The following is a 192,786-nucleotide window of genomic DNA, read 5'->3' as shown; positions in this document are numbered from 1 at the left end:
GTGAACGCGGCGAACTCCCGGTTGCTGGGTTGCTGGGTGCCAGGCCACCACTGCATCGACAACGCCATCCACACCTATGCCGGCATTCAGCTGCGTGCGGAATGCGCGCGCATCATGCGGTCGCAAGGCCGTCCCGAGCCGACGGGCCTGGCGAAGATGACGGAAGCCTACAACCTGCCGGCGAAATGAATCGTGCACACCGTGGGCCCCATCGCGGACGGAAGCCCCGACGCTGAAGACCGGGCGCTCCTGGCGAGCTGCTACGAAAGCTGCATGGATGCTGCTCTGGAGGCGGGGGCGGCGAGCATCGCGTTCTGCTGCATCGGGACCGGCGTGTTCGGGTTCCCCCAGGAAGAGGCCGCGCAAATCGCGGTCCGCACGGTGCGCGGATGGCTTGACGAGAGCGAATCGGGCATCCATGTGGTGTTCGACGTCTTCTTGGAATCGGACGAGAGAATCTACCGTGACATTCTTTTCAGCTAACTTGTTCGCCGGCCGCGGGTACGCGTACGCCAAGCGGGGCGCGGTCCTCGTTGAACTGCGCCCTAAAACTGCAAAACTCGGGTGGCTTAAATAAAAGGCTACGCAACAAGGGACTGACTCCGGAGCTCTTCCGGGGTCAGTCCCTTCAGTTTTGCCTGGCGTCTCCGGGTGCTCCGCTACCGGCCGGGGAAATAGGAACCGTAGCGCGCTCCGCCATGGGCATCCGGTCGTCGGAAGACTACTTGATGGCTTCGAAGCCGGCGGCCAGGTCGGCGATGATGTCGTCGATGTTCTCGGTGCCGATGGACAGGCGCACGGTGGTGGGCTTGATGCCGGCGGCCAGCAGCTCGTCCTCGGTCAGCTGGGAATGCGTGGTGGAAGCCGGGTGAATGACGAGGGACTTCACGTCGGCGACATTCGCCAGCAGGCTGAACAGGCTCAAAGACTCGGTGAACTTGCGCGCGTCGTCGGCGGTGCCCTTCACGTCGAAGGTGAAGATGGAGCCGGCGCCGTTCGGGTAGTACTCGTCATAGAGTTCCTTGGCGCGGCCGGTTGCCAGCGCCGGATGGTTCACGGAAGCCACCTGCGGATGGTTGTTCAGGAACTCCACCACCTTCAGCGCGTTCTCCACATGGCGGTCGACGCGCAGGGAGAGCGTCTCCAGGCCCAGCAGCAGCAACCATGCGTTGAACGGGGAAAGCGTGGCGCCCTGGTCGCGCAGCAGCGTGGCGCGGGCCTTCGTGATGTAGGCTGCGGGGCCTGCGGCCTCGGTGAACACCACGCCGTGGTAGCTGGGGTTGGGCTTGGCCACGCCGGGGAACTTATCGGCGTTGGCGGCCCAGTCGAACGTGCCGGCATCGGTGATCACGCCGCCCATGGCCGTGCCGTGGCCGCCGATGAACTTGGTGGCGGAGTGGACGACCACGTCGGCGCCGTGCTCGATCGGGCGCAGCAGGTAGGGGGTGGAGAAGGTGGCGTCCACGATCAGCGGCACGTTGTGGCGGTGCGCGATGTCGGCCCAAGCCTCAAGGTCGAGCACGTCGGAGTTGGGGTTGCCCAGCGTCTCGGCGTAGAGCAGCTTGGTGTTGTCCTGGATGGCGGCTTCGACGGCGTCCAGGTCGGCAGGGTTGACGAACGTGGTGGAAAGGCCCTGCTCGGCCAGCGTGTGCTCGAACAGGTTCAGCGTGCCGCCGTACAGGTTGGTGGAGGACACGATGTGGTCGCCGGCGGTGGCGATGTTCTGCACCGCGATGGTGATGGCGGCGGAACCGGTCGCCACGCCCAGGGATCCGACGCCGCCCTCGAGCGCGGCCACGCGCTCCTCGAAGGTGCTGACCGTGGGGTTGGTCAGGCGGCTGTAGATGTTGCCGGGCTCGGTCAGACCGAAGCGGCCGGCGGCGGTGGCGGCGTCCTTGAACACGAAGGACGAGGTCAGGTAGATCGGCACGGCTCGGGCGTCGGTGGCCGGATCGGGCTGCTCCTGGCCGGCGTGCACTTGCAGGGTTTCGAATGCGTACTTCTGCTTCTCAGACATCTGGCTATCTCCCAAATCGATTACTATTGCTTTCTTGTTCTCATATAACGTGATGACGGTTGTAAGTTATACCGAAGCAAAGGAAGCGGGTCAATAGGAATATAGGAGATTCAGCTTGCGAGGTATTTCGAAAATCAGATATCTGGTTTTTCATGCTGTCGATAAGCCTAGCGAATAAATGGGAAATACCGCTCCGAATATGCCCCATGGGGGTATACAAGTGCTACAATCGCCTTGTACTGTTAACCAAAGCTAAGAAAGGTGGAACCATGGTCGCGACCGTGATCATCTGCGCAGTTATCGCCGTTGCCGCTGTATTTGCAGGCAGAAGAGCCGTTCGCACGTTCTCGGGCGATGGCTCGTGCTGCGGCGGGAAGAGCGCGAAGAAGGCAAAGCGCGCACATGTCGAGGATACCGACGAGGCGAACTATCCGCATGCGACGGATGTGCCGATCGGCGGCATGACGTGCGAAAGGTGCTCCGCTGCGGTTGAGAACGCGCTGAACGGCATCGACGGCGTGTGGGCGCGGGTCGATTTGGCGGCGAAGAACGCGCATGTGCTGTCCAAGCAGCCGCTTGATATGGACCGCGTGAAGGATGTCGTCCGCGAAGCCGGCTACTACGTGATCCAGCGCTAGCCGCAGGCCGTCGAAGGGCAAGGGGCCGCATACGGCGGCCTCTCCGCCGGGCGGTTCGCATCTATGGCAAGGGAGGGCGCCGGCCGCGGCATTGTGCGCCGCGGCTTGCCCCAAACGTGAAAAGGGCTTCCCTCGGGAAGCCCTTTTCCGTGGTCGATCGCCGGTTTCGCGAACCGCGTTACGCCAGCAGCGCGCCTAGGCGCATGCACTCGGCGGCGGCGTCATCGTCGGGGTAATCCTTGGCGATGACGCTGTCCACCACGTTCAGGCCGGCCTCGTCGGCGCGCTGCTCCCACAGCTCCATCCATTCGCCGTCGTTCCAATCGTAGGAGCCGAAGAGGGCAACCTTCTGGCCGGACAGCGCGGGTTCAACCTCGTCGTACATGGGCAAGAACTCGGTGTCCTCAAGCTCCTCGTCGCCCATGGCCGGGCAGCCGAAGGCGAACGCGTCGAAGTCACCGATGCGGTCAGCGCTGAAATCGTTGCATTGCATCAGGTCGGCAGTGCCGCCCGCTGCGCGCACGCCCTGCGCCACCAGGTCCGCCATGGCCTCGGTATTGCCCGTGCCGCTCCAGTACACCACTGCTACTTTGCTCATCTGCATATCCTTTCGTTTACAAGGGAAGCGTCGGTCTTGTGCCGAACGGTTGAGGCGCTTCGGGCGAGCGCGCCGACCGTTCGGCGCGAATGCGGCAAGGGCGCGTTTCGCCGCCGGTGTTCGATGCTTGCGGCATTTGCGGACTTGCGGGCTTTCGCGCTTGCGGCTGTAGGCTACCCTGCTGCTGCGAACGCCTCCTGGGCGGGGAAGTTCTCGTCGATGGCGGCAAGGCAGTCGATGGGCACGCCCTCGTCGAACAGGTCCTCGTAGGCCGCGGTGCAGGTTTTGTAGCAGCAGAAGCACGCCTGCGCATCGCGGGCGCGGCTGTATACCTTCCAGCAACCGCTGCACAGGCTGTTCTCGCCCTTGTTCTCGATGAACCCCACCACGTCGTCGTAGGGGTAGCCTAGGAAGAACCCGATCTCGTGCGGGAACGCGCAGCTGCCGGAAAGCGTGGCGGCAAGGTCGGTGCCGCAGATGCGGCGGTGCAGCTTGGCGATGCAGGCGGAAAGGTCGGAGGGGTCGTATCCCTCGTCTTTCAGATAGCGGAAGATATCGGGCTGCGCAAGGTATGCCCTCAGCATGGTTGGACGGTACACGTACAACAACAGGCCGGTCTTGCGTCGTGCCAGTATCTCGATGCGCACGCCGCACGGCTCCAGCTTTTTGCGGCATATCCCCAGCTCATGAGTGAGTTTGGCGGAATCAAGGGTATCGAGTGCGGCGTTTTCTCCCGGGTTTCCGTCGGCATCGACGCCTTCGCGGTATACGAACATGTTCGCCGGCTTCAGCCCGGCAAGCGCAGGGGAGCAGTGGTGCACCAGCTTGCGCTCAAGATCGGCGGTGCGGCTCGGCTTCGCACCCGATGCGCCTATGATCACGGCGGCTCCTTCCCATTCATGTAATCCGTGGCTAACATAGTAAGCATAAGTAAACCGCAGTCAACATGTTTGGGGAATCTTCGCAAAAGATTTCGCGTGGAAGGCGGATGCGGCTGGGAAGCGGCGGTCCGCATGGCGCCGGCGGGTGGATCGCCGCTTCCCAGCTGGCGCGCCAACGGTGGGCATATGAGCCGCCAACGGCGAGGCGGCAGCGCCTAGCCGTCGATGCCCCGCACTACACCAGCGTCAGCGCGATGGTGGCGGCGGCGACTACGCCAAGGATGATGGTGAGGGCGTTCGCGAAGCCGGCCAGGCCGCCGTCGCCGCCCGACATCTGCGTGTACATAGGCCCAAGCGCGCTTGCCGGGCTCCAAACCAGCAGCGTGAGCAGGGCGCGCATGACGCTATCGATCGGAAGCGCCAGCCAAACGATGCAGGTCAGCACCACGCTGAACGCCGCGCGCAAACCCACCAGGCGCGCCACCTTCGCCATGCGCTCACGCGAGACGGAGAAGCTCATCATGAGCCCCAGCATGAACATGGCCAGAAACGAGTTGGCGTTGGCGATGGGCTCGGTGAACGCCACCAGCTCGGCAGGCAGGCGAACTCCCGCCACCGACAGCAGGATGATCAGCAGGTACGTATCGAACGGCAGGCTTGAGAACAGGCGCTTTGCGACGAAGCGCACAGGATGCTGGATGCGCTCGCCTCCGGCGATCAGGCCGGTGAGCGCATAGGAGCCGCCTGCCATCATGAACGCGTTGCCGGCGTCGTAGAGGCAGGTGGCCACGGCCATGGTGGGCGAGAAGATGGCCTGCACGAACGGCAGCGCGAAGCAGCCCAGGTTGAATCCGCAGCCGTTGAGCAGGTAGAACGCGCGGTCGCCGCGTTTGGCGTGCGGGGTGATGGCGAAGGTGACCAGGTATGCGCCGAAGGCGAAGGCGAAGCCGAGGGGCACGAGCAGCAGCATCTCCGGCGAGAAGTCGGCAGCGCCGAACGCGTGCAGCACCGCGCAAGGCAGCGTGAACGTGAACACGATCTTCGACACGAACTCGCCGGGCATGTTGCCGAGCTTGCCGGTGTGGCCCATCCAGTAGCCTGCGATGATGATGCAGACGAAGGCGAATACTTTGATGAGTGCGGTTTCCATGCTGTTCTTTCTTCCTAGGCCCCTTCGAGAAGCCCGTCGGCGTTTTCCCTGTGCAAAACGGGAAAACGCGCAAACCCCCAACCAATCGAATCCCGAAAGAAACCGGTCAGGGGCCTGCGCGTTGTGCGACTTGCGTATGCGGTTGTAGGGCGAGGGGCTTACGCGGCGCTTCGTTCCCTCACCGGGTTTGCCTTACAGATGCGCGTTGATGAGCTTCGGGCGGAAGCCTTCGCCTTCGAGCGCCTTGACGATCTGCTGCTTGTGGTCGGTGCCGAACGCCTCGATGGTGACGCGCAGCTCCACGGCGGCCTGGCGGTTCGTGGTGACGAACTGGTTGTGGTCCAGGCGGATGACGTTGCCCTTGTTGTCGGCGATGACCTGCGCCACGCGCACCAGCTCGCCGGGGCGGTCGGGCAGAAGCACCGACACGGTGAAGATACGGTCGCGCTGGATCAGGCCGTGCTGCACCACCGAGGACATGGTGATGACGTCCATGTTGCCGCCGGAGAGGATGGAGACGACCTTCTTGCCCTGGAAGTCCAGGTGGCGAAGGGCGGCCACGGTGAGCAGGCCGGAGTTCTCCACGACCATCTTGTGGTTCTCGACCATATCCAGGAACGACGCGATCAGCTCGTCGTCATCGACGGTGATGATGCCGTCGAGGTTCTCCTGGATGTAGGGGAAGATCTTGTCGCCGGGCTCGAGCACCGCGGTGCCGTCGGCGATGGTGTTGGCGCGCGGCAGCTTCACCACGTGGCCCGCCTCAAGGGAGGCCTTCATGCACGCGGCACCGGAGGGCTCCACGCCGATGACCTTGATGTGGGGGTTGAGCAGCTTTGCCAGCGTGGACACGCCTGTGGCAAGCCCGCCGCCGCCGATGGGCGCCAGGATGTAGTCGACCAGCGGCAGCTCCTGCACGATCTCCATGGCGATGGTGCCCTGGCCCGTGGCGACGCCCAGGTCGTTGAACGGGTGGATGAACGTGTAGCTGTTCTCCTCGGCAAGCTTGAGCGCGTGCTCGTAGGCTTCGTCGTAGACGTTGCCGGCCAGCACCACGTCGGCGCCCAGGGCCTTGGTGCGCTCGACCTTGATGAGCGGGGTGGTGGTGGGCATGACGATGGTGGCCTTGACGCCGTAATGCTGCGCGGCGTAGGCGACGCCCTGCGCATGGTTGCCGGCGGATGCGGTGATCAGGCCGTGCGCGCGCTCCTCGTCGGTCAGCGTGCTGATCTTATAGTAGGCGCCGCGCACCTTGTAGGCGCCGGTGCGCTGCATGTTCTCCGGCTTGAAGAACACGCGGTTGCGGGAAATCTCGCTGAAGTAGGGGCTTTCAATAAGCTTCGTCTCCTGTGTAACTTCCTTGACTTTGGCTGCGGCTTCTTCGAATGCGTCCAGCGTCAGCATAGTTTCACCCCTTTTGTTTTCGGTTCGCGGCGGTTTAATGTCGGTGAACATCATAGCTTTGCAGGCGCTACAATGGTGAGGTTCCATATCAGCGCGACAAAATTCGACGCATCGCCTAGGTTTAACGTTTGGCGCAAGGCGTGGGAAACGCTGCCCGATTTCGGACAGATAGTGCTACGTCCCCATGTGACAGCTTGGGGCGAAGCGTGCGAAGCGCTGCCGTTCCGCGCGCTTGCGCGCGCATGTTGGGGCGCAAGCCCCGGAAAGGACGACCATCATGAAGGTCATCGCCACTCCGAACGCCCCCGCGGCCATCGGCCCCTACGTGCAGGGCCGCGTGTGCGGCAACCTGCTGTTCGCCAGCGGCCAGATTGCGCTCTCCCCGGAAACCGGCGAGCTTGTGGGCACCACCATCGAGGAGCAGACGGCCCAGGTCATGAAGAACGTGGCGGCCATCCTAGCCGAGGCCGGCACCGACTTCGACCACGTGCTGAAGGCCACGTGCTTCCTAGATGACATCGACGACTTCGCCGCGTTCAACGCTGAGTACGCCAAGTCCTTCGGCGACGCCCGTCCGGCCCGCTCGGCCGTGGGCGTGGCCAAGCTCCCCAAGGGCGCCCTGGTAGAAGTCGAGGTAATTGCGGAGGTGTAACGGTTTCGCCGTTCTGCCGAACGGCGAATTGACTCGACACTGCGGGCCGCTGCGGCACCCCGCCTTCGCACGAGCCTGAAGGCTTGCGTACCAAAGTACGCGGCGCCTTCACGCTCCCGCGAATTCGGGGCACCGCAGCGGCCCTCGTTGGCTTTGCCGCTAGCTGCGAGTGGAGCGAAGCCGCGCTTTCGGGGAGGGGTGACGCTGTGCCGTTGCGCGCATGTCCGCTTGCTGCGAACGGCGCTGTGCGCGGGGCGAGCGGCTGGCGCGTTAGAGATTGTCTGCAGCCTTGGCGCGTGCGCCGGGCGCTGCCCTACCATGTACGCGATGAAAAGCCCGACCAGGCAGCTCGGCTTTGAGCGTTCGCTCCCGCCGTGCGGCGCCTTCGGGCCGCAACCTACCTGTGAGGAGCAATCGCATGTGCGGAATCGTCGGTTTCACGGGCACGCGCCCGGCGCAGGGCATCCTGATCGAGGGCTTGTCGCGCCTTGAGTATCGCGGCTACGACAGCGCCGGAGTGGCCATCTACCAGGACGGCAAGCTCGAGGTGGTGCACCGCAAGGGCAAGGTTTCCAGCTTGGCGCACACGCTGGGGCATTTCAACTTCGAAGGCACCTGCGGCATCGGCCACACGCGCTGGGCAACCCACGGCCGCCCGAGCGAGGCCAACGCCCATCCGCACACCAGCTGCGACGGCCGCATCGCCGTGGTGCACAACGGCATCATCGAGAACTTCGCCGACCTGCGCGAGGAGTTGCAGGCCGCGGGGCATGCCTTCACCAGCGACACCGACACCGAGGTGGTGCCGCATCTGATCGAGCAGGCGCTGCGCGACGGCGCGCCCGACCTGCTGTCCGCCGTCCGCGCTGCATGCGAGCGTCTGGTGGGCGCGTACGCCCTGGCCGTCGTCTCCGCCGACGAGCCGGGCACCATCGTGGCAACGCGCAAGGATTCCCCGCTGGTGGTGGGCCAGGGCGCCGAGGGCGCCTACGTTGCCAGCGACATCATCGCCATGATCGACGCCACGCGCGACGTGGTGGTCATGAACGACGGCGAGCTGGCAAGGCTGACGCCCGAAGGCGTGACCTATTACACCGCCGCCGGCCAGATCATCGAGGACCCCAAGGTCACGCACGTGGATTGGAACCTCGACGTGGCCGAGAAGGGCGGATATCCCGACTTCATGCTCAAGGAGATCCACGAGCAGCCGCGCGTCATCCGCGACACGCTTGCGGGCCGTCTGGTGGGCGGCGCCCTTTCCATCGACGAGCTGGACCTTTCCGTGGAAGAGCTCAACCTCATCGACCGCGTCTACATCATCGCGTGCGGCACCAGCTACCATGCGGGCCTCATTGCGAAGAACCTCATCGAAGGCTGGGCGCGCATCCCCTGCGAGTGCGAGGTCGCAAGCGAGTTCCGCTATCGCAACCCCATCATCACGCCCACCACGCTCGTGGTTGCGGTTTCCCAGTCCGGCGAAACGGCCGACACGCTGGCGGCCATCCGCGACGCCCGCGTGAAGGGCGCGCGCGTGTTCGGCATCACCAACGTGGTGGGAAGCCCCGTGGCGCGCGAGTCCGACGGCGTCATCTACACGAAGGCCAACAAGGAGATCGCTGTGGCCTCCACGAAGTCGTTTTTGGGCCAAGTGGTCTCGCTCACGTTGCTTGCCATGCTGTTGGCGCAGGTCAAGGGCAAGTTGAAGATGAACCAGATCCGCCTGCTGTTCCGCGAGCTGGCCGATACCGCCGAGCAGGTCGAGCGCATCCTGGCCGAGTGCGGCCCGGCGGTCGAGGAGGCGGCGCAGGCGTGCAAGGACGCCCGCAGTGCGCTGTTCGTGGGCCGCGGCATGGGCGCGGCGGTCAGCCGAGAGGGTGCCCTCAAGCTCAAGGAGATCAGCTACCTGCACGCCGAGTCCTATCCGGCCGGCGAGATGAAGCACGGCCCCATCGCGCTGATCGACGAAGGGTTCCCCGTCATCGCCGTGGCGACGAAAAGCCCCGTCTACGACAAGTTGGTGTCCAACCTGCAGGAGAGCAAGGCGCGCGGCGCCATGGTGGTGGCCATCGCCACCGAGGGCGACGAGGAGATCCGCAAGCACGCCGATCACGTCATCTACATCCCGAAGGTGCGCGACGCGTTCTCGGCCATCACGGCAAGCGTGCCGTTGCAGCTGTTGGCGCGCGCCATCGCCGTGGCCCGCGGCTGCGATGTCGATCAGCCGCGCAATCTGGCGAAAAGCGTTACGGTGGAATAGGTTCGCGTACAATAAGGGCAACGTTGGTGCGGGCGCCGTTCGGGCGCCCGCTTGCTTTACAGGGAGGTCGCTTGTGGTCGAGGACGCGAAAGTAGCGGGCGAGGGCCGAAACGACGACGCATCGTCGCAGGTGGAAGCTGCGTTCGGGGCTGTTGAAGGAGCCGTGGGCCTGGGCGTGGACATCGTGGAGATCGAGCGCATGCGCAAGATCCTCAAACGGTCCCCCGCGTTCGCGCGCAAGGTGTTCAGCGCCGAGGAATGCCGCTATTGCGACGCCACCGCGCAGCCGGCCGTCCATTACGCCACGCGCTTCGCGGCGAAGGAGGCGGTGCTCAAGGCGCTGGGGACGGGCTTCTCCCAGGGTATCGGCGTGCGCGACGTGGAGGTTCGCCGCACATCGAAGGGCCGCCCGTACGCCGTGCTCACCGGGCGCGCCAAGCAGGTGGCGCAGGCGCTCGGCGTTCGCGAGCTGCCGCTTTCGCTGTCGTATACGCACACCGATGCGGTGGCGTGCGCCATGGCCATCACCGAGGGATCGGTGCGCGCGCAGCAGGAGCGGCGCGACCCTATGGAGGAGCTGGCGCGACAGTTCAAGGAGGCGCGCACCATGCTCGACGACCTGGACGCGGCAGCGCCTGCGCCCGCGCAGTCCCAGGTGCCCGACGCGCACTCGGCTATGGGCATGGTCCGACATGCGCAAGGGGAGGCTGATTAGCGGCCGCGTCAGGCTCGATGACCGCTTCTCGCAAGTTGGACGCCGGCGCGAAGCGAGGCGTACGTAGGTCGCGGGTGTGAATTGCGAAGAATCGCTCGTTTTGGCCCCAGCGGGACATAACGAGCGATTCTTCGCGTTTTCTGAGGCGCGGGATGGACAATATTGACGGTATTTCGTGCGAATGGGGAGCGCGGCGCGAATAATCGTTTCTTTTGGCCTACTCAGTGGCGAAGAACCGTTGATTTTGGCCGCCGAGGGACAAAATGAACGGTTCTTGTCTGGGCGAATTTGCGAATCCGTCGCCCCAGCGTGTTCGTTCGCTTGCTGAGCATGGTTCGCTTGCTGCGGCAGCTTCGTTTTCGTGCTTGTGACGTTACTGTCTGGCGAGCTTAGATGGCGCACAATCTAGGTGCTCGTGTACCTGGGGAAAGCACGCGCGCTTGATGGTCGCAGCAGATGAACGCCCGTTGGGCGCGGCAGCGCCCTTGCCTGCCGGATCCGCTGCATCAACAAACTGGTTTGTTGAAGAGCTCGCTGTAGGCGACTTACGCTGTGCCGCGTGCGTCGAATGCGAAAGCGGCGCATGTGTTTCGGCGGAAAGCGAAAAATCCCTTATAGTTTGCTTGCCTGGACTTGCGCGGAACCTCGTTCGTGTGCGTTCTCCGGATCGGCACTGGTTCGGCGATCTTGTCCGTAATGGCGCTACTCGCTATAACGGGCGCTTTCCCAAATCGGTTGGCTGCTCAGACGCTTGCGAAGCTCGATTTGTCGACGGTCGTAGTGTTCGCTCCTCGGCCTGATGCGCGTTCCGAGAAGCCGCGCGACGGTTGCGCCGACTCTTTTGAATTCCGACCTGTCGCGAAACGTCCGGTTTCCCACGGTGATGACCGTGATTCCCAGGCGGAGCAACGCATTCCTTCGTGCGGCATCCGAGGCGATGCGGTCGGATCCGGAGTGCTCGGCATCGCTGTCGTACTCAATGGCGAGCTTTGCTTGCTCCCAATAGAGGTCGCAAAGGAAATAGCTTCTATTGAGCGCCTTTTGCTCTGCTGCGTTGAGCGGGATGAAGCGGTTCAGCGAAGGCTGGGGGAGTCCCATTCCGCCGATTTTGCAGGGGAGCGTAAGAGCGAGCGCAACTTTCGTTTCGGCAGGCGACGCTGATCGGTCGAGCACGTGATCGAGCGCCCATCGTGCGGTTTTGATCCCGTTTGCCCCCTGGTTTTCGCAAACGACCGCGCTGAGCTTTTCGCGCGTGGTGATGGCATTGCGCTGAAAGAACCCTCCGCGTGCGTGGCGGTCGATGGAATACGTTGCGCACAATTCGCACCCTAAACGCACGGTATCGATTTTGTCGAGCGCAGCCGCCGATTGGACGAAGGCGAGTTCGGGGGAGCAAACGTAAACGTCATCCGCGATTCTGTAGAGCGCCCGTGCTACGGGCGGGGACCAAACGTGGCAGCGGAAGCGCGTGCTGTTATGGAACGGTTTCGTGGTAGCAATATGCAACGGGATGCTGGTGCACTGTTTTAGAAGCTGCTCGGCGCGGCGGCGGTCATCGATGGTGGGACTCGCGCACGGGAGTTCGGTTGCTGCATGGGCAGACGTGGCCTTGGGCTTGAGCGATTCGTGCGCAAGCCAGTACTCGATTGCTGAAATATGTGAGATCACAATAGTCATGCAATCTAAGGTATCAGAGTATTTCCCCAGGTAGAACGAGAATTTTGCGGTACAAGGAATAGGGAAGGTTTTGGTAAGGGTCAGGGAAGAGATCGACAAGGTTTGCGTAAGGAATCGGCAAGGTTTGCGCAAGATAGTTGTGATACGGAGGGCTTGCGCAAGCGTCGTGGCTAACGGCTGCGAGTTTGCGACTGCATTTACGGAATGCACGCTGAGATCGATGATGGAAGTGTTGCTTGTTGGGCATGGGGTTGGGCTGTCGTGTGGGGGCGCGATGCGAAAAACCGTCTGTTTTGGTCGTTGGCGGTCAAAACGGACGGTTTTTCGCGGTCTCGGAAGTGAGATACGGACGTTTTTGCCGGTTGTGCGCGTATGGGCTTTCCGATAGCGCAAATAATCGAGCGTTTTGGCCTTGAGGCTGCGAAGAATTGTCGATTTCGACCACGGCTGGACAAGATTGACGATTCTTCGCAGCGGGAGCTCGCTGCTTGGCCCGATTAGCACCCCGAAGTCCGATGCTTGGCCAGGCTAACGCTCCGAAGTCCGGTTTCGTCCCGGCGCGCGCTGGGATGGCTCTGGCGCGCGCTGGGGGCTCTGGTGCGCGTAGGGGTTCGGCTTTCCCTGGCGATTGACGCGGTCGCGCTTGCGCTTGGGGCGGTGCTGCGGCTTGCGCGTTGGCGCCGGGCTTCCTGTTTGCGGGGCTGCTTGCGGTGGCGAACGCCATGTTTTACTTGGCTCTTACGTGGTTGGAGTACACTGGGTGCGAGCATATGTGCGTAGCGCTTGGCGAATGGAGGACGGATGCAGCGAGCGAAGAAGTATACGTTGGAGCAGGTGGCGGCATTGCTTCCGTGGCCTGACGACCTGGCGAACAAGTATTCGCGCGGCAAGTTGACGCTGATTGCCGGTTGCGCCGACTATCCAGGCGCCGCATGTCTTGCGGCGGTTGCCTCGCAGCGCATGGGCGCGGGGTATACCGAAGTTGCCTGCTCGCCCGAATCCGTCGCGCCGGTGCGCGCGGCAAGCCCGTCGCTTGTGGTGCGCGCGTGGGATGAGTTGGCGGCGTACGCGCAGCTCGATCCCGATGAACGGGGGAGCGTCGCTGGCAGCCCTGCCGCGGTTCAGGCTGCGCCCGCAAGCTCGGACGGGCGGGCGGGCGCGTATCGCGCATGCCGATCGGGCCGTCCGGTGCATGCGGCGCCGCGCCCGAAAGCGCTTGGCCCCGTGGCGCCCCGTCATCCGCTGGCGTTCCTCGTCGGTAGCGGCCTCGATGCCGCCGATTCTCTTTCCGCCCAGCTGACCTGCACCGTTCTCGAGGGCGCGGCCGCTGCGGTGCTTGTCGACGGCGGCGGCCTTGACGCGCTGACCTCTCCCGAAGGCCGCCTGCTGCTGCGCCGCCGCTTCATTGACGGCTTGCCCACGGTTGTCACGCCGCACGCGGGAGAAGCTGCGCGCCTTGCCGCTCCGCTGGCCCTGCCTACCGATGACCCGGCGCAGTTGGCGTTGTTGCTTTCGCAAGCTTATGGCGTGACCGCCATGGTAAAAGGCCCCGTTACCTATATATCTGACGGTGAAACCATCGTGCGCATGTCGGATGGAACCTCTGCCTTGGCGAAGGCGGGAACGGGCGATGTGCTTGCCGGCATGGCTGCGGCGCTGCTTGCGCAGGGTTTGGCTCCGGTAGACGCGTGCGTGCTTGCTTCGGCGCTGCATGCGCGGGCGGCGCGGGCGGCGGCAAAGCGCCTGACCAGCATTTGCGTAACCGCTGAAGACGTGGTGGCCGCCATTCCCGAGGCGATCGCTTCGTTGTCGTAGCGCCCTGCCGCGACAGGTGGGCGGGCTTGCGGATGCTATTGCGATCCGGCGAAGATTGGACGAATCCGCATCGCCTATCTGCGGCGTGTCTGCGAAGGGCCGGGCATCCTGCCGGTTGCCGGGGCGGGGATGGCTTTTATCCTTCGTCTCGGTTTGCCTTCTTCTGCGCCAGCGACATTCGTTATAGTAAGGGCGAACGAATCTGGATGGCGTTTTAGCGAACGGATGCGGGAGGTGCGACACCATGGAATCGGATCGACCGGAACATAATGAGATGCCCGCAACCGCTGTTCGCGATGTCAGGGAGTCGCCGGTAGCTTCCGTTGCGTCAGAAGCCCCGCAGGCGCCATTGCGGCCTGGCTGGAAACGCTGCCTTGGCATGTTCGCCGCCTGCTTCGTCGTGTACCTGGCGGTCCTTGAAGGCTTTCTGGCGGTTCCGCAGTTCAACGACGTCGTGCAGATCCGTCCGGCGTCGGCGTTGGGGCCGGTGCTCGGGCTGTTCTTCGGCTTGCCGGGCGTTTTCGGTTGCGCGACGGCCAACCTGGTTTCGGATATCCTGCACGAAGGCGCCACACCGTTTATGCTGGCGGGCTACTTCATGATACAGATCATGTACAACGGCCTGCCGCGCTGGGTGTGGTACCTTGTGAACGCGAAAAGCCCGCGCCCGTACCCGCGATTCGACTCGGCGTCGAAGACGGCGCTGTACATGGGGCTTGTCCTGGTGGACAGCGCGTGCGTGAACCTGGCCGTCTATCTGTTCGTCGGCGCGCCGCCCGAGTCGGGCCCGTCGTTCGCCGCGCGCGGCTTGAATAACGTGTGGATGCTGCTCTACATCGGCCTGCCCTTGCTTTACGCGCTCGAGCGCAGCCCGCTTATGCCCAACCCGCCGCGTTGGATCCACGTCCCGTACCGCAACATCAAGAAGGCGAACCTCACTCAGCGCTTCGTCATCTGGTTCGTTATCGCGTCGGCGTTGCTGATGCTTCTCGTTTCGGTCTTGGTCATCGCCTTCGCCTCCGGCGACGAGGAGGACTTCCAGACCGTTGTGCACACCATGTTCCATGAGGCCGCCATCCTCATCGTGCCCATCTTCCTGCCCATGTTCGCGTTCCTGCACATCCTGGAGCGCCGCTTCACGCGTCCCGTCGAAGTGCTCGCCCTCGACCAGCAGACCTTCATCGAGCGCATGGAATCCGACGTCGAGCAGGGCAGGCGCGACATGCGCATCGCGGTCGATGAGCGCGGCACGAAGCCCCGTTACGAGATTGCCGAGCTGTACGAGTCCACCAACAAGATGCGCCGCGACATGGTCGGCTTCATTGAGCGCCTGTACAACGTCACGGCCGAGCGCCAGCGCACGGCCACCGAGCTCGACGTGGCCAGGCAGATCCAGATGAGCGCCGTGCCGCACGACTTCGATTCGCTCACGGAACGCTTCGCGCTCGATATCGCCGGCTTCATGCGCCCGGCACGTGAGGTGGGCGGCGACTTCTATGACGTGTTCGAGGTGGGCGAACGCGGTGTGGCCTTCGTCATCGGCGACGTGTCGGGCAAGGGCGTTCCCGCGGCGCTGTTCATGATGCGCGCGCAAAGCCTGCTGCGCCAGTACCTGCTGGAAACCGACGATCTTGGCACGGCGTTCACCCTGGCCAACCGCCAGCTGTGCGAGCGCAACGACGCCATGCTGTTCGTCACCGCGTTCGCGTGCGTGGTGGACACGGCAACCGGCGAGGTGCGCTTCGCCAACGCCGGCCACAACCCGCCGGTGCTCAAGCAAAACGGCAAGCTCAGCTACCTGAAATGCCGCCCAGGCTTGGTGTTGGGTGCTATGGATGTGGTGAAGTATCGCGAAGGCAGCTTTATGTGCAGCCCGGGCGATGGCCTGCTTTTGTACACCGACGGCGTGTCGGAAGCGGCAAACGCGGCTGAAGAGCTGTACGGCGAGGAGCGCCTGCTGGAAACGCTGGCGCGAATCGATGCGTCGGGTGGGGAAGGCGCCCCCGTGGGCTCGGACGTGCAAGCGTCGGACGTTGCGGCGGCTGCGAGCGCAGCGGCTGCATCTTCGGCTCAAACCGCTGTAAACTCCCTGGCGGCAAGCGTGGACGCCTTCGCAGGCGAAGCGCCGCAGGCTGACGACATCACCATGCTCGCCTTCCGCTGGAACCTTCCCGTGCAACGCCTTACGCTGCCGGCCGACGATGCCGAGCTTGATAGCCTGTTCGCCTTCCTGGAGCCTATCTGCGAGGGCGAGGGCCGCACGCCGAAGATGATGGCGCAGATGATGCTCGTCTGCGAGGAGGTCTTCGTCAACATCTGCCACTACGGGTTCCCCGACGGTCAGCCGCGCCTGCCGGTGGACATCGAGGCCGCCGTCGACGAGCGCGCGGGCTGCCTGCACCTCGTGTTCAGCGACCAGGGCATTGCCTACGACCCGCTTTCGCACAACGCGAAGAAGGTCGACCCCACCGATGAGCAGCGCAAAGGCGGGCTGGGCATCCTGCTCATGCGCAAGTACATGGACGACTTGCGCTACACTCGCGCCGACGGGCGCAACATCTTGCGTATGACGAAGCGATTCGTTTAAATACGGGAAGCGTTCGAGAAAGGACCGCATATGGAGATCAAGGCAACGAAAAACGGCGACGCGCTCGAGGTGGCCCTGTCTGGGCGCTTGGACACGAACACGTCCCCGGATCTGGAGGGCTACCTGCGCGAGAACCTGGAAGGCGTCGCCAGCCTGGCCATCGACCTGGCCGACACCCAGTATGTTTCGAGCGCCGGTCTGCGCGTGTTCTTGTTCGCGCACAAGGAGCTGGCGAAGGTGGGAAGCGGGCTGGTGCTGCGCCATCCCAACGAGTACATCGCCGACGTGCTCGACGCCACGGGTTTCACTGAAATCCTGACCGTCGAACAGTAGGGGGCTGCTATGGCGCATGACGAAAAGATCTCGGAACTGACCGGCAACGACGTGCATCGCGAGCAGCCCGCATCGGCGAGCGCGCCCGCGCAGATGCCCGATGTGGCAACCTTGCGTGCCATGATGCACGAACGCCAATACGCGGCGGGAAAGGCGCTCGAGCAGCAGCTTGAGGCCGACGTGCTGCATGCGCGCGAGGTGCAGGAAGAGCTGCTCTTCGAGATGATAGAGGCGAACAAGGACACGCCGTTCGGCCGCGATCACGGCTTTGCCGACATCAAGACGGTCGAGGACTTCAAACGCACCGTTCCCTTCACCAACTACGACGATTACGCCGGCTATATCTACGAGGTGATGGAGCACGGCACGCGCGGCGTGGTGACCACCGAGGAAATCGTGCACTTCAATGAAACCTCGGGCACCATGGGCAATCCCAAGGGCATCCCCTACACCAAGCGCATGGCGGAGATCCTTATGGGCTATTCGGGCGCGTACACGTATTACCGCAGCTACGTGGGCGCGGGTGAGGGCCTGGCCGGTGGTCGTATGCTCACGCTTATCGAAAGCCACTACGCCACGCTGAAAAGCGGCATCTCGTTCGGGTCGCTGTCGTGCAAGGCCATCGCCGACGCCCGCCCGTATCTTGCGGCGACCACTACCAGCCCCGACGAGGCCGTGTTCACCAAACCCGGCACCGACACGCGCTATCTGCATGCGCGCTTCGCCATCGAGGAGCGCGACATCCGCGACATATCATCGGTGTTCATCACCGGCGTGCTCGACCTCATGCGCTACGTCGAGGACAACTGGGAGCTGCTCGTGCGCGACATCGAGCAGGGAACCATCGATGCGTCCATCCAGATGCCGGCCGACGTGCGTGCCGGTTTGGAGGCGCGCATCGAGCCCAACCCCGAGCGCGCTGCCGAGCTGCGCGCCATCTTCGAGCGCGGCTTCAACGAGCCCATCACGCCGGCCATGTGGCCGAACCTGCTGGTCATTCGCAGCGTTGCCGGCGGCGGTTTCGCGCCCTACACGCAGCGTCTGCGCCGCTTCATCGGCAACGACGTGCACATCCTCTACACCGGCTACAGCGCTTCGGAAGGCGCGTTCTCCGTGCCGTTTGAGCTGGATAACCCTTCCAGCGTGCTGCTGCCGCGCAGCGTGTACTTCGAGTTCGTGCCCGTCGACGATCCCGACTACGACCACACGCTCGGCGTCGAGGACCTGCAAGAAGGCCATGACTACGAGGTCATCATCACCAGCCGTTCGGGCTTCTACCGCTACAAGATGCGCGACGCCATCCGCTGTGTCGGCCACAAGGGAACCATGCCCACGATGGAGTTCCTGTTCCGCCTCGACCAGACGGTGAACATGCATGGCGAGAAGACCACGGAGCTTGTGCTGCGCAAGGTGGCCGACAAGGTGGCAGCGCGCGCAGGGCTCGACCTCGTGGATTTCAGCGTGTACCCCGACGTCGACCATCATCCGGCCCGCTACGAGTACCTGTTCGAGTTTTACCATGCCGACCATGCGGCCATCGACCTGGCCGAATTGTCGCGCATCACCGACGAGGAGCTGCGCGCGGGCAACTACGACGTGGACTACATGACCGAGGACGGCACGTTCGCCCCGGCCACCGCGCGCGTGCTGCAGGACGAGACCAACCAGCTGTGGCGCGATATGCGCGTCATGCACGGCAAGGCCCCGAACCAGATCAAGCCGGTGCACATCGTGGACACCGAGCAGAAGCGGCGCTTCTTCTTCGCGCTCATCGACGGGGAAATCGAAGGGTAGGGAGTCATGGGGGCGCAAACCGAGAACAGCGAGCTGATCAAGCGGACGTTCGGCAAGTATCTGGCCATGTCCATCCTCATCACCCTGTCGGCAACGCTCGGCATGATGATCGACAACGTGATCGCCGGCAACTTGCTGGGGTCGGGCGCGGTGGCGGCCGTCGGCATGTCGCTTTCCGTGTTCATGCTGTTCTCGGGGTGCGCCGGCATCCTTGAAACGGGCGCGGTGGCCCTGTGCGCCCGGGCGCTGGGCAACCGCGACGCCGATAGGGTGAACGTGCTGTTCAGCGTGTCGCTTGCCGCGGCGCTTGCGGTGGGCGCGGCGCTGTCGGCGGGCGGCGTGGCCGGCGCCGACGCGTTGGCGACCATGCTCGGCGCCGCATCGGGCGAGCTGCACGCCGACACCGCGGCGTATTTGAGCGGCATCTGCTCCGGCGCGTTCGCCATCGTGCTGCTGCAGCTGCTCATGGGGTTCACGCGCCTGGACAACACGCCTCAGCTGGGTATCGTGGCCATCGTCGGCATGAGCGTGTGCGACGTGGTATTCAATCTGGTGGCGGTTTGCGTGCTTGACCTGGGGCTTCACGGTATGGGCCTGGCCACGGCGCTGGCGTATTGCGTGGCCGTGGGCATCTGCTGCACGCATTTTTTCAGCAAGGGCAACACGCTGCATCTGGTGAACCCCGTGCCGCATGCGGGGCAGCTTGTCGGCGTGCTGAAGACGGGCCTGCCCGATTCGCTTACCCGCGCCACCGTCATGGTGCGCACGTTCACGTTCAACTGGCTGCTGCTGACGGTGGCGAGCGCCGGCGCGGTCGCGGCCTTGTCCATGCTGTCGTCGGTGAACTCGTTCGCGTCGTCGGTGACCATCGGCGTTGGGCAGACGGCCACCCTTCTGTGCGGCATCTTCTTCGGCGAGGAGGACCGCGACGCGCTGAAGGCGACGCTGCGAACGGGCATGCGCATGGGGCTGGTGCTGTCGTGCGCTTTGTGCGCGGCGGTGTTCGCGTTCGCGCCCCAGGTCGTGGGGCTGTTCGGCCTTGAGGGCGACGCCGAGGCGTTCGGCGTGGTCGCCGTGAGGGCGTTCATCCTGTGCGTGCCCATCGACCTGATCAACCAACTGTTCGTGAACTACTACCAGGGCACGGGCAACGTGCGCGCCGCAAGCGCCATCGCCGTGGGACAGTCGGGCCTGTTCGCCGTGCTGTTCGCGCTGGGAACGGTATGGTTTTGGGGCGCGACGGCGGTGTGGACGTCGTTTCTGGTGGGCGAGGCCGTCACGCTGGCGTTGCAGCTGGTCGTGGCCAGCGTGCTGTGGAAGCGCCGGGCGGCGAAGGGGGCTGCCCACGATGCGCCCGAAGCTGCGGCGGATGCGTGCGAGCGAGCCGGCTTGCTCGACAAGATGATGTACCTGCCCGAAACCTTTCAGCAGGATTGGCGGGCCTGGCGGGCCTTTTCCTGCGAACCCGATATCGCATCGGTAGCGGCGTGCTCGCAGCAGGTGGCGGCGTGGTGCGATGCGCAGGGCATCGACGGGCGCCGTTCCTATCTGGTGCCGCTGGCGGTGGAGGAAATGGCCGCCAACGCGGTCGAGCACGGCTTTGCCAAAACGAAGCACCCGGCCATCGACGTGAAGCTTATCCTTAAGCGCGACGGCACGTTGGTGTTGCGCATGCGCGACAACGGCGCGGCGTTCAACCCCATGGACCTGGACCTTTCAGCTGCCGATCCTTGTTCCGCCGTTGGCATTCGTATGTTGCGCCAAGGTGTGCGAGAGGTGGAGTACCAGAACACGGTGGGGCTCAACAACGTGGTGGTGACGTTGCCCGCCGCTTCCCGATAGGCGAGCTGTCTTTTTCGCACGCCGACGTGGCTCAAGCAAGGGACCAAGGCCGGGCACCGTTTCGCGTTCCCGGCCTATTTGCCATCATGTGCGCCTTGTTCCCATTTCCGAGTATTCAAGTAGCGAAATAATTCACGAAAATGGATTATTGTCGATTGACTAACATACGAGGGTGAGAATAATATACCTACCAACAACGAATTGTTCGCTGTTGCGTACAAAGAGGGGTATCTCATCAGGAAGGAAAGGGAAGACATGAAGAAGCAACTTTGCGTCGTGGTCGCGGCCGTATGCGCGTTCGCGATGGTCGGCGCCTTCGCTCTGACCGGCTGCTCGTCCAACAGCGGCTCCACCGAGCAGAAGAGCGATTCCGCCACCGAGCAGTCCGCTGACAACAACAAGGAGCAGGTCGAGCTGCAGGTGTTCGCGGCCAACTCCCTGTCCAAGGCCATGGAAGAGGTCCAGGCCGCCTATATCGCCGATGGTCATGACAACGTGTCCTTCGCCGACACGCAGTACAAGGCCTCCGGCGAGCTCAACGAGATGCTGGGTGCCGGCTCCTATGCCGACCTGCTGATCAGCGCCTCGAAGGGTTCCATGGACACCGCCGTGGAGAAGGGCTACGTCGATTCCTCCACCCGCGTCGACATGTTCAAGAACGACCTGGTCATGGTCTCCAAGGAAGGCGCCGACATCAAGGACGTCACCCTTGACGACATCGCTGCCGGCAAGTACTCCATCTGCGTGGGCGACGATTCCGTGCCTGCCGGCAACTATGCCGCGCAGTCCCTGTCCACGGTCGGCGTGTACACCCCCGCCGCTGCCGACGAGGGCAAGACCGGCAAGGACATCTCCGGCAAGGGCGGCAGCTACCAGGCCTTCGTCGATGCCGGCCATAAGGTGGTCACCGATACCTCCGTGGGCAACGTGTGCAAGCACGCCCAGTCCGGTGACGTCGACGTCGCCTTCGTGTACACCTCCGATGTGTATCGTTTCGGTGGCGTGCAGATCGTCGGCACCGTGCCGGCCAACACGCACAAGAACATCGTGTATCCTGGCGCCGTCACCTCCGAGAGCAAGAACGCCGCTGCCACCCAGGAGTTCCTGGATTGGTGCCTGAGCAGCGACAAGGCCCAGGAGATCTGGCAGAAGTGGGGCTTCGAGCTGGCGTAAGGGCCGCGCTTGGAACCGCACAGCAGATAAGCGAACGAAGCAAGGGGATGGGGACGATTCGGCCCCATCCCCTTACCGCGTCCAAGGACGGGATATATGACGAAACAGGGAAAACGTGCGAAAAGGCTTATCGCAAGCCTTGCTGTTACAGCGGCGCTGGCGCTGTGCGCGCCGGCCGTGGCGCTTGCCGATGACGCGTTGGGTGATGTGGATGCGCCCGCGGTGAGCGCGAAGCCAGCTGCCGCCTCTTCGGATTCCGATGCGCAATCCGCAGGCGATGTGGATACGTCGGCGGTGCAGGTGTCCAAAGACGGAGATGCGGCGGCGCTCGAGGGCAGCAGTTTTGCGATAAGCGATTTCTCGCGTGCGCAGAAGGGTTCCAACCGCAGCATCGACGGCGAGTATCGCGGCTACGCGTACCTGATCGGCCAGGGGGTCGGCCAGGCGGCGCAGCTTATCGCCGTGAACGATCAGGTGGTGGCCTACATCCCGCCCGCCATGGCCCAGCAGCTTTCGCTCGACCTTGAGGACGGGCAGACGCAAACGCAGCTCAAACAGCTGTTCTGCGCGCTCGATGCGGGCCAGTCGTCGGGCTCGGTGCCCCTAAGCGGTATCTCCACGTGGCATTTCACCACGCAGCCAACGTATGACCTGGGCGCCGTGCGGCTTATGTTCGACCAGGAGATCTCGGGCAAGGCGTACGTGCTGGCCATCGGGGTGGACGGCAGCGACATCACCGACAGCGAGAACGCGAACTACGCCAAGCCCTCGTTCGCCGACTTCGGCACCATCGCGCCGGCCGATCAGGTGAGCATCGTCGCGAAGGCCACGGGCCTGGCCGCGGCGGGCGAGTTTCTGCAGAACCTGGATTGGAGCCCGCTGTGGGTGAGCCTGCGCACCACGGGCATCGCCATCGTGTTCATCGTCATCCTGGGCCTGTTGGCGGCGTATTTCTGCCTGAACCTCAGCTCGCGCGCGAAGAGCATCTTCGACGCCATCTTCACCATCCCCATGGTGCTGCCGCCTACCGTGTGCGGCTTCATCCTGCTGTTCGTTTGCGGCTCGAACACGGCGTTCGGCCGATTCTGGATAGAGACGGGCTTCCCGCTCATCTTCAGCCCCACGGCGTGCGTCATCGCCGCGGTGGTGGTAGCGTTCCCGCTGATGTACCGCAACGCGCTCGGCGCGTTCGAGAGCCTTGACCGCAACATGCTCGACGCCGCCCGCACGCTGGGGTGGAGCAACGCGAAGATCTTCGTGCGCCTGATGCTGCCGCTGTCGTGGTCGAGCATCGCGGCGGGTATGGTGCTCGCGTTCGCGCGCGCTTTGGGCGAGTTCGGCGCCACGCTGTTCATGGCGGGCAACTACGTGGGCATCACGCGTACCATCCCTATCGCCATCTACTTCGAGTGGATGAACGGCAACAGCGACGTCGCCTGGTTCTGGACGGGCGTTATCATCGTGTTCTCCCTGGTGGTCATCGTGTTCATCAACCTGTGGAGCGGGCACACCACCAAGTATCGCAAGCGTTCGGAGTAAAGCATGAGCCTTGAAGTAGACATCGAGAAGAAGTTCAAAGGGTTCCGGCTGCAGGCGAATTTCTCTGCAGGGGATGAGACGCTGGGGCTTTTGGGCGCATCGGGGTGCGGCAAAAGCCTGACCATGCGCTCCATCGCCGGCATCGAGCGCCCCGATTCGGGCAAGATCGTGGTCAACGGCACGGTGTTCTTCGACCGTGCGCCCGGCAAGAAGGCGCGCGTGGACCTTTCGCCGCAGCAGCGCAAAACCGCCCTGCTGTTCCAGAACTACATGCTGTTCCCCAACCTGACCGTGGCGCAGAACGTGGCGGCGGGCATCGCCAAGGACGTATCGCCGGCCGACCGCGATGCCATGGTGCAGGCCGAGCTCAAGCGCTTCGGCCTGTCGGGCTTCGAGAAGCGCTATCCCGTGCAGCTCTCCGGCGGCCAGCAGCAACGCGTGGCGCTTGCGCGCATGCTCGCGGCGCGTCCGGGCATCCTCATGCTCGACGAGCCGTTCTCCGCGCTCGATGCGCACCTGAAAAGCGTTCTGGAGCAGAACCTGGTCAGCCTGTTCGACGCGTTCCGCGGCACCATCCTGTACGTGTCGCACGACATCGACGAGGCGCTGCGCTTCTGCGACCGCATCGCCGTGGTGGAATCCGGGCACATCATGGAGATGGGCACGGGGGATGACCTGGTGAACCGCCCGCAAAGCCAGGCGGGCATCAAGCTGTCGGGCTGCAAGAACGCCACACCGGCGCAGCGCCGCGGGTCGCATACGGTGTGGCTGCCGAAATGGGGCGTGCAGGTGGAAACGGCCTCTGAGGTGCCTGAGGGCGTCAAATGCCTGGGCGTACGCGCGTTTTATCTGCAACGCGCCGACGGCCTGGGACGCAACTGCTTCCGCATGCGCGTGGACCGCGTGAGCGACTCGCGCTTCGAGCGCACGGCGTTGCTGGGCTTTCTCGATCGCAGCCCCGAAGCGGCGCCTGCGGTGGAGCGCACCGAGGACGAGATGAAGTACCTGCACCAGCACCTGTTCTGGCGCGTCGACAAGCTGAAGACGGATGCCGCGCTTCTGCCGCATGAGGGCGAGGAGCTGTGGATCCGCATCCCCGACGACAAGCTGTACCTGGTGCAACGCTGATCCCGGCGCGCTTGGCTGCGGTCGGGCGTGTTTCGGTTTGGGACAGCGTCGCGGGCGCTTCGGCTCGAGGGCGACTTCGAGCTGTCTTTGCAGTCGCCGCGGCGCAAGAAGTTTTCGGCGAACGGGTTTGCTGGTTCGGTGGGACAATTGCTACCGAGCCGGATACATTCGCTTCGCCCGTGGTACACTGGGGATTCTGAAACGAGAGGGGACCTCATGAAGGACGGACACGGCCGCACCATCGATTACCTGCGTATATCGTTGACGGACCGTTGCAACTACCGTTGCATCTACTGCATGCCGGAAGAGGGCGTGCAGTCCATGTGCCATACCGATATCCTGCGCATCGAGGAGATCGCGCACGTGGTTCGCGTGTTCTCGAACCTGGGCATCAAAAGCGTGCGCTTGACCGGCGGCGAGCCGCTGGTGCGCAAGGGCGTGGTCGACCTGGTGCGCGATATCAACGACACGCCCGGCATCAAGAACATCTCGCTCACCACCAACGGCGTGCTGCTGCCGCGCATGGCCGACCAGCTGCGCCAGGCGGGGCTTTCGCGCGTGAACATCTCGCTCGACACGCTCGACGCCGATCAGTTCCACGCCATCACGCGCCGCGGGTATCTGCAGGAGGCCCTCGACGGCATCGATGCTGCGCTGACGGCCGGGTTCAACCCCGTGAAGATCAACGCGGTCGCGGTGCGCCAGCTGCATCAGGATTACCTGGCGTTCGCGAAGCTTTCCATCGACCGCCCGCTGCATGTCCGCTTCATCGAGTACATGCCCGTGGGCGAAAGCTCGGGATCTAACGGCTGCGGCTGGGGTCCCGACGATGTGATCAGCTGCGAGGAGCTGTTCGAGATCATCAACCGGCAGGCGCGTGCCGAGGGCCTGGCCGAGCTGGTGCCCGCCGGTAAGCACCAGCCGCTCGGATGGGGGCCCGCGCGCTACTTCGAGTTCCCCGGTGCGAAGGGCACGGTCGGCTTCATCAGCCCTATGAGCAGGCATTTCTGCGGCGAATGCAACCGCATGCGCCTTACGGCCGATGGGAAGCTGCGCCCGTGTTTGTTCAGCGACCGCGAATACGACATCCGCGGCATCCTGCGCAGCGGCAAGCCAGAAGATGAGGTCGACCGGGATTTGGCCGACATGTTCCGCACGGCGCTCGGCGCGAAGCCCGACGATCACGACGACATCATCGGCACCGAACGCCGCATGTCCCAAATAGGTGGATAGGGAGATTTGATTTTAAGGAGAGTGAATATGACTGAGCAACAGCATTTGACGCATATCGATGAGAAGGGCGATGTGCGCATGGTCGATGTGTCCGAGAAGGACATCACCAAGCGCGTGGCCGTGGCCGAGGGCTTCATCAGCATGCATCCCGACACGTTGGCGCTTATCGTCGAGGGTAAGGCGGCTAAGGGCGACGTGCTGGCATGCGCACGCGTGGCGGGCGTCATGGCCGCCAAGCAGACCAGCACGCTCATCCCCATGTGCCATCCGCTCAACATCACGAAGGCGAAGGTGGAGTGCGAGCCGGTGCACGCAGGCGAGCGCGAGGACGGCCGCGTGGGCATTCATGTGACCACCACCACGGGCGTCACGGGCAAGACCGGCATTGAGATGGAGGCGCTCACCGCCGCAAGCGTGGCGTGCCTGACCATCTACGACATGTGCAAGGCGGTCGACCGCGGCATGGAGATCATGGACGTGCGCCTGCTTTTGAAGGACGGCGGCAAGACGGGCCTGTGGACTCGCGAATAGGTTCCGTCTGCCTGACGACAGCCGGACCGCTCGACGTTGCGGCGCTTGTGGTACGCCGCCTTCGCGCGACCCCGAGGGCTTACGTACCAAAGTGCGCTTCGCCCTTGGGCTTCCGCGAATGTGACGCACCGCAAGCGCCCTCACTGACCTGAATGGACCTGTGATTCCGTGTCGAATTCTCTAGGACATATCCTGTTGATCGCCAATCCCGCCGCACAAAGCGGGGCGGGGGCTGCTGCGGCTGAGCGTGCGGCGGCGAATCTGCGCGCGGCGCTTGGCGAAGATGCGGTCACCGTGGCTCGAACCGCGGGCCCGCGCCATGCGTGCGCCATCGCCGAGGGCGCACAGGGCGCGCAGACGGTGGTGGCCCTCGGCGGCGATGGCCTCATCCACGAGGTGGTGAACGGCCTGATGGCGCGCCCGGCGGGCGATCGCCCGCAGCTCGGCGTTATCCCCGTGGGGTCCGGCAACGATTATGCACGCACGCTTGGAGTGCCGGCGAAGGTTGATCGCGCATGCGATCAGCTGCTCTCGGCAAGCTCGCAGCCTGCTGATGTGGGGCGCGTGAACGGGATCTTCTTCGCCGAAACGTTGTCGTTCGGCCTGGACGCCGCCATCGCGCTCGACACCATGGAGCGCCGCAAGCGCACGGGCAGGCATGGTGCAGCGCTGTACATGGCAAGCGGTTTCGACCAGCTGTTCCACCATCTTGACCAGCGCGAATATCGCCTGCAGCTTGATGGGGGCCCCGTGATGGAGGGCAAGTCCATCACGTTCGCGGTGCAGATGGGGCCCTACTATGGCGGCGGGTTCCGCATCTGCCCCGATGCCCGCCTTGACGATGGGCTGCTCGATGTGTGCATCAGCCATCCGCCTATCACGCCCGCCGGCGCGGCGGCCATCTTCCTGATGGCCAAGGGCGGCAACCATACGCGCCTTTCCTGCATGGAGCTGCATCAGGCGCGCAGGGTGCACGTGGAGTTCGACGAGCCGCCCGCGGCACAGGTCGACGGTGAGCGCATAGAAGCGCAGACGTTCGACGCAGAGGTGCTGCCCGCGGCTTTGCAGGTGCTGCGCTAGCGCGTCGTGGTGACGTTCGCTTTCGGACGCGAAGTGGGGGCATGTGGTTTGCGCCTGCGCGTTAGCGTGATGCTGCGTTCATCTTGATGTGGGCAGCGCGGAATCGCGGGGTTTGCGTTTGCGCATAGGCTCCAACCCTAAATGCACGACGGCCCGGGATCGTTCGATCCCGGGCCGTTTCGTTTCGCGTTACCTTCTTGCCCGCAGCGTCTTGAGCACCAGGTAGCAGATGAGCGCGCCAAGTGAGGCGGCTATGGTGTCAACCAGCCAGTCCATGGGGTCGCAGCTGCGGCCGGGGGTGAATATCTGGTGGAACTCGTCGGTGACGCCGTATAGGCTCGACAGTGCCGCGGCGACGATGGGCGCCCATTTCGATAGCTCGTCAACGGGCTTCGCCACCAGCAGCGCGCCGGCGGGCCCTTGTGGCTTCAAATGGAAGCGCAGCGCGTTGCACAGCGCCGCGCCGAGCACCAGGTATTCGCAGAAGTGCCCAACGGGGCTTACGTCCACTTCGCGCCCGAACAGGGCGGCGGCTTGCGCGGACAGCCACTGCTTGACCGCGGAGAAGATGCCGGTGTTGTTGTCGATGTCGATCCCGCTGCGGCTGGACATGAAGAAGATGAGCGCCAGCATGGCGGCAACGGCGATCCAGGAGAGAATGCACGCGGTTTTGCGCTGGATTCCGCCAGTGACCTGCGGTTTTTCGGTGCCAGAAGCGTTGTCCGGTGAGGTTTGGGAAGCGTTTTCGTTAGTCATAATGCATCCCAGTCTAGCAAAAACGTCCCCGCGCGCCGGGGGCGTGCGGGGACGTTCACGAAAGGTGCGGGGGCCGATGCGCCGCTTTCGGCAGGTTTGCCCTGCATCGGAGGGAGGGCGAGCGAAGGCGGCGCAGCCCTGACCCCTGACTACAGCTGACGCAGGACGTTGACCATCTCGATGGCGCCGACGCCGCACTCGAAGCCCTTGTTGCCGGCCTTGGTGCCCGCGCGCTCGATGGCCTGCTCGATGGTGTCGACGGTCAGCACGCCCATCATCACCGGCGTGCCGGTTGCCAGCTGCACCTGGGCGATGCCCTTCGACACCTCGTTGCACACCACATCGTAGTGCGAGGTGGTGCCGCGGATGACCGCGCCCAGGCAGATGACGGCGTCGAACTTGCCGCTTTGCGCCATGCGCTGGGCCACCACGGGAATCTCGAACGCGCCGGGAACCCAGGCCACGGTGACGGCCTCCTCCGACACGTCGTGGCGGCGCAGCGCGTCAAGCGCGCCGCCGAGCAGCTTCGACGTGATGAACTCGTTGAAGCGGGCGCACACGATGCCCACCTTCATACCCTCGTTGATTACCTTGCCTTCGATGATGTTGACGGCCATGATGGCTCCTTTCTGTTGTACGAACTAAGTGCAACGCTTAACGGTACGGATCGGTTAGTCTTCCACGTGCTCGAGCAGGTGCCCCATGCGGTGCGCCTTGGTCTGCAGGTAACGGCGGTCGTGCTCCTGGGGCTCCATCTCGATGGCGACGCGCTCAGAGATCTCCAGGTTGAAGCCGGAAAGGCCGTACACCTTATCGGGGTTGTTGGTGAGCAGGCGCAGCGACTTGCAGCCCAGGTTGCGCAGAATCTGCGCGCCGCTCCAGTATTCGCGCAGGTCGGGGGCGAATCCCAGGGCCTCGTTGGCCTCCACGGTATCCATGCCCTGCTCCTGCAGCTCGTAAGCGCGCAGCTTGTTCATCAGCCCGATGCCGCGGCCTTCCTGGCGCATGTACAGCAGCACGCCGCGCCCCTCGGCCTCGATGGCGGCAAGGGCGGCATGCAGCTGCTCGCCGCAGTCGCAGCGTTTCGAGCCGAACACGTCGCCGGTCAGGCACTCGGAGTGCACGCGGCACAGCACGTCGCGCCCGTCGCCCAGATCGCCCTTCACCAGGGCCACGTGCTCCTCGCCTGTGATGTCGTTCACGAAGCCGTGCGCCTGGAACGTGCCGTACTCGCAGGGCAGCTGCACGCAAGCCTGCTCGTGCATGTGGTTGTCATGCGTGCGGCACCAGTCCTGCAGCTGCTTGATGGACACGATGACCAGGTTGTGCTCGCGCGCCAGCTCGAGCAGCTCGCTCGTGCGCATCATGGTGCCGTCCTCGCGCATGATCTCGCAGCACAGGCCGCACTGCTTCATGCCCGCATGGCGCATGAGGTCGACGGTGGCCTCGGTGTGGCCGTTGCGCTCGAGCACGCCGCCGGGCTTGGCCACCAGGGGGAACATATGGCCGGGGCGGCGGAAGTCGCCGGGCTTGGCGTCGTCGTCCACGCACTTGAGCGCGGTGATGGAGCGCTCCGCGGCCGAGATGCCCGTGGTGGTGGTCACGTGGTCGATGCTGACGGTGAAGGCGGTCTCGTGGTTGTCGGTGTTCTCGGAGACCATCTGCTCAAGGTTGAGCTTATGCGCCAGGTCGCGGCTCATCGGCATGCAGATGAGGCCCTTGGCCACGCTGGCCATAAGGTTTACGTTGGCCTGGGTGGCGAACTCGGCGGCGCAGATCATGTCGCCCTCGTTCTCGCGGTCAGGGTCGTCCACCACGATGATGACGTGGCCAGCGCGCAGCTCGTCGAGCGCCTCGGGGATGGTGTTCATGCTCATAGGTTCGTCCTTTCGGTTGGGGTTGCGGGATAGGGAAGGGGTTTGCGCCGCTGTGCTAGAAGCCGTTCGCGGCAAGGTATTCCAAGGTCAGGGGCGTAGAAGCAGGCTTGCTTGCGTTTTCGACGCCCGGCGTTTCGGTGTTCCGGTCCTTGTTGTACAGCAACCGTTGCACGTACTTGCCCACCACGTCGTTTTCCAGGTTCACCGTGCTGCCGGGGCGGTGCGAGCCCAGCGTGGTCTCGGCAGCCGTGTGCGGGATGACCGACACCTCGAACGCGTCGTCGTACAGGTCGGCCACCGTCAGGCTGATGCCGTCGACGGTGATGGACCCTTGCGCCACGATGAGCGCCATGATGCCGGCGGGGGCGCCGATGGTGAAGCGGACGGCGTTCTGGTCGCGGCGTACGCGGCGCACCGTGCCGGTGCCGTCGATGTGCCCTGAGACGATGTGCCCGCCGAACCGGCCGTCGGCCGCCATGGCCCGCTCCAGGTTCACGGGGCTGCCGGCGCGCAACGCACCCAGGTTGGAGTGCGAAAGCGTCTGCGGCATCACGTCGGCGGCGAAACCGTTGGGCAGCAGCTCGGTGGCGGTGAGGCACACGCCGTTGACGGCGATGCTGTCGCCGATGCGCGTGCCCTCGAGCACGCGGGACGCCTTGATGGCCAGCCGGCCGGCGCGGCCGGGTGCGGGAACGCTCGTCACGCGCCCCGTCTCCTCTACGATGCCGGTGAACATGCTTCGCCTCCTTGCATTGCGGGGGTCGTTGCGCCGAGCGCGTCGCGTGAAGCGGGGGTGTAGTCGGCCACGCGGGCCGCGCCCGCCGGCGCGAACGTGATCTTCAGGTCATCGCCGAGCGCGTGCGCCCTCGGGCGGCCCAGCACCGCGGCCTCGGCCATTCGCGCGGCGCCTGCGCCTGCGACGGGGCCCGGCGCGCCTGCACCTCCGACCACCTTTGGGGCAAGGTAGACCACGGCCTCGTCCACCGCGCCCTCGTCGAAGAAGGCGCCGTGGATGCCCGACCCGCCCTCTACGAGCAGCGAGTCGATGCCCTTCTCGCCAAGCACGCGCAAAAGCGGTCGGACGGCCACGCGGCCCGCGTCGTCTTGCGGGACGCGCAGCACCTCCACGCCTTGGCTCCGCAGGCGTTGCGCCTTCGCGCCGGCGTCGGTCGCGGGATCGTCTGCGTCGGCGCAGGTGGCAACCGCAAGCGGGGCCTCGCCTTGCGCGCATGAGCGCACGAGCGCGCAATCCTCGGGGATGCGCAGGCGCGAATCGAGCACTACGCGCAGCGGCTGGTTGCCGGGCTCGCCCTCGCGACGGCAGGTGAGCAGCGGGTCGTCGGCCATCACCGTGTTGATGCCCACGGCGATGGCGGCCAGGCGGTGGCGCAGCTCGTGGGTATCGCGGCGGGACTCGGGGCCGCTCACCCAGCGGGCGTCGCCGGAAGCGCAGGCGATCTTGCCGTCGGCGCTCATGGCCCATTTCGCCACCACGTACGGGGTTTTGCGGCTGATGAAGCGAAAGAAGATGGGGTTGAGCTCGTCGCATTCGCCGCGCAGCGCGTTCTCTTCCACGCGGATGCCGGCTTCGCGTAACTGGGCCGATCCCTTGCCCGCCACCAGCGGGTTCGGGTCGCGGCTGCCCACCACCACGCGCGAAACGCCGGCGGCGATGAGCGCATCGGTGCACGGGGGCTGCTTGCCGGTGTGGCAGCACGGCTCCAGCGTGACGTAGGCCGTTGCGCCGCGTGCATGGCCGCGAGCCGGGTCGGCGGCCGGCGCGGCTTCGGTGCTCTGCGCATCCGCCACGTCATCGGCGGCGCGACGCGCGCAATCGGCAAGCGCGTTGCGCTCGGCGTGCGCCTGCCCGCACTTCTCGTGCCAGCCCTCGCCGATGATGCGGCCGTCGCGCACGAGCACGCAGCCCACCAGCGGGTTCGGGTTCGTCCAGCCCCAACCGCGCCAGGCCAGCTCGATGGCGCGGCGCATGAAGCGCGCGTCATCGGCGCCGAGCGCCGCCGGTGCGGCTCCCTGCGCTCCGGCGTCCACGTTCGCCTCGCATCGTTGTTCGGGTATGCCTGCCATGGGGTGCCCTTTCTCTTGCGGCCACCCTGCGGGGTCCAGGCATGAAAAAACGCCCGCAGGGAATCTGCGGGCGTTGATAAGCGACGAATGGGGATACGCAGCGAACGCCGAGGCGCTGCCATGCATCCTTGGTGCTGCGGAATGCCGCAGCAGGCACCGGCCGAGGCCGTGTGCTCTCGTGCTCCTGTTCTTCCATCCGGACTGTAACCGTTGGTCCTGGATTCTCACCAGATCAGCCTGACGGGCTGCGATGCTGCGGCCACGGGGCCGCCTGCTTGCAACCTCCCAGGGTCGCGGACTTCGCCTTGCCGCTTCGCGCAGCTTGGGGCGTCACCGCCAGTGAGGGATTTCACCTCGCCCTGAACAGATATCTTGGTTGGGGAGTATAGGAGCGCCTTTCGCACGCTGCAAGGGGACATTTTTCACGATTTGACGCATTTCCCAGGTGAACGCGCAAAGAATCCGCTGTCAAACGGGCGTTTCGGCGCGAAAAAAGGCGGCATCTCGCGCGATGCCGCCCATCGAAAACGTTGCGATGCCCGTGCTAGTCCAGGCAGGCGCTGCAGTTCGTCTCGTCGCCGAACAGCAGGTTGTGCTCCTCGCCGTCAAGCGCATCGCGCGCCTGGTCGCGCAGGTTGTTCATGCCCGAGAGGAACTGGCGGTACAGGATGAGCGTCAGGTAGCGACCCATGGTGGTCAGCGTCAGCTCGTCGCGGGTGTCGGTGGCGAACGCGCGGTGCGCGCGGTAGAACGCCATCTCCGCCGGCAGCAGGCGCTCGATGCTGCAGCCGAAGTGCTTCTTGAAGTCGTTCTTGTCCAGGCGCAGCTGGTAGAGGTGCAGGAGGAAATAGTAGCGGGCCAGGTCGCGCTTGCTCATGACGCACTTGCCCATGATGGACATGTGGCCGGCCTCGATGGCCTCGTTGTACTCGTTCAGGCTGAACGTGTTCACGTACAGCGCGCCGTTGAGGTGCGTGATCGAGCCGCTGCCGATGCCGGGGTATTCGTTGTAGGCCACCTGCAGCTCCTCGGCGTACAGGTCGTGGTCGTGGGCGCCCTGCTGATTGAGGCGGTTGAACGTCCAGATGGTGTCGCGGCTGAAGAAGGGATGCTCGCCGCCGCACAGCACCTCGTCGAGGATCTGGTAGTAGCGGAACTCGCGGTTGTAGTCCATCTTGCCCAGCGACTTCTCCATCTTGCGCGTGGTGGCGCTTGAGACGTACAGCGGGCTGAACGTGGTTTGGCGCGCCCCGCAGGCAACGATCTTCTCAAGGTCGTCCAACAGGATGTCCTCCGTCTGGCTGGGGAAGTTGAAGATCATGTCCACGTTCACGCTGTCGAAGTAGGGCGCGGCCTGCCCGATGCGCTCGAAGATCTCCTCGCCGCTGCCGTACTTTTTGTAGCGGTCCATCTGCTTGAGCAGGTCGTTGTTGAAGCTCTGCACGCCCACGGACAGGCGCTGCACGCGGCCCTTCATCTCGGAAAGCCACGGCTCGGTAAGGTGGTTCGGGTTCGTTTCCACGCCCACTTCCTTGATATGGAAGTTGTCGCGGGCAAGGTCGATGGTCTCGCACAGCTCGTCGAGCAGGATGGTGGGGGTGCCGCCGCCGAAGTACAGCGTCTCGAAGTCCCAACCGCGTTCCTTGAGCATCATCATCTCGCGGCGCAGGTTCTTGAAGTACGTGCGGGCGATGTCCTCGTGGAACACGTAGCGGTTGAAGCTGCAATACGGGCATAGGACCTGGCAAAACGGCACGTGCAGGTACAGCATGTACTTGGTGTCGGGCTTTGGGTCGGGAAAGAAGTGCTCATCGGTAGGCTGAAGGTCGAGATGGCGTTTGGTCATCCCCTTGACAAGATTCGTGAGAAAACGTTCTGAAAGCATGTGCGCCCCTTACGCATAATTGCTCAGTATTCGGTAAGTGACCATCATAGCCCTTTGAGCGGTCGCAAGCCGGACAAGGTGAAAAAGCACAACGAGGAACACAAACGCTAGGGAATAGGGGGTCTTTTCCGGGAACCGCGAATGTTACCAATTTGTTTCAAAATAAGGTATAGTGGCGTTTCCGTGGATTCTTGTGCGTACGCACAAATCCAGGGAATCGGTTTCATATAGGGAAAAGGGGAAAGCCATCATGGATTTCAACGCATGGCTTGTCGATATCACGGGTGAGATCGACGGCTTCATGTACACGTACATCCTGCTCATCCTGCTGGTTGCAGTGGGCGTGTACTTCACCATCCGCACCAAGGGCGTGCAGATCCGCTTCATCAAGGACATGTTCAAGCAGCTGACCGAGAAGAAGCACGTGCAGGGCGAGCGCTCCATCTCGTCGTTCCAGGCGCTTATGGTCTCCACGGCCAGCCGCGTGGGCACGGGTAACATCGCCGGCGTGGCGACGGCCATCGCCACGGGCGGCCCGGGCGCCGTGTTCTGGATGTGGCTTATGGCCCTGGTGGGCGCGGCATCGGCCTTCGTCGAGTCCACGCTCGCCCAGATCTGGAAGGTGCGCGGCACCGACGGCGAGTTCCGCGGCGGCCCGGCCTACTATATCCATCAGGCGCTCGGCAGCCGCAAGCTTGGCGTGCTGTTCAGCGTGCTGCTCATCCTGTGCTTCGCGTTCGGCTTCAATGGCCTGCAGGCGTTCAACGCATGCAGCGCGCTTGAGTACTACATCCCCGACTACGCCACCAACGGCGTTGCCGTGGCGGCCGGTCTGGGCCTGGTGGTGTTCACCGCCGGCGTCATCTTCGGCGGCTCCAAGCGCATCAGCGTGATCACGTCCATCATCGTGCCGGTCATGGCCATCGCCTACATCGCCATCGCGCTGTGGACCACCATCGCCAACATCACCTGGCTGCCCGCCGTGTTCGGCCTGATGTTCCAGAGCGCCTTCGACTTCCAGTCCATCTTCGGCGGCTTCGCCGGCTCGGTGGTCATGCTCGGCATCAAGCGCGGCCTGTACTCCAATGAGGCAGGTATGGGTTCTGCTCCTAACGCCGCCGCTACCGCCAGCGTTTCCCACCCGGTCAAGCAGGGTCTCGTGCAAAGCCTGTCGGTCTACATCGACACGCTCGTCATCTGCACCTGCTCGGCCATGATGGTGCTGGTGTTCTACGTGCAGGATCCCGCCGCGGCCGAGGGCCTCAACGGCATGCCGCTCGTGCAGATGGCCGTGAACAACTCCGTGGGCCCCGTGGGCATCCACTTCATCACGTTCGCCATCTTCATGTTCGCCTACTCCAGCCTCATCGGCAACTACTTCTACGCCGAGAGCAACTTCCGTTTCATCAAGAACGACTCCAAGGCGGCGCTGATCATCTTCCGTCTGGCGTGCCTGGCGGTCATCTTCTACGGCGCGGTGAACAGCTTCGACTTGGCTTGGAACCTGGCCGACATCTTCATGGGCCTCATGGCCATGATGAACCTCATCGCCATCCTGCTTTTGGGCAAGTGGGCGCTTGCGGCGCTGAAGGACTACTCCGAGCAGCGCGCCGCCGGCAAGGACCCGGTGTTCGTGGCCGACAACGTCCCGGGCATGCCGCAGACCGACTGCTGGCACCTCGACGAGGTGAAGGACTTTGGCGACGGCCCTGTGAAGGAGTACTTCGAGGACGCCATGGACGCCGACGTCAACGAAGCGTAAAGCCTGCGACTACTGTCGTGGGCGCGGCCGTGCGAGGGTCCGCCAAGGTGTCACATGCGAAAGCGATGCGTGCGAAGATCGCGCGTGCTAGATTTCTCGCATGTGAAAAGCGCCGTTCGCGATGGACCCATCGTACGCGAGAAGGGCTTTTGCGAAGGCTGTTTCGCGTGACATAAGCTTGCAAACGAAGCGCCGCTCGGGAAACCGGGCGGCGCTTCTTGCGTTTTCGGGCACAGGTCGGGTGCGCTAGAACAGCGAGATCTGCTGGGGCTCGCTGGCGTATTCGCAGGCGATCTCGTCGTCCAGGAACTCGATTTCGTGGGATTCCCAATCCTTGATGGGCGCGATGAAGTTCGTCCCGTCCTGCCAAAACACCAGGTTCGCGCCGACCATGCCCGCGCACACGCCGCCGCACACATCCGCGAAGCCTTCGCCTTCGGGCAGCTGCATGGTGTGCGCGTCGGGGGACGGCCCGCCGAAGTAATACGGCGAAAGGTCAAGCGCGTCCTCGGGCGAGAAACCCGCCTGCGTCACGGCGCTGACGTCTTCGAGCCTATCGGCCGCCGCGCGCAGTTCGCGGCAAGCTTGCTCGAAGCTGTAAGGCGCATCGGCCAGCAGTTTCGCCTTGAGCGACGCGCGCATGGTCTCGGCCACGCCATCTTGCGCGCACAGCGCCGCTTCAAGTGCGCGGGCGTCGTCGGCGCAGGTGAAGCGTCCGACTACGCGTGCCGCGCGGGCGCCTTGCTCGAGCAGGCGCTCGATGCCGCGCGTCTCGCTCGATATGCCCGCCTTCACATAGCCCGGCGCGAAATACGCCAGGTACACGTAGTGCGGCGTTTGGTTGTACTCGCGCTGCTGCGGCGAGATGTAGCTGCTGAAGTAAAACGACGGGTTGAAGCCGGTCGCCTCGATGCACGCCGGGCACATGTCCTCCTTGCCGTCGGGCAGCAGCTCCGCGCTCAGCGGGCACGTGCTTTGTTCGTGCGTCCAGAGGTCGATGCGGCCGATGCAGCGCCGGCGCGGGAGTCGGCGCAGCGAGAACGTGCGTCCGAGCACGGGCACGTAGCCGACCGTGCCCTCGTCCAGGTCGTTGATCGTAAGGTAGGGCCCATCGACGCTGAAGCCGTAGCCGGCAAGGACGACGGTATGGTCTGCGAACAGGTTCGGCATGGCGGTGCTTTCTGTGACGGCGTTCTTGTTTGCTTCGCCCGCGATGCGTTCATCCCGCGTTGCGAATGGGAACGATTATGACGTTTCATGCCCGAAAAGGGGAGTTTTCCGAATTTTCCGAACGAGAAGAACGCTGCCGGAGGGCGTTCGGGACTCGATCGGCGGGCAAAAGGGCGTTCTTTCGAGCAAAGAAGCAGGTTTTGCGGGATTTTGCGGGGCGCGAGCGCTGCTTGGGCGTGTACGGTTGCGTTTCGCTCGCGTCCTATTTTCGGAATACTCGCAATCTTGGGCATGAAACGCCGAAATCCTTCTTCGCGAAGGCTTGCGAACCGCTCTCCTCGACGCGTTAGTCCGCTTCTGCAAAAAATCGGTCAAGTTTCTTGCTTTATCACTCTACTGTGCTAAAGTATCGAACAGCACTTGGGAATGGCGCTGCGGAAGCGCCCGCAATCGGCGGCCATTTCCTCATCTGCAACCGAAAACGGGCGCATGCCCGCAACCGCATGATGAAAGGCAGGATGAACCAGATGAACTTCGTGACGCCTTCGGGTTTCCGCGACGTGCTCACCGACGAGGCGGTGCTGCGCGAGCAGGCGGCCCAAGCGGTGCAGGCCAACATGGCGGCCAAGGGCTACCTTCCGGTGGAAACGCCCACGCTCGAGGTGATGGACGTGCTGCAGGCCGGCGGCAGGCTGCCGGGCACCCCGTTCAAGCTCTTCGACGCGCGCGGCGACCTTCTTGCCATGCGTCCCGACGTCACGCTGCAAATCGCCCGCATGTGCGCCACGCGCCTGGCCGGCCAGCCCGGGCCGTTCCGTTTCCGCTACATGCAGCGGGTGTTCCGCGAGGCCGAGGGCCAGACGCGCGCCGAGCCGCGCGAGACCACGCAGATGGGCGTCGAGCTCATCGGCCAGGCGGGCGCGGCGGCCGACGCCGAGGTGGTGGGCCTGCTGGCCGAGTCGCTCAAGCTCGCCGGCGTGGCCGATTTCAAGATCGCGCTCGCATCGGTGTCGGTGCTGCGCGCGCTGCTCGCAAGCTGCGGTGCTGAGCCGCAGTGGCGCCAGGCCGTGCTCGACGCGTACCACACGTCGAACTTCGTCACGCTCGACGAGCTGACCGCAGGCGACGGCGCACAGGGCGTTCCGCCGGTGTTCGCCCAGGCCATCGGCAAGCTCGCCCGCATCCGCGGCGGGCGCGCCGCCATCGCCGAGGTGCGCGAGCTGGTGGCCCCGCTGGGCTGCGAGACGGGCCTTGACGGCCTGGAGCAGGCATTCGACCTGCTGGAGGCCGCGGGCCTGGCCGACTGCATCCAGGTCGACTTCTCCGTCATGAGCAGCTTCGACTACTACACCGGTATCGTGTTCGAGGCCTACGCGCCGGGGCTGGGAAGCCCGCTGGGCAGCGGCGGGCGCTACGACAATACCATCGGGGCATACGGCGAAAGCCGTCCCGCAGCCGGCTTCGCGTTCTTCCTTGAGCGCGCCATGGCCGCCGCCGCGGCCGCCGATGAGCGCTCCGCGTCGGGCACCGGCCAGCGCCCGCTGCGCATCGCCGTGCCGAAGGGCTCGCTCAATGCCGACTCCATCGCGTGCCTGGCGGCATGCGGCCTGGACGTCACGGGGCTGGACAACCCTGGCCGCCAGCTCATCATCCGCAACCCGGGCGTGGAGTACATCATCGTGCGCCCCTCCGACGCCCCGGCGTTCGTGGAGCTCGGCGCGGCCGATTGCGGCATCTGCGGCGAGGACTCGCTGCTCGAGGCGCAGCCCGAGGTGGTGGAGCTGGCCGACCTGAAGTTCGGCTCCTGCCGCTTCGTGGTGGCCGAGCCCGCCGGCGCCGCCGAGCAGACCGCCGAGCATTACCGCCGCTTGGGCTCCATCCGCATCGCCACGAAGTATCCCAACATCACGCGCGCCCATTACGCGAAAACCGGCACCCAGGTCGAGATCGTGAAACTGCACGGAAACATTGAGCTGGCACCATTGACTGGATTGGCCGAGCGCATCGTCGATATCACGGCCACGGGCACCACGTTGCGTGAGAACAACCTGGTCATCGTGGAGGATGTGCTGTCCTCGACGGCCCGCTTCTTCGCCAACGGCACCTCGCTGCGCACCGATGCGCGCATCGTGGAGCTGGCCGACGCCATGCGCGCCGGCGCCGCGGCAGGCAAGTGGGAGGCCACGGTCATCGCCGGCGGCGTGCAGTCGCCCGAGCCGGCGACCGAATAACAGCTGGTCAGGGCTTCGCGCCCGCAGGCGCCCAGGGGTCGGGCGCCGCAACGTCAAGGCCGGGGAAACGCCTGCTCGCAGGCGCGGCCGCGACAAGGTATCATCGTGAAAGAGGCCGGAGGGGTCATCCGGCGTGTATATGGAAAGAAGGACAACATGCGTCGCGTCATCCTAAACAAAGGCGAGCAATTCTCCAACAAGCACCTCAAGCGCACGGGCGCGTTCAACGCCCGTGCCATGGAGGCGGCAACGAATATCATCGAGCAGGTTCGCGAACAGGGCGATGCTGCCCTGCGCGAGCTGACCGAGCGCTTCGACGGCGTTGCCATCGAGAATTTCCGCGTGCCGGCAGAGGCCATCGAGGCCGCCGCGGCGAAGGTCGATCCCAAGACCGAGGAGGCGCTCAAGAAGGCCGCCAAGCAGATCCGCGAGTTCCACGAGCGCCAGGTCAAGCAGAGCTGGTTCTCCGTGCGCGAGGACGGTGCCCTGGTCGGCGCGAAGGTCACCCCGCTTGAAAGCGTGGGCATCTACGTGCCCGGCGGCCGTGCGCTCTACCCGTCCACGGTGCTCATGAACGCCCTGCCCGCCGCGGTCGCCGGCGTCGAGCGCATCGTGTGCGTCACGCCGCCCACCAAGGACGGCAGCATCGACCCGGTGGTGCTCGAGGCGTGCCGTCTGGCAGGCGTCACCGAGATCTACACGGTAGGCGGTGCGCAGGCCGTGGCGGCGCTTGCCTACGGCACCGAGACCATCGAGCCGGTCTGCAAGATCACGGGCCCGGGCAACGCGTTCGTGGCGGCTGCGAAGAAGATCGTCTCCGGCGATGTGGGAATCGATATGATCGCCGGCCCCTCCGAGGTGTGCGTCGTGGCCGACGAGACCGCCGATCCCGCCATGGTCGCCATCGACCTCATGGCCCAGGCCGAGCACGATCCGCTGGCAAGCTGCTACCTGGTTACGTTCGACGAGGGCTACGCCGACAAGGTCGAGGCCGCCATCGAGGGCCACATGAAGGCCTCCACGCGCGCCGAGATCACCACCGCCTCGCTGGCCGATCAGGGCCTCGTGGTCATCTGCGACTCCATGGAGCAGGCTATCCAGTCCGTCAACGTTATCGCCCCCGAGCACCTGGAGCTGCACTTCGACGGCGCGTTCGAGCAGCTCGGCGCCATCCGCAACGCCGGCGCCATCTTCGTGGGCGAGTGGACCCCCGAGGCCGTGGGCGACTACGTGGCCGGCCCCAACCACACGCTTCCCACCGGCGGCACCGCGCGCTACGCTTCGCCGCTTTCCACCGACGAGTTCGTCAAGCACTCCAGCGTCATCCAGTATTCCGCGAAGTCGCTGGCAAACGACGCCGACGCCGTCATCGCCATCGCCCGTCACGAGGGCCTGTGGGCGCACGCCCGCAGCGTCGAGCTGCGCAAGGCGCTCGTGGAGACCGGCGACATCTACGGTTTGGACGGCGCCGATGAATAGCGTCCGCGCATCCGCCCCGCAGCTGGCCGACATCACGCCCTACGACCCGAAGTACCTTCCGGCGCGTGCGTACCTGTCGGCCAACGAGAACCCCTGCGATGTGGAGACCGAGATCCGCAACGAGATCAAGCGCGAGATCAACAAGGTGGCCTTCAATCGTTATCCCGACCCCTTGGCCAACGAGCTGCGCGACATGATCGCCGAGGCCAACGGCCTTGACCGCGATTGCGTGCTCGTGGGCAACGGCGGCGACGAGCTGCTGTTCGACACGGCGCTGGCCTGGGGCGGGCCGGGGCGCAAGTTCCTGAACATGCCGCCGACGTTCTCGGTGTACCGCAACAACGCCGAGCTCACCAACACCGAGGTGGTCGACATCCCGCGCCGCGCCGATTACACCATCGACGAGGAGGCGGTGCTGTCCCGTGTGGCGCGCGGCGACATCGATTACGTCATCGTCACCAGCCCGAACAACCCCACGGGCGACCTGGCCGACGAGCGCTTCATCCTGCGTCTGCTCGACGCCACCGACGCGCTCGTGATGGTGGACGAGGCGTACTTCGAGTTCTCGCGCGGCACGGTGCGCCCCTACCTGGCGCAGCACAAGAACCTGGTCATCCTGCGCACGTTCTCCAAGGCGTTCTCGCTTGCCGGCGTGCGCGTGGGCTACCTGCTGGGGCACCCCGAGGTCATCCGCGAGTTCTTGAAGGTGCGCCAGCCGTACTCGGTGGACGCGGTGTCGCAGGCCATCGCGCGCGTGGTGTTCCGCAATCGCGCGAAGTTCGAGCGCGGCATCATGCGGATCGTCTCGGAGCGTGGGCGCGTGTTCCGTGAGCTCTCGCAGATGCCGGGTATCACGGCGTACCCCTCGAACGCCAACTACATCCTGTTCCGCACAGAAGGCGCGGGGGAGGTGTGGCAGCAACTCTACGACCGCGGCATCCTCGTGCGCGACTTCAGCCGCGCGCCCATGCTGCAGGATTGCCTGCGCGTCTCCATCGGCAGCCCCCAGGAAAACGACGAGTTCCTGGCCGCGCTGCGGGAGATCCTGTCGAAGTAAAGGCTCGGGGACGTAGCGCTAACTGTCCGGAATCGCTGCGTCGGCGCGAGGCCGTGCGGAGTGGATCGCGTCGAGGCGGAGTCGAGGATTCTGTGGCACGCGAGGTCTTGACGGGGCATGGGCGGGGTCGCGGCGCCCTGCGCGCCGTGGAAAAACGAGGCCGCGCACGCCCTGTGGACCGCACCCTGCGTCTTCTGGGCGGTTTTGCAGGAAACGGGGGCCGATTTGCCCTTCGGTCCCCGTCATCTGGGCGGTTTTTGTAGCGTGATGCCGGCAACGCACGATAAAACCCCAGGTCAGTTTTGTGGTATCCCGGCGAAACAGGCTTTCGTGCCTACAAAACCGCCCAGAACTTTAATCGGGCGCCAGCGGGTGCCGACGGGCGCTAGCGGGCGTCCCGGGTCCGGACACCTCGGGGACGTAGCGCTAACTGTCCGGAATCGCTGCGCACACGACGATAGAAAGGCGAACAGCAATGAGCGAACGCGTTGCGCGCATCGCGCGCACCACGAAGGAAACCGACATCGACTTGTCCGTCGACCTTGACGGCACGGGCGTCACGGACGTGGAGACGGGCATCGGGTTTTTCGACCACATGCTCACTGCGTTCGGCCGCCACGGCTTGTTCGACCTGCAAGTTCGTTGCAAGGGAGACCTTGAGGTGGACGGCCACCACTCGGTGGAGGACACCGGCATCGTCATGGGTCAGGCGTTCGCGCAGGCGCTCGGCGACAAGCGCGGCATCCGCCGCTTCGGCGACATCGCCATGCCCATGGACGAGGCGCTTATCATGGCGGCCGTGGACATCTCGGGACGCGGCCAGCTGTTCTGGGACGCCGACGTGCCCGCAGTGATGGTGGGCGCCTTCGACGCCACGCTGGCGAAGGAGTTCTTCATCGCCTTCGCCGCCAACGCCGGCGTCACGCTGCACATCCGCCAGCTGGCCGGCGAGAACACGCACCACGTCATCGAGGGCATGTTCAAGGCGGTGGCGCGCGCCATGCGCCAGGCCTGCGAGCCCGACCCCCGCATGGGCGACGCGCTGCCGTCCACGAAGGGGATGCTGTAAGCCCCCCGTTCATGCTTCGTTTGGGGCACACCGCCCCCACTGACTTTTATTGGACCTGCGAGATGTGAAAGACGCCCATGATCGCTGTTGTTGACTACAAGAAGGGCAACCTGCTGTCCGTCGAGCGCGGTTTGCGCGCGGCGGGCGCCGACGCCCGCATCACCGACGATGCCGCCGAGATAGCCGCCGCCTGCGCCATCGTCTTGCCGGGCGTGGGCGCGTTCGCCGACGCCGCGGCCACCATGGACGAGCTCGGCCAGACCGAGGTCATCCGCCGCCGCATCGCGGAAGGGGTGCCGTTTTTGGGCATCTGCCTGGGCGAGCACCTGCTGTTCGAGGAGGGCGTGGAAGGCGCCGACGCCGACGGCAACCCGCGCGGTCTGGGCGTGCTGCCCGGATGCGTGGATCGCATGCCGCGCCAGGACGCCGAAGGCCGCGCGTACAAGGTCCCGCACGTGGGCTGGAACACCGTTGATTTTCCCGCCGGCGCGCCGGAGAACCCGCTGTTCGCGGGCATCCCCTCGGGTACGTACTTCTACTTCACCCATAGCTTCATCGCGCCTGACGGGCCGTTCGCCATCGCACATACCACGCACAGCGTGACGTTCCCGTGCGCCGTGCAGAAGGGCAACGCGTTCGGCGTGCAGTTCCACCCCGAGAAAAGCTCGGACGCCGGCGCGGCCGTGCTGCGCAACTTCGTCAAAATCGCCAAGGCGGCATCGCCCGCCTTGCAAGGTTAGGAGGCCGCCATGTACCTGCTTCCCGCAATCGATATCCTGGGCGGCAAGGCCGTTCGCCTGGCGAAGGGCGATTACAACCAGGTGACCGTATACAACGACGATCCCGTAGCGCAGGCGCGCGCCTTCGAGCAGGCCGGCGCCCAGTGGGTGCACGTGGTCGATCTGGACGGCGCGCGCAGCGGCGTCCCGGAGAACATCGCCATCGTTGAGCGTATCGTGCGCGAGACGTCGCTTTCCGTCGAGATCGGCGGCGGCATCCGCAGCCTGGAGACGCTCAAGCGCCTGGCGGACGCCGGCGCGGCGCGCATGGTGCTCGGCACCGCGCTCGTCAACGACCCCGAGCTTGCGCGCGCGGCGGTGGCCGCGGTGGGCGGCGACCGCCTGACCGCCGGCATCGACGCGAAGGGCGGGGAAGTGGCCGTCTCCGGTTGGATCGAGGGCTCGGGCGTGGCCGCCGCCGACCTGGCGCGCGCGATGGGCGCCGCCGGGTTCAAGCACATCGTCTATACCGACATCGCGCGCGACGGCATGCAGACCGGCATCGACGTGCAGGCCTACGTCGACATGGCGAATGCGTTCGGCAACCCCGTCATCGCCAGCGGCGGCGTGGCAAGCCTTGCCGACATCGAGCGCCTGGCGCCGGTGGCGGAAAGCATCGAGGGCGTCATCACCGGCCGCGCCGTGTACGAGGGCACGCTCGATGTGGCCGAGGGCGTCGCCCTTTGCGCCAGCCTGACCGCCGCGCGATCCTAATGCCGTAAAGGCGCCGAGCGCCGTTCGTTTCACGGCGAAGCCGGGCGCTGCGCTCGCCTGCGCAACGTTTTCCGGCCCCGCAACGCAGCAGCCGGCGCATCCCCGTCGATCTTCCCTTTCCCCGAGCCGTTGAGGAGCAGATATATGTTGGCAAAACGCGTGATCCCCTGCATGGACGTGAAGGACGGCCGTGTGGTGAAGGGGGTCAACTTCGTGAACCTGCGCGATGCGGGCGACCCGATCGAGCTGGCGCAGCGCTACGATGAGCAGCGCGCCGACGAGGTGATCTTCCTTGACATCACCGCCACCAGCGACAAGCGCGAGACCACGGTCGACCTTGCAAGCCGTGCCAGCGCGCAGCTGCACCTGCCGTATTGCGTGGGCGGCGGCTTCCGCAGCGTCGCCGACATCCGCCGCATGATAGCCGCCGGCGCCGACAAGGTGTCGGTCAACAGCGCGGCGGTGGACAACCCGCAGCTCATCTCCGACGCCGCCGCGGCGTTCGGCACGCAGGCTATCCTGTGCGCCATCGACGCGAAGCAGGTGGTCGGCAATCCCAACAAGTGGGAGGTCTACGTGCACGGCGGCCGCACCGCAACCGGCATCGACGCCGTGGAATGGGCCGTCGAGGCGGCGCGGCGCGGCGCAGGCGAGATCTTGCTGACCAGCATGGACCGCGACGGCAGCAAGGACGGCTTCGACTGCGCGCTCACCCGCGCAGTGGCGCGCGCGGTGGACATCCCCGTCATCGCCAGCGGCGGCGTGGGCAAGCTCGAGCACTTCGCCGAAGGCATCATCGACGGCGAAGCCGATGCCGTGCTGGCCGCCAGCGTCTTCCACTTCGGCGAGTTCACGGTATCCCAGGTCAAGGAGTACATGCGCAGCCAGGGCATCCCGGTGCGCCTATAGAAAGGATCATCCATGCAAACCGAGCTTCCCGAGCTGAAATACAACGCCGACGGGCTGATCCCGTGCATCGTGCAGGACGTGGAAACGCGCGAGGTGCTCATGATGGCGTGGATGAACGCCGAAAGCCTGGCGCTTACGCTTGAGCGCGGCGAGACGGTGTTCTGGAGCCGCAGCCGCCAGGAGCTGTGGCACAAGGGCGCCACCAGCGGCAACACGCAGAAGATCGTCGAGCTTCGCTACGATTGCGACGCCGACACGCTTCTGGCCCTCGTGCATCCGGCGGGCCCCGCATGCCACACCGGCGCAACCAGCTGCTTCTTCCGCGCGCTGGCCAAGTTCGAGTAGGCGTTTCGCCGCCATCGCGCCCCGCGGAAAACCGAATACGCGAAAGCTTGAAGGCCGGGTCATCCCGGCTTTCGCGCGTTTTGCGCTCGCGTGTGCCCGGTCGTGCGCTTCGGGTGGTTATCCGCAGCGACTTGCTTGCGCGCACCCGGCGCCTGCGCTATCCTGCCCCTAGCTTTATTTTCTCGAAGGAAACCCTTCCCATCATCAAGTTCCCGCTTCCCATCAACGCTCTTTCTATGCGCAAAGCGGGTAACAACCCATATATATAAGGAGGAATAAGGGTGAAGTTCTTTCTGGACACGGCAGATCTAGCCGAAATCGAAGAGGCTGCTAGCTGGGGCGCGCTGGCGGGCGTCACCACCAACCCGTCGCTGTACGCCAAGATCGGCGGTAAGCTGGACGACTTCCATAACCACATGAAGCGCATCTGCGACATCGTCGGCCCGGACTGCCCGGTTTCCGCCGAATCCGTCGCCATGACGCGCGACGAGATCGTCGCCGACGGCCGCAAGCTGGCCGAGATCGCCCCCAACATCGTGGTGAAGATCCCCACCATGGTCGAGGGCCTGGCCGCCACCCACACGCTGGCAGCCGAGGGCATCCCGGTGAACATGACGCTGTGCTTCAGCGTGCCGCAGGCGCTGCTGGCCGCACGCGCCGGCGCCCGCTACATCAGCCCGTTCATCGGCCGTTTCGATGACATCTCCGAGGACGGCCTCGAGCAGGTCGGCAACATCGTCACCGCCATCAACAACTACGATTTCACGGCCAATACCGCCAACGGCGAGCAGATCGAAATCATCGCCGCCTCCGTGCGCAGCGCCAACCATGTCACGCAGTGCGCGCTCATGGGCGCCGACATCGCCACCGTTCCGTTCGGCGTGCTGAAGAAGATGGTGCAGCATCCGCTCACCGACCGCGGCCTGGACTCCTTCATGAAGGACTGGGAGAAGGTAGCTAACGCATGAGCGACGAGCAGAATGTAGCGGAGGCGCCGCAGCAGGGCGCCCCCGCGGCCGATGCGACGCCGGCTGCTCCCAAGCGCCGCCCGGGCCGTCCGCGCAAAAGCGCCGTCTCGTCGGGCAAGGCCTCTTCCGAGGCATCCCCCGACGCCGCATCCGACGCCCCGGCCGATGGGGCCGATAGCGCCCCGAAAACGCCGGCCAAGCGCCGCCCGGGCCGTCCTCGTAAGAAGGCCGCGCCCGCCCAGAAGGCCGAAGCCGCCCCTGCTGCGAAGGCCGATGACGCCGTAAAGGCCGCACCCGCCGCGAAGCCCGCTTCCGCGGCGAAGGCGAAAAAGGCGAAGGAGGCTCCCGCCGAGCCCGAGGCCGCCGCGCCCAAGGCACAGGCCGCTGAAAGCGCTCAAACCGCCGAGGCCGTGACCGGCACGCCGGCAAGGCGCCGTCCGGGCCGTTCGCACAAGAAGATCGCCACCGCGCCCGTCGCCGCTCAGGCGGCCCCTGCGCAGGACGCATCCGGCAAGCAGCAGGCCCCCGAAGCTCCCGAAACCGCGCAGGCTCCCGCCGAAGCAGCCGGCTCCGACCAGCAGGCACCCGCCAAGGACATGGCCCCGGGTCGCGCGGCACGCGCAGCGCGCACGCCGCGCAAATCGGTGCGCGCCCAGGGCGCCAACCGCGAGGGCCGCACCGAGCAGCATGAGGGCCGCGGCAAGGCCGACGCCCGCGAAGGCGCCGATCAGCGCGCCGAGGGCCGCAACTCCGGCAACGCCGGCTCCGATCGCCACCAGCGCAACGACCGCACCGATCGCAACGGCCGCAAGAACGGCAACGATCGCAACGATCGTCACCAGCGTCACCAGCGCAACAACAACCGCGAGGTGGTTCCCAGCGTCAACAAGGAGGACCTTGCCAAGCTCAAGGTGGCCGAGCTGCGCGCGAAGGCCGCCGAGCTCGACGTCGACGTGGCGGGCCTGAAGAAGGCCGAGCTCATCGACGCCGTGTACGACGCGTCCTTGAAGGCCGAGGGCTTCGTGGAGGTCGAGGGCATCCTCGACATCATGCAGGACGGCTACGGCTTCCTGCGCACCAACGGCTACCTGCCCAGCGAGCAGGACTGCTACGTGGGGCTTTCCACCATCCGCCGCAACGGCCTGCGCAAGGGCGACAAGCTCACGGGCACCACGCGCCCGGCGCGCCCCAACGAGAAGTACGCCGCCGTGCAGAAGGTGGCCACCGTCAACGGCAAACCCCTCGAGGAGCTGGGCCGTCGCGTGCGCTTCGGCGACCTCACGCCGGTCTATCCCGACGAGTGCCTGACCATGGAGCATGGCCAGACCACCATCACGGCGCGCGTCATCGACCTGGTAAGCCCCATCGGCAAGGGCCAGCGCGGCCTGATCGTCAGCCCGCCGAAGGCCGGCAAGACCACCATCCTGAAGGATATCGCCGCGGCCATCAGCGCCAACAACCCCGAGGTGCACCTCATGTGCCTTTTGGTCGACGAGCGCCCCGAGGAAGTCACGGACATGCAGCGCTCCATCAAGGGAGAGGTTATCTCCTCCACCTTCGATATGCCCACCGAAAACCACATCCAGGTTTCCGAGCTGGTCATCGAGCGCGCAAAGCGCCTGGTGGAGGACGGCAAGGACGTCGTGGTGCTGCTCGACAGCCTCACGCGCCTGGCGCGCGCCTACAACCTGGCGCAGCCCGCGTCCGGCCGCATCCTGTCCGGCGGCGTGGACTCCACGGCCCTGTACCCGCCGAAGAAGTTCCTGGGCGCTGCCCGAAACATCGAGGGCGGCGGTAGCCTGACCATCCTTGCCTCGGCCTTGGTGGAAACGGGCTCGAAGATGGATGAGGTCATCTTCGAGGAGTTCAAGGGCACGGGCAACATGGAGCTCAAGCTCGACCGCAACCTGGCCGACCGCCGCATCTTCCCGGCCATCGACCCGGTGACATCGGGAACGCGCAAGGAGGACCTGCTGCTCGATCCGCAAAAGGCCCCGCTCATCTGGGCGGTGCGCCGCATCTTGGCGAACACGAACAACACCGAGCGCGCCATGGACATGCTCATCAAGTCCTTGAAGCGCACCGACGACAACGACGAGTTCCTCATGCGCACGGCGAAAAAGGCCCAGCACAACAGTGGGAACGCAAACGCAAACCTGGAGTTCTAGGGGAGACATATACAGATGGCGACAATGCAAGACAACAACGAAACGGTTGCCTGGTCCAAGCGCGCGGTGGTCACGGCCGGCATGCCCTACGGCAACAAGCCGCTGCATTTCGGGCATATCGCCGGCGTGTTCGTGCCCGCCGACTGCTTCGCACGCTTCCTGCGCGACCGCATCGGCGCGGAGAACGTCCGCTTCATCAGCGGCACGGACTGCTTCGGCTCGCCCATCAACGAGGGCTACCGCAAACTGGTGGAGGCCGGGGAGTTCGACGGCACCATTGAGGATTACGTGCTGCGCAACCATAACCGCCAGAAGGACACGCTGGATTCCTACGACATCAGCCTGGACATCTACGAAGGCTCCAACATCGGGCATTCCGGCGAGGTCCACCAGCTTATCAGCGAGGCGTTCATCAAGAAGCTGCACGAGAACGGCTGGTTGCAGAAGCGCGCGACGCTGCAGTTCTACGACCCCGAGGCCGGCACGTTCCTGAACGGCCGCCAGGTGCAGGGCCACTGCCCCGTGCAGGGCTGCAAGTCCGAGCACGCCTATGCCGACGAGTGCGATCTGGGCCACAGCTACGCGCCTGAGGACCTGATCGCCCCGAAGTCCTCGCTCACCGGCGTCACGCCCGAGATGCGCCCGGTGGAGAACTGGTACTTCGACCTGCCGGCGTTCAACGACTTCCTGAAAAAGCACGTGGAGGCCCTTGAGGCCGACCCCGAGGTTCGTCCCATCGTGCCGCAAACCATCAAGGAGTTCCTGGCTCCGCCGGTGGTCTACATCAAAAACGAGCTGTACGATCAGTACCTGGAAATCGCCGACAAGCTGGCGCATCACCAGTACCATGAGGCCGAGAAGGGCAAGCAGTCCTTCGAGATCGAGTTCGACACCATCGACGACCGCGATGCGGCGCGCGACGTGCTTGCCGCGGCGGGCATCCGCTTCCGCACGGGCAAGGCGCTCGTTCCCTTCCGCATCACCGGCAACATCGAGTGGGGCGTGAAGGCGCCGGTCATCGACGGGCTCGAGGGCCTGACGGTGTGGTGCTGGCCCGAAAGCCTGTGGGCTCCCATGAGCTTCACCATGGCCGTCAACGACAAGATGGGCCTGCCGCGTGGCAGCTGGCGCGACTTCTGGTGCTCGGAGGACGCGCAGGTCTACCAGTTCATCGGCCAGGACAACCTGTATTTCTACGGCGTGGCCCAGCCGGCGCTCATCGAGGCGTTGCGCCCGGGCGACATCCTTGCGCCCGGCGAGACCGACACGCCCCTGCGCCAGACCAGCCTCATCGCCAACCATCACATCCTGCTGGGCAACAAGAAGGCTTCGTCGTCGGGCTCGGTCAAGCCGCCGACGGCCGACGAGCTGCTGGAGCATTACACCGTCGAGCAGCTTCGCGCGCACTTCCTGGCGCTTGGCTTGGACCAGAAGTCCGTGGGCTTCAAGCCCAAGCCCTTCGACCCCGACGAGGCGAAGCGCAATGACCCGCGCGTGGCCGACCCGGTGCTCAAGGAGGGCACGCTGCTCACCAACGTGTTCAACCGTCTGGCCCGCAGCTGCTTCTACGAGGCGCAGAAGAACTTCGAGGGCTGGATGCCGCTCGGCGAGGTGTCGCCCGACGTGCGCGAGCGCGCTCATGCCTGCATGAACGAGTACGACAAGACCATGCACAAGGCGGAGCTGCACACGGTCATGTCCATCATGGACACGTTCATCCGCTGGGCGAACAAGTACTGGACGGACAACATCCGCACCGCCGAGAAGGAAGGCGACGAGAAGCTGCGCCGTCAGGTGCTCGTGGACTGCTTCTACCTGCTGCGCGTGTGCACGCTGCTCATGCACCCCGTGGTGCCGAAGGGCTGCGAGAAGATCGCCGATTACCTCAGCTTCGAGTTCGACGACTTCTTCAGCTGGAACTTCGATTTCGAGGGCATGGACGAGCTTTGCCACGGCTCCGAGCTCGAGGACGGGCGTCATCGCATCCGCGAGCTTCCCCCGCGCTTCGACTTCTTCTCGAAGCACCCCTCGCAGTTCAAGTAGGGTTTCAAAGCACGGCATCCGATCAGGCTGGCCAGCTGCGGCAACGCGGCTGGCCGGTCTTTTCATGGGTGCGGAAAGATTGGTTTGCATATGCACGTTGATTTGTATTCCGACGGCGCCTCGCGGGGCAACCCCGGGCCGGGCGGGTACGGCAGCATTCTGCGCTTCGTCGACAGCAAGGGCGGGGTGCATGAGCGGGAGTTCTCGCAAGGGTATCGTTGCACCACGAACAATCGCATGGAGCTGCTCGGCGCCATCGTGGCCCTCGAGGCTCTCAAGCGCCCGTGCCACGTAACGCTGTACTCCGATTCCCAGTATCTGGTGAACGCGTTCAACCAGCACTGGGTGGACGGCTGGCTCAAGCGCGGGTGGAAGAACTCGCAGAAGCAGCCCGTGAAGAACTCCGATCTGTGGAAGCGCATGCTCAAGGCGAAGGAGCCCCACGACGTGGAGTTCGTCTGGGTCAAGGGCCATGCCGGCCATGCCGAGAACGAGCGCTGCGATGCGCTGGCAACCTCCGCGGCCGACGACCCGTCGCGCCATAAAGAGGACGCTGGCTTCCGCGGCTAGGTGACGGCGCAAGTCGCCGCCAAGGACGGGCAGGTGGGGCGGGCGGGATTGAATCCCCGGTTTCGCCCCACCTGTCCGTTCTCCATATATACAGGTTGCCTCACCTGGTGGTATGCCCGTTCAGTGCAAAAGGTTCCGCGCTTGTTGCCAGGGTGATACAGTGGCGTAAGCGATTTTGCAACCGAGAAGGAGGTTCGTGCATGCAACAGGAAATGAAGCTGCGCCGCCGCATCGCCGGTGGAGCGATGGCTTGCGTCCTGTCCTGCGGCCTTATGGTCCCGCAGCTGGCATTCGCCACCCCTGATTCATCTTCCAAGCAGGCCGAGGCCCAGGCGGTCCTGGCCTCGCTCAACTCCATGCAGTACAAGCTCGACCAGGCGTCGGCCGACTACGGCCAGGCGCTTGAGGAGCAGGCCCAGGCCCAGCAGTCCGCCGATCAGGCGCAGGAGCGCATCGACCAGATCAACGTCGAGATCGCCGATGTGCAGTCCCGTTTGGGCGATCGCGCGCAAAGCATGTACCGCACGGGCGCCAGCTCGTTTTTGGACCTGTTGCTCGGGTCCACGTCGTTCAGCGAGTTCGCCACGAACTGGGACCTTCTGAACAAGGTCAACGATAACGATGCCGAGCTCGTGCAGCGCAACAAGGACCTGCGTACCGAGGCCCAAGAGCAGAAGGCAACCTTCGAAGAGCAGAGCCGCACCGCCGCTGCCAAAGCCTCCGAGGCCAAGCAGATCCAGGACGAGGCTCAGGCCACCGTCAACTCCATGCAGCAGACCTATGACGGCCTTTCGGCCGAGGTTGCCACGCTGGTGGAGGAAGAGCGCGCCGCGCAGGCGGCCGCTGCTGCCGCAACTGCCCAGCAGACCGTCGACCAGTCCGCTGCTCAGGCCACCCAGCGTATGGGCATCGCCGCTGCCACCAACAACAACGCCAATGCGGGCGGCAATGGCGGTAACGGCGGCGCTGCCGATAACGGCGGTGGCGATACCTGGACCGATAACTCCGGCGACTCCGGCAACACCGGTTGGACCGATAACGGCAACCCGGGCAACTCGGGCAACACCGGCAACACGGGCGGTTCCAGCAGCTGGACGCCGTCTTACAACGCCTCCACGGGCAATGCCATCGTCGACCGTGCATACAGCTGCATCGGCGCGCCGTACGTGTGGGGCGGCGTCGGCCCTGACGGCTTCGACTGCTCCGGTCTGGTCAGCTATGCTCTGACCGGCAGCAATTCGCGCTACGGCACCACGTATACGTTCATGGGCATGTCCCAGGTCTCCGATCCCCAGCCCGGCGACATCTGCACCAGCTGGTCGCACTGCGGCATCTACATCGGCGGCGGTCAGATGATCCATGCCCCAACTTTCGGCCAGACCGTGTGCGTCAGCTCCGTGCAGTCCGACATGATCATCGTGCGCCCCTGGTAGCGCTTCTCGCTCCAGCGGCCTGTCGGCAAGCATCCAATCGGCAAGCGCAAAAGCACCTGCAGCAAACAACGAGCCCCAAGCTATCCATCAGCTTGGGGCTCGTTCGCGTTTGCGGGGACGATACCGCGTTAGCCTTCGCAGGCCTGCGTGATGAGCCTGCGCAAGGCGTCGAAGCCCTCGCGCTTCTCGCTGGACGTCACCAGCATGGGCACGTCGTCGGGCAGGGCCAGCTGGCGGCGCAGCACGGAAACCTGCTTGTTCTGCTGGTTGCGGGAGAGCTTGTCGGCCTTGGTGAGCACCACGGCGAAGGGCAGCCCCGCCTCCATAAGGAAGTTGATCATGTTCAGGTCGAGCTGCTGCGCTTCGTGGCGGATGTCCACCAGGCTGACCACCAGCGCGAAGTTGCGATCCTGGTTGAAATAGCCCTCGATCAGCTCCGCCCAGCGGCCCTTCTCGGATTTCGCCACGCGCGCGTAGCCGTAGCCGGGCAGGTCGACGAAGCGGGCGCCTTCGGTTGCGAAGAAGTTGATGGTGGACGTCTTGCCGGGCTTCTGCGAGACCTTCGCCAGGCTTTTGCGGCCGAACAGGGCGTTGAGCATGGACGACTTGCCCACGTTCGAACGGCCGGCGAACGCCACTTCCGGAAGCGTCGAGGGCGGCAGCTGCGACGAGATGCCGAACGAGCGCTCGAAGGATACGTTGTTGAAGTTCATACGATGCTCCAAATGGTTCGAAGTTGTGCTGGCACCATGATAGCGTGCTTCGCTGCGCAGATATGCCCACGTCATCGGCCGTCCGCAATAACCCCGCATGACGGCAAACGACGATTTCGAGGAAAAAGTTGCCGTTGATTGACAGAATGTCAGCCGGGCCATACTCTTTCGTACGGAGTAAAAGTTTTTGGGGTCGAACATTGCTGGATCCACAGCGGTGGACAGCGCAAGGAAGGACGAAGATCATGAAACTCAAAAAGCGCGATGGTTGGATGATTGCCGGCGGTTTTGCTCTGGGCACGCTGGGTTTGAAGGCGCTGAGCAGCTCTACGGCGAAGAAGTGCTACGTGCAGGGCGTTGCCAAGGGCCTGCAGGCCAAGGCCGCTTATCAGGACGTGGTCGAGCAGGCCAAGGCCCAGGTCGACGACATCGTGGCCGAGGCCAGCTACATCAACGAGTCCGCCAAGACCGAGCAGCCTGCGGCCGACGGCGAATAGCGCGAAGACGTCGCTATGAAATATCAGATCGCAAATGAGCTTCCGGGCCGTTTGCGCGTGAAGCTGGCGGGCCCTGTCCCGCCAGCGGACTTAGATGCGCTGTATCGCGTGCTGGGCGCATGCCCTGATATCGCGAAGTCAACCGTCTATCCGCGCATCGGCAGCGTGGCCCTGGTATACAACGCCGTCCCCGGCTCCCGCGCCCGCGTGCTCGAGCATCTTGCGGGCATCGACGCGGCAGCCATCGCCAAGGCCAAGCAAGGGTGCGGCCTCGAGCTTGCCCCGCGCTCGCATTCCCTTCTCATGGACCTGGCGTCGCTGGTTGGCTTCCATTTCATGCGCCGCTGGTTCCTGCCCGCGCCCTTGGCGGCGGCTTGGACGGTGTTCAGCTATCGCAAGTTCCTGTTCGCGGGCCTGAAGTCGCTGGCGGCGGGCCGGCTGGACGTGCCCGTGCTCGACGCGGCCGCCATCGGCATCTCGTTCGCGAAGCGCGACCCGCGCACGGCGGGGCTCACCATGCTTCTGCTCAACGTGGGCGAGACGCTTGAGGAATATACGCGAAGCCGATCGGAGGGCGCGCTCATCAACGCGCTGCTCGATCTGCCTGAAACCGCCCAGCTGGTGGAGGGCGACACCGAGGTGCAGGTTCCCTCCAGCTCCTTGCGCGCAGGTCAGCTTATCGCCGTGCGCACCGGCATGCCTGTGTGCGTTGACGGCACGGTGGTGCGAGGGTGCGCCATGGTCAACCAAGCGGCGCTCACCGGCGAGCCGCTGGCCGTGGAACGCACCGTCGGCGACGACGTGTTCGCCGGCACGGCCGTGGAGGACGGCGAGATCATCGTCGAGGTGAAGGCCAACGAAGGCCAGACGAAGCTGCGCACCATCGTCAACCTGGTCGAGCAGACCGAATCCTACAAGTCCCGCACGCAGTCGCGCATGGAGCGCCTTGCCGACCGCATCGTGCCGTGGAACTTCCTGTTGGCGGGCATCGTGGCGCTTACCACGCGCAGCCTGGTGAAGACGTCGGCGGCTCTTATGGTCGACTATTCCTGCGCGCTTAAGCTCACCGGCTCCATTGCCGTGCTGTCGGCTATGAGCCAGTCGGCTCAGGCGGGCTTCACCGTGAAGGGTTCGCAGCACTTCGAGTCCATGGCGCAGGCCGACGTCATCGTGTTCGACAAGACGGGCACGCTCACCGAGGCCGCCCCGCAGGTGGCGCGCGTGCTTTCCCTTGACGGTTGGGATGAGGACGAGGTGCTTCGCTTCGCCGCGTGCTTGGAGGAGCACTTCCCGCACCCGGTGGCCCGCGCGGTCGTGCGCGCTGCCGCCGATAAGGGCCTGGAGCACCGCGAGCGCCACGCCGAGGTGGAGTACATCGTGGCGCACGGCATAGCAAGCTCGCTTGCCGGCAAGCGCGTGGTCATCGGCTCGGAGCACTTCGTCGTGGAGGACGAACGGGTCGAGATCTCCGAGGCGCAGAAAGACCTTATCGCGCGACAGACCGAGGGCCTTTCGCCGCTCTACCTTGCCGTGGACGGCAGGCTCATGGGCGTCATCGGCGTGCAGGACCCGCTCAAGGCCGGCGTTCCCGAGGCCATCGCCGAGCTTCGCCGTCTGGGGCTTTCGCGCGTCATCATGCTCACGGGCGACAACGAGCGCACTGCGGCGCGCATCGCCGCGCGAGCCGGCGTCTCCGAGTTCCACGCCAACCTGCTTCCCGAGGATAAGTACGCCTTCGTCGAGGGCCTCAAGGCGCAAGGCGCGCATGTGGTCATGGTCGGCGACGGCGTCAACGACGCCCCGGCGCTGGCGCTTGCCGACGTGGGCATCGCCATGGGGCAGGGCACCGCGGTGGCGAAAGAGGTGGCCGACATCACGCTCACGGGCGGCCAGCTCGGCTCCATCGTGGCGTTGCGCCGCATGAGCGAGGGCCTCATGGGCCGCCTGAACGGCAGCTTCAAGGAGGTCATGGTCATCAACTCGACGTTGTTGGCGGCCGGCATCGGCGGCGTCATCTCCCCGCAGATGTCCTCGCTTCTGCATAACGCGTCCACCGTCGCGCTGTCCATGCGCAACGGCAAGCGTTACGACGCATAGGCCCGTCGAGAGCCCGCGGGCATCGGCCGATTGGCGGTCATGCGTCTAGTGCCGGAGCCCGATGGCGTTCGACGGCCGATGGGCGGCCGCGCGCCTAGGGCCCGCGGCCTCGCTTCCAGAAAGGAATTTTCGAACTCAGCCGGACGTGTACGGCTGAGTTCGATAACGAAAGCGAAGTGTTCGGATGAACTTGCGAATCAAGCTTAGGTAGCGGGTTCGTGAAGGCCGCACCAAATTTTCGACGCCCCCGTTGCAAACGCCCGGGGGCGTTGTTATAATCCGAGGGCTGTTTTATCACACATGCGTGTGCGACCCTTCCCGCTAGTGGCCGAAATCGGTTGCGGGTGAAAGGGGATGACCGCACGCAGAGGACTAACGAATGGAGAGTGTCATGGCAAAGATCAGCATTCAGACCCTGCTCGACGCAGGCGCGCACTTCGGTCACCAGAAGCGTCGTTGGAACCCCAAGATGAAGCCGTTCATCTTCGGCGCCCGCGGTGACATCTACATCCTGGACCTCAAGCAGTCCCTCATGGGCATGGACCAGGCTTACACCTTCGTCTCCAACGTCGCCAAGAACGGCGGCTCCGTCCTGTTCGTCGGCACGAAGAAGCAGGCCCAGGAGGCCGTCGCCGACGCCGCCAACCGCTGCGGCATGCCCTACGTCAACGCCCGTTGGCTCGGCGGTATGCTCACCAACTTCGTGACCATCCGCTCCCGCGTCACCCGCATGGAGGAGCTGGAGGCCATGGAGGCCGACGGCCGTATGGCGCTGCTGCCGAAGAAGGAGCAGATCCTGCTGCGCAAGGAGCTGTCCAAGCTGCAGCTCAACCTCAACGGCATCCGCAACATGAAGCGCGTCCCCGACGCCATCTTCGTGATCGACACCAACCGCGAGGAGATCGCCATCCGCGAGGCTCATCGTCTGAACATCCCCGTGGTGGGCACGCTGGACACCAACTGCGATCCCGATGACGTCGAGTACGGCATCCCGGCAAACGACGACGCCATCCGCTCCGTCAAGCTGCTGGCCGACTTCATCGCCGACGCCGTCGTCGCCGGCACCGGCGCTCCCGTTTCCGCTGAGGAAATGGCCGCTCCGGCCGAGGCCGAGGCCGCTCCGGCCGCCGAGGCTGCCGCTCCTGCTGCCGAATAAGCACGGGGCCTAACCCACTGGTGTTGCACGCCGTCGGTCCCCGTAGGGCGGCCGACGGCGTTCGAGGTTATTAACGGCGGCGCTCAGGCGTCGCCGCAACAAGGATAGAAAGGATCCAACGTGGCTGCTATCACCGCTTCCATGGTCAAGGAACTGCGCGAGATGACCGACGCCGGCATGATGGAGTGCAAGAAGGCGCTCGTCGAGGCCGATGGCGACATGGAGAAGGCCGTCGACGTGCTGCGCACCCGCGGTCTGGCCGCTGCCGCCAAGAAGGCCGGCCGTGCCACCAACGAGGGCACCGTCATGACCGTTCTGGCCGATGACGCCAAGTCCGCCGCCGTCGTCGAGCTGAACTGCGAGACCGACTTCGTGGGCATGAACGAGAAGTTCAAGGCCTACGCCGAGAAGCTCGGCCGCGCCGCCCTGGCCGCCGAGGCCGCCGACGTCGAGGCCCTGCGCGCCTCCACCTTCGAGGGCGAGCCCGTCGAGGACATCCTCACCGACGCCATCCACGTGCTGGGCGAGAACATCCAGCTTCCTCGCGCCACCACCATCAATGCCGGCGGCATCGCCTCCTACATCCACGGTGGCGGCAAGATCGGCGTTCTGGTGACCTTCGACGTCGAGGGCATCGACCCCGCTTCCGAGGGCTTCCAGGCTTACGGCCGCGACGTTGCCATGCAGGTTGCCGCCGCTTCCCCGGTGTCCGCCAACCGCGAGTCCGTGCCGGCCGAGGTCGTCGAGCATGAGATGGGCATCTACAAGGCTCAGGCTGCCGAGTCCGGCAAGCCCGAGGCCATCCAGGAGAAGATGGCTACCGGCCGTATGGAGAAGTTCTACAAGGAGAACTGCCTGACCGAGCAGGCCTTCGTCAAGAACCCCGACCAGTCCATCAACCAGTACACCGACGAGTGCGCCAAGAACCTGGGCGGCACCATCAAGGTGACCGGTTTCGTGCGCTGGGCTCTGGGCGAGACCGCGTAACCTACGCTTTCGCTAAAGAGTCAGCGAATCGCTGAACGCTTCGGGCCGCTCATGTAACCTGCATGCCGCCTATATGCCACTGCATCAGCTTGATGCCTTTCGGCTTTGGCGCCTGCAGGGCACGGGGCGGCCCGTTTCCCGTTTAAGGGCATCTTCGCTTTCACGCGCCCGTGAATGCGTTGATACGTTTGCTTTCATCGTGAAGGCCCGCCTTGCGCGGGCCTTCGCTTTATAATGGGCTTTCGCAATCTAGTTCATCCAGGGGGGTTTGCATGTCTGAGAAAGAGATCATCGTCGTCGAGGGCAACAACGTCCTTTCCGGCGAGGTGAGGGTTTCCGGCGCGAAGAACTCGGCTTTGAAGCTCATCGCCGCCTCGCTTTTGGGCCAGGGCGCCTCAACGCTGCACAACGTGCCCCTTATCAGCGATATCGTCGTCATGTCGGAGGTGCTCGAGTGCCTGGGCGCCACCGTCGAGCGTGACGGCCACACCATGGTCATCGACACCGCCCAGGTCACGTCCCACGAAACGCCCTACGAGCTGGTGTCGAAGATGCGCGCGTCCATCAGCGTGCTCGGTCCGCTGGTGGCGCGTTTCGGCCAGGCGCGCGTGGCCATGCCCGGCGGCTGTCAGATCGGCGCCCGCAAGATCGATATGCACCTGGTGGGCCTTGAGGCCTTGGGCGTGGAGTTCACCGTGGACCATGGGTATCTGAACGCCCACACGCCCAACGGTCTGCACGGCGCCGATGTCACGCTGGAGTTTCCCAGCGTCGGCGCTACCGAGAACTGCCTCATGGCCGCCGTCACCGCCCATGGCACCACGTGCATCGAGAACGCCGCGCGCGAACCCGAGATCGTCGATTTGGCGAACATGCTCAACGCCATGGGCGGCAAGGTTACCGGCGCTGGTTCGTCCATCATCCAGGTGGAGGGCGTGCCGCTGGAAAGCCTGCATCCCTGCGAGCACACCACGGTGGGCGATCGCATCGAGGCCGGCACTTTCTTGGCGGGCGGTGCACTCACCGGCGGCCCGGTCACGGTGCGCGGCATCGACCCGTCGTACCTGCATATGGCCATCATGAAGCTGCGCGCCATGGGCTGTTGCGTCGAGGCGGGGGAGGATTGGGTCACCTGCAGCCGCAACCAACCGCTGCAGCCCACCGATATCCAGACGCTTCCGCATCCGGGTTTCCCCACCGACCTGCAGGCCCAGTTCATGCTGCTGTGCAGCCTTGCCCACGGCACCTCCATGGTCACCGAGAACGTCTTCGAGAACCGCTTCATGTTCGCCAGCGAGCTGGCGCGCATGGGCGCTGATATCACCATCGAGGACCATCATGCCCTCGTGCGCGGCGTCAACGACCTGCAGGGCACCGACGTGTCCTCCACCGACCTGCGCGCCGGTGCGGCATTGGTGTTGGCGGGCATCGTGGCCGAAGGTGAAACCCGCGTGCACAACATCAAGCACATCGATCGCGGCTACGAGGACTACTGCGGCAAGCTCTCCCAGCTTGGCGCCAACGTAACGCGCCGTCAGGTTGGCGCGGCCGAATAGCCGGACGGGAGCGCCATGGTCAGGAAACGCAAGGACATAACCCAGATCAACTCCAAGCTCACTTCGCGTCGCATGCGCAGCGCAACCTTGGGCACGCACGTCCCCAAGGTGCGCCCGGCGCACATGAACGCCGACCAGGTGGGCTTCTCCAGCCCGCGTAGGCAGAAGCGCGCGCAGCGCGGCTACGTGAGCAACGTCATGCCCAGCGCCCAGGGTCCGCGAAGCCGTACGGGTTACGCCAGGGGGCTCGAGTTCTCGCCGGGGGTCAAGCGCCGCACGCTCGCAAAGCGCGTGGGCATCGCCGTGGCGGTGGTGGCTGTGTTGGCGGCCGTGGCCTACGGGGTGGGCTCGTTCACCCTTATGGGAAGCCTCAACGACAAGCTGGCGCTGAAGGATTCCGATGCCGAAAAGGCGCTTACGGCCGTGAAATCCGGCGACCCTTTCTACACGCTCGTCGTGGCGGAGCTGGATACGCCGGGCATGCCGAACTCTGCCGAGGGCCCCGATGCGCTTGCCCTGGTGCGAACCGATTCCTCGGGCAAAAACGCCTGCATCATCAGCATTCCCGCCGACGTGCAGGTGTCGCTGAAGGACGGCAAGTATTACCCCATCAGGCAGGCAAGCGTGCGCGAAAGCGATGCCAGCCTGGTCAGCGCCGTGGCCAACTTCGCCGACGTGAAGATTTCCCATGTGGTCAAGATCGACGCAGCCGGCCTTGTGCAGCTGGTTGACACGCTCGGCGGCGTAGATGTGGACCTTTCCGAAGAGGTTGACGACCCCAACGCCGGCAGCGTGTACCTGCCCGCCGGCAGCCAAACCCTCACCGGCGAGGGCGCCCTTACGCTGGCGCGCGCCACGAACTTCGAGTCGCCGCGGCAGACCCAGGCCGAGAACCAGCGCAAGCTGCTTGAAGCGGTGTCGCTGCGCATGGTCTCGGGGGGCAAGTCCAGCTTGGTCGGCCTGCTCGACCAGCTGCAGGGCGCCTTCGGCACCGACATGGGCTCAAGCGATGCTCTGTCCTTGGCCGAGAGCCTCAAGGGTATGAGCGCCGATTCCGTCACGGGCGCCCTCGTGCCCGGCTACGTCACGCAAAGCGATGGCCAAGATGTGTTCGCGGTGTCGAACTCCTCATGGTCCGAGATGATGGACCGCGTCGACTCGGGGCAGGAGCCCGCCGAGCAGACGCAGGCGGCTACCACCGATCCGGGCAGCTTCACCATCACGCTGAAAAACGGCGGCGGCATCACGGGAGCGGCGGCCTCCATGGAGTCGACGCTCACCTCGAAGGGCTTCAAGGTTTCGGAGACGGGCAACACCGACACCTCCGTGTACAACGAAACGCTGGTCATCTACAACACCAGCGAAGCGCAGCCCGCTGCCCAAACCGTGCTCGATGCCATGGGGGTAGGTCGCTTGGTGCAGAACACCGGCGCCTATTCGTTCGGCACCGATGTGCTGGTCATCCTCGGCAAGGATTGGAAACCCTCATCGTAACCCCATCCAAACGCCCGATGGCCCCATCGGGCGCTGTGGTAGAATCGCTCATGATGAACAAAAGACCGAAAGGCAAAGGAGAACCTCATGGTTGAGAAGACCGATGTTGCAGCAGTGCTCGAGCTCATCCGACCCAGCCTGCAGGCTGATGGCGGCGACGTGAAGCTCGTCGACGTCGACGAGGACGGCGTGGTCACCGTCGAGCTGCAAGGCGCTTGCAAGGGCTGCCCCATGTCCCAGATGACGCTGGCCAACGGCGTCGAGCGCATCCTCAAGGAGCGCGTGCCCGGCGTCACCCGCGTGGTGCCGGCGGTCATGTAAGCAGGTAAGCACCAGGTAAGCAGGCGGAGAAGGGAAGCGGAAAGCATGAAGTGTTGGGAATTGCGCGGTTGCTACGAAGATGCCGAGATGAACGGCCGCTGCCCGCATAACATTCCCGGCGAACCGTGCCCCGCAGATTGCCACTTCGCCGCCTGCTTCCGTCCCACGCACGTGGTGTGCACCGATTTCGGCAAGCTGCTCAATCCCAGCCGCGATTTCGACGCGGCGGCCAAGGAGATCTGCCGCTTCTGCGAGTTCTTCCTGGAGCACGGGCCGAGCACGGCCGATCGTGCAAGCGAAGGCCCCACCCGTCAGGGTAACCCGAACAGGTTCTTGCTCTAAAGGCGTTTCGGTGGAGGCCGTGAACATACATGCCGCATGCCCTAGCTGCGGATGCGGCGCATTCGATATGGCGCGATACCGCGCCATCATGGTATTGGGCCCCGAAACAGCCCTGTTCGCCCTTGATTGCCCCAAATGTGGCGCGCAGGTTCGGCTGTTGCGCACCATCCCCGGTCCGCTTCGTGAAGAGGTTAGGGCAAGCGCTCAACAGGTTGGCGCAGGGGGCTTGAACTAAGGTATCCTTTTCTCCGTTCGACTGCTATGGAACGGAGCTTTCCCCATGTTAAACGAAATATATCGCATGCTCGACCCGGTGGCGTTCGCTATCGGGCCTTTTGTCGTGCGCTGGTACGGCATCGCCTATGTCGCCGGCTTCGTGTGCGCGGCGCTTGTGCTGTGGCAGGTGGCGAAGCGTTGGAAGGTGCGGGTGGATGCGGACAGCCTGCTCACCGTGGTGCTGTGCGCCATCGTGGGCGTGATCTTTGGGGGACGTTTGGGCTACGTCCTCGTCTACGGCGACGGCTACTATTTCTCCCATCCCGCCGAGATCTTGGCGTTCAACCACGGCGGCATGAGTTTCCACGGGGGCCTTATCGGCGCGCTGCTCTCGGGCATCGTGGCGGCGCGCTTCACTGGCATCCCGTATCTCACGCTTGCGGACATGGGCTGCATCGCGGCGCCCATCGGCCTGTTCTTCGGCCGCTGCGCCAACTTCGTGAACGGCGAGCTGTGGGGCGCCCCCACCAGCTTGCCGTGGGGCGTGGTGTTCGGCGGCACGGCGGGCACCATGCCGCGCCACCCCTCGCAGCTCTACGAGGCCCTGCTCGAGGGCATCGTGCTGTTCTGCGTGCTGTATGCCCTGTCGCGAAAGCGGCCGCCGCGCCCGCAGGGGACGTTTTTAGGCGTGTTTCTGGTTGGCTACGGCCTATTCCGCTTCCTCATTGAGTTCGTTCGCCAGCCTGATGCGCAGATCGGCTACCTGTGGGGAGGGTGGTTGACCATGGGCCAGGTCCTCAGCGTGCCGCTTATGGTGGCGGGGGTGTGCGCCCTTGTTTATGCCGTTCGCGTCAAGAAACCGCAAAAGGGGCTTCCAGAAATGGTACAAAGTTAGTATCATATAGCTATGCAACAGACGGGCTGCGGGAGCGTAACGGGTTGGCGAACGTCCACCCGCGCACCTTCCGCTCGCGCTGGGCGTTTCTATACTGAGAGCAACGGCACCCCGGGGGTTGCCGTTGAAACCTGAGAGGGGTTTACCATGGACGTCAAATTCTTCAAGTGCATGCACTGCGGCAACGTGGCCATTAAGCCGTTCGACCAGGGCGTGCCCATGTCCTGCTGCGGCGAGCAGATGGTCGAGCTCCGCGCCAACGACACCGACGCTGCAATGGAGAAGCACGTGCCGCAGGTCGTCGTCGACGGCTCCGCGGTCAACGTGAAGGTCGGCGAGGTCGCTCATCCCATGACGCCCGAGCATCTGATCACGTTCATCGTGCTCGTCACCGAAAAGGGCTACCAGATCGCGCCGCTCACCGCTCAGGATGCCCCTGAGGCAACCTTCGCCCTGGCAGCGGGCGATGCGCCGGTGAAGGCATACGAGTACTGCAACCTCCACGGCCTGTGGGTCAAGGAGATCTAAGATCTAGTCCTAACGCGCAAGAAAGACGGACCCGCAGCGGCGTGCTGCGGGTCCGTTTCGTCTCAGCGTGCGAATCTGCCTGATGCGGGCTTTCCCGCATCGCCTCCGCCGCGCCAAGAGACCGGCGGGGCGCATTCGAGTGCCAGCGCGCAGTCATTCGCCTCGCTTCCGTTGTTGGCAGCGATTACGCATATCGCGCTATGCTTTCTGGCTTGGTGCAAGCCGCTGCGCTATGCCTGGCGGCACTTCGGCCTTTTGGTCCTTGACACATCGTCGAAGCTCTTCCTACACTTGAGATATCTATTGCGGTCTGGCAAAGCTGAATTCTGCACAGCTTTGCGCATTGGCGTCTGCCCAATTCGCCGTGCGGCCGCTTCAAACCCTTTCTGCATAGGTAAAGACAAAACGCAGCGCGCATTTGCCGTGCTGTGCTTTGCTGTGCGGAAAACCAAGGAAAGGAACACCATGGAGAACGAAACCAAGAAGCATCGCTTCCGCGCCGTGGCGGTTGCCGCGCTGGCGCTCACGCTGTGCTGCGGCCTGCTGGCGGGCTGCTCGTCGAACGGCTCCTCGCAAGCCGGCTCGGATAGCTCCGCAACCAAGCAGGCATCCGGCGACTTCCAGTCCAACATCATGTTCTGCGGCTCCACCTCGCTGTATCCCATCATCTCCTCGCTGGCATCTTCGTATACCGACGAGTACGTGAAGTGGAACAAGGTGGATTCCAGCTTCCCGGAGAAGAACATCTCCATCTACGTGGCGCCGGGCGGCTCGGGCGTCGGCGTGAGCGCGCTTGAAGAGGGTACGTGCGACTTCGGCATGGTCGCCCGCACGCTGAAGGATTCCGAGAAGGAAGCCCTGGGCGATTACAAGGAGTACGAGGTTGCCAAGGATGCGCTGACCGTTTCCGTGAACGCCGAGAACCCCCTTGTGTCCACGATGGACGACATGTCCACCGACACCATTCGCAAGATCTTCGCCGGCGAGATCACCACGTGGGACCAGGTGGACGCCTCCCTGCCCGCTGAGCAGATCCAGGTGTACATCCGCGACCTGTCCGGCGGCGCCTACGAGGTGTTCCAGAAGTCCGTTATGGGCGACAGCAAGGTGACCGACTCCGCCACACAGTCCGCATCCATGACCGAGCTGGCCACCAACATCGCCAACAACAAGTGGGCCATCGGCTATGCCGGCTTCGGCGCGTACAACAAGGCCAATGCCAACGGTCAGAAGCTGGTCGCCATGAAGGTCGACGGCGTCGAGGCAACCGAGGCCAACATCATCTCCGGCGACTACAAGATCCAGCGTCCGGTCATGTTCGTGGGCGTGGGCGAGCCGAGCAGCTCCGAGCAGGCCTTCATCGACTACATCTTCTCCGATGCCGGCATCAAGGTCATCCGCTCCAACGGCTACATCCCGTCGTTCACCGCATAACGAATCGCAGAGTTAGAAGAACATGCGATATGTTCCCTCGATCCGCCCGCACCGTGTGCGGGCGGATCGTTTGCAAGCAATCTCGATAACGGTTCTGTGCGTTTCCTGCGCGGCGGCGTTGGCGTGGGTGGTGCTCACCGTGGCGGTGCAGGCGTGGCCTGTGGTCGGCGAAGTGGGCGTTGGGGCGTTTTTGCTCGGCAGCGACTGGATGCCCGTCGATTTCGGCGGTGGCGCATCGTTCGGCATCGCGAACTTCATCGCCGCCACGCTGCTCACCTCGGCCGTCGCCCTTGCGATGGCGCTGTTCGTCGCCATCGGATGCGCCCTGTTCCTGTCGTGCTCGGCGTCCACGGCGCTGCGCACCGTGCTATGCGGGGCCATCGACCTTCTGGCCGGCATCCCCTCGGTCGTGTACGGTTTCGTGGGGCTTGAAGTGCTGGTGCCCGCGTTCATAGACGCAGGCGTGCCTTCGGGCAATTGCATCCTGGCCGCAAGCATCGTGCTGGCCGTCATGGTGCTGCCGTATATGGTGTCCACTATGACCGAGTCGATGGTCGGCGTGCGCGAGCGCTATCTGGAGGCGTCGCTGGCGTTGGGCGTGAGCCGCTGGTGGGGCGTGTATGGCGTGGTCCTGCCGGTTTCGCTGCGGCTTATATGGCCGAGCGCCATGATGGCCTTCGCCCGTGCCATGGGCGAGACCATGGCCGTGATGATGGTGGCGGGCAACGCCAATCTGTTCCCTACGTTGTTGGGCAAGGGCGAGACCATCGCCTCGCTCATCGCGCTTGAAATGGGAACCGCGGCGGCGGGGAGCACGCACATGCATGCGTTGTTCGCTGCAGGGTTCGTGCTGCTTGCCATCGTTTTGGCCGTCGACCTTGCTTGCGTGTGCCTGCAGCGCGCTTTGACGCGCCGCGTCTCGCGCACTGCGTTCGCAGGTTCGTGGGTGCTCGGCCGCGCCGGCGGCGCGGTGGTGCGCGTTTGGGCGCTTGCCGCAACGGCCGTCGTAGGCGGCGCCATCGCATTCCTGTTCGGCTACGTGTTCGTCCAGGGCGCGGGCTGCATATCGTGGGAGTTCATCACGCAAAGCCCGTCCGGCGTCGTGCTCGGCAGCGAGGGCGGCATCTTCCCGGCTATCGCGGGCAGTGCCTGGTTCACCGGGTGCGCGCTCGTCATCGCGGTCCCGTTGGCGGCAAGCGTGGCGGTATGGCGCGTGTTCCTCTCGCGCCGCGCGTGGGCGCAAAACCTCATGGGGCGCATCATGTCCGTGGCGGGTGGCGCGCCGTCCATCGTCATGGGCCTGTTCGCCTATGCCGTGCTGGTTCGCGATGCGGGTCTTGGCCGCTGCGTGCTGGCGGGCGGCGTGGCGCTTGCGCTCATGATCATCCCCTTCATCGAGGTGCGCATGGAGAAGGCGTTTCGCGAGGTTCCCGGCAGCCTGCTTAGCGCCGCGTACGCGCTCGGCTGCTCGAAAACGTATGTGCTGCGCACGCTTGTCCTGCCGTATTGCCGCGGCGAGCTGTTGGGGGCGGTCGTGCTGGGCGGATTGTATGCGCTTGGCGCTGCGGCTCCGCTCATCTTCACCGGCGGTGTGGCCTTCGCGCCCGTGCCGACGGGCATCGACCAGCCCGCCATGTCGCTGCCGCTTCATCTGTATCTCATGTTGGCGCAGGGGACCACCATCCCGCAGGTGTACGCGACGGCGTTCGTGCTCATGGTGCTGGTGCTTGTCTGCAACGTGCTGGTTTCCGGTTACGCATATATAAGGAAAAGGCGGTGGATGCGGTCGTGAGCGACGAGAACATCCTTGAGGTGCGCGGCTTGAGCGCATGGTACGGGAAGCGTCAGGTTTTGCGCGATGTGGATCTTAATGCTTCGGTGGGCCGGGTAACCGCCATCATCGGCCCATCGGGTTGCGGCAAGTCCACGTTGCTGTCGTGTCTGAACCGCACGCTCGAGCTTGTCCCGAAGGCGCGTTGGACGGGGGAGGTGAAGCTGTCCGGCCAGGATATGGCCGCGCTCGACGCCGACGCCGTGCGCTCTCGCGTGGGCATGGTCATGCAGAAGCCCACGCCGTTCCCGTTTTCGGTGGAGCGCAACATCACGTACGCCTTGCGGTACCGGGGCATCCGCAAGCGCAGCGAGCTTTCGCGCATCGTCCGCGAGCAGCTTTCCGTCGTCGGCCTGCTCGACGAGCTGGAAGGCGACGTTTCACGCAGCGCCTTGGAGCTTTCAGGTGGGCAGCAGCAGCGTCTGTGCATCGCGCGCGCCCTGGCCACGAACCCGGCCGTGCTGCTTCTTGACGAGCCGTGCTCGGCGCTCGACGTGGCAAGCAGCGCCCAGGTCGAGGAGGTGCTTACCCGCGTGAGCGCTCAAACGGCGGTTGCGGTGGTCACGCATAATCTGGCGCAGGCGCGCCGCATCGCCGATAACGTCGTGTGCCTGCAGCAAGGCGAGGTGGCATGGTGCGGAAGCGCCCGCGACCTGTTCGAGAACCAGCGGGAATCCGTGCTCGAGCCCTTGTATGGCGGGGAGCTGCTGTAGCTTACGGCGTTCCGGGCGATGTAGCGTCCGCATGATGCTCGCTGCCTTTCCGTGGAGGCCTGTGCGCTGAGTCTAGCGCAAAAGTGGGGTTTTCCGATTGCCGAGGAATCGCAGCCGTTTAGCGGTATAGTTTTCGTATTTACGAGACGAAACGCAACGGTAAGGTGGCTGCATGGCAAAGCGAACGAAGATCGTGTGCACCCTTGGCCCGTCCGTCGACAGCGAGTCGACGCTCAAAGGGCTGATCTGCGCGGGTATGGATATCGCCCGCTTCAATTTCTCGCACGGCTCGCATGATGAGCAGCGTGCGCGCATGGACCGTTTGCGCAAGGTCCGTCGCGAAATGGATAGCCCCTGCGCCATCTTGCTCGACACGAAGGGCCCGGAAATCCGCACGGGCGAGCTGGCGGGCCATAAGCCGGTGCAGCTTATGGCGGGCAACTCGTTCACGTTCACCGAGGCGGCGGTCGAAGGCAGCGATCGCGTGGTCAGCCAAACGTGCAAGGGCCTGGCCGATGTCGTTTCTCCCGGCACGGTCATCCTGGTCGACGACGGGCTCATCGAGCTTGCCGTCGACGGCGTTGAGGGCGGCGACATCCATTGCACCGTGCAAAACTCCGGCATGCTCGGCGAGCGCAAATCCATGAACCTTCCCGGAACATCGCTGCCCCTGCCGGTCATGACCGACCAGGATCGCGCCGACCTGCTGTTCGGCATCGAGCAAGGCGTCGACTTCATCGCCGCGTCTTTTATCCGCGATGCCGCGGGCGTGCGCGAGATGCGCGCGTTTTTGAACGAGCACGGCGGCTCCGACATCATGTTCCTCTCGAAAATCGAATGCCACGAGGCCGTCGAGAACATCAACGAGATCATAGAGGCGTCCGACGGCATCATGATCGCCCGCGGCGATTTGGGCGTGGAGGTTCCGGCATATAAGGTGCCGCACATCCAGAAGGAGATCATCCGCGCCTGCAATCGCGCGTCGAAGCCCGTCATCACGGCAACGCAGATGCTCGATTCCATGATCCGCAACCCTCGTCCCACGCGTGCCGAGGTGGGGGATGTGGCCAACGCCATCTACGACGGCACCGACGCGGTCATGCTGTCGGGCGAAACGGCGTGCGGCCAGTACCCGGTTCCCGCCGTGCAGATGATGGCCCGCGTCGCCGAGGCAAGCGAGCCGTACCTGTTCGACGAGCGCTTCCCCGATCGTACGCGCGTCGCCGCGCGCGTGGCTCTGGCCGTGGGCCTTGCCGCCGTGCAAACCGCCGAAACCGTCAACGCCGCCTGCATCGTGGCGCCCACCATGTCGGGCCGTACGGTGCGCTTGGTGTCCAATCTGCGTCCGCGCGTTCCCATTTACGCGGTCACGCCGTCGGAGCGCGTGATGCGCCAGCAGCAGATCCACTGGGGCGTCGTGCCCATGCTCGGCGATGTGCAGGGCGATATGCGCAGCGTCGTGGACAACGCGCGCGATGCCGTGGTGTCGAAGGGCCTTCTGCGCCCGGGCGACGTTGCCGTGTTCACCGCGGGCGATCGCTCTACCAGCCCCGTGGTGTCCAAGGGCCCCGACGGCGCGGAGTCCGTCGCGGCCACCAACGTCATGTACGTGGTGCAGATCCGGGAAAACGATACAACCAAACAAAAGGGAGGGAAGTAATGCCGCAGCAGCGTTACTACCTCGCCATCGACATCGGGGCGTCAAGCGGGCGCCACGTGCTCGGTAGCGTGAACGGAAACGGCGTCATCGAGCTCGAGGAGGTGCACCGCTTCGACAACGTGCAGGTGCGCCGCCGCGGGCACGATTGCTGGGATATCGACATGATCTGGGAAAACATCCTGATCGGCCTGGAGAAATGCCGCGAAGCCGGCAAGATCCCCGAGACGATCGGCATCGACACCTGGGGCGTGGACTTCGTCTTGGTCGATGCGCAGGGCCGGCTTGTCGGCGACGCGGTGGCGTATCGCGACGTGCGCACCAGCGATGTCGCCGCCGATGTCGATGCGGGCATCGGCCTGGAGAGGCTCTATCGCGTCACGGGCATCCAGCGCCAAGCGTTTAACACGGTTTACCAGCTTGCGGCGCTCTCGCGCGAGCATCCCGAGGAGCTTGAGGCGGCCGATCGCTTCCTCATGGTGCCCGAATACCTGAACTACCTGCTCACGGGCAACATGGTCAACGAATACACCAACGCCACCACCACGAACCTCGTCAACGCGCGCACCTGCACGTGGGATCCGTTCGCGCTTGAGGCGGCGGAGGCCCCCGCGCGCCTGTTCGGCGACATCGCCATGCCCGGTACGGTAGTGGGCGGGCTTACGCCCGAGGTGCAGCAGCGCGTGGGCTTCGACGCCCAGGTCATGCTGCCCGCCACGCACGACACGGGTTCGGCGTTTCTGGCGGTGCCCGCGCGCGACGCGCAGGCGGTCTACCTCTCAAGCGGCACGTGGAGCCTGCTCGGCGTTGAGCACGAAGGCCCCATCACCTCCGATGCCAGCAGGTATCAGAACTTCACGAACGAGGGCGGCTACTTGAAGCGTTTCCGCTTCCTGAAGAACATCATGGGCCTGTGGATGATCCAGTCCATCCGCCGTGAACTCAACGGCGTCAGTTACGTCGCCGGCAAGGGCGCCGAGCTCAAGCGCGCCGCGAAAGAGGTCGGCTTCGGCGAGCTGGCGGATGCCGCGCGCGCCGAGCAGCAGCTGCATCCCGACGCCCCCGTCCCGCACGTCAACGTCAACGACGACCGCTTCTTGGCTCCCGCGTCCATGATCGAGGAGATCAAGACCGCCTGCCGCGAAACGGGCCAGCCCGTTCCCGACACCGTCGGCGAGCTGATGCGCTGCGTGTACGAGAGCCTGACGGGCTGTTACGCCGATTCCATCAACGAGCTGTCGGCGCTGACCGGCCGCACGTACACCTCCATTAACATCGTCGGCGGGGGATGTCAGGACACTTACCTTAATGAGCTGACGGCCCGTGCATGCGGCATCCCCGTGTTCGCCGGCCCCATCGAGGGCACCAGCCTGGGAAACCTCATGGTGCAGATGATCGGCGACGGCGTCTTCGCCGACCTCGACGAGGCTCGAGAGGCCATCCGCCGATCGTTCGACGTGGTGGAATACCAGCCTGAATAACCCGTACGCGCAGGGCCGCCGCGCGTCGGCCCTGCGCATCCGAATCGGTTCACCGCCGCATCGCGGCTTGAACATATCCATTCATCCAAGATAGGAGCGCATATGAGCACAGCTTACGAACTGGCACGCGAGGCATACGCCGCCGAGGGCATCGACACCGAGGCGGTCCTGGCGAAGCTGGCCGGCAAGGCGATCTCTGTCAACTGCTGGCAAGGCGACGACGTCATGGGCTTCGACCAGAAGGACAACGCGGCTTCCGGCGGCATCATGACCACGGGCAACTACCCGGGCCGCGCCCGCACCTTCGAGGAGCTGACGGCCGACTTCGAGAAGGCGTGCAGCCTCATCCCCGGCAAGAAGCGCATCAACCTGCATGCCAGCTATGCCATCTTCACCGACGAGAACCCCTGGGTCGACCGCGACCAGATCGAGTACAAGCACTTCGAGCCCTGGGTGGCTTGGGCCAAGGAGCACGGCTACGGCATCGACTTCAACCCCACGCTGTTCAGCCACCCTATGGTCAAGGAGGGCCTGACCGTCTCCTCTCCGGACAAGGACGTGCGTGACTTCTGGATCCGCCATTGCATCGCCTGCCGCAAGATCGCCGAGCGCATCGGCGAGGAGCTTGACGACATGGTGCTCAACAACTTCTGGATCCCCGACGGCCTGAAGGACCACCCGGCCGACCGCTACGGCATGCGCGAGCGTCTGCGCGACGCGCTCGACGAGATCTACTCCTTCGACACGCCGCACGTCATCGACGCCATGGAGCAGAAGGTCTTCGGCATCGGCGTGGAGGGCTTCACCACCGGCAACCAGGAGTTCTACGTGTCCTATGCCGCGAAGAAGGGCGGCAACCACGTGGTGCTCATCGACGCCGGCCACTTCAACCCCATGGAGAACATCGCCGACAAGCTCTCCAGCCTGCTGCTGTTCTTCCCGTACGTGCCGCTGCACGTCACCCGCTCCATGCACTGGGATTCCGATCACGTGGTGCTGTTCGAGGACAACATCAAGGAGATCGCCGGCGAGATCGTGCGCTGCCCGGGCGGCTGGGACAAGGTCATCATCGGCCTCGACTTCTTCGACGCGTCCATCAACCGCATCGGCGCTTGGGCGACCGGCACCCGCGCCATGGAGAAGAGCCTGCTGTTCGAGCTGCTGCAGCCTGTCGAGCGCCTCAAGGAGCTGCAGGATACGTACCGCTTCTCCGAGAAGATGATCGTCACCGAGCAGTTCAAGACCATGCCGTTCGGCGCCGTGTGGGACGAGTACTGCCGTCGCGAGGGCGTGCCGACCGATGGCGGGCTGTGGGAGCCCATCAAGGCCTATGAGGATGAGGTGCTCTCCGGCCGCGCATAGGCGATCAGCCCTTACATGCAATGAAAGCAAGCGGCGGGCGAGGATCTGCATCCGAGCCCGCCCGATCCGCGTCGAAGTTCCCGGCGCATCATCGAAAGGCAGGAACATGGGTATTTTGGATAGCGCCCAGGACGTGCTGGGCCGCGGCGCTCAGGCCGCGCAGGGCGTGCTCGACAAGGGCGTCACTGTCGCCAAGGGCGCCGTCTCGGGCGTGGCCGTGGAGCAGCAGCCGTTCATGAAGGCGTTCGTGCGCCTGTGCACCGACGGCTGGGACCAGGGTTGGCACGAGCGCAACGGCGGCAACCTGACGTACCGCCTGACCGACGAGCAGGTGGGCGCGTGCCGCCCGTTCTTCTACGACAACCCCTCCAGCTGGGTGTCCATGGGCGTGCAGGCCGACAATCTGCGCGGCGCGTTCTTCGCCACCACCGGCTCGGGCCGCTACATGCGCAACGTGCAGCTCGACCCCGCCGCCAACGTGGGCATCGTCGAGATCAACGACGCCGGCGATGCGTGGCGCATCGTGTGGGGCCTGAAGGACGGCGGCGTTCCCACCAGCGAGTTTCCCACGCATTTCATGAACCACAGCGTCCGCGTGGCCGCCACCGACGGCGCCTGCCGCGTGATCTACCATGCGCATCCGCAGAACGTCATCGCGCTGTCGTTCGTCATGCCGCTTGACGCGCGCACCATCACGCGCGCCCTGTGGAAGGCCATGACCGAGTGCATCGTGGTGTTCCCGAAGGGCGTGGGCGTCGTGCCGTGGATGGTCCCGGGCGGCTCCGAGATCGCGCAGGCAACCTGCGAGCTCATGAAAACCTACGACGCCGCCATCTGGGCGCAGCACGGCCTGTTCGTGTCCGGCCCTGATTTCGACACGGCGTTCGGCCTTATGCACACCATCGAGAAGGCCGCGGCCATCTACGCCGAGGCGCGTATGCTCAACGGCGGCAGCGATGAGTTCCTCAACACCATCACCGACGACGGCCTGCGCGCCATCGCCCGCGATTTCAAGCTCGACATCAATGAAAGCTTCCTGGACTAGCGCAGCCGCCGGCCATAGGAACAAGTGAAAGGCGGATCGATCATGGCAATGTCTCAGGAGCGCAAGGGCACCATCGCGGTGTCGTTGACGAACTTCCTGGATTCGGGGTGCATCGTGGCGTCGTCGGTGGCGCTGACGGCATGGGCCGCGGCATTCGGCTTCGGCTCGATGTGGACCTCCATCTTGGGCGCCATCGGCGCGAACGCGTTCGGCGCCGCCGTCGGCGCGCTTATCGGCGGTTTTCTGACCGACAAGTACGGGCGCACCATCATCTACCGTTACAACCTGCTGGTGTATGCGATCGGCGTGGCCATCGCCATGTGCGCCATGAACCTGCCCATGGTGGTTGTGGGCGTGGTGCTCTCCGGCCTGTCGGTGGGAGCGGGCGTCCCCGCATCGTGGAGCTACATCTCCGAAACGTCCACGTCCACCAAGCGCGCCGCGAACATCGGCATCAGCCAGTTCGCATGGAGCTGCGGGCCGGCCATCATATTCCTGCTGTCTTTGGCCCTGTCGTTCGTGCTCCCCGGTTTCGCGGCCGATGGCAAGACGCTGCTGCCCGCCGGAACCTACGGTCCCTTCGACGGCTTGCTGTCCACGCGCATCCTTTTCCTGGTGCTGCTCGTGGTGGCGCTCGTCGCATGGAACCTTCAGCGTCAGCTGCAGGAGTCCAAGGACTGGGCGGAGAAGCAGGCCGAAACGGCCGAGCACGAGTCGTTCGGCCGCATGATGGCCAACGCGCTGAAGAACCCCGTCAACGTCAAGACCATCGTGTTTTTGGTGGCCGTGTACCTGACATGGAACCTGGCGGCGGGCACCAACGGCCAGTTCATGCCGTATCTGTACGCCGCAGCCGGCAACATCGATTCGGTGGGGCAGAGCCTGCTCGGCGTGGTGCAATGGGTGCTCGTGGCGGTCTGCTCGCTGGCGGTGTTCTCCAAGCTGGGCGATAAGGTGCCGCATCGCGTGCTGTTCGGGGCATCGGCGCTGTTGGCGCTTGCCTCGTGGGTGTGCATCGCCATCTTCGGCGCGGCGCTCAACAACGGCACCACCGATTCCATGGGCTGGTGCCTGTGGGCCTACGTCATCCTGTGGGGCGTTTCGGCCGGCTTCTCGGCGCAGTGCTTCTATGCGCTGTGGGGAACCGAGCTGTTCCCGACGCGCTACCGTGGCGGTGCTCAGGGCATCATGTTCTTCCTGGTGCGCGCGGCCCTTGGCATCTGGTCGCTCGTAGGCGTCGGCGCCATCATGGGCGATATCTCCACCAACCCGGCGGGCTTCTTCCCGGCTGCGCTCATCATGTGCGCGGTGCTGGTGGTCTCGCTTGTGGTCGGCGTGGTGTGGTGCCCGAACACGCAGGGCAAGACGCTCGATCAAATCACGGAAGAGCGTTACGGCAAGCTGCAGTAACTTTTTCGCGCATGCCCGGGCGAGCCGCTCGGGCATGCGCGTTTCGCGGCGCATAACGTGCCGGCAGGGAAGGGGCTCGAAGCCTCTCGTCCGTCCCGGCGCCGCCGCAAGCTCGGGCATGCTCGTTTCGCGGCGCGTGCGCGCTGTGCGTGCAAGGGTCGGGAAATCCCCGGGTCCGTGCGCGATTGCGTGCCCATATCCTCAACGGTAATGAAAGGAAAAGGCGATGACCGTACGTAAAACCGCCGAAGGCCGCACCATTAGCGGCTTCAAGATGAAGCTGTATCCGGGGTTCGCCGAGGAGTATGAGCGCCGTCACAACGAGCTGTGGCCCGAGATGGCCGATATGCTCCACGAGTACGGCGGACATAACTACAGCATTTTCATCGACGAGGAGACCAACATCCTGTTCGGCTACATCGAGCTCGACGATCCCGAGCGTTACGCGGAATCGGCGGAAACCGAGATCTGCCGGAAGTGGTGGGACTTCATGGCCAGCGTCATGGAGACCAACGCCGACAACTCGCCGGTAAGCGTCGATCTGCCGTGCGCGTTCCATCTGGATTAGCGCGCTTCGGCGTTGCGCCTCGCAGCGGGTGCGGGTTTGGCTGACATCCAGGCGCCTGACAGGCCCGCAGCGCCGCCGGATCGGCATGGACGAGGCCCCGCAAGCGCGAAGCGGCTCGACAGCATCGCGGAAATCGTGATAGAGGGAAGCCCGCAAGCCTCTCTCCATATCAATAGGTAAGCGCCCGCAACTTGGCTTGTGTGCAGGTTGTGGGCGCGCTTCGTTCAAGCAGGTTTTCCTTGAAACAACTCGCGCAGGCTCGTATAATGTCCAGTTGCGTCTGGTGACTTATGGATACACCCGGGCGCGTGGATTGACGGAGTCGGTGCGTTCGGCCTCAAACGAGCGTGCTTGGGCAATCGCCACATCCACATCTGTAGGAAGGATCTCCGGTGCATGGTGAGGCATGCGAGCGGAAATCCAGATGGAAAGGTTTGAAATGGGAGTCAAACAGTACAGGCCGACTAGCCCCGGTCGTCGCTTCCAGACGGTTTCGGACAAGGCCGAAATCACCTGCGACAAGCCGGAAAAGTCCCTGCTTGCGCCGCTGAACAAGAAGGCGGGTCGCAACAACCACGGTCACATCACCGTCCGTCATCAGGGCGGCGGCGTGAAGCGTCGTTACCGCATCATCGACTTCAAGCGCAACAAGGACGGCGTGCCTGCAAAGGTCGCTACCATCGAGTACGACCCGAACCGCTCCGCTCGTATCGCTCTGCTGCACTACGTTGACGGCGAGAAGCGCTACATCCTTCACCCGAAGGGTCTGAAGGTCGGCGACATGATCGTCAGCGGCACCGATGTGGACATCAAGCCCGGCAACGCAATGCCGCTGTCCTGCATCCCCGTCGGTACGCTCATCCACGCTGTCGAGCTGCAGCCCGGCCGTGGCGCCGCGCTTGCCCGCTCCGCCGGCACGAGCATCCAGCTGATGGGCAAGGAAGGCAAGTACGCCATCCTGCGCATGCCCTCCTCCGAAATGCGCCGTGTGCTGCTCACCTGCCGCGCCACCATCGGCGAGGTCGGTAACGCCGAGCACTCCAACATCACGATCGGCAAGGCCGGCCGTAATCGTTGGCGTGGCATCCGCCCGACGGTTCGCGGTACCGTCATGAACCCTGTGGACCATCCCCACGGCGGTGGCGAAGGCAAGAACAAGACTTCTGGCCGTCACCCTGTCAGCCCCTGGGGCGTTCCGACCAAGGGTCATCGTACGCGCAACCCGAAGAAGGCCTCTAGCCGCCTGATCATTCGCCGTCGCAAGAAGTAGCGCTAAGCGTTAAGGAGTAATAGTGAGCAGAAGTTTGAAGAAGGGTCCTTTCGTTGAGCCTCGCCTTCTTGAGCGCATCGAGAAGATGAACGCGGCCGGCGAAAAGAACGTCATCAAGACCTGGTCCCGTGCCAGCACCATCTTCCCCGAAATGGTGGGCCACACCATCGCGGTGCACGACGGTCGCAAGCACGTGCCGGTTTACGTTACCGAGTCCATGGTCGGTCACAAGCTGGGCGAGTTCGCCCCCACGCGTACCTTCAAGGGTCACGCAGCCGACAAGAAGAAGCGATAAGAAGGGGTGAATCATGGAAGCTAAAGCAATCGCACGTACCGTGCGCATGTCGCCCCGCAAGGCACGCATCGTCGTCGACCTGATCCGCGGCAAGTCCGTCCCGGCTGCCCGTGAGATCTTGATGTTCACCAATCGCGCAGCCGCCGAGGTTGTCGAGAAGACGCTGAACTCCGCTGTGGCAAACGCTGAGTACCAGCATCATGTGCGTCCGGAGACGCTGGTCGTGAAGACCGCCTTCGTTGATGAGGGCCCCACGCTCAAGCGCATCCGTCCCCGCGCTAAGGGTTCCGCTTCGCGCATCCGCAAGCGCACCTGCCACATCACCATCATCGTCGCTCCGCGAGAGGAGGCATAAAGTCTATGGGTCAGAAGGTAAGCCCTACCGGGTTCCGCCTCGGTATCACCGAAGAGTGGCGCAGCCGTTGGTACGCCGACAAGGATTACGCCCAGAACCTGGCAAACGACTTGGCCATTAGGAAGTTCCTGGACAAGCAGCTGGCCCGTGCCGCCGTCTCCAAGGTCGAGATCGAGCGCGCAGGCGACAAGATCAAGGTCATCGTCACCACGGCTCGCCCGGGTGTCGTGATCGGCAAGAAGGGCGCCGAGATCGACGCTCTGCGCAAGAAGCTTGAGAAGGTCGCCAACGGCCCGGTCAACATCGAGGTCGTCGAGGTCAAGCGCCCCGAGCTGGACGCCAACCTCATCGCCCAGTCCGTTGCCGAGCAGCTCGAGGGCCGCGTCGCTTTCCGTCGCGCCATGCGCAAGGCCGTGCAGTCCGCCCGCAAGTCCGGTGCCAAGGGCATCCGCATCCAGTGCGCCGGCCGCCTCGGCGGTGCCGAGATGAGCCGCCGCGAGTGGTACCGCGAGGGTCGCGTGCCGCTGCACACGCTGCGTGCCAAGGTTGACTACGGTTTCTGCACCGCCCGCACGCAGATGGGCGCCATCGGCGTTCAGGTGTGGGTGTACCACGGCGAGGTCCTACCGGGCCAGAAGGCTCCGCAGCCTCAGCTCGAGGGCAGCTCTCGCCCGAACCGTTCCCGCCGCAACGACCGTAATGATAGGGGGCGCAAGTAATGCTCGTACCTAAGCGTGTTAAGCACCGCAAGGTGCAGCGCGGTTCCATGAAGGGCCGTGCAAAGGGTGGTACCCGTCTGAACCACGGCACCTGGGGCATCCAGGCCCTGGAAGCACACTGGATCACCAACCGTCAGATCGAGGCCGCTCGTATCGCCATGACCCGTTGCATGAAGCGTGGCGGTAAGGTCTGGATCACCATCTTCCCGGACAAGCCGATCACCAAGAAGCCGGCTGAGACCCGCATGGGTTCCGGTAAGGGCAACCCCGAGGCTTGGGTCGCGGTCGTCAAGCCCGGTCGCATCATGTTCGAGATCGACGGCGTCGACGATGCCACGGCCAAAGAGGCGCTCCGCCTTGCAATCAACAAGTTGCCCATCAAGTGCAAGATTGTGACCAAGGAAACGGAAGGGCAGGAGTAAATGAAAGCAGCAGAGATTCGTGAGCTGTCTGCCGACGATCTGCAGGCCAAACTCAAGGAAGCACGCGCTGAGCTTTTCAACCTGCGCTTCCAGATGGCAACGAGCCAGCTTGACAACACCGCACGCGTGAAGCAGGTCAAGAAGGACATCGCTCGCATCCAGACCGAGATGCGCGCCCGTGAGCTGAGCGCATAAAGGAAGGTTTGATAACATGAGCGAAGAGCGTAATACGCGTAAGGTCCGCCAGGGCATCGTGGTCAGCGCCGTTAACGACAAGACGATCGTCGTCTCCGTCGCCGAGCGCAAGCCGCATCCGGTGTACAAGAAGATGATGACGACCACCAAGAAGTTCCACGCGCATGACGAGAACAACGAGGCTGGCGTCGGCGATACCGTCACCATCATGGAGACCCGTCCGCTGTCCAAGATGAAGCGCTGGCGTCTGGTGGAGATCAACGAAAAGGCGAAATAGCCCTTTCCTCTTATCCCATCAGATTACCGATTGAAAGATAGGTTGAAGCAATGATTCAGATGCAAACCATGCTCGCGGTCGCCGACAACTCCGGCGCTCGCAAGGTGCAGTGCATCAAGGTCCTGGGCGGCTCCAAGCGCCGTTACGCGGGCCTGGGCGACGTGATCATCTGCAGCGTCAAAGAGGCTATGCCCAACGGTGCTGTCAAAAAGGGTGACGTCGTGCGCTGCGTCGTTGTGCGCGTGAAGAAGGAAGTTCGTCGCGCTGACGGCAGCTACATCAAGTTCGACCAGAACGCCGCCGTCCTGATCGACGCCAACGGTGCGCCGCGCGGCACGCGTATCTTCGGGCCCGTCGCCCGCGAGCTGCGCGAGAAGAAGTACATGAAGATCGTGTCCTTGGCACCTGAGACGCTGTAAAGGGGGTTATTCGCAATGAACAGCATGAACATCAAGAAGGGCGACACCGTCCGCGTTCTGTCCGGCAAGGACAAGGGCAAGGAGGGCCAGGTCGTTCGTTCTCTCCCCAGCAAGCAGCGCGTGGTCGTCGAGAAGGTGAACATGGTCAAGAAGGCCATGCGCCCCACTCAGCAGAACCCGCAGGGCGGCATCATGTCCGTCGAGGCTCCCATCCATGTCTCCAACGTCATGGTCGTCTGCCCCGAGTGCAAGCAGCCCACCCGCGTGTCCCACCGCGTGAACGAGGCCGGCAAGAAGGTCCGCGTTTGCAAGAAGTGCGGCAAGGACATCGATAAATAGTTTTGTTGAAGGCGGCCCGCCTTTGCGCGGGCCGCGTTTAGAATATGACCCTGGCCATATAAGACCAGGGACGCAGGGTCGGAAATCCTGTGTTTAATTCATCGAAAGGAAATCGCATGACTACTCCTCGTCTCAAAGAGAAGTACAAGAACGAGATCGTCAGCAAGCTCAAGTCCGAGCTGGAGATCGCCAACATCAACAACGTTCCGCGTCTCGAGAAGATCGTCGTGAACATGGGTGTCGGCGCCGCCGCCTCCGACCACAAGCTGCTTGATGCCGCCATGAACGATATGCGCATCATCACCGGTCAGCAGCCCTGCATCACCCGTGCCAAGAAGTCCATCGCAGGCTTCCATGTTCGCGAGGGCCAGGCCATCGGCTGCAAGGTCACCCTGCGTGGCGACCGCATGTGGGAGTTCCTGGATCGTCTGCTGGCCGCAGCTCTGCCGCGCGTCCGCGACTTCCGCGGCATCTCCCCGACCAGCTTCGACGGTCGCGGCAACTACACGCTCGGCATCACCGAGCAGCTGATCTTCCCCGAGATCGAGTACGATAAGGTCGACCGCACCCGTGGTATGGACATCACGTTCGTCACCACCGCCGGCAACAACGAGAACGCCTTCGCGCTGCTTTCCGCGCTCGGCTTCCCGTTCAAGGACCGCGACTAACCCTTTTGTTTGACCGTAAGGATGGCCGGCCAGGTCATCCTGCAGGCAGTTTAAAGCCCGCCTTCCCGGCGGGCTTGGAAACAAGAAAGAAGGATTTGCATGGCAAAGAAATCGATGATCGCCAAGAGCGAGCGCGAGCCGAAGTTCTCCACGCGCCAGCACAATCGCTGCACGCGTTGCGGGCGTCCGCGCGCTTACTACCGTAAGTTCGGCCTGTGCCGCGTGTGCCTGCGCGAGCTGGCCAACAAAGGCGAGCTGCCCGGCGTGACCAAGGCTTCCTGGTAGGCCCCAACACAAGGTACGTACGGGTGTGCCACGGTTCAGGCGGGGGTGCTAAGGGCGCCTATCCGAACCGAACCGATCGGCTCATCACGAACCAAAGGAGAAACTTACTATGACCATGACTGACCCTATCGCAGATATGCTTACGCGCGTGCGTAACGCTAACTCTGCCGGCAAGGCTACGGTCTCCATGCCCTCCAGCAAGAAGCTGGTCGAGATCGCCCGCATCATGCAGGAAGAGGGCTATGTGGCCGGCTACGAGGTTGTCGAAGGCGAGCCTCGTGCCACGCTCGAAATCACGCTGAAGTACGGCGAGAAGAAGGCCAAGACCATCCGCGGCATCCGCCGCATCTCCAAGCCGGGTCTGCGCATCTACGCCGGCAAGGACGAGCTGCCCCGCGTTCTGGGCGGCCTCGGCACTGCAATCGTCTCCACGTCCAACGGCGTGATGACCGACCGCGACGCCCGCAAGAAGGGCATCGGCGGCGAGGTTATCGCGTACATCTGGTAGGAAAGGAAGGGATAGGTTTATGTCTCGTATCGGCAAGCAGCCCGTTACCGTTCCTGCCGGCGTCGACGTGAAGATCGACGGCCACATCGTGACGGTCAAGGGCCCCAAGGGCGAGCTCACCCGCGAGTTCAACCCCATGATGACCATCAGCCAGGAAGGCGAGGAGATCATCGTCTCCCGTCCTGACGACTCCCGTGAGGCCAGGAGCCTGCACGGCCTTACCCGCACCCTCATCCACAACATGGTCGAGGGCGTTTCCGCCGGTTACCAGAAGAAGCTGCAGCTGGTCGGCGTCGGCTATCGTGCCGCGCTGAAGGGCAAGGACCTGGAGATGCAGCTGGGCTTCTCGCATCCCGTTCTCATGGAGTGCCCTGAGAACATCACGTTCGAGGTTCCCAGCCAGACCGAGATCGTCGTCTCCGGCATCAGCAAGGAGCAGGTCGGCCAGGTGGCCGCTAACGTCCGCGCATGGCGCAAGCCTGAGCCTTACAAGGGCAAGGGCATCCGCTATGAGGGCGAGCATGTCCGCCGCAAGGTCGGCAAGGCTGGCAAGGACTAAGCGCGCAAGCGTAACTGAACGAAGGGATTACCATGAATAAGCTTCAGAAAAAGCAAGCTGCGCTGGCCCGTCGCCATCGTCGCGTGCGCGGTAAGATCTCCGGCACGCCGGAGCGTCCCCGTCTTTGCGTGACGCGCAGCAACAACAACATCTACGTGCAGTTCGTCGACGACGTTGCGGGCAAGACCCTGTGCGGCGTTTCCACCCTGGGCCCTGATTTCAAGGCCACGGGCAAGAACGGCGCTAACGTCGAGGGCGCTACCGCTCTCGGTGAGATCGCAGGCAAGAAGGCTCAGGAATGCGGCATCACGGAAGTCGTTTTCGATCGTGGCGGCAACCTGTATCATGGGCGCGTCAAGGCTCTGGCCGACGCTGCTCGTGAAGCCGGTCTGAAATTCTAGAAGGGGTTTAGTCTATGGCTCGCAACAAGCAAGAGAACGCCGCAGCTCCCGAGCTCGAAGAGCGCGTCGTTTACATCAACCGCGTGTCCAAGGTCGTCAAGGGTGGTCGCCGTTTCGGTCTGACCGCGCTGGTGGTCGTGGGCGACCGCAACGGCCACGTCGGCATCGGCATGGGCAAGTCCCAGGAAGTGCCTACGGCCATCAAGAAGGGCGTGGAGGACGCAAAGAAGAACATGTTCTCCGTGCCGCTGACCGACGAGAAGACGCTGCCGCATGAGATCATCGGCGAGTTCGGTGCCGGTCGCGTTCTGATCAAGCCTGCTGTTCCCGGTACCGGCGTTATCGCCGGCGGCGCTGCACGTGCCGTCCTGGAGCTGTCCGGTGTGGAGAACGTCCTGTGCAAGTCTCTGGGCACCGACAACGTCATGAACGTCGTCAAGGCCACGGCCGAGGGTCTGAAGGAAATGCAGTCTCCCGAGTCCGTCGCCGAGCGTCGTGGCATTTCCGTTGCCAAGATTTACGGCTGGAAGGAGTAACCAATGTCCGACGCTAAGAAGACGCTGCGTCTTACGCAGGTGAAGAGCTCCATCGGTTACAAGAAGGACCAGGCTGCAACGCTGAAGGCCCTGGGCCTCGGCAAGATCGGCCGCTCCATCGACCAGGTCGACAATGCCAACATCCGTGGCATGATCTTCAAGGTGAAGCATCTCATCAAGGTGGAGGAGCTGTAAAGTTCCCAAGTTGCCACCTTGGCATACTTACCCGTCTCGGGTAAAATTTTCGATTGGCGTGTCGGCTTCCGGCGCGCCAATCGGCTGTATTGGAAGTTTGCTGGCGGCGAGCTGCCAGCACCGGGCGGGAGCCCGGTAAGCTATCTGCAAGGAGAAAAGAATGGAACTCAAGGACCTCAAGCCCGCAGAGGGCTCTCGTAAGAACCGCAAGCGCGTCGGCCGCGGCCACGCTGCTGGTCAGGGCAAGACCGCCGGCCGCGGTATGAACGGCCAGAAGTCCCGCTCCGGTGGCGGCAAGGGCGCCGGCTTCGAGGGCGGCCAGACCCCGCTGGCCCGTCGTCTGCCGAAGCTGCCTGGCTTCCGCAACATTAACCGCGTCGAGTACCTGCCCGTCAACGTCTCCCGTCTTGAGGAGAACTTCGAGGCCGGCGACGTCGTCGACGGTGCTTCTCTGAAGGCCAAGGGCATCATCAAGCATGAGGACGCCCTGGTGAAGGTTCTCGGCGATGGCGACATCACCAAGGCCCTGACCATCAAGGTCGACAAGGTTTCTGCCTCCGCCAAGGCGAAGATCGAGGCAGCTGGCGGAAAGGTCGAAGAGCCTTGCTAAGCTCTATCATCGACGCGTTCAAGGTTCCCGAGCTGCGCAAGAAGATCTTGTTCACGCTGGGTATCCTTGCGCTCTATCGATTCGGTTCCTACGTGCCGGTTCCGGGCATCCCGTTCCACGAGTTCGCTGACTCGTTCCAGGATTCGGGCGTGTCCATGACCATGCTGGACCTGTTCACCGGCGGCGCGCTTTCGAACTTCTCGGTATTCTCGCTGGGCATCATGCCCTACATCACCGCATCCATTATTATGCAGCTGATGCAGGGCGTTATCCCGGCGGTGGGCCGTTGGGCGAAGGAAGGCGAGACCGGTAGGCGTCGCATCACCCAGGTCACGCGCTACCTGACGCTGGCCCTTGGTCTGATCAACGCCATCGGTTACCTGCTGTTGTTCAAGTCCCCGCAGTACGGCGTGGTGTTCTCTTCCGAGGTTCCCGAGATCGTCACCGACATTCTGGTGGTGTTCACGTTGGTGGCCGGTACCGCGTTCATCATGTGGATGGGCGAGCTCATCACGCAGCGCGGCGTCGGCAACGGCATGTCGCTCATCATCTTCGTGAGCATCGTCAGCCGTGTGCCTTCGGCCATCTTCTCTTCGGTGAACCTGACCACCGATACCGGAATGGGTATCGCCATCACGGCGCTCATCCTGGCAGTGGTGCTCGTGTGCATCCCCGCGATCATCTTCGTGGAGCGCGCACAGCGCCGTATCCCGGTGAACTACGCCAAGCGCGTGCAGGGTCGTAAGATGATGGGCGGTCAGTCCACCTACATTCCCTTGAAGGTGAATGCGGCGGGCGTCATCCCGATCATCTTCGCAAGCTGCCTGATTTACTTCCCGGCTCAGCTTGCGGCTCTGTTCAACGTGGGTTGGTTGACGGCTTTCGCCGATGCTATTTCCACGGGTTGGGTGAACTGGATCCTCACCATCGCGCTGATCGTCTTCTTCGCGTATTTCTACACCTCCATGGTGTTCAATCCCGAGGAGACGGCGGACAACCTGCGCAAGCAGGGCGGCTTCATTCCCGGTGTGCGTCCCGGTTCCGCTACCGTGACCTATATCAAGAACGTGCTGCATCGCGTTACGCTTCCGGGTGGCATCTTCATCGCGGTCATCGCGGTCGTGCCGACTATTATCTTCTACTTCACCGGCAACACGCTTATCCAGGCGTTCGGCGGTACTTCCATCCTGATCATGATCGGCGTTGCGCTCGATACCATGAGCAAGGTTGAAAGTCAGTTGAAGATGCATAACTACGAGGGTTTCTTCAAGTAAGGAAACCTTGCAGTTACCGATAGGGAGGGCCTTCGGGCCCTCCCTTTTTGTTATCATGGGAATTGCATTATCTGCATATCTCGAAAGGATTGCTTCACCATGAACATCGTGTTGCTGGGCGCCCCGGGCGCCGGTAAGGGCACGCAGGCTGCCAAGCTGGTCGAGGATTGCGGCCTGTGCCATATTTCCACGGGCGACATCCTTCGCGCTGCCGTTAAGAATCAGACCCCCCTGGGCGTTAAGGCCAAGGGCTTCATGGACGCCGGCGAACTGGTTCCCGACGAGCTGATCATCGACCTGATGAAGGAGCGCATCGAGCAGCCTGACACCGAGAAGGGCGTCATCCTGGACGGTTTTCCGCGTACCACCACGCAGGCTGTGGCTCTTGACACCATGCTGGCCGAGCTGAAGCGCCCGCTGAACGCCGCTCTGCTCATCGATGTCGACTTCGAGGTCATCGTCAAGCGCCTGACCTCCCGTCGTATGTGCAAGGAATGCGGCCACATCGGCTCCGTCGCCGACGCTTCTTGCCCCGCATGCGGTGGCGAGATGTACCAGCGCGACGACGACAACGAGGCCACGGTGCGCAACCGGCTTGACGTTTACGAGAAGTCCACGGCTCCGCTGATCGACTACTATCGCGGCTGCGATCTGCTCGTGTCCATCGACGGCGACCGCGACGTCGACGTTGTCTACGCTGATGTGAAGCAGGCTTTGGGTCTGTAGCATCTGCAATAAAACGTGCATATTGCTTGAGAGGGAGGGGTGAAACTACCCCTCCCTTTGCTTATCCCGTATAATGTTTCGCCGTATGCCTACCATGAAGCAGAACATATCCTACTGGCACCAGCAGCTTATGCTTAAGCATGGCGCTACGGTAAAGCACGTCTTGAAGAGCGCCGTGCTGTTGATACTTGCGGCTTTGGTGCTGGAAACTTTCGTGTTCAACTTCAACTACTTCCGCACGGCTGGCTACCACACCACCAATCTGGATAATCGCTTGGCGCTGACGAAGACCCTCGATAACCAGTACCGCGTCACCGAAGTCAATCACGTCATCGAATTCAAGAACCTCAACTCAGAGGTTCATAACGTGTGGTTGAACTTCGATTACCGGCAACCCGCACAGCAGCTGAAGGTGAAGATCCAGTTCACCGACGAGGCTCACAGCACTTACTTCGATTCTACCGAGTACACGGTGGGTGTTCCCGAGGTAGACGTCAACACGCTGTGCGATCAAAGCGAGTACATCAATCTGAACACCACGGGGCTAGTGACCAATCTTAAGATCACCATCACCGGCGAGGATATCAACTACCCGGTGAAGCTTTCCGATGTGTCCATCAACGCGCGGGAGCCGTTCCTGTTCAACCAAACGCGTTTCTTGTTCACTCTGGGCATTTTGTCGCTTGCATTCATCTTCCGTCCGAAGTCGGCCATCTACCGCATCGGCATCGTTCGCAATCCTCGCAAGTCGAAGGCCGCGCTGATCACGGCCGTGGCTATCGAGATCGTACTGCTCAGTTCCTATCTGTTCATGGGCTCGAACTTGGTTGGCGTCGCCACAAGCACGTACAATTCCGGCTCGTGGGATGGCGCCGGCATCGCCAACACGTTCAAGGTCGGCGGTGAAAACGCACAGCAATATGCCGAGCTGGCCAAGTCTATGGCTCATGGGCGGTTGTACTTGGAGGAAACCCCTCCCCAGTGGCTCCAGGAAATGGATGACCCTTATGACAAGGGCGCTCGCGATGAGTTGCAAAAGGAAACGGGCGAGGAGTACCTGTTCGACGTTGCCTACCATGATGGGCATTACTACGTGTACTTCGGCGTGGTTCCCGTGCTCGTGTTCTACTTGCCGTTCTATTTGCTCACTGGCTCGAATTTCCCGACGGCCATCGGTGTGCTCATAGCCGTCATCATGTTCGTGCTGGGCTGTTCCGCTTTGCTTGACAGGTTCGCACGCTATCACTTCAAGCGCGTCAGCCTAGGCTTGTACCTGTTGCTGCAGATTCCGCTGGTCATGTGCTGCGGCATCCTGTATTTGCTGAAGTTCCCGACCTTCTACTCGCTTCCCATTTCCATGGGCTTGGCGTTCTCGGTGTGGGGCTTATACCTGTGGATGCGCGGCCGTGCGGCGAAGAGCCCTTGTGGTTGGTATCTGGGCGGAAGCCTGTGCATGGCCCTGGTTGTTGGGTGCCGTCCGCAGCTGATCGTGCTGTCATTGGTGGCGTTTCCTCTGTTCTGGCGCAAGTACATCACGAAGCGGACCATTCTCACGCGTAAGGGCGCAATCGAGTTCGCGTGCTTGATGGCGCCGTACATCGTGGTGGCGGCGGGGCTCATGCTATACAACCATGCTCGTTTCGGCAGCTTCACCGATTTCGGCGCGAACTACAACCTGACGGTCAACGACATGACCAAGCGTGGTTGGAACATCGGGCGTTTGGCTCCGGCGCTGTTCGCATACTTCCTGCAGCCGCCTTCCATGACTGGCGTGTTCCCGTTCCTGCAGCCTGCTCCGTTTGAGACCACGTACCTGGGGCAGACCATTAAGGAGGTCACGTTCGGCGGCGTGCTGGCATGCCTTCCCATCCTGTGGATCCTGCCGTTCTCGCGCCGTATCCTGGCATTGCGCTTTAAGACGCGCTCAACGCGAACCATTGCGGGCGTCATCATTGCTTTGCTGTTCGGCGGCGTGGTGGTTGCGCTGATGGATGCGCAGATGGCGGGCATTTTGCAGCGCTACTACGCGGACTTCAGCTTCATGTTCCTGGCGGCATCGGTGCTTCTGGCGTTCATCGTCAACGAGAACCTCAGGCCCGGGTCGACGGCCCAGGTGCTGCTTATGAAGGGACTTTTGGCGCTCGTCTGCATCTCGGTGCTCTACATCGCGCTGATTTGCTTCGTTCCGGAGACCGGATGGTTCTCCGATATCTACCCCTGGTCGTATCAGGACATCATCGAGACGGTGCTGTTCTGGACCTAGGCGGCAGCGTGCGGCGGGCGGCCGTTGCACGCGCACATTCCCATTATCAACCCAGACTGATTTTCAACGGCGAAAGAAAGGGCATCACATGCAACTGTTCATCGAGGAGACCTACGAGGATATGAGCCGCCGCGCGGCGGATCTGATCGCCGCCCAGCTGATCGTGGACCCGGCTTCCACGCTCGGCCTGGCCACCGGCTCCACGCCCATCGGGCTGTACGCCGACCTGGTGGAGGACTTCCAGGCCGACCGTATCAGCTTCGAGCAGGTCACCACGTTCAATCTGGACGAGTACCGCGGCCTGTCTTCCGAGCATGACCAGAGCTACCGCTACTTCATGCAGAAGAACCTCTTCGACCATGTCGACATCGACCCCGAGGCCACCAGCGTCCCCGACGGCGCCAACCCGGATGCGCAGGCCGCTTGCGAGTCTTACGAGCAGGCCATCAGCGAGGCAGGCGGCATCGACCTGCAGCTGCTGGGCTTGGGCCACAACGGCCACATCGGCTTCAACGAGCCCTGCGACGAGTTCCCCGTGCGCACCCATGTGGTCGAGCTGACGGAGAGCACCATCAACGCCAACAGCCGCCTGTTCGAGTCCATCGACCAGGTCCCTCGCGAGGCCTATACCATGGGCATCGGCACCATCATGAAGGCGCGCGCCATCCTGATGGTGGCCAGCGGCGTCGACAAGGCGCAGATCGTTCGCGACGCGTTCTTCGGCCCCGTCACCCCGCAGGTCCCCGCGTCCGTGCTGCAGCTGCACCCCAACGTCACCGTTGTGGTGGACGCCGAGGCCGGCTCGCTGCTGTAAGGCGTACCGGTGCCATAATCGATAACACATTCGAAGGGCTTTCCGCACAAGCGGGAGGCCCTTCCATATTTGAAAGGAGCATGCGGATATGCGCATTGCAAACGGCAAGGTGTTCGATGGTCAGTGCTTCCGCGAGCGCGATGTGTTGGTGGAGGGGCAGACCTTCTCCCGCATCGAGGCGTCGGGAGCCGAAGCGTGCGGTGTTGGTGACGCCGACGATATCCTGGACGCTTCGGGGTGCTATGTGATCCCCGGTCTGATAGACGTGCACTTCCACGGCGCCATGGGCCACGATTTCTGCGATGCATCCGATGAGGGCATCTCCGTCATTGCGGCTTACGAGGCAAGCCGGGGCGTGACCTCCATCTGCCCGACCACCATGACCCTTCCCGAAGAGCGCCTGGCACCCATCGTGGCCAGCGTTGCCGCTCACGAAACCGCTGCGGGGGAGGCCGGCATTGTGGGCGTCAATATGGAAGGCCCCTATATCGCCCCTGACAAGGTAGGTGCTCAGAACCCCGCATACGTGCGCAGCGCCTCCGTCGAGGAGTTCGGCCGTCTGCAGCAGCAGGCGAAGGGGCTCATCAAGCTGGTGGACGTGGCACCCGAGCAACCGGGCAACTTGGAGTTCATTCGCCAGATGTCCCATGACGTGCGTGTTTCCGTCGCCCATACGTGCACTGGCTACGATGACGCGTGCGCGGCCTTCGATGCAGGTGCGCGTCACATGACGCACCTGTTCAACGCTATGCCCTCGCTGCATCACCGAGAGCCCGGCCCCATTGCCGCGGGCGCGGAGCGAAACGACGTCACGGCCGAGATCATCGCCGACGGCGTGCATATCCATCCCGCTATGGTGCGCCTGGCGTTTGCCCTGTTCGGCGACGACCGCATGATCTTGATCAGCGACAGCCTGCGCGCCTGCGGGCTGGGGGATGGCGAATACGAGCTGGGAGGTCAGCAGTTCTTCGTCAAGGGTAATCGGGCCACCATCGCCAACGGCAGCCTTGCCGGCAGCGTTTCCGACGTGATGGCGTGCATGCGCACGGCGGTGCGCACCATGGGCATCCCGTTGACAAGCGCCGTGAAGGCCGCAACGGTTAACCCGGCCCGCGCCTTGGGGCTTGACGGCAAGCTCGGCGCCATCGCCCCGGGCTATCAGGCCGATGCCGTGGTGCTCGACCGCGACCTGAACATCAAGCATGTGGTGCTTCGAGGGAAGGCCATCGCGTAGCGTTGAGGCGATTGGCTGTGCCGCTGCTATGCGGTTTGCGCCGTTCGAGCGGCTATTCGCGCCGTAAGGCGGTTTCCATCCTTTGTTTGTGAAACGTTGGCCAGCTCGTTGACGAACCGCGAACCTCGATACTATCCTCATTGAAGTTTGCTCAACAGAAAGAAAGAGGCAAGGTACTCATCATGACCGATTCCCCGTTCCACGGCGTAATCCCCCCGGTGGTCATCCCGCTGACCGAGAAGAAGCAGCTTGACCTGGAGGCCTTCGAGCGCTCCATCAACCGTATGATCGACGCCGGCGTCGACGGCTTGTTCTTCCTGGGCTCCTCGGGCGAGGTCGCGTTCCTCACCGACGCCCAGCGTTACCATGTGCTGCAGGAGGCCGTGGCCATCGTGAACCATCGCGTGCCCGTGCTTGCCGGCGTTATCGACATGGAAACCCTGCGCGTGGTCGATCAGGCTAAGCGTGCCAAGGGCTTCGGCGTCGACGCGCTGGTCGCCACCGCCCCGTTCTACGCTCTGGGCGGCCCGAAGGAGACCGAGCGTCACTTCCGCGCCATCCGCGAGCATACCGATCTGCCGCTGTTCGCTTACGACCTGCCCGTGTGCGTGCACACTAAGCTCGACCCCACCATGCTGGTGCGTCTCGGCAAGGACGGCGTGCTGCAGGGCGTGAAGGACTCCTCCGGCGACGACGTCAGCTTCCGCTGGCTGGTGCTCGAGAACGAGGACGCCGGTCATCCGCTGCAGCTGCTCACCGGTCATGAGGTGTGCGTCGACGGCGCGTACCTGGCCGGCGCCGACGGCAGCGTTCCGGGTCTGGCCAACCTTGATCCGCACAGCTACGTGGAGCAGTGGAAGGCCGCTCAGGCCGGTGACTGGAACCGCGTCAAGGAGATTCAGGATCACCTGGCCCGCCTGATGTTCCTGACCCGCGTGGTCAAGGCCACTGTCGGCTTCGGCGCCGGTGTGGGCGCGTTCAAGACGGCTCTGTGGCAGATGGGCGTGTTCAACACGAACCAGATGCGCGAGCCCGTCCAGCCGCTCGAGGGCGAGGACGTCGCGGCCATCGTCGAGGTCATCAAGAAGGCCGGCCTCATGGACGCGGACGCTCCCATCCGCAAGTAGCTTTTCTTCGCTTTTGCAAGCCGGCGCAGGTTCCACCCGCGCCGGCTTTTTTGTTTGCGGTACCATGGTTAGCACCAGGTGATAAGGTGCTTTTCGAAAAGGGAAGGGTGGGGTGCATGGAATATCCCGCATACGTTGCGGCGCTTGACATCGGCGGCACGAAGATCGCCGGCGCGCTGTTGCGATACGAGCAGATCGACGCTGCCCCTGAAGTCGTGTTCGAAACCCAGGTGCCCACGCAGGCGCAGCGTGGGGGCGGCCCGGTGCTCGTCACCGTGTGCGATGTGGCGAACACGGTGCTTGCCGAGGCGCGCTCGCGTCGCGAGCAGGTGCTCGGCATCGGCGTGTCCACCGCGGGCCGCGTGGATGCGGTCACGGGCGGCATCGCGTACGCCAACGAGATCATGCCCGGATGGACTGGCCAGCCCATCAAGGAGCGCTTGGAGGAGTCCTGCGAGCTGCCGGTATCGGTGCTCAACGACGTGCAGGCCCATGGCCTCGGTGAGGCGCGCTGGGGCGCTGCCAGCGGGGCCGATACCTGCATGATGATCGCCGCCGGCACGGGCATCGGCGGTGCCGTGATCGCCCATGGGCGCTTGGTGCGCGGCAACCACGGTTTCGCCGGCGAGATCGGGCATATCGCCTGCTCGCAGGCCGTGGGCATCCCGTGCGTGTGCGGCGGTGCCGGCCATTTGGAGCTGGTGGCGTCGGGAAGCGGCATCGAGGCGCGCTATGCTGAGATTACGGGTGACCACATCGACGGTGCCGAGATCTCCCGCCGCGCAGCTGAAGGCGAGCCTGCGGCACACAAGGTCATCATGACCGCCGGCATCGCCCTGGGCGAGGCCATTGCGGGCATCACGAACCTGCTTGACCCCGATATGGTGGTCATCGGCGGCTCGGTGCCCAAGGCGGGCACGAAGTGGCGCGCGGCGGTGCAGGAGGGCTTTGAGCGTCAAATCCCGCTGGCGCAGCGCAGCCTGCCCATCCTTGCAGCCGAGCTGGGCGGGCACGCCCCGCTCATCGGCGCTGCCGAGGATCTGCTGGATTACTTGGAGGATGTCGAGGCCCAGCAGGAGCTGGACGAGTTTGACGGCGCCGAGGGTTTTGAAGCGCTCGACGAGCCGAATGGCTCCCAAGAGCAACTGGATAGGGAAGAGCCGCAGGAGTAGCCTCTGTCGGTATATCGCAGCGCCCGGCGCCGTGGATTCGCGGTTACGGGCGCCGCTTGTTTTCGATTACGAAAGGATAGGGAAATGGATCCCATTATCGAGCAATTGCGCGGCAAGGTCATCGCCAGCTGCCAGGCATATATGGGCGAGCCCTTGCGCCACCCTGAGACCATGGCCCAGATGGCCCGTGCGTGCGAGCTGGGCGGCGCCGGCGGCATCCGCTGCCAGGGCCTGTCCGACATCGCGGCCATCAAGGGCCGCACCGAGGTGCCCGTCATCGGCATCTGGAAGGAAGGCCATGAGGGCGTCTACATCACGCCTACGCTGCGTCATGCGCGTGCCTGCGTGATGGCCGGCGCCGACATCGTGGCCATCGACGCCACCGATCGTCCGCGCCCCGACGGCAAGACGCTCGAGGACACGGTGCGCCCGCTGAAGGAGGAGGGCGTGCTCGTGATGGCGGACTGCTCCACTATCGAGGACATCCGCCATGCGTTCGCCATCGGCTGCGATATCGCCTCCACCACGCTCTCGCACCCCGGCGCCGCCATCGATTGCGGTATGGCCGACGGCCCGGATGTGGCGTTGGTTCGCCAGGCTGTGGAGGAGTTCCCCGGCAAGCCCGTTATCTGCGAGGGCCGCGTGCATACGCCGGCCGATGCGAAGGCGGCTATGGATGCCGGTGCGTGGGCCGTCGTGGTCGGCACCGCCATCACGCACCCCACCAGCATCACCAGCTGGTTCGTGGAGGCTGCTGGCAAGTAGGTTTTTCACAGTCCCATCGGAAGCCCCGACCTTTGTTGGTCGGGGCTTCTTTTTGTCCCGTTCGATGAGCCCTTGCTCGGTACCCCAGTCGCTCAGACAATCCTCGCTTGGTGGGACAGTTCACTGAGCTGTCCCAGTCGCTGCGGAACTCGCTTTATGAGGTACCGAGCAAGGGCTCATCTGTGCTAATCGGATTGTTGGCTCGCCGATAACAAGGGCTTCCTAAGTTATACGGTATTACTTCTGAAATCTAACCAAATGAAAATCGCCCCTGCTGCTCTTGCGAGCGGCGGGGGCGATTGCGTTTCCCGTTAGGTTAGCTGGCCGTAAGGCTACTTGCCCAGGTCGGGATGGAGCAGTGACGGGGCGGCGCCCAGCAGCAGGCGCGTGTAGTCGTCCTTGGGGTTGTTGAAGATCTGCTCGGCGGTGCCGCGCTCAACGGCCTGACCATGGTTCATGACGATGATCTGGTCGGAGATGTAGCGCACCGTCTGGATGTCATGGCTGATGAACACCATGGCAAGGTTGAGCTCCTTCTTCAGATCCATCAGCAGGTTGAGGATCTGGGCGCGCACGGACACGTCGAGGGCCGAGGTGGGCTCGTCGGCGATGATGGCGTCGGGCTTCAGGGACAGCGCGCGGGCGATTGCCACGCGCTGACGCTGGCCGCCGGACATCTGGCCGGGCAGCGCCTCGAGGACGCTGTTGGGAAGGCCGACCATCTCGATGAGCTCACGCACGCGGGCTTCGCGGGACTTCGCGTCGCCCACCTTGTGCACGATCATGGGGTCCATGAGCTGCTCGCGCACGGTCATGCGTGCGTTCAGGGCCGTTGCCGGGTCCTGGAACACAACGGAGATGACGCGGCCGATGATCTTACGCTGCGCAGCGGAGCGCTTCGTGACATCGGTGCCCTTGAAGTACACGTGGCCGGACGTGGGGGCCTGCAGACCGCACATGACGTTGGCCGTGGTGGACTTGCCGCAGCCGGACTCGCCCACGATGCCGATGGTCTGGCCCGGCATGAGCTTCAGGGACAGGCCGTTGACGGCGTGGACCTTGTTGGGGTGCAGCAGGGAGCCGGTACGCGTCTTGAATACCACGTGGATATCATCAAGGAAGATGATCGGCGTTTGCTCGTCGTTGTTGGCGACGGCTGCATTGTTGGTTGCTTCGGCCATTAGTTCGCACCTCCCGTGAGATAAGGCTTGACGCCGATGCGCTTCAGCTCGCTGTCAGGCAGCTCGGCGTAATAGTGGTCGGAATCCGCCACGCGCTTGAGCATGGGCCGCACGTTCGACGTCTTGTCCGGGTGGCTGGAACGCGGACGGAAGCGGTCGCCTTCGGGGAAGTCCTTGGGCGAAGGCACCGAGCCGGGAACCTGATGCAGGCGCGCACCGCCTGCCTCGATGGACAGAACGGAGCCGAGCAGGCCGCGCGTGTACTCGTGGATGGGGTTGGTGAGGATCTCCTTCACCGGGCCCTGCTCCACAACCTGGCCAGCGTACATGACGGTGATGGAGTTGGCGACCTCGGCAACGAGCGCCAGGTCGTGGCTCACGAACACCATGGCGAAGCCAAGCTCGTGCTGCAGCTTGTTCAGCAGGTCGATGACCTGCTTCTGGACCGTCACGTCAAGGGCGGTGGTGGGCTCGTCGGCGATGACCAGCTTGGGGTCGCGCGTCAGGGCCATGGCGATGAGCACGCGCTGGCGCTGGCCGCCTGAGAGCTCATGCGGGTAGGAATCCAGCGTGCGCTTCGGATCAAGGCCGACCAGCTCGAGCAGCTCCTCGGCGGAACGGGTGCCGCCACGTTTGGTCAGCTGCTTCATCTGAGAGCGGATGAGCATGGAGGGGTTGAGCGAGGACAGGGCGTCCTGGTAGACCATGGCGATCTCGCGGCCGCGCAGCTCGTTCATCTCCTTGTCGGAGAGGTTGAGCAGGTTCTTGCCGTCGTACATGATCTCGCCGGAGATCTCGGCCTTCTTGTCGAGCAGGCCCATGATGGCCAGGCTGGTGATGGACTTGCCGCAGCCGGACTCGCCCACAAGGCCCATGGTCTGGCGCGGACGCACCACGAAGCTGACATGGTCGACCACGTTCACGTCGCCATGGCGGGGGAACTTGATGCACAGGTCCTTGACTTCCAGGATGGGCGGCACGTCGGTGCGGGCCTCGAAGCGGTCGGTGCGCGTAAGCTCGGCTTCCTTCAGGGCGGCCAGGCGCTTGTTCAGCATGTCGGCCTGAGCGGCGTAGGCCAGCGTCGGGTCGGCGACCATGCGGTCGGCCTCGCGGTCCTTATTGAGGTCGTTCTCGTCGACCTTGACGGCGCTCTTCGGCGCGGCAATGGCGTCGGTGATGCCCTCGGAGACGATGTTGAGGCACAGAACGGTCAGCATGATCATGATGCCGGGGAACAGCGCCTGCCACCAGCGGCCGGCCAGCACGCCGTTACGGGCGTCGGCCAGGATGTTGCCCCAGGTGGGGGTGGGCTCGGGGATACCGGCGCTGATGAAGGCCAGGGAGGCCTCGAACACGATGGCGTCGGCCACGAGCACGATGGTGAACACGAGGACGGGAGCCACGCAGTTGCGCACGACGTGCTTCCACAGGATCCACGGGGCGCGGGCGCCGGAGACGACGACTGCGCGGACGTAGTCCTGGTTGTACTCGCTCATGACGTTGGCGCGCACGATACGGGCGATCTGCGGGATGTACAGAAAGCCGATGGCGAAGATGAGCGAGGGCACGGAGTTGCCGAACACCACGATGAAGGTGGCGGCAAGCGCGATGCCGGGGAAGGACATGATGATGTCCAGGATACGCATGATAACGTTGGCGATGCGCGGGCGCACAACAGCGGCGATGGCGCCGATGATGGAGCCCACGACCAGTGCGAAGCCGGTAGCACCCAGGCCGATGACTAGGGAGTACTTAGCGCCGCACATCAGGCGGGACATGACGTCGCGGCCCTTGTCGTCGGTGCCGAACAGGTGCGCGGAATCAGGTGCGCAGAACGAGGTGAAGATCTCGTAGGGGCTGTAGGGCGCGATGAAGTCGGCCAGAGCGGCCACTACGATGATAGCGATGAGGATGACGAGCGAGATGCGCGCGCCGACGGTCATGTTCTTCCAGCGGCGGAAGCGAACCTTGCCGGCACCGTCCTCCATCTTCTTGGTGAGGTCGCCACGAAGTTGAACCATACTCTACACCGTCCTAATTCGCGGATCGATAAGGATGTAGAGCATGTCGACGATGACGTTCACGATGATGAACGTGATGGCGACGACGAGAACGACACCCTGAACCAACATGACGTAATTCGAGGTAACGCCGGAGACGATGGCCATACCCATGCCCGGAAGGGCGAAGATGACCTCGAGGACCACGGCGCCGCCGATCATGTAGCCGAACTTCAGGCCAAGCACGGTGACGGGCGTGATCAGGGCGTTACGCAGCACGTTGCGGGCGACGACGGTGCCATAGGGGATGCCGAAGCCGCGGGCAGTGCGCACGTAGTCCTTGTCGAGCTCCTCGACCATGGACGTGCGGATGATGCGCGTCATCTGGCCGGTCAGCGGCACGGCAAGCGCGATGCCCGGCATTGCCATGCGCGCCAGCCATCCGCCGGGATCTTGCGTGAACGCAGGTAGGGGGCCGGAGGCCGGCAACAGGTGCAGCGTGGAGGAGAACAACAGGATGAACAGCACCGACAGCCAGAACGACGGCGTGGCGATGCAGGCGATGGAGAAGATGCGGATGACCTGGTCGGGCCAACGGTCGCGATACAGGGCGGAGACGACGCCGAGGATGGCGCTGGCCACAATCGCGATGATGAAGCCGAAGAAGCCGAGCTGCAGCGTGATGGGCAGCGCGGTGGCGATGCGAGCGGACACGGACTGGTTCGAGGGACCGAACGTGCCCAGGTCGCCATGGAAGAAGCCGGCCATGTAGTCGCCGTAGCGCACGATCAGCGGATCGTTGAGGCCGTGCTCGACGCGGTAGGCCTCCAACTGGTCGGGTGACGCGTTTTCGCCAAGCGCCGAGAAGGCGGGGTCGATAGGCGAAAGCGACATCAGGAAGAAGACGAGAACGGTGACACCGAACACCATGATGGGCAGCCAAAGCAGGCGATTGCCGATCAGTCGAAGCAGGTTGTTCACTCGATCCCCTCCTTTCTGTAGGCTCATGAGAGCATGCTTACGTTACGTGGTTTGCCATCGTTCAACCAAGATAGGCTGGCAAACCTTCCACATTATACCGATTTGCAACAGGTCTTCGCAGATAAACGGCGAAATAGGATAACTAATCAGCCAGCTGCTTCTCGCAGACGTGCCACCAGTTGTTGCCGGTGCCGCGCGCGTATTCGCAACCGACGCAGGGCTTCGTGCAGAACTCGGCGCTTTTCATCTCGTCGGGGAACAGGTCGTGCCCGTCGTAAGGGGTGCGCGGCAGCTCGGGGTCGGCCTGCTCCATGCCGCGGATGAACATGGAAGCCATCTGCTTCATGCCCAGCGCGGTGGGGTGGGTGCCGTCGATGGCGTCGTAGTCGTAGCCGAACGCCTGCATGTCCACGAGATAGCAGTTGTCGGCGTCGCTGGCGGCGGCGCGGATGATCTTGTTGTACTCGTCGACGCAGATGCCGCGGAACCAGCGCGGGGATGTGGGACGATGCGCGCCCTTCACGCGGCCGGGAAGGAGCGTGGAGACCCAGATGCGAGCGTTCGGGTATTGAGCGTGCATGGTGGCCAGCATGCGGCGGAAGGATTCCTCGAAGTTGGCAAGGGTGCCTTCGGGGGCCATGCCCGCTACCTTGCCGTGATCGGGACACTCGGCGGCAAGCTTCGGCGGTGCGGAAGGCGTTGCCGCGCAGATCTGCGCGTACCCCGACCCCCAGCCGTAGTCGTTGATGCCGATATGCACGAGGATGTCGTCGGGGGTGCGCCCGCCGGCCTGCAGGTGCTCGATGCGCTCAGGCGAGGCGCCGACGGGGAAGTCGCGGCCTTCCACCACGCAGCCCGACCAGGACGCATTGGCCAGGAACTGCCCGCCGAAGTGATCGATGACCTGGCCCCACCAGGTGTCGTGCGGCGTCTTCACGCCGGTGAGTTCAAGCTGCTCGCCTTCGAAGAACACGCGCCAGCCTTGCGGTAGGATGCCCTCGAACGAGCTGATGGAGTCTCCGTATACGGAAAACAAACGTGTCATGCGGTGATAACCCCCCTAAATAGAATCGACGTGAACATGGTATACGCTTCACGCGCATATGGGGTCAAGACGCAAAGAAAGCCCACCTCGCAATGAGGTGGGCTTTCCGGATGCAGCCTATAACCTGGCGGTTATTACTTCAGCTTCGCGTTCTGGAAGTACAGGCCGGTGGTCGGGCTGGGCTCGAAGCCTTCGATGAGGCCGGCCCAGTAGCCGGTGACGACCTTCTTGTGGAACAGCGGGTACAGCGGCACTTCCTCGGAGATGATGTCGAAGCACTTGTTGTACGCTTCCTGGCGCGTGTTGGCGTCGGTAGCCTTGCGAGCCTGGTCGAGGTACTCGTTGAACTCCTGGCACTTGCCGTCGCCGGCCTTAGCCCAGCAGGAACGGCCCTGGCACCAGTCGGTGTTCTCGCCGTAGAACCAAGCCAGATGCACGTCGGCGTTCGTGCCGAAGCAGGAGACGTCGCCGGGGGCCAGGAACACGTCGAAGGGCAGGATCTCGTCGGTCTTGGAAGCGGCCATCGTGGGGTAGGGGGCAGCCTGCACGTCGAGCGTGACGTTCATGCCGACGGCCTGCAGGTCCTGCTGGATCTGAGCGGACAGGTCCTTGATCCAGTTGTCGATGACGAGCAGCTTGACCTCGAGGTTCTCCTGGCCGGCCTCCTTGAGCAGGGACTTGGCCTTCTCGGGATCGTACTTGTAGACCGTGGAGGCCTCGTGGTAGGCCGGGTTGTCCTTCGGCAGGTAGGAGGTCAGCGTCTCAGCGTTGCCGCCCAGCTGGTTCTTGATCAGCTTGTCGTAGTCGATGGCGTAGTGGAAGGCCTGACGGACGCGCTTGTCGTTGAAGGGCTCCTTCTGGCAGTTGAACATCAGGAAGCCGATGCCGTAGCTGTCGACGCTGTCGACGGTGACGCCTGCGCCGACCAGCTGGTCGATGTTGGAGAACGGGATGTTCTCGCCGGCGATGGCGGTACCCTCCTGCAGGGCGGTCACGCGAGCGGTGTTGTCAACGCGCACGAGCCACTGCATGGCGTCGGCGGAAGCCGGCTTCGGGCCATTGTACTTGGGGTTGGGGACGAAGTTCAGCTCGCCGCCGTCCTCGCCGTTGCACTCGCCGAAGGCCCATGCACCGGAGCCGGTCGGCGGGGTGGTCATGGTCTCCTTGGTGATCTCGGCAGCCGGGAACACGCGGCACAGGGAAAGGCGCTCTTTGAGCTGCTTGTCGCTGTCGACGAACGGGTAGGCCAGCGTGAAGGACACGGTGGCGTCGTCCTTGGCGGCGACGGAGTCGATGAAGGACAGCATGTCCTTATAGGTGGCGTTGGCCTTGTTGGCCTCGATGACGGCCACGACGTCGGCGGCGGTCACGGCCTCGCCGTTGGAGAACGTGGCGCCTTCGCGCAGAGCGACCTCGTACTCGGTCTCGGAGACCTTGACGGGCTCGCCGGCGGCCAGAGCGGCGTTGGACTCGCCGGTGAAGTAATCCAGCTCATAGAGGCCCTCCAGGCAGTGCTGGATAGCGGGCAGCATCAGAGCGGAGCTTGCGCCGATGGGGTTGTAGTTAGCGTTCTTGTAGCTGCAAGCGGCGGTGATCACGCCGCCGGTGCTGGCGGAGCCGCTGGGCTTGCCGCCCTCGGAAGAGGAGCTGCTGCCGCAGCCGCTCAGGGCCAGGCCGGCCGTTGCGGCGGCAACGGCGCTGCCCGCCAGGAAAGTGCGGCGAGACAGAGAATACTGCTGTTCCATGGGATTCCCTCCGTTCATCTGTCGAGGCGGCTTTTCGCCCCGAGCCTGCGCATGCGCCTTCCGCGCACGCACTACAGCAAACACGATGCATTATCCCTGAACGGGCTTCGAAAATAAAGAAGGGGTAAAGGTTTTACCCAGGCGTTACGGGGGAACCCCCTCGTGCGCTGGGCGTTTCGGGAAGGTCCTCGGGAGGGCTTGCCGGCGGTGGGCGGTTGCCGTGGCGGGGTGAGCGGCAAGCGCGCCGGTCCCGGCGAGCGGGAGGGCCCCGTCTGCTCGAGACCGCTTGCCGAGAGCATCCGCCCCACGCCTGCTCAGAGTTAATCCGTGGGGTTTCGGCGTGCCGAGGCTGCTAATATAGGCGCATTGTACGGCCAGACGATGTTTCCGATCGCGCCGATCGGGGATAGCCTTAGGAGAAGAAATGACGAGAGAATTCAAGTCCATGGACGGCAACACCGCCGCAGCGCATGTCTCGTATGCGTTCACGGAGGTTGCCGGTATCTATCCCATCACCCCTTCCAGCCCCATGGCCGACCTGGTCGACCAGTGGTCGGCAGCCGGTAGGGAGAACATCTTCGGCACGAAGGTGAAGGTGTGCGAGATGCAGTCCGAGGGCGGCGCCGCCGGTGCCGTGCACGGCTCGCTGGCCGCCGGTGCCCTGACCACCACCTACACGGCTTCCCAAGGCCTGCTGCTCATGATTCCCAACATGTACAAGATCGCAGCCGAGCAGCTGCCGAGCGTGTTCCACGTCTCGGCCCGTACCGTTTCCACGCACGCGCTCAACATCTTCGGCGACCACTCCGACGTCATGGCCTGCCGCCAGACCGGCTTCGCCATGCTCGCCGAGGGCAACGTCCAGGAGGTCATGGACCTGTCCGCCGTCGCGCACCTGGCCGCCATCAAGGGCCGCGTGCCGTTCCTGAACTTCTTCGACGGCTTCCGTACCTCCCATGAGGTGCAGAAGGTGGCCGTGTGGGATTACGCCGACCTGGCCGACATGTGCGATTTCGAGGCCGTGAAGGAATTCCGCGACCATGCGCTCAACCCCGAGCGTCCGCGCATGCGCGGCAGCCATGAGAACGGCGACATCTTCTTCCAGAACCGCGAGGCGTGCAACGGCATCTACGACGCGCTGCCGGCCGTGGTGGAAGAGTATATGGATAAGGTCAACGCCAAGCTGGGCACCGACTACAAGCTGTTCAACTACTACGGCGCTCCCGACGCCGAGCGCGTGATCGTGGCCATGGGCAGCATCTGCGACGTGGCCGAGGAGGTCATCGACTACCTGACCGCCCAGGGCGAGAAGGTGGGCCTGGTCAAGGTGCGCCTGTACCGTCCGTTCGTCACCGCGAAGTTCTCCGAGGCGCTGCCGGCAACCTGCAAGAAGCTGGCCGTGCTCGACCGCACCAAGGAGCCCGGCGCCCGCGACCCGCTGTACCTGGACGTCGTCAACGCGCTCATGGTCGAGGGCCGCGAGGGCATCAAGGTCTCCGGCGGCCGTTACGGCCTGGGCAGCAAGGACACGCCGCCCGCGTCCGTGTTCGCCATCTTCACCGAGCTGGCCAAGGACGAGCCGCGCGGCGAGTTCACCATCGGCATCGTCGACGACGTCACCGGGCTGTCCCTGCCTGAGGATGCGTCCGCTCCCAACACCGCAGCCGCCGGCACCATCGAGTGCAAGTTCTGGGGTCTGGGCGGCGACGGCACCGTCGGCGCGAACAAGAACTCCGTCAAGATCATCGGCGACCACACCGACAAGTACGTGCAGGCCTACTTCCAGTACGACTCGAAGAAGACCGGCGGCGTGACGATCAGCCACCTGCGTTTCGGCGATTCGCCCATCCGCAGCAGCTACTACATCAACAAGGCCGACTTCGTGGCGTGCCACAACCCCAGCTACATCACGAAGAACTTCCCGATCGTCAAGGACGTCAAGCCCGGCGGCACGTTCATGATCAACTGCCAGTGGACGCCCGAGGAGCTTGAGGGGCACCTGTCCGCCGAGGCCAAGCGCTACATCGCCGCCAACGACGTGCAGCTGTACACCATCAACGCCATCGACCTGGCCCGCCAGATCGGCATGGGCAAGCGCACCAACACCATCCTGCAGTCCGCCTTCTTCACGCTGGCGAACATCCTGCCGGCCGAGGACGCCGTGCGCTACATGAAGGACGCCGCCACGCGCTCCTACCTGAAGAAGGGCCAGGAAGTCGTGGACATGAACCATCGCGCCATCGACGCGGGCGCCACGGCGTTCGTGAAGATCGACGTGCCCGCTGCCTGGGCCGATGCCGAGGATAACGCCGAGGTCGAGCAGCTTGAGGGCCGTCCCGAGCTGGTCAAGCAGGTCCGCGAGATCATGGAGCCCGTCGGCCGCATGGCGGGCGACTCCCTGCCGGTCTCCGTGTTCGTCGACCATGCCGACGGCCAGTTCGAGCAGGGCGCTGCCGCCTACGAGAAGCGCGGCGTGTCCGTGTCCGTTGCCAAGTGGGATGCCGAGAAGTGCACCGAGTGCAACAGCTGCTCGTTCGTGTGCCCGCATGCCTGCATCCGCCCCTTCGGCCTGACCGACGAGGAGGCCGCTGCCGGCCCCGAGGCCATGGCCGTGCTGCCCATGAAGGGCAAGCATAAGGAGCTGAAGTACACGCTGGCCATCAGCCCGCTGGACTGCATGGGCTGCGGCGTGTGCGTCAAGGCCTGCCCGGCCGACGCGCTGACCATGGTCGGCGTCGAGGACGAGATGGCTCAGCAGGACGTGTTCGAGTACTGCGTGAACAAGATCGCCGACAAGCCCGAGATCGAGGGCACCACGCTGCGCGACAGCCAGTTCAAGCAGCCCCTGCTCGAGTTCTCCGGCGCCTGCGCCGGCTGCGCCCAGACGGCTTACGCCCGCCTGATCACCCAGCTCTACGGCGACCATATGTACATCTCCAACGCCACCGGCTGCTCTTCTATCTGGGGCGGTCCGGCTGCCACCAGCCCGTACACGGTCAACAAGCAGGGTCACGGCCCCGCATGGTCCAACAGCCTGTTCGAGGACAACGCCGAGCACGGCATGGGCATGAAGCTGGGCTATGAGGCCGTCAACGGCATGCTCGCCGCCGACGCCGCCATCCTGGTGGAGGCCGGCGCCGCCGCCGAGGCCGCGCAGGCTTGGCTTGACGCCCGCGGCGACAAGGCCGCCAGCCGTCAGACCGCCGACGCCCTGATCGCCGCTCTGCCCGAGGTTGCCGCCGGCGAAGGCGCCGCAGCCGAGGCCGCGCAGCGCATCCTGGACCACAAGGAGTACCTGGCCAAGAAGTCCGTCTGGATCTTCGGCGGCGACGGTTGGGCCTACGACATCGGTTACGGCGGACTCGACCACGTGCTGGCATCCGGCGAGGACGTGAACATCTTCGTGTTCGACACCGAGGTCTACTCCAACACCGGCGGCCAGGCTTCCAAGGCATCCAACATCGGCCAGGTGGCGCAGTTCGCCGCCGCCGGCAAGGACGTCAAGAAGAAGTCCCTCGCCGAGATTGCCATGGCGTACGGCTACGTGTACGTAGCCCAGGTGGCCATGGGCGCCAAGCCGGCTCAGACGCTCAAGGCCATCACCGAGGCTGAGGCATATCACGGCCCGTCCATCATCATCGCGTACTCCCCGTGCGAGATGCACTCCATCAAGGGCGGCATGAGCAACTGCCAGACCGAGATGAAGAAGGCCGTGGACTGCGGTTACTGGAACCTGTTCCGCTTCAACCCGGCAGCTGAAGCCGGCAAGAAGTTCACGCTGGACTGCAAGGAGCCCGCGGGCGGTTACCAGGAGTTCCTCATGAACGAGGCCCGCTACAGCCGCCTGACCCGCGAGTTCCCGGAGCGCGCCGGCGAGCTGTTCGAGCGCAACGAGAAGGCCGCCATCGAGCGTTACGATCACTTGGTGCGCCTGAAGGCCATGTACGACGGCGAATAAATCCGTCGGCTGAGCGCAGCGTTGCGGTTCCGCTGGCAAGAGCTTTGCTGCGAGGTATCGGGGTTGCGCTGAGGCTTTCGATCGTGCGATAGATCGGTTTCGGAAGGCCGGTCGTCCGAAAGGGCGGCCGGCCTTCTTGCGTGCGGGGGCGGCAGCGCGGGCGGAGCCGCGTCGATGGGGAAGGCGGCGATGGCGTTGGGGTGGACCTTGGCTGCGTTTCCGTAAGCGATGGTTGCGCTGAACGTGGGCGTCCGCAGCGCTTCGGCGAATGAAGGCTGCGTTGGGCGTTCGACGGTTCTGCTCGGGATAAAGATGGGGTGGCGCAGCGGCGAGCTGCGGCCGGGGCGATCGGCGAAACTTCGGGTAAGTCCCATGTATGGGACCGAAGGCGCTAAGGGGGTGCGCTAGAATGACGGGCATGGATACTTCTATTGCATATGATGTGGTGCTGCTGCCGGATGCCGATCGGGCGGTGGCGTATAGGAAACGGGCCGCAGATAGCGGCTACTCGCTTATGGGCGTGACGGTTGCCGCGTTTGGCGCTTGGGTGCGCGATCTTTGGGAGCTGTACGGCGACGGCAGGGCGTTCGCCTCGCGCCTTGAGCGCGAGGCGTTGCTGCGCGCTGCGTGTGAGCGGCCTGTCGATGGCGCGCGCGCATCGGCCGGTGCCGGCGAAGCGGGGGCTCTCGGGCTCGATCGCGTCGCGGCAGCTTGCGTTGCCGCCGGCGCCGGCCTGCCTGCCTTCGATGCGGCGGTGCGGGATGCGCAGCAGGGCGTGCCGGCGGGCGCTGGCGCGCTTGAGGGGGTGACCTGCGCGGAAGTGCCGGTGCTGCGGATGATCGGGGGATACCTTGATCGGTTGGCGCAACTGGGGATGATCGAACCGGGGCAGGCTTTGGCTTTGCTTCCCGAGCTTTTGCCGCAGCGCCCGCTGCGCGTGCTGCTGGAAGATGCTGCTCCTTTTACCCCTGGTCAGGAAGCGTTTTTCTCCGCTTGTCCGTGGATGGATGTGGAGATCCGCACCGCTTCGGGAAGCCAGGGCCCCGTTCGCGCGCCTAAGGGCGTGCGGGTTCGCTTCGCGTTCCCTTCGGGGCAGTACGCGTGGCCGGCGCTGCTGGCTGATATCGTGCGCGATGCCCTTGACGCGGGTGCGAATCGAGGGGTGGCGGCAGCGTCGGCTTCGGCGGCAGCGTCGGCTTCGGCGGCAGCGTCGGCTTCGGCGGTTGCCTCGGCGGCCGTCCCGCCTGCCGGCGCTGATGTCGCTTCCGGCGATGAGGACGCTTTCGGCGGCTCCGATGGCTGTTGGGATGGGCGGTCGGCTGGCACGCAGGCTGCTGCCATGGTAGTTGCGGCGAAGGACCCGGCGGCGCTGTTCGGGCGCGTGGCGCCGGCGCTCGTTCGCCAGGGCCATGCGGTGGCGCTGCGCGGGCAGCGCCGCTTCGCGGATACCGCGTTCGGTAGGGCCATCTGCTCGCTTCGCCGTTTCCTTGATTCGGGGGAGGCTGGCGGCGTTTCGCATATCGAAGGATACGGGGATATCGCCGCAACCGATGTGGAGCGGTGGGATCGCGCGGACCTGGCCGATTGGGCGCTATCGCCGTTTTCGGGGATGACGAGGAAGGCGGCGTTCAAGCTTGATGCCGACTTGCGCGCCGATCGCACGGCGGGCCGGTCCGACCTTTGCGCTCGCCTTCGCGGGGGCAATCCGACGTTCGCGGCGATGGAACGGCTTGCGTTGCGCTTGGATGACCAGGCTGCGGGCGAGCTTGAGGCTGCTGTGCGGCGCATGACGAACCGTTCGGAGGCGTGGCGCACCGAGCAGCTTGCCGCATTGCGCGCGTTGCAGCGCGCCGCCGGCGCCGCCAAGCTGGCCGGGTTGGGGGCCGATGCTGCGTTCGACCAGGTGCAACGCCTGAAAGTCAACGTTTCGCGCATGGTGGCCCCGCGTGGTTGCGACGGCGCGGCCCTAAGCGCGCCCGATGTGCTGGTGACCGATCAGGGCACGGCGGCTTCTTTGGGAAGCGGGTCGTGCAGGGTTCTCGTTGCGGCCGATTTGACGAGTGCCGCCTATCCGGCGGCGGATCCCGAGGACGCCTCCCGGGTGCTGCTCGAGCATCTTGGCGTGGAGCGCGCCGACTCGGCGCTTGCACGTATGCGCCGTGCGTTCTTCGCGCTGGAGCACGCTGCAACCGACCAGCTGATCCTCGAGCGCTGCCTCAACGATGCGTCCGCCGACCCCACGTACCCTTGCGTGGTGCTGGAGGAGTTCGTGGACTGCTATCGGGATGACCCTACGGCCACCGAGGATATCGACAACCCGTATTCGCTTCCCGAGCATCTGCAGAGCGGGATGCTGCTGCGTGGCGAGGATGCGTTGTGCGCCAACGATGCGCTGTCCGATGCGCCGGCGCCTCTGGCGGCTTGCATCGAGCCTCCGTTGACAGGTGCGGTGTCGCCCGAGGCGCGTTCGCTCGTGGTGCTTCCGCGCGTGCTGCAGGGCGGGCAGGTGCTTGACGAGCCGTGCCTTTCGCCTTCCCAGATCGAAAGCTATTTGGAATGCCCGTACAAGTGGTTCGCCCAGCGTCGCTTGCGCTTGGATGACCTGGACGAGGAGTTCGGGCCGCTTGAGATGGGCGACTTCGCGCACAACGCGCTGCACAGCTTCTATAAGCATCTGTCCGAGGACTTGGGCGAGGCGAAGGTCACGCCGCAGCTGCTCCCTCAGGCGCGCGATCTTATGGCCGACGTGCTTGCGCGCCATAAGGCGCTGCAGCCGCATTTGCGCCAGTCGGAGAACCGCCTGATCCCCACGTCGCAGGTGGAGCATCGGGAGCTTGCCGAGCTTGAGCGCAAGCTGATGGACTACCTGGACTTCGAGGCCGAGCTTCTGCCCACCTTCGCCCCGAAGTATCTGGAGTACGACGTGGCTTGCGGCGGCGCGGTGGATTACGCGGGGCACAAGCTGCTGGGTACGGCCGACCGCATCGATGTGGACGGCGAAGGACGATGCGCGATCATCGACTACAAGGGTTCGATTTCCGGGTCGTACGCGCTCGGCGTGCGCGAGGAGGGGCGTTTGGGCAAGGTGCAGGCGCTCATTTACGCGCAGGTGGTCCGCCGTACACTGGGCTTGGAGCCGGTGGGCGCGCTGTACGTGTGCTATGGGCGCCGCAAGATGATCTCGGGTGCTTACGACGGGCGCGTGATCGAGAACGCTCATCTGCCGAACATGCGCCACAAGGATTGCATGTGCGCTGACAGGCCGTTTTCCGACGTGCTGGACGAGACGGAGGAGGCGGTGGCCGCGGCGCTCGAGCGCATGCTGGCCGGCGACATCCGCCCACGCCCTGAAACGCCTGAGGCATGCAAGTGGTGCCCAGTCTCATCGTGTTCCGAAAGGAGGGGATAGCCATGGCGTTGACCATCGGCCAGGAAAAGTGCGTCAACACGCTGGACAAGCCGTTGGCGGTGAGCGCCGGCGCCGGCAGCGGCAAGACGTTCACGCTGACGCGTCGCATCGTGCATGCGTTGGAAAGCGGGTATTTGACCGACATCGACCAGGTTTTGGCCATCACCTTCACGTCGAAGGCCGCGGGTGAGATCAAATCGCGCGTAAAGGGCGCGCTGCGTGCCGGCGGCATGACCGAGCAGGCGCTGAAAACCGACGAGGCATGGATATCCACCATCCATGGCATGTGCTCGCGCATCCTTCGCGCGCATGCGCTTGAGCTGGGGCTCGATCCTGCGTTCAAGGTTGCCGACGAGGCAACGGTGAAGACGCTTCTGGACGCATCGCTTGAGGAGGTGCTCGGCGGCAGGGACGACCTGGTCACGGTCGCCGAGGGCGTTTCCCCGCAGCGCCTTGATGCGCTGTTCGCGTCGTTCGATGTGCATCCGGCGGGTCCGCGCACGGCGTCGGTGGAGGGGATGGTGCGGCAGCTGGTGGAGGCGGCATCGGCGCATCCCGACGGCATGGCGTCGGTGGTGGCACCCCCCGAGGCGCCAAGCCCGATCAAGCTGCTGGCGCAGCTGGCGGATACGGCCGAAACCGCATACGTGCTGGCCGACGGCGTCAAGCCCGGTTCCACGCGCGACAAGTTCCTGGCGGCAACGCAGGATGCGCTGGAGGGCGCGCGCGAGCTGATCGGGCGCGGCTCCGACGGGCTGACGTACCGGCGCGTGCTTTCGGCCATGAACGGCTTCCCCGCTCCCGGTCGCAACTTCGGCAAGAACACACCGTATGGCGAACAGGCCGCTGAGCTGGCAGAACAGTACTGCGCCATCGCTGCGCAGGCGCGTTGCGGGCTGGTGCAGGAACAGCTGGCGACGCTGATCGATGTGGCGAAGTCGGTTGCGGACGCGTTCGCGCGCCGCAAGCGCGAGGCGGGGTTGCTGGACAACAACGACCTGCTGTCGTTCGCTTCCCGGGCGTTTCGCGATCATCCCGCCATTCAGGCGGCGTACGCCGACCGCTTCAAGCTGGTGATGGTGGATGAGTTCCAGGACACCGATCAGCTGCAGGTTGACATGATCAAGCGCATGGCGGGCGAAGGTTTTTCGCGCATGTGCACCGTCGGCGACGCGCAGCAGAGCATCTATCGGTTCCGTGGCGCGGACGTGTCGGTGTATCGCCGCCATTTGGAGGATGTGCGCACGCGCAACCCCGAGGGCATCATCGAGCTGCCCGACAACTTCCGCAGCCACGGGGACGTGCTGGCGTTGTGCGACTGCATCTTCGAGCAGCCGCAGGTGTTCGGCGCGGGGTTCATGTCGCTGGCGCCGGGGCGTGCGGAATCCAAGGTCAAGCGTCCGTTTCTGCCGGACGGGCCTCGCGTGCAGGTGCAGGTGACCGTGGCCCCGTCGCGCGGCGTGTCGTCTGCGGACGCGGCGGCGGTGGCGGCAAGGCGCGTGGCGAAGTCGTTCTCCGAGTTCGCGGCGGCCGGGCACAGGCCCGGCGACATGGTGGTGTTGCTGGGCGGCATGAGCCGCGCGAACGTGTACGCCGAGGCCCTGCGGGCCGAAGGGCTGCCATGCGTGGTCGCTGGCGGCTCCATTTTCAACCGGGCGTCCGAGGTGGCGCTCATGGTTCGCCTGGCGCAGGCCATCGCGAACCCGAAGTGGACCACGGCGCTGTTCGAGGTGCTCTCGAGCGAGCTGTTCGCCCTGTCCGCCGATGATTTGCTGGAGCTGTCCACGGGGATGGACGAGGAGCGCGGCATTCCTCGCAGACGGGCGTTCGACCAGGGTTTTCGCCATATCGAGCGCAAAGTTGCGGCAGGGCGCGCGGTCTCCCCGGCGCTTGCGGCGTGCGCGAGCCTGATGCGCCGCGCCGCCGAGCAGGTGGGAAACGTGGCGCTTGCCGACATCATGCAGGGCATCGTGGCCGATTCCGGGTGGCTTGCGCGCCTTGAGGCGGTCGGTCCCGAGGGGCTGGCGCGCGCGGGGAACGTGTACAAGGCCATCCGCATGGCGCGCGATATCGAGGCGGCCGGCGGCATGGGGCCCGCGGGCGTGGCCGAGGAGCTGACGCTGCGCGTGGAGCTTGCAAAGGAGGCGCCGGGCGCGCTGTCCGCCGAAGGCGGCGATTTCGTGCGTATCATGACCGTCCACGCCAGCAAGGGCCTTGAGTTCCCCATCGTGGCGGTGGCCGAGCTGCGCGACGATGCGGCGCGGTCGCAGGCGTTGGAGTGCTGCTCGATCGAGGGGCGTACCTACGTGTCGCTCGATGGCGGCCATGTGCTCGAGCGCTTGAAGGAGAAGACTTCGTCGCTGGTGGCCAAGAGCGGGTCGTATCAGCCGTTTTTCGAGTTCGACGACGAAGAGCTGACAGCCATGGTCTCGCGCAGCCAGCTGCCCGCCGATAGGCGCGCGGCCATCAAGCTGCACGAGGAGCGCGGCGAGGCGGCTGAGTCGCGGCGCTTGCTCTACGTTGCGCTCACGCGCGCGAAGGAGGCCCTTGTGGTGTCCATGCGCGGCAAGTCGTCGAAGGTGGACGCCACCGGCTTGTCGAAGAGCTGCTGGGGCGACGTGCAATCGGCGCTGGTGGGCGAGGGCTGCGTGTTCGAGCCGGGCGTGAGCATGTTCGACTTCGGCGGGCAGCGTCCGGCGCGCGTGGAGTGCGTGCACCTGACGCCGGCGGTTGTCGAAGAGATGCTGGGAGACGCGGACGGCGTTGCGGGCGATGCTGCGGATGGCGCGGCGTTGCGGGTTGATGGCGGTCCGGGCGTTGATGAGGCTGCTGCGGGCGGTTTGCTCGATGGCGTTGCGACCGATGGTGGATTGGGCGTTGGCGGACAGGGCGTCGGCGAGGCAGCGGTCGGCGGTTCGCTCGATGGCGGCAAGCCGGGCGTGATCGCCCTTCCCGTGGTGAGGCCGTACGAGCCTGAGCGGGGCAGGCCTTATGCGGGTGCGCGGGCGAACATGTTCAGCTATTCGTCCATTGCCGAAGACGCCGCCGGGTTGGCCGACTTCTCCGTGGAGGATGCGGCCGACGATGCCGTCAGCGCTTCCTTGGGCGCTCGCGACGCCGATGCAGCGACGAGCTTGGGAACGGCGTTTCATCGCTTGGTGCAGCTGGCGGCCTTGGCTTGGCAGCCGGGTTGCGCCCTTGAGCGCCCGGATGCTGCGCGCCAGCAGGCGCTGGAGCGTTCGTGCGGGCTTTCCGCCGATCAGCGCGATCGATTGGATGCGGCGCTCGAGCGGTGGTTCGCCAGCGATATAGCGGTGCGCGTGAGCGCGTGCGAAAGCGTGCAGGCCGAGGCACCGTTCCTCGTCCGCGTGGGCGGCCTTTGCGATGCGGCCTACCTTGAGGGAGAGATCGACCTTTTGGGGCGTGTTGCCCCTGCCGGCACGCGCGGGCAGCCGGCGGGCAGTGCGCTGGTGGTGGATTACAAGACCGGCGGCTTGCCTGGTGAGACCGCCGAGCAGCTGCACGAGAAGCACCTGCTGCAGGCCACGTGCTATGCGTATGCGGTGCTGTTGGAAGGATATGCGCAGGTGGAGTGCGTGTTCGTGCGCGTCGAGCAGGACCGCGCCGATGCGCCGGGACAGCCGCAGACGGTGTCGTATCGTTTTGATGCGGCCGATGCCGACGAGATGGGCCGCGCCCTTGCGCGGGCGTATCATGGGCACGGTCAGCTGTAGGATTTGAAGGGACGTTTGCGTGAACATCCAGATTTTCGGCACGAAGAAAAGCTTCGACACGAAGAAGGCCCAGCGCTACTTCAAGGAGCGTCGCATCAGCTTCCAGTTCATCGACCTGAAGGAAAAGGGCATGAGCAAAGGCGAGCTGCAGTCGGTGGCCAACGCCGTCGGCGGTCTTGACAAGCTGATCAACCCCGATGCTAAGGACGCCGATACCGTGGCTTTGCTGCAGTATCTGGCGGCTGATCAGAAGTTCGAGAAGGTGCTCGACAACCAGCAGGTGCTGTGCGAGCCGGTGGTTCGCAACGGCAAGAAGGCCACGGTGGGCTATCAGCCTGATGTATGGAAGGATTGGGAGTAGGTTCTCGACGCCCGTGCATGCTGGTGCCGGGGATTTATCGATCGTCGGTATGTAGAAGGGGGGGGCTTGGCTGCCATCGTCGGCAACCAAGCCCCCCCTTCTTCGCTATGTGCATGGGTTTGTTCGGATTTGCGGTTAGCGTCGTGCGTGCTTTCCGCGTGAGGCTTTGCTGTAGTCTGCGAACGCTATCGCGTGGTATAGAGCCACCAAGGCGGCGCCGAGTAGGATGCCGCCAAGGATGTCGGTGGCCCAGTGAACGCCCGCCATGGCGCGCGCGGCGACGATGCCCACCATGCCTGCAGCGCAGATGATCAGGGCTGCAGTGCGCAGGCCCCCTTCGCGGATGCGTTGCACGGCCTGGATCATGGCCGTGCCGCACATGGTGACGGCCAGCAGCGTGTGCGACGAGGGGAACGACGGCTCGCAAACACCGTCCTCCAGGATGGGGCGGTTGTTGGGCGAGATGCAGTTGAACAGGACGTACAGCACCAGCATGGCGCCGTAGATCCCCAACAGCAGCCAAAGGTCGCGGTCGACCCCGCCTCGGCTGCGGGAACGGATCAGCTGCTTGCAGCCGACTATGGCGAGCATGAGCGCGCCGGCGGCTGGCACGATGAGCAGCGCGTTGGACAGCTTCTCCATGAGGTCGCTTTGCCCGAGGATGGCGCGCGCGTCAAGGTTGAAGGTGGCAAGGCCCACCAAGCTGCCGTCGCCGGCAATGGGCTGGCGGTCTACGAACACGAGCGAAACCGTGAGCGCGGCGAACAGCGCAAGGAACACGCCTGCAGCTATGGCGGAGGCGTGCGCGGTAGTGCGGTTGTGCATGAAAACTCCCATCTGGCCTTCGAATGTAAAGAGAAGGTAAGGAGATGGTAAAGCCGAACTCATGCGGCATGGGGGCGACCGTTCGATTTCGAGGAATTCTGCAGAAAGCAAAATTGACGGGGCGAAGTTCTGGGCGGGCGCGTCCGGCTAGTCTAAGGTGTGGGCGAACAGGCAGGCGGGGTTGCCTTGGGCGGCATTTTGCTTGAAACGTTGCACCAGCTCAAGACGCGATTGCGTGGATGTCGCCAGCGGCTGGGGAAGGGCGTCCGGGGCAAACCAGCCCACTTCCAGGCTTTCGTCATCGGCGACGCGGGGCTGCGCATTGCCGTCTTCGCAGGGACGGCAGAGGAACAGCAGGTCCATGTATTGGCATTGGTCGCCGTTGGCGTAGGTGACCATATACGGCGATGACTTCACGCTGACCAGGCATACGGGCTCGATGTCGACGCTTGTCTCTTCAAGGGCCTCTCGCACGCAGGTGTCGGCCGGCTCCTCGGCGGGTTCCACGATGCCGTAAATGAGCGCCCACTGCCCGGTATCGGCACGCTTGCCCAGCAGGATGCGGCCCTGCGCGTCCTCCACGTAGGCGGTGATGCCGGTGAGCCACAGCGGGTCGTTGCCGATCTTCGCGCGCAGATTGGTGATGAATTCGGGCGTTGACATGGGGATTCCTTCCAGACGCCGCGCTGCCCGCCGGTTGGGCGGGCAGTCGGGATGAGGCGGGGTTGGCGGGGCACCGTGAACGGGCCCCGATAAGGTGCGGGCGAGGCGTCGCATGCGGGCTCTCGCCAGGTTATGGGCGGCGCGTTGCGTGCAGAGTCTCGCTAGGATGCGGGCGGTGCGGCGCGTGCGGAGCCTCGCTAGGGTGTCGCGGCTACACGAACTTCACGGCGGTGCCGTATGCCAGCATCTCGATGGTGCCGGGGTTGATGGAGCCGCTGGAGAAGCGCATGGCCACCACGGCGTCGGCGCCGAGACGCTCGGCCTCGGCGATCATGCGGCCCTCCGCCACGGTGCGCGCCTGATCGGTCATCTCGGTGTACGACTTGATCTCGCCGCCCACCAGCTCCTTCATGCCTGCCATCATGTCGCGGCCGATATGGCGCGAGGTGACGATGTTGCCGCGCACCAGTCCGAGGATCTGGACGTTTTGGCCGGGTACCACATCTGCGGAGGTGACGATCATGGGGGCTCCTTTGCATTTGGGGCGGATGCGACGGTTCGCTGATGCGCGGTGCCGCGTTGTTGCTGATATTGTAGCGCAGCCCTGTGGTCGCGCTGTGGCCCCGCGTTCCCATCGACCAGTTAGGTTCGCCTTCGACCTTCGCGGCGTTTGCCGCCTATGTGCGCATTTGGCCAGATAGGGGCCTTGTCTGGGCACTGCGGCGAGCGTATCTTGAACCCAAATGAAAAGTTACGGTTTGGCAACCTTGCGATTGGGTCCGGGTGTTGCGGTTGCATATCGGTGCAGAACGCGGCGCGCGGGCTCTGGCTTAGCGGCCGCGCGTGCGCGAGGTTGCTGCAGGGGAATCGGTCGTAGCTCGCGGCACGGCAAGGAGGGAACCATGGCGAAGGGAAACACCATCGCGTTTAAGATATCCGTTGCGGCGCTGGCGTGCGCGCTGGCGGCCGTCGCCGTATGCGGTTGCGCATCGGGCGGCGATAGCGTGCAGGCGCCTGATGCCCAGGAGCAGGAGCAGTTCGAGAACGTGGCCGACGTGCCGCGCGACGGTTCGGTCGAGCAGGAGGCGTCCCAGCCTTCCGAGGGGGAAGCTGCGCAGCAGAAGCAAACGCAAAGCGCCGAAGAGCTGCGCGCGAAGCTTTCCATCGTCGACTTGTCGCAGGAGCAGTTCGTGCATGGGCAAAAGCCGGCGGAATGCCAGAAGTACATCGTGCTTCACGACACCGAGGGAGACAACGACGCTGCGTCGGTGGTGAGCTACTGGGCGGGCAATGGCAATCTGGTTGCCGCTCACTTCATCGTGAACAAGGACGGAACGGTGGCGCAATGCGCGCCGCTCGACGCCATCGTCCACCATGCGGGATACGGCGACACGGGGCATAACGCGCAGTTCGGCGTGGAGGACGAATCGCGCGACGACAAGCTGGGCACCGTTCCCATCGGCTCGGCTATGGCCGATTACGGCATGAACTCGTATTCGGTGGGCATCGAGATGGTGCATGTGGGCGGTTCCGGCGATTATCCGCAGGCCCAGCTTGAGGCGCTTGATGACTTGATCGCCTATATCGATGCCTATTACGGGTTCGAAAGCGCTATCATCGACCACAAAGCATGGCGAACGGGGAATTCGGATACGTCCGAGGAATTCGCCGGCTATCTGAGGAACTATCAGGAAGCACGCACGCACGACGGTACGGCGCGCTAGCTTTCGGCGACAACGCCAAGCGGCGCTTAACTGAAAGGAAAGGGATCTGGCATGTTCTGCCCCCATTGCGGAGCCTCGGTCAAAGACGGTGATGCGTTCTGCTCATCGTGCGGCAAGGCTCTAAGCTCGGCGTCCGGCGGTGACGCGTCCGCTTCGGGCGCTGCTGCGACCGGTAACGCTTCTTCGAAGAAATCCATCGGCGATATCCCGACCATTTGGGTGGTCGTGGCCATCGTCGCCATAGCTGCGGCGTTGTATTTCCTGTGGCCTGGCGGCGACGACTCCTCGGATGCCGACTCGAACGACGTTCAGACGCCGACGACGACGGTGCAGCAGCCTGCGGCATCAAGCCAGCCCGCAGCCACGTCCTCGGAGCCGAAAAGCCCGCTGACGATGTTCGTGTCGCAGGTGGACAATTCCGCGTATCCGCAGGTCACCCTGTATACGAAGATCGCCGACCAGGCGGGTTCCACGCCCGGCGGCCTTGATGCGTCGCAGTTCACCGTCACGGAAACCGATTCTTCCGGTTCGCAGTATCCGGCAACGGTCGAGCAGGTGGTCCCGCTTGCCGTCGGCGATGCCATGAACATCAACCTGGTGGTCGACCAGAGCGGATCCATGAGGTCGCGCAGCAAGATGGACAGCGCCAAGAAGGCGGCAAGCTCGTTCGTCGACGAGATGGTGAAAACCCAGGGCAACGTGGCAGAGATCACCTCGTTCAACGATTACGTGTACAACCGTCAGCCCTTCACCTCGAGCGCGGCGCTTCTCAACAGCGCTATTGATGCGGTTTCGCCTACCGGCGAGACGGCGCTCTATGATGCGCTGTACTGGGCGCTGCAGCGCACGAACCTGAAATCGGGTTCGCGCGTGGTCATCGCGTTCACCGATGGCGAGGAGAACAGCAGCCACTACAGCTTGAACGACGTCATCACGCTGTCGCAGCAAACGGGCATCCCCGTCTACATCGTGGGCGTGGGCGGCGATGTGAACCGCAGCTCGCTGCAGTCGCTGGCGTCGAGCTGCAACGGCACGTACTACGATGCGGCGTCGGACGACCTGGCGCAGGCGCTTCGCCAGATCTACCAGTCCATCTACGACGATCAGCGCTCCATGTGCCGCGTGGTGTTCACCTCCACGTGCCCCGGCAGCACCTCCGCCACGCGCACCGTCCTGCTGAGCTGCTCGGACTCGGGTCCGTTCGCGGGGCAGATCTCGCATACGTATGTGCCCGTGACCAGCATCTCCTCCTATGACACCAGCGTGAGCTCGCAGGATTACGTGCTGCCCAGCAGCGCTTCGAAGTACTACTCGCGCTCCGAGCTGGAGAAGATGTCGCTGTGGGAGCTCTATCTTGCGCGCAACGAGATATTCGCCCGCCACGGTCGCGGCTTCAAGAACCAGGACCTGACCGATTACTTCGCCACGAAGCGCTGGTACACGCAAACGTACACGCCCGAGGAGTTCGACGCCATCTCCTCCTCGCAGCTCAACGACTACGAGTTGAAGAACGTGCAGACCATGTACGAAATCGAGCAGAGCCGTAATTCCCCGTATCTGGAGACGGCGAAATAGGCTGGCGCGAAATTGCCTGAAACGAAGAAGGCCCGCGGTTCGCGCCGCGGGCCTTCTTGCTGTTCGGGTTGTTGTTTGAGCCGTTGCTTGGAGCGTGCCGGGTCCTACGAGTTCACCCAGGCGCGGATGCGATAGCGCACGCCAAGCTCGTCGCAGATGCGCTGGCAGGCGGCCTCGTCCTCGTGGCTGATGGTGGTTTCGACCGTGGTCATCACGACGTTGGGCACGTATTTGCGCACCTCGCGCGCGAAGTCGAGCATGCCCGGGAACGCCGCGTCGCCGAAGCGGCTGCGCACGATGGCGGCGTACTCGTCGGCGTTGGGTGTGTTCAGGCTGATGGAGACCGTGTCCACGATGCCCTCGAACTCCGGCGCGATGTCGCGGCCGCAGATCAGGCTGCCCTGGCCGTTGGTGTTCACGCGCACGGGCAGGTTGTAGCGGCGCTTTACCTCGGCGGCCACGCGCTTGAGCATGTCGAAGGCGCAGGTGGGCTCGCCGTAACCGCAGAATACCACCTCTTCGTAGCGGCTCATGTCCTGCTTATCGAACGCGGCCATGACCTCTTCGAAGGAGGGTTCGTGGTCGAGCCACAGGTTGTTCTCGCCGCCTTCGCCGTCCTGGCCCACGCCGTCGGCGGTTTGGCGGATGCAGAAGGTGCAGGCGCAGCTGCAGCGGTTCGTCAGGTTGACGTAGAGCCCGTTGTGCACGGGATAGACGATGGTTTCGGCTTTCGATTTCGCCATGATGAGCTTCTTTCGCTTGGGGTGGGGGCGAAGGGTGCGCTTCGCCTTCCCGTTTTCATTCAGGGTACGCCTAATGGTGCGCCTGCTGCAAGGTGCGGGTTTGCGGCCGGTGCGCGGTGCGCGATGCTAGCGCAGGTTGCGCATTCGCGGCTGCCGCACGGCGCGTGGCGTTAGCGCAGGTTACGCAGCTCCTCCTCGATGGGCAGGCCGTCGGTGCGCGGCAGGTCCATCTCGATGGCGCGCTCGACGCAGGTGCACACGAAATGCGATGCCTTCTCCACCGACTTGTCCAGCGGCACGCCGTTGACCGCGTCGGCGATGAGGATGGCGGAGAACACGTCGCCGGTTCCGGAGCGCTGCCCGCCCAGGCGCGCGGTCTGGATGGTGAAGGGTGTGCGGCCCCGTTCGTAGCACACGTTTGCCACGCGGTCTTGGAACTCCACGCCGGTGACCACTACGCGCGCAGGGCCGGTTTGCGATAGCTGCTGGGCGATTTCCGCGGCATCTTCGCAGGTCATGTCCTTGCTGAAGGGCACACCTGCCAGGATGCACGCTTCGGTGAGGTTCGGGGTGATGATGTCTGCCTTCGCCGTGAGCTCGGCCATGCGCTCGCACATCTCGGGCGTGTAGGTGCCGTAGGGGTGGCCCTCGTCGCCCATGACGGGATCGACCATCACGATGCAATCGGGGCCGCCGAACTCGTCGATGAACTCGCTGACCACCGCGATCTGCTCCGCCGATCCCAGGAAGCCCGTGCAGATGCCGCGGAACTTCAGGCCGAGCTTGCGCCACTCGCGGATGTGCTCGCGCATGTAGGGCGTGAAATCCTGGAAGCTGTAGCTGGGGAAGCCCGTGTGGTTGGACAGCACCGAGGTGGGCAGCACGCAGCATTGCACGCCAAGCTGGGAGATGACGGGAAGCTGTACCGCCACCGAGCATCGGCCGAAGCCGGTGAAGTCGTTGATGAGCGCGATTTTCTTCTGGTTGTTGTGGTTGGGCAGGGTGGTGTCGGCGGGTTCGGTAGTGCTCACGGGGCGTCTTTCCTTGGGATGTTTCCTTATGCGCACATTATAAGGGAGCCGCGGGCGGGGTGGCCTCGTGCGGCGAAGAATGCCCGCGGATTCCGTTTTCGCGAGTGTGGGGTTCTGGGCGTTTTTCTGCAAAACCACCCAGAAGAGGGTGGGCGGCGGCGGGCGGCGGTAGTGGTACCATATGGCGTTGCGCCTGCGCACGCGGGTGCCACGTTTCAGCTTGTTATGGGGGCGGTTGCCCGAGGTGGCCGTCTTTTTGCGTTGGGAAAGGGAATGGATATGGCGGAAAACGCACCCCAGGCGCCCGCGTCGGCGTCGGGCAAGGAGGCGCCGGCTTCGCGCGAGCACTTCGCGTCGCGGCTGGGATTTATCCTGATCAGCGCCGGATGCGCGATCGGATTGGGCAACGTATGGCGCTTCCCCTACATCACCGGCGAGTACGGCGGAGCGGCGTTCGTGCTGTTGTACCTGGTGTTTCTGGTGATCTTGGGCATGCCCGTCATGGTGATGGAGTTCGCCGTGGGGCGCGCCTCGCAGCGTTCGGCCGCGCAGGCCTTCGATAAGCTGCAGCCGAGCGGGAAGTGGCATTGGTTCTCGTGGTGGGGCTATATCGGCTGCATGATCTTGATGATGTTCTACACCACCGTGTGCGGATGGATGATCTCGTACGTGCCGCAAATGGCGTCGGGCATGTTCAATGGCGCCGATGCGGCTTTCGCGGGGGCTGCCTTCAACGGCATGCTGGAGAATCCCGCATGGCTGATCGGGTGGATGGTCGTGGCCGTGGTCATCGGCTTTCTGGTGTGCAGCTTGGGCCTGCAAAAGGGCGTCGAGCGCGTCACGAAGGTGATGATGGCAACGCTGTTCGTGGTGATGATCGCGCTGTGCATCCGTGCCGTCACGCTGCCCGGTGCTGCCGAGGGCATCGCGTTTTACCTGGTGCCCGACTTCGGGCGCCTGTTCGCCGACGGGTGGTCGACGTTCGGTGATGCGGTGTATGCGGCCATGGGCCAGGCGTTTTTCAGCTTGTCGCTCGGCATCGCGGCCATGGAGATCTTCGGCTCGCGCATCGGGCGGCAGCGCAGCCTTACCGGCGAGGCCGTCTCCGTCACCGCGCTGAACACCGTGGTGGCCATCCTGGCGGGCCTCATCATCTTCCCGGCGTGCTTTGCTTATGGCGTTTCGCCTGATCAGGGGCCGTCGCTGGTGTTCGTGACGCTGCCGGTGGTGTTCGGGCAGATGCCGCTGGGCAACGTGTGGGGCTGCCTGTTCTTCGTGTTCATGGCGTTTGCGTCGCTGTCCACCGTCATCGCGGTGTTCGAGAACCTGATCAGCTGGTCCATGGATAAATGGGGCATGATGCGCAGCCGTGCCGTCATCTTCAACGGCGTGCTGGTGCTGGTTCTTTCCATCCCGTGCGCGCTGGGCTTCAACGTGCTGTCGGGCGTCACCATCCCGGCCATCGGCGACATCCAGTCCATCGAGGACTTCATCGTGTCGAACAACATGCTGCCGCTGGGCAGCCTGGCGTTCGTGCTGTTCTGCACCACGCGCCGCGGCTGGGGTTGGGAGAACTTCCTGGCCGAGGCCGACCAGGGCGAGGGCGTGAAGTTCCCGCGCTGGACGCGCCTGTGGCTGAAGTACGGCATCCCGGCGCTGATCGTGGTGATCTTCGTGCTGGGATACGCGCCGAAGGTGGCCATCTGGCTGGGGCTTGCCTAGGGCGTTCCCTTGTTCGGGTTGACTGCAAGAATCGGTTGATTATGACGAAGGGGCTCGACGCGTTGGATCGCGTCGAGCCCCTTTTGCGTGGTGCGCAGGTTATGCCGTGGGCGTTTGCGTCGGCGCGCCCTCGTTGCGGTTCGTCAGTCCCAGGAACGTGTTTTGGATGAGGTAGCCTAGGGCGAACATGAAGCAGGCGGCGGCCAGCGGCTTGCCGATATAGGGAAGCGCGCACGCCGCGCCCAGGATGGCGCCCATGGCAAGCGCCGCGGGGAAGCGTCCCAGGTTCTTGAAGACCAGCTTACCCAGCGCCGCGGCGGTGAAGCCGCCCGAGACGATGGTGAGCGCGATCAGGGCGAACGTCGCGGCGCCGGCGATGGGCAGCGTGACCACCAGGCAGCACAGGATGATCACCGCCACGGGCGCTGCGATGGCGCCGATGATACCGGAGGCGACCAGGTAGCCGGTGCGCGTTTTCGCCAGCTTGGCGGCGTTTGCGGTATGCTTGCGCGCCAGCCATTCGGCTGCCGCCGCGGTCACCAGGCACGCGAGGGCGCCATAGGCCACCCCCAGCAGGGTGCTGACCGCATTGAATGCGGGTTCGGCTTTGTCGTCTTCCGTGTTGATGGAAAGCTCCAGCGCGCCGTGCTGTGCGCCGGAGGCTATCTCGGGCTGATGGCCGGCGGAGCCTCGTACGGCGCCTTCGATGCGGGCGTTGGGGCCAAGCTGCACGGAGTCGGCGTTGACCACGACGTCGCCGTGGACGGTTCCGTCGATGGTGGCGTGCTCGGCACAGATGTAGAGCGCATCGCATTCGCTGGAGAAGCTTGCGTCGCCGGCGGCGATGGCCACCGCCTGCGCCGTGGTGTCGCTCACCGTGGCGTCTTTAGCGGCAAGGGTGATGCTGTGCGCCACGTCGGCGCCCCTGATGGCGATATCCTCTGCTGCTGCGCGGATGCTGCCCGGCACGCTGCACGAGCTTACGGCGATGGACTGGCCCGCGGCAAGGATGTCGTTGGGAACGGTCGCCTTCGTGAACAGCTTGCTTTGGCCGAACCAGACGATGTCGTCTCCCAACAGGCCGCTCGTATCGTCGGCAATCTCGTCGGCTGACCAGGCGTGGCCGTCGTCTGCGTGATGCGATTCGTCCGCTGCGAACGCCGGCATCGCCGGGGCGATGGCGAGCGTGCCGACGGTTGCGATGGCCACGGCGGCGCATGCGAGCACGCCCGGCGCGTTCGCGCCGGTTATCCGGGCGTTGCGAGCCCATGCGGCAATGCCCGCGCCTGCAAGCGCGACGAGCGCGAGCCCCATGAGAAGCGTAATGGCGGTCATGATGTCCTCCTCCGTTTGCGTTTGCGCGACGCAACGGCGGCCCCGGCGTCGCGTGAAAGCCCCTTCGCGCAGCGGCTTTCCCCTTTCCGCCAGTATACTTGCTCGCGCGCGCCGGCGGGTAAAGAGAGGGTAACCGAAATGGCGAATCCGAGTTGCAGCGTATCTTCTCCCTCATGTGGGCGTTTGAGGGTTGGTACGGGCTGTGACGTATACTTTGCTTTCGAAGGTTTCTCTTTTCGCCGGAAGGGTTGGCATGAAGATCACGCTGCAGCAGATGCGCTATATGTTGAAGATCGCCGAGACGGGGTCGATGGTGGCGGCGTCGCGTGTGCTGTCGGTCTCGCAGCCCAGCCTGTCCGAGGCGGTGTCGGTCGTGGAGCGCGAACTGGGGTTTTCCCTGTTCACCCGCGGAAACACCGGCGCCACGCCCACGAAGGAGGGCATGGAGTTCCTGGGCCGGGCGCGGCAGGTGGTGCTGCAGATGGACAACCTCGAGCGTCGCTACGGCGGCAATCAGCCCGAGGGCATGCGCTTCGCGGTGTCCTCGCATCACTTCACGTTCGTGGAGCGGGCGTTTCTGGACGTTGCGCAGCAGGTGGGTTCGGGCAGGTTCGACCTGGTGCTCAACGAGACGCAAACGCAGCAGATCATCGACGACGTGGCGCGATGCGACAGCGATCTGGGCGTGATGTATCTGTCGCGCGCCAACGAGGGCGCGGTGGGGCGCGTGCTCGACCGCAACAAGCTGGAGTTTTACGAGCTGTTCGAGGCGGTGCCGCACGTGTTTCTGCGCATCGGGCATCCGCTTGCGGGGCGGGAGAGCGTCTCGCTTGACGACTTGTACCCGTATCCGCAGCTGTCGTTCGTGCAGGGGGCTTACGAGTCGTCGGCGTTTTCCGAGGAGCCGCTGTGGGCGCCCTCGGCGAAGACGGTGAAGGTGAGCGACCGCGGCTTCGCCACCAGCTTCATGCTGCATTCCGACGCCTATACCGTGACCAGCGGCGTGTACCCGGAGTTTCTGCAGCGCGGCGCCATCACGGCGGTGCCCATCCGCTCGGGCGAGCGCATGCACATCGGTTACGTCATGCCGCGCGGGCTGACGCTCGACGCGATAGGCGAGGCGTTCGTGGCGGCTATGAAGTTGTACGCGAAGGTGGAGAGCTAAGCAGCCTGCGGGCGAAGCGTCGGGCACGATAGGGCGTGAACAGGGGACGGAGGTGTGTTCAGAATCGACCTTTCATTCCCAAAGGTTAACCCTGAACACACCTCCGTCCCCTGTTCACGTTCGCGTTCTATAGCTTCATGCTGGCGGGGACGATGCAGTCGTAGCGCACGGCCTTGCCGTCGATGGAGTAGCTGGGCTTGATGCCGGCCAGGAACGGGCCTTTCGCCGGGCGTTTGATGACCACCTTGCGCGGGCCGGCGGCAATGGCCGCGTGCAGCAGCCCTTCCTCATCGGTGCAGGGCGCTTCCAGGTGGTGCAGCAGCTGGAACTTCTTCTTGACCGCCGCGCTTTTCTGCCGCGCGGGAAACATGGGGTCAAGGTAGACCACGTCGGGTTTGGCCACGTCCATGGACGCGCGTGCGGCAAGTGCCTGCACGCTGTCGCCGCTGGTCAGGCGCATGCGGGCTGCGATGGGCGCAAGCTGCGGGTCGGCGGCCGCGCGCGCCAGGCCGTCGGCAAGCAGCGCGGCGATGACGGGGTCGTGCTCGAAGAGCTGCACGTGGAAGCCGGCCGCGGCCAGCAGCAGCGCGTCCTCCCCGAACCCGGCGGTGGCGTCGATGGCGCGGGGCTGATCGACGCCCTTGACGCGCGCGGCGCGGACGAGCAGCTCGCGGGAGAGCCTGCCGGGCTTGATGCGCGGCAGCATGCCCGCCAGGTCGCAGCGCAGCTCCATGCCTTCGCCCACCAGCGCCAGGCCGCGATCGTCGCGCACCAGGCTGACGGCGGGGTCGTCGATGGTGGGAAGCATGTTGTCGTCGAAGGTCATGGGGAAGCGTCCGATCGTCGTGTTCTAGGGGAATTTGGGGCTGTGGGCCTGGGTTTGAGCCGGACCCGCGGGTTCGCGCGACTCGGGTTTTCCGAAGTGCCGCGCGGGCGGGAGCGCGAATGCAGCCTGAGCCCGGGTGTGCTGAGTGAGCGGTTCGGTGCCGCACGACGCGCGGCACCGGTTCCGCGTGTCGCTAGCCTTGGCGTTCGAGCATGGCGATGACGAGCGCGGCGCTGTTGCGGGCCGCCTGCGCCTCGAACGTGGGGTAGTCGATGGACGAGGAGCCGTCGGCCTTGTCGGAGATGGCTCGTACGATGGCGCATGGCACGCCGTTGGCCCATGCGACCTGCGCGATGGCGGCGCCTTCCATCTCGCAGCACTTCGCGCCGAACGTCTCGACGATGCGCTGCTTCTCGAAGTTGTCGCACACGAAGCGGTCGCCCGAGGCCACGCGGCCGGTGTGCGTGGTGGCGCCGATCGCCGAAGCCGCGGCGATGGCCGATTTCGACAGCGCCGGGCTGCAGGGGAACGCGAGCGTGTCCAGACCCGGCGTCTGACCTGCGGCGTAGCCCAGGTTGCGCACGTCCATGATGTGGTTGACCGCATCGTCGGCCACCACGATGTCGCCGATGTTGATGGACGCGTCCAGCGAGCCGGCGATGCCGGTGTTGAGCAGCGCGCTCACGCCGAAGCGGTCGATGAGCACCTGCGCGCACGTGGCGGCGTTCGCCATGCCCACGCCGCACTGCACCACGATGACGGTGGCGTTGCCGATGGTGCCCACGTTGAACTCCATGCCGGCGATGCGCGTGATCTTCACCGCGCCGGCCTTCGCCATCTCCTCGCGCAACAGCGCGATTTCCACGTCCATGGCGCCGATGATGCCCATGGTGTTGAAGCTCGTAGTCATAAGCTGCTTTCTGGTCGGGGAAGGGAAGCGCGGTGAGACGGCGGCTGTGCGGCCACCTCACCGCGCTTCCTCGGTTCGTTAGCTCGATGCGGGGCTGGACCCGCTTGGTGCGCTTGCGCTAGTCGAGCAGGGCGGGGTAGTGCGTGTGCGCCTCGTCGAGCACCTCGAGGGTGTTGGCCATGTAGCGGCGTGCCCACCACTTCGCCTGCACGAGGTCGTTGTCGTGGTAGTTGCCGCACTCCTCGGGCTTGGCGCCGGGGATCTCGCCCTCGAAGTCGCGGATGAAGGAGAACATGCGGCGCACGAGGTCGGCCACGTCGACGGATTCCAGCTCGCCGAAGGCCACCAGGTAGAAGCCGGTGCGGCAGCCCATGGGGCCGAAGTAGATCACGCGGGTCGACCATTCGGCATCGTTGCGCAGGAAGGTGGCGCCGAGGTGCTCGATGGCGTGGACGGCGGCGGTGTCCATGACCGGCTCGCGGTTGGGGGCGGTCATGCGCAGGTCGAACGTGGTGGTCGTGCAGCCGGTGGCGGCGTCGGAGTCGCGGCGCGACACGTACACGCCGGGCTCGAGCACGCGGTGATCGACGGAAAAGCTTGCAATGCGTTCCATGGATGCTCCTTGCTATATATAGGTAACGGCAACGTGGTCGCCGTCGGTTCGCAGCGCCTATTGTACCGCCCGCAAGCAACCCGCTACGCCGATCGGTATGCGAACAAGAAAATCTCCGCGCGGTCAGGCGCCCGGCGCGGGGCGCGCCCGCGTTCGGGTTGCGCCGTTTACCGGTGCGGGTGTGCGGGGGAGGGCTGCGCGCGGTACCATCGTGCCATCACTGTGCGATGACCTGAGGAGGTTTTCATGGAAGCGGATCAGAAGCGCTACTTGGAATTGTTGGCCCGATCTTTCCCCACCCAGGAGCTGGCGGCGGCCGAGATCATCAACCTGAGCGCCATCCTGAACCTCCCGAAGGGCACGGAGTTCTTCTGCTCCGACATCCACGGCGAATCCGAGGCGTTCAGCCACATCCTGCGCAACGGCTCGGGCTCCATCCGCCTGAAGGTGGACGAAGCGTTCGGCGATCAGCTCACCGAGGCCGAAAAGCGCGAGCTGGCCACGCTCATCTACTACCCGCGCGAGAAGGCGAAGCTGATCTTGGCGGGCGTGGAAGACGAGCGCGCCTGGTACGCCACCGTGGTGCCGCGCCTGGTGGCGGTGTGCAAGCGCGCTACGCGCAAGTACACGACCAGCCGTGTGCGCAAGGCGCTGCCCGCCGAGTTCGCCTACATCATCGAGGAGCTGATGAGCGAGGATAACCACGGCGTGGACAAGGAAGCGTATTATGCCGGCATCATCGACGCGGCGGTGCGCACCAGGCGCGGCATCGCGCTCATCGAGGCGCTTGCGCAGCTTATCCAGCGCTTGGCCATCAGCCAGCTGCACATCATCGGCGACATCTACGACCGCGGCCCGCACCCCGACGTCATCATGGAGACGCTGCAGGCGCAGCGCAAGGTCGACATCCAGTGGGGCAACCACGACATCGTGTGGATGGGCGCGGCCCTCGGGCAGCGCGGCTGCATCGCGCACGTGGTGCGCAACTGCGCCCGCTACGGCAACCTGTCCATCCTGGAGGACGCCTACGGCATCAACATCCTGCCGCTGGCAAGCTTCGCTCTTGACGCGTACCGCGACGACCCGTGCGTCGGCTTCGGCCTGAAGGGCAACCCCGACCTGCCGCCGTCCGAGCTCGAGATGAACGTGAAGATCCAGAAGGCCATGGCCATCATCCAGTTCAAGGTGGAGGCGGCGCTGATCGACGAGTACCCCGAGTTCGGGCTGGAGAGCCGCAAGCTGCTGGACAAGATCGATTACGAGGCGGGTACCGTGGTGGTCGACGGTGTGGAATACCCGCTGACCGACCGCGTGTTCCCGACGGTCGACCCGCAAAACCCCTTCGCGCTCACGCCGGCCGAGGAAGAGGTGATGTGCCGCCTGGAGGCCGCGTTCACCGGATGCGAGAAGCTGCAGCGCCACATGCGCTTCTTCCTGGAAGTGGGCAGCCTGTACAAGATCCGCAACGGCAACCTCATGTTCCATGCCTGCGTGCCGCTCAACGCCGACGGAAGCTTGAAGGAAGTGGACGTGTTCGGGCACCGTTACAAGGGCCGCGCGCTTTACGACGTGATGGAACGCTACGTGCGCGCCGCGTTCTTCAGCCATGATGCCGAGGAAAGCCGCCGCGGACGCGACCTTCTGTGGTACCTGTGGCTGGGCGAGGGAAGCCCGCTGTTCGCGAAGAGCAAGATGGCTACCTTCGAGCTGTACCTCATTGCCGACAAGGCCGCGCGCAAGGAGGTGAAGAACCCCTTCTACACGCTTATCGAGGACGAGCGCGTAATCGCGGGCATCTTCGAGGACTTCGGCATGGACCCGGAGACGTCGCATATCGTGTGCGGGCACGTGCCGGTCAAGGTCAAGGACGGCGAGGACCCTGTGAAGTGCGGCGGGCGCGTGTTCATGATCGACGGCGGGTTCTCGAGGGCCTATCAGCCCACCACGGGCATCGCCGGCTATACGCTCATCGACAATTCCTACGAGTTCATCTTGGCGGCGCACGAGCCGCTGAAGTCCGCGGAGGCGGCGGTGGTCGAGGAGCTCGACATCCACTCGAGCCGCCGCGTGGTCGAGCGTGTCGAGCACCGCACGCTGGTGGCCGACACCGACGACGGCGCCGATATCCGCCGTCGCGTCGAGGACCTCGAGCAGCTGCTTGAGGCGTATCGGGACGGCCAGATCGCCGAGGGCGGGCGCTAACGCCGGGTCGGACGGCTTATCCGTTTTTGCGGTCGGGGCGCTGCTGTGCGGCGGCGCCCCGACCGTTGCGTTCTGGTGAGCAGGGGACGGAGGTGTGTTCAGAAAAAAGCTTGCGTTTCGCAAAGGCCTTTTCCCGAACACGCTCCGTCCCCCTGTTCGTGTTTCGCCCCGACCGTTGCGTATCGGGGGCGGCGGTGCAGGCGGGCTGTCGGGGGAGCCGTCGACGTTCGGGCGCCCGGTGGCGTGCGGTGCGGAAAAGTTGATGGAAGAAGCTGGGTTCAAGGCATAGCGCTCGCATGGCCGAATGTAGTATTGTTAGGCGTACGTCAAAAAATTGATGTAACTCTTACGAGTATGGGGAATTGCATGGCGCTTACGTTTGCTGACTTTCTTGCGCAGGCTATGGCTCAGCCTATCCTGTTCGTTATTTTGGTGCTCATCATCGGCGTTACCGCGGTGTCCGGCGCAACCGACGCGCCGAACGCCATCGCGACGGTGGTCTCCACGCGTTGCCTCAAGCCGAACACGGCCATCGGCTTGGCCGCGGTATTCAACTTCGTCGGCCTGGTGGGCATGACGTTCATCTCCACGGCCGTGGCGAAGACCATGTTCGGCATGGTCGACTTCTCAGGAAACACCGATGCCGCCTTGCTCGCCCTGGTGGCGGCCATGATCGGCGCCATAGGCTGGGGCATCTTCTGCTGGTTCTTCGGCATCCCCTGTTCGAAATCGCACTCCCTTATCGCCGGCATCACCGGCGGTGCGGTGGCCATGAACGGCTGGGCGGGCGTCGTGCCCTCCGAGTGGGTCAAGGTCATCTACGGCATGGTGTTCTCCCTGCTGGCGGGCTTTGCGCTGGGTTGGGTGTTCACGAAGATCATCGAGTGCGTGTTCGAGATGGCCAACCGCCAGGCGGCCAATATCGTGTTCACCGCCATCCAGGACCTGTGCGCGCTGGCTCTGTCGTTTTTGCATGGTGCGCAGGACGGTCAGAAGTTCATGTCCATCGCCATGCTGGGCATCGCGCTTTCCTTCGGCAGCTCCACGCCCGACGCGGGCGGCTTCCCCATGTGGGTCATGATCACGTGCTCGTTGGCCATCTCGGCCGGCACGGTGGTGGGCGGCAAGCGCATCATCAAGTCCGTGGGCATGGACATGGTGAAGCTGGAGAAGTACCAGGGCGTTGCCGCCAACTTCTCCACGGTGTTCACGCTGCTGTTCGCAAGCCTGACCGGCATGCCGGTGTCTACGGGCCACTGCAACACGTCGGCCATCATGGGCGTGGGCGCCAGCCGTTCCATCAAGCGCGTGAACTGGAGCATCGCCAAGAACATGCTGTTGGCATGGGTGATCACGTTCCCGGCATGTGGCCTTATCGGTTTCGTGCTGGCGAAGCTGTTCATGATGATGGCGTAAAGCCGCGTCCGCTGCTTGCCGGCGCTTTTAGGGGGTTTGCCCCCGATCGATTCTCGAGCCGCCTTCCGTTTCCTGGGGAACCAGGTGCGGAAGGCGGTTTTTCGTTGCTCGGGCCTTGGTGCGCACGGGGCTTTAGGTGTGCATACAACGGCAGCGTGGGTGGTGGCACCTGTGCTCGGCGTTGCTTCACGAAGTCTTCGTTGCGTAGCGGCGTCGTAGTCGGCCGCTTGCGTGCATGACGCTTGAACCGCATTCCCAACGGGAGGGCAACGGGATGGCGGCGTGCTGTGAACGGGTCGGTTATGGGGCGGAAACGGTTGCCGGACGGGCGCGGCGCGGGGGTTTCGCCGCTCCTATACTGCGGCGTCGGGCAATAGGGCCCGAACGGACGCGATAGGAGCGCAACATGAACGAGAAGCATATCAAGGGCGTGCAACGTGCATCGGCGGCGGTGGCGATAGCGGCGACGCTGGCCATAACGGGCGGCGCGCTTGCCGGTTGCAGCGGCAACTCGAACGACGACAACGGCCAGGTGGTGGAGGAGTCAGCCGTGGTCGAGCAGGGCGACGCCGGCGCGGCGAGCGCGGACCCCGTGATGGTCACCAAGGTGATCCAGGAGGTGACCGGCGCTTACGTGGGCAAGACCGATGATGGCGCAACGGTGTACTACGCGCTCACCGACGACGGGACTCAGCGCATCCTGGCGGTGCGGGCCGCCGACGGCACCTACGAGTCGTGGGTGGGCAACGCCACCTCCAACGGCGAAGAGGTCACTATCACCGACGCGCCTTCCGGCAACACCATCTCCTTCCGCGTCACCCCGCAGGAAGGCGATTCTGCCCTGATCGATCTGGGCGACAGGGGCCAGGCTGTAGTGGCGCAATGCCCGCTTGAGGTCGTCACGGACGTGGTGGAGGTTTCCGAAGGCTAGGGTGGCCGCGCGCTCTAGGGCTTTGCGGTTGCGTGGGACCGTTGCGTGCGCGACGCGCATCGGCGTCGGGCGTCGAAGCGGATTGGGCTTCCGGGTCCTTGCGCGCGGCGGCTTCATCTTGGGCTTATGGCGGATCGAAGCATGCCTTCCCGGCAAGTTGCATGCGACGGTTGTCTGCTTGGCGCCCGGTTGATGATTCCCCTTGCGGCTTGGGCATGTCGTGTTGGGGGAGGGCCTTCCCCTTGCCCGGCGGGTCAACGGTTACAATATGGTTGACATATCCGCAACGCTGCGCACCTGTCCGGTTCGCAGCTTGATGCCAAGGGGTTCTCATGGGCAAGCTTGCCAAGCCGGCGAACCGGTTGCTGTTCGCGCTGTGCGTGCTGATTACGGGCGCCATCGCCGGCGCGTTCGTATGGGCGTTCTTCTTCTGCATGGACATCGGCCTGGGGCTTTTGTGGGAGAAGCTGCCGCAGATGCTCGGGGCCGCGGCGGGCCAGGAGGTGCCGGCGCTGGCGTCGGGGCCGTTCGGGTTCGCCGCGTGGCCGCTGATCGTGTGTCTGATCGGCGGCCTTGCCATCGGGTTGTACGACAAGCATGTCGGCTTCGCCCCCGAGGACCTGAACGTGGTCATGGGCAAGGTGAAGGGCGAAGGGCGCTACCCTTACGACCACCTTGGCAAGCGTTCGCTCTCGGCGCTGCTGCCGCTGCTGTTCGGCGGCAGCGTGGGTCCCGAGGCGGGCCTGACGGGCGTGATCGCCGGTTTGTGCACGTGGGTGGGCGACCGCATGCGCCGTTTCGGCGCCGACTTCCGCGCCATGACCGTTGCCGGCACGCAGGCGGCGCTGACGGCCCTGTTCACCGCCCCGCTCTACGGCTTCGCCGCGCCCCTTGCGGGCACTGCCGACGGGCGCGTGCCGGAGGGCGAGGTGGATATCAAGCTGCCGCGCGCCGGCAAGGCGGCGGTGTACCTGTGCGCCGTGGTGGGCGCCCTCGGCGCGTTCTTCGGGCTTGCCGAGCTGATCGGCGGCGGGGGCGGTCTGCCGCGTTTCACGGCGGCCAGCGTGGGGCCGCGCGAGCTTGCATGGCTGGTGCCGTTGGCGCTTGCGGGCACGGCGTGCGGCTGGGCCTACCATGCCTCGGGCGCCGCTACCGGCGCGTTGGCGCGCCGCATGGGCGATAGGCCCGTCGCCAAGGCGATGCTGGCCGGCTTGGCCCTGGCGCTTTGCGGCATGGCGCTTCCCTATACCATGTTCGCCGGCGAAACGCAGTCCACCCTGCTCATGGCGCGCTGGACCGCCATCCCGGCGGGCGCGTTGGTGGCGACGGGCTTCGTGAAGGCGGCGCTCGCCCCCGCGTGCATCAAGCTTGGCTGGCGCGGCGGCCATTTCTTCCCGGTCATCTTCTCGGGCATCGCGCTTGGCTACGGCTTTGCCCAGATCAGCGGTGCCGATGCGGTGTTCTGCGTTGCCGCGTGCACCTCGGCGCTTATGGGCGCGGTCATGCGCCAGCCGCTTATGGCGGCGCTTCTGCTGGTCATGTGCTTCCCGCTCAAGGGCGTGATCGTGATGCTGGCCGCGGCTGCCATCGGCGCGGCCATCCCGCTGCCGCGGGCGTTGAGCCCGCAAAAGGCGGAAGATGCGCCCGACGGCGCCGAAGACGCGTTCGGCTCGGATTCTTCGGACGGGGAAGGGGAGCGCCATGCGTAGGCTGCGCATGCTCGTGGAGATCGAGCGTCAGGCGGGATTCGGCCCCATCACCTGCTTGTTCGTCGTCGTGTTCCTGCTGTGCTCGCTGGCGGTGTGGCTTGCCGACCCGGTGGCGAACACGTTCGGCGACGGTATGTGGTTCAGCTTCCAGGCCGTTTCCACCATCGGCTTCGGCGACGTGACGGCGGCGGGGCCGGTGGCGCGCATCGCCACCGTGCTGCTCAGCGTGGTGAGCATCTTCTACATCGCCCTGATCACCGGCGTGGTGGTCAGCTATTGCAACGCCATGCTGCGGCAGCGCCAGGAGGGCACGTTGGCGCATTTCGCCGAGAACCTGGAGCGGCTCGACGAGATGACGCCCGGAGAGCTGGCCGTGTTCTGCAAACGCGTGAAGGAGTACCGCCGCGGGAAGTAGCGCTCAGAGGCGCTTCCGGTCGCGCACCAGAAGCACGGTCAAGACGATCGCGCAGGCCATAAGCGCTGCGGTGACGCAAAACGCCGCATGGTAGCCGGCGAATGCGGTCTGCGCGCCGGTGATGCCTTGCGAGGCGTTCGAGGCCGCCGCAGCGACGGACACCAGCAGTGCCGTGCCGAACGAGCCGGCGATCTGGTTGATGGTGTTGCCGGTGCATTGCGCATGTTGGACGGCGTCGTTGGGAAGCGCGTTGATGGCCCAGGTGTTCACGGGCGCCGAGGCGAATTGGATGCCCACCGCCAAAACGGTGTACACCGCCGTCACCAGCGCGATGGGCGAATCGCCGCACAGGAACGGGAAGCAGGCTGCTCCTGCGGCGAAGACGGCGGTGCCTATGAGCGTGGGGCGGCGCACCCCGAGCTTGTCGAACATGCGGCCCGCAAGCAGCGCGGCGAATGCACCGATGACTGCTCCGGGCAAAAGGGCCATGCCGCTGGCGGCGGCGCTGAGGCCGAGCGTGCCTTGGATGTAGAGGGGCATGATGGTTTGAAGGCCGATCAGGCCGGTTTGAATAAGCGCGACGATGATGATCGTGATGCGGTATTGCGGCACTTTCAGGATGTCTAGGCGCAGCATGGGTTCGCCAAGGTGCAGCTGGCGCCAGGCGTAGGCCCCCACGAGCACCAGGCCTGCCGCGGTCAGCGCCGCCATGGCCGCAAGGTTGCTCGAGGAGCTGAAGGAGGAGAGGCCGTACAGCAGGCCGACCAGGCCCAACGTCGAAAACACCACGGAGGGCGCATCGAACTTCGAACGGCTTAGGCTCCCGTAAGGTTGCAGGCCCTTCACGGCGAACGCGACGATGGCGGCAGAAAGGGCGGTGACGATGGCGAAGATGGCGCGCCAGCCCACCGTGTCGACGAGCACGCCGGAAAGCGACGGGCCGATGGTGGGCGCGAACCCCACGATGAGGCTGACCACGCCGATGGCGGACCCGCGGCTCTCGCGCGGGATGACCAGCAGCACGACGCTGAACACCATGGGCATGATGAAGCCGGTGGCGCAGGCCTGCATGATGCGGCCGGCAAGCAGCGCGGGGAAGGCGGGTGCCAACGCTGCTAGCAGGCTTCCGCCGCCGAACAACGCCATGCCCCCGATGAACAGGCGACGCGTGGTGAAACGGCCCATCAGGTAGGCCGCAAGCGGGATGACCACGGCTTCGGTGAGCGTGTAGCCGGAGGTCAGCCACTGGGCGGTGGTGGGGCCGATGGCAAGATCGTCCATGATGGCGGGCAGCGCCGGCGTGAGCAGCGTGGCGTTGAGCACGGTCAGGAAGGCGCCCGATAGCAGCAACGTCAGCATCTTCAGCTCGTGTTTCGCGATTCCCAAACCCATTCAATCTCCTTGACGTAGTTCGGCCGTCGGGCGCGGGCGGCACCGGACGGCCGTTGGTAAAGCATTCGATAGATGATAATCGAATGGCGAAGCGAGGTGGGCGAGATGCGCCGGGTAACATCGGCTATCGTTGCTGGGTACGGATAAACTTTGGAATCGCTGGTGCGAAAGCGTTTAGCTTGCAGGGTCCGCGGTGTTCGGCGGTTAAGATTCGCTACGTTGATTGGGGTCCGCTCTCTGCCCGCACCGCCGATACGCAATCGGGAAGCCCCGCTTGCCGGCGTTTCCCTGTATATAAGAAGGAGGCCCCATGGGCTCGAACGAGAACGTGAACGCGTGGCTTGATGCCGCGCCTGTGCAGGTGCGCGAAACCACGCTGGAACTGTTGTCGCAGGTGGAGGCCATGCGAGATGCGCAGACCATTTACCCTCCGCAAGATGATATCCTCAATGCGCTTGCGTTCACCGCGCCTGAGGATGTGCGGGTGGTCATCTTGGGCCAGGACCCGTATCACGGGCCGGGACAGGCCATGGGGCTGTCGTTTTCCGTGCCCGTCGGCTGCAAGCTGCCCCCCAGCCTTCGCAACATGTATAAGGAAATGGCCGCCGACCTGGGGTGTCCCATGCCCGAGAGCGGGGATTTGACGTCGTGGGCTGCGCAGGGCGTGCTGCTGCTCAACACCACGCTCACGGTGCGTGAACACGCCGCAGCGTCGCACGCCAAGCTGGGCTGGCGGGTGCTCACCGACCACGTGGTGCGCCGCTGTCTGGAGGTGCCGCAGCCCGTGGTGTTCCTGACCTGGGGCAAGCACGCCATCGATTTGGTGGACGGGGCATGGAACGCCGTGGAGGCGGGCCCTGCGGCCGCATCGCTTGCCAACAAGCATGTGCTCAGGAGCACACACCCTTCGCCGCTTTCGGCCAACCGTGCCACGGCAACGCTGCCCGCGTTCATGGGGTCGCGCCCGTATTCCCAGGTCAATCGCATCTTGCGGGAAGCGGGCGAGCGGCCTATCGACTGGCAGAGCGTGCTTGCGGGGTAGGCAGCGCCGTTTTGCGGCTTATCTGCAGAAACGCCCGGCTGCGGACAGCAGCGCCTGCATATCAAGCGGTTTCGCCAGGTGCGCGTTCATCCCGGCGGCCTTCGACTTCTTGCGGTCCTCGTCGAAGGCGTTGGCCGTCATGGCGATGATGGGCACGGTGGAGGCGTCGGGACGGTCGAGCGCGCGTATGGCGCGGGTGGCCTCGTAGCCGTCCATGACGGGCATCATCAAATCCATCAAGATCAGCGAGATCGTGCCCGGCTTCGAGTTTGCGAACATCTGGATCGCTTCTTTGCCGTTCCATGCTTTGACCACGGCGGCGCCGGCGTGGTCCAGGTAGAACTCGGCGATCTCCATGTTCAGGTCGTTGTCCTCCACGAGCAGTACGCGCTTGCCGGAAAGGGAACCCTCGGATTGCAGGGCGGCCTGCGCGCGTTCGGGGTGCGCCGCTACGTTGTCGTTTATCTTGAACGGGAGCGTGAAGGTTATCTCCGTTCCAACATCGGGTGTGCTTTGCACGCTGATGGCGCCGTCCATGGCGTCGATGAGCGTTTTCACGATGGACATGCCCAAGCCGGTGCCCTGGTAGCGGGTGCGCGCGCCGTTCTGCTCCTGCGTGAACGGCTTGAACAGGTGCTCGGACACGAATTCCTCGCTCATACCGATGCCGGTGTCGGCGATCTTGAACTCGAATAGCGCTGTATCGCCGTCGCAGGAAAGCTCGGTGATGTAGGTGTCCACTCGCCCGCCGGGTTTGTTGTACTTGATGGCGTTGCTGAACAGGTTGAGCATGATCTGGCGCAACCGCAGGTCGCTGCCGATGAGCTGGGTATGCTGCACGTCCTTGCGGTATCGCTCGTGGGAGATGCCGCTTTCCAGCATTTGCGCGGCAACGAGCGATTCCACGTCATCGGCCAGCTCCAGCAGATCGAACTCGTCCTGTTCGAGCACCGCCTGCCCAGAGTTCAGCTTGTTCATGTCGAGCACGTCGTTGACCAGGTCGAGCAGATGGTTCGCTGAAAGCTGGATCTTGTCCAGGCATTGGCGGGTTTTCGCGGGGTCCTGCTCACTTGCCTCGATGATGTTGAGCATGCCTAAAATCCCGTTGATGGGCGTGCGGAAGTCGTGGCTCATGCGGTTCATGAACTCGGTTTTCGCCTTGCTCTCGGAGTCGGCGGTTTGCAGTGCCTGCTCAAGGCGGTGCTTTTCCGCTTGCTCCTGTTCGTGGAACGCCGAGGTGTCCTTGAGCAGCACGATGCCGCGAACGATGGGCACTTCGTCTTGGGTGTCGGCGCGGTATTGCGAGTCCTGAGACATAAGCACGACCTTTTGCAGCCATTTCATCTTGCCGTCGGGCTTGATTTCGCTGAACTCGATGGTCACCTCGTTCGCGCCGCCCTTAAAGCGCGCAAGCAGCTTCTCCGAGCAATCCGCCAGCTGATAGCTTTCCAGCGTGCCCTCGGTGATCGATCCGGCATGTTTGCGGCAAAAGGCCGTGTAGGAGCAGGGCAGCTGTAGATTCTGCTCGGTGAAGCCCCCATTGGGCTCGAAGAATACCTGTTCAAGGCGGTCGTTGGTCAGATCGACCGAATACGCCGCCTGCGCCGAATCGAGCAGCGCGTCCACGTAGCCGCCGCTGTTCTCGAGGATGGATTGCTTGAGCTGGTCATAGTAGCGGGAGAGCTGCTGCTTCTCGCTTGCGGTGCCGTCGGAGAACGGCTCGAGGGCGACCACGAAATGATGGAGCGCCCCTTTTTCGGCGCCGTCAAGGTACAGCGCGGTGATGCGACCGCGCCACTTGGGGCTTTGCAGCACCAGTTCAATAGGCTCGCTTTGCGGGGTAAGGCGTTCGCGAAGCGTTTCCAGCTGCAGCGTGCGGCGCATCTCCAACCGCTGGTCTTCGCAGGCCAGCGAGCATGCGAACTGCTCGACAGCGCCCGAGTAGTTTCCGCTGTCGGCCAGGAACATGTTCGACGATGCGCGCAGGATGCGGTATTGATCGAGCTTGGCGTCGCAGTATATGCAGTTGGAGAAATGGAATCCAAGGCCGGAAACCTGCTTCAGGATGCGCTCGTTTTGCCGCTGACGCGCCGCTGTCTCGGCAAGGCGCGCGTTGTTCTTGTCTATGTACATGTTCTTGTCCGCTTGGCGGAACAGCTCGCGCATGGTGGGGGATTCGAATTCGCTGGACAAGGCATAGCCTGCGGCATAGCTGACGGGCATATCGGGATGCGCCTGAGAATATTCATCGGCGTCGCGCCTTATCCGGTCGAGCAGCGCCGCGGCCTGCGCGGCATCGGCGTCGCGCAGCACCGCTAGGAACTCGTCGCCGCCATAGCGGCCAGCGAAGCACAGGGGGCTTTGCACCTTCGCCAGCTGCAGCGCGAAAGAGCGGATGTATTCGTCGCCCTTTTCGTGCCCGAGGTTGTTGTTGATGGTGCGAAGGTTGTTCAGGTCGAACACGAACACGGCTAAGGGGCTTTCGGGGTGGATGGGCTCGACCTGCGACAAGATCTCCTCGCATTTGTTCTTGTTGGGAAGGCCCGTCGCCTCGTCAAGGTACACCTTGCGCTGCAGCTGCCTGTTCAGGGCCGCGGTGCGCAGTGCGCGGACAAGCTCGATGGCGAACAACGTCAGCAGGCCCACGATATCGGCTATGACGATGTTCTCAAGGTAATCGAGAGATGAGGCCTTCTCTTGCGAGTATTCCTCCGCCAGCCCGGTGGTCTGGTCACAGAGTTCGAAGAAGGCCTCGCTTTTCGCGATGATGTCGGTGTCTTGGTAGCCGGTTTCGCGCACGCGCTCGATCTCGGTGCGAAGGTCGGCGAAGCGGTCGGCTAGCTCGGTCATCTTCGCCTGGTAGGCCTCGTCGTCAAGGCGCACCAGATCCAGGTCATCGCTTCCATAGCGCAGACCGTCGATGTAGGATTCCACGGACTCGATCATCTTGTCTTGCGCAAGCCCAGCATCCTCCATCTTCACGATGCGTTGCGTGGTGCCGCGCACTAAGCCGGCGTAGTTCACCACGCGCGCGGTGCCTTGTATGTCTGCGACCAGCGACATGATGTCGAGGAACAAGAAGATGAGCACGATGGTGAGCGCCGTCATGAGGACGCGCGAGATTCGGCTGACTTTGCTGGTGGTGCGCTTGTTCATCCCAAGCCTTTGCTATATGCGGAATCCGATTGAGATTAATGGCGATTCTATCATGGGTCGCTTCGGGTGGACCGTTGCGCAGGTTTGTAAAGTCAGAGCGGTGCCATTTTCGGAACCAGCGTTGCGTCAGGCGTTATCCCGCGTCAAAACAAGTTAGGCCCGGAATTATTGTTCCGGGCCTAACGTATCGGGTTCGGTTGCGGGCGCTGGCGGCCTACTCGCCCCAGACGCGCTCGGCGATGCGGCGTACCAGGGCTATCTTGGCCCACTGGTCATCCTCGGTGAGCACGTTGCCCTCCTCAGTGGAGGAGAATCCGCACTGCGTGGACAGGCGCAGCTGCTCGAGCGGCACGTACTGCGCCGCCTCGTGGATGCGCGCGATTACGTCGTCCTCGTTCTCCAGCTCGGGGAACTTGGACGTGACCAGGCCCAATACCACTTTCTGGTCGCGGATGTGCGAAAGCGGGGCGAAATCGCCGGAGCGGTCGGAGTCGTACTCCAGGAAGAAGCCGTCGTAGTTCGCGCCGCCGAACAGCACCTCGGCCACGGGCTCGTAGCCGCCGGAGGAGAACCACGTGGAGCGGAAGTTGCCACGGCAGATGTGCGTGGTGATGGTCATGTCGGCGGGCTTTGCCTCAAGGATGCGGTTGATCGCGTCCACGTAGTTTTTCGCCACCTGGTCCACGTCGATGCCCTCGGCGGCGTACGCCTCGCGCTTGGCCGGGTCGCAGAACTCGCCCCAGCTGGTATCGTCGAACTGCAGGTAGCGGCAGCCCAGGTCGTAGAAGGCGCGCACGGCGTCGCGGTACACCTCGACGATGTCGTCGAAGAGCATCTGCTCATCGGCGTAGCGCTCGATGGGGCGGTACGTGGCCTTGCCGCGCACGCAGGGGATGAGGTGCAGCATGGAGGGCGCGGGGATGGTCAGCTTCACCGGATAGTCGCTGGCGATGTCGCGCAGCTTGGCGAAATGGGCCAGGAACGGGTGGTCGCCGAAGGCGATCTTGTCGCGGAACACCAGCTGAGCGCCCTTGGGCTTGGGGCCCTTGAACTCGACCGACCACGTTTCGGCGTCGACGTGCTCGACGTTTTGCAGGCCCTCCAGGAAGTCGAGGTGCCACATGGCGCGGCGGAACTCGCCGTCGGTGACGGCCTTCAGGCCCGCCTGCTTCTCCTTTTCCACCAAGTCTGCGATGGCGGCGTCCTCGGCGGCGGTCAGCTGCTCGCGCGTGATGGTCCCGGCGGCGAAATCGGCGCGCGCCTGCTTGAGTGCCTCGGGGCGCAGGAAGCTGCCGACGATGTCGTATGCGTAGGGAGGGTTGGTGATGGCCATGGGTTGCGTCCTTTCGTCGCTTGTGTTGCGAGGGAAAGGATGCCACAGGCCTGCGCGATAGAAAACTATCGGTTTGGTAGGGATATGTATAGCTAAAAGGAATGGATACGTAGGTGGGCTGCGCGGGCGGCGCGCGGTGTCGGGTGCCGGCGGGCGACCCTCTTCATGCCTTGAGGTGCGCTGCCTGCGCCGCTCACGCGGGAGCGTGCTCGCCTCGCGCGTCGAAGGGCTCGCGCGCGAGGGTGGGCGCCCTTATTCGCCGGCTTCTCGCTGGTATTCGTTCACGTATTCCTGCAGCAGCTGCAGGTAGCGTTCGGCCACCGAGGACAGGGGGCGGTCGGCGCGCTTGACGTATCCCAGCTCCATATGCTCGGGGCTTTCGAGCGGGATGGACACGATCTGGCTGCCATTGAGGTCCTCGGAGAGGATGCCGCTTGAGATGGTGTAGCCGTCAAGGCCGATGATCAGGTTGAACAGCGTCGCGCGGTCGGTCACCACGATGCTCTTGTCCACCGCCTCGGCGATGTGCAGCTCCTCGGCGTAGTACAGCGAGTTGCGGATGCCCTGGTCGTAACTCAGGCGCGGGTAGGGCGCCAGGTCGGCAAGGGTGGCGCGCTCAAGGCGCGCCAGCGGGCTGTTGCGGCTGACGAACACGTGCGGTTTCGCACGGAACAGCGGTACGAAGTGCAGGTCGGCCGACTTCACCACGTTCGAGATGACGCTTTCGTTGAAGTCGCAGCGGTACAGCACGCCCAGCTCGCTGCGCTGCACCCGCACGTCGTCGATGATGCCGGCGGTGGACGTCTCGCGCAGCGAGAACTCGTAGCGGTTGCGGTCGTATTCGCGCACGAGCGAGACGAACGCGTTCACCACGAAGGCGTAATGCTGGGTGGATATGCCGAACACGCGGCGGATGCGGTCGGTGCCCTTGTATTCGCCTTCCAGAAGGTCGGCTTGCTCGATGACCTGGCGGGCGCGCGAAAGGAAGCGCATGCCCTCCTCGGTGGGCACGACGCCGGTGCGCGAGCGCGTGAAGATGGTGATGTCCATCTCGCGCTCAAGCTCCGAGACCGCCTTGGAAAGGCTGGGCTGCGCGATGAAGAGCTTCTCCGCCGCCGCGGTAAGCGACCCGGATTCGGCTACTTGGATGACGTATCTGAGCTGTTGCAGTTTCATGGGCCGTATTCTAACAGGAAGGGAAGGGGCCCGGTAGGATATCGCTGGATCGATACGCGCGCCGGACGCCGTGCGTGGGATTGCCGCTGCTGCGAGCGGACTGTCGGGCGGTGTTGCGCGGGGGTCGGCTGCGGTGCTGCGGACGGGGCGTTCGCCGTTGCGCCGCGAGCAAGTGTTCGCTGTCGTGCCGCGTACGGGCTTGCCGATGTGCCGCGAGGGCTTCGCGGCTGTTTCCCTATACGGTTGGTATGCGGAAATTGCGCGGCGCTTGCGGGTTCGGCGCGCGATACGCGTATCATGGAAGCGTTTTTCAGGCACTATCGCGGCCCTGCATCGCCGCATCGGGAAAGGAAGCGAAATGACTCGCATCGGCATTTTGGGATACGGAAACCTTGGACGTGGCGTTGAGCTGGCCATTCGCCAGAACGACGACATGGAGCTCGCAGCGGTGTACACGCGCCGCGACCCCGCAAGCGTGAGCATCGCCACCGAGGGCGTGCCCGTCCGTTCCGTGGCCGACCTTGAGACCGGCAACGAGGACATCGACGTGCTCATCCTGTGCGGCGGCAGCGCCACCGACCTGCCCGAGCAGACGCCGAAGTACGCGGCGCTGTACAACGTGGTGGACTCGTTCGACACGCACGCCAACATTCCCGCGCATTTCGCGAACGTCGACGCGGCCGCCCGCGAGGCCGGCACGTGCGCGCTCATCTCCTGCGGCTGGGACCCGGGTCTGTTCTCGCTGAACCGCCTGTACGCCAACTGCATCCTGCCGCAGGGCGCGGACTACACGTTCTGGGGCCGCGGGGTTTCCCAGGGGCACTCCGACGCGCTGCGCCGCATCCCCGGCGTGGCCGATGCGCGCCAGTACACCATCCCCGTGCCTGCCGCGCTCGAGGCGGTGCGCGCCGGCGGCAACCCGCAGCTGACCACGCGCCAGAAGCACACCCGCGAGTGCTGGGTGGTGCTCGAGGAGGGCGCCGACGCCCAGGCGGTGGAGAAGCAGATCGTCGAGATGCCGAACTACTTCGACGAGTACGACGTCACGGTGAACTTCATCAGCCAGGAAGAGCTTGATCGCGACCACGCGGGGCTGCCGCACGGCGGCTTCGTCATCCGCACGGGCACCACGGCCGGCGGCAAGGATTGCCGCATCGAGTACTCGCTCGACCTGGGCTCCAACCCCGAGTTCACCGCCTGCGTGCTGGTGTCCTACGCTCGCGCGGTCGCGCGCTTGGCCTCCGAGGGCGCGAAGGGCTGCAAGACCGTGTTCGACATCGCGCCCGCCTATCTTTCGCCCGTAAGCGGCGAAGAGCTGCGCGCCCACATGCTGTAAGGGCGGCGCGGCGAAGGGGCCGGGCACGTGCCCGGCTTCCGCGAGCGGGGCTTCTTTTCATGATGTTTGCGGCCGTCCCGTAATCGAGGCGGCCGTTTTCTTTGACTTGAAGCCGCATCTTTTCTGAATGACGGGTTTGCGTTGAAGGCGTCGGCATGCTGCCGCAAGGCGCTCATGGCGCATGTAGGCGGGGGCGTTGCCGAACGGGCGGCGCTCCCGCTTTGCGTTTGGGGCTGCCATGGGCGTGCCCGAAAATGTCACGTACGTGTAAATTACTCCATGCCTTCTTCAAAAAGACGCGCCAGGGTGCTATTTTTTTGCAGTTTCCGTCCTTTGGAAGGGGGATGTGCATGGTAGATGAGAAGCCGGAGGCGGTAGAGCAGCCTCAGGAGAAGGATTGCTCGGCCGCTGCTTCGGAGGAAACCTCCGGTAACGCAAAGTCGCTCGGCGTTTTCTCGTTCGAGGGCGACATGTCGATGGCGCAGGCCATTCCGCTGGGCCTGCAGCACGTGCTGGCGATGTTCGTGGGCAACCTGACGCCGCTTTTGATCGTCACGGGCGCGTGCGGCCTGGCGGGTGCGGAGTTCGCGGACGTGCAGCTGGCGCTGCTGCAAAACGCCATGTGGATCGCTGGCGTGGTGACTTTGGTCCAGCTGTTCGGCGTCGGCCCCATCGGCGGCAGGGTGCCCATCATCATGGGCACGTCCTCAGGCTTCATCGGCGTGTTTAACTCCGTGGCGGCATCCATGGGCGGCGGCCTGTTGGCCTACGGTGCCATCATGGGCGCTTCCATCATCGGCGGCCTGTTCGAGGCCGTGCTTGGCTTTTTCCTCAAGCCCCTGCGCCGGTTCTTCCCGGCCGTGGTCACGGGCACGGTGGTGCTCTCCATCGGCTTGAGCTTGATCAGCGTCGGCGTGAACACCTTCGGCGGCGGCGCCAGCGCCAAAGACTTCGGCTCGTTTGAGAACCTGTGCCTGGCGCTTGTCGTGCTGGTGGTCATTTTGGCGGTCAAGCACGCGACCACCGGGTTTTTGAGCGCATCCTCCATTTTGGTCGGCATCATCGTCGGCTATATCGCGGCGGGCATCATGGGCATGGTCCTGCCCACCACCGGTGTCGACGCGAACGGCGTCGAATATACGAAGGCATGGGTTTTGAACTGGGATAAGGTTGCCGCAGCGGCATGGTTCGCCGTGCCCAACCCGTTGCCCGTGGCGCCTGTGTTCGACATGCGCGCCATCGCCCCCGTGCTCGTGATGTTCGTGGTCACCGCCGTCGAGACCGTCGGCGACATCTCCGGCGTCACGCAGGGCGGCATGAACCGCGAGGCCACCGACAAGGAGCTTTCCGGCGGCGTGATCTGCGACGGCTTGGGCTCCACCGCGGCGGCCCTGTTCGGCGTATTGCCGAACACCTCGTTCAGCCAGAACGTCGGCCTGGTCACCATGACGAAGATGGTCAACCGCAAGGCCCTGGCCTGCGGCGCGGTGTTCCTGATCTTATGCGGTTTGTGCCCGAAGCTGGGCGCGGTGGTCTCCATCATGCCGCAGTCCGTTCTGGGCGGCGCGGCCGTCATCATGTTCGCCTCCATCGTGGTCAGCGGCATCCAGCTCATCACGCGCGAGCCTTTGACCCCGCGCAATCTGAGCATCGTGTCGGTGGCCTTGGGCCTGGGCTACGGCATCGGCGCCAACCCGGCGGTTTTGGCAGGCGCTCCCCAGATGGTTAGCCTGATCTTCGGCGGCTCCGGCATCGTTGCCGCGGCGGCCATGGCCATCATCTTGAACATCGTGCTCCCCAAGGATAAGGAAATTACCCAAAGCGACGCAGACGTATAGCCTTTCGCGACGCATATATGATGAGAATGCCCGGTAGGTCTGCGTGACCTGCCGGGCATTTCGGGCTTTCAGGGGCTTTTGCGGATGGGCGAGCCCTGTCCTGCGGTGTCGTGCGGCTTAGCTGGCGGCGTGCTGGCGCGCCTGATGGCTTGCTCCGTCGTGTTGTGCGGTTTTGCGGCATGTGCGTGGCACGCCTGATGGCTCGTTTGGCTATCCGATCGGGCTTTGGCCGCTCATGGCGGCATCTCGGCATTCCCTCATGTGCGCCTGCAGCACCTCCAGGTCCTGCACGGTGTCCACATCGAACAGCTCCCATTCGCTAGCGGCTTCAACGCAACGCACGCGTCGCGCATGCGCTTTGGCTACGAAGCCGCCGCCCTTGCCGGGCGGGAGCGCGCGCAGCTCGTCGAAGGCCCAGCTGGGGAACAACACGGGTGCGCCCGGTGTGCCCTGGAAGCTGACGCGCCAAATGAGCTCGGGGTGCGCCTCGGCGCCGCGGAGCAGGGCGGCAAGGGTGTTCGCGCTGATGAGCGGCTGGTCCGCCTGGATGAACGTGACCGTATCGCACCCGCCCATGGCCTGCATCCCCAGGCGCACGGTGTCGCTTCTGAGCGGTTCGTCATGCAGGATGGCTTCCACGCCTAAGCTGCGGCACAGCTTCGCCACGTCCTCGTGGCGCGTGACCGCCACGCGTTTCGCGAACAACCCGTCGCAGGCCTTGATCGCGTGGGCTATAAGCGCCGCGCCGTCAAGGCTAGCCATAAGCTTGTTCGACCCGAAGCGCCTGCCCAGGCCCGATGCCATGATGATGCAGCCGTGTACGGCGTTCGGGGTTTCAATGGGGCTGGTCATGGTTGGTTCGCCTTTGCAGATTCGATGGTCGGTCGGTCGGGTTCGGTGTGCGGGGCTTTCGAAGGATTCCCTGGCCACAGTATAATATGTACGTTTCTATAAACCTCAAGCAACGGGGTGTGCATCATTATTACCTTTCAGAAATATGAGCGCCCGCAAAGCCTGCAGGAGGCTTGGGAGCTGAACCAGAAGAAGCGCAATCGCGTGGTGGCGGGCATGATGTGGCTGAAGATGGGCAACCATTCGTTCGGCACCGCCATCGACCTGTGCGATCTGGGCTTGGACACCATCGAGGAGACCGACGAGGAGTTCCGCATCGGCGCCATGGTCACCCTGCGCCAGATGGAAACCCATGCCGGCCTTGACGCCTATTCCTGCGGCGCCATCAAGGCGGCGTTCCAAGACATCGTGGGCGTGCAGTTCCGCAACGGCGCCACGCTGGGCGGAAGCCTGTGGCGTCGCATGGGTTTCTCCGACATCGTCACGGCGTTTCTTGCCATGGACAGCTACGTTGAGCTGCATGAAGGCGGCATCGTGCCCCTGGAACGGTTCGTGAACATGCCCTACGACAAGGACATCCTCGTGCGCCTTATCGTCAAGAAGCGCCCCGGCGCCTTCGCGTACCAGGCCGTGCGCAAGCAGCGCACCGACCTTCCCACGATCAACTGCATGGCGGCGAGGGTGGGCGACGAGTACCGCGTGACGGTGGGCGCACGCCCGGGTCGTGCCGTGCTTTTGCGCGATGACCGGGGCATCCTTGCCGACGGCATCACCGAGGCAAGCGCTGCGGCCTTCGCCGAGCACGCCGCGGAAAGCATCCGCGTTTCCGGGAACATGTGGGGCAGCGCCGAGTACCGCCGCGCGCTTGCGCCCGTGCTCGTGCGCCGCGCCCTGCTGGCGTTAGGGGAGGTGCGCTAGATGGAAGTCAAGATCAAGCTGAACGGCAAAACGGTGGTCGACGACATCCCCGCCGACATGCTGCTCATCGATTTCGTGCGCGCCCACGGATGCAAAAGCGTCAAGCGCGGCTGCGAGACGTCCGCGTGCGGTCTGTGCACGGTGATGCTCAACGACGTGCCCGTGCTTTCCTGCTCCACGTTGGCCGCCCGCGCCAACGGCCGCAGCGTCTGCACGCTGGAAGGCCTGCAGGCAGAGGCTTCGGAGTTCGTGGGCTTCATCGCCGACCAGGGCGCCGAGCAGTGCGGCTTCTGCAACCCCGGCTTCGTGATGAACACCATCGCGCTGCTGCGCGAGAACCCCGATCCCACCGACGATGAGATCCTGGCGTACCTGAGCGGCAACCTGTGCCGTTGCTCGGGCTACGTGGGACAGCTGCGCGGCATCCGCGCCTTCCTGGACGAAAAGCATGGCAAGGAGGTCGAGCGTGGATAGGCCCGAATATCGCTCCGTGGGCAAATCGGTCCGCAAGAAGGACTCGATGCAGCTTCTGCTGGGCAAGCCCGTCTATACCGAGGACATCGCACCCGATGCGCTGGTGGTTAAGCTCCTGCGAAGCCCCCACGCCAACGCCATGGTGAAGACCATCGATACGTCGAAGGCCAAGAAGGTGCCCGGCGTGGTGGACGTCTACACCTGGGAGGACGTGCCCGATCAGCGTTTCTCCAACGCCGGGCAGACCTACCCTGAAACCAGCCCCTACGACCGCCTGATCATCGACCGGCACGTGCGCTTCGTGGGCGACGTGGTGGCCATCGTGGCGGCCGAGAACGAGAAGGCGGCGCAAACCGCCCTTTCGCGCATCAAGGTGGAGTACGACGTGCTGGAGCCCGTCCTGGATTTCCGCACTGCGAAGGACAACCCCGTGCTGGTGCACCCTGAGGACAACTGGCATATGCTGTGCGACCTGGGCGGCGACAACACGCGCAACCTGGTGGGCACCACCTCCGACGCCGGCGGCGACATCGAGGCCGTGCTGGCCGATTGCGACGTGATGCTGGAGCGCACCTACCACACGAAGGCGTACAACCAGGCCATGATGGAGACGTTCCGCACGTTCACCCAGCTGGACCGCTACGGCAGGCTCCACGTGATCTCGTCCACGCAGATCGTCTACCATGTTCGCCGCATCCTCTCGCACGCGCTTGGCATCCCGAAAAGCCGCATCCGCGTGGAGAAGCCTCGCATCGGCGGCGGCTTCGGCGCGAAGCAGACCGCGGTGTGCGAGGTGTACCCCGCGTTCGTCACCATGAAGACGGGGCGTCCGGCCTTGTGCGTGTTCTCGCGCAGGGAATCGCAAACCTGCGGGTCACCGCGTCATGAGATGGAGATCAAGATCCGCCTGGGTGCGAACAACGACGGCCGCATCCGCGCGCTTGGGGTGACCACGCTGTCGAACTCGGGCGCCTATGGCGAGCACGGTTGGGCCACGGTCGGCCTGACCGGCCACAAGTCCATCCCGCTGTACACCGGCTCGCTCGAGGCGTTCAAGTTCGACGCCAACGTGGTGTATACGAACATGCAGCCGTCGGGCGCGTACCGCGGCTTCGGCGCCACGCAGGGTCAGTTCGCCGTGGAAACCGCCGTCAACGAGCTGGCGGCGAAGCTGGGCCGCGACCCGGTGGAGCTGCGTGAGCAGAACATGGTGCGCGAAGGCATGTCCATGCCGGCCTACTTCGGCGAGGTGGCCAACGCCTGCGCCCTGGACCGCTGCATGCAGCACTGCAGCGACATGTTCGGTTGGAAGGAGAAGTTCCCCGTACGCGACATGGGCAACGGCAAGGTGCGCGCCGCCGGCGTTGCCATGTCCATGCAGGGTTCGGGCATCTCCGGCATCGACGTGGGATCGGTCACCGTCAAGCTCAACGACGACGGGGGATACATGCTGCTCATCGCCGCGGCCGACATGGGCACGGGTTGCGACACCATCCTGGCTCAAATGGTCGCCGAGCACATGGAATGCCCGCTGGAAGCCGTGAGCGTATTCGGCGCCGACACCGATGCGTCCCCGTATGATTCCGGTTCGTATGCGTCTTCCACCACCTATGTCACGGGCATGGCGGTGGAGAAGGCGTGCGCGCAGCTCAAGGAGCGCCTGTGCGCCATCGCCGCCGAGGTGCTCGGCTGCGATGCGGCCGAGCTGAGCTTCGAAGGCGGATGCGTGCGCCACGAAGCAACGGGACGCACGGTCTCGCTGCCCGAGGTCGCTGCGAAAAGCCAGTGCAACTGCAGCCTTGCCCCGGAGGCCACTGCGCAGCATTCCTCGCCGGTGTCCCCGCCGCCGTATATGGTTGGCATGGTGGAGATCGAGCTTGACCGCGAGACCGGCGTGGTGGAGGTGCTCGACTACGCCGCCGTGGTCGATTGCGGCATCCCCATCAACCCGGCGCTCGCGCGCATCCAGGTGGAAGGCGGCATCGTGCAGGGCATCGGGCATACGCTCATGGAGGACGTCACCCGCACGCCCAAGGGCGCCATCCGCGAATCGAGCCTGTTCACGTACCGTTTGCCCACCCGTCTGGACACGGGGCGTATCAACGTGGAGTTCGAGCATTCCTACGAGCCCACGGGCCCGTTCGGCGCGAAGTCCATCGGCGAGATCGTCATCAACACGCCGGGCCCTGCGTTGGCGCAGGCCATCTACCGGGCAACGGGCGTGTGGCATCGCGAGCTGCCTATCCTTCCCGAGCACATCCTTCTGGCGAAACCGGAGGAGCGGGAATCTTAAGCAGCTTGCTACATATCCAGCGTGGGCTTACGGCCATCATCGGCGGTGGCGGCAAGTCCACGCTTTTGCGCGCCTTGGCCGAGGAGCTGTCGCGCGATGCGCGCGTGGTCGTGGCCACGAGCACGAAGATGTACGTGCCCGATTGGTGCCCCGTGGTGCTTAGCGCATCGCCCGATGACGTGCGGGCGGCGCTTTCGGAAGCTCCCGTCGTGTGCGCGGGCTCCATCCATCTGCCCACGGGGAAGTTGGCCGAGCCGCGGGTGGCGTTCGCAGACCTGGTGCGCTTGGCGGACTACGTGCTGGTGGAGGCCGACGGGGCGAAGAAGCTCCCGCTGAAGGCGCATGCCGAGCACGAGCCGGTCATCCCTGCGTGCGCAGGGCGGACGGTGTGCGTGGTCGGGGTCGATGGCATAGGCGCCCCCGTTTCTCAGACGTGCCACCGGCCACAGCGCTTCGCACAGCTGGCCGGCGTTTCCGTCGATGACGCGGTCACGCCCGAGGCGGTGGCGGCGGTGTTGTGCACCGAGGGGCTTCATGACGTGGTTTTGATCAACAAGGTGGAAACTCCCGCCGACTGGCGGGCGGCGCAGCGCATCGCAGCGCTGTGCGAGACGCCGGTGGTGGCGGGAAGCCTTTGGAGGGACGATCTTCGATGCTTGCGGTGATCCGCGGCGCCGGCGATATCGCCAGCGCCATCGCGCTGCGCCTTGTGCGATGCGGCGCTTCCGTGCTTATGACCGAGATAGAGCAGCCTTTGACGGTGCGCCGCACCGTGGCCTTCAGCGAGGCCGTTCACATGGGGAAAGCCCAGGTGGAAGGTGTGACGGCTGTGCGGGTGCGGGATGCTTCCCATGCCTTGGAGCTGCTTTCGCGTGAAGACGTCATTCCCGTTTTGGTGGACCCCGCGTGCGCGTGCGTCAACGACGTGGCGCCTGACGTGGTGGTCGATGCCGTGTTGGCTAAGCGCAACCTAGGTACTTCCATGGATATGGCCCCCATCGTCGTCGGAGTCGGCCCGGGCTTCACGGCGGGCGTGGATTGCCATGCCGTGGTGGAGACCATGCGCGGGCACACTCTGGGCCGTGCATACTACGAGGGCTCGGCGCTGCCGAACACCGCGGTGCCCGGGCTGGTGGGCGGTTTTGCGGGCGAGCGCGTGCTGCGTGCTCCTTGCGACGGCGTGTTCCGCGGTGTTGCGGTCATAGGCGACCATGTTGAGGAAGGCCAGGTTGTGGCGTATGCGGGGGATGCTCCCGTGGTCGCCACGCTCACGGGCGTTTTGCGCGGCCTGATAGCCGATGGGGTGCAGGTTCACCAGGGCTTGAAGTGCGGCGACGTGGACCCGCGCGGCGAAAGCGGCTACTGCGGGCTGGTCTCGGACAAGGGCCTGGCGGTTGCGGGCGGCGTGCTGGAGGCCATCCTTCATTTGAGTGGAACGTTTTCGGCCCGATAGGGCGTGAGGTGGGAAGATGCGCAAGATCGCAGAGCATATCGCAGGCGCTTGCCGTGCGGGCGAGCCGTTGGTGCTGGTCGCGGTGGCAGAAAGCAAGGACTCCACGCCGCGCAAGGCGGGAACGCTCATGTTGGTGTCCGCCGACGGGCTGGTGTGCGGTACCATCGGCGGAGGCGCCATCGAGGCGCACGGCATAGCCTGCGCGCGTCGTCTGCTGGGGGGCAAGGCGCACCGCTTCGAGAGCATGGGCCTTGAGGAGCGCCTGGGCATGGTCTGCGGCGGAAGCGCAAGCTTGCTGTACGTTCCGATATGCGGCGGCAGCGCGGTGTGGGCCAAGGTTGCCAGCGAGCTGCTGCGCTGCTTCGAGCAGCGCACACCGGCGTACCTGGCGTTAAGTTGCCGCGATGACCTGCCGCAATCCGACGAAGGCGTCGCGTTGCTCGACGCCGATGGGGTCTTGCTCGCAGGCGATGGCGCCGCGCCGGGCGATCGGGTTCGCGGCCAGAAGGGGCGCTGCATCGCGGACGGTTGGCTCATGCTGCCCGTTCCCTTGCCGGTTCGCGCCGTGGTGTTCGGCGGCGGGCATGTGGGCAGCGCCACCGTTTCGGTCCTGTCGAGCGTAGGGTTTTCCTGCACGCTGTTCGACTGCCGCCCGGAGTTCGCGAACGTCGGCAAATCCCATGGTGCGCAGCAGGTTATCGTGGGGGATTACAGCGACATTGCCGCCTCCCTAGCTCTTGACGAGCGCGACTACGTTCTCATCATGACGCACAGCCATCGCCATGATTTCGCCGTGCTGGAGCAGGTGCTCCGCCAGCCGTTGGCGTACGTGGGGTTCATGGGCTCGCGGCGCAAGATTGCCACGGCGCGCGAGCGCATGCTGGAAGCGGGAATCCCCGAGTCGGCGCTTGACGCCGTGCATATGCCCATAGGCTTGGATATCAAGGCGGAAACGCCCGAGGAGATAGCCGTCAGCATAGCCGCCGAGTGCATCCTGCACCGAGCTACGTGCTAAGCTGCGCCATCGGAGGACGGCGCCGGGCGCGAAGGCGCATCAGGGTGTTCGGGCCAAGGCGGCGGATCGATCACCGTCATGTCAAGACGAAGCGTTTGGGCGATAAGCGTTGCAAGCTCGTCGTCGGTGATGTCGGGCTTGGCCTTCATCATCCCCGCTAACCCGAATATGAGCAGGCCGAACGTTTCAGGGATCAGCTGAATCTCGATGGTTCGGTACGCCATGTATTCGGACACGATGTAGTTCTGGATACATGCCACCACCTCGCGGACGGCCTGCGTGGCGAAGCGGTCGCGCAGGCCGAGCTCTTCGAGCACGGAGAACATCGGGCGAGGATCGCCCGATGCGGTGTAAAGCGCGCGTCGCAGCATGGACACGCAGTTTTTCAGTTCCGAGGGGGTTTCGCCGAACGCGCGCAGCTCGTTCCAGGTGGACACGCTTTCGACGAGATCCTCAAGATAGTCCTCGATCACGGCATCGGTGACGGCTTGTTTGTCGGGGAAATAATAGTAGAGAAGGCTGCGCGCCACGCCCGCTTTGCGGGCGATGGCGGCCATGCTGGTGACGGCGACCCCTTCGGTTTCGTAAAGCTCGCGCGCCGCCAGCATGATGTCGCCAGCGGTGCCTTCAAGCCGCACGCTCTGCCTGACCTGCCGCGTGACGGGGTGCGGCAGGTCAGGATCGAATCCGGGTATCGGCTTGCTGTCCAGTGCAGACACGGGGCTCCTTTGCATGCGGGGAAGCCGCCGCGCCGCGTGTGCTCAGGCGTGGTTCGCTGCGGATTAGCGATTCTCCTCGACGACCTCTTGATAGCTCTTCGCGTCATTATAGAGCTCGTCTTTGAGCGGGTTAAGGCGCCGTGCGCGGATTCGGCGTAGCTGGTAGGCGGCAAGGGCCACATTGGCGATGAGCGCCACCAGGCTGACCGCGAAGAACGCGTTCGGGTTGTGGGTCGTGGGAATCTCGGCGAACGTTACGGGCGCTCCACCATGGTTTTGACGCGGCCCTTCTCGTCCCATGCGGCTGCGTAGCCGAACTCCTCCAGGTTGGCAAGCGCGGCCTCGCGCTGGCCTTCGGGAACGTCGATGCTCTCGAGGTACACCCTGCGGAAGCGCGGGTTGTCGATGTAGAGCTCCTGCTTGAAGGGGTTGCGCTTCTTGCCGAAGATCGTGTAGGCCTGGTAGATGAACACGCCCGCGTTGAAGATGAGCGCGATGACTGAGATGGTCATGTGAGCTGCAGGGTTGTTGGTGGAATGGACGACGAACGCCGGATGCAGGAAGAACCAGGGGATGGTCATGGTGACGATCATGTTCACGGCAAGCGTGCGGACGCGGTGCTGCGCGTAGGCGCCGCGCTTGATGAAGAACGCCGGGATGGTGCAGGCGGCCAGAAGCACTAGGCCGCAGTACATGGAGCGGTCGGAGACGCTGTTGTAGGTGTAGGCGAAGTTCCACAGGTCGTAGCCGATGATCCAGAACCACAGCTGATCGGGCCAGACGTAGTCCTTCTTCTTGCCGCGGCTGACGATGATGCCGAAGAAGCCGCAGATGCAGATGGCGTTCAAGATACCGGCGACGCCGTTCATGACGTTCCACGGGCCGCCGACCACCATGTAGCCGTCGACGATGCCGTTGACGCCCGTGAGCTGGAAGTCGCGGATGCACGCCTCAAGGATGTTGATGGCGAAGATGATGGGCGGTATGCAGACGATGTACTTCTTCTGGAAGGCGGGGAAGTAGACGATCAGCCAGCCCAAGATGGCTCCGGCCAAGCACGAGTAGGTTTTCACCCACTGGAACCAAGTGCCGGCACCTGTGCCCTCGACCGCGGTGTGGGGCCAGACGAAGACGGTCAGAACGACCGGCAGCGCGATGAAAATGACCGCGCCTACCCATTTGTTCAAGCGCGACAACTCGTTCATGCCGATCAGAAATGCCAGGTACAGCAACACGCTCACGCATGCCGTCGCCGATAGCGGCTCGTAGAAAAACATGGCGGATCCCTCCTCCTTGTATGCTTGCGGGCCGTCCGGGGCGCCGTTCGGCTATCTTGCGACGGCGTTCATCCGGCTCGGCCCGCTCCCTTTGGCGAGAGTGTAGCAAGGGCTTTTTCCGTTGGCTTGACGGTTCACCCTTGATTCGTCAAGGAGGGGCTTCGACGGCAAACGGCTGTTTTTCGCCGGGAAACGTGATTGACGGAACGGTAACGGTTGGAAAAACTTTGGTCTGAAAATGCACCAAACGGTATGCGGAATGAACAGGGTTTCGCTGGAAAATACGCGCCGAAACATAAGGATTATGGGATCTGCCAATCATTTTTCGGCATAGATTCACGGGATTCAACCGATAGAAGCTGGCAACGAATTTCTCGAAAATCGATTGACAATGACAATCGCCGTCAAGTTTAATGCGCTCTGACGCAAGTCGTGGGAAAACGTATTTGCGCAACCTCATTGAAGGCTGTCAACAGAAAGGGTATTGCCATGGCGGATAACGTGGTAGTGGCAAGGAACACCGAGAACGCACCGAAGTGCCCGATGTGCTCTCAGACCGTCGCTTTCTCCCATTACAACAACCTCTCGGCCCAGCTGCCTGTCGATCCTAAGACCGGCGCAATCGTCGAGGGCGGTGTCAAGGAGCAGGCAGAGCAGTGCTTCCGCAACATCGCAGCCATCGTTGCGAGCATCGATCATGACCTGAACGACGTCGTTCGCGTCACCATCTTCGTCAAGGACATCATGGACATCGACGTTGTGGAGAGGGCATACAAGTCCTTCTTCACCACCTATGTGCCCGCCCGCACCATCGTTGCCGTCAACGATCTGCCCATGGGCGCCCTGGTCCAGGTTGAGGCTCTGCTCACCAACGGCGAAGGCACCATCCCGAACGAGCCCCAGGCCGGCGACCTGGTCAAGTACGCCAACAACACCCACAACGCCCCGTTCGACGCGATGTCCACGCAGTCTGTGGCGTTCTCCCACTACAACAACATCACCGCTCAGCTGCCGATCGACCCGGTTTCCAACCAGATCGTCATGGGCGGCGTGCAGGAGCAGACCGCTCAGTGCCTGAAGAACATCAAGGCCGTCCTGACTGCCATGGATGTTCCGTTCGACGACATCGTCAAGGTCACCGTCTTCCTGAAGGACCTCGGCGACGTTGAGGCCATGAACGAGATCTACAAGCGCTTCTTCCCGGATTCGGGCATCGCCCGCGCCGTCAACTACCTGCCGGCCCGCACCGTGGTCGAGGTCGCCGACCTGCCGCAGCATGCGCTCGTGCAGATCGAGGCCGTGTGCTCCCACGGCGACGGCACCCCGCCGCAGGCCGTTGAGGCCCGTCATGGCCTGATCATCGAGGCCAACAACATCGCCAACGCTCCGAAGGACGAGCTGTCCTCCCAGACCGTGGCGTTCTCCCACTACAACAACATCTCCGCCCAGCTCGGCGTTGACCCGGCAACGGGCGCGCTGGTCGCCGGCGGCGTGAAGGCCGAGACCGAGCAGGCTCTGAAGAACATCAAGGCCATCATCGAGAGCGTTGACCATGTCCTGGAGGACTGCGTCAAGGTGAACATCTTCGTGAAGGACATGAACGACATGGACGCCGTCAACGAGGTGTACGCTCAGTTCTTCCCCGAGGGAACCCCCGCTCGTCGCGTGGTCGGCGTTGCGAACCTGCCCATGGGCGCCGCCATCCAGATCGACGCCATCTTCGGCAACTTCGAGGGCACCCCGCCGATCGCCTAGCGCATCATCCGCGGATCCTTGTCGATCATCGGGCAACCGATGGTTTTGGAAAGGGAACGGGATTTCGCCCGTTCCCTTTCTTGTGTTTGGGGAAGGTTGGCGTGTGAGTGTGGGCATTGCGAATAGGGGTGGTTGCAACGTTCGCGTGCTGCGGGGCGGGGCCGGCGCGGCAGCTTCGGGCGTCATAGCGCTTGCCTCATGATGATGCGTCCTTAGGGCGGCAGCGCCAGCGTATCCGGGCGTTGGTCCTTGCCTTCCCGTGCGATCAGGCCGCCGTAGCGCTTGCTGCGGCGGCCTTTTGGCTTGAGATTCGCCACATGGTCTTGCTTTATGGGGAAAGACCTGGGCATGATGGTTTCTTACGATGTTTGAGCGCGGACGGCCGCGCTTCGACTGGTGGATACAGGGAAAAGGAATGGATGCGAGGCGCCTGTCGCATGTGGGCGTCCTGACGCATCGGGAAAGGATGGCCTTCATGAAATGGAACGTGGTCACGGATTCAAGCTGCGACCTTATTCCGTCGGACTATCGATCCGATGCGATCGAGCTATCCAGCGTGCCGTTTGAGATCAGCGTCGGCGTTCGCGGGTATACCGATGACGAGCAGCTCGATATCGAGGAGATGCTGCGCGATATGGAGCAGGAGAAGACCGCCAGCTACACCTCGTGCCCCGCTCCGGGCGCGTGGCTTGAGCAGTTCGAGAAGGCGGACCGCACCATCGCCATTACCATCTCGTCGCAGCTGTCCGGCAGTATGAACAGCGCACTGACCGCCCGCGATTTAGCGCTCGAGGCAGACCCGGATAAGAAAATCTCCGTGCTTGATTCCCGTTCTACCGGCCCCGAGCTGGTTCTTTGCGTGCGTGAGATCGAAAGGCTTGCTCGCGAGGGGATCGACTTCGACGAGGCGGTGGACCGCGCGAATGCGTTTCTGGATAAGACCAAGGTGATTTTCGCGCTCTCGTCTTTCGACAACCTGATTAAAAACGGCCGTATGAATAAGATGGCGGGCTTCCTTGCCAAGGCGCTGGGCATGTGGGGTATCGGCAGCGCCAGCGACGAGGGCCGGATCGTCGTCGAGGGCAAGACGCGCGGCTCGAAGCGCACCGTCCGCGCGCTGATCGAGTGCATGAGGGAGCACGGGTTCTCCGGCGGCAACGTTGCCATCAGCCATTGCGACAACCATGCTGTTGCCCAGGCTTTAAAAGAGAGCATTTTGAGCGCATGGACGGATTCCGAGATCGAGATTCTCCCGACCAGGGGCCTTTGCAGCTACTATGCCGAACGCGGAGGCTTGATTGTTGGCTTTTAGCTGGAAGATTGTCGCGCATCGTTGATCCTGCAGATGCAACTCCATAGACAGCGGCGCTTCCGAAACGAGTTGAGCCGCGCCCAAGAAGATTGCCCGGGCGCGGCTCGTTGCATTTCCCTGACGGGGTGGCATGGGGCAGGGACCCTGCTCTTTTAAATTACAGGTCGTCGGGGCAGTCTAGCTCCGCTTCGATTTTCGCGCGGCGCTGCTTTGCCTCGAAGAATGCCAAGCACAGCGCGCCGAATACGGCAACGAAGATGGTCACGCCAAACACTACGCCCGTTGCCAGATTCGCTCCCCAAAAGACGCTTCCAATCGGTACGATCTGCGCCTCGGCGATGCAGCGCATAGCAGCGATGGCGAGTGCGCTTGCGATTCCGGTGATGCCCGAGATGAGTAGGAAGTAGCCCACGGGAATGTGCTCGGTTTGCCCGAAGCGGTTGGTGTCGACATAGCCTTTCCGCGTCTGCAGCACCGCACAGACGATCATCACGATGAAAAGCCATGCGTACATGACGGCGTCAACAGGATTTGCGAAGAGGCGAAACGCTTCGTCGGCGCCATCGTGCACCCACGCTACCTGCTGGGCCATGATTTGATACACGAGCAGCGTGAGCATGCCGAACGATAGCAGCATGAACCCAAGCTTATAGATTTTCGCGTTCTCGGCCTCGAGACGCTCGTCCTTCGGACCTGCGTATTCGCGCCATTTCCGGGCAAGTTTCATATTTTGCAGCTTCATGATTCCCTCCTAAAAGGATATGTTCGAGTTTGAGTTAACGTGCTGGGTTGCAGATGGCGAAACCGGGTTAGCGATCTTCGTCCCAGAAAAGGTCGTTTAGGGTGACATGAAGGGTTTTGCAAATGGCAACGCATAAATTAAGCGTGGGGTTATAACCGCCCGCCTCGATAAGGCCGATGGTTTGGCGTGTGACGCCGACGGCTTCGGCGAGATCGGATTGCGAAAGGCCCGCCGCTGCGCGCGCTGCCTTCATGCGTAGGTTTTTCTGGCCCGGCATGGGCTTCCTTTCGATATATGGACAAATATCCGTTGCAACATGACAGAAATATATTGCATCCAAATCACAATGTCAACTATATGTTGCATTATGAAATGTAAATGCGGCAAATTTGCTATCGGTACAAGAACTGTTGCAAACGATTTCTCACAAAAAAGGAGCTTTGCAAAGAGTAGCGCGTTTCGGACAGTCGATATGTCGCTGTGAGTTTATTCTTGCTCTAGGGTGGAGGTTGTGGTGCTTGGTCAATCTGCTTGGTGGCCAATCTAGGTGATTGAACTAGCTACAGTCTCACGCCTACCGGCGCTGGATGATTTTCGAGGAATCTCTCGACCGTCGTCTTCTTCTCGTTGCCGTGAAGGCTTTCGTAGGCCAGTGGCGATAAAGCCTTGAACAAGGAAAGCATGTCCGAATCGATTCCCATGGGCGAATGTCCATTTGGTCCAGGATTGAAAAGGCGCTCGTTATGCGCAACGCGGTTGCGCAGCTTGTTGATGGATTCGAGCTTCAGGTTGAGCTTCGCCCTGTCGGTTCCGGCAGGCCATGCGGCGTGCAGATACGGTATCCAAAGGTCGCGCTCGCGGCTTCGGTCTGTCATGTGGGCCCAGAAGCCGAGCATGAGCCCTGCAATCACCTGATCGGGGTTTGCAGGGTCGTGTGCCCGCCCACGGGCGTCGTTGATGGCGCGGCGATTTACCATGTTCACGTCGCGCAGTTTTTTCGCCTTGCTATTTCGCATGATGGGGCGTGTCACGGGTGAGCTCGCGTCGAAGAGCCAGTGCTCGTCACCCTGGAAGCGCTCGGTGAGAACTTGGTCGTACGCATTGCGCAGCGCGAGCTCGAAGTGCGCGATGTCTCCCATGAGGACGCGCCCCAGCATGAGGTTCCATTCGTGCAGCTCGAGCGCGCGATCGATGTTGCCGTCGCAAAGATCGAGGTAAGAAGAGAGCCTTGACGACGAAAGCCAGCGCTCCGCCCACTCGTGCCGTGCTTCGGTTTTGGGGCGCCCGCATGCGTTTGCCATAAGGTTTCTCCTGTAGATACAAATTTAGGCCCGGTGACTTGAATCAGCGGTCATCCCGGGCCCATCGTCAATCATTATACTCGCTGTTGCCGGTGCTGACAAACGTCCCACAATCGAGTCAGCTATGGGCCTTGCCGATTGAAAAGGCACGCTTGGAGCACATTGCGGCGCTTCGTTCCGCTAGATCGGCTTGATGGGATGGCGGATCACGGTCTTGAGCTTCTCCGGCGAGCACTTGCGCGGGTCGGAGAGGTAGATCTCGTGATGAAGACGAGTGTCAGTGAAGTCGAGCGCATAGCCTTGCTCGGCTGCGCATGCGTGCATGGCGTCTATGGTCGCCGGCTCGCCGTCGTAAGGCCCGGCGTGCATGCATTGAACGCATAAGCCCTCGTCGACCTTCAGCATCTCGACCACTGAGAAGTCAAGCTTCTTTTTGGCGGCAGCCTCCGAGATGGCCCAGTCGAAATCGTCGCGAGTGACGAAATCGGGCAGGCGGATGCAGGAGATGAAGTTAAAGTCGCCCTTCCGCGCATAGTCGATCTGACCGCCTGCAGGGTCCTGCCACCAGAACCCCTCGAGCGGCGGCACGACGAAGTCGAAATAGCCCTCGATTTCGCGAGGGCCCTTCTTCGACATCTTGAGAGTGTAGGCTACGCCGTAGAGCAGCGGCATGGCGCTCTGGTACTCGCTGCCCTCGATGTTGGGGTCGCCTTTGCCGCGCACGGCAATGTAGCTCATGGGCGGAATGGTCAGGATGCTCGGCTTGCACGACGGCTTGTAGAGCTCCTTGAATTCCTTCTTGAAATCGTATGCCATTAATCGCCCTCCCATAATTTGAGCTTCCCGCCGATATCGCTTCAAAGATAGCGATAGGCGCGGCTTCGGGAGAAACCGCGCCTATCGGCAGCCATTATATCACAGAACCGAACGGGTGTTCTACTCCCACTCCACCGTGCCGACGGGCTTGGGGGTGAGGTCGTAGCACACGCGGCAGATGCGGGGGACCTCCGCGGTGATGCGGGCGGTGATGCGCTTGAGCAGCGCCCAGTCAAGCTCGGGCACCTCGGCGGTCATGACGTCGACCGTGTTGATGCAACGGATGATGCAGGGCCAGTCGTAGGCGCGCTTGCCCTCGCGCACGCCGGTTGCGCGGAAGTCGGGAACCACGGCGAAGTACTGCCAGATGGTCAAGCCCGCGTTGTCGATCTCCTCGCGCACGATGGCGTCGGCCTCGCGCAGCGCTTCCAGGCGGTCGCGGGTGATGGCGCCCAAGCAGCGAACGCCCAGGCCGGGGCCGGGGAAGGGCTGGCGCTCGACCATGTTCTCGGGCAGGCCCAGCTCGCGGCCGACCACGCGCACCTCGTCCTTGTACAGCAGCTTGACGGGCTCGCACAGCTCGAACTGCAGATCATCGGGCAGGCCGCCCACGTTGTGGTGCGCCTTCACGCCGTCCTGGGACTCCAGGATGTCGGGGTAGATGGTGCCCTGTGCCAGGAAGCTGACCTCGTTGCCGACCTTGCGGGCCTCCTCCTCGAACACGCGGATGAACTCGGCGCCGATGATCTTGCGCTTGGCCTCGGGCTCCTCGACGTCGACGAGCTTGCCCAGGAAGCGGTCGGTTGCGTCCACGTAGACCAGGTTCGCATCGAGCTGGTTCTTGAACACGTCGATGACCTGCTCGCTTTCGCCCTTGCGCATAAGGCCGTGGTTCACATGCACGCAGATGAGCTGCTTGCCGATGGCGCGGATGAGCAGCGCGGCCACGACGGAGCTGTCGACGCCGCCGGAAAGGGCCAGCAGAACCTTCTTGTCGCCGATCTGCTCACGGACTGCGGCAACCTGTTCATCGATGAACGCCTGGGCAAGTTCGGGGGTGGTGATGCGCACCATGTCGTCGGGACGCTTGTTCGGATCCATGCAGAGCTCCTTTTAGTTCGCGGGTATGCGCTGCCGTGCGCAACGCATGAGTCATAACTCTATATTATATGCGGTTGGGTCCAGGTTTTCTTTTGCCGAGACCTGCTTTTTGCCCTCGAGCAGCGGATTTACCCTATTCGGCGGCAAGCGGGTCGTGCTCGCGTGCTGTCGAGAAGCGATATTCCGTTCCCTTTCGACGGCATGAGGCCGCGCGTTTTGCGCAGCTGCAGGGTTTGCTCCTGCGGCGTCGGTGTGGGAGCAGCCGTGCCATCGACGTATGCCTGCGGGTGCTCCTGGCGATTGTGCGGTTGCTCCTGGTAGGATACGGGTACGGTATCGAGCAAAGAGGGGGTTCCATGAAGTATAGGCATTTGGGCAGGACGGGGCTTGAGGTCAGCGAGATCGGTTTCGGCGCGGAGTGGATGCCGGGCGATGATCAGGAGAAGGTCTCCCGTTTGGTGGATTTCGCTGCGGAGCAGGGAGTCAACATCGTGGATTGCTGGATGGCCGACCCGGCGGTGCGCAGGGTTTTGGGCAATGCCGTCTGCGCGCACCGCGACAAGTGGATCGTGCAGGGTCACTTCGGCGCCACTTGGCAAAACAGCCAATACACTCGCACGCGCGACATGGATGCGGTGATCCCGGCATGGGAGGAGCTGCTCGCTTGCTTCGGCGGGCATATCGAGCTGGGGCTGATCCACTTCGTAGACGCGATTGCCGAGTTCGAGCAGATCATGAACGGCCCGTTCATCGAGTACGTGCGTGCCGAGAAGGCTGCCGGGCGCATCGACCACATCGGTCTGTCCACGCACAACCCCGAGGTTGCGCTGCAGGCTGCGGTCACGCCGGACATCGAGATGATCATGTTCTCCATCAACCCCGCCTACGACATGCTGCCTGCTTCCGAGGACATCAACGATCTGTTCAAAGACGAATACCAGCCAGGCCTTGAGAACATGGACCCGCAGCGCAAGCGCCTGTACGCGCTGTGCGAGGAAAACGGCGTGGGCATCACCGTCATGAAGCCGTTCGCGGGCGGGCGCCTGTTCGACGCCGAGAAATCGCCGTTCGGCGCGGCGATGACCCCCGTGCAGGCTTGCCATTATTGCCTGACCCGCCCCGCGGTCGCCTCCGTGCTGGCCGGGTTCAGGGACATCGAGGAATGCACGGGCTGCTTGACGTACGAAACCGCTGATGACGAGGCGAAAAACTACGCGTCCATCTTGGCTAGCGCGCCGCAGCACGCCTATTTCGGCAACTGCATCTACTGCGGGCATTGCCAGCCCTGCACTGTGGGCATCAACATAGCCGAAGTGAACAAGTATTCCGATTTGGCGCAGATGCAGGATGAGGTGCCCGCGTCTGTGCGCGACCATTACCTTGCCCTTGAGGTTCGCGCCGGGGACTGCACCGGATGCGGCGCCTGCGAGGCGAACTGCCCGTTCGGTGTGCCCATCGCGCAGCGCATGGAGGAAACCGCCGCGTTGTTCGGCGCTTAGCGGGGAAGGGGAGTGTCGGGGGCCTTGGCGCGATTTCCGGCATGAGGGATTTCGGCGGGATGGGTCTGTTTTCTTGATTGTCCCGATATCAAGCACCTTTGCGATTGCGGCACTCTGACCGGTTCCGCAGTTTCCAGGCTATAGAGCAACGCTTTATGACCAGGCATTTCTTTCTATTTGCGCCCAGCCACGAACTATCGCTTGCCTCAAGCGTTTATTTTCGTTCGCGATTATATGCTCTTGCAAACATTATCATCGTCTGTGTATAATCGGCGAAATGCCAGGCGCCCCTTCGCACGCGAAGGGGCGCCTGGTGGTATGGGGACAAAAAAGAAGGGAATCGCTATGAAAAAGACGAAGACCCGCTTGGCCGCGATTGCAGCCGTAGCGCTGAGCGCCGTGCTCGCCTGCGGCCTGCTGGCTGGATGCTCCTCCGACAAGGGCGAGCAGAAAACCGATCAGCCGGAGCAAACCGCCGCGGCAAGCCTTGAGGGCAAAAGCCTCAACATCTATTGCGGCGCCGGCATGACCAAGCCGTTCCAGGAGATCGCCGACGCCTTCAAGGCGCAAACCGGCTGCGAGATGAACATCACCTTCGCTAACGCCGCACAGATCCAAACGCAGATCAACACCACGCAGGAGGGCGACTTCTTCATCGCCGGCTCCGCTGATGAGCTCAAGCCCGTCAGCGACTATGTTGCCACCAGCACCGACCTGGTCAAGCACATCCCCGTCCTGGTCGTGCCTGCTGATAACCCCAAGGGCATCCAGACCGTCAGCGACCTGGTGAAGTGCGACACGCTTCTGCTGGGCGACCCGGAGTCCACGCCGATCGGCAAGATCGCCGTCAAGGTCATGACCGACGCCGGCATTATGGAGCAGGTCAAGCAGTCCGGTTCCATCACCACCTCCACTACGGCGCCGCAGATTGCCGAGGCCCTGGCCAAGGGCGAGGGCGACGCCGCCATCGTGTGGAAGGAGAATGCAGGTAAGGACGGCCTGACCATCCTTGAGAACTCCGGCATGGAAAACTACGTGAAGACCGTTCCGAGCGCCGAGCTCACTTGCACTGCCGACGCGGACGCCGCCAAGGCTTTCTCCGAGTTCCTGCAGACCGAAGCCGCTAAGAACATCTGGACCAAGTTCGGCTACGAGCTGGTGTAACGTATGTCCGCGGCACCTGAGCCAAAACGTCACAGAGGCCGCAAGCGCAACATCTTCCCGGCATTGTGCATGCTGGTAACGGGGATGGTGCTCCTGTTCATCGGGAGCGCCATCTTCGCTATTGTGGCGGGCGGCATCTCGCATTTCGGCGAGGCCATCAGCTCCGAGGAGGTGTTGTTCTCCTTGCGCATGAGCGTGACTACCTCGAGCATTTCCACCGTCATCTGCCTGCTGCTGTCGCTGCCGACCGCCTATGCGTTATCGCATGTGGCGTTTCCCGGCAAGCGCCTGGCTGAGATCTTGATGGAGCTGACGCTGTCGCTGCCTTATATCCTGCTGGGCTTCGCCTTGCTGCTGATCTTCTCGTCGCCGCTGGGCAAGGCGCTCAAGGAGGCGGGTTTCGCCGTGGTGTTCTCGCCTACAGGAATCGTGTTCGCCCAGATGATCGTGAACCTGCCCTTCGCCATCCGCATGATGCGCACGGCCTTCGCCGGCGTCAATCCGCGCATCGAATTCGTGGCGCAGACGCTGGGCGCCATGCCATGGGACGTGTTCCGCACCATCATCGTGCCCATGTGCCGCAACCAGATCATCAGCGCGTTCGTGCTGACCTGGGCGCGCGGCATGGGCGAGTTCGGCGCCACGCTCATGCTGGTGGGCGTGACGCGCATGAAGACCGAGACCCTTCCCGGCAGCATTTACCTGAGCATCTCGACCGGCAACACCGAGACCGCCATGGCCACGGCCATGATCATGCTGCTGGTGTCGGCGTTCACGCTGGTGGTGGCGAACGTGCTCGACCGTCCCACGGGCGAAAGCCGCGTGGGAAGGGCCGGCAAGGGCTTGGGCTTGAGGCGCATGAAGGCATGCGGGGAATGCGAGGGAAGGCGATGAGCGGCGGCAGCATCGAGATCCGCGACATGGTGGCGCGACGCGGCAGCTTCTCGCTGCGCGTTGACGACTTGCATATCGAGCCGCACGAGATATTCGCCATCGTGGGGGAGACGGGAGCCGGCAAGACCGTGCTGCTCGAGGCGATCGCCGGCGCGTTTCCCCTGGAGGACGGCAGCATCTTGCTTGACGGCAAGGACATTCGCTGTCTGCCCGTGCAACAGCGGCGGCTGGGGATCGTCTATCAGGATCACGCGCTGTTCCCGCATATGACGGTTGCAGAGAACATCGGTTACGGCCTGAGGATGGCGCGTGTCCCGAAGGCGGAGGCGGCACGCCGTGTGGAGGAGATGCTCGATTTGTTCTCCATCCGCCACATCGCCGACCGATACCCCGGCATCATCAGCGGCGGCGAGGGCCAGCGCGCGGCGTTGGCGCGCGCCCTGGTGCTGCAGCCCGAGATCCTGCTGCTTGATGAGCCGTTCTCGGCGCTCGACCCCACCACCAAGAAGCGCATGTACGAGACGCTGCGCAACGTGCACGGCCGTTTCCGCTGCACCGTGGTGTTCGTCACGCACGATTTCAACGAGGCATGCGGCCTGGGGCATCGCGCGGGCATCATCTTGGATGGCGCGCTGCAGGCCGTATGCCCCGCCGACGAGCTGTTCACCCGCGAGTTCTGCCCGCAGGTGATGGCGTTTTTGGGTCGCGGCTAGCGGTATCATCTTCAAGAAGGAAAACCACGCGCTAGGAAGCGCAAGGAGGAGCATATGTATATCCCGGACAGCTATCTCGATGAGCTTATCGCTTCCGACATTCCCAGCGGGATCGACTTGACCACGCACGTTTTGGGCATCGGCGCGCAGCCGGGCCGCATGGAATACTACACGCGCGACGCGGCCCTGCTTTGCGGGACCGAGGAGGCCGCCCGCATCTTCAGCCGCTTCGGCTGCACGGTGGCCGAAGCGCTTCCCAGCGGCACCATGCTTGCGCCCGGCGACGTGTTCATGACCGTTGAAGGCCCTGCGGCCGGTCTGCATATGGGCTGGAAGATCTGCCTGAACATCTTCGAGTACTATTGCGCGCTTGCCACCAAGGCCAAGCAGATGGTGGACGCCGTGCATGCCGTGAACCCGCTGTGCGAGGTGCTTTCCACCCGCAAGCTCATGCCCGGCACCAAGCCCTTCGACGTCAAGGCGCTCACGCTCGGCGGCGCCTTCCCTCATCGCCTGGGCTTGAGCGAGACGGTGCTCGTCTTCGATCATCACTTGACCTTCTACGGCGGGCTTGAGCAGTTCATCGCCGACTTGCCGCAGCTCAAGGCGAAGGTCTGCGAGAAGAAGCTGTTCGTCGAGTCGAGCACTGAAGACGCGGTGCGCCTGGTGGAGGCCGGCGTTGACGGCGTGCAGCTTGACAAGGTGGCGCCCGAGCAGGTCGCGCAGCTGGTGCCGCAGCTCAAGGCCATCAACCCCCGCGTGACGCTCATCGCTGCCGGCGGCGTCAACCTGGGTAATGCGGCCGAATACGCGGCCACCGGCGTGGACGGCCTGGCAACCACCTGCCTGCACTTCGCCAAACCTCTCGACATGAGCGTGCGTATGAGTGCACTGTAGGGCAGCGCCGGGTTTTGCGCGCTGCCCGCATGCAGGCTTCAAGGCTTGCATATGGGCAGCGCAGCGGAGCGCCTCCTGGTCAGCGCGAGATCGAGCCGATTGCGCCGCTCATCCGAGGAAACGCCTGCGAATCTCTATTTCGCGGGGATGATCTCGATCCACTGGCCGTCGGGGTAGGCGATGAAGTACGGGCCCATGCGGGATTTGCGTCGGTCGCAAAACGGGAATCCGTGCCAGCTGCAACGTGGCTGCAAGTTGCCAGCGCGCTACAGGAGCCGGTATGTGCGGCCTTCGTAGTCGATGACGCCTTCTTTGCGCAGCTTCGACAGCTCGTTCGACAACGCGCTGCGGTCGACGCTGAGGTAGCTTGCCAGCTTGGTTTGGCTGTAGGGGATGGTGAAGGCGCGGGTGCCGGCCTTTTTCTGCTGCTGTGAGAGGAAGGCGAGGATCTTGCCCCGTATGGTTTTGGGGGTCATGGCGATGGCGCGGCGGTTCATGTCAAGGTTGCTTAACGCTAAGGCTCGCATGAGGTTCGAGGAAATGTGCGAGTGGCAGCCGCACTGCTTGGGGCAAGGGTGGATGATGCGCTCGGCTTTGAGCAGCACCACCTCGCAGGCCGAATCTGCCAGCACGTCGATGTCAAGGGGCTCCATGCTGCAGGCGTATCCGTGAGCGAAAAGCGAGCCAGGTCCCAAGATATCCAGGATCGTCGTCTCGCCCCAGGCGTCCGAGACCTCGATTCTCACGCGTCCGGACAGGACGATGCCGAGGTATTCGGTGGGCTGGCCGGCGCGCATGATCCGCTCCTCCCGGCTGAAAGCCCTTCTTGTCGCCCCAAGGCAAGGCAGCATCAAGTTCGCTTCGTCTTGGGTTATGCCGGCGAAAAGCATTGAAGAAGAAGTGGGGATATCAAGCATTGGCTTCACCTGTAGGTTCTACAACAGAAATGTACGAGACACCACAGTATAGTGCAGTCACTTCGAAAAGACACCCTTTGATTGAGGAGCGCGAAATGACTGACGGGAACATGTTCTGCTTCCAATGCGAACAAACGGCGGGATGCACCGCCTGCACCGGAGCCGCCGGCGTATGCGGCAAGACCGCCGATGTGGCTCGGCTGCAAGACGAGTTGACCGGGGCGTTGGTCGCCCTGGCCCGAGCCGAGAACGGCGGAAAGGGGGATTCCGAGTCCGACGGGCTTATGCTCGAAGGCATGTTCGCCTGCGTGAGCAACGTCAGCTTCGACCCTGGGGCCATCGCCGCCCTCGAGCGCCGCGTTCGCGCTAAGGCTATCGCCCTGGGCGAATTCGATCTGTACGACATGGGCGAGCTTTGGCATGCTCAGGAGGATATCCGCAGCTTGAAGAGCCTGCTGCTCTTCGGCATGCGCGGCGTGGCGGCGTACGCCTACCATGCGCAGGCGTTGGGGAAGTCGGATCCGGCTGTGACGGCGTTCCTGTATGAGGGTATGCGGGCCGTCGGCTCCGATTTGGGCATGGACGAGCTGCTGCCTTTGGTTCTCAAGTGCGGCGAGGTCAACTTGGCCGCCATGGCCGCTTTGGAGGACGCGAACATCTCCGCCTACGGCAAGCCCGAGCCCGCGACGGTTGAGCTCAAGGTCGAGGCGGGCCCCTTCATCGTGGTCACCGGCCACGACCTGCACGACCTCAAGCAGCTTTTGGAGCAGACCGAAGGCCGTGGCGTGAACGTGTACACCCACGGTGAGATGCTCCCCGCAAACGCCTATCCCGAGTTGCGCAAGTATCCGCACCTGAAAGGCAACTACGGCACCGCGTGGCACAACCAGCGCAAGGAATTCAAGGACCTTCCCGCGCCGATCCTGTGGACAACCAACTGCCTGCTGAAGCCGGACGAGTCGTATGCCGATCGCGTGTTCACCACCGGTCCCGTGAGCTTCCCGGGCGCGCATGTCGTCGAGGTGGGCGAAGACGGCGCCAAGGACTTCTCGGCCCTTATCGATAAGGCGCTGGAGCTGGGCGGCTGGGACGCTGATCGGAGCTTCTCCGGCATCAACGGCGGCACCAGCGTCACCACCGGATTCGGCTACGACACCGTGATGAGCGTTGCACCCGCGGTCATCGATGCGGTTAAATCCGGCGACATCAAGCGCTTCATTCTGCTGGCGGGCTGCGACGGTATGCGCAAGGAGCGCAGCTACTACACCGACTTCGCCAAGCTTGCTCCTTCCGATTCCGTCATCTTGACCCTTGCCTGCGGTAAGTACCGCTTCAACGATCTGGACCTGGGCAGCGTCGGCGGCATCCCGCGCCTGCTGGACGTCGGCCAGTGCAACGACGCCTACGGTGCGATCAAGATCGCGCTCGCGCTTGCGGATGCCTTCGGCTGCGGCGTGAACGATCTGCCGCTTTCCATGGTGCTCTCCTGGTACGAGCAGAAGGCGGTGTGCATCCTGCTCACGCTGCTGCACTTGGGTATCAAGGACATCTACTTGGGCCCCACGCTTCCGGCGTTCGTGAGCCCCGGCGTGCTGCAGGTGCTGGTGGACAACTACGGCATTCGCCCCATATCCACCCCTGAGGCAGACCTTGCCCAGATCATGGGCTAGCTGGCCGATCGTTTCCCTTCGGGCATGCCGCGGTCTTGTCGTCCCCTTCGCCGGAAAACCGGCTTAGGGGCGATGATCGCGGTTCTGCTCCGATGGAATCAGACCGGGTGGCAGCGAAAACCGAGCCTTACCCAGGGCGATGGACAACTCATTTCGTCATCAGCGATGCATCCGATTTGGATGATGAATTGTTTGATCGGGCCGAGCAAGCATATCGGTTTGCCAACCGTATTGCCGTTTGACGGTCCAGTCGCGCTATCCTTTCCGGACGTACCCTGTCGCAGGGCCGGCTCCCACCTTCTCGATTTGGCCGCCTGCCAACAGATCCGATAAGGCGTGCTCGATGGTGGTCTGGCTGATGTCCGGGCATGCGGCGGCGATGTCGCGCTTGCCCACCACCTGCCTTCACTTCGCCAAACCCCTCGACATGAGCGTGCGCATGAGCGCGCTGCAGGGGAGCGCCGGGTTTTGCGCCCTTACTTGAAGATGACCCATTTGCACAGGCAGAAACCCCAGATGCCCTGCATTGCCATGGTGATGAACTTCCCCGCCATCTGCGGGCAGCCGAATGTTACGGCCGCCCAACCGATGAACCAGGTGCCGAATAGGAAGTTCCAGACATACAAGGCGATGAACATCGCCCGCTGCGCCAGAAGTTGCTCGATGCCTTGAACGTGATGTTGCGGTTCATAAGGAAGTTGAACGAGCCGGAGCATGCGACGGCGATGCCGTTCGCGATGCCGGTCGGCATCGCAAGCTGCGCGGCCGCGAACACGCCGAACTCGACAAACGTCTGCATAATGGATACGCCGTAGTACATGAACGCCTGCCGAATGCCCTGGGCGAGGATCGATCGGCCGGGATGTTTTTCCGAGGCATGAATCTGCGAGTTGCCGGTATGTGGGGTGTTGGGTTTCATTTGCAAGGCGGCTTAATGCTAATTCTTATTTCGCGGGGATGATCTCGATCCACTGGCCGTCGGGGTCGGCGATGAAGTACAGGCCCATGCGGGGGTTCTCCCGGATGATGCAGCCCATCTTCTCGTGGAGCTCGTGGAAGGCGTCGAAATCGTCCACGGCGAATGCGATGTGGGTGTCCTTGCCGCCGTTGTCGTAAGGCTCCACCTGGCCGCGATTCCAGGTGAGCTCGATCTCGAAGGGCGCCTCGTCGTTTGCCATGAAGGTGTTGGTCCAGGAGCCGTCCTCGGGGCCCATCTCGCGCACCACCTTCATGCCCAGCGCCTCTTGATAGAACTTGATGGTTGCTTCCTTGTCCAGCACATGGGTGCAGCGATGGACGAACTTTGCTTTCATGCTATGTCTCCTTTGGGCGCGGGCCTTGCGCTTTGTGCCGGCGCCTATCGATGGCCCTTCTGGCGGGTGGATGCGCAGGTGGACCTTTTTCAGACTGTCATGGTAGAGTTTACCTTTTCTCGTCCGGAAAGCTGTCGTCGGGTAGATGGTCGCCAGTGCCAACACATAATCGCGATAGCGGGCGTGAACGTGGCAACCGCACTGCTTGGGGTAGCGCGCATGATCCGCTCCTCCCGGCTGGAAGCCCCTCTTGTCGCCCCAAGGAAAGCAGCATCAGGTTCGCTTCGTCTGAATCGGTTGCACTATGCTGGACGGTTTCATGAGGGATGTCGGCTCGCCTGAGGGAAAGGAACCCGCATGCTAGACCCGAAGAAGGTGTAGCCAATTCAAGCCGGGCGATCTGCATCAAGTTCTCTTTGGTTATCTGCGCAGGGGGCTGTGGGGCTTACGAAACCCGCTTGGGTTCCACTGCCATCGCCTCTTGCGGGTAGGCTGGGGCATGCAGACGAGGCGGCTCGATGGTGGCGACGAATACGCCGGCCATGATGAGCGCCGCACCCAGGAAGGCGATGGGGGTCAAGACCTCGCCAACAAGGAAAAACGAGAACACCGCAGAGCAGACCGGCTCGAGCGAGAAGGCGAACCCGGTGGTCTCGGCGGGAACATGCGGCTGCACGTAAGCCTGGGTGATGAAGCCGTAAGCCGAGCAGATGAGCGCGAGGGCGATGATGACCGTGAGCTCGGTCGGGGTGCTGGGAAGCGTGATGCCGCCGAGCGCGGCCGCGCCGATGCCTGAGAACAGGCCGGCGAAGGCCAGCTGCCAAACGCCCAAAGCCAGCGGGTCGACCTGCTCGACGAAGCGCTTGCTGATGATGATGTGGGCGGCGTAGACGAACGCCGAAAGCAGCATGACGAGCGCGCCGGGGTTGAGGCTGGTGAAGTCGGCGCCCGAGAGCAGCAGCATGCCGCCGGTTACAACGGCGGTGCCGAAGAGCACCTTGCGCTCGGGGGCGCGGCGCAGCAGCAGAGCGTTGGCGAATGGCACGATCACGACCGTCAGGCTCTGCAAAAAGCCGGCAGTGGAAGCCGAGGTGAGGCTCGAGCCCAGGCACATGCAGGTGAGCTCGACCGCCATGATTGCGCCGATGACGGCGGCGCGGACGATGAGGTCGCGGTTGATGCGGAAGGTGCACTTGTGAAAAAGCAGCACGCAGACGATGAAGGCGATGGTGCAGCGCAACGCGACGATGCTCGTGGCGTTCATGCTGTCCATGCCGATCTTCATCAAAGGGTACGAGAAGCCCCATGCGACGGGAACGGAAAACGAGAGCGCGATTGCCTTTTTGCGATCCATGGGACTCCTTTTGTTTCGAAATGGTTTCACGAAAAGGATTGTGCGCTGCTAAAACGATGTAGTAAAGCGAATGTATCTTCAGTATGATTAAGCAATGCTAATAGAAGATATACAGGCTGCGGCAAAACGCGCCACGGTCTTTTTGCCATGGGGGGCGTTATGTCATCACGGTATCAGGTCGTCTGTGCGGTGGTCGATCGCGGGAGCCTTAAGGCGGCGGCCGACGAGCTGGGCTATACGCAAAGCGCGGTCAGCCAGGCGGTCAAGGCGCTCGAACGCGAGCTGGGCACCACGATTTTGGAGCGGGGCAAGCAGGGCGTTTCGCTTACGCGCGACGGGAAGCAGTATCTGCCCTACCTGCGCCAGATCGTGACGGCCGAGGCCGAGCTTGAGGGAAAGCGCCAAGAGCTGCTAGGCCTGTCTTCGACCGACATCCGCATAGCAACCTTCACCAACGTGAGCCGCACCGTGCTGCCGCGCGTGATCCGCGGCTTCAGCGCTCTGTATCCTAACGTGCACTTTACCCTTAAGCAGGGCGATTACACGCGCAACGCCCAGTGGGTGCACGACGGTGCGGTCGATTTTTGCTTTACCGCGCGGGGTTTTGAGGCAGGTCTTGACAAACGTATGGTCTATCACGACGAGATGGTGGCGTTGGTGCCCTTCGACCATCCGTTGGCTGTTAAAGCGCGGGTAACGCTTGAGGATCTAGCAGCTGAACCTTTCCTTTTGCTTGACGAGGGCGAGCAGAGCCTGGTGCTCGATGCGTTTGCCGCCCATGGGCTGCAGCCGCGGTTGACGAGCAAGGTGACCGACGACTACACCATCATGGCGATGGTCGAGGAGGGCTTGGGCGTCAGCATGCTCTATCGCCGCACCGTGGAGGGCGTGCGCGCTGATATCAAGGTGCTTCCGATTGCGGCGGCTCCGTCGCGCGACGTGGTGGCGGCATGGCGAAGCTGGGATACCATGCCCATCGCCACCAGGAAGTTCATCGATTACATGAGCTCGCATATCGAGGCTTAGCTGCTTGCGGTATCGAAAATGGGATTGCCGGCGGTTTATGGGATGGTGTGCAGAGGACCCATCGATAAGAAGCGATAGACGTGGAATGGGTTTTAGCCGCAGGGACGAAACAGGCACATGGTTTCGAGGACTTAAAACTGGGCATAATCTGGTGCGGGTGCTTCGACGGGAACGAGAAGTCGAAGAGGGTTTTCCATCGCGTTAAAGCGATTGTTCAACTGCCCGCACGGCGCTCGTCGGCCATCAGCTATTACACAAGCGAATCAGCGCAGGCGGCTTGTAAGCGGTTCGCAAAACCGCAGTGCAGCTACGTGGACAGGCCCGTTTCCTCGAGCTTCGCGTGCACGATGTTCGTAATTGCAGGGCTCGCGACGATTGCCATGGGCGTGCTCGTCTTCTTCCTTATTCCACTTTAGGCAATCGGGCGGGAGGAGCCGATCCGGCAGTGGCCTTGCGGCCCCCCTCAATCGATCGACATCGAGCTTACCCCGACGGTATATGAAAGGCTTCATATACAAGCGCTCAGCGAAAAAGAGAAGAAGCAGATCAGGCGCTACCGCGTATGCCCCAAAGTCGCCCTGCGGGCGTCATCATGTCGTTCGTGCTGTGCGTCCTTATCGTGCCGCTGGAAATGATTGACGACCTGGTTTTCCATAACGACGGCTTCCAGCCGGTCGGGATCGATACCGGGATCGCCCTCATCGCGCTTTGCGTTGCCTGCTCCTTCGATACCGAATCGGAGGAGGAGTTCGACGAATGCTCAAGGCCGCAGATCGCGCTTTCGATATGGAAAGCGAATGCATAGCGATGTCCCTGACGGGGAAGTGCAGAGGGTTTGCCGTTTGACGATCCAGCTGCGCTATCCTTTCCAGACGTACCCTGTCGCAGGACCGGCCCCCACTTTCTCGATTTTACCGCCTGCTAACAGATCCGATAAGGCGCGCTCGATGGTGGTCTGGCTGATGTCCGGGCATGCGGCGGCGATGTCGCGCTTGGTCACCTTGCCGACGGAGCCGCGTAGCACCGCCTCGACGCGCTCGGCTTTGGTGAGCCTGGCGTCTGCCACCGCGGAGACGCGTTCCTCGAACTCGCGGTATGTAGCAAGGATTGCTCCCAGCATGTAGCGCACGAACGGGCCGGGGTCGTTTCGGCCCTCGTGCCATCCTTGCGAGCTTGCTGCTAAGGCGTCGTAGTACGCGTCCTTGGTGCGCTCGATCTCCTTCTCTATGGAGACGTACTTGCCAGCCATGTAACCCGCCTTGTACAGCAAAAGCAGGGTAAGCAGCCTGGACATGCGCCCGTTGCCATCGTTGAAGGGATGGATGCAAGTGAAGTCGAACACGAATGTCAGAGAGGTAAGCAACGGGTCCATCGACTCGCTCGCAACGGCGTCGCGATATGCGGAGCATAAACGCTCCATAGCGTCCTCGGTGGCCACTGCGGGAACGGTTTTCAGCCGCACGTACTCGGTGCCGTCCGGACGTATGCCGCGCACCTCGTTGTCGCCGACCTTGAAGTGCCCGCCCAGGGAGGACGGCGTGTACCGGTACATTTGCCGGTGAAGCTGCAATATGACGTTCGGTGTGACATCGATGAAGTCATGGCTCTCGTGTATGGTGGCCAGCACGTCGCGATAGCCGGCTATCTCCTCCTCGTCGCGGGAGCGCAAATTCGACTTCTCGGACATGATCTGTTGCAGGCGCCTGTCGCTGGTGCGTATGCCCTCGATGCGGTTTGAGGCCTCGGTTGACTGGACCTTCGCAACTTCCGTCAGGGCATCAAGGACATCCGCCTTGGCGTTGAGGTAGAGCGCCTGCCGACCCTTGTATTCATGGACCGCCGTGAGCAGTCCCACGGTCTTCGGCGTTAGCAAGCCTTGCGGCATCTGCGTGTAGTCGAAATGCCTCATGTGCGTTTCCTATCTGCATCATCCATCGTTTATCTGCATCATATTGTAATCATTGATGCAGATATATTCCAGATGAGGCAGATGGATGCGCGAAAAAGCACGACAGACGCCGGAAGCGCCTACGTGAACAGGGCTATGCTCCCTGTTCACGTAGGCGCTTCCGTGCGGAAAACGTCAGCATCCCCCGTGTCGAGCTTTGTCGTAGCGAATACAATGGGGCAACCAATAGCAATCGAGATTAGTCGATGAGGGTAGATATGCAATTGACAACGGAACGGCTGATACTGCGCCCATGGGCCGAAGCGGACGCAGAGGACCTGTACAGATACGCGAAGGACGACAGGGTGGGGCCGATTGCCGGTTGGCCGCCTCATTCGAGCGTTGACGACAGCGCCGAAATCATCCGCACCGTGTTTTCCGCGCCGGAGACATACGCCGTTTGCCTGAAAGAAGACAACAGGGCCATCGGAAGCATAGGGTTGATGATCGGTGCGCGGTCCGACAAGGAGATCCCGGACACCGAGGGGGAAATCGGCTACTGGATAGGCGTCCCATTCTGGGGCAAGGGGCTGATACCGGAGGCGGTTCGAGAGCTCGTTCGCCATGGTTTCGAGGACTTGAAACTGGACAAAATCTGGTGCGGATACTTCGACGGGAACGAGAAATCGAAACGCGTTCAGGAAAAATGCGGCTTCACCTGGCACCGCACCCGCAAGGACGTCTACTGCGAGCTGATGGGCGACATCCGAACAGAGCAAATCACGTGCCTGACAAGAGGTGATTGGCTGAGTCGGGGCATACTCGATTGCGTCGTGTAGGGACTTGGTGACAATGTATTGTCCGTCATCGTAGCAGACCTTCACCTTGTCGAAACGCTGTAGGTATTCCAGGTTGTCGAAGATCAGGTTGACCATATTCCTTCTCATTCTTGTGATGAGCGCCGCGGCGCTTTTGAAATCGCTCTTTTCGTAGGAGAAGGCGTGGTACATGATGGGCATATGCTGAAGCATCGTGAAGAATGCCTGCAGAAGGCGCTTCCTGTCTTGGATGTCCATCCCTTCGTAATCGTCATGGCTGTTCAGCAGTGGGGACGTGTGCAGCGGAATATCCGGCGGTCCCTTGTCATGCAAGGCGTTTCCTATGCCGTTATGGCGATAAGCGCATTTGCGGTTGCCCGTCCTTTGGCGTGGGTCATGTTAGGTTGCGTGGCGGTGTTCTTGTTTTGGCTGATCGGGTTCCATGTTCCAACGGCTTCCGCAAAAGGGGCCGAATGATGGTGGAGCAGCGCTAGATCTTTTTGCACCGGGCGTCGGGCGAGTCGTCATGAAATAACTCTCCGCTATTTGCGAAACGTTCTTGGCAACCCGCATGCCTCACTCTAATATGCGAACGGTTCTCAAATTGAAGGCAGGCGGAAGGTATGCGCGAACAATACAACACGGCACAGCGGCAGGCTATCATCGATTGTCTGTCCGAAGCGGGCAGTCATATGACTGCCTCGGCTGTGTGTACCGCGCTTGCCGAAGGCGGCCGCAAAGTTTCGTCTGCCACGGTGTATCGCCAGCTGGAGAAGCTCGTCCTTGAAGGCGTTGTCGTGAAATCGCAGCCAATCGGCGAGAAGAGCGCCTGTTTCGAGCTGCTCGATAAAAGCGCGTGCGTGCCCGAGCGTTGCTATCACATGAAGTGCCTTTCGTGCGGCAAGCTCATCCATCTTAACTGCGAAGAAATAGACTTCCTGTGCGCCCATATGCTGGCCAAGCATGGCTTTCGCCTTGATATGTTGAGCACTGTCCTGTTCGGCACGTGCGAAGCGTGTGCGAAGGAACGCGCTGCGAGCAGCGGGGAGGGCCTCGATGAATAGCGTGCGCACACGTATTGCCGCGCTGGTTTTGACCTTCGTCTTGCTCGCGCCTGCGCTGTTCATCGTTGCCGAAGCCCAGCATGACTGCCAGGGCGATGAGTGCCAAGTTTGCCAGGTACTCACCATCGCTTCTTCTATCATCCAAACCGCCGCCGACGTTGTTGCCGCGGCGTCCGAAGCTGCTTTATTTGCTGTATTCGTGCTGCTGATCGCCGCGCGACCCTCTCATGCGGCGTCTAATACACTGGTCGGACTTAAGGTGAGGCTCGACTGCTAGGGTGCATCTTCCTCGATTATGTACGTCATGCCCGCAAAAAGGCATTCCTAGCAGGAGATATATACCAATGATGAAACTGAATAAGATGATGTACGCAGCTTTCGCGGCTGTGGTGGCCGTGCTGTGCGTCGTGGGGCTTTCCGCATGCTCCGGCACCTCGAACAGCTCGAATACGGCTGCGAACGATAGCCAATCCTCAAACGAATCCCAGAAGGTCCAGGTGGTGGCAAGCTTCTATCCGATGGCCGACTTTGCCCAGAAAATCGGAGGAGAACACGTTGAAGTCACGAACCTCTGCCCAGCGGGAACCGAACCGCATGAATGGGAGCCGTCGCCGAGCGACGTCAAGACCATCGAAGGTGCCGATGTCTTCGTCTACAACGGGGCGGACATGGAGGGCTGGGTTAGCGATACCCTGGCCTCCTCGAACCTCCGCGGCACCGTTGTTTGCGCATCCGACGGCATTAACCTGCGCCTCGCCGACCATAGCCATGATGCCGATGGGGCCGATGCGGGCGAACACGCTGGTAAGCACGACCCGCACGTGTGGCTTGCGCCCGAAAACGCGAAGAAGGAAGCCGAGAACATCAAGGACGCGCTGGTAAAGGCAGACCCCGACAACGCTTCCGAATACGAGGCGAACTACACGAAGTGGGCGGGGGAGTTCGACTCTCTTGAGAAGGAATTCTCCGAACAGCTCTCTCAGACCTCCGGCAAGACTATCGTCGTGTCCCATGAGGCGTTCGGCTATCTGTGCGATGCCTACGGCCTGACCCAGGAGCCCATCACGGGCATGGATGCGGAAGGCGAGCCCGATGCGAAGGCCATGGCCGAAATCGTGCAGTTCGTGCGCGACCACAATGTGAAGGTCATCTTCTCCGAAGACCTGGTGAGCCCGAAGGTTGCCCAGCAGATCGCCGACGAGACGAGTGCTTCGTGCGAGGTGTTGAACCCTGTCGAAGGGCTCGAGCAGGACGAGCTCGATGCCGGCGAGGATTACTTCTCCGTTATGCGCGACAACCTCAAGGAGCTTGTCAGCGCGCTGAACCAGCAGTAAGGCGGGGATGGGCATGAGCGGAAACCTCGGCGAATTCGCAAGAGGCCGTAGCTCGGTAGGCGATGCGCTGCCGTGCTCGGTGCGGATGTCGCATGTGTCGTTCTCCTACGGGGAATCGACGGTGCTTGTGGATGCGAATTTGCGCGTCGAGCAAGGCGAGGCCTGCATGATCGTAGGGGAGAACGGCGCCGGGAAGTCGACGTTGCTCAAAGTCATGCTCGGTGCGCTTTCTCCGGCGACGGGGAGCGCCGAGTTGTTCGGCGCTTCGGCTTCCTCGTTTCGCGATTGGCGGCGCATCGGGTATGTTCCCCAGCGCATTGCGGGCACTTACGAGCGGTTCCCGGCGACCGTCCGGGAAGTGGTGGCCGCAAATCGCTATGCCGTTCGCAAGGGGTTTCCGCCTCGCTCGGAAAACGATAACGCTGCTGTCGAGCAGGCTCTTGACGATGTCGGTATGAGCCGCTTTGCCAAACGGCTTATCGGGGAACTATCGGGAGGTCAGATGCAGCGGGTGTTTTTGGCTCGCGCCCTTGTCAACCGGCCGGATCTGCTCGTGCTCGATGAGCCGACCAGCGGGATGGACGTCGACGCGGTCGAGTCGTTCGCCTCGCTGCTGCGCGACATCACGGCCGCAAGGGAGCGGTCGGTGGTTGTGGTGACGCATGATACGCGTCGTCTCTCCGGGCTGCCGGCTCGCATTCTGCGCTTGGAATCGGGAGTCTTCGAAGAGTGCGAGGGAAGCGCGTCCGACCGCCGCGCGTGCGTCCCGGAAAGGGAGGCTTAAGGATGCTGCAGCTGCTTGCCGATATGTTCTCCCATGGGTTTATGACGCGCGCGTTCATCGCCGGCGTCGTGCTTGGCGCGGCGATTCCGCTGGTGGGCGTCGTGGTGGTGCTCAAGCGCCTGTCGATGGTGGGCGATGCGCTTTCGCACGCCTCGCTCGCGGGCGTGGCCGCCGGGCTTATCGGCGGAATCAACCCCGTCGCAGGCGCCACGGTTGCTTGTGTTGCGGCGGCGCTCGCTATCGAGGGTATCCGCCGCCGCTTCGAAGGCCATGCCGACCTTGCGATTGCCGTCGTTATGGCGACGGGCGTGGGCCTTGCCGGCGTGCTTTCCGGGTTCACGCCGAACAGCTCCACGTTCTCGAGCTTCCTGTTCGGCAGCATCGTGACGGTGGGCGACGACGAGCTTGCGGCCGTTGTCGTGCTCGGCGTCGCGGTGGCGGCGCTGTGCCTTGTGTTCCGCCGCGAGCTGTTCTGGGTGACCATCGACGAGCGCGCCGCTCGGCTCGCCGGCGTGCGCGTGACGGCGGTGAACTTCGCGTTCATCCTGATAACGGCCGTGGCGGTGTCCATCGCGTCGCGCACGGTCGGCACGCTGATCGTGAGCTCCATGATGACCGTGCCCGTGGCCTGCGCGCTGGTGGTGGCGCGCAGCTGGAGGCAGACTATCGCGATTTCGTGTGCGGTGGGCGTGATGAGCGCCGCCGCCGGGCTTGTTGCTTCATATGTGTTCGGCTTCAAGCCGGGCGGCGCGATCGTACTGGCGGAAGTCACGCTGTTGCTGGTTTTCATCGCCGTGAAGGCGGTAGGCAAGCGCGCCTCTTGATATTGGCTGCAGAAGATCGCCGAATGGATCCGGCTGCGGCGATTACGCATGTTGCCTTCTACGCCGGCTGGCCGAAGGCGTGGGCCGCGTTTAATCTCGCCAAGAGCGTGTACGGGGATGAGGAATAGCATGGGCATCGCTCAAGAGTCCGAATTCAACGCTGCCAACGTGATCGGGAAAGGCAATCCCAACGCTGCGTTCGCGATGCCGGGTTAACAACATTCAACTAGCAGACGGATCGGACACGCAGTCCCCCCTTGAGAACCTGAACGGCCCGCCCTCGAGCGATTCGAAGGCGGGCCGTGGCTTAACCAAAGGTGTCACGTGTGGCTGATGGGCCCATGCACGAGGGAAATCGCCTGCAAGCCTCCCTCGGAATAGGCGTTGAGCAATCCTTGGGCGTGGTCGAATTCGGGACCTCGCCTCCAGCCGAGCAGGCGGTTGACCGCGAGATTGCCATGAACATTGTGGACGAAGACCAGGTAGGCGTCTTCGCGGGGAAGCCCGGTCTTTTCCATGATTCGAGGGAGCGCCTGCTCGGCACCCCGTTCGATGACGCGCTGGGCCACGCGGGCGTATGCGTCGTCGTCCGAGTAGAGCAGCAGGTACTCGTCGTTTGCCGGCGGACGCTGGCAAAGAGCCGTCGCTTCAACCCCGTCAAGCGGCGGCGCGGCTGCCAAAGCCTCGTCGATCAGCGCATCGAGCAGCGCGAACTTGTCTTCGTAGTGCAGGTAGAAGGTGCCACGGTTGATGTCCGCGCGGCGGCATATATCCGCCACGGTCATCTTCGCGAAACCGCCCTCGGCCAAAAGCGAGAAGAACCCCTCTCGTATGACCGAGAGCGTGTAGCGCCGGCGGCGGTCGATCTTCTTCTCTTTCATCGTTTCCCCTCCAGGTGGCTCAACGGTTTTCGGCGCTCGTCCGTTTATCGACAGCGCCCCCGATCTGTTCATTGCCCTTGTGTAAATCGACAACGATACTGTTTATAGACACCTGTTCATTGTACACGAAAGCGAGAGCAGTATGACCCCGTACGAACAGCTCGTCATCGAGCTTACCAACCGATCGTTCGCCTTTCAGGCCGCCTACCGGTCCGGAGGCACCCCCTACGAGCTAAGCGACCGCCAACCGGCTTCCTTCGAGCAGGAAATCGAAGCCTTTGCTCGCCTGGTCGAGGAAGCTGATTGCGTGCTCGTCGGGGGCGCGTCCGGGCTTTCCGCCGCAGGCGGCGGCGACTTCTATTACGAGGACAGCGCCACCTACCGCAAGCACTTCGGCAAGTTTGCCGAACGCTACGGTTTCAAGGGCGCCTTCGAAGGGTCCTTCTATCGTTGGCCCACCGCCGAAGCGCGCTGGGGCTATCTGGCTACCTTTCTCGACACCACGCTTAATGCCCCGCTGCGCAATCCCTACAAGGACCTCGACGCCATCCTTCGCGGCAAAGACTTCTTCGTGCTCACGACCAACCAGGACACGCAGTTCGTGAAGATCTACCCCTGGGGCAAGGTGGCCGAGATCCAGGGCGACCATCGATTCCTCCAGTGCTCTCGCTGCTGCGCCGACGACGTATGGGATGCAACCGAGCCGGTCGCTCGCATGATAGAGGCAATGGGGGACGGTCTGGAAGTGCCGAGCGAGCTCGTTCCGCGCTGCCCGCACTGTGGGGCCGAGGCCTTTCCCTGGGTGCGCGGCTACGGGAATTTCCTGCAGGGCGAGCTTTACGAGGAGCAGTATCGCAAGGTCTCCGATTGGCTTAGCGCGCATAAGCGGCAAAAGATCCTCTTCCTCGAGCTTGGCGTCGGCCGTATCACGCCAGCATTCATCCAGGAACCCTTCTGGGCGCTCACGGCGCAGCTGCCGCAGGCAAGCTACATTGCGGTGAACAACGCGACGCGCTTTTTGCCTCGTGCGATTGAGGACCACGGGATTGCCATCCGCGCCGACATCGCCGACGTGCTCGCAGGCGTGCGTCAAAAGCTGGGGAGGTAACCCATGGATATGGCGAAGGCGATTCGCGTAAACCAGGCGTTGTCCGAGGCCGACCTCGTCGTCATCGGCGCGAGCAATGGGTTCGACATGGCGGAGGGACTCAACATGTTCCTTGGCGACGACCATTTTTGGGAGGCGTACGGAGACCTCGCCAGGCTCGACGGCGTGGGTTGCATACTGCAGGGGCTTGCCTCCCCGAACGCGGACGTGCGCGATCGCTGGACCGCGCGCTTCTTGCGCAGGGAGCATATTGAATACGAGCCCAGCCCGCTTATGCTCGAGCTGCTCCGCCTCACGGGACATGCCGACACATTCGTGGTCACCTGCAACATCGACGGGCATTTCGTGAAAGCCGGGCTCAGCGAGAAGCGCGTGCTCGAGACGGAGGGCAGCATCTCTACATCGATCGACGAGCAGCGGCTTGCCCATCCAGATGCGACGGCGCTAGCGCAGCTCGATGAGCTCGCGCGACTCGTGCGGGCTCATCGCAACGGCAGGGTGGTCATCCTCGAGCTGGGTGTGGGAATGCGAAACGGCGTCATCAAGCGGATGCTCGCGCAAGTTGTCGACGCGTGCGAGCACGTTACCTACATCGTGTTCAACTACAGCGAAGCTGTGGCTCCCAACGCCTCTTGCGAGGACATTCTCGTGGAAGGCGACATGGCGGCGGCTTTCAGGGAGATCGCCCTATGTCAAGCGTAGCGCAAGGCGCAAGCAGGCTTCGCGGCCTCATCGACGATGCGGACGCTGTGCTCGTCGGCATCGGATCGGGCATGTCGAGCGCCGCCGGGTTCAACCACTATAACCGCGCGGGAATGGCACGCGCCGGGCTGGACGACTGGCGACAGGCATTCGGCTTCAAGAGCCTTTTCGATGGGTTCTACCACCTCTACCCCTCGCTCGAGCAGCAGTGGGCCTACTACGCGCGCTATATCGAGTTCATGTTGCGGGAGCCCGCCGCCCAGCCCTATCTCGACCTGCGCTCCCTCCTTGAGCACAAGGGCGCGGCTTGCTCATGCGCATCTGCTGAGCGTCAACATCGCGAACGGCTCGGCTCCGCTGCAGCTTGGGAGCAAGGCGGAGGCCATCCAAGCTGACTTGGGCGAATTGCTTTCAAGAGCGCGCGACTGTGGGGAATAGCAGGGGTACCAAGCGTTTCAGATCGTAAGAAAGGGTGTTCTCAGTTCCCAAGAGCACCCTTATCTACCTGCGATTATGTCGCTTTTCGTTGTCTACCGTCGCGAACCGTAGACGCCGGGATTTACTCCCACTCGATAAAAGAAATAGTGGTCTGTTTTTTGCAATTCTGCTCTTGGTCTATCCGTGTGGACACGCAAGTTTGATAGTGTTTGCGCTTCGCGCCTTACTCGCGCAGCTGAAAGGCATTTACTAAATATACGCTACCTGAGCTGTTTGCAGCTCGGTACCCTGAAGGCGATCGTCCGAAGGTTGCCGCGAAAGCGGCGGAGAATTTGCTCGGGTTGCGATATCCCACGGAGAGTGCAATATCCGATATGTTTTTATCGGTTGCGACAAGAAGCTGGGCGGCGCGCCCCATACGGCATTGGCGGCGGTATGCCATCGGCGCAATCCCGAACGCCTTCGTGAATTTTTCCTTGAAAGCGGATATGCCCATACATGACGCTTCTGCCACATCTGCCACTGCGACGTTCTGCTCGAGATTCGATCCGAGAAGCCTCATGCCCCTTTCAAGAGATTCGATAGTGCTTCTTTGCAGATAGTCTTCTGCTCGCGGGGCAAGACGAGGGGTCGCGTTGACAAGAGAGATGAGTTCGAGCGCTTTGAGGCGCAGCCGCATCAGCGGTTCCCGTTCGTCGATATCCCAAAACGATTCGAGAAGAGCCTTCATTGAGGGGTCGGGCGCATAGATCTTGCAGCCGCTCGACCCTGTGAGCCGCTGCGCAAGGGCATCGAAGTCGAGTGAGAGGAGGCGGGAGAGAACCTCCGCTCCCTCCGACCGGCTGATTCTGATGGTAAATCCTGTGTACAACGGCGCGGGAAACCTCATGGAGCGCTTTCTAACCCGCTCGTCATGCACGGCAAGCTCACCGTCTCCGAGGCGGATGGCATCGTCAAGTTGGAACCGACCGCGCAAGCACCAGTCAATCTGGAGCTCGAGCGGCTCGATGTCGTCCCATGACGCGGTGCCTTGGGGGATGTTGTTGAACGCCAGGGAAACGCCGTTGAAGAGCTCGAACACATCAATGACGCCCGCCTCGCTGCCGTCCATGCGCAGATGGTATCGAATGGACGCCCCGTCCGCTCTGACGGCGCGCAGCTTGTTGGCGTTTCTCTTTGCGAGTATGTCGAATACTGTCATGGCCTCACTCCTTCTGTCGCGAAGAAAGAGTCTTGCGGATTGGCGGATCATCTTCTCCTGCATGGTATTCCGACCGAAAGAAGGACGCTAGCCGGCTGATGCCGCTTTCTTCGAGCGGGTAAGCCTCCGTGATTCTCCCCCTGTCCATTACGGCGACGTGCGTGCAGCACGATAGCACGAGCTCCGGATCGTGCGTGATGACGACCTGCGTGATGCCTCGTTCGCGCACGCGGCGGATGCCTTCGGCGACCTGTCGCATGTGGAAGAGGTCGAGACCGCTCGTCGGCTCGTCGTAGACGACGAGCGCCCGGCTGGTGGCAAGCGCTTGGGCGATGGCGACGCGCTGGCGCTGCCCGCCCGAAAGCGACAGCGGGTGATCTTCGGCGAATAGGTCGAGGTCGAGGTCGCGCAGGATGTCGAGCCCGCGTTGCCGCCTGTCGGGTCCCTCCATGCCGAGCACCACCTCGTCGAGCACGCTTTCCGAGAAGAGCTGGTGGCTCGCATCCTGCATGACCATGAAGCATTTGCGCCTGCGCGCACGCTTTCCCAGGCGTGCCCCTTCTAAGGTCACGGTTCCGTCGCATCGGTTGAGGCCGCATACGGCTTCGGCGAAGGTGGACTTTCCAGCGCCGCATGCGCCGACAAGTGCCGTGATGCTTCCGGCGGGAAACTCGAGGCTTGCGATTTCGAGGGTTTTCTCGAGGACTCCGTTTTTCCGGCAGCGTGCTGTCAGGTTCTCGAAGCGCACCGCGTTTTCTCCGAGCGTTGCCTTTTGCGCATAGGGCATCGCTGGAATGTCACAGCGACCGCCGTTTCGGAAGATGCCGTCGATGCTTCGCGCGCGCAGCCCGAGCCGTATGCGCTCGGCATCGTCGAGACGCTCGAACTCGTCAGCCGTCCATCGGCGCGCGAGGTGGCCGCTGTCGAGGTAGAGCACGTGATCTGCGATCCCCTCAAGGTAGTGGATCCGATGCTCTGCCACGAGCACGGCGGTCCCTGTGGCCTTCCAGCGCGCAATTGCCAAGCGAAGCTGCGCGATTGCCTCGAAGTCGAGGTTGGACGACGGCTCGTCCAGCACGATGAGCGCGGGAGACGTAGCTGTGGCGCTTGCGCATGCCACGCGCTGCTTCTGACCGCCCGAGAGAGAAAAGAGGCTTTCGTCGATCAGGGGTGTTAGATTGAACTCCTTTGCCGAAGCGTCCACCCGCCGTTCGATATCGGCGGGTTCGAATCCCAGGTTCTCGCATCCGAAGGCGACTTCCCCCCGAACATCGACGTTGTAGAACTGAGTCTTGGGATTTTGAAAGACGCTGCCGACGAATCGTGCGGTCTCCCAGAGCTCCGCATGCGCGACGTCGAGGCCGCATACGCGAACGGTGCCGGTTTCCGCCCCTTCATAGAAATGCGGCGCGAGGCCATTCGCGAGGCGCGTGACGGTGGTCTTGCCGCAGCCGGACGGCCCGCACAGCAACGCAACCTCGCCTTTTCCCAGCGAAAGGGATATTCCCTCGACGCCTGCTCCGGAGTGTCCCCCCGCATAGGAAAACGACGCTTCGCTCATGAAAAGGACGGGGGATTTGGTCTGTGCTTCTTTTATCATGCGATCGCCTCCGGTAATGCGAGGCTCAAGGCGAGCGCCGCCGTTGCGGCAAGTGACACGGCGACAACTGCAGCGTCGACCAATGCGAACCCGACGCTGCCGGTGTTCGTTCTTGGCCAAGGCGCGCCGAGTCCTCGCGCCAAAGCGGCCGCGGACAGATCCTCCCCGATGGAGACGGCGCAGCTCATGAGCGGGACGAGGCAGTTTGCCACATAGGATGCCCCGCAGGAGATCGGGGTGATGTTTCGCATCCGCATGGCAGCGTTGATCGCCCGCGCTTCCTGGCCAAGCGTGGGAAAGAACCTGAACAGCACCGACAGCGGGATGGCGATCCAGTCGGGAATGCGCATGCGCCCCATTGCCGCCATGAACTCGGATACCGTCGTCGTGGCGAATACGAAATACGCGAGTGCAAGGGTGGGCACGAAGCGGGAGACTACGGTCGCTGTCGCAACGACAATAGCGTTCGCTATGCCTTCAAGCGCGGGTGCGGCGAACGCAGCGAGCGCGTAGGACCCGAGATACGCCGCGAGCATGATCCCTGCCGCACGCATGCGCCCTGATATCGCGAGCAGGCCGAACGGAAACAGCAGCATCGCCGTGCGCACGGCGAACATCGCGCCTCCGTTTCCTCCGAGCAGGAGTACCGTTGAGACTGCGAACAGCATTACCATCTTCGTGCGCGGGTCGAGCCGCACCGACCGCTCTCCTGCCTTCGACCGAAGTAGTTCCATTATCTAAGGTCCTTCCACGGCGTTTCTACGCGATGCCCGCGCGCACGAAGTGCTTCTTCAAGATGGCGCGCCCGATGAAGCCGCCGATGATTCCCGTTGCGAAACATGCTACGAGCAGAACCGGGTACGTTTCCGGTTGCAGATAGGTCATGAGCTCATTCACGTAGGCGTCGCCGTATTGGGCGCGCACGGTGGGGAGGTACGTGTCTGCAGTGATGAGAAACGGCAGGAAGTTGCCGATGATCCAGCAACTGAACACGCCGTGCGACAGGATGGCACGCGATGCTGACGCGTAGCCTCCCGATTTCCAGATGAGGTCGGCGATGAGCCCGAAGACGAGACCTGTTGCGATTGAGAAGTAGCCCATGCCGGTGATGAACATGATGATGCCGGTGAGCAGGCCGAGTATCGTTATCATTCCGAACTTGCGTGCGCGCGTGAGAAAAAGCATGTACGGTATTCCTGCGATGAGCGGAATGATTCCGCAAATGGCAGCCATGAGGATGGGGATGAATCCCAGACACGCTACCGCGAACACGACGACGAAGTATATCGCCGTGAAGATGCCTACATTGATGAGATCTTTTCCTGTTAGTCTCCCTCCCGTTTTCGACGTGGAAGCGGATGCGTTCCCAGTGGTTTTCATGTGCGAATCCTTTCCCGTGCGGCTCTTCGGCCGCCGCGTATTCTATGAAGTTTGCCATATGCAACAACAATCCATTTTGGCGAATACGCACAGAGCTGCAACTCCAAATAGCCGCGCGTGCTCTAAAAGGCCGCACGTCCTGCAGGACGGAAGGGTTCGATTTGCGGGCGCTCGGGACGGCGTCGCCACTGCGTGGGGGAGCAGCCGAACGTTCGGCGAAATGCCTCGCCGAACGCTGAGGTGCGCGCGTTGTGTTTGGCAACGGTTTTCTCGACACTTTGGCTGCCCGGTTCCGACAATCTGGCAAAAGAACCGCCGATGCCTCAGATTTCTGCCTTCCCGAGCATCAAGGCCTTGTCCATCCTCTTGCTCGTGCCGTTGAACTCGACGAGTCTTCCATGGTGGACCACCCTGTCGATCATCGCGGAGGCAAGCTTGTCGTCGCCCAGGATCGTTCCCCATTTGCTGAACTCGATGTTGGTGGTGAACACCACGCTTCGCTTCTCGTAGCATGCTGACACCACCTGGAACAGCAGCCTTGCGCCGTTAATGTCCAGGGGCACGTACCCGAACTCATCCAAGATCAGAAGGTCGGCCTTTGCCAGGTCCCTCATGAACTGATCTAAGGCGCCTGCAGAGTTTGCCATCGTAAGGGCCATGACGAGCTCCGCGGTGGTGAAGAACCTGACCGTCTTGCCGGAGCTCGCGGCGGCAACGCCGATGGCGATTGCCAGATGGGTCTTTCCGCGGCCGGTCTGGCCATAGAACACGAAGTCCTGGGCCCTGTCTATGAACCCCAGCCCCATCAGGTCCTCCGCGGTGTAGCCTTCGGGGAAGGACACCTGGGAGAAGTCGTAGCCTTCGAATGACTTGACTTGCGGGAACTTTGCCTTCCTGAACAGCCTGTCTCGCTTGCGCCTTTCCCTGACGCCCTGCTCGTCATCAAGCATCGCGGCCGCCGCGGCGAGCTGGCCCGGCGTTGCCGTGGCGCAGAACCTGTCGATCACCTCGTTGGAGAAGTACATCATCCTCGCCTTGTCCTTGAACTCCCTCGCCTCCTCTGCCTTCAAAGCCATTACCTGCCCCCGATTCCCAGCGCGCGGTCGTACTCCGACAGGTCGACGGGCTCGTCATATGCGATGGCGCCTCCCGCGCAGCGTGCCGCTGCGACGGCGACCGACGCCGCATCTACCGTCGCAATGAGCGCCATCTCCATGGCCGTGACGGTGGCGTCCCATCCGCGAACGGCGACCTCGTCCCTCATGGTTCTCAGGCTGGCCCGAAGGTCGCTTTTGTCTTTGCCGTCGAGATGGCTCCTCAGCATGTCGGGCATGCATGCCCTCACCTTGCTGTTCGTCCATCCACCCGGCTTGCTGCAAAGCGTCGCTATCTGGCTCGCAGGCTGCGACGAGTCCGACGGCGCATCTCCGTAGGCGCGCTCGTGACTGCACACGAAGGTGCCTTCCTCGTCGTATATGCGCACGTCGGTGGCGCCGAGCCCCACTATCGGCGTCGTTCCCGCAAGCGCCGGGTCCGTCGAGTAGAGGTGCTTGCCCTCGATGCGGACCTTGCCGTACTTGTCGGCCTTGGGCCTGACGTAGCGCACGACGTCGAACGGATTTTCCGGCAGGCCCGCCATGGCTACGCGGTCCTCCGCGAATAGCCGGGCCTCCGGCTCGCCCTTGCGCCAATGCTTCTGCTCGGAAAGGCGCATGCAGCGGTCGAGCAGGTGGCGGTTGTATATGTCGGCACCGCCGATGCGGGGAACGGGCACGAACAGGTTGCGGCGGATGAAGCCGACCTTGTTCTCCACGTTGCCCTTCTCGTTGCCCGAGTCCGGGTTGCAGAAAGAGTAGTCGAACCCGTAATGGGCGGAGAAAGCCGCGAACATCTCGGTGGTCCTTACGGTCGAGCAGGCCTTCCTGCCGACGCCGGTGGCGTTGTCGAACACTATGCGCGTTGGGACGCCGCCGCAGTACTCGAATATGTTGCGCAGGCCCTGGCAGACGCACTCGGCGTTCTGGCCGGGGAACACCTGCGCCAGGCCGACGTTCGAGTAAGGGAAGGTGACGACGAAGTACAGCATCCGCCTTCGCACGCCGCCGACGTAGAAATCGGCTTCGCCGAAGTCGGCCTGAGCCTCGCCGGGGGCCCATACCAGATCGAGAAACGCCTCCTTGGATTCCCTGCGCTCCGCCTTGAGGCGGGCGACGTAGTGGCGGACGGTGGACTCGCTTGCCTCGCAGCCGCACTCGTCTCTGAGGCGGGCGTGTATGCGCGCGGCAGTGTGGCGCTGCTTGCGCCATGACCTGGCATCCTCGTCGAGCCAACCCTCGATAACGCTGCGGTATTGGTCCATCATCGACGAGCCCGGGCGTTTAACGGGCATCTTCGGGGAGAGGTCGTCAAGGGCGAGGTATTTGTATACGGTGTCGCGGCTGACGCCGGTGATCCGGCTTATGGAAGCGATGCTCTCGCCGCTCTTTCTCAATTGCCGTATAGTTACGACTTGGGACATGCTGATCATTTTCCTTTCTGGCCTCCTTAGTCGATTACCGAAGCAATGACTAGGTTAGGCCGATAGCTTGTGATCGGCATGTTCTTTGCTGCTATGCCCGAATCAGGTCAGCCGAAGTGTCGACTTTTACGCTACCGCATACAGCGCGTATCCCATCGCGCGCCACATCCGTCTCCCCGGAGCCGAGCAGGCTGCAAGCGGCTCCCATACGCTCTGCCCGAAGGCGCTCTGCCACGCCCATCCCTCGCACGTTTTTGAAAGCGTCGTAGAGACGCGAGCGGCTCACGAAAAGCTCGTCAGTGATCGCCTTTACGGTGAGTCCCTCGTAAAACCGCGCCGCGTCGTCTCTCGTTTGCCTCTCCATGCGTACGGTGACGTTGATCGTCTCCATCGGGGCCTCCCTGCGTCATGGGTGCGTCATGCGGCCATTGTACGTGCGACAGGCGCGGTTTCCCGCGAATCCGTCACGTGGCGACTGGAACACATCGTGACCCGCTCCCATACGTAAAGATGGCCCCCATGATGCAGTGTGCCATGGGGGCCATCTAGGCAGTCGTGCACGTGTATTGCACGTGTTTTTGCTACTCCCACTCAAGTTTGAGATTGTGAATCCTCGTGCATCGTTATGTCGTTTAGTAGCGTGGTTTGACCCCAGTAGACAATGAAACGCGAAATCCATGTACTCAAACGACACTCACGGGTTTTATGATTCTGCAAGATTCCGCTGGCTTGCATCTGTGAGTAACTTATCAAGTATTTTCAAGGCTTTCGCAAGCGCCCCATAAAGAGTCCAGTATGTATCAGCTTGTTCTTTACCGAGCTCTTGGCCTCTGATTTCGTAGAACATGGACGTCATTTCAATTGAGGAGCCGCCGAACGAAAGCGTTTTCTTTAGCCAGGAGTATTTGATTCCTTGAATGTCGACAATTCGGGTGTCGTTAAAATACTCCGGTCCTATCAAATTATAGGCACCTGGAAGATAACGCCTAATGTCTTCGCTCAAAGGCTGGCCCCAGTATGAGAACAAGAGGCCTGGTCTTCCTTTAAGATACGAGCTTAACAGCTTGCATAGATATTCCAGAGGGACATGAGTCTGGGTCATGTTCATGACATCAGATTCTCCATCCGTTTCTTTGTAGAGATCGGTCAGTAGGAGCACACTTACGGGTTCTTCGAGAGATGTGAATTGTTCTATCTGGTGAGCGCATGAGAGAGCTCGTTCTTCGTTAAGAAGAACATTTCTGATAAATGAATCAAACAGATTGCTGAGCTGCTCATAAACAATCACGGCATGCAAGTAGATATCAACATCGGGACTCGTTGATAAAAATTTCTTCACCTTTTCATTGAGGTAATTTGACGTGTGCTCGTTGAGCAGTTTTGAACTGTCGAGAATCAGTTTAGATTCAGGTAGACCATTTTGATTAATGCTGCGATTAAGCTTTAGCGGAAGATTTCCCTCGTGTTGATATACATTTCGAAGTTTATAAAACAGCGAGTACGAGTCGCCTTGGTCGTAAATCGCCGAAACCTGCTGCGAAAAGTTTTTAGCTTCCGCCTCTCCCATGGTTGCCTTGATTTTGTTTTCGAAGTGAGTGACGGTTCTTACGATTGCTTCAGCATACGACTCAAGAATTCTCTGGGCTTTCTTTACTACTTGAAGATCCTTGCTATCGATAGTTTCCATTGAAGCGACAACTGCCGCAAAAATGTCATTGAAGTCGGTAATGATATCGGCAAAAGCTGAAGCGCTCATTATCGACTCAATTTCTCCGAGCTGGATTTCGTACTCAGACTTCAGTAAAGGTATCACGCACGTAATATCGGCCTTGGTGCCCTTCTTTAACGAAGGTTTTGAAACAAAATATCCATAGGAGTGTCCGGTCTTGTTGAATTCATCTTTGTAGCGAGAATCTTCGGTCATGAATTCCTACTTCCCAGTCCAAGGGCTCTTGCCATCAGGGGTGTTCATCCAGGTGCCGCCCTCATAGGTCTCTTTGAAATCCTCGTACTCTTCTCGGGTAATCTCCTTGGCCTCCAACTTCTCCTTCATCTCGTTCCAGTTGGAGAGTAGGGCGAAGAAGGAAGATGCGCCAGGCTTGGCGACGATGGCTGGCTGGCCGTTTATCTTGGTCACGGTATAGCCAAGGGTGTCTTCGTTCTCGAGGATTGCGTAGTAGAACTCCATGTAGGGGCCGAACTCAGGGGAGCTGAGGTACTCCGGCCTGACCTTGAGCGTCTTGGCAATGCGTTCGCTGATCTCGGGCTTAGCTTTCCTGGCCCCAAGCTCATAGCTGCGATAGGCGGTCTCGCTGATGCCTGCGAAGTCGGCCACTTGCTTCTGGGTGAGGCCCCTTTTGCCCCTGAGCCTCCTTATCGTGCGTGCGAATCTCGAACTCTCGTCACCAAACAATTCCTCAAGCATGCTTTCGTCCTGCCCTAATGGTTCCACCTAGCGCATTGAAAACGCTGTGCAAATGGTACCACCTCACGTATTTGTGAGCAATTCCTGCGATTTCCATTTAACTCACGTTTTTGTGAGGTATTCTGTTCACATAAGCAAACCTCACGAATCCGTGATGTTTGACGGCGACTCGAAGACACGAGATGAGAATGAGTACACAGATGATCGGAGCAGAGGAAGTCGCAAAGGCCCTGAACACCTCGAAGGGCTACGCCTACAAGGTGATCCGCAAGCTCAACGCCGAGCAGGAGGAGAAAGGCTGCCTGGTGGTGAAGGGAAAGGTCAGCGCCGACTACTTCGCCGAGCGCTACTTCGGAAAGAAGGGCGGCGCGAATGTCGATCAATAAGGACCACGAGCGCGGCACCTACTACGTCCAATGCTATTACCGCGATTGGACCGGGGAGCGCAAGAAGAAGACCAAGCGCGGATTCAAGACAAAGAAGGCCGCTGCAGCCTGGGAGGTGGACTTCCTGCGGCAGATGGAGGGAACGCCAGACATGACGCTCAACGCGTTCTACGAGCTGTACAAGAAGGACATCGCCAAGAAGGTGCGCATCACCACCCAGCGCGGAAAGCAGCAGCTCATCGAGACCAAAATCCTCCCCTACCTGGGCGAGAAGAGGCTCACAGATATAACGCCGCTGGACATCCTCAGCTGGCAGAATGCCATACAGTCGGGGACCACGTCCAACGGCCTTGCCTACAAGGACTCCTACCTGCGAACCATCGGCAACCAGCTGTCGGCAATGCTCAACCATGCCGTCCGCTACTACAACCTTCCCAGCAACCCCATGAGCAAGGTCGACCGAATGGGCAGCAAGAAGACCGACGAGATGCACTTCTGGACCAAGGACGAGTATAAGCGATTCTCCCGGGTGATCATGGACAAGGACGTCTTGCTCATGATCTTCGATGTTCTGTACTGGCTGGGAGTGCGCAGCGGCGAGGCATTGGCGCTCGCGCCCGCCGACTTCGATCTCAAGCGCGGCAGGGTCAGCATCACCAAGACCTACCACCGAATCGACGGCGAGGACGTGATGACCCCGCCGAAGACCCGCAAGTCCAACAGGGTCATCGTGCTCCCGAGGTTCCTCATCGACGAAATCAAGGATTACCTGCTGGCCAATCTAGCAATCCGAACAACCGACCGAATGTTCCCCGTCACCAAGAACTTCCTCAGGCACGAGATGGAGCGAGGATGCAGGGCTGCCGGACTCGAGCCGATCCGAATCCCCGACCTGCGCCACAGCCATGTTTCTTTGCTCATCGAGATGGGCTTCTCCGCCCTTGCCATCGCTGACAGGCTCGGACACGAAAGCACCGAGGTGACCATGATGTACGCCCACCTTTTCCCCAACAAGCAGGACGAGATGACGCAGCAGCTCGACGAGCAGCGCGGCCCGCAAGGGGTCTTCGCCGCAGATGAGATCAAGCCAATGAAGGAGATGTTCAAATGAGCGAGAAGAACCTCGACCCCCAGGGCCGCATGCGAAGCAAGACCGTCGCATTCCGGATGTCCCCGGAGGAGGCGGATCTGCTGCAGAGGTACGCGGACATGAGCGGAATGACCAAGCAGGACTACCTAATCAGCAGGGTATTGCAGCGCGAAGTGACCGTGATTCCCAACAAGCGCATGCAGCTGTACATGGAGGAGAACATGCTCTATGCCTTCAAGGAGCTCAGGCGCCTTGACGCGGGGCAGGTCCTGCCACAGGACCTATCGGAGTTGGTCAGGATGCTGGCTGGCATCTTCGCCGCATTGGGTGGGGAAGACGATGCTGCGGCAGCCTCCGACGACGACCTGATCATGGGATTGGAGAGGTAAACGGTGACTTCTCCTGCAGACCAGGACGGCCCAGGACCTCATGACCGACCCCATCGAGGAGAGGCCCATGCTCATCCATGGGCTCATGGGCGACGGCCTCGGCTTTCTGTGCGCGGCGCCCAAGTCCGGCAAGAGCTGGCTGGCCATGGAAATCGGCATCTGCGTGGCGACGGGAACGCCGTTGTGGGGCCATCAGGTGCGCAAGGGAGCCGTTCTGCACCTTCCGCTGGAAGACACCTACCAAAGGATCACGCAGCGCCTCTGGAGGCTCGCTGACGAGGTTGACGGCAACCTGTTCTTCGCCACGGAGGCCGATGCCCTGGCCGGCGGCCTCCTGGACCAGCTCGCCGATTTCCACGAAGGCCACCCGGACCTCGCGTTGGTGATCATCGACACGCTGCAGATGGTCAGGACCACTTCGCGTGACTACAGCTATTCGGCCGACTACAGGGACATCTCGGAGCTGAAGCGCTTCGCCGACGCGCACGGGATAACCATCCTCATCGTCCACCACACCCGCAAGATGGGCGACAGCGACGTCATGAACACCGTCTCCGGCACCAACGCCATCACCGGCGCGGCGGACTTCACCTGGGTCATCAAGAGGAACAGGAACGACAACGACGCCACGCTGACCATCACCGGCAGAGACGTCGAGGAAAGGGTGGCGGACATCAGCTTTCGCGGCTACCGCTGGGAGATGGTCAAGGAGAAAACGGCAGAGGAGCTGGCCGAATCGACGGTGCCTCTGTGCGTATCCGCGGTCATCGGGTTCGTCGCCGATCTCGGTCATTGGGAAGGTTCCACGAACGCGCTCATGGAAGAGGTGGGGATCGCCGGGATGACGGCGGCGACCGCCCCGGGAGCCGCCCGTGGCTGGGCGCACGAGGGAGCCTCGAGACGAAAGGAGCTCGAGGACGACCATGACCAAGAGCATTAGCAGGAGCCAGGTGAGGCTCATCGCATCGACCAACGCGATATTCGGCGCCGACGAGGCGTGCGCGATGCTGCGCATCAGCCGCGACGCCACGTACCGGCTCGCCAGGGACCCCGATGACCCGTTCCCGATCCGTTACATCGGCGGCAAGACGCGCGACGGCATCGTGCTGCACGACTGTGGCCGGGGTGGTGAAATTGCTGGCACCAAGGTCTCGTCTCGCTGGGGGTCGGGAAGGAGCGAGAAGCCGAGCACGTGCCGTCTGTCGCTTGCATGTCCGTCCAGGTGCGCTATGTTGCGGGCATCGATTCCGGCGTGGTCGCGACCATCTGGTAGAGTGCGGACCCATCAAAGTAACGCCGACGCGCGCCTTGAACTTCCGCGCAGCCCATGATATAAGGTAATTGGTTTTCCGTTAGGAAGGCTTCCAAGTGCCGGGGACGTTTTCCCCGGCTTTTTTCTTATCCAGGAGAATAATGCGAGAACTCAGCATCTTCGTCGACGAGTCGGGAAGTGACGGCCTCTCCGACCGCTACTACCTGCTCACCGTCGTCATGCACGACCAATCCGACAGCATCGCGGACTCAATCGAGGCATATGAGAGCGCCCTCCGCGCGAAAGGGCTTCCGGACATACCTTTTCACGCGTCGCCGCTCATGAACGGCAAGGATCTGTATTCCGGGCTCGACCTGAGAACGCGCAAGATGATGCTCGGCTCCTTCCGGGTATTCTTCCGCCACATGCCCGTGAGGTATCATACCTTCGCATACGCGACCAAGCAGTTCGCCTCGCTCGATAAGCTCGCGGGGGCGATGCGCAGGGATATAGTGAACTTCCTGTTCGACAACCTTGCGGAGCTGCAGGCGTACGACGCGGTCAAGGTTTACTACGACAATGGCCAGCACTCCGTCGCGGAATCGCTTCACCGTGCGATCGAGTATGCGCTGTCGAAGAATGCGGTCGTCTACCGCTCGGCGCAGCCTTCTGAGTACCGGCTGTCGCAGGCGGCGGACTACATCTGTACCATGGAACTCACAGCAATCAAGTACGCGGACCATACAGCCACCGCTACGGACGAGAAGTTCTTCGGAAAGTGGTCCGATTTCAAGAAGGGCATACTGAAGGAGACGCGCAAGAAGCTCGTATAGCGGAACGCTGTGCGGGGGGCGACAAGGGGTGGGAGACACGCTTCGAGTGCAGGAATCTTAAGCGCAAACAGAAGCGTTGCGGCTATTGTTCGGCTCCGATATAGACCCTGGCATGAGCAGAGCCACGTCTCTTGTTCGCATGCTTGCATTGTCGCAAAGATTATAGCAATGCAAGCATGGACATTTCATTGGGCGTGAAACCATAAAGGTTGCCCGGAGGTTGCCAAAAGAAAAGCCTCTGACCTGTTTGTGCAGGTCAGAGGCTCGTAATCGCTAGATATCAACCTACTCCCACTCGATGGTTCTGATTTTGCTGCCCCATCATTCCAGTTGCATCCAGTTTTCGGTGCCGTCTCGAGCCGGGTGCCGCCAAGTAACACCATGTCGCGTTTCTTCGGCTTCGGGGACAAAAGTCGGGATAACTTCAAAAACTTTTTTCAAACTCAGGACGTTGAGTTTTTGTTTTTGTCCCAAAGGCCGCGATTGGCCGCCTTTGGAGGCTCGATAGCGCCGAAAACGCCCGTTTTGAAACTCAGCCGCCCTTTAGCTTGCAAGCCGCCAGCTGCAATCGTAAGTGAATCAGCGCGGGTGGCTTGCGCATCGTGCGCAAAACCCCAGCTCACAGGTCTTCGCCATCGGCGGTCAAAGGGAGTTGTCTCAGGTGGCTTGCCCATGAGTCGACGGTGAGGCCTCCACCGAATGTCGAGAACATGCTGGTAAAATAGGCAATACTTTTTATGACAGGAGACCGGGCATGGCCGAACCCCACGATAGGAAGCCGATCCTCACGATCGAGCAGCAGATAGAGCACCTCAAGCAGAAGGGCGTA

Annotated in this window: 179 protein-coding genes, 1 pseudogene and 1 riboswitch; of the genes and pseudogenes, 122 read left to right on the top strand and 58 right to left on the bottom strand. The window is 63.3% G+C overall.

Going from position 1 to position 192,786, the window contains the following annotated elements; genetic code table 11:
• Window positions 1-483 (top strand): annotated as a pseudogene (locus Q0G75_RS00900) (macro domain-containing protein).
• Between the two features lie 238 nt (window positions 484-721).
• Here the strand turns inward: Q0G75_RS00900 and Q0G75_RS00895 are convergent.
• Window positions 722-2,017, bottom strand: coding sequence for an O-acetylhomoserine aminocarboxypropyltransferase/cysteine synthase family protein (locus tag Q0G75_RS00895; RefSeq protein WP_281624054.1), 1,296 nt, complete (start codon window positions 2,015-2,017; stop codon window positions 722-724).
• A 269-nt stretch (window positions 2,018-2,286) separates the two neighbouring features.
• On the opposite strand from Q0G75_RS00895, the gene Q0G75_RS00890 reads away from it, so the two are divergent.
• Window positions 2,287-2,655: a heavy-metal-associated domain-containing protein gene (locus Q0G75_RS00890; RefSeq protein WP_294414604.1), complete on the top strand. Its 369-nt coding sequence runs from the start codon at window positions 2,287-2,289 to the stop codon at window positions 2,653-2,655.
• A 178-nt stretch (window positions 2,656-2,833) separates the two neighbouring features.
• On the opposite strand, the gene Q0G75_RS00885 is transcribed toward Q0G75_RS00890, so the two are convergent.
• The 4 genes from Q0G75_RS00885 to ilvA form a co-directional block, all read right to left on the bottom strand.
• The gene (locus tag Q0G75_RS00885; RefSeq protein WP_294414603.1) at window positions 2,834-3,253 is read right to left on the bottom strand and encodes a flavodoxin; all 420 of its coding nucleotides are present in this window, start codon (window positions 3,251-3,253) and stop codon (window positions 2,834-2,836) included.
• 173 nt (window positions 3,254-3,426) lie between these two features.
• Window positions 3,427-4,134, bottom strand: a complete 708-nt coding sequence (locus Q0G75_RS00880; protein ID WP_294414602.1) for a DUF3793 family protein — start codon at window positions 4,132-4,134, stop codon at window positions 3,427-3,429.
• A 235-nt stretch (window positions 4,135-4,369) separates the two neighbouring features.
• On the bottom strand, window positions 4,370-5,284 hold the full coding sequence (locus Q0G75_RS00875) for an AEC family transporter (protein ID WP_294414601.1): 915 nt from the start codon (window positions 5,282-5,284) through the stop codon (window positions 4,370-4,372).
• Window positions 5,285-5,476: 192 nt separating this feature from the next.
• A complete protein-coding gene (gene ilvA, locus Q0G75_RS00870; RefSeq protein WP_294414600.1) occupies window positions 5,477-6,688 on the bottom strand; it encodes a threonine ammonia-lyase in 1,212 nt (403 codons plus the stop codon).
• Between the two features lie 277 nt (window positions 6,689-6,965).
• Here ilvA and Q0G75_RS00865 point away from each other — a divergent pair, with 277 nt between their 5' ends.
• The 3 genes from Q0G75_RS00865 (at window position 6,966) to acpS (ending at window position 10,312) form a co-directional block, all read left to right on the top strand.
• On the top strand, window positions 6,966-7,340 hold the full coding sequence (locus Q0G75_RS00865) for a RidA family protein (RefSeq protein ID WP_042432748.1): 375 nt from the start codon (window positions 6,966-6,968) through the stop codon (window positions 7,338-7,340).
• 418 nt (window positions 7,341-7,758) lie between these two features.
• Complete coding sequence (glmS, locus tag Q0G75_RS00860) at window positions 7,759-9,597, top strand: glutamine--fructose-6-phosphate transaminase (isomerizing) (RefSeq protein WP_294414599.1); 1,839 nt, start codon at window positions 7,759-7,761, stop codon at window positions 9,595-9,597.
• Window positions 9,598-9,670: 73 nt separating this feature from the next.
• Window positions 9,671-10,312 carry a holo-ACP synthase gene (gene acpS / locus Q0G75_RS00855; protein WP_294414598.1) on the top strand — a complete coding sequence of 214 codons (642 nt, stop codon included), beginning with the start codon at window positions 9,671-9,673 and terminating at the stop codon, window positions 10,310-10,312.
• 702 nt (window positions 10,313-11,014) lie between these two features.
• On the opposite strand, the gene Q0G75_RS00850 is transcribed toward acpS, so the two are convergent.
• Window positions 11,015-11,989: a hypothetical protein gene (locus Q0G75_RS00850; protein ID WP_294414597.1), complete on the bottom strand. Its 975-nt coding sequence runs from the start codon at window positions 11,987-11,989 to the stop codon at window positions 11,015-11,017.
• A gap of 801 nt (window positions 11,990-12,790) precedes the next feature.
• Between Q0G75_RS00850 and Q0G75_RS00845 the strand changes: the two genes are divergently transcribed.
• The 11 genes from Q0G75_RS00845 (at window position 12,791) to Q0G75_RS00795 (ending at window position 27,044) form a co-directional block, all read left to right on the top strand.
• On the top strand, window positions 12,791-13,804 hold the full coding sequence (locus Q0G75_RS00845; RefSeq protein ID WP_294360875.1) for an NAD(P)H-hydrate dehydratase: 1,014 nt from the start codon (window positions 12,791-12,793) through the stop codon (window positions 13,802-13,804).
• A gap of 244 nt (window positions 13,805-14,048) precedes the next feature.
• A complete protein-coding gene (locus Q0G75_RS00840) occupies window positions 14,049-16,391 on the top strand; it encodes a SpoIIE family protein phosphatase (RefSeq protein ID WP_294414596.1) in 2,343 nt (780 codons plus the stop codon).
• A 30-nt stretch (window positions 16,392-16,421) separates the two neighbouring features.
• The gene (locus Q0G75_RS00835; RefSeq protein WP_294360873.1) at window positions 16,422-16,724 is read left to right on the top strand and encodes an STAS domain-containing protein; all 303 of its coding nucleotides are present in this window, start codon (window positions 16,422-16,424) and stop codon (window positions 16,722-16,724) included.
• A 9-nt stretch (window positions 16,725-16,733) separates the two neighbouring features.
• Window positions 16,734-18,518 (top strand): GH3 auxin-responsive promoter family protein, encoded by a 1,785-nt coding sequence (locus Q0G75_RS00830; protein WP_294414595.1) that lies wholly within the window; start codon window positions 16,734-16,736, stop codon window positions 18,516-18,518.
• A gap of 6 nt (window positions 18,519-18,524) precedes the next feature.
• Complete coding sequence (locus Q0G75_RS00825) at window positions 18,525-20,360, top strand: MATE family efflux transporter (RefSeq protein WP_294414594.1); 1,836 nt, start codon at window positions 18,525-18,527, stop codon at window positions 20,358-20,360.
• Between the two features lie 255 nt (window positions 20,361-20,615).
• Entirely contained in the window at window positions 20,616-21,533 is a 918-nt protein-coding gene (gene modA, locus Q0G75_RS00820; RefSeq protein ID WP_294414593.1) for a molybdate ABC transporter substrate-binding protein, read from the top strand.
• Window positions 21,534-21,629: 96 nt separating this feature from the next.
• Window positions 21,630-23,072, top strand: coding sequence for a molybdate ABC transporter permease subunit (gene modB, locus Q0G75_RS00815; RefSeq protein WP_294414592.1), 1,443 nt, complete (start codon window positions 21,630-21,632; stop codon window positions 23,070-23,072).
• Between the two features lie 3 nt (window positions 23,073-23,075).
• Window positions 23,076-24,200 (top strand): ATP-binding cassette domain-containing protein, encoded by a 1,125-nt coding sequence (locus tag Q0G75_RS00810; RefSeq protein WP_294414591.1) that lies wholly within the window; start codon window positions 23,076-23,078, stop codon window positions 24,198-24,200.
• A 216-nt stretch (window positions 24,201-24,416) separates the two neighbouring features.
• Complete coding sequence (gene moaA, locus Q0G75_RS00805) at window positions 24,417-25,433, top strand: GTP 3',8-cyclase MoaA (RefSeq protein WP_294414590.1); 1,017 nt, start codon at window positions 24,417-24,419, stop codon at window positions 25,431-25,433.
• 27 nt (window positions 25,434-25,460) lie between these two features.
• A complete protein-coding gene (moaC, locus tag Q0G75_RS00800; protein WP_294414589.1) occupies window positions 25,461-25,964 on the top strand; it encodes a cyclic pyranopterin monophosphate synthase MoaC in 504 nt (167 codons plus the stop codon).
• Between the two features lie 168 nt (window positions 25,965-26,132).
• Window positions 26,133-27,044, top strand: coding sequence for a diacylglycerol kinase family protein (locus Q0G75_RS00795; RefSeq protein ID WP_294414588.1), 912 nt, complete (start codon window positions 26,133-26,135; stop codon window positions 27,042-27,044).
• A gap of 189 nt (window positions 27,045-27,233) precedes the next feature.
• Here the strand turns inward: Q0G75_RS00795 and Q0G75_RS00790 are convergent, their stop codons facing one another.
• The 6 genes from Q0G75_RS00790 to Q0G75_RS00765 all read right to left on the bottom strand — a co-directional run bounded on the left by Q0G75_RS00790 (window position 27,234) and on the right by Q0G75_RS00765 (window position 33,647).
• Window positions 27,234-27,800: a VanZ family protein gene (locus tag Q0G75_RS00790; RefSeq protein ID WP_294414587.1), complete on the bottom strand. Its 567-nt coding sequence runs from the start codon at window positions 27,798-27,800 to the stop codon at window positions 27,234-27,236.
• Between the two features lie 149 nt (window positions 27,801-27,949).
• A complete protein-coding gene (gene ribE / locus Q0G75_RS00785) occupies window positions 27,950-28,417 on the bottom strand; it encodes a 6,7-dimethyl-8-ribityllumazine synthase (RefSeq protein WP_294414586.1) in 468 nt (155 codons plus the stop codon).
• Between the two features lie 54 nt (window positions 28,418-28,471).
• Window positions 28,472-29,671: a bifunctional 3,4-dihydroxy-2-butanone-4-phosphate synthase/GTP cyclohydrolase II gene (locus Q0G75_RS00780; RefSeq protein ID WP_365910374.1), complete on the bottom strand. Its 1,200-nt coding sequence runs from the start codon at window positions 29,669-29,671 to the stop codon at window positions 28,472-28,474.
• Between the two features lie 61 nt (window positions 29,672-29,732).
• Entirely contained in the window at window positions 29,733-30,413 is a 681-nt protein-coding gene (locus Q0G75_RS00775; protein ID WP_294414583.1) for a riboflavin synthase, read from the bottom strand.
• Window positions 30,395-31,762, bottom strand: a complete 1,368-nt coding sequence (ribD, locus tag Q0G75_RS00770) for a bifunctional diaminohydroxyphosphoribosylaminopyrimidine deaminase/5-amino-6-(5-phosphoribosylamino)uracil reductase RibD (protein ID WP_294414582.1) — start codon at window positions 31,760-31,762, stop codon at window positions 30,395-30,397. Before ribD ends, Q0G75_RS00775 begins: the two co-directional genes overlap by 19 nt.
• Before the next feature lie 180 nt (window positions 31,763-31,942).
• A riboswitch (FMN riboswitch) is annotated at window positions 31,943-32,133 on the bottom strand.
• A 173-nt stretch (window positions 32,134-32,306) separates the two neighbouring features.
• Window positions 32,307-33,647 (bottom strand): coproporphyrinogen III oxidase family protein, encoded by a 1,341-nt coding sequence (locus tag Q0G75_RS00765; protein WP_294414581.1) that lies wholly within the window; start codon window positions 33,645-33,647, stop codon window positions 32,307-32,309.
• A 250-nt stretch (window positions 33,648-33,897) separates the two neighbouring features.
• Here Q0G75_RS00765 and Q0G75_RS00760 point away from each other — a divergent pair, with 250 nt between their 5' ends.
• A complete protein-coding gene (locus Q0G75_RS00760) occupies window positions 33,898-35,409 on the top strand; it encodes a sodium:alanine symporter family protein (RefSeq protein ID WP_294414580.1) in 1,512 nt (503 codons plus the stop codon).
• Window positions 35,410-35,655: 246 nt separating this feature from the next.
• Here the strand turns inward: Q0G75_RS00760 and Q0G75_RS00755 are convergent, their stop codons facing one another.
• The gene (locus Q0G75_RS00755) at window positions 35,656-36,579 is read right to left on the bottom strand and encodes a DUF2797 domain-containing protein (RefSeq protein ID WP_294414579.1); all 924 of its coding nucleotides are present in this window, start codon (window positions 36,577-36,579) and stop codon (window positions 35,656-35,658) included.
• A gap of 518 nt (window positions 36,580-37,097) precedes the next feature.
• Here Q0G75_RS00755 and hisZ point away from each other — a divergent pair.
• The 13 genes from hisZ (at window position 37,098) to Q0G75_RS00690 (ending at window position 52,344) form a co-directional block, all read left to right on the top strand.
• Complete coding sequence (hisZ, locus tag Q0G75_RS00750) at window positions 37,098-38,810, top strand: ATP phosphoribosyltransferase regulatory subunit (protein ID WP_294414578.1); 1,713 nt, start codon at window positions 37,098-37,100, stop codon at window positions 38,808-38,810.
• A gap of 156 nt (window positions 38,811-38,966) precedes the next feature.
• Window positions 38,967-40,289, top strand: a complete 1,323-nt coding sequence (gene hisD / locus Q0G75_RS00745) for a histidinol dehydrogenase (RefSeq protein ID WP_294414577.1) — start codon at window positions 38,967-38,969, stop codon at window positions 40,287-40,289.
• Window positions 40,282-41,346 (top strand): histidinol-phosphate transaminase, encoded by a 1,065-nt coding sequence (gene hisC / locus Q0G75_RS00740; RefSeq protein ID WP_294414576.1) that lies wholly within the window; start codon window positions 40,282-40,284, stop codon window positions 41,344-41,346. Before hisD ends, hisC begins: the two co-directional genes overlap by 8 nt.
• 475 nt (window positions 41,347-41,821) lie before the next feature.
• A complete protein-coding gene (gene hisB, locus Q0G75_RS00735) occupies window positions 41,822-42,415 on the top strand; it encodes an imidazoleglycerol-phosphate dehydratase HisB (protein ID WP_294414575.1) in 594 nt (197 codons plus the stop codon).
• A 77-nt stretch (window positions 42,416-42,492) separates the two neighbouring features.
• Entirely contained in the window at window positions 42,493-43,155 is a 663-nt protein-coding gene (gene hisH, locus Q0G75_RS00730; protein ID WP_294414574.1) for an imidazole glycerol phosphate synthase subunit HisH, read from the top strand.
• Between the two features lie 9 nt (window positions 43,156-43,164).
• Window positions 43,165-43,908: a 1-(5-phosphoribosyl)-5-[(5-phosphoribosylamino)methylideneamino]imidazole-4-carboxamide isomerase gene (gene hisA, locus Q0G75_RS00725; RefSeq protein WP_294414572.1), complete on the top strand. Its 744-nt coding sequence runs from the start codon at window positions 43,165-43,167 to the stop codon at window positions 43,906-43,908.
• Between the two features lie 144 nt (window positions 43,909-44,052).
• Entirely contained in the window at window positions 44,053-44,817 is a 765-nt protein-coding gene (hisF, locus tag Q0G75_RS00720; RefSeq protein ID WP_294414570.1) for an imidazole glycerol phosphate synthase subunit HisF, read from the top strand.
• 12 nt (window positions 44,818-44,829) lie between these two features.
• Window positions 44,830-45,162, top strand: coding sequence for a phosphoribosyl-AMP cyclohydrolase (gene hisI / locus Q0G75_RS00715; protein WP_294414567.1), 333 nt, complete (start codon window positions 44,830-44,832; stop codon window positions 45,160-45,162).
• A 281-nt stretch (window positions 45,163-45,443) separates the two neighbouring features.
• On the top strand, window positions 45,444-46,130 hold the full coding sequence (gene fsa / locus Q0G75_RS00710) for a fructose-6-phosphate aldolase (protein WP_118349845.1): 687 nt from the start codon (window positions 45,444-45,446) through the stop codon (window positions 46,128-46,130).
• Window positions 46,127-48,298, top strand: a complete 2,172-nt coding sequence (gene rho, locus Q0G75_RS00705) for a transcription termination factor Rho (RefSeq protein ID WP_294414565.1) — start codon at window positions 46,127-46,129, stop codon at window positions 48,296-48,298. Before fsa ends, rho begins: the two co-directional genes overlap by 4 nt.
• 15 nt (window positions 48,299-48,313) lie before the next feature.
• Entirely contained in the window at window positions 48,314-50,341 is a 2,028-nt protein-coding gene (locus Q0G75_RS00700) for a class I tRNA ligase family protein (protein ID WP_294414563.1), read from the top strand.
• 90 nt (window positions 50,342-50,431) lie between these two features.
• Window positions 50,432-50,911, top strand: coding sequence for a ribonuclease HI (rnhA, locus tag Q0G75_RS00695; RefSeq protein WP_114620216.1), 480 nt, complete (start codon window positions 50,432-50,434; stop codon window positions 50,909-50,911).
• Between the two features lie 200 nt (window positions 50,912-51,111).
• Window positions 51,112-52,344, top strand: a complete 1,233-nt coding sequence (locus tag Q0G75_RS00690) for an NlpC/P60 family protein (protein WP_294414562.1) — start codon at window positions 51,112-51,114, stop codon at window positions 52,342-52,344.
• Window positions 52,345-52,472: 128 nt separating this feature from the next.
• Here Q0G75_RS00690 and yihA read toward each other — a convergent pair whose 3' ends face one another.
• Window positions 52,473-53,057 carry a ribosome biogenesis GTP-binding protein YihA/YsxC gene (yihA, locus tag Q0G75_RS00685; RefSeq protein WP_294414561.1) on the bottom strand — a complete coding sequence of 195 codons (585 nt, stop codon included), beginning with the start codon at window positions 53,055-53,057 and terminating at the stop codon, window positions 52,473-52,475.
• A gap of 245 nt (window positions 53,058-53,302) precedes the next feature.
• Between yihA and Q0G75_RS00680 the strand changes: the two genes are divergently transcribed.
• The 44 genes from Q0G75_RS00680 (at window position 53,303) to Q0G75_RS00465 (ending at window position 92,075) form a co-directional block, all read left to right on the top strand.
• Entirely contained in the window at window positions 53,303-53,554 is a 252-nt protein-coding gene (locus Q0G75_RS00680; protein WP_294414560.1) for a DUF6110 family protein, read from the top strand.
• Between the two features lie 15 nt (window positions 53,555-53,569).
• Window positions 53,570-55,651: a heavy metal translocating P-type ATPase gene (locus Q0G75_RS00675; protein WP_294414559.1), complete on the top strand. Its 2,082-nt coding sequence runs from the start codon at window positions 53,570-53,572 to the stop codon at window positions 55,649-55,651.
• Window positions 55,652-56,042: 391 nt separating this feature from the next.
• On the top strand, window positions 56,043-56,807 hold the full coding sequence (gene rpsB, locus Q0G75_RS00670) for a 30S ribosomal protein S2 (RefSeq protein ID WP_288579426.1): 765 nt from the start codon (window positions 56,043-56,045) through the stop codon (window positions 56,805-56,807).
• A gap of 120 nt (window positions 56,808-56,927) precedes the next feature.
• Window positions 56,928-57,794 carry a translation elongation factor Ts gene (gene tsf, locus Q0G75_RS00665; RefSeq protein WP_294414558.1) on the top strand — a complete coding sequence of 289 codons (867 nt, stop codon included), beginning with the start codon at window positions 56,928-56,930 and terminating at the stop codon, window positions 57,792-57,794.
• Between the two features lie 272 nt (window positions 57,795-58,066).
• Window positions 58,067-59,350, top strand: a complete 1,284-nt coding sequence (gene murA, locus Q0G75_RS00660; protein WP_294414557.1) for a UDP-N-acetylglucosamine 1-carboxyvinyltransferase — start codon at window positions 58,067-58,069, stop codon at window positions 59,348-59,350.
• 15 nt (window positions 59,351-59,365) lie between these two features.
• Window positions 59,366-60,844, top strand: coding sequence for an LCP family protein (locus Q0G75_RS00655; RefSeq protein WP_294414556.1), 1,479 nt, complete (start codon window positions 59,366-59,368; stop codon window positions 60,842-60,844).
• Between the two features lie 87 nt (window positions 60,845-60,931).
• Window positions 60,932-61,165: a NifU family protein gene (locus Q0G75_RS00650; protein WP_114620220.1), complete on the top strand. Its 234-nt coding sequence runs from the start codon at window positions 60,932-60,934 to the stop codon at window positions 61,163-61,165.
• Window positions 61,166-61,210: 45 nt separating this feature from the next.
• On the top strand, window positions 61,211-61,507 hold the full coding sequence (locus Q0G75_RS00645) for a hypothetical protein (RefSeq protein ID WP_294414555.1): 297 nt from the start codon (window positions 61,211-61,213) through the stop codon (window positions 61,505-61,507).
• Window positions 61,508-61,787: 280 nt separating this feature from the next.
• Window positions 61,788-62,618, top strand: a complete 831-nt coding sequence (lgt, locus tag Q0G75_RS00640) for a prolipoprotein diacylglyceryl transferase (RefSeq protein WP_294414554.1) — start codon at window positions 61,788-61,790, stop codon at window positions 62,616-62,618.
• 147 nt (window positions 62,619-62,765) lie between these two features.
• Window positions 62,766-63,146 (top strand): desulfoferrodoxin family protein, encoded by a 381-nt coding sequence (locus tag Q0G75_RS00635; RefSeq protein WP_294414553.1) that lies wholly within the window; start codon window positions 62,766-62,768, stop codon window positions 63,144-63,146.
• A gap of 465 nt (window positions 63,147-63,611) precedes the next feature.
• Window positions 63,612-64,580: a phosphate ABC transporter substrate-binding protein gene (locus Q0G75_RS00630; RefSeq protein ID WP_294414552.1), complete on the top strand. Its 969-nt coding sequence runs from the start codon at window positions 63,612-63,614 to the stop codon at window positions 64,578-64,580.
• A 70-nt stretch (window positions 64,581-64,650) separates the two neighbouring features.
• Complete coding sequence (gene pstC / locus Q0G75_RS00625) at window positions 64,651-66,372, top strand: phosphate ABC transporter permease subunit PstC (protein WP_294414550.1); 1,722 nt, start codon at window positions 64,651-64,653, stop codon at window positions 66,370-66,372.
• Window positions 66,357-67,124, top strand: a complete 768-nt coding sequence (locus Q0G75_RS00620) for an ATP-binding cassette domain-containing protein (protein ID WP_294414549.1) — start codon at window positions 66,357-66,359, stop codon at window positions 67,122-67,124. Before pstC ends, Q0G75_RS00620 begins: the two co-directional genes overlap by 16 nt.
• Window positions 67,125-67,296: 172 nt before the next feature.
• On the top strand, window positions 67,297-68,784 hold the full coding sequence (gene pyk, locus Q0G75_RS00615; protein WP_294414548.1) for a pyruvate kinase: 1,488 nt from the start codon (window positions 67,297-67,299) through the stop codon (window positions 68,782-68,784).
• On the top strand, window positions 68,784-70,262 hold the full coding sequence (gene rhaB / locus Q0G75_RS00610; RefSeq protein WP_294414547.1) for a rhamnulokinase: 1,479 nt from the start codon (window positions 68,784-68,786) through the stop codon (window positions 70,260-70,262). The genes pyk and rhaB overlap by 1 nt, the downstream gene beginning before the upstream one ends.
• A 102-nt stretch (window positions 70,263-70,364) precedes the next feature.
• Window positions 70,365-71,624: an L-rhamnose isomerase gene (locus Q0G75_RS00605; RefSeq protein ID WP_294414546.1), complete on the top strand. Its 1,260-nt coding sequence runs from the start codon at window positions 70,365-70,367 to the stop codon at window positions 71,622-71,624.
• Window positions 71,625-71,730: 106 nt separating this feature from the next.
• Window positions 71,731-72,669, top strand: a complete 939-nt coding sequence (gene rhaD / locus Q0G75_RS00600; RefSeq protein ID WP_294414545.1) for a rhamnulose-1-phosphate aldolase — start codon at window positions 71,731-71,733, stop codon at window positions 72,667-72,669.
• A 42-nt stretch (window positions 72,670-72,711) separates the two neighbouring features.
• Entirely contained in the window at window positions 72,712-74,079 is a 1,368-nt protein-coding gene (locus Q0G75_RS00595) for an MFS transporter (RefSeq protein WP_294414544.1), read from the top strand.
• 226 nt (window positions 74,080-74,305) lie between these two features.
• Window positions 74,306-74,647: an L-rhamnose mutarotase gene (rhaM, locus tag Q0G75_RS00590; protein WP_042432867.1), complete on the top strand. Its 342-nt coding sequence runs from the start codon at window positions 74,306-74,308 to the stop codon at window positions 74,645-74,647.
• Between the two features lie 439 nt (window positions 74,648-75,086).
• Complete coding sequence (gene rplB / locus Q0G75_RS00585) at window positions 75,087-75,917, top strand: 50S ribosomal protein L2 (protein WP_042433633.1); 831 nt, start codon at window positions 75,087-75,089, stop codon at window positions 75,915-75,917.
• A 22-nt stretch (window positions 75,918-75,939) separates the two neighbouring features.
• Window positions 75,940-76,212: a 30S ribosomal protein S19 gene (gene rpsS / locus Q0G75_RS00580; protein ID WP_281624042.1), complete on the top strand. Its 273-nt coding sequence runs from the start codon at window positions 75,940-75,942 to the stop codon at window positions 76,210-76,212.
• A gap of 13 nt (window positions 76,213-76,225) precedes the next feature.
• Window positions 76,226-76,567, top strand: a complete 342-nt coding sequence (gene rplV / locus Q0G75_RS00575; protein ID WP_042432872.1) for a 50S ribosomal protein L22 — start codon at window positions 76,226-76,228, stop codon at window positions 76,565-76,567.
• Between the two features lie 5 nt (window positions 76,568-76,572).
• Window positions 76,573-77,286 carry a 30S ribosomal protein S3 gene (gene rpsC / locus Q0G75_RS00570; RefSeq protein WP_042432875.1) on the top strand — a complete coding sequence of 238 codons (714 nt, stop codon included), beginning with the start codon at window positions 76,573-76,575 and terminating at the stop codon, window positions 77,284-77,286.
• Window positions 77,286-77,708, top strand: coding sequence for a 50S ribosomal protein L16 (gene rplP / locus Q0G75_RS00565; RefSeq protein ID WP_294414543.1), 423 nt, complete (start codon window positions 77,286-77,288; stop codon window positions 77,706-77,708). The genes rpsC and rplP overlap by 1 nt, the downstream gene beginning before the upstream one ends.
• Complete coding sequence (rpmC, locus tag Q0G75_RS00560) at window positions 77,709-77,903, top strand: 50S ribosomal protein L29 (RefSeq protein ID WP_009306348.1); 195 nt, start codon at window positions 77,709-77,711, stop codon at window positions 77,901-77,903. It begins immediately after the preceding gene.
• Window positions 77,904-77,919: 16 nt separating this feature from the next.
• On the top strand, window positions 77,920-78,180 hold the full coding sequence (gene rpsQ / locus Q0G75_RS00555) for a 30S ribosomal protein S17 (protein WP_294360677.1): 261 nt from the start codon (window positions 77,920-77,922) through the stop codon (window positions 78,178-78,180).
• 50 nt (window positions 78,181-78,230) lie between these two features.
• Window positions 78,231-78,599, top strand: a complete 369-nt coding sequence (gene rplN, locus Q0G75_RS00550) for a 50S ribosomal protein L14 (protein ID WP_042432884.1) — start codon at window positions 78,231-78,233, stop codon at window positions 78,597-78,599.
• A gap of 24 nt (window positions 78,600-78,623) precedes the next feature.
• On the top strand, window positions 78,624-78,938 hold the full coding sequence (rplX, locus tag Q0G75_RS00545; RefSeq protein ID WP_294360889.1) for a 50S ribosomal protein L24: 315 nt from the start codon (window positions 78,624-78,626) through the stop codon (window positions 78,936-78,938).
• A gap of 116 nt (window positions 78,939-79,054) precedes the next feature.
• Entirely contained in the window at window positions 79,055-79,606 is a 552-nt protein-coding gene (gene rplE, locus Q0G75_RS00540; protein ID WP_294414542.1) for a 50S ribosomal protein L5, read from the top strand.
• 99 nt (window positions 79,607-79,705) lie between these two features.
• The gene (locus Q0G75_RS00535) at window positions 79,706-79,891 is read left to right on the top strand and encodes a type Z 30S ribosomal protein S14 (protein WP_042432893.1); all 186 of its coding nucleotides are present in this window, start codon (window positions 79,706-79,708) and stop codon (window positions 79,889-79,891) included.
• A gap of 109 nt (window positions 79,892-80,000) precedes the next feature.
• A complete protein-coding gene (gene rpsH / locus Q0G75_RS00530; protein ID WP_042432896.1) occupies window positions 80,001-80,399 on the top strand; it encodes a 30S ribosomal protein S8 in 399 nt (132 codons plus the stop codon).
• Window positions 80,400-80,418: 19 nt separating this feature from the next.
• On the top strand, window positions 80,419-80,958 hold the full coding sequence (gene rplF / locus Q0G75_RS00525; protein WP_294161402.1) for a 50S ribosomal protein L6: 540 nt from the start codon (window positions 80,419-80,421) through the stop codon (window positions 80,956-80,958).
• Window positions 80,959-80,990: 32 nt separating this feature from the next.
• Window positions 80,991-81,359, top strand: a complete 369-nt coding sequence (gene rplR, locus Q0G75_RS00520) for a 50S ribosomal protein L18 (RefSeq protein ID WP_042432903.1) — start codon at window positions 80,991-80,993, stop codon at window positions 81,357-81,359.
• 14 nt (window positions 81,360-81,373) lie between these two features.
• The gene (gene rpsE / locus Q0G75_RS00515; protein ID WP_042432906.1) at window positions 81,374-81,895 is read left to right on the top strand and encodes a 30S ribosomal protein S5; all 522 of its coding nucleotides are present in this window, start codon (window positions 81,374-81,376) and stop codon (window positions 81,893-81,895) included.
• A gap of 3 nt (window positions 81,896-81,898) precedes the next feature.
• On the top strand, window positions 81,899-82,090 hold the full coding sequence (rpmD, locus tag Q0G75_RS00510) for a 50S ribosomal protein L30 (RefSeq protein WP_042432910.1): 192 nt from the start codon (window positions 81,899-81,901) through the stop codon (window positions 82,088-82,090).
• A 160-nt stretch (window positions 82,091-82,250) separates the two neighbouring features.
• Entirely contained in the window at window positions 82,251-82,700 is a 450-nt protein-coding gene (rplO, locus tag Q0G75_RS00505; RefSeq protein ID WP_294414541.1) for a 50S ribosomal protein L15, read from the top strand.
• On the top strand, window positions 82,694-83,974 hold the full coding sequence (gene secY / locus Q0G75_RS00500) for a preprotein translocase subunit SecY (protein ID WP_294414540.1): 1,281 nt from the start codon (window positions 82,694-82,696) through the stop codon (window positions 83,972-83,974). Before rplO ends, secY begins: the two co-directional genes overlap by 7 nt.
• 99 nt (window positions 83,975-84,073) lie before the next feature.
• On the top strand, window positions 84,074-84,700 hold the full coding sequence (locus Q0G75_RS00495; RefSeq protein WP_294414539.1) for an adenylate kinase: 627 nt from the start codon (window positions 84,074-84,076) through the stop codon (window positions 84,698-84,700).
• Window positions 84,701-84,785: 85 nt separating this feature from the next.
• Entirely contained in the window at window positions 84,786-86,963 is a 2,178-nt protein-coding gene (locus tag Q0G75_RS00490) for a hypothetical protein (RefSeq protein WP_294414538.1), read from the top strand.
• Window positions 86,964-87,051: 88 nt separating this feature from the next.
• A complete protein-coding gene (gene nagB / locus Q0G75_RS00485) occupies window positions 87,052-87,777 on the top strand; it encodes a glucosamine-6-phosphate deaminase (protein WP_294414537.1) in 726 nt (241 codons plus the stop codon).
• 88 nt (window positions 87,778-87,865) lie between these two features.
• Entirely contained in the window at window positions 87,866-89,011 is a 1,146-nt protein-coding gene (nagA, locus tag Q0G75_RS00480) for an N-acetylglucosamine-6-phosphate deacetylase (protein WP_294414536.1), read from the top strand.
• Between the two features lie 182 nt (window positions 89,012-89,193).
• Window positions 89,194-90,138: a dihydrodipicolinate synthase family protein gene (locus tag Q0G75_RS00475; RefSeq protein ID WP_294397327.1), complete on the top strand. Its 945-nt coding sequence runs from the start codon at window positions 89,194-89,196 to the stop codon at window positions 90,136-90,138.
• 116 nt (window positions 90,139-90,254) lie between these two features.
• On the top strand, window positions 90,255-91,310 hold the full coding sequence (locus Q0G75_RS00470) for an ROK family protein (RefSeq protein WP_294414534.1): 1,056 nt from the start codon (window positions 90,255-90,257) through the stop codon (window positions 91,308-91,310).
• A gap of 84 nt (window positions 91,311-91,394) precedes the next feature.
• Window positions 91,395-92,075: an N-acetylmannosamine-6-phosphate 2-epimerase gene (locus Q0G75_RS00465; RefSeq protein ID WP_288578532.1), complete on the top strand. Its 681-nt coding sequence runs from the start codon at window positions 91,395-91,397 to the stop codon at window positions 92,073-92,075.
• A gap of 332 nt (window positions 92,076-92,407) precedes the next feature.
• Here Q0G75_RS00465 and Q0G75_RS00460 read toward each other — a convergent pair whose 3' ends face one another.
• The 5 genes from Q0G75_RS00460 to Q0G75_RS00440 form a co-directional block, all read right to left on the bottom strand.
• Window positions 92,408-93,256 (bottom strand): ABC transporter ATP-binding protein, encoded by an 849-nt coding sequence (locus Q0G75_RS00460; protein WP_294414530.1) that lies wholly within the window; start codon window positions 93,254-93,256, stop codon window positions 92,408-92,410.
• Window positions 93,256-95,277, bottom strand: coding sequence for a dipeptide/oligopeptide/nickel ABC transporter permease/ATP-binding protein (locus Q0G75_RS00455; protein WP_294414529.1), 2,022 nt, complete (start codon window positions 95,275-95,277; stop codon window positions 93,256-93,258). The genes Q0G75_RS00460 and Q0G75_RS00455 overlap by 1 nt, the downstream gene beginning before the upstream one ends.
• Window positions 95,278-95,280: 3 nt before the next feature.
• A complete protein-coding gene (locus Q0G75_RS00450; protein ID WP_294414528.1) occupies window positions 95,281-96,237 on the bottom strand; it encodes an ABC transporter permease in 957 nt (318 codons plus the stop codon).
• Window positions 96,238-96,379: 142 nt separating this feature from the next.
• On the bottom strand, window positions 96,380-97,282 hold the full coding sequence (locus Q0G75_RS00445) for an SGNH/GDSL hydrolase family protein (protein ID WP_294414527.1): 903 nt from the start codon (window positions 97,280-97,282) through the stop codon (window positions 96,380-96,382).
• A 134-nt stretch (window positions 97,283-97,416) separates the two neighbouring features.
• On the bottom strand, window positions 97,417-99,027 hold the full coding sequence (locus Q0G75_RS00440) for an ABC transporter substrate-binding protein (RefSeq protein WP_294414526.1): 1,611 nt from the start codon (window positions 99,025-99,027) through the stop codon (window positions 97,417-97,419).
• 424 nt (window positions 99,028-99,451) lie between these two features.
• Between Q0G75_RS00440 and nifJ the strand changes: the two genes are divergently transcribed.
• The 4 genes from nifJ (at window position 99,452) to Q0G75_RS00420 (ending at window position 110,489) form a co-directional block, all read left to right on the top strand.
• Window positions 99,452-102,985: a pyruvate:ferredoxin (flavodoxin) oxidoreductase gene (gene nifJ / locus Q0G75_RS00435; protein WP_294414525.1), complete on the top strand. Its 3,534-nt coding sequence runs from the start codon at window positions 99,452-99,454 to the stop codon at window positions 102,983-102,985.
• A 418-nt stretch (window positions 102,986-103,403) separates the two neighbouring features.
• Window positions 103,404-106,394: a PD-(D/E)XK nuclease family protein gene (locus Q0G75_RS00430; RefSeq protein ID WP_294414524.1), complete on the top strand. Its 2,991-nt coding sequence runs from the start codon at window positions 103,404-103,406 to the stop codon at window positions 106,392-106,394.
• A gap of 2 nt (window positions 106,395-106,396) precedes the next feature.
• Window positions 106,397-110,128 carry an exodeoxyribonuclease V subunit beta gene (locus tag Q0G75_RS00425; protein ID WP_294414523.1) on the top strand — a complete coding sequence of 1,244 codons (3,732 nt, stop codon included), beginning with the start codon at window positions 106,397-106,399 and terminating at the stop codon, window positions 110,126-110,128.
• Between the two features lie 19 nt (window positions 110,129-110,147).
• Entirely contained in the window at window positions 110,148-110,489 is a 342-nt protein-coding gene (locus tag Q0G75_RS00420) for an ArsC family transcriptional regulator (protein WP_294414522.1), read from the top strand.
• Between the two features lie 135 nt (window positions 110,490-110,624).
• Here Q0G75_RS00420 and Q0G75_RS00415 read toward each other — a convergent pair whose 3' ends face one another.
• The 3 genes from Q0G75_RS00415 to Q0G75_RS00405 form a co-directional block, all read right to left on the bottom strand.
• Entirely contained in the window at window positions 110,625-111,314 is a 690-nt protein-coding gene (locus Q0G75_RS00415) for a phosphatase PAP2 family protein (RefSeq protein ID WP_294414520.1), read from the bottom strand.
• A gap of 147 nt (window positions 111,315-111,461) precedes the next feature.
• Window positions 111,462-111,977: an NUDIX domain-containing protein gene (locus tag Q0G75_RS00410; protein ID WP_294414519.1), complete on the bottom strand. Its 516-nt coding sequence runs from the start codon at window positions 111,975-111,977 to the stop codon at window positions 111,462-111,464.
• A 211-nt stretch (window positions 111,978-112,188) separates the two neighbouring features.
• On the bottom strand, window positions 112,189-112,500 hold the full coding sequence (locus Q0G75_RS00405) for a heavy metal-binding domain-containing protein (protein ID WP_294414517.1): 312 nt from the start codon (window positions 112,498-112,500) through the stop codon (window positions 112,189-112,191).
• Between the two features lie 379 nt (window positions 112,501-112,879).
• On the opposite strand from Q0G75_RS00405, the gene Q0G75_RS00400 reads away from it, so the two are divergent.
• Together Q0G75_RS00400 and Q0G75_RS00395 are read left to right on the top strand one after the other, a co-directional pair.
• Complete coding sequence (locus Q0G75_RS00400; RefSeq protein WP_294414515.1) at window positions 112,880-113,701, top strand: peptidoglycan recognition family protein; 822 nt, start codon at window positions 112,880-112,882, stop codon at window positions 113,699-113,701.
• 51 nt (window positions 113,702-113,752) lie between these two features.
• Window positions 113,753-115,276: a YARHG domain-containing protein gene (locus tag Q0G75_RS00395; protein WP_294414513.1), complete on the top strand. Its 1,524-nt coding sequence runs from the start codon at window positions 113,753-113,755 to the stop codon at window positions 115,274-115,276.
• Window positions 115,277-115,380: 104 nt separating this feature from the next.
• Here the strand turns inward: Q0G75_RS00395 and Q0G75_RS00390 are convergent, their stop codons facing one another.
• The gene (locus Q0G75_RS00390) at window positions 115,381-116,019 is read right to left on the bottom strand and encodes a TatD family nuclease-associated radical SAM protein (protein WP_294414512.1); all 639 of its coding nucleotides are present in this window, start codon (window positions 116,017-116,019) and stop codon (window positions 115,381-115,383) included.
• Window positions 116,020-116,189: 170 nt separating this feature from the next.
• Entirely contained in the window at window positions 116,190-117,050 is an 861-nt protein-coding gene (locus tag Q0G75_RS00385; RefSeq protein WP_294414511.1) for a pyridoxamine kinase, read from the bottom strand.
• Window positions 117,051-117,329: 279 nt separating this feature from the next.
• Here Q0G75_RS00385 and Q0G75_RS00380 point away from each other — a divergent pair, with 279 nt between their 5' ends.
• Window positions 117,330-118,772: a sodium-dependent transporter gene (locus Q0G75_RS00380; protein WP_294414510.1), complete on the top strand. Its 1,443-nt coding sequence runs from the start codon at window positions 117,330-117,332 to the stop codon at window positions 118,770-118,772.
• A gap of 99 nt (window positions 118,773-118,871) precedes the next feature.
• Here the strand turns inward: Q0G75_RS00380 and Q0G75_RS00375 are convergent, their stop codons facing one another.
• Complete coding sequence (locus tag Q0G75_RS00375; protein WP_294414508.1) at window positions 118,872-120,107, bottom strand: polymer-forming cytoskeletal protein; 1,236 nt, start codon at window positions 120,105-120,107, stop codon at window positions 118,872-118,874.
• Between the two features lie 253 nt (window positions 120,108-120,360).
• On the opposite strand from Q0G75_RS00375, the gene Q0G75_RS00370 reads away from it, so the two are divergent.
• Window positions 120,361-121,272: a LysR family transcriptional regulator gene (locus Q0G75_RS00370; protein ID WP_294414507.1), complete on the top strand. Its 912-nt coding sequence runs from the start codon at window positions 120,361-120,363 to the stop codon at window positions 121,270-121,272.
• A 127-nt stretch (window positions 121,273-121,399) separates the two neighbouring features.
• Here Q0G75_RS00370 and Q0G75_RS00365 read toward each other — a convergent pair whose 3' ends face one another.
• The 3 genes from Q0G75_RS00365 to Q0G75_RS00355 all read right to left on the bottom strand — a co-directional run bounded on the left by Q0G75_RS00365 (window position 121,400) and on the right by Q0G75_RS00355 (window position 123,621).
• On the bottom strand, window positions 121,400-122,098 hold the full coding sequence (locus tag Q0G75_RS00365; RefSeq protein WP_294414506.1) for a class I SAM-dependent methyltransferase: 699 nt from the start codon (window positions 122,096-122,098) through the stop codon (window positions 121,400-121,402).
• A gap of 193 nt (window positions 122,099-122,291) precedes the next feature.
• Window positions 122,292-123,008: a 5'-methylthioadenosine/adenosylhomocysteine nucleosidase gene (locus tag Q0G75_RS00360; RefSeq protein ID WP_294414505.1), complete on the bottom strand. Its 717-nt coding sequence runs from the start codon at window positions 123,006-123,008 to the stop codon at window positions 122,292-122,294.
• A 118-nt stretch (window positions 123,009-123,126) separates the two neighbouring features.
• On the bottom strand, window positions 123,127-123,621 hold the full coding sequence (locus Q0G75_RS00355; protein ID WP_294414504.1) for an S-ribosylhomocysteine lyase: 495 nt from the start codon (window positions 123,619-123,621) through the stop codon (window positions 123,127-123,129).
• Between the two features lie 246 nt (window positions 123,622-123,867).
• On the opposite strand from Q0G75_RS00355, the gene Q0G75_RS00350 reads away from it, so the two are divergent.
• The 5 genes from Q0G75_RS00350 to Q0G75_RS00330 all read left to right on the top strand — a co-directional run bounded on the left by Q0G75_RS00350 (window position 123,868) and on the right by Q0G75_RS00330 (window position 130,294).
• Window positions 123,868-125,823 (top strand): fructose-1,6-bisphosphatase, encoded by a 1,956-nt coding sequence (locus tag Q0G75_RS00350; protein WP_294414503.1) that lies wholly within the window; start codon window positions 123,868-123,870, stop codon window positions 125,821-125,823.
• 366 nt (window positions 125,824-126,189) lie between these two features.
• On the top strand, window positions 126,190-127,239 hold the full coding sequence (locus Q0G75_RS00345) for an inorganic phosphate transporter (protein WP_294414501.1): 1,050 nt from the start codon (window positions 126,190-126,192) through the stop codon (window positions 127,237-127,239).
• A 406-nt stretch (window positions 127,240-127,645) separates the two neighbouring features.
• Complete coding sequence (locus Q0G75_RS00340; protein ID WP_294414500.1) at window positions 127,646-128,170, top strand: hypothetical protein; 525 nt, start codon at window positions 127,646-127,648, stop codon at window positions 128,168-128,170.
• 332 nt (window positions 128,171-128,502) lie between these two features.
• The gene (locus Q0G75_RS00335) at window positions 128,503-129,879 is read left to right on the top strand and encodes a chloride channel protein (protein ID WP_294414499.1); all 1,377 of its coding nucleotides are present in this window, start codon (window positions 128,503-128,505) and stop codon (window positions 129,877-129,879) included.
• Window positions 129,872-130,294 (top strand): potassium channel family protein, encoded by a 423-nt coding sequence (locus tag Q0G75_RS00330; RefSeq protein WP_294414498.1) that lies wholly within the window; start codon window positions 129,872-129,874, stop codon window positions 130,292-130,294. Before Q0G75_RS00335 ends, Q0G75_RS00330 begins: the two co-directional genes overlap by 8 nt.
• Before the next feature lie 3 nt (window positions 130,295-130,297).
• Here Q0G75_RS00330 and Q0G75_RS00325 read toward each other — a convergent pair whose 3' ends face one another.
• The gene (locus Q0G75_RS00325) at window positions 130,298-131,686 is read right to left on the bottom strand and encodes a DHA2 family efflux MFS transporter permease subunit (RefSeq protein WP_294414497.1); all 1,389 of its coding nucleotides are present in this window, start codon (window positions 131,684-131,686) and stop codon (window positions 130,298-130,300) included.
• A 310-nt stretch (window positions 131,687-131,996) separates the two neighbouring features.
• Here Q0G75_RS00325 and ung point away from each other — a divergent pair, with 310 nt between their 5' ends.
• Complete coding sequence (gene ung, locus Q0G75_RS00320; protein WP_294414496.1) at window positions 131,997-132,728, top strand: uracil-DNA glycosylase; 732 nt, start codon at window positions 131,997-131,999, stop codon at window positions 132,726-132,728.
• Between the two features lie 18 nt (window positions 132,729-132,746).
• Here the strand turns inward: ung and Q0G75_RS00315 are convergent, their stop codons facing one another.
• The 3 genes from Q0G75_RS00315 to Q0G75_RS00305 form a co-directional block, all read right to left on the bottom strand.
• The gene (locus Q0G75_RS00315; RefSeq protein WP_294414495.1) at window positions 132,747-135,884 is read right to left on the bottom strand and encodes a diguanylate cyclase; all 3,138 of its coding nucleotides are present in this window, start codon (window positions 135,882-135,884) and stop codon (window positions 132,747-132,749) included.
• Window positions 135,885-136,098: 214 nt separating this feature from the next.
• A complete protein-coding gene (locus Q0G75_RS00310; protein WP_294414494.1) occupies window positions 136,099-137,217 on the bottom strand; it encodes a 5-methyltetrahydropteroyltriglutamate--homocysteine S-methyltransferase in 1,119 nt (372 codons plus the stop codon).
• A 252-nt stretch (window positions 137,218-137,469) separates the two neighbouring features.
• Entirely contained in the window at window positions 137,470-138,393 is a 924-nt protein-coding gene (locus Q0G75_RS00305) for a LysR family transcriptional regulator (RefSeq protein ID WP_294414493.1), read from the bottom strand.
• Between the two features lie 358 nt (window positions 138,394-138,751).
• On the opposite strand from Q0G75_RS00305, the gene Q0G75_RS00300 reads away from it, so the two are divergent.
• Together Q0G75_RS00300 and Q0G75_RS00295 are read left to right on the top strand one after the other, a co-directional pair.
• On the top strand, window positions 138,752-139,729 hold the full coding sequence (locus Q0G75_RS00300) for a diaminopimelate dehydrogenase (RefSeq protein ID WP_294414492.1): 978 nt from the start codon (window positions 138,752-138,754) through the stop codon (window positions 139,727-139,729).
• Window positions 139,730-140,079: 350 nt separating this feature from the next.
• Window positions 140,080-141,567 carry a nucleobase:cation symporter-2 family protein gene (locus tag Q0G75_RS00295; protein ID WP_294414491.1) on the top strand — a complete coding sequence of 496 codons (1,488 nt, stop codon included), beginning with the start codon at window positions 140,080-140,082 and terminating at the stop codon, window positions 141,565-141,567.
• Window positions 141,568-141,777: 210 nt separating this feature from the next.
• Here the strand turns inward: Q0G75_RS00295 and Q0G75_RS00290 are convergent, their stop codons facing one another.
• Window positions 141,778-142,419 (bottom strand): nucleotidyltransferase family protein, encoded by a 642-nt coding sequence (locus Q0G75_RS00290; protein ID WP_294414490.1) that lies wholly within the window; start codon window positions 142,417-142,419, stop codon window positions 141,778-141,780.
• 117 nt (window positions 142,420-142,536) lie between these two features.
• On the opposite strand from Q0G75_RS00290, the gene Q0G75_RS00285 reads away from it, so the two are divergent.
• Genes Q0G75_RS00285 through Q0G75_RS00260 form a run of 6 tightly spaced genes read left to right on the top strand, consistent with a single transcriptional unit; the run spans window position 142,537 to window position 148,572 of the window.
• Window positions 142,537-143,337: an FAD binding domain-containing protein gene (locus Q0G75_RS00285; RefSeq protein ID WP_294414489.1), complete on the top strand. Its 801-nt coding sequence runs from the start codon at window positions 142,537-142,539 to the stop codon at window positions 143,335-143,337.
• On the top strand, window positions 143,338-143,811 hold the full coding sequence (locus Q0G75_RS00280) for a 2Fe-2S iron-sulfur cluster-binding protein (protein WP_294414488.1): 474 nt from the start codon (window positions 143,338-143,340) through the stop codon (window positions 143,809-143,811).
• Window positions 143,804-146,104, top strand: coding sequence for a molybdopterin cofactor-binding domain-containing protein (locus Q0G75_RS00275; protein ID WP_294414487.1), 2,301 nt, complete (start codon window positions 143,804-143,806; stop codon window positions 146,102-146,104). Before Q0G75_RS00280 ends, Q0G75_RS00275 begins: the two co-directional genes overlap by 8 nt.
• Before the next feature lie 5 nt (window positions 146,105-146,109).
• The gene (gene yqeC, locus Q0G75_RS00270; RefSeq protein WP_294414486.1) at window positions 146,110-146,769 is read left to right on the top strand and encodes a selenium cofactor biosynthesis protein YqeC; all 660 of its coding nucleotides are present in this window, start codon (window positions 146,110-146,112) and stop codon (window positions 146,767-146,769) included.
• Window positions 146,757-147,557: a selenium-dependent molybdenum cofactor biosynthesis protein YqeB gene (gene yqeB / locus Q0G75_RS00265; protein WP_294414485.1), complete on the top strand. Its 801-nt coding sequence runs from the start codon at window positions 146,757-146,759 to the stop codon at window positions 147,555-147,557. Before yqeC ends, yqeB begins: the two co-directional genes overlap by 13 nt.
• A gap of 16 nt (window positions 147,558-147,573) precedes the next feature.
• Complete coding sequence (locus Q0G75_RS00260; RefSeq protein ID WP_294414484.1) at window positions 147,574-148,572, top strand: XdhC family protein; 999 nt, start codon at window positions 147,574-147,576, stop codon at window positions 148,570-148,572.
• Here Q0G75_RS00260 and Q0G75_RS00255 read toward each other — a convergent pair.
• From Q0G75_RS00255 to Q0G75_RS00245, 3 genes are all read right to left on the bottom strand, one after another.
• Complete coding sequence (locus Q0G75_RS00255; RefSeq protein ID WP_294414483.1) at window positions 148,569-149,291, bottom strand: TetR/AcrR family transcriptional regulator; 723 nt, start codon at window positions 149,289-149,291, stop codon at window positions 148,569-148,571. The genes Q0G75_RS00260 and Q0G75_RS00255 overlap by 4 nt on opposite strands.
• 63 nt (window positions 149,292-149,354) lie before the next feature.
• Window positions 149,355-149,591, bottom strand: a complete 237-nt coding sequence (locus tag Q0G75_RS00250; RefSeq protein ID WP_294414482.1) for a DUF5692 family protein — start codon at window positions 149,589-149,591, stop codon at window positions 149,355-149,357.
• Complete coding sequence (locus tag Q0G75_RS00245; protein WP_294414481.1) at window positions 149,546-150,568, bottom strand: DUF5692 family protein; 1,023 nt, start codon at window positions 150,566-150,568, stop codon at window positions 149,546-149,548. Before Q0G75_RS00245 ends, Q0G75_RS00250 begins: the two co-directional genes overlap by 46 nt.
• A 489-nt stretch (window positions 150,569-151,057) precedes the next feature.
• Here Q0G75_RS00245 and Q0G75_RS00240 point away from each other — a divergent pair, with 489 nt between their 5' ends.
• Complete coding sequence (locus Q0G75_RS00240) at window positions 151,058-152,323, top strand: RidA family protein (protein ID WP_294362264.1); 1,266 nt, start codon at window positions 151,058-151,060, stop codon at window positions 152,321-152,323.
• A gap of 475 nt (window positions 152,324-152,798) precedes the next feature.
• Window positions 152,799-153,635: a DegV family protein gene (locus Q0G75_RS00235; protein WP_294414480.1), complete on the top strand. Its 837-nt coding sequence runs from the start codon at window positions 152,799-152,801 to the stop codon at window positions 153,633-153,635.
• A gap of 157 nt (window positions 153,636-153,792) precedes the next feature.
• Here the strand turns inward: Q0G75_RS00235 and Q0G75_RS00230 are convergent, their stop codons facing one another.
• From Q0G75_RS00230 to guaA, 5 genes are all read right to left on the bottom strand, one after another.
• Window positions 153,793-154,377, bottom strand: coding sequence for a hypothetical protein (locus Q0G75_RS00230; protein ID WP_294414479.1), 585 nt, complete (start codon window positions 154,375-154,377; stop codon window positions 153,793-153,795).
• Between the two features lie 67 nt (window positions 154,378-154,444).
• The gene (locus Q0G75_RS00225) at window positions 154,445-154,654 is read right to left on the bottom strand and encodes a helix-turn-helix transcriptional regulator (protein WP_294362268.1); all 210 of its coding nucleotides are present in this window, start codon (window positions 154,652-154,654) and stop codon (window positions 154,445-154,447) included.
• Window positions 154,655-154,937: 283 nt separating this feature from the next.
• Window positions 154,938-155,678 (bottom strand): Abi family protein, encoded by a 741-nt coding sequence (locus tag Q0G75_RS00220; protein WP_294414478.1) that lies wholly within the window; start codon window positions 155,676-155,678, stop codon window positions 154,938-154,940.
• Window positions 155,679-155,858: 180 nt separating this feature from the next.
• On the bottom strand, window positions 155,859-156,494 hold the full coding sequence (locus Q0G75_RS00215) for a GyrI-like domain-containing protein (RefSeq protein ID WP_294414477.1): 636 nt from the start codon (window positions 156,492-156,494) through the stop codon (window positions 155,859-155,861).
• Window positions 156,495-156,614: 120 nt separating this feature from the next.
• On the bottom strand, window positions 156,615-157,595 hold the full coding sequence (gene guaA / locus Q0G75_RS00210) for a glutamine-hydrolyzing GMP synthase (protein ID WP_294414466.1): 981 nt from the start codon (window positions 157,593-157,595) through the stop codon (window positions 156,615-156,617).
• A 356-nt stretch (window positions 157,596-157,951) separates the two neighbouring features.
• Here guaA and Q0G75_RS00205 point away from each other — a divergent pair, with 356 nt between their 5' ends.
• The 5 genes from Q0G75_RS00205 to modD all read left to right on the top strand — a co-directional run bounded on the left by Q0G75_RS00205 (window position 157,952) and on the right by modD (window position 162,762).
• On the top strand, window positions 157,952-159,094 hold the full coding sequence (locus Q0G75_RS00205) for an aldo/keto reductase (RefSeq protein ID WP_294414465.1): 1,143 nt from the start codon (window positions 157,952-157,954) through the stop codon (window positions 159,092-159,094).
• A 345-nt stretch (window positions 159,095-159,439) separates the two neighbouring features.
• Window positions 159,440-160,258 carry a molybdate ABC transporter substrate-binding protein gene (modA, locus tag Q0G75_RS00200; RefSeq protein ID WP_294414464.1) on the top strand — a complete coding sequence of 273 codons (819 nt, stop codon included), beginning with the start codon at window positions 159,440-159,442 and terminating at the stop codon, window positions 160,256-160,258.
• Between the two features lie 69 nt (window positions 160,259-160,327).
• The gene (locus Q0G75_RS00195; protein ID WP_294414463.1) at window positions 160,328-161,152 is read left to right on the top strand and encodes an ABC transporter permease; all 825 of its coding nucleotides are present in this window, start codon (window positions 160,328-160,330) and stop codon (window positions 161,150-161,152) included.
• A complete protein-coding gene (locus Q0G75_RS00190) occupies window positions 161,134-161,865 on the top strand; it encodes an ATP-binding cassette domain-containing protein (protein WP_294414462.1) in 732 nt (243 codons plus the stop codon). Before Q0G75_RS00195 ends, Q0G75_RS00190 begins: the two co-directional genes overlap by 19 nt.
• 54 nt (window positions 161,866-161,919) lie before the next feature.
• Complete coding sequence (modD, locus tag Q0G75_RS00185; protein WP_294414461.1) at window positions 161,920-162,762, top strand: ModD protein; 843 nt, start codon at window positions 161,920-161,922, stop codon at window positions 162,760-162,762.
• A 266-nt stretch (window positions 162,763-163,028) separates the two neighbouring features.
• Here the strand turns inward: modD and Q0G75_RS00180 are convergent, their stop codons facing one another.
• The gene (locus Q0G75_RS00180; RefSeq protein WP_258795707.1) at window positions 163,029-163,613 is read right to left on the bottom strand and encodes a Crp/Fnr family transcriptional regulator; all 585 of its coding nucleotides are present in this window, start codon (window positions 163,611-163,613) and stop codon (window positions 163,029-163,031) included.
• 161 nt (window positions 163,614-163,774) lie between these two features.
• Here Q0G75_RS00180 and hcp point away from each other — a divergent pair, with 161 nt between their 5' ends.
• Window positions 163,775-165,349 carry a hydroxylamine reductase gene (hcp, locus tag Q0G75_RS00175; RefSeq protein ID WP_294414460.1) on the top strand — a complete coding sequence of 525 codons (1,575 nt, stop codon included), beginning with the start codon at window positions 163,775-163,777 and terminating at the stop codon, window positions 165,347-165,349.
• 255 nt (window positions 165,350-165,604) lie between these two features.
• Here the strand turns inward: hcp and Q0G75_RS00170 are convergent, their stop codons facing one another.
• The 4 genes from Q0G75_RS00170 to Q0G75_RS00155 form a co-directional block, all read right to left on the bottom strand.
• Entirely contained in the window at window positions 165,605-165,745 is a 141-nt protein-coding gene (locus Q0G75_RS00170; protein ID WP_294414459.1) for a hypothetical protein, read from the bottom strand.
• 175 nt (window positions 165,746-165,920) lie between these two features.
• Window positions 165,921-166,268 carry a GtrA family protein gene (locus Q0G75_RS00165; RefSeq protein ID WP_294414458.1) on the bottom strand — a complete coding sequence of 116 codons (348 nt, stop codon included), beginning with the start codon at window positions 166,266-166,268 and terminating at the stop codon, window positions 165,921-165,923.
• A gap of 25 nt (window positions 166,269-166,293) precedes the next feature.
• Complete coding sequence (locus Q0G75_RS00160; RefSeq protein ID WP_114620271.1) at window positions 166,294-166,662, bottom strand: VOC family protein; 369 nt, start codon at window positions 166,660-166,662, stop codon at window positions 166,294-166,296.
• A gap of 445 nt (window positions 166,663-167,107) precedes the next feature.
• Window positions 167,108-168,016 (bottom strand): DMT family transporter, encoded by a 909-nt coding sequence (locus Q0G75_RS00155; RefSeq protein WP_294414457.1) that lies wholly within the window; start codon window positions 168,014-168,016, stop codon window positions 167,108-167,110.
• A 159-nt stretch (window positions 168,017-168,175) separates the two neighbouring features.
• Here Q0G75_RS00155 and Q0G75_RS00150 point away from each other — a divergent pair, with 159 nt between their 5' ends.
• The gene (locus tag Q0G75_RS00150; RefSeq protein WP_294414456.1) at window positions 168,176-169,042 is read left to right on the top strand and encodes a LysR family transcriptional regulator; all 867 of its coding nucleotides are present in this window, start codon (window positions 168,176-168,178) and stop codon (window positions 169,040-169,042) included.
• A 592-nt stretch (window positions 169,043-169,634) separates the two neighbouring features.
• Window positions 169,635-169,847 (top strand): hypothetical protein, encoded by a 213-nt coding sequence (locus Q0G75_RS00145; protein WP_294414455.1) that lies wholly within the window; start codon window positions 169,635-169,637, stop codon window positions 169,845-169,847.
• 54 nt (window positions 169,848-169,901) lie between these two features.
• On the opposite strand, the gene Q0G75_RS00140 is transcribed toward Q0G75_RS00145, so the two are convergent.
• On the bottom strand, window positions 169,902-170,951 hold the full coding sequence (locus tag Q0G75_RS00140; protein ID WP_294414454.1) for a Fic family protein: 1,050 nt from the start codon (window positions 170,949-170,951) through the stop codon (window positions 169,902-169,904).
• 245 nt (window positions 170,952-171,196) lie between these two features.
• On the opposite strand from Q0G75_RS00140, the gene Q0G75_RS00135 reads away from it, so the two are divergent.
• The 7 genes from Q0G75_RS00135 (at window position 171,197) to Q0G75_RS00105 (ending at window position 175,754) form a co-directional block, all read left to right on the top strand.
• On the top strand, window positions 171,197-171,769 hold the full coding sequence (locus Q0G75_RS00135) for a GNAT family N-acetyltransferase (RefSeq protein WP_365910312.1): 573 nt from the start codon (window positions 171,197-171,199) through the stop codon (window positions 171,767-171,769).
• A 180-nt stretch (window positions 171,770-171,949) separates the two neighbouring features.
• Window positions 171,950-172,225: a hypothetical protein gene (locus Q0G75_RS00130; RefSeq protein ID WP_294414452.1), complete on the top strand. Its 276-nt coding sequence runs from the start codon at window positions 171,950-171,952 to the stop codon at window positions 172,223-172,225.
• 146 nt (window positions 172,226-172,371) lie between these two features.
• Entirely contained in the window at window positions 172,372-172,812 is a 441-nt protein-coding gene (locus Q0G75_RS09325) for a transcriptional repressor (RefSeq protein ID WP_365910309.1), read from the top strand.
• On the top strand, window positions 172,805-173,089 hold the full coding sequence (locus Q0G75_RS00120; protein WP_294417667.1) for a hypothetical protein: 285 nt from the start codon (window positions 172,805-172,807) through the stop codon (window positions 173,087-173,089). Before Q0G75_RS09325 ends, Q0G75_RS00120 begins: the two co-directional genes overlap by 8 nt.
• Window positions 173,090-173,156: 67 nt before the next feature.
• On the top strand, window positions 173,157-174,146 hold the full coding sequence (locus Q0G75_RS00115) for a metal ABC transporter substrate-binding protein (RefSeq protein WP_294417665.1): 990 nt from the start codon (window positions 173,157-173,159) through the stop codon (window positions 174,144-174,146).
• A gap of 13 nt (window positions 174,147-174,159) precedes the next feature.
• Window positions 174,160-174,930 (top strand): metal ABC transporter ATP-binding protein, encoded by a 771-nt coding sequence (locus Q0G75_RS00110; protein WP_294417664.1) that lies wholly within the window; start codon window positions 174,160-174,162, stop codon window positions 174,928-174,930.
• A gap of 2 nt (window positions 174,931-174,932) precedes the next feature.
• A complete protein-coding gene (locus tag Q0G75_RS00105; protein ID WP_294417661.1) occupies window positions 174,933-175,754 on the top strand; it encodes a metal ABC transporter permease in 822 nt (273 codons plus the stop codon).
• Between the two features lie 320 nt (window positions 175,755-176,074).
• On the opposite strand, the gene Q0G75_RS00100 is transcribed toward Q0G75_RS00105, so the two are convergent.
• Window positions 176,075-176,635, bottom strand: coding sequence for a TetR/AcrR family transcriptional regulator (locus Q0G75_RS00100; protein WP_294414446.1), 561 nt, complete (start codon window positions 176,633-176,635; stop codon window positions 176,075-176,077).
• A 142-nt stretch (window positions 176,636-176,777) separates the two neighbouring features.
• On the opposite strand from Q0G75_RS00100, the gene Q0G75_RS00095 reads away from it, so the two are divergent.
• From Q0G75_RS00095 to Q0G75_RS00085, 3 genes are read left to right on the top strand one after another with little or no spacing between them, the layout of a single operon-like run.
• Window positions 176,778-177,743 carry a Sir2 silent information regulator family NAD-dependent deacetylase gene (locus tag Q0G75_RS00095; RefSeq protein WP_294414445.1) on the top strand — a complete coding sequence of 322 codons (966 nt, stop codon included), beginning with the start codon at window positions 176,778-176,780 and terminating at the stop codon, window positions 177,741-177,743.
• A 3-nt stretch (window positions 177,744-177,746) separates the two neighbouring features.
• Window positions 177,747-178,445: a hypothetical protein gene (locus Q0G75_RS00090; protein WP_294414444.1), complete on the top strand. Its 699-nt coding sequence runs from the start codon at window positions 177,747-177,749 to the stop codon at window positions 178,443-178,445.
• Window positions 178,433-178,840 carry a hypothetical protein gene (locus Q0G75_RS00085; protein ID WP_294414442.1) on the top strand — a complete coding sequence of 136 codons (408 nt, stop codon included), beginning with the start codon at window positions 178,433-178,435 and terminating at the stop codon, window positions 178,838-178,840. Before Q0G75_RS00090 ends, Q0G75_RS00085 begins: the two co-directional genes overlap by 13 nt.
• 266 nt (window positions 178,841-179,106) lie before the next feature.
• Here Q0G75_RS00085 and Q0G75_RS00080 read toward each other — a convergent pair whose 3' ends face one another.
• The 9 genes from Q0G75_RS00080 to Q0G75_RS00040 form a co-directional block, all read right to left on the bottom strand.
• Entirely contained in the window at window positions 179,107-180,084 is a 978-nt protein-coding gene (locus Q0G75_RS00080; protein WP_294414441.1) for a helix-turn-helix transcriptional regulator, read from the bottom strand.
• Window positions 180,085-180,088: 4 nt separating this feature from the next.
• On the bottom strand, window positions 180,089-181,684 hold the full coding sequence (locus Q0G75_RS00075; protein ID WP_294414440.1) for an ABC transporter ATP-binding protein: 1,596 nt from the start codon (window positions 181,682-181,684) through the stop codon (window positions 180,089-180,091).
• Window positions 181,681-182,418 (bottom strand): energy-coupling factor transporter transmembrane component T, encoded by a 738-nt coding sequence (locus tag Q0G75_RS00070; protein ID WP_294414439.1) that lies wholly within the window; start codon window positions 182,416-182,418, stop codon window positions 181,681-181,683. Before Q0G75_RS00070 ends, Q0G75_RS00075 begins: the two co-directional genes overlap by 4 nt.
• Window positions 182,419-182,443: 25 nt before the next feature.
• Window positions 182,444-183,064, bottom strand: a complete 621-nt coding sequence (locus tag Q0G75_RS00065; protein WP_294414438.1) for an MptD family putative ECF transporter S component — start codon at window positions 183,062-183,064, stop codon at window positions 182,444-182,446.
• A gap of 323 nt (window positions 183,065-183,387) precedes the next feature.
• Complete coding sequence (gene istB / locus Q0G75_RS00060) at window positions 183,388-184,140, bottom strand: IS21-like element helper ATPase IstB (RefSeq protein ID WP_294414437.1); 753 nt, start codon at window positions 184,138-184,140, stop codon at window positions 183,388-183,390.
• Window positions 184,140-185,582 carry an IS21 family transposase gene (gene istA, locus Q0G75_RS00055; protein WP_294414436.1) on the bottom strand — a complete coding sequence of 481 codons (1,443 nt, stop codon included), beginning with the start codon at window positions 185,580-185,582 and terminating at the stop codon, window positions 184,140-184,142. Before istA ends, istB begins: the two co-directional genes overlap by 1 nt.
• A gap of 91 nt (window positions 185,583-185,673) precedes the next feature.
• Complete coding sequence (locus Q0G75_RS00050) at window positions 185,674-185,973, bottom strand: hypothetical protein (RefSeq protein WP_294414435.1); 300 nt, start codon at window positions 185,971-185,973, stop codon at window positions 185,674-185,676.
• Between the two features lie 312 nt (window positions 185,974-186,285).
• The gene (locus Q0G75_RS00045) at window positions 186,286-187,506 is read right to left on the bottom strand and encodes a hypothetical protein (protein WP_294414434.1); all 1,221 of its coding nucleotides are present in this window, start codon (window positions 187,504-187,506) and stop codon (window positions 186,286-186,288) included.
• Between the two features lie 6 nt (window positions 187,507-187,512).
• Window positions 187,513-188,007 carry a helix-turn-helix transcriptional regulator gene (locus Q0G75_RS00040; protein ID WP_177711157.1) on the bottom strand — a complete coding sequence of 165 codons (495 nt, stop codon included), beginning with the start codon at window positions 188,005-188,007 and terminating at the stop codon, window positions 187,513-187,515.
• Window positions 188,008-188,207: 200 nt separating this feature from the next.
• Here Q0G75_RS00040 and Q0G75_RS00035 point away from each other — a divergent pair, with 200 nt between their 5' ends.
• From Q0G75_RS00035 to Q0G75_RS00010, 6 genes are all read left to right on the top strand, one after another.
• Window positions 188,208-188,393 (top strand): hypothetical protein, encoded by a 186-nt coding sequence (locus Q0G75_RS00035; RefSeq protein WP_294414431.1) that lies wholly within the window; start codon window positions 188,208-188,210, stop codon window positions 188,391-188,393.
• A complete protein-coding gene (locus Q0G75_RS00030; protein ID WP_294414430.1) occupies window positions 188,380-189,504 on the top strand; it encodes a site-specific integrase in 1,125 nt (374 codons plus the stop codon). Before Q0G75_RS00035 ends, Q0G75_RS00030 begins: the two co-directional genes overlap by 14 nt.
• A complete protein-coding gene (locus tag Q0G75_RS00025) occupies window positions 189,501-189,872 on the top strand; it encodes a hypothetical protein (RefSeq protein ID WP_294414428.1) in 372 nt (123 codons plus the stop codon). Before Q0G75_RS00030 ends, Q0G75_RS00025 begins: the two co-directional genes overlap by 4 nt.
• A 40-nt stretch (window positions 189,873-189,912) precedes the next feature.
• On the top strand, window positions 189,913-190,812 hold the full coding sequence (locus Q0G75_RS00020; protein ID WP_294414426.1) for an AAA family ATPase: 900 nt from the start codon (window positions 189,913-189,915) through the stop codon (window positions 190,810-190,812).
• A complete protein-coding gene (locus tag Q0G75_RS00015; RefSeq protein WP_294414425.1) occupies window positions 190,796-191,203 on the top strand; it encodes a hypothetical protein in 408 nt (135 codons plus the stop codon). The genes Q0G75_RS00020 and Q0G75_RS00015 overlap by 17 nt, the downstream gene beginning before the upstream one ends.
• Before the next feature lie 82 nt (window positions 191,204-191,285).
• The gene (locus tag Q0G75_RS00010) at window positions 191,286-191,957 is read left to right on the top strand and encodes a DUF3800 domain-containing protein (protein WP_294414424.1); all 672 of its coding nucleotides are present in this window, start codon (window positions 191,286-191,288) and stop codon (window positions 191,955-191,957) included.
• A 619-nt stretch (window positions 191,958-192,576) separates the two neighbouring features.
• Here Q0G75_RS00010 and Q0G75_RS00005 read toward each other — a convergent pair.
• On the bottom strand, window positions 192,577-192,786 hold a 210-nt coding region (locus Q0G75_RS00005), incomplete at its 5' end, for a hypothetical protein (RefSeq protein WP_294417658.1).

It is taken from the genome of uncultured Senegalimassilia sp. (assembly GCF_934636665.1).
Classification (GTDB): Bacteria; Actinomycetota; Coriobacteriia; order Coriobacteriales; family Eggerthellaceae; genus Senegalimassilia.
This window is presented reverse-complemented; position numbering and strand designations above follow the sequence as displayed.

Bases quoted from the DNA above. Each gene is read 5' to 3' on its own strand.
- Q0G75_RS00895 (WP_281624054.1), bottom strand. From the start codon at position 2,017: ATGTCTGAGAAGCAGAAGTACGCATTCGAAACCCTGCAAGTGCACGCC.
- Q0G75_RS00890 (WP_294414604.1), top strand. From the start codon at position 2,287: ATGGTCGCGACCGTGATCATCTGCGCAGTTATCGCCGTTGCCGCTGTA.
- Q0G75_RS00885 (WP_294414603.1), bottom strand. From the start codon at position 3,253: ATGAGCAAAGTAGCAGTGGTGTACTGGAGCGGCACGGGCAATACCGAG.
- Q0G75_RS00875 (WP_294414601.1), bottom strand. From the start codon at position 5,284: ATGGAAACCGCACTCATCAAAGTATTCGCCTTCGTCTGCATCATCATC.
- ilvA (WP_294414600.1), bottom strand. From the start codon at position 6,688: ATGCTGACGCTGGACGCATTCGAAGAAGCCGCAGCCAAAGTCAAGGAA.
- Q0G75_RS00865 (WP_042432748.1), top strand. From the start codon at position 6,966: ATGAAGGTCATCGCCACTCCGAACGCCCCCGCGGCCATCGGCCCCTAC.
- glmS (WP_294414599.1), top strand. From the start codon at position 7,759: ATGTGCGGAATCGTCGGTTTCACGGGCACGCGCCCGGCGCAGGGCATC.
- Q0G75_RS00850 (WP_294414597.1), bottom strand. From the start codon at position 11,989: ATGACTATTGTGATCTCACATATTTCAGCAATCGAGTACTGGCTTGCG.
- Q0G75_RS00845 (WP_294360875.1), top strand. From the start codon at position 12,791: ATGCAGCGAGCGAAGAAGTATACGTTGGAGCAGGTGGCGGCATTGCTT.
- Q0G75_RS00840 (WP_294414596.1), top strand. From the start codon at position 14,049: ATGGAATCGGATCGACCGGAACATAATGAGATGCCCGCAACCGCTGTT.
- Q0G75_RS00835 (WP_294360873.1), top strand. From the start codon at position 16,422: ATGGAGATCAAGGCAACGAAAAACGGCGACGCGCTCGAGGTGGCCCTG.
- Q0G75_RS00830 (WP_294414595.1), top strand. From the start codon at position 16,734: ATGGCGCATGACGAAAAGATCTCGGAACTGACCGGCAACGACGTGCAT.
- Q0G75_RS00825 (WP_294414594.1), top strand. From the start codon at position 18,525: ATGGGGGCGCAAACCGAGAACAGCGAGCTGATCAAGCGGACGTTCGGC.
- modA (WP_294414593.1), top strand. From the start codon at position 20,616: ATGAAGAAGCAACTTTGCGTCGTGGTCGCGGCCGTATGCGCGTTCGCG.
- modB (WP_294414592.1), top strand. From the start codon at position 21,630: ATGACGAAACAGGGAAAACGTGCGAAAAGGCTTATCGCAAGCCTTGCT.
- Q0G75_RS00810 (WP_294414591.1), top strand. From the start codon at position 23,076: ATGAGCCTTGAAGTAGACATCGAGAAGAAGTTCAAAGGGTTCCGGCTG.
- moaA (WP_294414590.1), top strand. From the start codon at position 24,417: ATGAAGGACGGACACGGCCGCACCATCGATTACCTGCGTATATCGTTG.
- moaC (WP_294414589.1), top strand. From the start codon at position 25,461: ATGACTGAGCAACAGCATTTGACGCATATCGATGAGAAGGGCGATGTG.
- Q0G75_RS00790 (WP_294414587.1), bottom strand. From the start codon at position 27,800: ATGACTAACGAAAACGCTTCCCAAACCTCACCGGACAACGCTTCTGGC.
- ribE (WP_294414586.1), bottom strand. From the start codon at position 28,417: ATGGCCGTCAACATCATCGAAGGCAAGGTAATCAACGAGGGTATGAAG.
- Q0G75_RS00780 (WP_365910374.1), bottom strand. From the start codon at position 29,671: ATGAACACCATCCCCGAGGCGCTCGACGAGCTGCGCGCTGGCCACGTC.
- Q0G75_RS00775 (WP_294414583.1), bottom strand. From the start codon at position 30,413: ATGTTCACCGGCATCGTAGAGGAGACGGGGCGCGTGACGAGCGTTCCC.
- ribD (WP_294414582.1), bottom strand. From the start codon at position 31,762: ATGGCAGGCATACCCGAACAACGATGCGAGGCGAACGTGGACGCCGGA.
- Q0G75_RS00765 (WP_294414581.1), bottom strand. From the start codon at position 33,647: ATGCTTTCAGAACGTTTTCTCACGAATCTTGTCAAGGGGATGACCAAA.
- Q0G75_RS00760 (WP_294414580.1), top strand. From the start codon at position 33,898: ATGGATTTCAACGCATGGCTTGTCGATATCACGGGTGAGATCGACGGC.
- Q0G75_RS00755 (WP_294414579.1), bottom strand. From the start codon at position 36,579: ATGCCGAACCTGTTCGCAGACCATACCGTCGTCCTTGCCGGCTACGGC.
- hisZ (WP_294414578.1), top strand. From the start codon at position 37,098: ATGAACCAGATGAACTTCGTGACGCCTTCGGGTTTCCGCGACGTGCTC.
- hisD (WP_294414577.1), top strand. From the start codon at position 38,967: ATGCGTCGCGTCATCCTAAACAAAGGCGAGCAATTCTCCAACAAGCAC.
- hisC (WP_294414576.1), top strand. From the start codon at position 40,282: ATGAATAGCGTCCGCGCATCCGCCCCGCAGCTGGCCGACATCACGCCC.
- hisB (WP_294414575.1), top strand. From the start codon at position 41,822: ATGAGCGAACGCGTTGCGCGCATCGCGCGCACCACGAAGGAAACCGAC.
- hisH (WP_294414574.1), top strand. From the start codon at position 42,493: ATGATCGCTGTTGTTGACTACAAGAAGGGCAACCTGCTGTCCGTCGAG.
- hisA (WP_294414572.1), top strand. From the start codon at position 43,165: ATGTACCTGCTTCCCGCAATCGATATCCTGGGCGGCAAGGCCGTTCGC.
- hisF (WP_294414570.1), top strand. From the start codon at position 44,053: ATGTTGGCAAAACGCGTGATCCCCTGCATGGACGTGAAGGACGGCCGT.
- hisI (WP_294414567.1), top strand. From the start codon at position 44,830: ATGCAAACCGAGCTTCCCGAGCTGAAATACAACGCCGACGGGCTGATC.
- rho (WP_294414565.1), top strand. From the start codon at position 46,127: ATGAGCGACGAGCAGAATGTAGCGGAGGCGCCGCAGCAGGGCGCCCCC.
- Q0G75_RS00700 (WP_294414563.1), top strand. From the start codon at position 48,314: ATGGCGACAATGCAAGACAACAACGAAACGGTTGCCTGGTCCAAGCGC.
- rnhA (WP_114620216.1), top strand. From the start codon at position 50,432: ATGCACGTTGATTTGTATTCCGACGGCGCCTCGCGGGGCAACCCCGGG.
- Q0G75_RS00690 (WP_294414562.1), top strand. From the start codon at position 51,112: ATGCAACAGGAAATGAAGCTGCGCCGCCGCATCGCCGGTGGAGCGATG.
- yihA (WP_294414561.1), bottom strand. From the start codon at position 53,057: ATGAACTTCAACAACGTATCCTTCGAGCGCTCGTTCGGCATCTCGTCG.
- Q0G75_RS00680 (WP_294414560.1), top strand. From the start codon at position 53,303: ATGAAACTCAAAAAGCGCGATGGTTGGATGATTGCCGGCGGTTTTGCT.
- Q0G75_RS00675 (WP_294414559.1), top strand. From the start codon at position 53,570: ATGAAATATCAGATCGCAAATGAGCTTCCGGGCCGTTTGCGCGTGAAG.
- rpsB (WP_288579426.1), top strand. From the start codon at position 56,043: ATGGCAAAGATCAGCATTCAGACCCTGCTCGACGCAGGCGCGCACTTC.
- murA (WP_294414557.1), top strand. From the start codon at position 58,067: ATGTCTGAGAAAGAGATCATCGTCGTCGAGGGCAACAACGTCCTTTCC.
- Q0G75_RS00655 (WP_294414556.1), top strand. From the start codon at position 59,366: ATGGTCAGGAAACGCAAGGACATAACCCAGATCAACTCCAAGCTCACT.
- Q0G75_RS00650 (WP_114620220.1), top strand. From the start codon at position 60,932: ATGGTTGAGAAGACCGATGTTGCAGCAGTGCTCGAGCTCATCCGACCC.
- Q0G75_RS00645 (WP_294414555.1), top strand. From the start codon at position 61,211: ATGAAGTGTTGGGAATTGCGCGGTTGCTACGAAGATGCCGAGATGAAC.
- lgt (WP_294414554.1), top strand. From the start codon at position 61,788: ATGTTAAACGAAATATATCGCATGCTCGACCCGGTGGCGTTCGCTATC.
- Q0G75_RS00635 (WP_294414553.1), top strand. From the start codon at position 62,766: ATGGACGTCAAATTCTTCAAGTGCATGCACTGCGGCAACGTGGCCATT.
- Q0G75_RS00630 (WP_294414552.1), top strand. From the start codon at position 63,612: ATGGAGAACGAAACCAAGAAGCATCGCTTCCGCGCCGTGGCGGTTGCC.
- pyk (WP_294414548.1), top strand. From the start codon at position 67,297: ATGGCAAAGCGAACGAAGATCGTGTGCACCCTTGGCCCGTCCGTCGAC.
- rhaB (WP_294414547.1), top strand. From the start codon at position 68,784: ATGCCGCAGCAGCGTTACTACCTCGCCATCGACATCGGGGCGTCAAGC.
- Q0G75_RS00605 (WP_294414546.1), top strand. From the start codon at position 70,365: ATGAGCACAGCTTACGAACTGGCACGCGAGGCATACGCCGCCGAGGGC.
- rhaD (WP_294414545.1), top strand. From the start codon at position 71,731: ATGGGTATTTTGGATAGCGCCCAGGACGTGCTGGGCCGCGGCGCTCAG.
- Q0G75_RS00595 (WP_294414544.1), top strand. From the start codon at position 72,712: ATGGCAATGTCTCAGGAGCGCAAGGGCACCATCGCGGTGTCGTTGACG.
- rhaM (WP_042432867.1), top strand. From the start codon at position 74,306: ATGACCGTACGTAAAACCGCCGAAGGCCGCACCATTAGCGGCTTCAAG.
- rplB (WP_042433633.1), top strand. From the start codon at position 75,087: ATGGGAGTCAAACAGTACAGGCCGACTAGCCCCGGTCGTCGCTTCCAG.
- rplV (WP_042432872.1), top strand. From the start codon at position 76,226: ATGGAAGCTAAAGCAATCGCACGTACCGTGCGCATGTCGCCCCGCAAG.
- rpsC (WP_042432875.1), top strand. From the start codon at position 76,573: ATGGGTCAGAAGGTAAGCCCTACCGGGTTCCGCCTCGGTATCACCGAA.
- rplP (WP_294414543.1), top strand. From the start codon at position 77,286: ATGCTCGTACCTAAGCGTGTTAAGCACCGCAAGGTGCAGCGCGGTTCC.
- rpmC (WP_009306348.1), top strand. From the start codon at position 77,709: ATGAAAGCAGCAGAGATTCGTGAGCTGTCTGCCGACGATCTGCAGGCC.
- rpsQ (WP_294360677.1), top strand. From the start codon at position 77,920: ATGAGCGAAGAGCGTAATACGCGTAAGGTCCGCCAGGGCATCGTGGTC.
- rplN (WP_042432884.1), top strand. From the start codon at position 78,231: ATGATTCAGATGCAAACCATGCTCGCGGTCGCCGACAACTCCGGCGCT.
- rplX (WP_294360889.1), top strand. From the start codon at position 78,624: ATGAACATCAAGAAGGGCGACACCGTCCGCGTTCTGTCCGGCAAGGAC.
- rplE (WP_294414542.1), top strand. From the start codon at position 79,055: ATGACTACTCCTCGTCTCAAAGAGAAGTACAAGAACGAGATCGTCAGC.
- Q0G75_RS00535 (WP_042432893.1), top strand. From the start codon at position 79,706: ATGGCAAAGAAATCGATGATCGCCAAGAGCGAGCGCGAGCCGAAGTTC.
- rpsH (WP_042432896.1), top strand. From the start codon at position 80,001: ATGACCATGACTGACCCTATCGCAGATATGCTTACGCGCGTGCGTAAC.
- rplF (WP_294161402.1), top strand. From the start codon at position 80,419: ATGTCTCGTATCGGCAAGCAGCCCGTTACCGTTCCTGCCGGCGTCGAC.
- rplR (WP_042432903.1), top strand. From the start codon at position 80,991: ATGAATAAGCTTCAGAAAAAGCAAGCTGCGCTGGCCCGTCGCCATCGT.
- rpsE (WP_042432906.1), top strand. From the start codon at position 81,374: ATGGCTCGCAACAAGCAAGAGAACGCCGCAGCTCCCGAGCTCGAAGAG.
- rpmD (WP_042432910.1), top strand. From the start codon at position 81,899: ATGTCCGACGCTAAGAAGACGCTGCGTCTTACGCAGGTGAAGAGCTCC.
- rplO (WP_294414541.1), top strand. From the start codon at position 82,251: ATGGAACTCAAGGACCTCAAGCCCGCAGAGGGCTCTCGTAAGAACCGC.
- Q0G75_RS00495 (WP_294414539.1), top strand. From the start codon at position 84,074: ATGAACATCGTGTTGCTGGGCGCCCCGGGCGCCGGTAAGGGCACGCAG.
- Q0G75_RS00490 (WP_294414538.1), top strand. From the start codon at position 84,786: ATGCCTACCATGAAGCAGAACATATCCTACTGGCACCAGCAGCTTATG.
- nagB (WP_294414537.1), top strand. From the start codon at position 87,052: ATGCAACTGTTCATCGAGGAGACCTACGAGGATATGAGCCGCCGCGCG.
- nagA (WP_294414536.1), top strand. From the start codon at position 87,866: ATGCGCATTGCAAACGGCAAGGTGTTCGATGGTCAGTGCTTCCGCGAG.
- Q0G75_RS00475 (WP_294397327.1), top strand. From the start codon at position 89,194: ATGACCGATTCCCCGTTCCACGGCGTAATCCCCCCGGTGGTCATCCCG.
- Q0G75_RS00470 (WP_294414534.1), top strand. From the start codon at position 90,255: ATGGAATATCCCGCATACGTTGCGGCGCTTGACATCGGCGGCACGAAG.
- Q0G75_RS00465 (WP_288578532.1), top strand. From the start codon at position 91,395: ATGGATCCCATTATCGAGCAATTGCGCGGCAAGGTCATCGCCAGCTGC.
- Q0G75_RS00460 (WP_294414530.1), bottom strand. From the start codon at position 93,256: ATGGCCGAAGCAACCAACAATGCAGCCGTCGCCAACAACGACGAGCAA.
- Q0G75_RS00455 (WP_294414529.1), bottom strand. From the start codon at position 95,277: ATGGTTCAACTTCGTGGCGACCTCACCAAGAAGATGGAGGACGGTGCC.
- Q0G75_RS00445 (WP_294414527.1), bottom strand. From the start codon at position 97,282: ATGACACGTTTGTTTTCCGTATACGGAGACTCCATCAGCTCGTTCGAG.
- Q0G75_RS00440 (WP_294414526.1), bottom strand. From the start codon at position 99,027: ATGGAACAGCAGTATTCTCTGTCTCGCCGCACTTTCCTGGCGGGCAGC.
- nifJ (WP_294414525.1), top strand. From the start codon at position 99,452: ATGACGAGAGAATTCAAGTCCATGGACGGCAACACCGCCGCAGCGCAT.
- Q0G75_RS00430 (WP_294414524.1), top strand. From the start codon at position 103,404: ATGGATACTTCTATTGCATATGATGTGGTGCTGCTGCCGGATGCCGAT.
- Q0G75_RS00425 (WP_294414523.1), top strand. From the start codon at position 106,397: ATGGCGTTGACCATCGGCCAGGAAAAGTGCGTCAACACGCTGGACAAG.
- Q0G75_RS00415 (WP_294414520.1), bottom strand. From the start codon at position 111,314: ATGCACAACCGCACTACCGCGCACGCCTCCGCCATAGCTGCAGGCGTG.
- Q0G75_RS00410 (WP_294414519.1), bottom strand. From the start codon at position 111,977: ATGTCAACGCCCGAATTCATCACCAATCTGCGCGCGAAGATCGGCAAC.
- Q0G75_RS00405 (WP_294414517.1), bottom strand. From the start codon at position 112,500: ATGATCGTCACCTCCGCAGATGTGGTACCCGGCCAAAACGTCCAGATC.
- Q0G75_RS00400 (WP_294414515.1), top strand. From the start codon at position 112,880: ATGGCGAAGGGAAACACCATCGCGTTTAAGATATCCGTTGCGGCGCTG.
- Q0G75_RS00395 (WP_294414513.1), top strand. From the start codon at position 113,753: ATGTTCTGCCCCCATTGCGGAGCCTCGGTCAAAGACGGTGATGCGTTC.
- Q0G75_RS00390 (WP_294414512.1), bottom strand. From the start codon at position 116,019: ATGGCGAAATCGAAAGCCGAAACCATCGTCTATCCCGTGCACAACGGG.
- Q0G75_RS00380 (WP_294414510.1), top strand. From the start codon at position 117,330: ATGGCGGAAAACGCACCCCAGGCGCCCGCGTCGGCGTCGGGCAAGGAG.
- Q0G75_RS00375 (WP_294414508.1), bottom strand. From the start codon at position 120,107: ATGACCGCCATTACGCTTCTCATGGGGCTCGCGCTCGTCGCGCTTGCA.
- Q0G75_RS00370 (WP_294414507.1), top strand. From the start codon at position 120,361: ATGAAGATCACGCTGCAGCAGATGCGCTATATGTTGAAGATCGCCGAG.
- Q0G75_RS00365 (WP_294414506.1), bottom strand. From the start codon at position 122,098: ATGACCTTCGACGACAACATGCTTCCCACCATCGACGACCCCGCCGTC.
- Q0G75_RS00360 (WP_294414505.1), bottom strand. From the start codon at position 123,008: ATGACTACGAGCTTCAACACCATGGGCATCATCGGCGCCATGGACGTG.
- Q0G75_RS00355 (WP_294414504.1), bottom strand. From the start codon at position 123,621: ATGGAACGCATTGCAAGCTTTTCCGTCGATCACCGCGTGCTCGAGCCC.
- Q0G75_RS00350 (WP_294414503.1), top strand. From the start codon at position 123,868: ATGGAAGCGGATCAGAAGCGCTACTTGGAATTGTTGGCCCGATCTTTC.
- Q0G75_RS00345 (WP_294414501.1), top strand. From the start codon at position 126,190: ATGGCGCTTACGTTTGCTGACTTTCTTGCGCAGGCTATGGCTCAGCCT.
- Q0G75_RS00340 (WP_294414500.1), top strand. From the start codon at position 127,646: ATGAACGAGAAGCATATCAAGGGCGTGCAACGTGCATCGGCGGCGGTG.
- Q0G75_RS00335 (WP_294414499.1), top strand. From the start codon at position 128,503: ATGGGCAAGCTTGCCAAGCCGGCGAACCGGTTGCTGTTCGCGCTGTGC.
- Q0G75_RS00330 (WP_294414498.1), top strand. From the start codon at position 129,872: ATGCGTAGGCTGCGCATGCTCGTGGAGATCGAGCGTCAGGCGGGATTC.
- Q0G75_RS00325 (WP_294414497.1), bottom strand. From the start codon at position 131,686: ATGGGTTTGGGAATCGCGAAACACGAGCTGAAGATGCTGACGTTGCTG.
- ung (WP_294414496.1), top strand. From the start codon at position 131,997: ATGGGCTCGAACGAGAACGTGAACGCGTGGCTTGATGCCGCGCCTGTG.
- Q0G75_RS00315 (WP_294414495.1), bottom strand. From the start codon at position 135,884: ATGAACAAGCGCACCACCAGCAAAGTCAGCCGAATCTCGCGCGTCCTC.
- Q0G75_RS00310 (WP_294414494.1), bottom strand. From the start codon at position 137,217: ATGGCCATCACCAACCCTCCCTACGCATACGACATCGTCGGCAGCTTC.
- Q0G75_RS00305 (WP_294414493.1), bottom strand. From the start codon at position 138,393: ATGAAACTGCAACAGCTCAGATACGTCATCCAAGTAGCCGAATCCGGG.
- Q0G75_RS00300 (WP_294414492.1), top strand. From the start codon at position 138,752: ATGACTCGCATCGGCATTTTGGGATACGGAAACCTTGGACGTGGCGTT.
- Q0G75_RS00295 (WP_294414491.1), top strand. From the start codon at position 140,080: ATGGTAGATGAGAAGCCGGAGGCGGTAGAGCAGCCTCAGGAGAAGGAT.
- Q0G75_RS00290 (WP_294414490.1), bottom strand. From the start codon at position 142,419: ATGACCAGCCCCATTGAAACCCCGAACGCCGTACACGGCTGCATCATC.
- Q0G75_RS00280 (WP_294414488.1), top strand. From the start codon at position 143,338: ATGGAAGTCAAGATCAAGCTGAACGGCAAAACGGTGGTCGACGACATC.
- yqeB (WP_294414485.1), top strand. From the start codon at position 146,757: ATGCTTGCGGTGATCCGCGGCGCCGGCGATATCGCCAGCGCCATCGCG.
- Q0G75_RS00260 (WP_294414484.1), top strand. From the start codon at position 147,574: ATGCGCAAGATCGCAGAGCATATCGCAGGCGCTTGCCGTGCGGGCGAG.
- Q0G75_RS00250 (WP_294414482.1), bottom strand. From the start codon at position 149,591: ATGGGACGAGAAGGGCCGCGTCAAAACCATGGTGGAGCGCCCGTAACG.
- Q0G75_RS00245 (WP_294414481.1), bottom strand. From the start codon at position 150,568: ATGTTTTTCTACGAGCCGCTATCGGCGACGGCATGCGTGAGCGTGTTG.
- Q0G75_RS00240 (WP_294362264.1), top strand. From the start codon at position 151,058: ATGGCGGATAACGTGGTAGTGGCAAGGAACACCGAGAACGCACCGAAG.
- Q0G75_RS00235 (WP_294414480.1), top strand. From the start codon at position 152,799: ATGAAATGGAACGTGGTCACGGATTCAAGCTGCGACCTTATTCCGTCG.
- Q0G75_RS00230 (WP_294414479.1), bottom strand. From the start codon at position 154,377: ATGAAGCTGCAAAATATGAAACTTGCCCGGAAATGGCGCGAATACGCA.
- Q0G75_RS00225 (WP_294362268.1), bottom strand. From the start codon at position 154,654: ATGCCGGGCCAGAAAAACCTACGCATGAAGGCAGCGCGCGCAGCGGCG.
- Q0G75_RS00220 (WP_294414478.1), bottom strand. From the start codon at position 155,678: ATGGCAAACGCATGCGGGCGCCCCAAAACCGAAGCACGGCACGAGTGG.
- Q0G75_RS00215 (WP_294414477.1), bottom strand. From the start codon at position 156,494: ATGGCATACGATTTCAAGAAGGAATTCAAGGAGCTCTACAAGCCGTCG.
- guaA (WP_294414466.1), bottom strand. From the start codon at position 157,595: ATGGATCCGAACAAGCGTCCCGACGACATGGTGCGCATCACCACCCCC.
- Q0G75_RS00205 (WP_294414465.1), top strand. From the start codon at position 157,952: ATGAAGTATAGGCATTTGGGCAGGACGGGGCTTGAGGTCAGCGAGATC.
- modA (WP_294414464.1), top strand. From the start codon at position 159,440: ATGAAAAAGACGAAGACCCGCTTGGCCGCGATTGCAGCCGTAGCGCTG.
- Q0G75_RS00195 (WP_294414463.1), top strand. From the start codon at position 160,328: ATGCTGGTAACGGGGATGGTGCTCCTGTTCATCGGGAGCGCCATCTTC.
- Q0G75_RS00190 (WP_294414462.1), top strand. From the start codon at position 161,134: ATGCGAGGGAAGGCGATGAGCGGCGGCAGCATCGAGATCCGCGACATG.
- modD (WP_294414461.1), top strand. From the start codon at position 161,920: ATGTATATCCCGGACAGCTATCTCGATGAGCTTATCGCTTCCGACATT.
- Q0G75_RS00180 (WP_258795707.1), bottom strand. From the start codon at position 163,613: ATGCTGCCTTGCCTTGGGGCGACAAGAAGGGCTTTCAGCCGGGAGGAG.
- hcp (WP_294414460.1), top strand. From the start codon at position 163,775: ATGACTGACGGGAACATGTTCTGCTTCCAATGCGAACAAACGGCGGGA.
- Q0G75_RS00165 (WP_294414458.1), bottom strand. From the start codon at position 166,268: ATGAAACCCAACACCCCACATACCGGCAACTCGCAGATTCATGCCTCG.
- Q0G75_RS00160 (WP_114620271.1), bottom strand. From the start codon at position 166,662: ATGAAAGCAAAGTTCGTCCATCGCTGCACCCATGTGCTGGACAAGGAA.
- Q0G75_RS00155 (WP_294414457.1), bottom strand. From the start codon at position 168,016: ATGGATCGCAAAAAGGCAATCGCGCTCTCGTTTTCCGTTCCCGTCGCA.
- Q0G75_RS00150 (WP_294414456.1), top strand. From the start codon at position 168,176: ATGTCATCACGGTATCAGGTCGTCTGTGCGGTGGTCGATCGCGGGAGC.
- Q0G75_RS00145 (WP_294414455.1), top strand. From the start codon at position 169,635: ATGTCGTTCGTGCTGTGCGTCCTTATCGTGCCGCTGGAAATGATTGAC.
- Q0G75_RS00140 (WP_294414454.1), bottom strand. From the start codon at position 170,951: ATGAGGCATTTCGACTACACGCAGATGCCGCAAGGCTTGCTAACGCCG.
- Q0G75_RS00135 (WP_365910312.1), top strand. From the start codon at position 171,197: ATGAGGGTAGATATGCAATTGACAACGGAACGGCTGATACTGCGCCCA.
- Q0G75_RS00130 (WP_294414452.1), top strand. From the start codon at position 171,950: ATGCTGAAGCATCGTGAAGAATGCCTGCAGAAGGCGCTTCCTGTCTTG.
- Q0G75_RS09325 (WP_365910309.1), top strand. From the start codon at position 172,372: ATGCGCGAACAATACAACACGGCACAGCGGCAGGCTATCATCGATTGT.
- Q0G75_RS00120 (WP_294417667.1), top strand. From the start codon at position 172,805: ATGAATAGCGTGCGCACACGTATTGCCGCGCTGGTTTTGACCTTCGTC.
- Q0G75_RS00115 (WP_294417665.1), top strand. From the start codon at position 173,157: ATGATGAAACTGAATAAGATGATGTACGCAGCTTTCGCGGCTGTGGTG.
- Q0G75_RS00110 (WP_294417664.1), top strand. From the start codon at position 174,160: ATGAGCGGAAACCTCGGCGAATTCGCAAGAGGCCGTAGCTCGGTAGGC.
- Q0G75_RS00105 (WP_294417661.1), top strand. From the start codon at position 174,933: ATGCTGCAGCTGCTTGCCGATATGTTCTCCCATGGGTTTATGACGCGC.
- Q0G75_RS00100 (WP_294414446.1), bottom strand. From the start codon at position 176,635: ATGAAAGAGAAGAAGATCGACCGCCGCCGGCGCTACACGCTCTCGGTC.
- Q0G75_RS00095 (WP_294414445.1), top strand. From the start codon at position 176,778: ATGACCCCGTACGAACAGCTCGTCATCGAGCTTACCAACCGATCGTTC.
- Q0G75_RS00090 (WP_294414444.1), top strand. From the start codon at position 177,747: ATGGATATGGCGAAGGCGATTCGCGTAAACCAGGCGTTGTCCGAGGCC.
- Q0G75_RS00085 (WP_294414442.1), top strand. From the start codon at position 178,433: ATGTCAAGCGTAGCGCAAGGCGCAAGCAGGCTTCGCGGCCTCATCGAC.
- Q0G75_RS00080 (WP_294414441.1), bottom strand. From the start codon at position 180,084: ATGACAGTATTCGACATACTCGCAAAGAGAAACGCCAACAAGCTGCGC.
- Q0G75_RS00075 (WP_294414440.1), bottom strand. From the start codon at position 181,684: ATGATAAAAGAAGCACAGACCAAATCCCCCGTCCTTTTCATGAGCGAA.
- Q0G75_RS00070 (WP_294414439.1), bottom strand. From the start codon at position 182,418: ATGGAACTACTTCGGTCGAAGGCAGGAGAGCGGTCGGTGCGGCTCGAC.
- Q0G75_RS00065 (WP_294414438.1), bottom strand. From the start codon at position 183,064: ATGAAAACCACTGGGAACGCATCCGCTTCCACGTCGAAAACGGGAGGG.
- istB (WP_294414437.1), bottom strand. From the start codon at position 184,140: ATGGCTTTGAAGGCAGAGGAGGCGAGGGAGTTCAAGGACAAGGCGAGG.
- istA (WP_294414436.1), bottom strand. From the start codon at position 185,582: ATGTCCCAAGTCGTAACTATACGGCAATTGAGAAAGAGCGGCGAGAGC.
- Q0G75_RS00050 (WP_294414435.1), bottom strand. From the start codon at position 185,973: ATGGAGACGATCAACGTCACCGTACGCATGGAGAGGCAAACGAGAGAC.
- Q0G75_RS00045 (WP_294414434.1), bottom strand. From the start codon at position 187,506: ATGACCGAAGATTCTCGCTACAAAGATGAATTCAACAAGACCGGACAC.
- Q0G75_RS00040 (WP_177711157.1), bottom strand. From the start codon at position 188,007: ATGCTTGAGGAATTGTTTGGTGACGAGAGTTCGAGATTCGCACGCACG.
- Q0G75_RS00035 (WP_294414431.1), top strand. From the start codon at position 188,208: ATGATCGGAGCAGAGGAAGTCGCAAAGGCCCTGAACACCTCGAAGGGC.
- Q0G75_RS00030 (WP_294414430.1), top strand. From the start codon at position 188,380: ATGTCGATCAATAAGGACCACGAGCGCGGCACCTACTACGTCCAATGC.
- Q0G75_RS00025 (WP_294414428.1), top strand. From the start codon at position 189,501: ATGAGCGAGAAGAACCTCGACCCCCAGGGCCGCATGCGAAGCAAGACC.
- Q0G75_RS00020 (WP_294414426.1), top strand. From the start codon at position 189,913: ATGACCGACCCCATCGAGGAGAGGCCCATGCTCATCCATGGGCTCATG.
- Q0G75_RS00015 (WP_294414425.1), top strand. From the start codon at position 190,796: ATGACCAAGAGCATTAGCAGGAGCCAGGTGAGGCTCATCGCATCGACC.
- Q0G75_RS00010 (WP_294414424.1), top strand. From the start codon at position 191,286: ATGCGAGAACTCAGCATCTTCGTCGACGAGTCGGGAAGTGACGGCCTC.